Here is a 230,686-nt window from a genome sequence, read left to right on the forward strand (position 1 = left end):
TCAGGCTGACTGCCTCCAGCAAGTGTATCTGTACCAATTCGCAGCACTGTCTTCTCCGGGTCAAACGGTTGATCCAAGGTCAGCCCAATATACAGATAGGCTTCATCATGGGTCATCTTCATTTCCTGAATGCCGTCCACTTGGCCCTGCCAGGTCGTGACCTCTTCATCCTTCAGATCATTCCAGTCATCCAGTGTTCCATCGATGGTCAACTGTTCCTGTTTGCCCGGGTCCATGGCAAGCAGACCAAACATTTTCTCGTTTGTCAGCACGTTCAGCCAATATGCACGGCGATCAGCCGGAATTTCCAGTGGCATCGTGTTCCATGTTTTTTTGAACCATTCATCCTGCCACATGAACACAATCGCTCCCGAGTATCCTTCATCATAGATATCCTGCGTCAGTGACGCGTCAATATCTCCCTGCTCTACTTCGTTATGTCCACCCTGATTCCGGCCTCCCATACCCAGATGGGAAATACCAAGAGAAGAAGGTACGCCATACTCTGTAATCATTACAGGCATATCGGAAAACTCGGCTTTAAGTTTGCGCAGATAACTTTTGTACGTGTTGTACTCACCGTTCTCATCCTTGATGGTTTGGAGCGTTTTATCAATATGGAACAGATCCGGGTAATACGGGTATACATGGTAGGCTGCAAAATAACCTCCCTGCCACGCCTCCGGCTGAATATGTCGGGCATCCACACTGACGAGATCCTCTTCATACAACGGCTCGCCGGGATGATCCAGCACATCGGTCGTTACCCAGTTGGTGAAGGTCATCGGATGTTCCCACCCATACTTCTTCTCCAGGACCGCCGTATGATCCAACAGCTCTGCGAGCCAGTTCTCGAACGGTGACGCTTCTGGAGTAGCCGAGAAATGAACTCCCTTGTACTGCGGTACGTCCGCATGTTTTGCGTTTGTGTTGTCTACCATCGCCGGGTCCCATTCCGTCCCCACATGCCAGGCCATCAGGTATTTTCCTGCATTGGTTTTGTATTTGCCGCTGGACTCTCCCTGCTTGGCCGGAATGTCCGCATCGCCATAGACAGCAGATACGGCTTTCTCAATCTCCTGCTTGAACGTCTGCTCAATATGGGCGGCGTAGGCATCCTGCTTCTCAATCAGCTCTTCCTCAGGTGACCATATCCCTTGTATAAAATATAACGGTTGCTCCCGTCCGCGGTTATATTCGACCAATGCGGAGTAGAAAATCGGTTCGTGAACCGTGTATACCCGGATTACATTGGCTCCCAGATCCTCGATCTGCTGGAACCACCGCAAGTAATCCTCTTTGGTCAGCGGGAATTCTCCCGGGTAATGCCCCGGTGAAGTTGCGCCCAGGTTGACACCTTTGACGAACATCTCCCTCCACGTTCCATCTGGCCCGTATTCCATGAACCGGTCTCCATCGGTCTTGAATTTCATCTCCGTGCCGTTCTCCGCTGTGTACGTAACGAGCTTGGGTTGCATATAGTGCCATCCGGCAAATATTCCACCGGTCACCACCACTGCTCCTGTCAACACCGTTAATAGCCAGCGTCTTCGTCTTTGTCTGCTCATGTCTTTAGATTGCTCACCTCTCTAATATGCATCCTGCTTCAACATCGAATGGTCCAACATGAAGTTTACGAATCAATCCGCTTCGGATGTCCGCTTGGTAGAGATGTCAGCGGTGTAGTTCTCACTATAGCGCTAAGACTCTGCATTTGTAACTAGGCTGATGGAAGCAAACATGAAATGGAACATTCTGCCCATAATTCGTAAAAAGCGCCATCAACTAGCATCCGAAAGCCTCCAGGATACATCTGATTACCAAACACTAATATTTGCTGGAATCGCATGGATTAGATGCCCTGCTGATCTTGCACTTCTGGAACCTTTATTGTTATGTGCAACGCGGGAACAGGCAACGTTTGCCGTTTGAACACATACCCCATTAAACGCGAGTTATATTTTAAAGTTGCGGACCTTTTTACAGTATTAACCATAAAGATTACAAAATTGATACTATAGTCCGATAACGCATCAGCGATATTCCGCGTCACATCAAGGTTTTCTGAAAAGTGCAGAAAATCAAAAAAGGACATCAGTCCCCCTCTATAGGACTGTACCCATTTATAACCCTTTTACAAAAAGCGAAATGAACGCCCGGTCATCACCCTCAAGTCACGGATCTCTCACATTAAATGTAAAAAAGCACATCTTATTTCCTAATTTCTGACTCTAATATGGCCTTAGGGCAATTGTGTCCAATTTGCAAAATAATTCCGGTTGCCGCATTTCGAATTGTCGGATATGCTTATAAAACAAGAACACTTGTTCCATACTGTAAATAAACTGTTAATTATAGATATTCAAATGAAGATAATCGACACTTTAAAGTAGAGTACAGCATCACGGATAAGGAGAGAAGTCTTATGCCCCGCCAAGACAGACGTGTCATCATGCTGGCCGACTGCCAGTCATTCTATGCCAGCGTGGAGAAGTCTGCACATCCCGAATACAAGGACCGCCCCCTCGTTGTTGCGGGAGATCCGGCGCGCCGTTCGGGTATTATTCTTGCGGCTTGTCCACTCGCCAAGTCCTATGGAATTACAACAGCAGAACGATTGGGCGAAGCGCTCGCCAAATGTCCGGATGTTGTTGTTGTTCGCCCGCGGATGGCCGAGTACATTCGGGTGTCCCTTCATATTACGCGTATCCTTCAGTCTTACACCGATCTGGTGGAACCCTATAGTATTGACGAACAGTTTCTCGATGTCACCGGAAGCCTGGATCTGTTCGGTAGTCCCGAGACGATTGCCCGCAGCATTCAATCCAGGGTGATGGATGAGACGGGTGTATACATTCGGATCGGCATCAGTGATACCAAGGTCGTTAGCAAGATGGCCTGTGATCTGTATGCCAAGAAAGTCCCGGGAGGCATCTGCACGCTACCTCGCAAAGATCTGCCTTCAACCATCTGGAAAAAACCTGTGCGAGACATGTTCATGGTCGGTTCCCGCATGGCGCAGCATCTCTATAAGATGGGGGTCCATACGATCGGTGATCTGGCCCAGACTCCACTGTCCCGGCTGAGAGAACGTTGGGGTGTGAATGGCGAGGTATTGTGGCGTATCGCCCGCGGTATTGATGATTCCCCGGTCAAACCCGGGACATATGCTCATCAGCAGCAGGGAATCGGACATCAGATGACGCTGCCCCGGGACTATGACTCCTGGGAAGATATCAAGGTGGTACTACTTGAACTGGCGGAACTCGTCAGTCGACGTTCCCGGGACAAATCACTCATGGGCCATGTGGTCTCGGTTGGATGTCGCGGACAGGATTATGATCGTCCAACCGGTTTCTCCCGCCAGATGAAGGTGAATGAACCCACCAACATTACGGATGAAGTATACGATGCGGCAGCAGCTCTGTTTCTGCGCCATTGGGACGGATTACCCATCCGCCGCATCAGCGTGTCATTGACCGGACTTGTAACCGATTCTGAAGTGCAGCTGTCCTGGTTTGATGACCGCGAACGTAAAAGAGAATTGGAACGTGCCACGGATGATATCAAGCGCAGGTACGGAGATACCGCCATTATGCGGGCATCCTCCCTCTGCTCGTCCGCGCAAGCCCATGAACGTTCTCATAAAATTGGAGGTCATTATAAATGAGTAAAAAATTGCAGCAAAACGGTATCTTCGAGTCCTCACGCATGATGCTCCCCGAACACCGGGAAGCCTACATTCTTCATCAGGAACAACTTGCTCCTCGTACCCGCCCATCCCTGGATGCCCAGGCCGCGGAAGAAATGTCCCGTTTGCTCAGCAACTCGATGATGCTTGGAGATAGGGTCACTATTACGTTGTTTCACGAACATGACGATATCCGTTACACGGGACAGGTGCTTCGGCTGGACCGTCCTGCCCGTACCCTCAGACTACTGATGGAAGATGGGTCCCGGGATATTCAGATGAACCTCATTACAGATGTGGCCCTAGCCGATGAATGAAGGGAGATATACCCACCCCGATGTTGTGAATATTCCATGATAGATGCAGCATAGCCGTTGCCATGCAGGACTGTCTTCCTACACTTCCAGGTGAATACCAAAAGCAGCCGACGAGACATATCCTGACCATTCACTTCGTTCTAAAGAAGCAAAATATCAGATATGTGATTCATCGGCTACATATAAGGGTAAGCTTCTTTTTTCTGAAAAACTTCTTAGAAAAAACTCCAGTCGAATTCCTTGGACAGACGCTCCAGCAGATGCACGCCGGCAATACTGTTGCCTTTGCGATTCAGAGCCGGGCCAACAAGACCAATGCCGAATTGTCCCGGTACAAGGGTCAATATGCCTCCGGATACTCCACTTTTGGCGGGCAAACCGACCTCGATGGCAAATTCGCCTGATGCATTATACATACCACAGGTGGTCATGAAGGTCTTCGCAATCTGAACATAGCGACGAGGGATGAGTTCTTCTCCCGTAATTGGATCTGTTCCATTATAGGCCAGAACAAGTGACATTCGAGACAGATCTGCACACGTCACTTCAATGGAGCAATGACGGAAATACACGGCAAGCACGTCTTCAACGTCATCCTTAATGACCCCGTTGTGCTTCAAAAAGTAGCCAAGTGAACGATTCATATGACCACTCTCCGATTCGGACTGGAATACCTCTTCGTTATAGCCCAGGCGATCATTATTCGCCAGTTTGCGGAAAAACTCCAGAATGCGGCGTGATTTCTCTTCCTTACAGTCTCCTCCAACAAGCGAGGACACCGTAATCGCACCCGCATTGATTAGTGGATTAAACGGGATTCCGGGTTCGACTAGTTCAAGCTTGATCATCGAATCGTAATCGTCGCCTGTCGGTTCTTTTCCTACATTAAAGAAAACCGCTTCTTCCCCATGATCCATCAGGGCCAGAATAAGGGTAAATACTTTGGAGATACTTTGCATCGTAAATGGGACACCGCAATCCCCTGCCGACACATGGTTCCCTTCGGCGTCCATGATATGTATACCAAGCTCATCCTGAGAGGCTTTGACAAGCTCCGGGATATAAGAAGCGACCTTACCTTGCCCGGTGTGCAAACGACTGGTCTCCAGCCACTCCGGCAGTAATGCATTCAGACGTTCCATGGTTGAATTGCTCATATGTCATCTCCTCCACATCTCTATATAAGCAAGCATCTTGCATGAAAAGTGCATGGTGAACGCCCATATAATTAACGAGTAATGAGTTCCAGCCATCTCATGCAAGATACCCTGTATTATCTGATTACCCTCAGAACAGTTCCTTTACCGCTTCATTTGAAGATTTAACTCCAAAATCTCGCCAGGAAGACCCTCGTAATCGCCTGTCCAGGTGGATACAAAGTTCTGTCTGGTCAAGATCCGGCGGGAAGCAGCGTTACCCGGATCGATAACTGCGTAGAGGGATCCAATCCCTGCGGCTTGTGCCTGAATAATCAACCGAGACGCTATGGATGTGCCTTGACCTTTGCCCCAATGTTCAGGCAGGATCATGTAACCTATCTCAGCCTTGGTCGGGTCCTCCTGATCCGGAATCAATTTGGCATACGCCACACCGGCACCATCTTCACTATATACTCGGTAATGTCCACAAGTGGAACGCTCATTAAACTCCAGCATAGACTCGAATTGCGTTCTCGCCTCTTGCTCAGGTACTGCACGTTCTGTAATCTGTTTCATTACTTCCATATTGGAAACCAATGCATAATAATCATCAAAATCAGGTTGTGTGTATTTAATGAACTTCATGATATGCCTCCTCTGGGGTACATAACTTATCTTGGTCTTGTTGAATTCACCTAGAGTATAACAGATGCGAATGACGGAATGCACACTAGGCACCAGCCAGATGGTCAGATAGGCCAACAAGTCAGCAATCTGACCACTGTAGATACCAAAAAGCGGCCTCAACTGGAGACCGCTTTGTTTACTTTGTTTTTAATTTGCTTTTTAAGATGAAGAAATATTCTCTGTTCCGTACTTCCAGTGCATGTGTTAGCTTGCCCGTGATGAAGGGTTAAGGTTCATCTGTTTTTCACGTTGACGTGCACGACGACCTTGACCCGGAGGTGTAATGATCAGTGCGAGCAACAGCGAGACAGCGCAGAGTACAGCAATTACGATGAAGGTTAGATGGAATCCACCCAGCAGGGCGCTGATGAATGAGCCAGCCAAAGCACCAAATCCAAATCCCTGATAGATCACACCATAGTTTTTGCTCTGATTTTTCAATCCGAAGTAATCGGCCACAATCGCCGGGAATACCGTAATGTTACCGCCGAAGCAGAAGGCAACGGCTGCCACACAAGCGAAGAAGATCCCGAAGGTCAGTGGAACCAGACTAAGTGTCATGACAGCTACGGCTGTAACCAGCAGCGCACCAGCGATGACTTTCATTCGTCCTACTTTATCCGACAGCGCACCGAGAATAATACGTCCTGCCGTGTTAAAGATTGCAACCATGGCCACTGCGTTCGCAGCGGTAGCTACATCAAGACCTGCAAGCTGTACACCGATATCTTTGACAATACCGATCAGATACAAACCGCTCATACAAGCCGTGAAGAAAATAACAAACAGCATGTACGCTTCTTTTGTACGTAGCATCTCTTTCACCGTGTAGTCATGACGTGCTACGACTTGTTTGGATCCTTCCTTGCTTGCCGGAGCCTGTTCACGAACAACCGCTTCACGGATCAGGAATGATCCCGCAACCACCAGAACCAGAACGATAATGCCCCAGTACATAAATGCCTGAGCAGGACCAACGGCACCAATCAATGCCGTGTTCACATATTTGAACAATAAACTACCGGTACCGAATGCGCCGACCGAGATCCCCGAGATCAGACCTTTACGCTCCGGGAACCACTTGATCAGATTAGACAACGATGTAATGTACGCCGTACCATCTGCAAAACCAACGACAAATCCAGCCAAAATGTACAGCAATGTTAGCGAGGTGACTTGGGAACTCAGAATAAGACCCAGTCCAAGCACAACCCCGGCTACACGGATCAGGCGCTGAAGACCCCAACGTTCCTGCAACCGGCCTGCAAACAATGTGGCAAACGCCAAAGCAAAACTGGTAATTGAAAAAGTTATCGCGACCGAGCTGACGTCCCATCCGAAACGATCAGACAACGGTTGATTAAATAAACTCCAAGTATAGATAGTTCCAAGACCCATTTGTACAATGATGGTCCCCAAAACAATAAGCCAGCGATTCATTTTTGTAGGTGCAGATGTTGATTCAGGTGTTGATGAAACGGATGAAATTGTTGCTTTCATCGTGATCTCCCCTTTGCCGATGTCATATACATGAATGCGTTCACAAGCTAATCATACATGAAAGGGGATTCATCACACCGTTTTGAGCATGAGTTGCATCAGATGCGGAATGAAATGCTTCTAGATGCGCATGAGTTGCCTGAATTCTTTGACCTTCCCACGACTCACGGGCACTTCAGCTTCCAAATCGCGCAGACGGAGCAGATACGTATTGTTAAACCAAGGTACAATTTCACGGATTTGCGACAGATTTACGACGTACGAACGGTGGCAGCGAAAGAACGTATCCTGTGGCAGACGGCTGTGAAAATCCGATATGCTCACTGGCATGGTGAACTCCCCATTTTTGGTATATACCTTCGTCACTTTCTCTTGCGCTTCCGCATAGTAGATATCTGCCGTATCCGTAACAATAATATTGTCATTCCGCAGCAGATTAATTCTTCTGTCTGTATGGGAATTCGTATCTCGTTCTCGTAACAGATCTCCCTGTGCAGCAGATCCCTCCACCAGAGTAGCTGGTCCATCCTCAACATGTTGCTCCACCGGCGTATGATCACGCTTGAAAGCCATCTCCAGTTTATGGAGCATCGCAGCGATTCGTTTCTCATCATAAGGCTTGAGAATATAATCGAACGCCTCCAACTCAAAGGCTTCCGCTGCATGTTCCTTATACGCCGTAGTAAATACAATGTAGGGTTTCGTTGCAAATTTCCCAATATGATGGGCCAGCATCATACCGTCCAGCGAGGGAATATTGATATCGAGAAAAATAACATCTACTTCTTGTTCCTGCAAAAACTTCAGTACATCCAGCCCATCTTCAAGGCGATCCACCACTTCAATCTGACTATGTTCCTGGATTAAATAATTCAGTTCCTCACTTGCCAGAATCTCGTCTTCCACAATAAGAGCTCTCATTGATCCATCATCACCTTGTTACGACATCTCCTTTGGGCACATCAAATAAAATATTGGTTCCTTGTTCCAGCCGTGTAATGGTTACACCTTGTCCGTAGATAAGCTTGACCCGGCGATGCACATTATATAGCCCGATCTGGTTACCAGGCATACGGTCGTGATAGACCCGTTCAATAATATCTGCATTGATTCCTGCTCCTGTATCGCTGACGCTGATTCGCACAAACTCCGGATAATCCTGAACCCGAATTCGAACAGTCCCGGGTCCTTTGACCTTGAGAATGCCATGAATAATTGCATTTTCGACGAGCGGTTGGATAACAAGACTCGGAATATGCACCGCGACTTCATCAATGTCATAGATCACATTAAGTCGGCTACCAAAGCGAGCTTTCTCAATCTCTACATAATTCCGGACCTGCTCCAGTTCCTTATGAATATCGATCAACTCATCCGACAGCTCCAGATTGTAACGCATGTACCCGGATAGATTCACAATCAGCTCCCGGGCACGATCCGGTTTGGTTCGGATGGACGAAGCAATCGCATTTAGCGCATTAAACAGAAAATGAGGATGAATAGTTGTCTGTAACGCACGCAGTTCTGCTTTGTTGGCAGCAGCCTTGATCTCTTCTACCCGAGATACTTCCATCTGGGTTGAGATGATCTGTGATAAACCTACAGCCATCGTTTGTAATGGATACGTAATTTTGTACGCTTTGCGATAATAGATTTTGAGCGCACCTGTAATGTCTCCTCGTTCTTTGAGCGGAATGATTAACAGCGAGTGGATATCCGGTGTTTTTTCATCAATGACATCATTACTGATCGTAATCTCCCCGCTGGATATTGTCTTCTTGGTCATCTCACTTATAATTTCATTACCAATATGATATCGTTCCTCACCAAATCCTACATATGCTAGCACATTTCGGGTATCCGTAATCGCAACGGCATCAGCCTGAATATCCTCCTGAATAATCCGGCAGATTTTGCGCAGAGAATCCTCGTCAATGGAACGGAAGTACGGCAAGGTCTTGTTGGCAATCTCCAGCGCCAGCTTCGCCTGACGAGCTGCAATCATTTCCTTTTCCCCTTCGACACTCTGTACCAAGAGCACAATCAGCCCAATGTTGACTTCACCCAGAATCATAGGCAGCGCAATTTGCGAGACAATATCGGCACCCAGTGGATCGGGATAGGAAAATAGCAGGATTAGTAACATCGTGAGCGCTTCGCAGATCATTCCGGCACCAATACCGATGATCCATCGCTTAGGCTTGGGCGTGTACTTATGTATATATCCGGATACCAGACCCGCCAGGATACTCGTGATTAGACAAGGTATAGCTGTGACACCATCCATATCGATCAAATACCGATGCACACCGGACACAATCCCCGTAATAATACCCACAGGCGCCCCGAACAAAATACCACCCGATAGCACCGCTATAATGCGGACATTCACCAGTGAACCTTCAACATTAATGCCCGTATATGTCCCAAAAATGGCAAAAGCACAGAATAACAAGGTAACTGCAATAGACTCTTGCCACCTTAATTTCCCCTTTTGCAGAATCTGCCTAAATCTCGGCACCCTCGACAGAAAGAATAAAAATATAATCAACAGCGCCGCCCGTTCAAATAAACCCAGCAGCATCGTAAACATTTCCAATCGTACTTCCTCCACATCTGTCTGAAAATAAAATGCATACCGACACAGCCACGCCTTTTTGACATAAAATCTAGGACATTGATCGCTGCTGCTCGTATGCTCGTATGCTCGTATGCTCGTATGCTCGTATGCTCGTATGCTCGTATGCTCGTATGCTCGTATGCTCGTATGCTCGTATGCTCGTATGCTCGTATGCAACAGTTTACCGCTCCCCCCGGAGGAAAGCAAAGTCCATCCTGTGAAAATACATCAACTATGTTACACCATTCACACTATAGTTCATCCCTTAACTTCTATGAAATATCCGACTCCAAAAAAAACTATGTTATAATTAGTTGTCATGTTATTCCAATTATTAAGTGAGAATTAATACAGAAAGGGGTTCATGCATGCTTGCCATTATACTCCTAGGTTCATTTCTGCTTTTTAGCCTAATATGTCTTACCCTATATTGTGTCTCCAGACGATCCAACAATCCTGATCGCTCAACAAGACTTGTCCTGCAAATGATTTTATTTATCTCAATCCTGACTTTAATTGTACAGGACTACATTCTAAAAGAATTCCCTTCCAATAGCATTATCATTGTAGTTTTAATCATAACTTTAATCATCATCAGCTCTTCTCCTGATCAAAGTAAGAGGGCAGCAAATAAAACTACATAATCATTCCATTTGAAGCCCAACTAAAACCTCCATCATCGTGAGCTCAAAAAAGGGGTGTTCCATTAGTCAGATGACTTAATGGAACACCCCTTCCTAAATTACCAAACAATCATTCATGTAATTTGGTTTTATAAAATGAACTCCAGCTACACAGTAACGGAGAGTGCAGAACCAATCTGAAGAAGCGAAGCGTGCGCCTTTATCCCCGGATTTTACCCTTTAGAAAAGGGAATCAAAAAAATCCGGGGATAACAGCGATCGGAAGATGGTACTGCACTCGTAGTGGTCACGTGTAACACCCTGTAGTTCATTTTACTCCAACCAACATTACATCGAATCCCTACCTAAACATCCCCCACAGCTTAATCAAATGAAACGTATTGTTTGGATCAATCTTCTGCGCGAGTACAAACGCAACAAACTGCTCCTCCTGCGCCGGAGAGAAATTCTCATTCATAATGACAGCTGAAGACTTGACCAACCTTCTGACCTTGGCCTTATCTTGCAGATCAGACTTGGTCACGCCATCAATCAACTTTTTGATACGCTCTTTGACAGCGGGATTTTTCATCTTTAATTTGATCCGCTCCACCAGCTGCGGACTAATTCCATATTGTTGATAACCCAAAACGTATAGCACCTCCCAAAGAATGAACTCACTTCTTATTCATATGTCGGGAGGGCTTGTACACTTGTCTTTTTTTACAAAGGTAATACGAAAAACCCGCTATTATGGCAAACATTAGTCAATCAGATCACCCTTGAATACTTGCTGTTGCTGTAGGAAATCACGCAAAGGTGCGTAGTCCATAGACGTCCAGAAGGTCGCATCCTCAATCAAGTGGGTTACGTCATCTCTGGCTTGTTCCAGCACAGCAAAATCGGCAACCATGTCGGCAAGACGGAATTCAGGCAATCCGCTCTGTTTGGTACCGAAGAAATCACCCGGACCCCGGAGATCCAGGTCACGCCGGGATACCTCGAATCCATCCTCCGTTTCCGTCATGACCTTCATGCGCTCCTGTCCAACCTCCGTCTTGGGATCAGCAATGAGTACACAATAGGAAGCATGCGCACCACGACCGACCCGACCACGAAGCTGATGCAGCTGGGAGAGACCGAAGCGGTCCGCGTCCATAATGACCATCAACGTGGCATTTGGCACATCGACCCCGACCTCCACAACGGTGGTGGAGACGAGCAACTGAATATCATTGCTATAAAAGTCCCGCATCATCTCTTCTTTCTCCGCAGCCGTCATTCGGCCATGCAACAGACCTACACGATATTTTGGAAAGTTCTGCTGCATCTGCACATGCAAATCAATGGCATTCTGCACATCCAGCTTCTCCGACTCTTCAATGAGTGGACAGATCAGATAGGCCTGACGCCCCTGATCCACTTCTCTGGAAATAAACCCGAGCACCCGCTCCATCATATCGTGCTTAACCCAATACGTAGAGATCGGAATCCGTCCTTTCGGACGTTCCGAGATCGTGGATACTTCAATATCCCCAAAAGCCGTAATCGCCAGTGTCCGTGGAATTGGCGTAGCCGTCATGGTTAACACATCCGGGTTATATCCTTTACGTCTTAAAACGCTGCGCTGATTCACCCCGAAGCGATGCTGCTCGTCCGTCACCACAAGGCCCAGATCACGGAAGAAAACATCTTCCTGAATCAGGGCGTGTGTACCCACCACAATATCAATCATGCCCATTTGCAACGAGGCGATCAGATCTTTACGTTTGCGTCCATTTACACTGCCCGTTAACAGCCCTACGGTTACCCCAAACGGTTCAAACAGCTTTTGCAGTGAGCGCATATGCTGTTCCGCCAGAATCTCAGTAGGCACCATCAGAGCCCCTTGGAACCCAGATCGAACAGTCGTGTATAGTGCAATTGCCGCAATAACCGTTTTACCCGATCCTACATCACCCTGCAATAACCGATTCATTGCATAGGGCGAACGCATATCATGCAGAATTTCAAGCTCCACCTTTTTCTGAGCATCTGTTAATTCAAAAGGTAAACTGCGTACAAACTCACGAATCGTCGTATTGTCCGTGGTATGCACTACACCATCCATACGATTCCGGTTGAGCGCGCGATACGCCTGCATTTTCAACTGGAACAGAAACAGCTCCTCATACACCATCCGCTGTCTGGCCTGCTGACCTTCCCGGTTGTCCTGTGGACGATGAATCCCCGCAATCGCCTGCTTACGTGGCATCAAGCTGTATTTCTTCATCAAGGAATGAGGCAGAATCTCAGGAATCATATCTCCGAATTGGATTAACCCTTGATTGATTGTTTTCCGCATCCATTGTTGCGTCAGCTTGCCAGTTACAGAATATACAGGTTGCAATGTACCTGAACGCCCATCGCCTTTATCAGGGAACTCCGAGTCAGTCACTGTCATCTGCATGCGTTTTTGTTCCCATTTTCCCGTAATCACAATCTCACGATTGGGGGTAAGTTGTTCTTTGAGAAAATGGCGATTGAACCAGGTGGCTGTAATCATCCACTCTTCCGTCATGATCTTACAGGTAAGACGGGACTTTTTACCGTATCGTTGTAATACAGGAATACCCATTACCTGTCCCTGGACCGTAATCTTGTCCCCATCCTTCACTTCACTGAGCGAACGAAGACGATAATCCTCATAACGGAACGGATAATATTCAAGCAGGTCTTTAACAGTAGAGATGCCAAAGGCGTGAAGCTCTCCCTCTTTGAGAGCACTCACGCCGTTAATTTGCTTAACTGATATTTCTTCCAATTTCATGTCTAATCCCTCATTCCGGAACAGGCCACATAAAGATCGCAATGACACCAGGTCCAACATGACTGCCTATTACGGCTCCAATATTGGTATAGATCACTTCATTCAGTGTAAAATGACCCCGTAGCTGTTCTGCACAAGCGATCGCTGATCCCGGGTCAGCGGTATGACCTACCGCCAAATTAACCCGTTTGCCTGCAAGATCCTTCTGGAACAGCTCAATAATGCGTGCCATTGCTTTTTTATGACCTCTGACTTTCTCAACTGCGTAGATAACGCCTTCTTCATCAATAGACAGGATCGGCTTAATGTTAAGCAACGTTCCCAAGATGGCTGAAGCTTTGCCAATCCGACCGCCCTTTTGCAGATACTCCAAAGTATCTACAAGAAAGAACAACTTGCGAGATTGTTGCATCCCTTCAATAGCAGCAGCGATTTCGACTGCCGACTTGCCCTGTTCGGCAAGTTCAGCAGCCTGTACCACCATTAGACCGTATCCATACGAAGCTGACTTCGAATCCAGCACGGTGATGTCACCCTCACGCTCCAGCAAAGACTTGCCAAGCATGGCCGATTGGTAGGTACCACTCATGCCGGATGACAGGTGGATCGATACAATCGGGCGTTCCGGGTTCTCATCAAGAAGTGATTGGTACACATTCATGAAATCGGTTGGAGATGGCTGTGAAGTTGTAGGCAACACAGAACCCTTCTTCAACTTTTCGTAGAACTGTTCCGAAGTCAGATCAACGCCATCTGCATAGGTCTCTTCACCGAACAGAACACGTAGCGGAACAATATGAATCCCGTATTTGCGAATGAGTTCTTCGGGAATATCTGCCGTACTGTCTGTTACTATCGTAACCTTGTGGCTCATGACTCTCCTCCTCTTCGCCAGAGTGCTATTGGTACCTGTTCAAAAACTCAACAAGAGACGTTTTGAACAACCTTTATTAGGACTCTACGGAGAACAAATAATAATACACAGGCTGTCCTCCACGATGTACCTCTACCTCAGCATCAGGATACTGTTCTTCAAGCCATGCAGCGAGGGCAGCAGTAACCTCAGGGTCCGCTTCGTCCCCTTCAAGGATCGTCACCACTTCATCTCCACTCTCCATCATCTGTTTGAGCAGACCTTCACATGCTTGAAGCATGGTTTCATCCGTCGCTACAATTTTGGAGTTATGAATACCGATATAGTGCCCCGCCTTAATATCTAATTCATCATATTGCGTATCACGAACCGCATGAGTCACTTGACCGGACTGTACCCGGCTGATGGCCTCCAACATTTGATCACGGTTTGTTTCCGCAGACTCATCTTCCTGGAAAGCAAAGGCAGCAGCCATCCCCTGTGGAATGGTCTTGCTTGGAATAACCGTAATCCGGCGCTCATCTTCAAGCAGTTCACGAGCCTGCTCCGCAGCCAGTACAATATTCGAGTTATTCGGGAGTATAAATACCTGCTCCGCAGCAATGGAACGAACGGCTTTTACAAAATCCTCAGTACTCGGATTCATCGTCTGTCCACCAGACAGAACAACATCAACGCCAAGACTTTGGAAAATCTCTGCAATACCGTCACCGGAGGATACCGCAATAAAACCATACGGTGCCATCTCATCTGCAGGAAGCACAGCCTCTTCCATACTGCGCGCTGCCTCAGGTGGAATCTCTGCAAACAATTCAGGTGATGGAGCAATGTCCATGCCTGCTGTCAGGAGATCCCGATGCTGTTCACGCATATTGAGAATATGAATCTGTGTAATCTCACCATAATGCAGCGCCAGGTTTAATACATCGCCTGGTGTCTTGGAATGGACATGAACTTTGATGACTTCATCGTCGGCAATGATAATGATCGAATCCCCATTAACTGACAACGCTTTCCGGAATGCTTCGTCATCAAATGCCACTCCTGCGTTCTCTCCAAGCTCACGATTAATGAAGAATTCCATATCATACAGGAATTCAATGTCTTCCGTTTCCAGTCTCGCCTGAGCAGACAATGGCATCTCCGGTGCAATCACCTGCTGCTGTGCAGGCTTCTTGATATCCACTTCTGTCGGTGCAGCCGGTTTCAAAGCAGATGCTGCCACGGATGGGGTTACTTCTTTGTTCAGTGAAGTACGACTCCCTCCGTCACCTTGCAGCAATACTTCCATAAAGCCCTCGTAGATATATACAAGCCCCTGACCACCTGAATCCACAACACCAACCTGTTTCAGTACAGGCAGTAATTCCGGAGTCATTGCCAGTGCTTCTTTTGCTTTTAACAAAACTTCATTCATTAATTCAGTAATATCATTCGTCCGTCTTGCATAGTAGTTGGCATGTTTCGCCGCTTCCTTGGCTACGGTAAGAATGGTCCCTTCAACGGGCTTTACGACTGCTTTGTAAGCTGCGTCAACACCGTTCTGCAGGGCTGCTGCAAATTGGAGCGTATTCAGTTCCTCATAGGGAGCAGCTGAACGACTAAAACCACGGAACAATTGCGACAGAATAACTCCTGAATTCCCCCGTGCGCCCATAAGCAGGCCTTTCGATAGAATACCGGCAGCTTCGCCGATGGAGGCAGAACTTTTTCTTTTAATCTCTGCAACTCCTGCACTCATTGTCAAATTCATGTTCGTTCCCGTGTCACCATCCGGCACAGGGAAAACATTCAGGGAATTGACGTGCTCTGCATGCTGTCCAAGTTGTTCCGCTCCGGCAAGTACCATTGCGGTGAAATCTGTTCCATTTAAAGAACGTATACTCAAGTGAGAATTCCCCTTCCTAGCTTGATACACGAACACCTTGCACCAAGATGTGTCTGGTCTGTTCATGCGCTAACGCGGACTGCGTTATTCTTCGTCCATACCTTGTCCGGCACAGGCATACAATACAACATGTCAGCCGGATTAACGGTCTGGGCGGCCGGGCTACCAATATCCTGCACTCTCTGCACCCCTAACTTCGGGGCATACGGATATGCACCGGTATCAAGAGCCGACATGAATGCCGCATGGAGACTGGTGCCAATGATGGAATGCCGCAGCTCACAGCGTTGCCAAAAAGCAGACCACCGACCTCTAAGTACGGTTTATTCTCCGACTTCCTCGCGGCAACAGCCTGTTCACCACTGTATTATGGACTACTCAACATTGTACTATATTAGACAGGAGAAATAAATAAAGTTTTTGGATCAGTTGACGAAGCTTTTTTAATTATGATATTATATTCAAGTATTGTTTTATGCAGGTTAAGTAATGGAAATGATCCGGTTATGCCGGCTTAAACAACGCCATTAGCTACTGAAACCTGATCTTTATGATCAGGAAGAACAATTTAGTCCTTATGGAATGACTTTTCGTTTCTGAAGGCAACTGGTTATTTTAGGATAGGAGGTGTAATCTATGTCTCGCAAATGTTATGTGACAGGTAAGAAACCGGGCACCGGTAACCACGTATCCCACGCTAACAACCGTAACCGTCGTACTTGGGGCGTAAACGTTCAGAAGGTCCGCATTCTCGTTGACGGCAAACCAAAACGTGTATACGTAAGCACCCGTGCACTGAAAGCCGGTAAAGTGACTCGCGTATAATCACGCAAAGCTACTATAAATCGGGTAAGCAAAAAGCACCTTGTTCCTTGCAGGTGCTTTTTTGGTATTCAAAAAAGGGAATCTTGAATACGCTCATTAACATGTGAATAGCCGCCGCATGACGCTTCGCAGGTACGAATTCCAGATAAGACTGAGCCAAGGCGGCGGTATTCCCTATTACCTTATCAATCGGATTAGTTCTTTTGAAACGTATTAAGAATCGCCTTTACAAACCCTCCCAAAAACTTCGGCAGTTTGAATGTGTAAAATTTCATAATTCACCCTCCCCATCATGCTCATGCGTCCGCCGTATCCTATGCTTCAGGCCTTCTTTACCTCAAACACGACAAAAAAGGCTACATGAGAAACCTGCTCATGTAACCATATTTATGCGGAACCTTCGATCCCTATTCCACAATGACAAGCCCGAAGATCAGGTCATTTACGTTTGGGCAGGAATATATTGATAGACAGCGATCATGAAAACACTCAGTACATAATACAGTATGCTGAATATGACAAAAGTAACCCGATGCCCGGTACGATCAAATTTGCGGAAATACATAATAACAACGCCTACCCCGATTAATGACGTAATAGCATTAAACGGGGATTGAATAACCGCAAACAAAGCAAGCACAAGTCCCGTCACGAGACTCGCAGCCATCGTCCACAGTGTCTCCTTGAGGGTCATGGATCAGCCTCCGTAGCTACGGCGAATTTCAGTAATCGCGGCAGCGCGATCCTCACGGCCAAATACGGCACTCCCGGCAACGAGCACATCTGCTCCAGCTTCCACCACAAGCGAGGCTGTATCGGCAGCAATTCCGCCATCTACTTCGATATGTACATCATGGCGTCCCTTTTCGTTCAACCAGGTACGAATCTGCTTGATTTTGTTCATGGTACCCGAGATAAATGCCTGTCCGCCAAATCCAGGATTGACCGTCATGACAAGAACCATGTCCACATCATCCAGAACTTCGAGAATGGCAGACGCTGGCGTTCCCGGATTTAGGGCAACTCCTGCCTTCACTCCTTGCTCCTTAATCAGATGAATAACGCGGTGCAAATGCACACAAGCCTCAGCATGAACGGTAATTACCGCTGCACCCGCTTTGGCAAATTCCTCAACATAACGCTCCGGATTCTCAATCATCAAATGCACATCGAGCGGCAAGCTTGTATGTGGAGCGATTGCCTTCACAATCGCAGGTCCAAGCGTAATATTAGGGACGAAATGACCGTCCATAACGTCAACATGAATCCAGTCTCCTCCTGCAGCTTGAGCTTCTGCAACTTCCGCACCAAGGCGGGCAAAATCAGCTGATAATATCGATGGGGCAATTTTAATCATGTTAATACCTCCGCTTCTTATCTTTCATTTCGGTCAGGAACAGCACATAGTGCTGATATCGGCTTTCGGAGATCAGACCTTCCTCCTTGGCCGCAAGCACACGACAGCCTGGTTCATGTGTATGAGTACAACCTCGGAATTTGCATTGATCTGCAAACTGGGCGAATTCCCGGAAACACGTGGAGAGTTCCTCCACACCGATCTCCAGAAAGTCCAGTTGGCTGAATCCTGGCGTATCTGCAACAAATCCACCATTATCCAACGGAATAAGCTCCACATGCCTGGTGGTGTGTTTCCCTCGTCCTAGACGCATGCTGATCGCATTGGTCTCCAGCGTCAGGCCCGGCATCAATGCATTTAACATTGAAGACTTGCCTACACCGGATTGTCCGGAGAATACGCTGATCTTACCAGCCAGACGGTCTCTGAGCAATTCACTGCCTTCACCGGTACGTGAACTTGTGGAGATCACTTCATAACCAACCTGTTCATACAATGCTTTCACTTCAGCAACAGTGTCTTTGGCTGGATCAGCCAAATCCAGTTTGGTCAACACTATGAGTGCATCCAGCCCCGCCTGCTCGATGTGAACAAGGAACTTGTCCAACAGGTTCAGGTTCATATCCGGTTCCTTCACAGAGAATACGAGAACAGCCAAACTTACATTGGCTACAGGAGGGCGGATAAGTTCCGTTTCACGCTTCCGAATTTCATCAACTGTTCCTTCTCCGTTCTCAGTCAACATGTAGCTGACGCGGTCACCTACAAGCGGTGAAGTTCCCCGCTTTCTGAAGATACCTCTGGCTCGACATTGAACGGCGGAACCTTCAACCGAAGGAACCCCGTTGTCTTCCACTGGCATGACATAATAGTAACCGCTTAGCGCTTTAACGATGATACCTTCTGGCATAGCTCCGACGCCCTCCTTTAGATGGTGGTACATTTACTCCAGACGCCAGCATAAGCCGCCCTTATGGACGGCTTGATGCGTTAATGACTTCCTTTTTCTTCTCTTTTTCCTTGCCGTGCCCCTTACCATTATTCATGGCAGAAGTGTCCTCATCTACGCTGTCACCCTCACCGTCTGCCGGTGTGGACTCAGGTTCACCTTCCTGATTGGGATCAACACTGCCTTCATCAACGCTACCTTCACCTGGATCAGGCTCATTTTCTGGCGGCGTCTCAGTGCTTTGTTCCGGGTCAATGGAAGGTACGTTTACTGTTCCGTTTTTGGCTTCACTGTAAGAGACAAGATACGTATCCAGGAACTGCCCATCACGATATACGGACACAGCCCCATTTTCATTTGGAGCCAGCACAAGCGGAATGGTCAAGGTCTGGGTTGAGTTCACGGTGCGTGTTCCCCATTCCTGATTCTTGCCGCGTGCGTCTTCATATGTGATACGGATTTTACTGTTTTTGCCCTCTTCTTTGGGTGAAACATTGATATTAAAAGGATATTCCAGCGCTTCGGGCGGATACCCTGTACTGATAAAGATTGTAATCTTATCGCCAGGACTGACCTCTGTGCCCGCTTCCACAGGCCACTGCTGCGTCACTTTCCCCTGGTCCACCGTATAACTTGATTCTTCCTGCACCTGAGCAAGCACAAGTCCAGCAGATTTCAGTTTTTCTTCGGCTTCACTGCGGGTAAGGTTCTTCAGGTCAGGCATTTTGACCGTCTCAGTACCTTTACTTACGATTAACTCAATCTGAACTAAAGCAGGATCAAATTCCTCATTCACACCCGGTGTCTGGGAAATAACAGAACCTGAAGTCACATCATTGGAGAAGTCATCTTTCCGCTGAATCTGATCTTCCTTGATGCCAAGCGCAGTCAGCTTCTTGACAGCCTCATCATAAGTCCCCTGTTTGACATCAATCATCTTCACCAGTTCTTTTTCTGCACCTACACTGATCTGGACCTCAGAACCTTCTTTGACGACATCGCCTTCTTTTCTGCTCTGGTCAAAGACAATACCAGGTTCGACCCCTTCCTGATAGAGACGGATGACCTCATCACTGACGACGAGTCCTTTCTCCTCAAGCATTTCGCGAGCCTTTTCTTCCGTCTGGGTGATCACGTTAGGCACGGTAACTTCAGGTACAACCAGCATACCCTTGACATACCATACAACGCCCACCATGGCGATTAGAATAAGAACGGTTAATGAAATGAGTAGTGCTGGTTTTTTCCAGTTCTTAGCTTTCGCTTTACCCCTGCCAGTTTCTTCGTCAGACTCCATCACTGGCACCGCACCTGTCGATGTAACTCCGCGCGGTTCAGGCTTGATGGCTGGCATCACACGAGTTTGGTCTATATCATCCTCATCCGGAAAATCAATCTTCGTTTCATTACGTCTCTCCGGCATCAGGCAAGTTTCAAGATCGGTCTGCATTTCCTTGGCCGACTGATAACGTTCCTGCGGATTCTTACGCATGGATTTTAAGATGACATTTTCCACACTTTGCGGAATCAATGGATTGAATTTGCGTGGTTCATCGAACTCTTCCTGCAAATGCTTCAATGCCACACTGATAGGACTTTCACCCAGAAACGGAAGTTGCCCGGTAAGCATTTGGTAAAGTACGATCCCAAGAGAATATAAGTCCGATTTTTCACCAGTAACGATGCCTTTGGCATGCTCTGGTGAGAAGTAATGTACAGAACCAACTACGGAACCGGTCTGCGTAATCGTTGTAGATGTAACGGCACGGGCAATCCCGAAATCCGTGACTTTCACGCGGCCATTCCGGCCAATTAATATATTGTGGGGTTTGATATCCCGATGAATGATTTGATTATGATGTGCATGATCAAGAGCATCTGCAATCTGGGAAGCGATTCGCACCGATTCGTCCACCTGCAGAGGGGCACGTTCTTTGATAATTTCATTCAGGTTTTTGCCTTCCACGTACTCCATCACAATATAATGAACGTCATCTTCCTGCCCCACGTCATAAATGCTAACTACATTCGGATGAGACAGCGATGCTGCCGACTGTGCTTCCCTGCGGAAACGGCGAATAAACTCTTCGTCATGAACAAACTGTTGTCTAAGGACTTTGATCGCTACATTCCGGTTCAACAGAAGATCCTGGGCTTTGTACACAAGAGCCATGCCGCCACCGCCGACACGCTCAATCACTTCATAGCGTCCGCCTAGCTGGTGCCCAATCATGACTCACACCCCGTTTCCGTATCCACGGAACCTTCCCTCTGCAACTCGAACAAAGCAACCGTGATGTTGTCGTCTCCCCCAGCAAGTAAAGCCAACTGAAGCAGTCGGTCTGCACGATCTTCCAATGCCAGTTCCAGATTGCCGGCAACCTGAATAATCTGCTCATTGCTGACCAGGTTACTGAGACCATCACTGCACAGGAGAAGAACTTCGCCTTCCTCCAGCTTGACGGTATCCAGATCTACCTTCACCTCGGCATCTGTTCCAAGCGCACGAGTTAGTACGTTGCGACGTGGATGATGGGACACATCCTCTTTGCTAATCTGACCATTTTTGAACAATTCATTCACCAGTGTATGGTCCTCGGTTAGCTGAATCACAGCTTTGTTCGCAATTTTGTAGGCTCTGCTATCACCGATGTGTCCAATAACACCTTCCGTATCGTTCAATAAAGCCGCAACCACCGTTGTTCCCATGTTGTGATACTTGTCATCTGTTGATGCCGTGCGGAAGATAACTTCGTTGGCATGCAAAATAGCATCGCTGAGAGCCGCAGACAGAGACGCATGTGACAGACCTGGTTCCAGTGTTCCCAGATCTTTCACCAACGTCTCTACTGCCAAGCGGCTTGCCGTATCCCCTGCAAGATGTCCACCCATGCCATCGGCAACTATACCCAGAATATATCCTGTATCGAGATTACGAATCCAGGCTGAATCTTCATTCACCGAACGCACTCGTCCGATATGGCTCACATGAACTGTTTTGATCAAAACGTTCTCACCTCAACTCCATATGCTTTGCACGAAGCTGACCGCAAGCGGCAGCAATATCATGTCCCTGTTCACGACGAATGGTTACATTAACACCCTGTTCCGAGAGAATCTTCTGAAAATTGAAAATGTCGCTTCTCGATGTTCTTACGTATTTGCGTTCAGGTACATGGTTAACCGGAATCAGATTCACGTGGCATAACATGTTCTTAAGCACACTTGCCAGTTCTACTGCATGCTCTGGCTGATCGTTTACCCCACCAATAAGTGCATACTCGAACGTAATTCTCCGACCTGTTTTGGCCAGATAATAACGAAGGGACTCCATCACGTCTTCAAAAGGAAAACGACGGTTAACCGGCATCAATTTCGAACGCAGTGCATCATTTGGTGCATGGATCGAAATGGCGAGGTTAATCTGTGTATCTTCATCCGCAAACTTGTAGATGTTCGGAACGATACCGCTCGTGGATACCGTGATGTGACGCTGACCGATGTTCAGCCCTTTTTCATGAATCATAATGCGCAGGAAAGTCATCGTAGCTTCATAGTTTTCGAAAGGTTCACCCGAACCCATGATCACGATGCTGCTGACACGCTCGCCCCGTTCATCCAAAATTTTCTGAGCCTGCACAACCTGGGCAACAATCTCCCCAGCCGTAAGGTTACGCTTGAGACCACCCAATGTGGATGCACAGAACGTACAACCAATACGACAACCAACCTGTGTGGTTACACAGATGCTGTTCCCGTAGTTATGCTTCATGATTACTGTCTCAATGGCATGGTCATCATGCAGACCAAAGAGGAATTTAACCGTTCCATCCTTGGATTCAAACTTGGTAATTTCCTTAAGCGTTACAAATTCAAATTGCTCTGTCAGTTTTTCACGCAATGGCTTGGACAGATTGGTCATTTCACTGAAATCATTCACGCGTTTTACATAAATCCAGTCAAAGATTTGGCCACCGCGAAACGCCGGCTCCCCATTCTCCACAGCCCATTGCTGCAGTTGTTCCAGAGAATAATCATATATAAAAGGTTTCATTTTGTTGTCAACACCTATTCCTTCTTTTCTTTTCGTTGGCTTCCTTCTTTTCGTTCCATTCGTCCTATTCTATCACAAAGACCACGTTACATCCATGTATACCCTTGATATCTGTACTTCATGCATTATAACATCTCAATGCCGCCGTCGCACCCTGTCATCACATTCTCTGACAATTATATCGAAGTCTCATCACAAAGAAATCCGCCGAAGTTCCCCTCGGCGGTCATACTTCCGTGCTCTATTAAACTGTTATTCCACTGTTTTTGTCAACCGTGCGATGAAAAATCCGTCACTGTGAGCGTATTGTGGCAAAATCTGAATACCACCGTTCACAACCTTCAAGTTTGCTGTCTCCGATTCAGACCAGACGGATGTTTCTGCTGGACTATATTCCGGATGTCGATTCAAGAAGTCTGCAACCATATCCTCATTCTCAGCAGGCTCAATCGTACACGTGCTATACACCAGAATACCACCTGGTTTTAACAACGTCGCAACCTGATCAAGCAATTCACGTTGCAAGCCTGCGATATCTCCGATATCTTTTACGGTTTTGGTCCATTTCACATCAGGCTTGCGGCGAATAACACCCAGACCTGAACATGGTGCATCCAGCAAAATGCGGTCAAACGACGCTTCCGGATACCGCTCGTTCAGATCAAGAGCATCTCCAGTTACAGCATCGATGCAGCTCAGACCGAGACGCTCCGCCTGATCCAGGATCAACTGGCGCTTATGAGCATGTACATCATTCGCGACAATACGACCGCGATTCTGCATTTTCTCCGCCATGTGAGCTGTTTTGCCACCTGGAGCTGCGCAGCAATCCAATACAAGTTGGTCTACCTCTGGCGCAACTGCTTCAGCGACAAGCATGGAACTTTCGTCCTGTACAGAGAACAACCCGTCCCGATACCAGGACGTTAGAGCCATGTTTCCGCCACTACGTACAAGAATTCCATCGGAACTCAGCTGAGAAGCTTCAACGATTGCACCTGTACTTGTCATCTCATGCATCAGTTTCTCCCGTGTGGTCATTGTTGTGTTGACCCGGACACTCACCGCTGGCGGCTCATTATTCGCACGACAGATCGCTTCCGCCGTCTCTTCGCCGTACTGGGCAATCCAGCGTTCAACCATCCATAACGGGTGGGAATGCTCCAGTGAAATACGTTCGGCAACGGGCAGATGTTCTGGAATACGAAGTTCATCCCGATTGCGGATCATATTGCGGAGCACTCCATTCACCATACCCGAGATTCCCTGATGGCCCAGTTTCTTCGCCAGATTAACCGCTTCGCTCACCACGGCATGCTCCGGAATACGATCCAGGTATATCATCTGATATACGCTGATTCGCAGCAGGCTACGAACCCATGGTTGCAGTTTGGATACTCCTTTGGCGACGTAACGTTCCAGAAAATAATCAAGTGTATTTAATCTGGCGATTGTTCCATATACCAATTCGGTAGCTAGTCCAGCATCTGCAGGGCTTAAATCCGCCTCTTTCAGACGGCGGTTCAACTCTAGATTACTGTATGCTCCATCTTGCTCAACAGCACTCAGAACCTTGACTGCCAATGTACGAGCAGATGTTTTGGGTTGCTGGGAGCGAGATGCACCACCCGATTTACCCGAATTCGGACGACGGTTTCCTTCACGTCCGGATGAATTTCCATTAGCTTTCTGGCCTTTTCCTGACGAACGACCTGGTATGTTACCGCTCATCGCAGCACCGTTCCAGGTTTCAGTGTACCCCCGCGAGCAAAGTCAGCGGCCTGCATCACCTTTTTGCCTGCAGGTTGCACTTCAGTCAACCAGAGAGACCCATTTCCTGTGCGGACTTCAATCCCTGCCTTGTTTAATTGCAGCACCGTTCCCGGCTCTGCTTGTCCAGCATCCGAAGAAGTCGCCAGGTCCACCTGATTGGGATTAGCCGCAGCCCAAATTTTAAAGACCTGATCATCCCACATCGTAAATGCACCGGAGAACGGCACAAGACCACGAATCTGATTGAACAGTTCACGTGAAGTACGACTCCAGTCCATTTTCTCGTCATCCCGAGTCAGATTACGAGCATACGAAGCCTCAGCATCATCCTGGGGGACCCCCGTTGTCTCGCCTGCAATCAATCGTGGCATTTCTGCCTGAAGCAGTTTGGAACCAGCCTCACTTAATTTATCAAACATCGATCCTGATGTATCTTCATCCGTAATTGGCAGTTCCACACGCGAGATCATATCTCCGGTGTCCAGGCCTTCAGCCATATACATCAATGTGACTCCTGTCACGGATTCCCCGTTAATAATGGAACGTTGGATCGGGGCTCCTCCGCGATATTTCGGCAAAAGAGATCCATGCACGTTCACACAACCACGAACAGGCATATCCAGCACGGCTTTGGGCAGAATCTGTCCAAAAGCCGCGGTCACGATCAGATCCGGCTTCCATTCAGCCAAGCGGGCTACAGCTTCCGGATCACGCAATTTAACAGGTTGAAACACCGGCAGACCATGGCGTTCTGCCGCGGCCTTAACCGGTGTTGGCGTAAGTACTTTTTTGCGTCCCTGTGGTTTATCAGGCTGAGTCACCACACCCACCACATTGTACCCCTCTGCAATCAGCATATCGAGAGAAGGAACTGCAAATTCAGGTGTTCCCATAAAAACAATATTCAAATCGATCACTCCTTAATTACGACGCGGTCCCGTTTGATCGGCTGCAATTTCATACACTTTCTCGGCGACATCCGTAAAGAGTACGCCATCCAGATGATCAATCTCATGCTGGAATGCACGGGACAGCAAGCCACTACCCGTAATGATCAGCTCTTTGCCTTCACGATCCAGACCTTTAACCGTAACGGTCTCGAAACGGCGAACATCACCATTAATTCCAGGGATACTCAGACAACCTTCAGGTCCGAATTGCTCTCCCTCACTTGCAGTGATCTCCGGGTTAATCATCTTGATCAGCCCTTGCTCATCACCTGCGTCGATAACAATCAGACGTTTCAAAATACCAACCTGCGGCGCAGCAAGACCTACACCTTCCGCATCGTACATGGTATCAGCCATATCATCCAGCAATTTTTGTACGTTTGGTGTAATTTTGGTTACTTCTTTGGCTCTCTTGTGGAGCACTTCATCTGGCTCTTGCACGATAATGCGAATCGACATGTTGTAAGCACCTTCCTAATCCTCATCATAATTTCAGGACGATATCTGTATTTTTGGGGTATTCATTTTAATCTATGTTTATACCGCTTGTTTACATCCGCATTGCTGCAAAATGCTTACATTAACATCTGCGGGTCTACATCCAGACTAATAAGCAATTTCTGCGCCTGAACATCATCATCCATGCGCCGGGCCGTTGCCAGAGCGAGTCCTATGGCGTCTACATCCCCCCGCCATTTTATCATACATTGGAATCTGTATCTATTCTTGATCCGAGGAATCGGAGACGCTACCGGCCCTAGTACATCAAAGGCATCATTGCTGAATCGATCCAGACTGCCGAGCCATCCGGCTGCATTAGCCTTCTCTTTTAGTATTCGCGTGTAGTTCTCGGCAAGACGAATCAATACCGGAAGCTGCTCATGCGAAAAGGTCACCAGAATCAGGCGACAGTAAGGCGGATATTGCAAATTGCGACGGTGCAGCAATTCCTCACGTACAAACGACACGTAGTCATGCTGACTCGCATGGCCAATGGAGTAGTGTTCCGGCGTATAGGACTGAACAAACACTTCACCAGGCAATTGGTGCCGACCAGCTCGGCCAGCTACCTGTGTTAATAACTGAAACGTTTTTTCCGCAGCACGGAAATCAGGTAAATTCAATGCTGAATCCGCTGTTATCACGCCAACCAGGGTTACATCCGGGAAATCAAGTCCCTTCGCAACCATCTGGGTTCCCAGCAATACATCCGCCTTTTTCTCACGAAACTGTTTCAGCAGCTTCTCGTGCGCCCCTTTTTCCGTTGTTGTATCCACATCCATCCGAATGACCCGAATACCCGGGAAGAGCTTGGCAAGTTCTTCCTCGACTCGCTGTGTACCTGTACCAAAGTATCGAATGTGCTCGCTTCCACAATCCGGACACACTTCAGGAGCCGCTTCCGCATACCCGCAGTAATGACAACGGAGATTATTCGAGCGCTGATGATATGTTAATGAAATATCACATTCGGGACAACCTGCCACATATCCACAACTTCGGCACATAACAAAGGTCGAATATCCACGGCGATTCAGCAGAAGCACCGTCTGTTCACCACGCTCCAAGCGCTCCTCCAACCCTTTGTGTAAAGCCCTGCTGAACATGGAGCGATTGCCATCCTTCAACTCTTCACGCATATCAACGATCCGCACTTCAGGTAACTTGTTACCCAGTGCCCGTGTTGGCATCTCCAGTAAGAGTGGTGCAAAATCATCATTACTCTGCGAGCGTGCCGCGTAATAACTTTCCAGCGAAGGTGTCGCTGAACCCAGAACAACCACGGCCTGGTGCTGCTGTGCTCTTTTTACGGCTACATCACGGGCATGATATTTCGGAGTTTCCTCCTGTTTGTAGGAAGTCTCGTGTTCCTCATCCATAATGATCAACCCAAGCCGACTGAATGGAGCAAATACGGCTGAACGTGCCCCAATCGCAACCTTCACCTGACCCTCACGAATCTTGCGCCATTCATCATAACGTTCACCACCAGACAGACGACTGTGCATAACAGCAACTTGGTCCCCAAATCGCCCTTTAAAACGTTCTACCATCTGTGGTGTGAGTGCAATCTCGGGCACCAGTACGATAGCCTGCCGATCCTGTTCGATGCATTGTTGAATGGTTTGAAGGTAGACTTCCGTCTTGCCACTTCCGGTAACACCATGTAACAAAAATACCCCATGGCGTTGTTCCTGCAATCGGCCATTGATATTGTCGTAGACAAGTTTTTGTTCATCGGTCAGAACCAGCGGTTCAGTCGCTTTGAACGTCCTGCCCTGATAAGGGTCACGGAAGACCTCAACGTCCTCGGTGACGATCAGTCCCTTTTCCTCAAGCCCTTTAATGGTTGCGGCCGATACCTGTAGTGTAGATAACACTTCTTTCATCGGCATGGGCAGCAGTTCTTTCATTTCCAGCAAAAAAGCCAGAATCTCCTTCTGTCGCTGTGCTTTCGCCGGGAATGAAGCAAGTGCTTCCTGAGCAGCAGCAATATCTACAGCCAGATCAACGGACTTCATTGTTTTTTTATTTAACTTGTCCTTGATGGCCTGACTTTCCAGCAGCACGCCACCAAGCAATAATTTCTTAATTAGTGCAGCATGATTGGGATATTTTCGACTCAGTTGTTGCAACGGTACCTGACCCCGACTTTTGACAAAACGGATGATATCCTGCTGTACTTTCTCGGTCGTAGACTCTTCTCCCCAAACAAATAACACCTCATCATCCGGTTGTGCACCCGCCATCTGTCCATCAAGTGCATCTCCCAGCGAGATGTATCTCTCTGCTTTCCCTTTCAATGCCGTCGGCACCATGACCTGCAATGACAAAATCCGGTTACTGGCATAACGTCCACTCATCCATTCGGCCAACTCAACCAAATCCTTTGACAACGGGGGAACAATGTCCAGCAACTCCTGAATCTGCTTAAGCTTGAATGTTTCCTCTCCGGTACGCGGCACAAGATCAATCACGAATCCCTGTACCGTCCGATGACCAAAAGGTACACCCACCCGGCTGCCAATCTCGATCCATTCCCTCATCGATTCAGGTACCAGGTAATCAAACGGCCGGTCTGTTTCCTTCACGGGAACATCGACTATGACCTTGGCAATCTCCATATCCTAATTCCTCCCGGCAATGCGCTCCGCCGCAATCCGGAGCAACCGATGAGCCACATCGTCCTTGGCCATCACTTGAAGCTCCTCCACCAAACCTTCCCGGTCATAGATATGTACCGCGTTGGTGTCTGTTCCAAATCCTGCACCCGTGCGGGTTACATCATTGGCTACGATCAGATCACAGTTTTTCCGTTCCAATTTCTCACGTGCATACATCTCAACGGACTGAGTCTCCGCAGCAAAACCAATCAAAAACTGATGGGTTTTCTGTTGGCCCAGCGTTTCAAGAATATCTATATTTTTAACAAGTTCTAGCGACAGCGTGTCGCCTTTCTTCTTGATCTTCTCGGTGTAAACTTCCTTTGGACGATAATCGGCAACTGCCGCAGCCTTAACCACGATATCAGCATCGTCCCACTCGCGTGTTACCGCTTCATACATATCCTGTGCAGACTGTACAGGGATCAACTCAACGTTCTCCGGTGGCTTGGCTTGGGTACTGCCCATAACCAATTTCACATCTGCCCCCAGATCACGCGCAGCTGCGGCTATGGCAAATCCCATTTTGCCAGATGAATCATTCGTAATGTATCGTACTGGGTCAATGCGCTCAATCGTACCTCCAGCCGTAACAACAACCTTCTTGCCATGTAACAATGGAGCTTGTCCCTGCCGGCTAATGTCTGTAGACTCGCGCTGTTCAAAGAAACGTTCCACCACATCCACAATGCTCTCCGGTTCTTCCAGACGTCCCTTGCCCACATATCCACACGCAAGCAGGCCTTCACCTGGTTCGATCATCATAGCGCCTCGTTCAACAAGTAGGTTCATATTATGCTTTACAGCTGGATGATCATACATATGTACATTCATCGCTGGAGCAATCATAACAGGGGCTGTCGTGGCAAGAAGAGTTGTTGAGAGCATATCATCTGCCATGCCATGTGCCATCTTGGCAATCACATTGGCAGTTGCCGGAGCAACCAGAACAAGATCCGCCAGATCCGCCAGATGAATATGAGATACGACTGCTGGTTCACGCTCATCAAATGTATCGGTATATACGGTGTTTCGGGTTAACGTTTGCAGCGTCAATTCGGTAATAAACTGTGTAGCGGAAGCTGTCATAATGACATGAACATCCGCACCCTTTTGCACCAGTCTGCTACATAATGTTGCTGCTTTGTATGCGGCTATGCCGCCTGTCACACCGAGCACGATTTTTTTACCGTTCAACATGTTTATTTCCCCCGATATTTATACGACGTCTAAACAATGAGTTCATTGAAATATGCTTATTCGTAAAAAAATAACAACCTCGCGGTTGTCAATTAATCCGGCTTGCGCCGTATGCAGTTGAAGAGCAGCCGCAGGCGGCTTACTCTTCTTCTTCGTCCTGTCCTTTGATGACAACGAGCAGGTCTCCATAGATTTCTTCCAGTGCAACACCAACTTGTTTATGGGATCTCGCACCTCTTAAATCCGTTTTTTCACCTTCACGTAGCTGTCTAGCCCGGCGGGAAGCAGCAACAACAAGGGAATACTTGCTGTCGACTTTGTTCATCATTTCATCAATAGAAGGATACAGCATATTAACAAACACCTCTTCGCATTAGTATAATCGCAAGTTGCCGCCTGACAGAACTGATGTGGCATGTCTTCACACCCGGGCATTCCGAGAAGGAGTGCTTCAGTATATGATATGACAACTGCCCCACTTATATCGCATTCTGCAGCGGCAAAAGGGATTATTTATTGATCTTACAATGTTCGGCGATTATGATGCTTTCTATTCTCTTGCACGCCAAATCAATTTCATCATTCACAACAGCGTAATCATACTGCTCCAGCAGACTGATCTCATCAACCGCCACGGACATCCGGTGATCAATGGTCGCTTGGCTTTCGGTACCACGGCCCTGAATGCGATCTTTCAGCTCGTCCAATGAAGGAGGAAGCAGGAAAACAAAGATCCCTTCCGGGAATTTCTCTTTCACTTTTAACGCGCCTTGAACCTCAATTTCCAGAATGATGTCGCGGCCTTCGTTAATCGTTTTCTCTACAAAATCACGCGGTGTTCCATAATAATTACCAACATACTCCGCATGTTCCAACAATTGATCTTCAGCAATCATGTTCTGGAACTCTTCATGACTTCTGAAGAAATAGTTCACACCATGTTCTTCACCAAGACGAGGCTGACGGGTTGTCGCCGATACGGAATAGATCAATTCCGGCACCCGTTTGCGCAAAGCGCTGCATACAGTACCCTTCCCGACCCCAGATGGGCCGGACAACACTACCAGTAATCCCTTAGACATATTACACTCCATTTTATTCGTCGTTATCATCATCTTTCGAAGAAAGACGATGGGCGACCGTCTCAGGCTGAACTGCAGACAAAATGACATGATCGCTATCCGTAATAATTACGGCACGAGTACGTCTTCCGTACGTTGCATCAATCAGCATGTGACGATCTCTTGCCTCTTGTATAATTCTCTTGATCGGCGCCGATTCCGGACTCACGATGGATATAATCCGGTTCGCCGATACGATGTTACCGAATCCAATGTTAATGAGTTTGATTGCCATAATCAGGTTCTTCCCCCTATACATGCGACTCTTTTGCCGAAATGTGGCCGTTCATTCGATATTCGCAGCTTGCTCACGAATCTTCTCCAGCTCTGCCTTCATCTCGACAACACGATTCACCAGAGCCAAATGGTTGGCTTTTGATCCAATCGTATTGACTTCCCGATTCATCTCTTGAATTAGAAAGTCCAACTTACGACCTACGGGCTCATCACTCTTCAGCAGTTCCCTGCTCTGTCCAAAGTGACTCTGTAGACGCGTAAGCTCCTCTTCTATGTTAGAACGATCGGCAAACATTGCAATTTCCATACCCAATTTATGCTCATCAAAAGGGAAAGAGCCTTCTTCCTGCATTTCCGTAAGCCTCTGTCTTAGCTTGTTGCGGTAATCACTTACCACAGTCGGTGCAAGATCAAGCATCTCGGTATGCAGTGACTCCAGACGGGTAATCCGCCGTTCCAGATCACTGGCCAGATGAAGACCCTCGCGAGCGCGCATCTGTTCAAGGCTGGACAGAGCCTCTTTCAATCCTTCCTGCAGAACTCGCTCCCATTCGTCCTTCTGCTCTTCGGGAATGGAACTTGTCCCATCCGAATGAACCATGACGTCCGGCAGCCCAAGCATATCCACAATACTTGGTTTGCCTTGCATTCCATATTGGGTCTCCAGTTGCTCTGCAGCCTGCAGATAGGCCCTGACCGTCTGTTCATTCAGAACAGCGGGAAGAGCCTGGTCTTCCTCTTTTTCTTTCATTACATAAACATCAATCCGCCCACGTTTCAAACGACTCTGTACGATCTTCCTCAAACCGTCTTCATAATACGTCCACTCTCTTGGCAAACGCATCATCACTTCGCAATAACGATGATTAACAGATTTGATCTCTAATTGTACCTTATAGCCGCCAAAATGAAAGGCGGATTGACCGTATCCGGTCATACTGAATGACATCGGCATCACATCCGTTTTACTATTGTAATTGATTATTAGGGTTGAAACAAGTAGGACATTGATGCTCCGACTTCTCCCATACGTATTGAGTCAGTTCGGCCGTCATGCCGTAGAACATAAACGGTGTCATAAGATAGATCCCTTTGAAATGCGCTGTTGCTACGTCCAGCAATTCTTTGGCAATTTTTACCCCCATCGCACGGCCCTCTTCGCCTTCCAGACCTGCCATACGGGAACGCACTTCATCCGAAAGCTGAATTCCGGGAACCTCGTTGTGCAGATACTCTGCATTCCGTCCACTCGCCAGCGGCATTACACCTATAAAAATGGGTACATCCAGATGTTTGGTCGCTTCGTGCATTGCTACAATCAACTCAGGATCATAGATCGGTTGTGTCATGATGTAATCAGCGCCAGAGGCAATTTTCTTCTCCAGACGTTGTACAGCTTTCTCCAAATATTTCACATTAGGATTAAATGCTGCTCCAATGACAAAGCCAGCTTTCTGCTTCAGCGGTTTACCTGAGAAAGCCACACCATCGTTCAACTGTTTGATCATGCGGATGATTTCAAAAGAAGTCAGATCGTACACCGAGCTTGAACCCGGCAGATCTCCAAACCTTGCTGGATCTCCTGTTACAGCCAGTACATGATTAATCCCCAGAGCATCAAACCCCATCATGTGTGACTGCGTTCCAATCAGATTCCGGTCACGGCAGGCAATATGCACCAATGGACGGAGACCCGTGCGATCCTGCACGAGGTGACCCAGCGCCATGTTGCTCATCCGTGTAACCGCGAGTGAATTATCGGCCAGTGTCAGGGCATCTGCTCCTGCTGCTTTCAGAGTCTCGGCACCTTTCATGAACTTGGCAATGTCCAAGTCACGCGGCGGGTCAAGTTCAACAATGACCGTATGACGCTGCTTGACCAGATCGACAATCGTAGGCTGACCTCCACGTCCGGAACGCTCATCCACATGTTCATGCAGCACAATACGCGGTTTGGATTCTGACGGATCAGGCTCCAAAATAGGCGAAGGTATATAGTCAGCAAGCGCCTCTTTCATAGCGGTAATATGATCAGGTGTCGTACCACAGCAACCGCCGATAATACGAGCGCCCAGTTCGGCAAATTGCACTGCCGTCTGACCAAAGTACTCCGGAGTTGCACCATAACGGAACTCACCATCTACATAATCTGCTGCACCCGCATTCGGGTAGACGGACATTGGAATACCAATTCGTCCCGAGACGGTTTCCATGGCACGCATAATCCCGTTTGGACCTGAGCGACAGTTAAAACCAATGACATCCGCGCCCTGCTCCCGCATAATCCGGAAGGCTTCAGGCATCGTATATCCGTCCAGTGTATGTCCTACATCCTCTACAGCGAACTGTCCAATTACAGGCAAATCACTCAGCTTGCGCGCTTGCAAAAGGGCAATATCCATCTCTTCTATATCATAGAAGGTCTCAAGCAAAATGCCATCCACGCCTTCATCTAGCAGTGCAGAGATCTGTTGTTGATAAAAGCGTTTCAGTTCACTCGTCGACACGTTCGTCCGCTTGCCACCTCGAATGGAACCAACTGCACCAAGCACATAACCGGTATCTCCAGCTACCTCTTTGGCAATGCGTACGCCGGCACGGTTCACGTCCTCCACCTTGGACTCCAGACCGAACTTGGATAACTTGTCGTAATTGGCAGAATACGTATTTGTTTCAAATATTTCTGTACCTGCATCCCGATAACGGCGATGTACATCCGCCACCACTTCAGGTGAAATCAAGTTTAATTCTTCATATGAAATTCCCACCGGGAACCCCATTTGGTACAGAAATGTTCCCATGGCCCCATCTCCAACGAGAACCCGTTCCTGCATAACTTTGCGCAAATCCGCCTTCATCCCATTTCCCCCCGCCTAGCTGTGATCATTTACATACTAATGTAACACAAAAAACGCTAAAAAACGAAGAAAAACACAGGTTTTTGATGAGTATCCAGCTCATATGGACTTTCTTGCCATACAGCCCCCAATATGTCTCTGTACAGGAGACACGACCTGTCCTTTTTGACAAAAAAAGAGGCCCGCAGGCCCCTTTGGTTAAAACTTCCACTTTTTATGAAGTGATTCCCTTAAAAACAACTTCAGCAGGTCCAGTCATGTACACATGATTGTCAGCTTCATTCCACTCAATGTGGAGATCCCCACCCTTGAGGCTGATGACTGCTGTACGATCTGTATGTCCATTCAGGACAGAGGATACCAGTGTCGCACAAGCTCCGGTTCCACAAGCAAGTGTTGGACCCGCTCCGCGTTCCCATACACGCATGTCCACATATCCACGGTCACGAACTGTGGCGAATTCCACATTGATTTTTTTTGGAAACATCGGATGCACTTCAAGAAGTGGGCCCCAAGTTGTGAGATCAAAATTAACAGCATCATCTACATAGATAACCGCATGCGGGTTACCCATGGATACGGCAGTGAATTTAAACGCATGTCCATTCGCTTCAATGTAGTGATCAACCACTGGGTTGGCATCCACCGTTGTAGGCACTTGAAGACCGTTCAGGATCGGCTCACCCATGTCGACACGTACCGTTTCCACTTTACCATCACGAATGTTGAGGCTCACAGGTTGTACCCCAGCACCAATCGTTTCAATGGTGATCTGCTCCTGGTTCACGTGACCATGATCGTATACATATTTGGATACACAGCGAATGGCATTACCGCACTGCTCTGCTTCCGAACCGTCCGAATTCATGATGCGCATCTGAAAGTCCGCCTTCTCCGAAGGCAGTATATAAACCAGGCCGTCCGCACCGATGCCAAAGAAACGGTTGCACCATTTTACAGCCAATTCTGCTGCATCTGCCGGAAGCTCCTTTTCACCAAATACAACGATAAAATCGTTACCAAGTCCATGCATTTTCGTAAATTCCATAATCTTGCCCACTCCTTTTGGCAGTCTGCTGCCAAAGCTATATTCTTGCTCTTCTACAGGATTACCATAGAAATTCATATTCAGCATTTACACAAAAAAGCTATCCAGCAAAATGCCAAAGCTGCCGCTTTGAATCATTTTGAGGATAGCATAACGAAATAGACCAGGAAAAGGTATTGATTTTATGCCGAAAACTTTGTACTTTTCGGTACGAAGCGGCCAGAACCACCCATACGACGGCGGTTACGACGGCCACCCCACACGCTGCCTGCGCCCATAAGGAACGTTGGAATGCCCGCAGCAACGATACAAATCGCCCATTCACGCAATCCCAGAGGTACAGTTTTGAAGATCGGCTGCAACGGTTCAACGTACATGACAACCAGCATCAGTACAACCGATGAAATCACTGCAAGAACCAGATATTTGTTCTGTAAAGGATTCCGGTGGAAAATGGACCGCGAACTACGGCAATCAAAGACATGAATGAGCTGCGCCAAAACGAGTGTCGCGAATGCCACAGACTGTGCCTTGATCAGTTGCCCCGGATTATCCGGTGCAGCCTGAAGGGTAAGCCAGAACGCTCCGAGTGTACATAATCCAATCAATACACCCCGGCTGACGATTTTCCAACCCAGTCTGCGGGCAAAAATGTTTTCCTTGGCGCCACGGGGTTTGTGTTCCATCAAATCTTTCTCAGGCTGATCTACCCCGAGCGCCATTGCAGGCAAACCATCTGTTACGAGGTTAACCCACAGAATCTGAATAGGTACAAGTGGTAGCGGCAAGCCCATCATCATCGCAAAGAACATTGTCAAAATCTCACCCACGTTTGATGCCAGCAAATAACGAATAAACTTGCGAATGTTCTCATAAATATTACGGCCTTCTTCAATGGCAGCCACGATCGTTGAGAAGTTATCATCACTCAGAATCAGCGCCGAAGCTTCCTTCGTGACATCTGTACCCGTAATGCCCATCGCGATCCCGATGTCTGCTGCTTTAATGGCTGGAGCATCATTGACTCCATCACCCGTCATGGCAACGACATGCCCTTTGCGCTGCAATGACTTCACGATGCGAAGCTTATGTTCAGGAGATACCCTGGAGAACACGTATATGCCCTCTACCTGTTTATCCAGTTGCTCGTCTGTCATGCCTGCCAGTTGTTGACCACTTAAGGAGGCACCTCCACGTGGAAGAATCCCGAGTTGATGAGCAATGGCTTCTGCCGTTGTTCCATGGTCACCTGTGATCATGACCGTTCGTATCCCCGCCTTGCGGCATGTGGCAATCGCATCTCGCACTTCACGACGCGGCGGATCAATCATACCTGCAAGTCCTACGAAGACAAGCTGACTCTCGGCGGCGTGTTCGTCAGCCACTTTTTCTTCCGGCCGCACTTCACGGTAGGCCATTCCGAGGACACGCAGTGCTGCTCCAGCCATGCTCTCGTTGGCTGCCATCACTTTCTGCCGCAGCGTTCCAGTGAAAGGCACGACCTTACCTTCCCACAAAATATAACTACAGTGTCCGATTAACACATCTGGTGCACCTTTGGTGTAGATCATTCGGCCCCCCTGATGATGAACCAGAACCGACATGCGTTTTCGCTCCGAATCAAACGGGAATTCCTGCTGGCGGGCATACAACTCTTTGAGTCCGGCAGGAGTAAGCCCCATTTTGGAGGCCAGTGTGACCAGTGCCCCTTCCGTCGGATCACCTTTCAGCTCCCAGAATACATTGTCTCGTTGAACGGTTTCTTCTTGGAGATCACCTTTTTTTGTGTTTTTCTTGCCGTCCTTTTTGGTATCCTTGCCCTTTTTCTTGCTCCCCACCTCGCTTGCAACACTCTCGACAATACTGGCATTGTTGCAAAGCGCGCTGATCTGGAGCATTCTGCGTAGCGACTGGTCACTCTTCAGTTCTACCGTTCGACCGTTCTCCAGCATCTGTCCTTCAGGTGCATAACCATCCCCGGTAACCTTGATGCTGCGTCCCTCCAGCCATACATCCGTTACCGTCATCTTGTTCTGAGTGAGCGTGCCTGTCTTATCCGAACAGATTACGGATGCACAGCCCAGAGTTTCGACGGAAGGCAGTTTGCGTACAATGGCTTTACGTTTGATCATACGCTGCACGCCTAGTGCGAGTGCAATGGTTACAATAGCCGGCAGACCCTCCGGTATGGCCGCCACCGCAAGGCTGACCCCCGCCAGAAACATGCCAACGGCTGGTTGTCCGTGCAATATCCCTGCGACGACAACCATAATGGTTAATCCCAATGCGACAAAAATCAGAATTTTGCCCAATTGTTCCAGCCTGTGCTGTAACGGTGTTTCTTGCTCCTCCGTATTTTGGATCAGATCGGCGATTTTGCCCATCTCCGTCTCCATCCCAGTACGAATGACCACACCTTTAGCTGTGCCACGAGTGACCATGGTACCCATAAAACCAATATTCTTCTGATCACCCAGCGGAACGTCCTCGTCCGCAATCGGAAGGCAATGTTTACTTACGGGAACCGATTCTCCGGTAAGGGCCGACTCCTCAACATCCAGACTGTTTGTTTGCAGCCAGCGAACATCAGCGGGTATGCGGTCCCCACTCTCCACCATGACAATATCTCCGGGTACAAGTTGTTTGGCGGCAAGGTGTACTTCCTGACCTGAACGAAGCACTTTGGCAAGAGGTGCAGACAACTGTTTCAATGCACGAAGAGATCGTTCAGCCCGGAATTCCTGTACAAACCCCAGAATCGCATTCAGTACGATAATAGCCACAATCGTTACCGCATCCAGATACTCACCCAGCAATCCGGATACCAACGTTGCTCCCATCAACACCAGCACCATAAAATCCTTGAACTGATTCAAGAGCAATGTAATTGGAGAAATGCGTTTCCCCTCGCTCAGCTCATTCGAACCGACCACTTTCCTCTTCTCTGCTACAGCTTCATCCGTCAATCCTTCCTGCGGGCTGACGCCAAGAGTGTTACGAAGCTCTTCGTCACTAAGTTGATGCCACTTGGTATGTTCCATGCTTCAAGTTTCCCTCCCAGTCTGTATTTCATCTGCAAAATAAGCTCACATGACTCACCGGCGCGCTGGTCGACAGGCTGTACACTATGCCGGACAAACTACCTGCTCTATATGTATTCGGACAGGTCTGTGATTAGCACCCGGAAGGTGAATCCTTTCCCTGATGGACAGAATAGGCTAAAATAAAAGTCTGCGATGTTCTGCGCAGTACCGATTCCAGCGTTCAACAGGCAAGCAACGAAGAATCCGCAGCCAGTCCTTGTTTTTTTACATACCTGGTTGCACGGTTTCAGTTATATAGATGAAGCATTTGGCATGATAAATGCAGGTGCTCGATAGAGAGAGGAAGTGGAAAAAATGGCATTGGACGGCATCGTAACACGGGCCATTGTTCATGAACTGCAAGGCTGCATTGGTGGACGTATCAGCAAAATCCATCAGCCGAATGGTCATGACGTAGTTCTCACACTACGTGCTCAGCGCGGTAATAGTAAATTGCTTGTTTCGGCAAGCCCAACCTATCCCCGTGTGCATTTTACGGAAAAGACATTCCTTAACCCTACGGAAGCACCCATGTTCTGCATGCTGCTCCGCAAGCACTGTGAAGGTGCCATCATTGAGGAGATCCGTCAGATTGGCATGGAACGTATTATCCACATCAATGTGCGCCAGCGTGACGAATTGGGGGATGTTTCGGTTAAACGGATCATCATTGAATTGATGGGGCGTCACAGTAATATTATTTTGCTTGATCCTGTTACAGAAACGATTCTGGATGGCATTCATCATGTGACTCCTTCCATCAGTAGCTACCGGGTAATCATGCCTGGATTCGCTTATACTGCCCCACCCGAGCAACATAAAAGTAATCCGCTCGAAGTGAGTCGTACAGCATTCGAGGACAGCTATCATGCCGCTGAGGAAGAGGCATCACGCTGGCTCGTGAACTCCTTTAGCGGTCTTAGCCCGTTAATTGCGGGAGAGATTGCTGCCCGTGGAATTGCAGCTGAAGGTACAGTGAGCACTCAGGCTGTGGTGGAGGGTGAGAGCCGAGTTGAGGCTGGTGCACTGTGGAACGCTTTTGAAGCCGTGATGGGACCTGTCAGAGATCATATCTACACGCCTGTAACCGGAACAAACGCCAAAGGCAAAATGATTTTCTCGGCCGTTCATCTTCAGAGCATTCAGGAGTTGGAGAAAACCTATGACACGATGAGCAAGTGCATGGAGGATTACTACGGAGACAAGGCTGAACGGGACACGGTAAAACAGAGAGTAAGTGATCTGCTCCGTTTTCTGCAGAATGAGCGAAGCAAAAACATCAAAAAGCTGGACAACCTGAACAAGGACCTGCTGGAAGCAGACGATGCGGACAAGTTCAGACTATGGGGCGAGTTGCTTTTTGCCTCCCTGCATCAGGTCCACAAAGGGGACAAGAGCGTGGAGCTTGTGAACTTCTACGATGAAGACCAAGCCAACATTACCATTCAGCTTGATCCACTGCTCACACCGTCTGACAACGCACAACGTTATTTCAAGCGCTATAACAAATACAAGAACAGTCTGGCTGTGATTCATGAGCAGCTTGGCAAAACCAAAGACGAGATTGACTATCTCGATAACCTGTTGCAGCAGCTGTCCATTGCATCCATGAACGATATTGAGGAAATACGGGATGAGCTTGTGCAACAGGGATACCTTCGTGACCGTAACAAGAAGGGTAAAAAGAAGAAGAAAAGCGACCGTCCGACCGTACACCAGTTCACCTCCTCCGAGGGGATTGATATTCTTGTGGGCAAAAACAACCTGCAGAATGAATACGTGACCAACCGTCTCGCTTCTTCCAACGACACCTGGTTGCATACCAAAGACATTCCTGGTTCACATGTCGTTATTCGCAGTACGGACTTTGGTGAAGCTACATTGGAAGAAGCAGCACAGCTTGCTGCCTATTTCAGCCAAGCCAAGGAGTCAAGCAGTGTACCTGTGGATTACACATTTATCCGTCATGTGCGCAAACCAAGTGGTGCGAAGCCAGGTTTTGTGATCTATGATCATCAGAAGACCTTGTTTGTCACGCCAAATGATGAATTGATCAAGAGTCTGCCATCCACGATTAAAAATGGATAAGGCTATATAAGTTGAACTAAAGATTATTTACACTTATATAGATGTAACAGTAACAAAGACAGAAACAAAATCCCCTGACCATCAATGGTTCTGGGGATTTTTGCGGTTGCATTACTTGTTTGAATGATATGTGAAGCTCAGCTTATTTATCTTCCTTATTGAATTTAAATTCATTTATATGTATAATAATTCAATTATGATGAATACAAATTGTAGTTAAAGGAGTGTACCATGACCCTACATATCAGAGAAACTCAACCTGATGATCTGAAACCCCTGATGGCATTAATGCATGACTATGTGGTGGGATTCTACAACAACCCCTGGCCTGGTGATCAATCCATCCAGCTTTTGATTAATAACCTGCTTAATCAGCAGATCGGTGCTCAATTCGTGGCAGAAGAGAACGGGAAGCTTATCGGATTTTCCACCCTCTTCTTTACTTACAGCACGATGAAAGCAGAACGTGTCGCCATCATGAATGACCTATTTGTTACGGAAACATTCAGAGAAGGCGAAGCAGAAGCCAAATTATTTGCACACTGTCAGCAATATACACGTGACCATGGATGTGCATATATGTCTTGGATCACAGCAGTGACCAATGAGCGAGCACAGCAATTATTCGAACGTCTTGGGGCTACACGCGGCGCTTGGGTCAACTATTCGATTACATAAACTCTTTTTGACACAAAAAAGGACATGAATACATGCAGGTTTATCCCTAGCATGATCCATGTCCTTTAATTCTCAAACGTCCCTAAAATGTACCCCACTAACGGCAGAATTCATTATAGTCATAAGGAGCGTTACCACGTTTAGCTTATACTCCATATTGCTGTGAGGCAGCTGCCTTCAGCCTTTCCAACACATCAACCGTTACGGTCTTGCTACCCAGATCCCCGTGGAAAACGACACCTTGCCGTTCCCCATGATAATCTGATCCGCCAGTCTCGATTAACCCATAACCCTTAGCCATCTCGGCGTATCTGCGCTCATCTTCCGGTTCATGGTCCGAATGAAATACTTCGAGTCCATCTGGACGGCAGTCCTCAATGATACGCCGTACCAATTCATCATCTTCATAGAGACCCGGATGGGCAATTACAGCGGCTCCACCTGCGGCTCTGATCCATTCGCACGCATCCTTCGGCGCAACGCGGGGTACAGACACGAAGCCAGGCTTGCCTTCAGCAAGATATCGATCGAATGCATCCCGCATGTCGACAGCATATCCCTTCTTCACCAGTACATCAGCCATATGGGGTCTACCGATACTCTCGTCAGGCTCTAGTGGTCGTCCCAGCTCATCCAGTACCTCCTGCCAGCTTATATCAAGCCCGAGTTCTTGCAACTTGGCGATAATCAGATGATTCCGCTCATCTCGAGCTTCTCGTAATCCGCGCAACCGTTGCAGGAACTGCTCATCCTCTGTATTCACATAATACCCGAGCACATGAATATCTTTCCCACCAGCCCGAGTGCTGATCTCCACTCCGGCAACAACATCAATATCGTACTCTTTTCCCGCTTGTTGTGCTTCCGCTACACCAGCTACTGTATCATGGTCCGTTAGGGCAACCGCAGATAGCCCTTTTTGTTTGGCAAGCTTCACATTATCAGCAGGTGGCTGCATTCCATCGGAAGCCTGACTATGTGTATGAAGATCACAGCGTCCTTGGCGCTGATCCATGATCAACAGCTCCTTTGTTTAAAATTGATTATGATTCAATCTTATCTACCATTGATGTTGCCAACTATTATGCCTTCCCCGTCTTATGTACCGACTTAGGCTGCTCCTGCTGACGCAGATAATTCAGGAAAGCGACTGCTGACAGGGGCAACAAGGACGATTTTAGATGGATGGCATAGAACTGCCTTTTGAATTCGAGTCCGCGGATATCCACAATATGAACAAGTCCCAGAGCCAGTTCATGCTGCACCGAAGAAGGAGATAACATCGTAATACCTACCCCTGCCTCCACGGCCGATTTTACCGCTCCTGTACTGCCAAGTTCCATCACAACATTCATATCCTGTGGATCAATCTTTTTCTTTTGCAATTGGTCTTCCATCACCTGACGAGTACCCGAGCCCTTCTCACGCAGCACAAAAGGATAATTCATTACATCCTCAATATTCACTTTGCTACGCTTAGCCAAATCATGTCCGGCAGGTACAATCAGTTTCAGCTCGTCCTGCATGACAGGCTCCACAATCATGTCCGGGTGGTGCACTGGCGCTTCAATCAGACCAAAATTAAGCTGGTGCTTCAATATATCATCCATAATTTGCGTTGTATTCATCACTTTCATGACAATTGAAATGTCCGGATATTGAAGCGCAAATGGTCCGAGCATGCGTGGAAGCACATATTCCCCAATCGTTAAGCTGGCTCCCAGCTGGAGTCTGCCCTGTAACATCTGGGTAAACGCCGACATCGCTTCGTCCGTCTGTCTGACCAACTCTACACTCCGTTTCGCATGAGGTAATAAAGTCCGGCCAGCCTCGGATAATTCTATTTTTTTGGTGGAACGATGTAGTAACTTTGTCCCAAAATAGTCCTCCAATGATTGAATCTGCATCGTTACTGCCGGTTGAGTCATATGTAATGCTTGTGCAGCAGCCGAGAAACTCCCCTTCTCTGCTACCGTATAAAAAATATGCAATTGGTGAAAATTCATATCTTCGCCCCTCTTCGATTACACTCTCTACATTGTAGCCGATTTCCCGCTTGGCAACAAAAAAAGCATGCAGCTTGTCTGCATGCGATAATACTTGAATCTATGATTTCAACATATTGAATCTACTCAGGCTTACTTATGCTTGCGGCTATTTTTGACCAACGTCATTCTTCTTGAATGTCTTAACCATGAATAATATGATTTCAGGTCCCTCAACTCAATGGTCTCCGACATACGTCCCAGAAACGTAACTACAATCATTTTGTGCAGCGGGTTGCCCGCAATATCATATTCTCCTTCGAGTTCGGAAAATTCGGCGACCACCACCAGATCCTCATCAATCAGGTAGACGTCCTGTTCATTACGGTAGTATGGTGTTATACGGTCCTGCTTCAGACACTCCCATAACCACGCCGCAATATGGTCATCATCACTACGTGCAGGCTCAATACGGTCTGCATACCGCATCTTGGCATGATGGGTAATGACGATGTCGGCCACTTTCTTGTCTCCAAGAGCCACGAAAAACGGCTCGTAGGTGCTCCAACGTTGCATCACCTTATCACGCATGGGAATCACTCTCCACCAGATAGGACTTTCTATCTATTTATTACCAAATATATTACAACATTAGTCCCGCAACCTCAAGGCGTAAGTTTAACTTTTTTTCACAATAGCCAATTTGTGTATAATTCAAGAAAAGAGCGACCCCAAAGGGTCCCTCCAGTTTCTCGTCTATATTCCGTAAAAGCTCGTTTTGTCCATCGTTTTGCTGGCATACTCGGTTTTGATCTCATTACGATACGAGCGTTCGATCTTGCGCACATAGGAAAGTCGCTTCACATTTTTCATCGTATCATCTGCCCGTTCTGCATTAACATACATGACTACATAATGCATACGGCGGGAGATATAATGCACGGTGCCATATTTTTCGAGATTACGGGCAGCTTTCAAATCACTGACCCAAATAATGAATCCTGTCCTTTCCGCAAACATCATCGTTCCCCGCCCTTCTATAATGATTACTTAACTGCAACCACACTTGCCGCCACTACCGCAGCCGCCCTTCGGATTCGGGTCATTGCTCGGTACCTTAATGGTCGTTGACACTGCAAATGCAATGGTCTCTGACATCTGGAATAACATATCATCCAGGGACTTCTCTGCCTGTTTGAAGCGGATTACCGCCTCAAAATTTTCCAACTCCTGTTCCAAAGCCTTCACCTGGTCTTTTGCTGCATGATAATCCGGGTGAAAATGACCGAAACGCTGTGTTTCTTCAAACAATTCCTTCTTGGCATTCAGCTTCCGAATCCCCATCTGAATCTCAGGGGTAGTCTCGACTTGCTGCTTCCAATATAAATAATCCGATACTTCGGCAGATTGGTTAATCATGTCGCCCAGTTCATATGCGCCCGTTAACACTTGGGCCATATCGACCGTGTTCATTTCCGCTACGCTCATGAAATATTCATCCTATCTATATATAAAGTTCTACTTAATGTAGACTATCTCATCATAGCATATCCATGAATAGTTAAGAAGAGTTTTTCCTGCAATTAGAAATAGGGGGAACTTGAAAATTCGCCTTTCAACCTGATATTCATGTGAAATAGTCAGGTTATGACATCATCTGGCAGGATAAGACGCATTGTATCCCACTCTGACGGGGAGAATGTACGCCATTCTGTCTCTGATGTATTTTCACTTGAATCCAGCATGCACCAACCGCTTAAAGTCCAGTGTTCATGACCCTCTACCTGATGTGGAATGAGGTATTGCGTACGATTTTCCTGTTGTATACCCAGCTTGGTCTGCCACTCAATGGCTTTGGCAGCAATCTGTCGGGCGGTTGAACTATGATATCGACGCCACTCCTTGTACCAGGTCTCCGGTATCTCCTCAAACCCCAACAGAGAGAACTTCTTCTCAATGACAGAATGATCACGCTCCAACCCACGCAGAGAAGCAGGGACATCAACCAGACCTAGATTATTGGGAGTGTAGAAAGAAGAATATACACCACTCAACATATCTTTTTCTAATAACTTCGGATCATCTGCAGAGCCTGTATTTGCCTCCATTACCTTCATACTCCGAATTACTGTCAACGGTGCAGCATCGGTCTCCTTTCTCCAATCTGCTAATGCAATACGCACATTCTCTGGTATGCCTGTCAGCGCATATTGTTCCAGAAACTCTATCACTTCATGTAAATCAGACCCTCTGGCTAAGGCCGAAATGAATCGTTCTCTTGTCATACGGTATATGGACATTCGATCACGCGTCACCCTCTCTGCGCATTGCTCCAGAATCCAGATCACATCAGGCCCTGCTTCGGGCGGCACCAACATTTCGAAATCAGGCTGCATGTAAAATCCACACGGCTCCGCTTCACTTACCATCTCTTGTTCTCGATATAACAGGCTCTGCGGTTCGATCAGCCAGCGGAATGCCAGATCTCCCGACTGATCTTCACCTACTTCACCATACCCCCAGCCAGCTAGTGCGTAGAGCCAGCCCCTGACTCGTGGTTTCAATTCCGAATTCTCTATACGGCACCATATATTTTTTTCTGGAGCAAACACTGCCAATTGATAACGGAATTGCTGCAAAGCGGGTTCAGCTTCTCCGTATCTTTCCATACACGCTTGATATATTTCCCGATGCATCTGTCTCCACGAGAGCTGCAACCATGTTTGTAATCGATGATCTACAATCTGAATTTGGCCATCTGACTTCTGAACGAGATTCAGACTGAGCAGTAGATCGAGAAGGATTGCTACGTGGGTCGGATACAAATCCGAATGTCCATATTTGATGCTCAAACCTTCAAAGTCTGTCGAAGATAATACCGTGATCACACTTAATTTTTGAACACTTTTCTTATGTATAGTGCCCTTCCCTGTCAAAGGAAGTCCTTCTCTTTCGATCCACGCGATCAGATGAAGCAGCTCCGCAGCAATATCCGGCTTTCCTTCCTGTAATACATGAGCATGCTGTGCCATCTGTTTAACCGTTATACCCACTCTTTGTGCGTAAGCAATCGTCAATGTGTCCATCAACGAAGCAGGAATATAAAATAATCGCTCTCCCCAACTCTTATATACAGACTCAATCCATCTTTGCTGCCTAAGGTTGGCAAATGAAGATTTGGCTTCTGCGACACTTAGTCCTTCGATGGCCCACTGTTCTCGCGGCAGGAGGGAGGAAAAAGGCTGACCGGCATGTTTGTGAAAAATTGCACCAAGCACTTTTTGTTCCACCACAGTCAGCTTTGACCATGAATCAAGGTTCAGTACCACCGGCTCATCTATTGGTTCAAATGAAGACATATCCCAATCCCTCCTCTTTTCGCGAGTATAAATGGACTATTCGTTCTCATGAACGATAGCATATTCATATCCCTGCTCCACCAAGAACATCTGACGGTTTAATGCAAACTCCTGTTCCTTACTATCCTCTGATACCAACGCATAGAAATATGCTTTGTTTTCTCCAGCTTTCGGCCTCAGAATTCTCCCCAGACGCTGTGCCTCTTCCTGCCTTGACCCGAAACTCCCGGATATCTCAAGCGCAACAGCAGCATCGGGCAGATCCACAGCAAAATTGGCAACCTTGGATACCACAATCGTTTTAATCTCTCCTCGTCGAAAAGCGGCAAACCATTTGATTCGCTCTTGCTGTGACATGGTTCCCGAGATCAGAGGTGCTTCAATTTCCCGGGCAATCAACTCAAGTTGATCCAGATATTGTCCAATCACTAGCGCAGGTAAACCCTGATGACGTTCCAGCAAACGCTTGACTACACGTACCTTCGCCGGATTCTCGGCAGCCAATCGGAATTGGTGCTTAACCTCGGCTTGCAGATAATTTGATCTTAGTTCAGGAGAAAATGGGATACGTATCTCCTGACATTGTACATCGGCAATCCACCCTTGCTGCTCCAGTTGTTTCCACGGCATATCATAGAGCTTTGGACCAATCAGCGAGAAAACATCCTGTTCACAGCCATCCTCTCGGACCAATGTAGCCGTTAATCCCAGTCTTCGTGTAGCTTGAATATCCGCAGTTGCACGAAACACTGGTGCTGGCAGCAAATGTACTTCATCATATATGATCAGCCCCCATTGCCGCTCACTGAGCAGTTTGATGTGGGTAAAATCAGCATCCTTTGATTTCCGGTGTGTAAGAATCTGATATGTAGCTACAGTCACAGGTTTCACCTGTTTTTTCTGACCTGAATACTCACCAATCTGTTCGCTGGTAATCGTGGTTTTGTCTTGAATTTCCTGAATCCACTGTCGTACAGACGTAGTATTGGACGTCAAAATAAGGCATTCACATTGAAGCCGCTCCAGCACGGCCATGCCAATGACCGTTTTGCCTGCCCCGCAAGGAAGTACGAGTAAACCACTTCCTCCCATGCCCTCACTGCCTTCGAATGCATCCACAGCCTCTCTCTGGTAAGAACGCAGCGCAAATCGCTCAGAGTGGTCCCCTGGATCATTGGTTCGCCATTGGAATGAAAGCTTGGTTCCCTCCCGATACCCCACGTAATCAAGTACGGGGTAACCCAATCGTGTTAATTCTCTTTTCAATAACCCTCGCTGTTCTCCTGGGAGCAGAAGTTCATGAGCGTCCTTGCGTTCCATGCGAAAGGCAGCTATCGTTTTCAATCCACTTAATTCATCCAGCAACCGCTCATCCTCACTGTAAAGACGCATTCTGGTGTGATCTGCTTCGGAATGCAGCTTTAATTTCCCATACTGATCCATGATTCTCCGCACATCCTGTATGAGTGCAGCAGGCACGTTCCAGCGGGATACCAGCTCCAGACTTGCGATAACCTGATCTGCATTCCATCCCAACGCTGCTGCATTCCAGAGCGATAACGGAGTGATTCGGTAGGTATGAAACGCTGCCGGTGTCTTAACCAGTTCTGAATACATCCCAATCTGCTCTCTTGCTTTTTCGAATCCGGGGTGGCCAATTTCCAGCAATACTGTAAAATCTCGCTGAACTATGCAAGCATCTGTCCTTACCATATGTTCTGTTCCTTCCATTTGGAGCTTTCCTCCTATCACAAAAAAAGTCCAGTTCCGGCAGCTTCCGAAAATGAACCACTTTAAGTGCACATTCAAAAAGTCTAGTTTTCAGTACCGAAAAGTGGGCTTTTGGACAACCTCTATAAAAATCCACAAAAAAACATCCTGCCCATACCTCGGTATGAACAGGATGCCCAACTAGCTATAAAGTCATTCGACTGTGTAACCCTTAACCATGGCGATAAATAATCTCACGGCAGTCTGCATTGCATCTTCATCAAAATCAAACATCGGATGATGATGCGGATAGATCGCATTTTTATCCGGGTTACCTGCTCCAACAAACATAAAGCACCCTGGAACCTTCTGCAGATAATACGCAAAATCTTCCGCTGGCATCAGCATCGGGGAAGCTTGCACTCGTTCTGCCCCAAATAATTCTGTAGCTTCTCTGAAGAAACGCGCTGTCTCCTGTTCATCGTTCACCACAGGCGGATATCCCATAATATATTTCACTTGCGTCTCTGCCCCATAAGCTGCCCCTGTCTGGGCTACCATGGTAAGCACGCGCTCTTTCATCCCGTTTCGGGTCTCTTCATCAAACGTTCTTACCGTACCGCTCATTCTGCATTGCTCTGCAATTACATTCTGAGCCGAACCCGCCTGCATTGTACCAATGGTCAGCACCGCGGGTTGCAATGGATCAACCGAACGACTGACAACGGTCTGAAGCTGCATCACAAGTGCAGAACCCGCGATAAGACTATCTATCGTGGATTGTGGCATCCCGCCATGTCCACCTTTGCCTTTGATCTCAATGTAAAAATCGTCAGCCGCCGCCATCATCGGTCCTGCTTTACTGGCAACAACACCTACAGGTAGCGGGGTCCAAAGATGAATGCCATATATGACATCGACACCTTCAAGCGCACCATCCGCAATGACCTGAACTGCGCCGCCCGGAAGCAGTTCTTCTGCTGGCTGGAACAAAAAGCGAATCTCGCCTTGGATCTCCTGCTTGTGACGGCTGAAATACAATGCCGTACCGAGCAAGATTGAGATATGACCATCGTGGCCACATGCATGCATCGCTCCTGCTTGTTGTGATGCATACTCGATATTCTTCTCATCCTGAATTGGAAGTGCGTCCATATCAGCTCGCAGCATGACGACAGGACCCGGCTTGTCCCCACGAAGGGTACCGATGACCCCGTGACCACCAACATGACGCCTCACTTCCACGCCAAAACTCTCCAACATATCCGCTACAAAAGAAGATGTCTTCTCCTCATGAAAGGAAACCTCTGGATTGCGATGAAGGTGACGCCGCCATTCCACCATGTGGATCTGCAGATCTTCCCACCATATATTATTAGTCATTTCTCTCCACCCTTTCAATCTTGAACGGGACTTATATCAAGCCCGAACCTTCCTCTTCAAACCTATTGCTGTATATTGTAGCAGAATTGGAAGAAAACCGATACGAAACGCCTTCGGAAAGCTTGCACGGGAAGGGGAAACATACTATCATGAACTAGAGAAATACTCGAGAAATTATACTCGGAAGCTTATGAGGAGGATCAAACGCTTATGATTTTTGAGAATACAGGCTTGGATGGCTTGAAGAGCGACTTGGCATACCTGGATGAGAGCGCCGAGAAAGTCGGATTTGTCCGGTGGCAATGGGAATATTACCGTGCTACATATGACTACAAAATTGAAGATGAACAAACCAACTCAGAATACTTTGTACGCATTAATACCCGCGCTGTGGAAGGCAAATTGGAAAAACCGGATACCGTTCTTGCTGTGGAAGCAGTATACCTCGGCAAAGCCACTTTCCCTCACGGCCTGGATTATGACTCTTCCGTTCCGCAACCAGTCGTGAAGCTGGCAGCCCAAAAATTACAGCAGCTCAAAGAACTGCTGGAAGCATAGGCTGGGCCAAACGATGAAACAACAAACGGCCCAAACGAAAACGAAGAGAGGCACGCCGGATTTTCAACTGCTAATCCTCACTTTATTGTTGGTGGGCTTTGGACTGGTGATGGTATTCAGCTCCAGTTCCAGCATTGCAATCGCAAGCGATAAATTTAACAATGATGCCCTTTACTTCACGAAAAAACAACTTATGTGGGCGATTATCGGTCTATTTGGCATGTTTTTTGCCATGAATATCCGCTTCAACAAGTACAAAAAGCTCTATGCACCCTTTTTCCTGCTCACTACGGTCATGCTGGTGATTGTTTTGATCTCAGGTGCAGTATTGAACGGTGCACGAAGCTGGATTCACATTTTCGGTTTTAGTCTTCAGCCTGCAGAGTTCGCGAAAATTGCTATCATTCTCTATCTCTCTGCTCTTATTACCAAAAAAGGTGAGAAATTCAGGGTTTTCAAGACAGGGTATTTTCCCGTCTTGTTCATCGTTGGATTCATCGCAGGACTGATTATGCTGCAACCAGACTTCGGTACCACCTTTATCCTGGTGTCCACCTGTGGTCTCTTGATCTATGCCGGTGGAGCCAGTATGAAACATATCCTGGGTTCCATTCTCCTGGTTGTACTCGGTGGGGCACTGGCGTTCGGAGCGAATTCTCTGTTTTCTTCCATGTCTCCTTCCGACACAACAACCGCTACAACAGCAGTCACTGCGGAGCAGAACTACAAGATCGGACGTATTCAAGCTTTCCTGAATCCATTATCCGATATTAATGGCGGAAGTCTTAACCTCTACCGTTCTCTTGTTGCCATTGGTGATGGCGGCATGACAGGTTCCGGGATTGGACAAGGTACGATGAAGCTGCACTATTTGCCAAATGCGTATAATGACTTTATTTTCTCCGTAATTGGGGAAGAACTTGGATTCATCGGAAGTGCATTATTCCTGCTTGTTTACCTGTACTTTATCTGGCGAGGAATTATTGTCTCTCTCCGCTGTCCCGATCCATTCGGAACATTGGTCGGCATAGGTATCATGGGACTAATCGCGATTCAGGCATTTATCAACATTGGTGGTGTAACTCAGACCATTCCGGTGACGGGGGTCACGCTTCCGTTTATCAGTTATGGGGGTACCTCACTCTTTGTGATGATGGTTGCCATGGGCATTCTGCTCAGTATCTCACGCACCAACAATCTGGACGTGATCAAGGAAGAGAAAACGAAGTCCGTAACTGTACAGACACAGACTCGTACCTCTCCTGCTCTTCGTTCACGGGAGTCCATCCGTCGGATTCGATAAAGAACAACACAAAAAAGGCTGTGCACCTAATGGATGCGCAGCCTTTTTCTGTGTACTCGGTACTATTCTGTCTATCAAGATGAAGAACAGGTCAATATGGCTCTGTCCTCCATTGCGGATTGCGATTTCTACAGATCGTCGCCTTTGAAAGATACGCCTTCTACCTTTACATTGACTTCAACCACGCGTAATCCGGTCATGGTCTCTACCGCTTCTCTTACATTCTGCTGAAGCATACGGGAAACTTCATGAATCGGGGTTTCGTACAGGACGATGATGCGCAGGTCAATGGCTGCTTCCAGCTGGCCGACCTCAACGCTCACGCCTTTCTGTACGTTTTTACCGCTGAGTCGCTTCGCCCAGCCCTCTGACAATCCTCCAGACATTGCGGCAATTCCGGGTGTTTCCATTGCAGCCATTCCGGCAATTTTTGCAACCACGTCATCGGCAATCCGGATGTTTCCGCTCTCCAGTTGAAGTTGTTCTGCCATGCCACATCCTCCTTCACTTCGTTACTCGTATTTTAAATCCTTTCCACCCCAAAAAGCAAATTAAACTCAAAAAGATGCGTTTACAACCTACCACCATTTGGTTATATTGAAATATGAAAATAATCTCATAAGCGATTTACAGTGTAATTCAAAACAAAATAATTTATAACCGAGGTGTTTGTTGTGAGAAACCGGATTTCATCCATTTTGCTGATTGCGTTCTTTGCACTCAGTGCCATCGCCCACTACATGAAATGGGATTCGATTCTACAGTTCGTGATATCAGCCATTTCGGTTATTTTTGTGGCCGGTTTTTTAGGCAAAGCCACCGAAAATGTGGCCCACTACGCCGGACAGCGGCTAGGTGGATTCTTGAATGCCACCTTCGGCAATGCCGCCGAATTGATCATCGCCATTTTCCTCGTCAAAGAGGGACTGTTCGACATGGTCAAAGCAAGTCTGACAGGTTCCATCATCGGAAATCTGCTGTTAGTGCTCGGGTTAAGTATTTTTGCCGGGGGACTCAAGTTCAAAATTCAGAATTATAATGTTTCACTCGCAGGTCTGAATGGTTCCCTGATGATTGTTGCCATCATTGCCCTGTTTATTCCGGCAGTCTTTCTCAATACACATTCCATTACACAGAAAGACACCAATACACTTAGTCTCATCGTGGCCGGATTGCTCATTCTCGCGTATATTGCGTGGTTGCTATTCTCCATGGTGACACATAAGAACTACCTTGCAGACGTCACTGAGGATCGCGATGAAGAGCTACCTCATGAGCATGCTCCGGCGTGGTCCAAGAAAAAATCTATTCTCTACCTGGTGCTCGCAACAGTCATGGTTGCTTTCGTCAGTGAATGGCTGGTGGGCACGCTTGAAGTCTTCACTTCGGAATTTGGACTTAGCGAACTGTTTGTCGGTGCATTCCTTGTGGCCATCATCGGTAATGCGGCCGAACACAGTGCAGCCATCATGCTTGCCATGAAAAATAAAATAGGAGCCGCGGTTGAAATTGCGGTTGGCAGCAGCTTGCAGATCGCACTCTTCGTTGCTCCTGTACTGATTTTTGTCAGCTACTTCACAGGCAGAACCATGGATATCGTATTCACAACGATTGAACTGGTCGCCATCGGCGTATCCGTATTTATTGCGAAGTCCATTACCCAAGATGGTTCAACGAATTGGTACGAAGGTTTACTCCTGCTCGTGGTATATATCATACTCGGTGTTTCCTTCTTCTTGGTGTAACAACCAGACCCTCACGTAGCCATCATTAAAATAAACAAGCCACAAGAGGCAGTCCGAATTTACATTCGGTGCTGTCTCTTTGTTTGTATACGCCTTCCGGCTGGGCTTGCATTCCAGTCCCGTTCAGACGCACAAAAAAAGCATGCATAAACGCCTGCATGCCTTCTATTCTGACCCGCGCATTTGCAGGCTATTGCTCATTCTTCTTGTTCAAGGCTTCATATAAAATTGCCAAATTCCGCTCAAGCGCGCTAACCAGCTGCTTACCTGCACCTTCTGGAAGGAGCCCTGCACGAACAGCAAAATCAACTTCTTTGGAGAACCCATACATCTGTGTATCCAATACTTCCTCATAGAGAGGGCAGTAGCGGGTAGCCAGATTCTCCATCTGTACTTCAATAAGCTTCTGTATTTTATCTGCATCTTCTTGAAGAAGACTGATCGCTTTCAAATTCAGCTGGTCCTGCAGATCAGATGAAGTCATGCATTTTTCCCCCCTATGTCCCAAAAATCGCGTAAAGACGTTCTACCTCTAATATTAGACGAAATGAAGAGCTAATACAAGAACCTGACCAAAATAAGCCCGCAAAGTTAAGCCTTTTGTTGAAGCTTAATCCACCTGTTCCAGCCACGTCCAGACGAGTATTCAGATCATTCCATGCCAAAAAACACCCCTGCCAAAAAAGGCAAAGGTGCTTCTTGAGAGCTATTACTCAGATGCGATGCTTACATTCAGTCCATGCTTGGCAAATACTTCTGACATGGCTGCTTTCGCTTCAACTGCATCTGGACCATGAACATGCAGTTCATAGCTGTGCGTGCTGATCAGCGTTGTAAACAATCCGAGAATACTTTTCACATCGATATACTTGTTCTCCGAATGAAGCACGATTGAAGAAGTAAACTTGCCTGCTGTTTGAGCAATTTCTACTACAGCCGCATTATTACTCGACATAGGAATCCCTCCGTCTTTTTACGATTGGTATCATCTATTAATTACCACTACATGATACCGTGAATCCGCTTTCCTAGCAACAGCAAAATCCTGTTCCTACTTCAAACGGTCCGGATTCAAGCATTCCAGTTCAGGAATAACAAAGATACCGTCTTTACGAATCAGCACATCGTCAAAATAAATCTCCCCGCCGCCATAATCCGGACGCTGGATTAACACCAGATCCCAGTGGATGGACGAGCGGTTGCCATTGTCCGTTTCTTCGTATGCCTGACCTGGCGTAAAGTGCAAGCTGCCTGCGATTTTTTCATCGAACAGGATATCTTTCATCGGATGCAGAATATGCGGGTTAAATCCAATCGCGAATTCACCAATATGACGAGCACCCTCATCCGAATTCAAAATTTCATTCAAACGCTCTGTGTCGTTGCTTGTTGCTTCAACAATTTTGCCATCCTTGAACGTGAACTTGATATTTTCAAAAGTCACTCCATTGTACAGGGTTGGCGAGTTATAACTAATTGTTCCGTTCACGGAATTACGCACAGGGGCACTGTACACTTCGCCATCCGGGATATTCTTTTGGCCAGAACATTTCTCTGCACCGATATCTTTAATGGAGAAGCTCAGCTCTGTTCCTGGTCCGGTGATACGAACTTTGTCTGTCCGCTTCATCAGGTTAGCGAGCGAGTCCTGCGCTTTATCCATTTTGGCGTAATCCAGATTACATACGTCGAAGTAGAAATCTTCGAACGCTTCTGTACTTGTATTGGCGAGTTGCGCCATACTTGCGTTAGGGTAACGAAGTACAACCCATTTCGTATGTTTGACACGTTGTTCGCTATGTACCGGGTGGGAGTATAATGAATTGTACATTTTCATTTTTTCTTCCGGCACATCGGACAGATCATTCACATTTTCTCCCGCACGAATACCGATATAACAATCCATCTGTTTCATCCGGTTCAGATCAATCTCTGCCCATGTTTTCATCATTTCTTCTGTGGCATTTTTCAGCATCGCACGCTGTACGGTTTTATCAGTCAACTGTACAAAGACGTTACCACCTTTTTTTCCTACCTCTTCAATAATGGCGTTAATCAGATCACGTTCCGATCCAATCATTTCAACCAATACATTTTCACCAGGCTGTACATCTACTGAATAGCCCACCAGGTTTGCTGCAAGCTTTTGAATTCTTGGGTCTTTCATCTTGGTAAAATCCTCCTGTCATCTGCCATACTTAAATTGAACAACGGTAAATTACGATACTATTGTAGCACGCGAACAGTCATCCCGTCAGCAGGCAGTCCCTCACTTCGTTTATTGATATGACTTGAAGTTTACATCGGTGACAAGGGCTTCTTTGTTACTTTTACGGTTGTTGTCCGTGTAACTCATCTGACTTTCAAAGGATAAACGAAGAGGCAGACTGCTCTTCCGATCTACCGTGAGATGATATACCGTCTGCACGCTCGCTTGTTTCATCATCTGTTGCATCGTTGTTTCACCCTGTTTCCAAACTTTCTCCAGATCCTGCTCAAGCTTCTCCTTACGCGCCCCTTTCACCGAAGCTGCCTTATGCATATATTCTGCCCGAATGGCGTTCATCTCGTCGTTTAGCTGGGTCACAGCCCATGATTTGGCGTCTTCCGGTGCAAGTTCAATCCGTAATGTTCTGGTTCGACGACCAGCGCCATACTCCGATTGAATGGTTTTGTGCATCCCATCGATCTTCTCCAATTGGGCAATTGGGTTAAAACGAGAAAGAGACCCACGCAGCGGCTCATGCTGCGCTGACAATGCCATCCATTGCCCTTGTTTCCGCTCGAAAGAGGCGCTAAACCCACTGGGCTGTCCATTATTTTTTACGGCAGTTGTTTGAATGCCTGTCCCCACAGCAGTTACTTCTCCAGGTAATCGGGTCTGAAGGGTCATACGATCATGATTCTCCAGCTTGCCTTCGAATTTGAACTGATTCTCAAACAGCCCACTGTTTTCCCGTCGAAGTCCTGCCTCTCCTTCAAAACTCAACGTTTCTTTTCCTGCTATCCCCGATAAAGCCAAGGAAAAAACCTCCTCAGGCGTTTGATCTCGCTGGATTAATCCACAACCCGGAACACCAATAATCACGATGCTCACAAATAACCATAATGTACGTACCGAATGGCGGTTAAACATGTCTATCTTCATCCTTCCGTGAACTTTCTCCATAGATTGCCCCGCCCGTATACGCTTATACTTCCTTCTACACACAACTTGATTCTCCCATGCACAAAAAAAAGAGAACGACTCCGCAATTGGAATTGTTCTCTCTTAACGTGTTACATTCTGTTCCTCTACAACGATTCTGTTCCGACCACCATTCTTGGCGCTGTACAAAGCCATATCAGCCCGATAAAACAAGGACTCTACACTGACCTTTTCATCCATCCAATTCCACTCTGCGATGCCACTGGATACCGTAACGGGCGGTCTGGTCTCTTCTGCGACTCTCTTTCGAATCACTTCCGCATAATCTAACGCCTGCCTTACACTCACCTGTGGCATATAGATCGCCAGTTCTTCTCCACCCCATCTGGCACAGACATCCTCCGAGCGAACAGAGCTCGTGACGATCTCACTCACTTGCTTCAATACTTGATCCCCCGTCTGGTGTCCGAATGTGTCATTCACCTGTTTGAACTGATCAATATCCACCACTATGAGGGAGCCACAGAATTCATGAGCCTGTCGCTCGTGAATTACACTATCCAGATAATGCCTCACATACAGACCTGTCAACATATCCAGATTAGCCAAGCGCCGAACCTCGGCATGCAGCGTGGCATTTGACAGGGCAAGCCCGATATGAATGGATAACATCTGCAAGAGCCGATAGTTATCATATGAAAAGTAATGCTCTCTACTATGTCCCAACAAAATGGCACCCTTCACTTCACCATTAACTCTGATCGGTGATGCAATAAGTGACATGGATCCCGTATCTTCCATGAAAAAGGAGGACACTTTATCATATTGCGCATAATTGACTATAATAAGCGGTTCCTCTGTTCGATAGATCAAGCCTGCGATACCGTAGTCTACAGAAAAGGATTGGTGAAAAACATCTTTCACGTTAGATGACATCACTTCGAAGTCATTGGTACTGTCATTGAGTTGAAGAATGCAACACGTTTCAGCCTGGAATATTTCCTTTAACTCTTGCTCGGATAATTGATAAATCTCCGAAAGATGGAGGCTCTTGTTCAACCGCTGTGTAAGATCATTAATTAAACGGAGTTCCTGAATTAACATATTGGATTGTTCATGCAACTTGGCGTTCTCAAAGGCCGTTCCGGCAGTGTCTACCATCATCGTAATCAATTGCAAGTCCGATTCTTCCATAATCTCTTCATTCATTTCGATATGGAACACACCGTATATGCCTTGTTTGCCTTTCAGCGGAATCCCTACATCTACAATGCGGTTCTCTGCATCATGTGAGCGAGCAACAATCAGCTTACCTTCCATAAAAGAACGCACACAAATATCTTCTCCTCGCTCGTGGACAAGCAACGGTTTAATCCGTGGATCAGAGTTGCTCTGATCCTGAGACATATACAATTCGATATAAGTGGCCGGGTACAAGTAATCCATACTGTCAAATACCTCATCCAATATGGCCTCGACATCCATTTTGTCATGCATTCTCTGAACAATCTGAAAGAGGATGGACCTCCGGTGTTCCTCACGGGCTGTTTGTTCATGAGCATGTAACAGGTCCGTCATAAATATGTATTCGAATCTTCGGTAAAAGCAGGTGTGATAATGCAATGCCTCAGATTGAACCACAGCTTCAGACGTTTCATATCCATTGGATTCATAGATCACAGCAGTGAATACGGCAAACATATCCTTGTTAGTTCTGGAGAATAAGGGATGTGTTATTATAAGATATTCTCCGTGTTCGCTTGTCCCTTTAAGGGACAGGACCTGTCTCTTATCCAAACATTCCAATACCAGCCTGCGTGCATTTACGCCCGGATCAGCTTCATGATCGCTATCGTATCCTATGCAATCACCTTCTGTGTTCCACACGCTGTAAAAGGTTGATGGTCTGGCCAGCATTGAACCCACTCTGGAGTTCCAGTCACTGTATGCCTGCTCTAGCAAGCCGCCCAAATATGAAAAATCAAAAGGTGTGATATCCATTTTTTGCATCCACAACACATGCTCATCATGAGAACGAGGAGCGGCAAAAGATGCGGAATCGCCCGAACTTCTTGAATTCAAGCTGGCAGGTAAACTTCTTAGATGTTCTAACATGTCAGGCGCTCCTTTGCACCGTTTTTGCATCCACCAGGATGCATTAATCTGCAGACGTTATCGCAAACCTGCAAATCCGTTGCGATAACCTTGTTACATAAAGATGATTTAAAGTTAAGATACAATCTATTTTACTCTGTTTAAACCTTTTTTGCATCCATATTTCAGAAAATTGTCCCATTATTTTAGGCCCAATGACCTATCGACAAATTTAGACGTTTTTTTCTTTTATTCTGCGCTTGACTTTGTTTCTCTTAAACTGTAATATAAATTGTTGATGAAGACTACTAAATGGGTCTTTAAATTTGGGCATTACCGGTTGTGTCACCCTCATTCTTTTTGTTGCTTTCAGGACAGCGGCTGAACTTTCCTGATCGTTCTATGCGAGGCCAAGCCCGCATCAACAAATTGGAGCGCAAACAGAGCCCTAATATGAACTTTAACTAAAAAGGAGCTACTTTAAACATGGCACGTTACACTGGTCCTAAATTTAAATTGAGCCGTCGCCTCGGCATTTCCCTTAGCGGAACAGGCAAAGAATTGAAACGCCCTTTCCCTCCAGGTCAGCACGGAGCTAACCAACGCAGAAAAATGAGCAACTACGGTATGCAATTGCAAGAAAAACAAAAATTGCGCCACATGTACGGTTTGGGCGAGAAGCAATTCCGCACACTGTTCTCTAAAGCTCAAAAAATGCAAGGTATTGCCGGTGAGAACTTCATGTTCTTGCTTGAGTGCCGCCTTGACAACCTCGTTTACCGCCTTGGGTTTGCTAACTCCCGCGCTGGAGCGCGTCAGTTGGTAGCACACGGTCACGTAACTGTAAACGGCAAAAAAGTCGATATCGCTTCTTACCAAGTAAGCACTGGTGATGTAATCGGCTTGCGTGAGAAGAGCCGCGCTCTTTCTTCCATTAAAGAAGCTTTGGAAGGCCGTTCGCATCTTCCAGCATACGTTGAATACAACGAAGCAGCTGTAGAAGGTAAATTCATCCGCTTGCCTGAGCGTGCTGAATTGTCCCAAGACATCGATGAAAAACAAATCGTCGAGTTCTACAACCGTTAATCGTTGCAATCACATTAAAGTTTCAATCCAAACAGCTGTCGAGATTTTCTCGGCAGCTGTTTTTCTATGCTTTTTTTTAATTATCTTCATTATAGGAACGTAAATAACGATATAAAATATAGACTCCCTTCAGGAGAAGCACACATCCATATATACATCACAAGAATGACATCGAGGGGGATTAAACATGCATTTTTTTCGCAATCGCAAGCTCGCTGTTAAGCTTGGACTTTTACTCGGGATCGTATTACTCTGTTGTATTGGAGCCCTGATTGCATTTAATACCAAATCCATTTACGACAAAAGCCTCCAGTACGGCGAAACCGTTGCTGGACAGGCAGCAAACCGGGCTACGAATGAGTTTATGACTGACATTAATCAGGTTAAAAACACGTTGGACACCATGAGTACCACGTTATTGGATGCCGCTCAGAACGGATCACTCAACCGTGAAGAAGTCGTCAGACTCCTTGAACAATATCTGAAGAAGGACGAGAAAGTTTTTGGCTTTTATACGGGCTGGGAACCAAATGCCTTTGATGGAAACGATGCGGAGCACATCAACAAAAAAGAATATGATGATGGTACGGGTCGATTCGTTCCATACGTTATACGTGATGGCAACTCCCTGCATTTTGAGCCTATGCCTACTTATGAGGGAAGCGGTGAAACCAGTACTTACTATCAGCAACCAAAGAAAACCAAATCCATCTATTGGTCCGAGCCTGTTACCTATACGGTTGGTGGTAAAGAAACACTGCTCGTTTCGATTGTCCTCCCTCTATTAGATGAAAACAAAAATTTTCTGGGCATTGTTGGGGCCGACTTTACCATTGATCGTTTTCAGCAAAATATAGCATCACTTAATCCGGATCAGGGTTATGCCATGCTTATTACTAGTGAAGGACAGATTGCTGCACACGGCTCCAAACCGGAACTGGCTAATGAAGGTGCCGTAATTCCATCTGAAATGAAGACAGTCATTCAGCGTATACAGTCTGGCGAATCTCAGTTTTACGCTACGGACCCTGAATTAGGTGAAGAACTGTTTATTGCCGAGCCCGCCAGGTTACAAGGAACGGATTCAAACTGGTACCTTGTATCGGCGCTGCCAAAGAGCCATATCCTTCAACCTTTCTATGACAGCTTGAACTGGTCCATACTGATTGCAGCACTGGCAGTACTTATGCTTGCAGGTGTCGTTACCTACACTATCGTCTCCATTGTAAGGCAGTTGAATCAAGTTAATATCGTCGCTGGACAGCTGGCTGGCGGAGATTTGACACAAAAGTTACCTGTACGATCCAAAGATGAATTTGGCATCATGGCGGGTCATATGAATCAGATGATGGATACATTGCGACATACCATATCGGTTATATCCGAACATGCTTTATCTGTCGGCTCCACCTCTCAACAGTTGACCGCAGGTGCCGAAGAAACAGGTAAAGCAGCCGAACTGATTGCATTAACAGGAGTCGAACTTGCAGATAAAGCAGGTAAACAGGTGCAGGAGCTGCAAGAGTCCTCCCGTTCCATGAATGAAATATCTGCAGGGATCGGAAGAATTGCAAAGGCCGCCTCCGATGTATCCGATTCATCGCGAACTGTGGCCGAACGAACAACCATCGGAACGGATAAAATTCAGTCCGCTATGCGTATGGTCGATAGTGCCACTTCTTCTGTGCAGACGTCGATGACCGCACTGGAGAATTTCCGCCAACGTTCGGAAGAGATTGGCCATATTACAGGCATGATCACAGAAGTTAGCCGTCAAACCAACCTACTTGCACTTAATGCTTCCATTGAAGCATCGCGAGCAGGTGAACACGGGCGCGGGTTCGGTGTTGTTGCTTCCGAGATTCGTAATCTGGCTGAACAATCCAGAGTATCAGCAGCGCAGATTGCAGCGTTAATTCATAGCGTTCAGCAAGAGGTCCTTTCTCTCGTTGAAAATATGGGACATGGGAATGCCGAGGTGAGCCATATAGCGGAAGTGATTAATGAAAGTGGTGAACTATTCCTCTCCATTTCATCACAGATTACAGATGTTAATGAGCAGATTGAACATGTCTCAGCCATTGCACAGCAGATGTCAGCTGGATCACAGCAGGTTGATGCCACGTTAGTGCAACTCAAAACCATTGGTCATGAGACAGCAGATCATGCAACTCGTGTTGCCTCTGCCTCTGAAGAACAACTCGCATCCATGGAAGAGATTACGGCGGCATCTGCCTCACTGGCTAATCTTACGCAGGAGCTATTGGAACTGATTCAACGCTTCAAAACCTAATGTAGAAGACCTCCAAAACGACAAGTCATTCAGGCCACCCTATGCACCTCAGCATGGAGGTGGCCTGTTTATTTTGGCTTACAACTCATGAAATGTGCTTCAATATCGCATGATATATAGCATAATGCATGGCAGAATGGCAAATTTCGACCATTACTTGTATTTCTCAGGCATGCAAACCCGCCTTTTTATGCTATAATAAGTGCTGTTAAAAGGAGGAAGACACTGAATGGTTGATGTTAATAAGAAAAAGCCCGATGAACAGCCTGTACGCAAACGCAGTTTTGCCCGCAGACTGGGAAGTTTCGTCAAATGGATGGTTGTCCTTGGATTTATGGGGGCACTATTTGTAGGCGGTGCTTTGATGGGATACGTCAGTTCCATTGTGAAAGACGAGCCTGTCCGTTCAAGGGCCCTGATTGAACAAAAAGTCAGCGAAAACTCCATCACAGGCTTTGCTTACTTTGCCGACGGCAGTCCGATCGGTCAATTACGTACGGAAGAAGACAGGCGTCCGGTCACTACAGACCAGATCCCACAAAAGGTTATTGATGCTGTCATTTCGATTGAAGACAATCATTTTTACGAACATAAAGGTGTAGACATGAGCGGAACACTACGTGCCGTGAAACAGAAAGTGCTGAAAGAATCAGTACAAACCGGCGGTAGTACACTGACTCAGCAATTGGCGCGTCGTGTGTTTTTGAATCTGGATCGCACGGAAGATCGGAAAGTGAAAGAAATTTTGCTCTCACTCCGACTCGAACGTTTCCTGACCAAAGACGAGATCATGACAGCCTATCTGAACAAAGTTCCTTTTGGTAATGGTTCCAGCGGATACAACGTTTACGGAATCAAGGCGGCCGCCAAAGGATTGTTCAATATTAACGATCTGGAAAAAATCAACATTGCTCAAGCTGCTTATCTTGCTGGATTGCCACAACTCCCCTCCTCTTACTCCGCTTTTAACGGTAAAGGTGATTTTGTAGAGGAGAATTTTGACCGCGCAATCAACCGTCAGCATCTGGTACTGCGCCGTATGCTTGAACTGGGCAAGATCAATCAGTCCGAGTATGACAAAGCTCTTGCTTTTGATATCAAAAGCTCACTTGCTCCGAAGACCATCAAGGCTTACAACACTTATCCATATCTTATGATGGAAACGGAACGACAAGCTGCACAGATTTTGATGAAACAGTTGAATTCCGACACAGCTGAATCTACTGACAAAGATACGGATGCAGACACACCTCAGAAGGAAAACAGTGCATTATTAGAGGAAGCTCAGACGCAACTGCGGACAGGTGGATATCGTATATACACGACCATCAACAAAAGTATCTACAAAACGATGCGTACCATTGCGGAAGATGACAGCAATTTCTCAGCAGATGATCCTGTCAAAGGAAAAGAACAAACTGCTGCCATGCTGATTAATCACAAAACCGGTGCTATTCTGGGCATGATTGAGGGACGGGATTTCCAGGATGAACAGATGAACTACGCAACGCAGATGATACGTCAGCCAGGTTCAACGATGAAACCTATTGCAGCTTATCTGCCAGCTCTGGATGAAGGTCTTGTCCAACCTGCTTCTATTATTGATGACTCACCGATCATTCTCAAAAATGGTCCGAGCGGCTACCACATTGCCAAGAATGCCAACAACCGGTATCAGGGACTGGTCACTGCCCGCAGAGCACTGAACTATTCTCTTAATATACCGGCTCTGAAGTTGTTTAATGAAGAAGTAGGGATCGAGAAGGCTTGGACCTTCTCCAAGAAACTGGGGATTACCACCATTCAGAAGGAAGACTATCAGGCTCAGACAGGTGTTCTCGGAGGTCTCCAATACGGTGTAACCGTTGAAGAATTAACCAGTGCCTATGGTGCTATCGCCAATAATGGTGTATACAACGATTCTTACATGATTAGCAAAATTGTAGATTCCAAAGGAAACATCGTTTATAAACACGATACTGAACCTGTCCAAGCCTTCTCGGAGCAGACAGCATACCTGATGACCGATATGCTGCGGACCGTTATTACAGAAGGAACGGCAGATAAAGTACGTGAGAATTACAAATATTCGAAGAGTGTGCCAATCGTAGGTAAAACGGGTTCCACTCAAAACTACGCAGATGTCTGGTTTGAAGGTTATACACCAGATGTCACACTTGGCGTGTGGGTTGGATACAAACAGCCAGTGAACACGCTGGAAAGTAAATCACAGAGAAAACGTGCGCAGCAACTGTGGTCGAAAATACTGAACGAAGTGATCGATTCGCAAAAAGATCTGTTTGTCACGGATTCGTTCAAAAAACCATCTGGCATCGAAACGCGCACGGTGTCGGCATACAGTGGCAAGTTACCAACATCCATGACTGACAAATTTGTTACGGATATTTTCAACAGCAAGTTTGTTCCGAAGGATAGCGATGACGGTGTAGCCAAAGCCAAGTACATTACTTACAATGGTGTAAACTATATTCCACGTGACGGAACACCTTCGGACATGTTGAAGGAAAAAACAGTAATCAAGCGTAAAAAACCAATCTCGGATCTCATCAAAGAATTGCAAAATGCATTCTCACGTATGAGTCGACATGAGTCACTTGCTTATTATCTTCCTGAAGATGCTGGTGCAGACATGCCAACACAGATTGATCCAAGGACAGATAACGGCAAAGCTCCTGATGCACCAGGTAACGTACGCATCTCAACCTCAGGTGACAGAGCTGTCATTACATTTAATTCCACACCTGAAAATGATGTCGTGGGTTATCGTCTGTACCGTTCTGTAAACGGTGGAGGATTCCAGAACCAGGGTCAGGTTGTCTTGTCCGGTGAATCCAGATCATTCTCTGCATATGCAGCGCAAGGCGGCAACTTCGCCTTCTATGTAACGGCAGTGGATGTTGCCGGCAGGGAGTCTGCTCCTAGCGCTACAGTAAATAGTGCTGGTGTAGCTCCTCCTGTGGAAGAAGAGATTGATGAACCGATTGAAGTTCCAGGTACAGTCATTACCCCTGGAGAAACGCAGACCGATAATACAACAACGACAGCTCCAGGCACACCTGGTCAAGTCAGCGTATCCGCCCTCACTCAAGGACTGCGTATTCAATGGGCATCCAGTCCAAACGCAGATAGTTATACTGTATATTACAGTGAAACAGGCTCGGCTCCTTACACCAAAATTGGAACAACAGCGGGAAATACCATGGATTATGGAGTACCCGCATCGACCAGTGGATGGTTTAAGGTATCTGCCAGCAACAGTGCGGGTGAATCCGAACCTTCTGCAGCCATACATTTTCAACCCTGATTCAGACATAGCGTTCCAAAACAAGCCGCATCCTCAGACTGTATCTGAGTGTGCGGCTTTTTATTTGTATTTACAGCAGCCAAGAAGCCTGCTTCATGCCATTGGCATAAAACAGGCTTTTACAATCCATTTTAATGGGTAGAGTCACCGGATTGACTTCTCGTAGAGTATTAGTCTCTCCCCACAGCCAGTTGTATTACCATCGATACCGACACATTGATGATCCTTGCACTGTCGTGTTAGTCTTCAATGGTGGATAGATCTCCTGTTGGCAGATCAAGCTCCCAGGCCTTCAGCACACGGCGCATGATCTTGCCGGAACGTGTCTTGGGCAGTTTATCCTTAAACTCAATCTCACGCGGAGCAGCGTGGGCAGACAGGCCCTCTTTGACAAAACGATAGATCTCTTCTTTCAGCTCCGGTGTCGCCTCATATCCTTCACGAAGCGCCACAAAGGCCTTGATGATCTCCCCACGTGTCACATCCGGCTTACCGATTACACCCGCCTCTGCTACCGCAGGATGCTCCACGAGCTTGCTCTCCACCTCAAAGGGGCCGATACGCTCGCCTGACGAATTAATCACATCATCAATCCGTCCCTGGAACCAGAAATATCCTTCTTCATCCATATAAGCGGAGTCACCGGATACATACCAGCCCGTAAGCCTGAAATACTCCTCGTATTTCACAGGGTTATTCCAGATCTTCGCCATCATGGATGGCCATGGTGCCCGTATGGCCAGATTACCCATACTGTACGGCGGCAATTCCTGCCCGCGATCATCAATAATCGCTGCTTCGATTCCAGGTAACGGACGTCCCATGGAGCCAGGCTTGATCGGCATTCCGGGATAGTTACAGATCAGCTGTGCGCCTGTTTCCGTCATCCACCATGTATCATGAATTCGCTGACCATAGGCTTTCCAACCCCAACGAACAACCTCCGGATTGAGCGGTTCACCGACAGACATGACATGACGCAGACTGCTCAGATCAAACTGGGCAATGGTCTCTTCTCCTGCTCCCATCAGCATACGGAAGGCCGTTGGTGCACTGTACCAGATCGTGACTTTGTTCTTCTGGATGGTGCTATACCAATCTTGAGGACTGAAACGACCACCCCGTATCACATTGGTCACTCCGTTGAGCCATGGAGCAAAGATACCGTAAGAAGTCCCTGTCACCCAACCAGGGTCAGCAGTGCACCAGTACACATCATCCTCACGTAAATCCAGGACAACTTTACCTGTATAATAGTGCTGAATCATGGCATTTTGAACATGGTACACCCCTTTGGGTTTACCTGTAGACCCTGAGGTATAATGAATAAGCAAACCATCCTCACGATTCAACCACTCTACTTCCATCTCATCCGAAGCGGCAGACATCTCTGCATCAAAATCGATGAGTCCTTCTTCAGTCTGCACGCCCCCACCCACAATAAATATATGTTTGAGTTCGGGCAACTCGGAACGTTTGATGCGTTTCAGTAATTCCGGCGTTGTCACGAGCGCTACTGCTCCGCTATCCTCCAGCCGATCCTTCACTGCCGTTTCCATAAAAGCTTCGAACAAAGGGCCCGCGATGGCTCCAGCTTTCAATATGCCCAGAAGACTAAAATACAGCTCAGGACTTCGTGGCATAAAAATAAACACCCGTTCCCCTTTGGCTATGCCATATTTGCGGAGAACGTTCCCGAACCGACTCGACTGTTCACTCAGATCAGCAAAAGTATAGGCCTCTTCGCGTGAAGCATCGCTATACAATAAAGCGGTCTTTCCTCCCCTTCCTTCCAGTACATGACGATCAATCGCTTCATGCGCCATGTTTACTTTTCCGCTGGCGTGCCACGTAAAGTGCCTTTCCACCGATTCCCAATCGAACCGGCTTCTCGCCTCCGTGTAATCGCCCAGATTAGATTCAGACACAACCGTTTGCAGCATCTCACCATGTGCTTGACTCATGCTTGCCAGCCTCCTTCAACTCGACATTTCGATTCCCGTTAGGGGTCATTTCTCATTGCCTTTGTGTTGACTGAACTTCCAGTTAGCGCTTACATTAGTAGAGAGAACTTCTCATCATGTACTTGCTCGGCCAAACAGATGTTAACTATACTGTATTGAATTGTGAACATTTTTTGTCTACGCAATTATAGCAAATCTTTTCAATTGTCGTCTATGGCTTTTCAATTTTTTGGATTTTTGCTATAGCGTTCTTTTGAAGAACAACCTCTATAAGTAGGAGAGAGAGGAGCATGAACCATGGAACATATCAAAAAACATCATATGCGTTCCATCTTCAAGTCCGGTCACCGAATTACAATTGAAGGTCCCGTGCAGGCCGAGGAGATAACCCGTCTTGCCTTCCATCCAGATCTGGATGCCTTTCGGCGCCCAACGGAGCAGCAGGAAGCTCTGGCCGAGATCGCAGCATTGCCTGAAGGGCGAATTATCATTGCACACGAAAATGAAACGATTATCGGTTATGTAACCTTTCACTATGCGGATGATTGTGAACGATGGTCCGAGGGCAACATGACTGATCTGATTGAGCTTGGAGCAATCGAGGTTGCGGACGACTATCGCTCGCTTGGCATTGGACGTGAAATGTTGCTTACGGCTCTGGAAGATAAATACATGGAGAATTACATTATTTTCACCACAGAATATTATTGGCATTGGGATCTGAAGGGCAGCGGACTAAACGTATGGGATTATCGTAAAATGATGGAGAGGCTTATGGAAACGATCGACATGACCTGGTATGCAACAGACGACCCCGAAATCTGTTCACATCCTGCGAACTGTTTGATGGTGCGAATCGGAAGTCAGGTGCCGATCACATCAGAAGAACAGTTTGATCGTGTACGCTTTCGCTATCGGTTCATGTACTAATTCAATGATCTGTTCGAAAAACGATATACATAACAAAAACCGCCTCTCGCAGCGTTGCTCCATACTTCATGGAACAGCTAATCGAAAGGCGGTTTTTCATGGATTTCGGATGGGTATTGCAATATAAGCTTATGTCATTACATATTTTCTAACATATGCTCCACAATACGGTGTGAACGCTGGGAAGATTCCACGGTAAATTCAGCAAAATTGACATGCGCCGAACCATCCGCTTTATCTGACATCCCACGCAGGACAACAAATGGTACTCGATTCATGTAACAGACCTGAGCAACTGCTGCCCCTTCCATCTCGGCACATGCACCGTCCATTTCGGTATATAACATATTAACCGTATCTTTATTTGCAATAAATTGGTCTCCAGATAACACTTTACCGATCAGATAATTGGCTCCCTGAGCTTTACATGCTTCTTCAGCCAGTGTAATAAGCGAAGCCTCGGCAGGGAATGCAGATGTTTCCTGGTAAGGGATAACCCCGCGTGCGAACCCCAGTGGCGTTACATCCATGTCGTGCTGAACACATACAGACGATATAACCATATCTCCGATGTTCAGATCGGGGTTAACTGCACCCGCAACACCTGTGAAGATAATCCGATTAACCTGAAAACGATCAATCAAGATCTGCGTCGTAACCGCTGCATTTACTTTACCTACGCCTGATTTGCACACGACAATGTGCTTGCCCAGCCACTCGCCTGCAACGTATGTAATGCCGGTTTGTTTAACCGTCTCAAGCTGCTTCATACCTGCCAGCAAAAGCTCGACTTCCTCATCCATCGCTCCGATAATCCCAATCGTTTCACGCATCTTCCGATACCTCCTGTTTTACTTTTAACCTCATTCAGCACAAAAGCTCCGTCTCCGGAGCTTTCGCATATCCACTATGTAGAGAGAATGACTTCTCCCTTACTGTATATAATCCCGATTAAACTACATCTGCGTGACTTACAGACAGACGAAGAATCGTTTCATGCGGCAAAATAACCCGTGGGTTCTCTACATTTTCTTTCTTCATCAACTTGGTCAGCAAACGCATCGCTACTGCGCCAAGGTCGTACATTGGCTGAGCCACTGTTGTCAACTGAGGACGCACCATGGAAGCCATACGGATGTTATCCACACTAATAATGGAGAAGTCATCCGGTACTTTCAGACCGTCATCCTGAATGCTGTGAATGGCACCAATGGCCATTTCATCTGTAGCAGCAAAGATAGCTGATGGTTTTTTCTTGAGTCCAAGGAAATATTTCATTGCTTCCACACCGGATTCATACCGATAATTACCGATTCGAACAAGATCCTCCTGGTATTCAATCCCCGCTGCTTCCAGTGCTTTTTTGTATCCTTGGAAACGGGCATATCCATTCGCCGGATCTTGCAGTGTACCACTGATCATCGCAATTTCCTTGTGTCCATGACGAATCAGGGTGTTTACCGCGTCAAACGCAGCCGCCTCATGGTCAATATCCACCGAAGGGAATGTGCCCTTCTCATCACTCGTTGCACAAAGTACGATCGGCACAGCCGCAGACTGGAACGCCTGAATGTGTTCGTCCGTTACTGTTCCACCCATGAAGAGCAGTCCGTCTACTTGCTTTTCGAGCAACGTGTTAATAACACGAATTTCTTTTTCTTTCTTCTTATCTGCATTACACAAAATAATATTGTAGTGATACATATTCGCAATATCTTCAATTCCGCGGGCAATCTCCGCGAAGGTTGAGTTCGAAATATCTGGAATAACGACCCCGACCGTGGTTGTCTTCTTGCTTGCCAGACCTCTGGCCACCGCATTCGGACGATATCCCAACCGTTCGATCGCTTCATATACTTTTTTCCGCGTTTGCGGTTTGACATTAGGGTTATTATTAACTACCCGTGATACCGTTGCCATAGACACTCCAGCTTCACGTGCCACATCATAAATGGTTACCGTCACAGTACTTCTCTCCATTACCAGTAAATTTTCATACCATTTTCATTAAGATTTATATTACGACAAATTTTTGCATTAATCAATTAAAATAGGCTTTAGGACTCACTCAAAACATTCGTAAGTGTGGTTCTAGTAATATCTGAATGGGAAGTATGCCATACAGGAATTCCCTTTTTAATCAGGATCGCCTGTGGAGATTCGTGCTTAACACCCAGCTTATCTGCTGCTTCATTGGATACTGGGCGATCTTCCACAACATAGATGATGCCGTATTTCACATTTTCATTGGCATGGTTATGCAAATAATCGTTCATCTCCTGATAAGCGTTTGAGCTGATCGGACAGCGCGTGCTATGCTTAAACAGAAGCAAAGGTTGATCCTTGGTAGCCTCCACTGCGGAGTTTAGCTGTTCAATACTTGTCATTTTAGTCATGTCAGCCATTAGATATACATCCCCCTTTACCAGGAATACCGCTATGTTGAGCGTTTTCACTCTTCGATATCTTAACAAAAAGTACGCGAAAAAGCCAATTTTCATGAAAACAAGCATTTTACACGTCAAAATTAGACAGCATTTGAGAAGTACTCCTGCCACACAAATCCGGATAATTGACTTAATCTGCGCTCCGTGGTCTCAATCCACGCTGTATCACCAGACTTCGTTGCGTAGCCCATAATGTCCAGCAACAAATTGATACGCTCCTCCACTGCTTGCTGCATTCGATATTCCATCTCCCGATCGGTTGCATCCGGCCAGGCCAGCAGTAACTCATGAAACAGGTCTGCCAGTTCATTACGTTCACCAAAAGATACATCTTGTTTCACGGGCTGTTCACCCAATGTGTTAATGCATTCTGTTAAGTCCGGCTTGACCGGCGGAAGCACTTCATATGATACACAGTCTGTACACGCAAATACGGGTACGTTTCGAATCTCCACTTTTTTGGCGTATACCACTGTTCTTAATTCCAACTCCATTACATGTCCACATCTGCACGACTTGCGCACCACCATCACCTCATTCGTTCTATGCTCTATATAAGTACCATTCGACCTATTTCGGCTCAAATCCTGCTATAAACGAAAGGTTGCAACAAATTACCACTCCCTCCAGATGAAGGTTGTCGAATGCAGGCAGTTACTGACTTGTAATCGCTTCCTCCAAACTGAATATGCACTTCCATGAAGTCCCTTAGAGAATCTGTTACAATTAAAGACGCAACAGACCTAATCACCGCAAAAAGGAGAGATGGACATGAGATTAACTGGTAAAAAAGTCATCGCTCTGGTCGATGAAGAATTCGAGGATTTGGAATTGTGGTACCCTGTGCATCGTGTTCGTGAAGAAGGTGCAGAAGTGCATCTTGCTGGAGAGAAAAAAGGAAAAACCTATATTGGCAAATATGGTGTGCCTGCTGAAGCCGAATACAGTTTCAATGAACTCGATAGTTCAGATTACGATGGCATTCTCGTGCCAGGCGGCTGGGCGCCAGACAAGCTGCGTCGTTATCCCAAAGTACTCGAGCTTGTGAAGGAAATGAATGCAGATCGGAAACCGATTGGACAGATCTGTCATGCGGGCTGGGTGCTGATTTCTGCCAAAATTCTGGACGGGGTTACAGTAACCTCTACACCAGGCATTCGGGATGACATGGAAAATGCAGGTGCCATCTGGAAAGATGAAGCCGTTGTTGTTGATGGACATATCATCTCAGCTCGTCGCCCGCCTGACCTTCCACCTTATGGCAAAGCATTCTGTGATGCACTCGCTGACAAGTAAAAATAACCCCATTGTGCTCCCATGCACAGTGGGGTTATTTTATATAACAAGGTTTTCAATAAATAATTATCACAAATGTAAATATATTAACTTAAAGGTATTTATATCCATTTCCTCTAATCAGGATGCATTCGAACCACTTTGTTCGTCTGGACTTCCTGTGGAGTCATTAAAAACTTGCAATCGCTCCTCAATATCTCCACTGGTCCGCAGGGCGAAGCACTTTCGCGCTTCTTCTTTGGCGTCCGATGCTGTTGTGTTCAACACTCTGTGCTTCACACGTAACAGGGATTGCGGAGACATACTCAAGTGGCGAATGCCAAGCTCCAGCCAAAGTGGAATGGCACGCTCGTCCCCTGCCATCTCCCCGCACACACTGACATCAATTCCGGCCGTATGCGCCGCATCCGCTGTGGCACGAAGCATCCGCAGAACAGCCGGATGATAAGGGTGATACATATGAGCGATCTGCTCATTCATTCGATCTACTGCCAGTACATATTGAACCAGATCGTTCGTACCAATACTGAAGAAATCAGCTTCCTCTGCGAGCAGATCAGCAATCATCACCGCTGCAGGAACTTCAATCATGATCCCAACCTGAATGTGAGGGTCGTATGATAATCCCCGCTCGTCCAGATCGGACATCGCCTCACGGAGAATCTCATTGGCCTGTTGAAGTTCTTCCACCGAAGAAATCATCGGGTACATGATTTTGACATTTCCGGCAGCGCTGGCACGCAGAATGGCTGTAAGCTGTGTTTTGAACAAATCCTTGCGGTCCAGACTAATCCGAATGGCACGGTATCCCAGAAACGGATTGTCTTCCTCCGGCAGTTCAAAGTAATCCAGTTGCTTGTCACCACCGATATCCAGTGTACGAATAACAACGGATTGTCCTGCTGTTTTCTCTGCCACAAGGCGGTACACCTCATACTGTTCTTGCTCACCCGGGAACGTAGCACGGTCCATATACAGAAACTCTGTTCGGAACAAGCCCACCCCTTTGGCTCCTTGTTTCAAAGCAAGGTCCAATTCCTTCACCGAACTGATATTGGAAGCCAAGTGCAAAACGGCCCCATCTTTGGTTACAGCATCCACGGTAGCAAGAACTTGAAGTTGTTCCTTTTTCTTCAGTTGTTTGCTGCGAAGCATGGTATAACGTTCAATTGTCTTGCGATCCGGGTCCGTAAATACCAAGCCATTGTCACCATCCACCACAAGCATATCCCCTGTCTCTACTGGCATGCCAAGACTCGCTTCCAGACCGGAAACGAGAGGAATGCCAAGGGCACGAGCCATAATCGCAGAATGTGATGTTTTCCCGCCAATCAAGGTCACAATGCCTAGTACATGGGTGGGATTCAGATGCGCCAGTTGAGATGGCGACAGTTCTTTGGCGACGAGTACATACGGCTGGGTATCCGAAGGAAGTGTAATCTCCGGTGCACCAAGCAAATGCTTGAGCAGACGGTTGCCCACATCCTTGATGTCAATGGCACGCTCCTTCATATACTCGTCTTCCAGCAAGTCAAACATCGTGACAAAATGGTCTATGGCTTCTTTGACCGCCACCTCTGCTGCCTTATATTGACGCTCAATAATACCGCGAATTTCGTTCATGAATACCGGATCTTCCAGGATTGCCAGATGTGCATCAAAGATACTGGACTCCTCTGGACCAACAACTTCCTTGAACTCATTTTTGATATATTCGATCTCATCCTTTGATGTCCGTATGCCCTCATACAACCGTTCGAACTCTTGGGCGAGATCCACCGAATCCATCTTCTGATCCGGCAGATCCCATTCCCAACTGGGCAGGACAAATGCTTTGCCGATGGCTATGCCTGCAGCTCCGTTGATGCCTTGTATCTTCATTCTACCCCTCCAACGTTCCTGTCATAGAGCACCACGGACATAACGGATGCCTGACCTTTCTTAACTTGCTTAAATGGAGCAAAACTCCATGATTTTACACGATCCGGATTCGTAATTACCATTGGTGTTGTCAGTGACGCCGCTTGCTGACGGAGTACTGCCAGATCAAACTTGATCAACAACTGCCCTGGCTCCACCGTATCGCCCTCCTGAACAAAAGCTTCAAAATGTCCTTTCAACTGAGAGGTATCGATGCCGATATGCAGTAACACCTCAAGCCCCTCACGGGTAGAAATACCCAAGGCATGCATGGTCGGGTACAGGTGCATAATCGTTCCGTACACGGGTGAGACCAGCTCTCCCTTTTCCGGAACAAAGGCTACACCATCACCGACAAGCTTGGCTGCAAAGATCTGATCCGGCACCTCTTCAATTGGGAGCATTTTGCCCTGAACGGGGGCACAGAACAGAACCTGTTGCAGATCTCTTTCCAGCAGCTTCGCGATTTCTTCCCGAATCAATTCCGAGTAGGTCCCGAATACCACCTGTACATTACCGCCACCCAGCTTGATCAGTCCAGCGGACCCCATACTCTTCATGGCACCCGTGTCGATCAGGCGGTCATCATGCACAGTCAGGCGAAGACGTGTAATACAAGCTTCAACCTGTACAATGTTACTCTTCCCACCCAATGCTTCGAGGATTAAAGGTGCCTGATAAGGAATGTTACCTACCCAATCTTCCAGCATGGAGCCCTCTTCACGTCCTGGTGTTGGAATCTTGAACGTACGAATCGCCCATCGGAACAGGAAGTAATAAACCAGCCCATATAGTATGCCAATCGGAATGAGCTTCCAAGCATTCTCCGATAGATGGAAATTGAGTATGTAATCAATAATACCTGCGGAGTAAGAAAATCCATGCCGGATATCAAGCCAGTAACTAATCCACATGGCAACGCCGGACATCACTGCATGCACGATGAACAGATAAGGTGCCGCGAACAAAAAAGCAAACTCAATCTGTTCCGATACCCCGGTTAGAAAACAAACGAGTGCCGATGTCAGAAAAGTTTTCTTGATTTTTGGTTTCAGATCTTCTCTGGCTTCCTGAATAATAGCAAAGGCTATTGCCGGAATGGCAAACATCATGATGGGAAACAAACCCGCCATAAAGAATCCTGCTGTTGGATCTCCTGCAAAAAATCGGGGCAAATCCCCTTGTACAATGTTACCATCAGGTGTTTCGAATGTCCCTAACTGGAACCAAAACACATTGTTAAGCAGGTGATGAAGCCCAAAAGCGACCAGCACCCTGTATAACACTCCGTAGATGAACAGACCAAAACCCCCGAGACTGTATTCCCAAGTAGCAATGCCGTTCAATCCATGCTGTAGGATCGGAGCGAGCCATAACATAAAACAGGAGAACAATGCCGAACAAAGTCCGACGATGAGTAAAACAAACCTTGAACCTCCAAAAAATTGTAAAATTTCAGGCAGTTTAATGCTTTTAAACCGATTATGCATCCCACCGGCAAGCGCGCCGAGTATGATTCCGATTAAGGAAGCGGGCTGAACGGTGCCGTCACCGAAGTTCCGAGTCACCTGATCATATATCACGATACCAGCCAGAGCAGCAAGTCCCGCTTGTCCGGCCTGGTTGGAGAGTCCCAGTGCTACACCGACAGCGAACAAATACGGTAAGAAATAAAAAATACCGTGTCCGGCCACGGTAGACACTTCACCGACAATATCCAATCCCCAGGCGTCCCAAGGCAGACTGCCAACACTGAGCAAAATTGCGGCGGCGGGCAGGACCATTGTAGGTAGCATTACCGCTCGTCCGAGCTGCTGCAAGGATCCGAGCCAATTCATGGCGACCTCTCCTTTCTATCCTAGATGGTAAGCTTTACGCAACGTTTTGTCAAAGCAAAACAGTAACCAATTGGTAATTAATACGGCAAAAATAAAACAGAAAAAATCCCGTCAACTTCAAGTTAACGGGATTCAACCTATGTTCATTCAATTGGTTCAGATCAGGAGATCAATCGATCTCAGGTGAACAGGCCTCTCAGCCGCGTCCAGCGCCGCGCAGAACGATGGAATCCTCTACCTTGATACAACGATTCGTTACCGCTGTCATGCCGTTCTCAGCAGCAATCTGGACCGCTTCATCACTATGGATGCCAAGCTGTAGCCACAGGACATTCGCTTTGATGGCAGCGGCGTCACGTGCTACATCCGCGCAGAACTCATCGCGACGAAACACATTGACAATGTCTACCGGCTCTGGAATATCCGCGAGGGTGGCATATACCGTCTCACCAAGGATTTCACCTTGCACCTGTGGGTTAACCGGGATGATGCGGTAGCCTCTGCTCTGCATGGCTTCAGCCACCATATAGGAAGTGCGATCCGATTTGTCTGATAAACCAACGACTGCGATGTTGCCTGCCTTGCGCAAAAGTTGTCCAATTTCTTCACGAGTAGGGTTGTTAAATTCCATGTTCAAGCACCATCCTTTTCTGATTAAAGTGCGTGTTCAAAAGACTGATTTTCAGTTATTACTCTTTTACCCATTGAACCGAGGCGCCAAGCGCCTGCAAATGATCGAAATATTGCGGATAAGACTTGGCTACATGGTGTGCATCCCGAATACGAAGCGGCTCCTTGGAACGCAGACCAACGACTGTAAGCGCCATAATTACGCGATGATCGTAGTGAGCGTTAATCTCAACGCCGCCTTCTACGCCTTCCGGACGTCCGTGTACGATAATCTCAGCTTGACGCTCTTCGACGTTCGCTCCTGCTTTCCGCAGCTCGTTCAAGTAATCGGTGATTCGATCACATTCCTTGTAACGCAGGTTCTCTACATTATAGAACCGTGACGTGCCTTCCGCAAACACAGCTGCTGCTACCATCGCCAAAACAGCGTCTGTTGCGGCATCCCCGTCGAATTCGATTGCTTTCAGTCTGCCATTTCCTTGAACGTGTACGACATCGTTCTCATGTGTCAATGGCACTTCCATCATGCGCAGCACGTCAACGATGGCACGTTCACCCTGTTTGCTCTGATCCATCAGGCGCAGAATTTTCACATCAGACTGTGTAACGGCTGCTGCGGCAAGAACCGCTGCTGATCCAGGATAATCGCCTTGAACTGTGTAGATCGTTGGCTGGTAAGCCTGTCCACCTGGTACACGGAAGGACATGTAATCATCACTTGCATGGATAACGATGCCTGCTTGCTCCAGCACTTCCAGCGTCTGTCCGATAACGACCTTGGACTTCAGGTCATTCAGCACTTCAATGGTGCTGTCTTCTGCAAGCAAAGGCGTAACAAACAACAATGCGCTCAGATACTGGGAGCTGACGGAGCCGGATACACGAATGTGTCCACCCTTGGCATTGCCACCTTTGATGGTAATCGGCAAGCGACCTTGTTCGTGCTGTACTTCTACACCCAGTTGACCAAGCGCATCAATCAGGTCATCATGCGGACGTTTACCCAGCGAATCCGGGTACGTATTTACAAATGTAACGTCCGGGCAGAGCGCTGTAACTCCCATGAGGAAACGAAGTACAGCACCCGCATTCCCCACATTCAACTCACGCACATCACGTGGATGACTGCCAAAGCCCTCGATCACAATCTTGCTGTCGTCTTCTTCCAGCACTGCCCCCAGATCGCGAATACATCTGCGCATGGCGTCACTGTCTTCACTGTGTGCCGGGAAATGGATGGTACTTGTGCCTTCTGCCAGCGCAGCAGCCAGCAAATAGCGAGTCGTGTAGTTTTTGGAGGACAGAGCCCCGATTTCCCCGTTCAGAGTGGGGGTTGGTTTAACAATAACGTCCATGGATGAAATTCTCCTTCATTGATTATATTGTGGCCAAATTGACATTCCATGCATCGCTTGGGTATCATTATAGGCGTTAAGTCCATACAGAAAAGAGGACCTGAATATGACACAAATAGCTGAAATTGAAACGTCTGAGCTGCGCCGCCGTTTACAGGCGGGAGAGAAGCTGCAGATGATAGACGTCCGCGAGGACGATGAAGTCGCGCAAGGTATGATCGAAGGAGCCAAGCATATCCCGCTTGGACAGATTCCGGACCGACTGTCTGAGATTGAGAAATCAGGCGAGATCGTGATCATCTGTCGTAGCGGTTACCGCAGTGAGCGTGCATGCGAATATCTGCAGCAACTGGGATATGAAGGCTGTACGAACATGGTCGGCGGTATGCTTCAGTGGCAACAGGAAGACTAGAGTACCCGGAGAGAAGCGAAGTCATTTGTAACCTTGTGACCTCAGCTCTGCTCCACTCCCAGAAACGGGCCTATACGGCCCGTTTTGTTATATCTACCACCACCTATCAACCATCAAACTTCGATGATAACAAGCTTAGACGCGGTAATGCGCTAAAATTAAACGAGTCACTTCAGCAGCGGATAACTCGGTTGTATCCACCGTATAATGTGCGAACCGGTATGCGTCTTTCCGTTCTTCCATAATGGCCTTGATGCGTTCCTCTGCATTGCCTGCAAGAAGGGGACGATTGTCACAGCCGCTAACACGTTCCACAATCACTGCCGGATCGGCAGTCAGTGCAACAACCCAACCATTTTTCGACATCACGTCACAATTATCAGAACGCAACACCACGCCACCTCCGGTCGCTATGACCTGTGACTTCTTCTCCAGCACCGAGCATAACATGCGGCTCTCGGCATCACGGAAATACGTCTCTCCCTTGCCGGTGAACAGTTCCGGAATCGTACAGCCTTCCTCTTTTTCCACCGCGGCGTCCACATCAATCAATCGATAACCAAGCTCGCGTGCAAGCATGTCAGCGACGGTTGATTTGCCGGTTCCCATCATGCCAATGAGAATAATATTGTTAGACTTGCTCAAGGTGTACACTCCTTTAATTCAAGCAATTCGTGAGCACTTTTGTCCTATCATAACACAGCCCTGCGGACTGGGAAAGACCATCTCCTAACCGACTTGCTTTCGACCATCCGCAAGTACATTCAAGACAGATCAATTAACTCCCGGCATCTCAGCATACGTCAGATTACCCTCAAGCAGTTATGAGCCCCCAAACGTCTCAATCAGTAACCATCCCAGCAAACTAACAAACTCCAATGAACTTATTTACAGTAAAAAAGAGGCCTAGCGTTGACCGGCTATCACCGGAACGCCAAACCTCTTTTGAGCCCCTTAGCAGGCCAAAGCTCCTGCTTAAGGGCACTTTGGCCAAATCTAATAGACTTGTATAGGTGGTATTACTCCATCCAGTTGTGGTGGAAGCTGCCTTCTTTGTCCACACGTTTGAACGTGTGAGCACCGAAGTAGTCACGTTGAGCTTGCAGCAAGTTTGCTGGCAGACGCTCTGTACGGTAGCTGTCGTAGTAAGAAAGAGCGCTGGAGAAGCCAGGTACCGGAACACCTTGTTTTACAGCAGCCGCTACAACTTCACGCCATGCCCCTTGATAAGACTCAACGATGTTTTGGAAGTAAGGATCCAAGAGCAAGTTTTTCAGAGCTGCATCTTTATCATAAGCTTCCTTGATGTTTTGCAGGAACTGCGAACGGATGATACAGCCGCCACGGAAGATCATGGCAATGTTGCCGTATTTCAGATCCCAGCCATACTCGTCGGAAGCTGCACGCATTTGTGCAAATCCTTGTGCGTAGGATACGATTTTACTTGCAAAGAGCGCTTTACGCACGCTCTCGATAAATGCTTTTTTGTCACCGGAGAACGCTTCAGTCGCTGGTCCATTCAGGATTTTGCTAGCTGCTACACGCTCGTCTTTCATAGCAGACAGGAAACGGGAGAATACGGATTCTGTAATCATGGACAATGGAACGCCGAGATCCAGCGCACTTTGGCTTGTCCATTTACCTGTTCCTTTTTGTCCAGCAGCATCCAGAATGACGTCAACCATAGGTTTGCCCGTTTCTGGATCGTATTTGGAGAAGATATCTGCTGTGATTTCGATCAGGTAGCTATCCAGCTCTCCTTGATTCCATTCCGTAAAGATCGCATGAAGCTCTTCAACGGAAACGTTCAATACGGATTTGAGCAAGTGGTACGCTTCACCAATCAACTGCATGTCTCCGTACTCGATACCGTTATGCACCATTTTCACATAGTGTCCGGCACCGTCAGGTCCAATATATGTACAACATGGATCGTCACCGACTTTGGCCGAGATCGCCGTCAGAATCGGTTCAACCAGTTTATAAGCACTTTCCTGTCCACCCGGCATAATGGAAGGGCCTTTCAGTGCGCCTTCTTCACCACCGGATACACCTGTACCGATGAAGCGAATGCCTTTGTCTTCCAACTCTTTGCTGCGACGTTGCGTGTCAGGGAAGTATGCGTTCCCTCCGTCAATGATGATATCACCCTCATCCAGGTGAGGAAGCAGTTGTTCAATGGTAGCATCGGTCGCTTTGCCGGCTTGTACCATGATCAAAATTTTGCGCGGGGATTCCAGGGATGCTACGAACTCTTCAATGGAGAATGAGCCTGTCAGGTTTTTACCTTCAGCTTCTTTCAGAAGATCATTGGTTTTCTCCGGGGAACGGTTATATACCGATACTGAGAAACCTTTGCTTTCAATGTTAAGGGCCAAATTTTTGCCCATGACAGCCAGGCCAATTACGCCAATTTGTTGTTTTGTCATCTGGTCCTCCATCCTTTGCTCCAATTAATTTTATTGAAATAAATTCTCAACAATACTCCTATTTTAACGGTTTTATGTATAGAAGTGAACCCCGTGGCACCGTGGCACAATAAGAAAACACCCCAATCAGCCGAGGTGTTCATCGTATTTTCATAAATACAACCGTAAAGACAATACAACATAACAAGGTAATCCAATTATTGTATATGTACAATGTTATAATCATATCCATGAACTCTGATCAAAAAAGGAGGAGCGTACATAATGGCGTTTGAACAGCTTTCGAACGAAGAACGGTTTTCCCTGGATATTCGAAGAACATTTCTTCTGGGGGCATATATGAATGAATGGGGGATGCCGGAGCACAGGATCGTTCTTTCCAAGCCGGACAGAAACATTCATGTAGAAATCTATTACTTTCCTGCCACGGTTCATTCAGGCATCGCAAGATTTGTGACAGTAGGCTTGTCCCAGGCATGTCGTCCTTCAGGGGAGAAGGTCGCTTCCGAGTGGATGCTCGCGCTGCAATCCAATCTCGGTGGTGAGAATGTGGAGCGTGTGAATAGCTATATGGCCGATCTGATCTCCCATCACATCGAAAATGTACATGATTCAGCGGTTCCACGTGTGATGAAATCAAGCGAATTAGCGCCAGCCCGATGGAATGCAACCGCCTTTCTTCTCGATGAACTGCGGGGAGAAAAAGAATCCCTCGAACAGCTCCATGTAGGTGATGAAACAATAGAGCTATTGTGGGCGGTACCCCTCACTTCTTTTGAAGCTGACCTGCTACTCAACAAAGGGGTGAACGAATTCGATCTTTGGATTGAGAACTCTGATTACTCTATTCTTGATCCTTGCCGCCCCTAAATGACAAAATGGTTTAACGACGATTGTACGTGCAAATGGCTTATTACATAACCACAAAGCCCTGGCATGCACCAGGGCTCTTAACTCAGATTATAATCAGAAGCTTTATCCTTCATCCTTCCAGCATCAACAGATGCCCAGACAACCGTTTCAGTACTTCACGGCAGGCATTGGCTTTATCCACATTATCTACCTGAATGGCCGTATGCAGGCGCTCCAGTTCATCGTCCAATTCCATGCGTAACAACATGAGCCTTTCCTCACCTTCGCGTGAGAGGAACATTTCTTCCATCTCTTCCGCTGTCGGCGCAGGTTCTTTTTGAAAAATGACACGCTGTTTGAACCCAGACACTTCCACGAGCCGAATGACTTCACCGAATAAAATATTCTCCACGGTCATCTGCTGATCCTTGAACCGCTTCACAACCGCATGCCCGCGTGTATCTCCAATCAGCTTCTCCAGCCACTCTGCAAGCTTTGCATCCTTAATGATATAATCCCCAGTCATCTTGTAGTTCCCCGTGCGTGTCTGTTGAAAGCGGAGCTTTACCAGCTTGCGGCCGGTCCGGACTGACAGGATAAAAAAGGATTCGTCCTCGCTCCAATATAGTGAATATCCCTCACGAATAAGGTCTCTGATCAAATTTTGGATATGCCGACGGTTGAACCGCAGCTCCAGATTGCAATATTCAACTTCATAACTCTTATTCACGGCACTCCCTCCATCTGTACCGGATCAACTCCGGCCCTCGTCTTCAATCGCTTCTACTCAATCGGCTTACCCTATTTTATACTTCATTTTATGTAAGGGTACTTGGTTATTTGACTATTTTTCACCGAAAGAGCCGCCGGATTGCAGCTTTCCGCAGGAGCACAGGGGCAAGCCCCCGATTTTGATGATATAATGGATGCGAAAAAGGGAGCTCCACAACCAAGACGGTTGGTGGAACTCCCTTTTCTTTTGTTTATTTGGCCGGAGCGGTACGAAACGGATTGCGGGATAACACAAAGTGCACAACGGCAAGTCCTGCCATGACGATGGCACTGCCAATGAATGGAGCCGGATGACTCACGTGGTCCCACAACAGTCCGGAAACAATGGGGCCTACAACCATGCCTGATCCCTGCAATGTAAGGAAGAATCCCCAGATCGCGCCCCGCTCCCCTTTGGGAATCAGCGTGGCTACAAAAGCATTCCAGGCGGGCAAAATCATGGCATAACTGATGCCCACCAGCATGACAACACCAAACACCACCGGAATGGATGTTATGGAGGAGAATGCGAACAGACTCGCCGCCGCCATCAAAAAACCAATGTTCAGGAACGGCTTAGTGCCAAACCTGTCTACCATTTTACCAACAGGCAGCAAGGCAATAACGGTTATTCCACCACCCGCAATCAGCAACAAGCTGTATAGATTCGGTGAGATGTGCAGGTCTGTGCGTGTATATAGCGTGATTACTGGACTGAGCAGCCCGATGACAAACGACTGCATAAACAGTGCAGGATACACCAATGGATTAACATTTAGCGTGCTGCGTACCCGTTGTAGTGTGTCCTTCACACTCTTTTGCAGCCGGATGAACGGCGTGAGCAGATTCGGTTTGGCTGGATATTTTACATCACTATTCTTCACTGCTTGCTCGGCAGGCTCTCCTTCAACAATGACGCGTCCAGGAAGAATCATAGCCACCAGAATAACGAGAATCGCACAACCCATCAGCACGAGGAATATAGTTCGATAATCATGATGCGTGCGCTCCAGCAGCCAGTTCATGCCTATAGGTCCAAGCCCCGTTCCGCCGAGAGCAGCCATCTCCAGCGCCCCCATTGCTGTACCATTCTTGTTCTGTGGGCCTGACATCGCCGTCACGCCTGTCATGGCGCAAGGCCAGAGTGGTGACGTACCAATGCCAAGAATCAGACAGGCCATGGCCAGTCCAACGGCACTTTTGAGAAAAAGGATCATAATAACAGCGATTAAGGTACAGATTAATGCTGTAACCATCGTTGCGCGGAACCCGATCCGTTCTGCAGCCCAGCCGGAAGGCGCCCTGAACAGATTATCTCCCAGATATTGAAGAGCAAATGCCACACCAATGACGCCTGCAGACAGACCCAGTATATTGTCCATATACACGGGCAAAACAGCTACCAACAGGGCTCCTTTGATAATTTCAACTAGAAAAAGTGTTAGCCACATTGCGATAAAAAATGGTGATCGCAAAATTTTGGCTGGTTTTGTATCGGTTTGCATTCTTTTTCCCCTTTCGGCGTTCATTTGCCTATTCCCTATCCTTAGTGTAACCGTGGGGAATGTGCCCAAATCTCAGCAATTTAAAAAATTGTCGATTTATACTGTTGCATTCGGTTCTTAATTTGCTATACTCATCTTTGTTTACCAATTTTATTAGGAAGGGTTGTGACAGCACTGATGAATCACCACCGTACGCCGCTGTTTACCGCTTTAAAAAATCATGCGGCACTCAATCCGGTACAGTTTCATATTCCGGGCCATAAAAAAGGATTGGGAGCGGATACCGAATTCCGTGAATTTATTGGCGATAATGCCTTCTCCATAGATTTGATTAACATCGCACCGTTGGATGACCTGCATCAGCCAACCGGTGTCATTCAGGAAGCACAGATTTTGGCAGCAGATGCCTTCGGAGCCGATTATACCTATTTTAGTGTACAAGGCACAAGCAGTGCCATTATGACCATGATTCTGTCTGTATGTTCACCGGGTGACAAAATTATTGTGCCCCGTAATGTGCATAAATCGGTTCTGTCCGCCATTATTTTCTCAGGCGCCAAACCCGTATTTGTTTCTCCTTCACAAGATGCCAACCTTGGTATTGACCATGGAGTGACTACACAGTCTATCCGTCGTGCACTTGAGCGTCATCCGGATGCCAAGGCATTGCTTGTAATTAACCCGACCTATTACGGTGTGGTTACCGATCTGAAAGAGATTGTTGAGCTGGCACACAGCTATCAAGTCCCTGTCCTTGTTGATGAAGCACACGGTGTACTCATTCATTTCCATGAGGATCTGCCGTTGTCTGCGATGGCAGCAGGTGCCGATATGGCTGCAACCAGTGTTCACAAGCTTGGTGGCTCCATGACACAGAGTTCCGTACTCAACCTGAACACGAAGAATGGGTTCGTGAATCCACAGCGTGTACAGACGATCCTGAGTCTGCTGACCTCAACATCAACTTCTTACATTTTGCTTGCTTCACTCGATACATCAAGACGTAACCTGGCACTCCACGGTCGTGAAATTGCACAGAAGGCGATTGAACTAGCTGAGTTTGCCAGACGTTCGATTAACGATATGGATGGCCTGTATTGCTTCGGTAGAGAGCTTCTGGGTACAGAAGCGACCTTCAACTATGATCCAACCAAAGTAACGATCCATGTTCGCCATCTGGGCATTACAGGATATGAGACAGAGAACTGGCTGCGTGAACATTACAACATCGAGGTCGAACTTAGTGATATGTACAATATTCTGTGTCTCATCACGCCAGGAGATACGGATGACAGTGTCGATATCTTGCTGAACGCTTTGCAGGATCTCTCCCGTACCTATTATCAAGTGAACCCAGCCCATGAACTGGTCGTAAAAGTTCCGGATATTCCCCAGTTGATGCTGACTCCACGTGATGCATTCTACGGTGATACCGAAGTGATTCCGTTTAAGGAATCCGCAGGACGTATTATCTCGGAATTCATCTATGTCTATCCGCCAGGAATTCCAATCCTATTACCGGGTGAGGTTATCACCCAGGAAAATATCGACTACATCATCGATCATGTCGAAGTTGGATTACCCGTCAAAGGACCCGAAGATCGCAGTGTAACCAACGTTAAAGTGATCGTGGAAGCCGATGCCATTTTCTAAAACAACTCCCTTGCGCTGTGCAGGGTATAAACTTAAAGGACCAAGCCCTAGCTTGGTCCTTTTTTATTTTATGGGACAAGCGAGTTTGCATTTTCCCGTCTATTTCGTCGTTCAAACCGGTGGTGTACATGCTCGTATAACTCTTAAAAAACAAACAAAAGGCCCCCTGAAATCAAGGAGCCTTCATGTTATGTTCCAAAAGAATGACTATTCTTGTGATGCAACGAGTTCGTTGTAAGCCGCTTCAACGCGGTTCCACTCTTCTTCGTCTTCAATATTGTAGAGCACCATTTCCTCGTCTTCTTCTTCCATACGCAGGATGATGCCGTCAGCTTCAGGATTGTTACGTTCCAGCAGGAGCGCATAAACATGCTTCTCCACGTCAAACGTCTCCACCAAAACCATCTCCACGTCTTGGCCGTTCTCGTCTGTTAATGTGAGAAGGACTTCTTCATGCTCGTGGTCGTGGTCGTGGTCTTGCCCGCATCCGCAGCCATCGCCGTGTTCATGTGTGTGATCGCTCATTGAAATACCTCGCTTTATAAATAGAAATTGTGTAACCTTGCATATCGTAACATGTTCAATGACCCAGGTCAATTTAACTCACAGGGTTATTTCCGCTTCAATCGTTCAGCGCTGTAATGATTTTCTCCGCTACCAGGACGTAGCTGCTGTTTGCATTTTCTTTAATATGAAAGCCGACTTGATACTTGCCGGCACGACTGAAATCGTACGTAAAATCGTAAGTGCGGAACCAGAAGTTATCCTTCTGTGTCGTCAGCTCCTGTGACTGGATATCCTTCACCTGACCGCTTGGATTGGTAATCGTTACTTTCACCGCAGCTACATCTGCTGTCAGACTGTCCACTTGTGAAAATACATTGAATTTCAGCTTACCTACGTTAACGTTGCCAAATACAGTGTCTCCCTTGAAGAGAAAAATATGTACATTCGGTTTGATCACCGTTACTCTCTTGTTACTGCTGTCCCATTTGACGACGCCTCCAGCTTCTCTTACAGGTACATAGGTCGTTCCATCAATGAGATAACCTCCATCAGCTGCTTCCTTGCCGTTAATGAGAACACGAATCTTCTCGTTCACCGAATCTGCAAACAATAAAGACCCGCCGAGCAAGGAGAATACCGTGACACAAAGCAATATTCGTTTCCATTTCATCCCGTCAATATTCCCTCCCCTGCTGCTAGCTGTTGTACATTTATACTGCAGATTCATCCACAAAGTTGCGCTGTTTTTCATCATTTTTCATTTTTTATCCAGAATTTTTTCCACCCCTTGGAATGCACAAAAAGAGGCGATCCTCATTATAGGATGCCCCTGATCTATAATTGTTATATATACAGGATTATACGAAGAGTTATGAAGAAGTATGGCGGGTCAATATACAGGGAACGCCCTTGCCTAAAGCCCCTTCAATTCTCATACGTGCAGCATAATCCATGCCTCGCGTACATGGTGTCTTACATCTCTCACATACATCCGAAGTGACCAACTTCATGGATACACGAATTTTGTCACTCTTTAATGCGGGAGTTTTCTTGCCCTTTGCTTTTGCCATCCCGGATTCCCCATTTCCCCAAGTGCTTACTAATGTAATGCATCATATGGGGATTCGCCCGGTTGTGTGTCAAACGTAATGATCAAACTTCCTGATTTCGGTTATGTTAAATAAAGCCACCATTTACCCGGATCGTCTGACCTGTAACCCATTGTGAATCCGTTCCAACCAGAAATGAAATGACACTCGCGATGTCTTCCGGCTCACCCAGACGACCAAATGCATTCATTTTACGGATTCCTTCTAGCTGTTGCTCCGTCTTGCCAACCGAGAACAACTCCGTGTTAACCGGACCTGGTGCGACTGCATTAATCGTAATTTGTTTAGAACCAAACTCCTTCGCTAGTTGACGGGTAATCTGCTCTACCGCCCCCTTGGTTCCTGCATACACGCTGTAGTTGGGAAACATCTGTCCTGTTACAGAGGTAGAAAAATTCACAATACGTCCTCTATCTTCCATATGTTTAAGCGCTTGTTGACAAGCAAAGAAAGTACCCTTCACGTTAATGGCAAACTGCTGATCAAATTCTTCTTCTGTCACTTCCGCTAAAGGGGTTGTCTTCATAATACCTGCATTATTGATTAGAATATCCACTTTGCCAAGCTCGCTGATCGTTTGGGAAAACAGTCGTTCCACATCTTCCTTCCGCGCCAAATCTGCTTGCACGGTAATGGCACGAACTCCTTTTTGCCGAACAATCTCTGCTGTCTCTTCTGCTTTGTCCGGACGACTCGCATAATTAATCACCACATCGGCTCCAAGCTCCGCGAGTTGCTCCGCAATTGCACGTCCAATACCTCGCGACGATCCTGTTACCAAAGCGACCTTACCTGATAATTTGTTCATTCGATCTCCCATCCTCTTCACTCATATTTGGATAAACCGTGTTCGACTAATAACCATACCTGTGCAAATTCATTATCTATCGTATCACTACGCCATTCATAGGCATGTGCCGGGTGATGGAAACGAGCCGTTGCATGAAGAATAGCCGCTGCTATTACCTGAGGATCACTGAACTTAAACCGTTGATTCCGGCGAATAATTTCGCTCAAATGGTGAATGAGATGCTCTACATGTTTGCGGATTAGATCAGCTGATTCTTGGGTAACCCGCGCATACATTTCAAATAATTCCGGATCTGACTCAGCATAATGACATTTAAGATGTATTAATGTTTCTATATATACTTTCAGATGATGTGCACCTTCACTTGCGTTTTTCTCATCCTGGGTTACCAGAGTTAAAGGTGTGATTATTTCTTCTTCAAGCCATTGTTCAGTGACACCTTCAAGCAATGCCTTCTTGCTGACATAATGCCTGTATATCGTTCCATGACTGACTCCGAGCAATTTGGCGACATCGGTGACGGATGTTTTGGCAGCACCGAAGCGTCTTATCGTTTCCTGTGTAGCTGCAATAATCTGCTCTTTAGTGAGAAATTCAGAAGTTTTGTCTTTTACCATATTAACGAGATGGTTAACACCATCCACTTGCCACCTCCATTGAGGTTAGTTTAACACACTGATAACAAATGACAAATATTGATTTTTGTCATTTGTATCATTTATCATTTTAACGTCCAATGAAGTCATAACAAAAAAAGAGCCCATTAAAACTGGGCTCTCTTGCCTTACTTATCATGTATATTAAGACGCTCTACAATTGACAATAGTTAGTATAGTCACCATTGGTGCACTTAGAAAACGTATTTAAATAATAAAAATATGACCAGGAGGATGCCTCCGAGAATGAGCCAGTTGCTGATTTCATACCAAATACCCTTGCCTCCGGACAGGTATTTCTGTTCATTCTCCTGATGACGCTGACGGTGGGTATCGGTCTCCGAGCCATGGGGTGGTTTGCTAAAATCCATCATGAGTACATTCCCCTTTCAACAGTTTTGTGTAAACTTAATACCATTATAACCCATAATTGAGTACTAGATTGATTTTTCTGCATAAAAAGGGCTGTTTCATACAAATGGTTCTATTGGATAGCAGTTAATTCTTCTTCTGTGACCCATTTGTGATTCTTAACCAAATCTCCCCCTGTTGTAGGAGTATAATCAACCATATATACCGTTGTCTGTTCAGCAGAATCAATTGTGGCCTTGGCTCCCTTCATTCCTTTCATGTGGTCAGCGCTCAACAGCACCTCAGAACCTGCCGCATACGATTGATCCGTATGATCCTGTATTTCCTCATGAATAACCCATTTATGATTCTGCACGGGATCTCCACCTGTGGTTGGGGTATACGTCACTGCATATACCGTAGTCTCATATGCTCCAACGATCTTTGCTTTCGCACCCTTCATGCCCGACATGTGATCGGCACTCATCATCGCCTGGCTTCCTATAGGAAAGGTGGGATTGCTTTTCTCCCGCAGTCCTTCCGGTAGCTCTCCCGATTCAGAATGGTGCATCTCACCTGCGGTGGCTGTATGACTGTTATCGTTACTTTCAATAGTCTGCCGAGTCTCCTTGCCACATCCACTCAAAACCAAACTGCTTGCGATCATTAAAGTCGATATGGTCAGTAAATACTTTTTCATGTTCTGCACTCCTTTAATTCTATTTATATTACTCATTATACCCCCTACAGGTATGTTGCAATCATTATTATTGCTTTTTCCGGGCAGACGTATCTTACAACGGAGCAAAATAAACCAAAAGAACCTCCGATTTCTCGGAGGCTTCTTATCAACAACAAATAGTATCAGTGATTACGCCAGTTCCACGTTAACATTCACGTTCCCTTTGATTCCTTTGGAATATGGGCAGTAGTCATGGGCAAGTTTCACAAACTTCTGTGCTGTCTCCTCATCCAGACCAAGAATTTTAACTTCCAAATCAACTTGAAGCTTCACGCCGTTGTCCTCAGAGTCTGTCACCAACATAACGGTTGCAGCTACAGTACTTCTTTCAATTTCAACTTTGTGTTTCTTCAATTGAAACTCCAGTGCGGAGTTAAAACAAGCACTATACCCTGCTGCAAACAACTGCTCCGGATTGGTAGCTGTCGTCACTTGTCCTCCGAGTTCAGGCGGTGCCGCAACATCCAACATAAACACGTTATCTGGGGATTGTACGATTCCTTGACGTCCACCTGTATTGATGACTGTTGTTTCATATAATGTTTTCATTTGTGAAAACTCCTTTAGTTGATTAGATTTATTTTGACTAAATTTCAATCTCTCTTGTATCGCCAACAATTACATTGTACACAATTTAATTGCGTATGTAAATAGTTAATATTAAAAAAATAATGCAGTTTAATGTTGCGTTTAAATGAATAGCGATGATGAGGATTATAATTGTAGTCATCAGATAACCTAAGTCGAACTTAAGGAGGAATAACACGTTTGGAGAATAATTCATTTCTAACCCCGGACAAGCCCAAACATAAAGCCCGAGCACTTTCTGAGGTGTTGGCTGTATCAACCAAACTCGGCCTGACTTCGTTTGGAGGACCTATCGCTCATCTCGGTTACTTTCATGAAGAATATGTTCGCCGTAGAAAATGGATGGATGAACGAAGCTATGCAGATTTAGTTGCGCTATGTCAATTTTTGCCCGGGCCTGCCAGCAGTCAAGTCGGGATTGGAATTGGCATCATCCGAGGTGGTTTGCTGGGGGGACTGATGGCTTGGCTTGGTTTCACACTTCCTTCTGTCATTGCATTAGTTTTGTTCGCTTTCCTTCTTCAAGGATTTGATATCAGCAGTACTGGCTGGATTCACGGCCTTAAGATTGTTGCTGTAGCTATTGTCGCTCAGGCGATATGGGGGATGGGACAAAAACTAACTCCTGACCGCTATAGGGCAACCATCGCTATCATTACTGCAGTGGCGACTCTTGTGTGGCAGACTGCGTTCACTCCAATCCTTTTTATTGTGATCGCAGGCGTGATAGGTATGGTCCTTTTTAGTAAAATGACCGAGTTTAAAACAGTAGACTTGTCTGTCCCTGTGAATCGTAACTTGGCAATCGTCTGTTTGGCTACGTTCTTTGGAATCCTGATTTTTCTCCCGTTACTCACTCCCTTTGATCGTTCGGGGTGGCTGTTATTCTTTGATAGCTTCTACCGTTCAGGATCACTCGTATTTGGTGGAGGGCATGTTGTACTTCCGTTACTGGAACGTGAATTCGTCCCTGCAGGTCTGATTAATAAGTCCGACTTTTTGGCGGGATATGGAGCAGCACAAGCTGTACCAGGACCACTGTTCACCTTTGCCGGTTATTTAGGAGCGATGATGCGTGGGGTTTCAGGAGCTTTGGTTGCAACGATCGCTATCTTTTTGCCAGCTTTCCTTCTGATCGTAGGCGCATTGCCCTTCTGGAGTGCTTTATGTAAAAGCTCAAAAACCCAAGGAGCATTAATCGGAATTAATGCAGCCGTTGTAGGTATTTTGTTGGCATCGTTGTACGATCCGCTTTGGACAACTGCGATCCTAACTCCTGTTGATTTTGCACTGGTAAGTATGTTGTTTCTAATGCTCGTTTTTTGGAAAGTACCACCGTGGATCGTTGTCGTTGCTGGTGCAGCAGGCGGTACAATCATGAACCTTCTCTAAATAAAAAAAGGTACCCGTACACTTGAACACTTCTTTTTCAAAGTGTTCAAGTGTACGGGTACCCGATTATTCTAAGCATACCTTTTTTACTGCTCCATGCAGATTATCGATTTATCCTCTTCGTCATTCCAATCGTAAACTTCTCAAATCCCAGTTTTGCGTAGTAGGTTTCCAAACCTTCCGTGCACATCAGTTGTGGAATCACCTTATTTTTCTCGCAATGCTCAACGATTCGTTTCATTAATTCTGTACCTATTCCTTGAGATTGATAGTCAGGCAGAACGCCTAGTCCGCATATTATACCTGTTATCACTCCATCTGATATTACACGCCCCATGCCCACTAAGCGCTGCTGATCATAAGCATACATTGCATACCAACTTTGTTTGCACATACGTTCCAATTCATGTTGAGATAAATTCAGCGAATTCCATCCCAAAGATTCATATAGCGTTACTAATTGGTCGAAGCTCTCAGGTGGTTCTATTGAATAATGTATCGATTCTCTCATCAGATACCTCCTCTATCTACTCCATTTTAGTTCAGTTACTCCAGATATCCACTTTCATCTGGGCACATTTGAAATACTTGGCCTCAGCCTTGCTTGTAGTCAGTTTCAACAGACATTGCAGCTCTCCATGTTGGAATAGCCCACCACTAAGGTCAGCAGCAACACCGCCATACTGGTCATCCGCACCAAGCCATACAGATGGTCTCTCCAACCCCGCTGAGAATTGTAATCCGGTGCAGAGGAGCACAGTGAGATTCTTACGGTTCTGCGCCTCGTCTCCTGCTACGCCATGTGTGGTGAAGAATACCATGTTTTGCTTGAAATCGGTGTATGTTCCATCTGCTTTATAGGCACGGACCATACCATACTTCTGATTTACGTTTTGATAAAAGGTGATTCCGGCCTTGCTATCCTTCGATTTAATGCCAACCTGAACTGAAATTCCAATGTTTCCGTTTAATTGTAGCGCTTCCAAAGTGATTGCAATTGCTGTTACTTTTGAGCTGTCAATCAGATGTTTCATTTTTAACTCTGCCGTGGCTCCTGCCGTTGTCGGTGTTGTAACGGTTATGGTCCCTCTGTCGGGCAAAGGCTCAAACGTAGGGGTCCCCACCACCTCCACCCAATCCGGTAACGTTCCGTAAAGAAAATCGGCCACAAGCTGTTTGTGAACCTTTCCAAATGGCACGATCTGACCCGCTGCATCACGTATAACCATCTCTACACCCCCACCGAATAGGCTACACCGATATTATGATCGGTATTGTAATACACGTACACTACCCCGTCCATAACGGACACCATCAAGGATTGCATATTGGTCGTTTCCCAATTTAATGCCGGAAAATATATATCTGAAGGTTTGTCCAGCAGTTGACGAAAGTCTGCGCTGATCTTAGCAATGGCAGGCCGAGCTACAGTCGTGACCCCACCGGAAGCATAAGCCGATAACATGCCCAACCACCACATGCTCCCTTTGTACATAAATACACCAGCATTGGGTCTCGAAATGTTTTCATCCGCCGATAAAGTCGCATCATTACCCCCCATTAATGGTCTCGGATCAGCTAACCAGCTACGTCCGTCATGTGAATGCCAGATACATTTGCGGCCAAAGTCGCCGCCGCCCATCACCGAAAAACCGATCCATTTGCCGCCATTTCTGAAACACGAGAAGTAACCGGTATGACCATCACCAGGGAACCCGGGAGGTTTGTCCAAAATCAAACCCACTCTTGTCCAGTTAATCATGTCTACAGAGGTCGCAAGTGCCGTTGATTGATTGATTCCCAGTCCGTTTTGTTGATAATACATAAAGAACAATTGTTCTTCATCGTTCCAGATCACAAATGGCGTTTCCGTCGAATTCCCAACCACAGTATCGAGATACACCTGTCCGTGTTTGGTCCATGGTCCTGTCGGGCTGTTCGAGTAGGCTAGTCCAATTCCTCCGATATGATTATGGTTGGTAGAATACGTAGCATAATAATCTGCTTTTGCATCAGGGATAAGTCCCTTTACCTTGATCGCCCGAAACCAATAGATTGATTGAAGACCCGCCATTGCAGCGGTATACATAGGATTGTCCATTTTTTTATCAAATTGAGGCGTGTACATCCGTCTGGTTTCTGCATCGCAATAATCATAAGGCGCAACGGCCCTGCTTGCCTTCATCGCTGCGTCGAGTGCTGTCTGAGCAATATTTTCAGTCGTAGACATGGGAACTCAACTCCTTCGTGAGCAGGCTATTACCATTTACCGGTCGCGAATATAAAACATCCGAAGTGTCCTTTAATAGGATTGAAAAATCAACAACATTACCCTCATTTGCAGCCGGCTCCTGAGTAATACAAATGATAGGACAAATTCTAACATTATATGAATACGCTTTCATTTTGTTCATTCCTTTATTTCCTTTACAGTTGTTATCAGCCATTGTCCCTTTCATTGGTACGCCCGGATAATGTTGATCCTTCATATTAATCCCTCCTATTGTTTTCTCCCGATAAGTATATTCATGAAGTTACCTTTCTGTTAAAGCATTATGCCCATATTACAGCCTATTATTCTCAGTCTGGTTTTCATATAAAACATAAACAGGTTAACCAATACAAATTGGCTAACCTGTTTGAACGAAGAAACTGCACAACCAACTACTTATTCCTCCGCAAAAAGTGAAGATATGGGATTGGCTACTTTTTTATTGGATTTCTCCTTGCCTTGGTTATCCAATACATAGTACTGGTAAAAGTCGTTCGTGAATCCAATAGACTCCTGTGTTTTCAGCTTAAAAGCTTCAAATGCCGCATCACTCAGATGATCCTCATTCCAGAAATAATGAAGCATCAATCGATTCTGGTTATAGGGATGTTTGATAACGTATGCACCCGCGGCGAGAGGTTGGTTCATGGTATTTTTCCAAGGAAAACCCGTCTGTTTCGTTCGATCAATAATGTTAAATTTTAAAGCCTGCACCAATCCGTTTGACTTGGCATTGCCAATGACAATAAGGTTACTGTTGCCAATCTCTTTTTTCATCTTTTGCTTCAGTTTCTTGCGATCCCGTATAATGTCGTATCTCATACCGGTCATATCAAGGAATCCGGTCAACTGATTAACCATATCTTCCTGCTGTTTAGTTGCAAGCTTACTGACCTGATCGCTGAGCACAATGGTTAATTCCTCGCCTTGAAGGACTTTGTCCATCAATCGATTCATCACTTCATAAGGCAGATTAGGGATCATGCCCATGACAGCCTGATACTGTTGTTGTAACATGTCATGTACATAGGCGGCGGTCTCTTCCTGTGATAATTGGTATTCCGGCTTTAAGACAAAGTTAGGCTGATATAGGGCCATCTGCATTTCTGAACGTACTTCCTTACCAAGCACATCTTCAATGGTGTGAAGCAGCCCCTCTAAAGTTGCATTCTGGTACACGTAGCGTTTGAAATATGTTCTCATGAACTCGTCAAATTTCTCTTCGCCGACGGTACGGTAAAGCTGATAGATCGCTTGTCTTCCCTTCTGATAATATACCAAACCTGCTAAATCCCCAGCTTCATCGTTTGTTGACGCAATCGCCATCTCTACGGGCGCCGTATCAAACTGTACGGATCTGAACCCATTTAACTTATCTCCCTGTTTCTCTGCAAAATACACCATGGAGAAATCGGCAAAGCCTTCATCCAGGAAGGATTCGGTCTCCGAGTTATTACCGATCAATGCATGGAACCACTGATGCGCTATTTCATGAACAAAGGTTGTGTCTTCTTCTGGAATAGCACCATTTTGAATCTGTCCCATCTGGATGAGCCTCGCATACTCCACGGCAACGCCTTGTACATACGTCTCGACAATTCGGAACTCTGGATAGGGATACTTGCCATATTTCTCACTATAAAAATCGATGACCTTGAATGCCTGATTAATGTACCGGTCAACTATCTTTTTCTTGGATGGATCATCGTTGTAATAATAGTATTCCACCGTCAGACCGTTACGGGTAGCGCGCTCCACTTGAAGATTAGGACTGGCAAAGAAAACAAACTCTCTCGTATTCTCGGCTACGGCAGAAACAATTTTACGTCCATGTTCTGTACTGTCTTGAGTGGTGATAGAGCCAAGCATGGCTACCTGATACTCCTCAGGCACATTAAATTGAACTTCAAAGTCCGATGAGGTGTAATAATCGCTCTCAAAAGTTCGACTATACGGTGCCTTGTTCCATTGATGCTTAACCTCGTCGTAAACAGACATCACCGGGAACCAGTGCGCACCATTGATCATGTCCTTGTAGTAGGAAACTCGCTGTGAGCCATAGGGTATATTCAACTGAAACTCCAGTTGGAATGATACAGATTCGCCTGGTTGAACGGGCTCTTTCAACTGCACGGTCAACGCTTGGTTTTCCTTATGGAAATCGAGAGATTGGCTATCTGCTGTTACAGCCTGAATATCGATGCCACCCAGAAAGTCCTCCGCTGTCTTCTCCGGGTGATCTTCACTAATCTTTTCATTATGCTGTTGGTACATGCTCGCCTGTGTAGACTTGGAGAGGTTTGCGTCAGCATATGTATGAAGGACCAACTGCTGGAGGGTATCCTTGCTTGTGTTGCGATACGTTACCTTCTCGCTCCCCTGGATCGTCATGTCCTTCTCATTTAATCGAGCATGGATCTGGTATTGAATCGGGGCCTGCTCTAAAGAGTCTTTCTGTGTGTTATGTATCTTCGTAGATACAGGTGGGACTGCTTCCGCTGCCACAACCCCCATGCTGGCAAGTGGGCTTGTTGCCAGTATTAAAGCCAGTGTACCCGCAATCCCTACTCTGGCTAACTTTGATGTAAATGGGTTTGAATAATTCATTAGTTCTCTCCTTCTCCTGTTCTATGATGACCTCAGAACCAAGTATAGAAGAGGAACCTTACGTTGAATTTATGTTTTATTTAAGTTTTGTTTAAAAAAAGGAAAAGAACATGAAGCTTTCTCAAATCTCATTCATGTTTGTATGTAAAAAAAGAAAAGAAGCCTACATCGTAAGGCTTCTCGTGTATGATCTGTAGTGGGCTCGAACCACTGACCCCTACCCTGTCAAGATAGTGCTCTCCCAGCTGAGCTAACAGATCATGATATATAAATGTTTCCCAATCAAGTAACAGTATCATATCAAGTAACCGTGTTCATTGTCAATGATTTATTTGGTTATAATTCACCCGAAATGGTGCACAATAAAGGAAAGATTACCATTTCTACAACGAGGTGAATTCCCTATGAGAAACTTAACAAAACGGTCAACATCCAATAAATATACATTTACCAAATGCTTCTTTCTCTTTGCTGGGCTTGTGATTCTCAGTACAACCGTTACTGGTTGCAGCTTAGAGAGGGATGAACATACAGTTCAATTCCAACAGTTAAAACAGCCCAATGAAAATGGTGAATCTCTTCCCGTTTGGCTGGACGTATACTCCAAATCTGTAATTCAAGATGTATATTCTCCGCGAGGAAGCAGTGAAGTCTTGCCGTGAAGGTTAACAGATGAATTACTCATCTTCATCCCACTTGCGTGAGTATGCTTTCTTCGTAACGTAATACAACAGAGTAATCATTCCCGCCGACATTAACAAGGTAATGACCATGATGCCTGTCATGCCCATCACTATCCCCTCCTCTCCCAATATGTTCCAGACTTCACTATACAGGAAAAACATTTTTTTGTATAATTCAGTCTGATATGTCGCGCAAGAGCAGAAAGAAGGAATGGAATTGGCAGCTGAGATTAGTTATGTATCGACAGAAGAACAACTGGAGCAAGCCCTGGGAATTCGCCATCACGTTTTTGTGATCGAGCAACAGGTGCCTGCCGAGATTGAGATTGATCAATTTGATGTCATCAGTCCAGATGTGCATCATGTATTGTTAAGTACGGATGGCCAAGCTGTAGCCACAGGACGTCTGATCTATTACAGCAAGGATACGGCCAAAATGCAGCGAATCGCAGTGCTTAAATCTCATCGTTCATTTGGTTATGGACGTGTGCTTCTGCTCGCGATGGAGGAGCGAGCACGTGAACTCGGCTTATCCTATTCTGTACTGGATGCTCAATGTCAGGCACAGAAATTCTATGAAAAACTGGGTTATGAAGTGATTTCGGAAGAACCTTTTTATGATGCAGATATTCTGCATGTTCGTATGAGAAAGAGCTTGTAAAACTTCGGCATTGGCAAGTCTGATCAGCATATGATGCATACTTCCCATGAATTCGGATAGGCTAATCAGGTAAACAGATTCCTATCTCGTCATATAAGGAGAGTGTGACATCATGGATCAAACGACACGCGAGAGTTTCACAGCAGTACAGAAAAATGGTGACGGTGACCTGACAGCTTTTCAGACTTCAGCAGGACGTGTACTGGATTATCAGCAAGCACTTGCAGAAGTAAAAGCTGGTGCTATTGCCGGTGTGAATGTATTTAAAGGCAAGGATGGCGAAATGTACATTCGCGGCGATGCCGACGGTGATCCAACCAACAACCTGGACCAACTTCCCCATTTCTAAAATAGATGCACATGTCGTACATGTGACACAGTAAGCGCCGATCCGGATATCCGGGTTGGCGTTTTCTTATTATGATTAGTAGTCCGTAAAATATTTTACGGAATCACCGGAAGGTTGGCTTTTGCGAATCGGCTGTTGTACCTGTTCCCATGCCTGTAAAATCTGTATACCTTCGAGAGTAGACCGATTCTCCCACGCGATGTGCCCGGTTCGTTCAAGCTCCAGCAAAGACTCATGAATGTAAGCTCTGCTTCGTCCCGTCTTGTTCTCCAGTTCATCCATACGCGGCAGCCTGCGCCGTTGTCCTGTATAGTTCACCAAAATACGTAAAATCTTGCGTTCAAAGTCGTTCAGCATACTTTACCTCCCCATTCAGATCCGTAACAGGACGCCATGCCAGAATACCTTGCTCCAGAAATGTTCGGGGTGAGCCTTCTTTTCCCGCTGATGCTCTAATCATCCCGCCACGTACACTGTTAATTCGAATCTGTCGCTGCGTAATCTGCCCTGCACGATCCATGTAGACAAGCTCCACCATCTGGCCAATATATTTCCCTAGCATAATCATCCCTCCGATAAGAACATTTGTTTGTATTTCATATTATATGCGAACATAAGTTCTTTATTCAATAGTAAAAAAAGGATTTTGTAAAATAAAAAACCAGACCTTCACCTTAATGATCAAGGCAGTCTGGTTCAACCCATAGTATAGCTAATATGAAACATGGCTTGTAATGACCAAGTTCAGTAGCGGATCAGTGTCGATCCGATTCCGAAAATTGCACTTTCTTTAACTGTTGTGTAGATGGATTAAAATCAACATTTACATAGACTGCGAATTGCTTGCCGTCTTTAGCACGAACCCACAGCTTGAACTGTTCCCGTGATTGATCCGCTGTTAGGGAGGTACGACCGATATGCTTATAGTCCAAAATATCCACATTATACTTGGTCTGTGTTTCTTTGACCGCAATAATTCCCCACTTCGCATAATCCGGGATGGCTCCACCCGTAGCCGAGGCAGGTGTGAATCCCGTTAAACTAAGCATAACCGTAAGTATTGTAACGATGAGCATTCTCATTTCACTCACTCCTTGGGACAATATGTTTCTGTTATATTGCCCGTCCGGCTTTCATTTTACACGAATAAACGAAAGATCCAGGCCAGTGGCCGTAGGGAAAAAGGAACCACATGAACAAGCCGGTCAAACGAATCAGGAGGCTCCGTCCGAAAGCTCATTCCCCAGTCACCTGAGAAAACGTGTTGTTGTGTCTTCGGCTCCTCAGGACGTTCCAACCCGTATTTCTTCTCAAGTAACTGCCGTGTTTCTTCATCCACCTGAACCTCGTTTGTAACGTCATATGCTGTGACAGGCTCGCTGCTTATGTACATCTGAATCATTAGAAACATCGGAATCCACGCTATTTTTACCCAACGTTTGTTCATCTTAAACTCCTTTATGTACTTTAATTCTCTTGTATCTGGAAGCTCCATTTAGAGGTTAGATTATACATAAAATTCACCGAATTGGAAATAACAACAGGGAGAAGATATGCAGCATTTGATATGCAATACTTAAGTCCCATTTGGTTGGTTTTTTGTTTAAAAAACCCAACAAACGTGTAATAGGCCATGACAGAGTGACTCCACGATCTGAAACCCTACACGATCTGCAATACCAATCTGAGGAGGTTACACCCGAATGTTCAAACGCTTGGATGAAATCCTAATTGAGATTCCCAATGTCGAGAAGCCAGATCCGAATGCTGCGGCAGCTATACAAGAATTGCTCGGCGGCAAATTCGGAGAAATGTCAACGTTGAACAACTACCTCTATCAATCGTTTAATTTTCGATCCAAAGAAAAGCTAAAGCCCTTCTATGACCTCGTCATGAGCATTACGGCTGAAGAATTGGGTCATGTTGAACTCGTGTCTCATGGGATTAACAAGTGCCTCAGAGGCTCAACCGAGTACAAAGAACCCGACGATACGCCGCTAGGTTCGGTGAAAGATGCTCGTCTGTCGTATCACTATCTGGCAGGTGCACAAGGCGCAATGCCTTTCGACTCTATGGGTAATCCATGGACGGGAGCAAACGTCTTCAACAGTGGCAACCTGGTCGAGGATCTGCTGCATAACTTCTTCTTAGAATGTGGCGCTCGTACCCATAAAATGAAAGTATATGAGATGACGGATCACCCGGCAGCCCGGGAAGTAGTTGGTTTCCTGCTGGTACGTGGCGGCGTTCATGTTGTCGCATATGCGAAAGCACTTGAGATTGCAACTGGCGTAAATGTGACCAAGCTGGTTCCTATTCCTTCACTGAACAACAAAGCCTTCAACGAGGCTCGTAAATATGAAGAAAAAGGGGTACACACCAAGCTGTACACCTATAGTGATAAAGACTTCAATGCGATCGGCCAGATCTGGAAAGGGACTCACCCCGAAGATGGACAACCTCTTGAAGTCATCCAAGGGATACCTGAAGGATTCCCGATTCCAGAAGCCCCTGCGGTGGAAGAAGAATTCGCCCCAGGCATTTCGCAAGAAGACTTTAAGGAAATTGCTCGCCGTCTGAAGATGGCAGGAAATATTGCCGATTAAGGAACAAATTGTTTAACAGGTTCTTTCCCTATATATAAATTGTTAACTCTATGTTTAAGTGAAGCCCTCGAACCCTGCTGCTGAATGCAGAGAGGATTTGAGGGCTTTGTTATAATCAATTTATGATACCATTTTATGGTGCAAACATGAGTCTGTTGTATGCACGTCATTCCCTGAGAATTTAGCTGTAAAAGTAAACCGGATCTCTGCTCACATCGTTAAACTTAATTAAACTCCAGCACTGATTCCTCACGCTGACTCATGACTTCAATTAGCATGTTGGCACCCAGACGAAAACCTTGTGCAAACGCTGCTTCCGTATGCATGCCCTCACATCTGCCACACAAGTCAAATAACTGTTCAAGCTCACGGAATTCGTTCTCGCTCAATCGATTCTTCCACTGCTCTGTCAGAGCTGCAATCTGCCGCCCTAACGCTTGGTATTCAGGATGTGTCGGCATCATCATCTCATCCGGTCGAAGTCGTCCATTATATAATGCTTCTAATATCGAATTCATGTGCATCCTCCTGTATATCAATACGCACCTCACTTGAATGAACGTTCTGCACATGGTAGGATATTTATGCAGTCGCTCATTCAAGTGATTGTGGGTTAGGAAGTAGCGCTGTTCTTCGAGGGACGAACGCTGCTTCCTTTTTCTATTTTTGGAGCTCGTCGTAAATCTTCTCAATCCCTTTGCGAACGATGTCTGATCGATTCGTATTCAGCTTCTCAGCCGAAATATCGAGCTTGTTCATAATTTCCTCGTCAACACGTATCTCAATCGTTCTGCTTTTGGGTTTGTCAGACTTAGGCCGCCCCATCTTTTTGGCGGACATTTGCTTCACCTCTTTTTTTGTCCTGACAACAATATATTATTGCCAGGACAAAAAGTCAATGTAATTATAAAACATACGTTCGTTTTTGTGACAGCAGATTCATAGATAAATGTATAGTCAGTAATCCGTTTGAATGATAAAAAACAACCTTGAACGGCTAGGCGCTCAAGGTCGTTAGAGTACTATTATTGAGTAACAAATTAAAATTCAAGAGATACGCAGACAGGTAGGGAAAAGAAGTTGGTATTTTAGCATTGTTATCACTACATATTCAATATTTTTATCTCGAAAACCGTTTTACTTGTTCATTGGTTTTCCATATCTCACTAAGACATGCCAAAGTAATTTTAATTCTTGTAGAACTTCTTTGTAGGTTCCTCTATCACTCCAATGACTTGGATTTCGTTTCAGGTCCATAGCTGCAGAACCAATGATATTTGCATCAATCAAATCACTTTTTGCAATTCTCTTGGCTAGTGAAGGCATCGAAGGACCTCGAAAATCCATAGGAACGTCATCTACCAATAGTGTAAAGCCCATGTGCCAGTGGAGATCAATGGAATACTTTAAACATATCTGCTCTAAGATTCGTCCTGTATGTGTGCCTTTAAATGATGGGTCGGCAACAAGAATCTTTACATCTTTTTCAAGGGAAATATCACCATGAACCTGAGCTTCGATATAATGGTCCAGATTTCGGTGTGGCTCTTGGTTTGATGGATTTCGGAATGATTTCTCAAGATTGATGAGCATATGGTCAATTAACTTTTGAACTGTTAGATTTCTTTCACCAATGGCAAAATTATTATAAAATACATCCCTCATAAGAGCAGCCAAAACGAGGTCAAACTCCTCATACGTTCCCTTTTCCTCAGGGTCTTGGTGAGAATCCAAATATGTATACGTGCAACGCTGAGAGACCTCAGTGGATAAAAGGAAATAACATGATCCAAAACGCGGAGCAGGTCCATCGGGATGTAACATGACATTGAGCGCCCCATACTTGGGACGTTCGCTATTGGTTGAGCCATTAATTTGGTACGCTCCGCCAAACATTTTATTCTCCCAAACGTCACGTTCACCGCCTGAAAATGCGGATACACTTCCATTCGATAAGAAAGTCTCAAACTGACTTTTATAAACCCCCTGCTCAAGTAGTGCCTCAGCCACGCTTTTCATATTCGGATCTAATCGATCTGGGTGAAAGTGTAGCGCGATACTTGCATGAGATTTTAGTTTAGTGATAGCATCTTCAAATGTCTTCAGCTCGATGTTGGACATACGAAGGATTTCCCTAATGGTTTGCTCCGCCTCATTTTTGCGGCTTCTTGCATAATTGGTTACATGCTCTTGAGCTAATTGCTGAGACCTTGATAATTCCATGAGCAGAAGATTCCTTTCCATTTTTATAAAATCATAATACATGATGGACAGTAAGGGAACTTACAGGCGGTTCAAAAATCATGATAGCTTGCAATGAATCTAATCCACATCATTTCTTTCAATTTGAATCATATTCATGTGCAACGCGCGTTCCTCCACCATCATAAAGCTATGAGCCCCTTATTCTCCGCCTTGTGTCTTAACTTTCTCCTCATCCTTCACGGTCACATGAACTACTTGCCCTTCATTCGCTGTATTCGCATCTCGCATCTGAATGGTCCATGTCCCTCTATCTGCATCAAACCGTGTGTCCTCTATGACGGGAATATGCATGTTCTCTGTATCAAGTGAATGCAGTCCGCTACGAATCGCATCCGCAGCCGTCATGTGCGCACCATCTGGTGCCACTGGACAAGATACGGCTATCTTTTCTGCTCTGGCCTGCCCAGGATAGGGTTGATTTTCCGGGCCTCCATCCGTCCAGACTTCAACATAGGAGCCGATCTGCGGATCAGGCGCATTGGAGAACCATTTTGCCGGATAATACCGACTCTTTCCTCCATTGGAACTGAAATCCTCATATGCCGGATCAACAACAAGAATGGAATTGTCTTTGCGTTCAACCACATAACCAGTGAATCCATCTTCACTTGGTGCATTGGCTTGAGCCTGCACAGAGTTGCACTCGATATGTCCTGAACATCCCGTAAGGCATACGATTAGAATTGAGAGCAATATGAGGACTCGACGAAGATGGATCACATGTAAATCCCCCTTTAATAACACCTCTTTCTAAATTTAACGTACCCGGTCAGATTATTGTTGCATATACAGCTATCAGCTCACCCTTAACTTCCTGACGGGTTCAACACGATCAACCCAAATATTCACTTCTTTATATCCCTTTTGTACATATACCTTCCCCATACCACCAACGCCGCACACAACAAGATCACACAATAAGCCCATACAAAAAACATGGCAAGCCCCAACCCGATGTTGGCATCCAGGCGCTTATCAAAGATTTCTGTGTATAGCGAAAAACCTAGTGGCACGGCGCCAACAATGAAAAGTCCAATGGACCATCCACCCCAGCGTCGAAAACCAGACCCCTCACGAGTACTTGAAAGTTTGCGAATCCCTTGACTCAGAAGCCACCAAATCAGAATAAATAATAGACAGGTTAGAAGAATTTTCAGCATATCGTTCAACTGCATATCGCGCACCTCCTACATCTTGCAAGATGATGAACATATCTTACACGTTAAGTGTTCTCTTTACTATATTACCCGTTTCCATATCCATGATCACATGCAGATCAGAGCACAGTACCCCTGGCTCACACTTGATCATGAAAAAGAAAAAAACGCCACCGTCCTGACTCCTTCCAAGTCAAGAACGATGGCGTTACTTCTCAGATTTACATTGTTACATTCACATAGGATAGGTTACGCACCAAACTGCGCATAGTGAAGGCGGCTGTACACCCCACCTGCTGCGAGTAATTCTTCATGACGTCCCTGCTCCGTAATACCTTGTTCAGCAACGACAATAATACGGTCTGCATTTTTGATCGTTGCCAGCCTGTGAGCGATGACCAGTGTAGTCCGGCCTTCGGACAGCTCAGCAAGGGATTGCTGTATGGCTGCTTCCGTTTCTGTATCCAACGCGGATGTCGCTTCGTCCAGAATCAGAATTGGCGGGTTTTTCAGGAACATACGTGCAATGGACAGACGCTGTTTCTGTCCACCGGACAACTTCACGCCACGTTCACCAATTAACGTATCCAATCCTTCCGGCATCGATTGAATCAAAGGTTCCATCTGTGCACGTCTGGCAGCCATCCAGATTTCTTCTTCGGAGGCATCCAGCTTGCCGTAGGCAATGTTCTCCCGAATGGTTCCATCGAAGAGGAATACGTCCTGTTGTACAATTCCGATATGACTTCGCAAGGAATCCAGCGTCATATTCTGAATCTCCTGCCCATCGATCGTGATGCGACCTTCCAGCACATCATAGAACCGCGGCAACAGACTGCACAGCGTTGTTTTACCTGCCCCCGATGGACCTACAAGCGCTACGGTTTCACCTGCACGCACGTTTAGATCGATACCTTTGAGAACAGGCTCCTGATCCGAATATCCAAAGGTCACTTGCTCATAACGAATATCTCCACGCAAATGGGATACCGCAACGGCCCCTGGACGATCTTCCACATCCGGTTCCATATCAAGCAGCTCCGTATAACGTTTGAAACCTGCAATCCCTTTGGGATACGTCTCGATAACCGAGTTGATCTTCTGGATCGGTGTCAAGAACACATTGGACAACATAATAAATGCAATGAACTGACCGTAGGTCATACTGCCTTGAATGACAAACCATGTTCCGCATACCAGGACAAAGAGGGATACCAACTTCATCAGCATATAACTGACAGAAGAGTTCCAGGCCATGATTTTGTATGCAATTAACTTGGTTTGACGGAAACGACCGTTGTTCACAGCGAATTGTGCTTTTTCATGCTCTTCATTAGCAAAAGCCTGAACAACACGGATACCTGTAATATTGTTCTCTACACGAGCGTTGAAGTCCGCAATATCACCGAACATTCGACTGAATGCCTTGGACATTTTGCTACCAAAGTAGAGCGACAGATAAATAATCAGCGGTACAATAATAAAGGTTAATACCGCCAGATTCCCGTTAATGCTCATCATGATGCTGAATGCACCAATCAGTGTCATCACCGCGATAAATACATCCTCTGGACCATGATGGGCAATCTCACCGATATCCATCAGATCGTTAGTCATACGGGACACGAGGTGTCCTGTTTTTGTATTATCGAAGAAACGGAACGATAACTTCTGCACATGATTAAACAGACTTTTACGCATATCCGTCTCAATGTTAATACCGAGCTTGTGTCCCCAATAGGTAACCACGAAATTCAAAAATGAATTCAATAAGTAGATGCCGAGCAATGCCAGACATGCCCATAGAATCCAGTCCCAGCGACCGCCTGGCAGCAGATCGTCGACTACGCGGTTGACCGCCAGTGGAAAGGCAAGCTCCAGCAAGGCGACTAAAATCGCACAACTGAAGTCAAGAATAAAGAGCTTTTTGTAAGGCCTATAATAGGCAAAGAAACGGCGAAGCATGGACTGAAGTCCTCCTTATGCAACCACACAATGATGATTACGTTCTATTTCGTCTTGCTTAAGAGGTACAGGAAGTATGGCGCACCAATAATGGCAACCAGGATCCCCGCAGGAATCTCCGAAGGCTGTAGGATGACACGACCCAGCGTATCTGCAACCAGTACAAGCAATGAACCGATCAGTGCAGATGCGGGTAACAGGAATTGATGTTTTGGACCCACCAGACGACGCGCCAAATGCGGTCCGATCAGACCTACAAAACCGATCCCCCCACTCACAGATACACATGAGCCGGCAAGTCCTACAGCAGCCGCAAGCAAAATCAGTCGCTCACGCTCAACCGGAGTCCCGAGTCCGCTGGCAGTCTGGTCCCCCAGATTCAGTACGTTCAACACACGTGCCTTATACAGAACAAGCGGGACAAGAATAATAAGAAACGGTAGCAATGCCGTTACAAATTTCCAGTTCGAACCCCAGATGCTGCCTGCCATCCAGGTAGCTACAAATTGATACTTTTCCGGACTAAGTCTTAACGTAAGCACGATCATGGCAGAACTAATTCCCGCCGCTACCCCGATCCCAGTAAGCAACATACGTGTAGGCAGGATGCCCTCTCCTTTTTTGTAAGAGAGAATGTAGATCAGAAATGCAGCAAAACCGGAACCGATCAGGGCCAGAATTGGCAAAAGAAATACCGGCGCTGCTGTCGTTGTCGGGAAAAAGGAAACAAATAACATGACGACCAGACCAGCACCTGCATTAATCCCGAGGATCCCCGGATCGGCCAACGCATTCCGAGATACTCCCTGCAAAATACAACCAGATAACGCAAGTCCAGCCCCGACCAACACCGAAATCACAATCCGTGGCAGACGGAATTCAAACAGGATCAATTCCTGTTTCGCCGTGCCTCCACCAAACAGGGTTCGCATCACCTCAAGCGGCGAAAGCTTGGTAAAACCTGTGTTCATGCTCACCACAAAAGCCGTAATAATTAATAGGGCAAGCACAATGAGGACAATCGTACTCTTGGTTCTCTTCTTGCGCTCTGCTCCAACTATTGTTGAGGATTCCATCGTTACAGAGTCCTCCTTTCTTTACGCGCCAGATACAGGAAGAATGGTACCCCGATGAGGGCAACCAATGCGCCAATTGGCGTCTCGTACGGCGGGTTAATCATACGTGCAGCCAAATCCGCAAATACAAGCAAGAGACTGCCCATCACAGCGGAACATGGAATAATCCAGCGATAATCGACCCCAACCAGCTTCCGCGTGAGATGGGGAATAATGAGTCCAACAAAACCGACCGCACCCACCACGGACACAGCCGTACCCGCGAGAATCAGTACAACAATCAGGCCTATGAGCTTGATCAGCCCAGTACGTTGCCCCAAGCCCACCGCAATATCTTCTCCGAGACTAAGCAGAGTAATGGAACGGGAGATGAGAAGACCTGCGATTAGTGCAGCGAGTACCCATGGGAACATGACCTCAAGTTGAGACCACTTCGTTCCGGCTACACCACCCGCTGTCCAGAAAGCTAGATCTTGTCCAATCCTGAAATATAATGCAATCCCTTCACTGAGTGCCGACAACATCGCTGATACAGCCGCACCTGCAAGCACAAGGCGTAGTGGTGTAAGACCCGATTTGGAAGCTGCACCAAAACCATACACCAACAGGACACCAAGCCCTGCTCCAAGGAAGGAATACATGATGATATACATAAATGGCAAGCCAGGGAAGAAGGCAAAACAAACTGCAAGCGCAAATCCAGCTCCCGCATTTAACCCAAGCAGACCTGAATCGGCCAGCGGGTTACGAGTCATGCCCTGCATGATCGCACCAGCTACAGCGAAACATGCACCTACCATTGCTCCTCCAAGGATACGTGGTAATCGAATCTCCCATATGATCTGATGTGGAGTCAGCTCAGGATTGAAATCAAAGATAGCCTTCCAGACTACACTAAGCTTAATATCAGCAGCGCCAAATGAAATGGACAACGCCATACCCAGAGCGAGTAGCAAAACTCCCCCTGTAAGAATAAGTGTGGCTGCCCACGGACGAGTGTGTATCTTCGCTGTGGGTGAATCCGGATTATGTTTTTCTGGTGAAGCTTGTGAACTCATACGCGCCCACCCTCGTTATGAGTGGAGCTGCCCAAACCTATGTACATAACAATCACCTCTCTATAAATACCGAACTTTAATGATATTGATTCTCATTCCCATAGACCATTGTAAGTGAATCCACGGGCTCTGGCAATGGACAAATAGGACATGTTTATTGCATATATGAAGATTTTCACACAATTTTACACGCAAAAAGGCCGTGTAGGAGCCAAAAAGCTCGAACACAGCCTTATCATTGCCTATGTAGAACATATATCATACAGACTCATTTAACGAGCATGTACCGTGATCAAAGATGCCAGGACATCCGGAACATCGGTAATGATTCCTTGCACACCCATGTCAATCATGGCCTGCATCTCGGCAGGATCATTCACCGTAAATGGATAGGTAACAATGCCATGTGCCAGTGCAGCAGCAATATCTTCTTGTGTGACTGCCATCTTGTAGGGATGAAGGCCGGAAGCTTCGAGTTTGGCGGCATAATCATAGGGACGGTACAACTTTTCCATATATAGAAGTGCTGTACGGATCTCCGGGGCAAGACGTTTACATCTCACGAGCGAAGCATGATTGAAGCTGGACAGCACGACCTGTTGCTCCAGGTTCCACTCCCGGATCGCCTGTATAACCTTCTCTTCCATCCCCTTATAACTCACAATACCATTTTTCAATTCCAGATTAAGCAGCGTTCCTTTCCCCTGTACCAGCTTGAATAACTCCTCCAGAGAAGGAATACGTTCCCCGGCGAAATCAGCATGGAACCAGGACCCGGCATCCCGTGTGCGCAATTGATCGTAAGTCGTATCCTTAACCCAACCTTCTGCGCCGCCAGTTCGACTTAACGTCTCATCATGAATCAGTACCAGTCTGCCATCATTCGTCATCTGCACATCGGTTTCAATACCTGTTGCTCCAAGCTCCAGACTCCGTTCAAAAGCACTCATCGTGTTCTCCGGGCATACGGCAGATGCACCGCGATGGGCAATGATCTCCACGTTCCTCATTCCAGCACCTCCTGTGTTCAAGCTTCACTCTATGATTAACACTATAAACACGGTTTGTTAGACCTGTATTAACGGGGCGTATAATGGGTTGCCTGCTTCGCTAATACTAGCGGCCAGGCCCAACATCTAACGGGCTGGGGATTCACTCATTTTTGCGAACTCAATCTGAAAATCGACATAACATAGTATGAACGATGGAAGCACTGAACTCCGTTATAAGGAGGTTGACTATTGAATCCCTCAAAGAAAAAATCGATACCTACGCGTGCTCACACCTCCCAGTTACAGTCGGCTTCCAGGCTTTCCAGATCATCTGTCCATATCAAAAATAAATCCGGCAAGATGGCTAATCAGCGTTCTTTTAACTCCACTTCATCCAGCACACTGGATCAGCTGGCTATTGTTGCAGCAATACTCTCCTTAATTGCAGCCGCCATCGGGCTATATATCGCCTGGAAATCGTTAAGTGTTCCGGATCAAACTGCTGTTGTGGTGTAAGCTGCTTGTTGTGCAGCTAATGACTCAGGAGGCTCTCTCCTGCTTCTGACCTTATTCAGGGGCAGGTTTTTGCTTTTTCAATTACTTAACGTATGCTGGAAACGTCAAATAACCGTTCCCCTGAAACGCCGGGATATACCGGCGTCTCTTTGGAAAGGTCATTTTTTATTCGGGCGCTGCCTCTGCAGCATGATCCCCGTCCCCGGATTTGACCGAATTACAGAATGAATGTGCGAGAGATAATAACCAACAGAATGAACAATACCAGAATTGCACCTGTTGATGTCCATGCTCCACCACCGAAGCCTCCGCAATATCCGTAACCTGTACCTTTGAGTTCGCTCATCAGTGACACTCCCCTCTTCATCGAAGTACACTATAGACTATGTCCGATAGCGCAACTTGCTTGGGCAGATCGAAAATTCTCCCGAGGAACGAGTGGGTTCAGGCCCGTCTTCTTATGCACTCATTTCCCGTTGAGTTGTGACCACTTCTGAGTCAGCTCTGCAGGAATGTAGGATGACATTTGTTTGATCAGTTCAGCCGGATCAGATTCCAGACTCCACAGACTGAGATGCGAGGTGTTGGAGAATCCCTCCTGTACACTATGTTCTACCATCTTCATCAGCGGTCCATAATATCCGTTGACATTCAATAAGCCAACAGGCTTACGATGAATGCCGATCTGTGCCCAGCACAGTACCTCAAATAGTTCTTCAAATGTACCCATGCCTCCGGGAAGCGCAATGAACCCATCGGATAATTCAGCCATCGTAGCCTTGCGTTCATGCATGGTTCCCACTTCAATCAGTTGTGTAAGCCCTCCATGAACAACCTCACCCCGGAATAATCCCGTAGGCATAACCCCGATTACTTCTCCCCCTTGCTCAAGAGCAGCATCGGCTACTGCACCCATCAAGCCCATGCAAGAACCACCATAGACCAGTGCATAACCACTATCGGCAATCTGTTTGCCAAGTTGAACAGCCTTCTCTGTATAATCGGGGTGATTTCCCGGATTGGAGCCTGCAAAAACAGCTATACGTTTCATTGGGTTTCACTCCTTCTCATGATCTTTTTAGATTGAACTAAAGAATATTTACACTTGCCACTTCGATGACAGAACAACCTTCCGATCGCTGTTATCCCCAGATTTTTTGATTCAATTTTACAAAGGTGAATATCTTGGGATAAAGGCGAACGCTCCACTTCTTCAGGTTATTTCTGGCCTCTACGTTTCTCGTGTAAATGTTTAGTTCAATTTATCTATTTTAATAATATATATCATGAATGTAATGGGTATGTACAACAGGTTAACAGAACCCATGCAAAAAAATACCCGACCGTTTGCAGCCGGCCGGGCTCCCGTTTTATTACACATCAATTTAGAAGGGGTTGTTACTACCTAATATACAGACCAAACATTAAATCCATATGATCTTTGCATGAAATGAATATTAAATCTTCGTGGTACTAACGTATCCCGCGGCGTGAACGTACGACAAACATATGCTTGTCTTTACGAAGAACCCGACCATCTGCAAGTTCAACCTGATCCTCGTCATGACGCAGAATCGTCGTGGATAACGCTACAATTTTGGCCCGGCGCCAGATCATAACCTGTGACTTGAAATAGATCGCATTTTCGAACTGAATTGCCTTTTTCATCACATATCCAACCTTGTGCACCTCAGAACGTGCTTTCTTTAAGGGAAGACTCTCTTCGGGAAGAGGTCTAATCATTGCGATATTGTCAAACGATACCTTGATCCGTTTCGGTCCGATCCGTACACATTCCGCTTCTTCATCCCACTCGACCAGCGTTCCCTTCAATGGCTCCCGTATGCCTGTTGCACGATATACCGCTACTTTTCGTCCTATCCAATGTCGCAATGTTCTCACCTCCATCTGTCTAGTTTTCAGGTATCTTCCAATCGATCGGTTCAATACCTTTGGAGGTCAAGAAATCATTGGCTTTGGAAAAGGGACGGCTGCCGAGGAATCCGCGATGCGCAGCCAGCGGACTGGGATGTGTAGACTCCAGTACCAGGTGCTTGTCCCTATTAATAAAAGCACCTTTCTTCTGGGCATGACTGCCCCATAGCATATATACCATTGGCTCTGAACGTTCATTCAGCGCACGAATTACAGCATCCGTAAATGTCTGCCACCCTAGTGCCTGATGCGAGTTAGGCTGACCTTCACGAACCGTCAGAACAGCATTTAATAGCAGGACTCCCTGCTGTGCCCAATGAACCAGAGATCCATGATTCGGAATGGGCAGGTCCAGATCGGCGTGAAGTTCCTTGTATATATTTTTCAGAGAAGGCGGTACGCGTACCCCCGGTCTAACCGAAAAGCTTAATCCATGAGCCTGTCCCGCACCGTGATAAGGGTCCTGACCAATAATAACGGCCTTAACCTGATGATATGGCGTCAGCTTCAGTGCGGAGAACAGGTCTTCTTTGGGCGGAAAGACCGTCTGTGTTTTGTACTCGGCGGCTAGGGTGTAACGAATCTTGTTGAAATACTCGGCTTCTGTCTCTTCCTGAAGCACCTTGTCCCAATCGTTTCCAAACATATGTATAGGCTCCTTTCCCCTGATGAATGCAGTTACGTGTAGCCCAACTACCGGGCTCTTCCTTCTGAGAGCCGCATGTCATGCAACTCATAGACTATCCACCATTTTAACATAACCGGGGGCAGCAGACCAGAATTGCGCATCAGGGTATGTTCACCTCGAAATAAAACTTGTTCTTGCTGCATTCCGTGTACTCATCCGAAAAAGCCACCACGCTGTTGCGTGATGACTTGATGACTTTACACTTGAACGGGTACCTCTTCGACTTCTTTTACAAGCACACTACTGATTCTCCGTAATCCTTCCTGAAGGACAGAACGCGGACAAGCCAGATTCAACCGAATACAACCCTCACCATTCGCTACAAACATATGGCCATCTTCCAGAAGCACACCTGCTTGCTCAGCGAAGAATAACGGTAAACTTACATGTTGGGGAGCATAGGCTGAAATGTCAATCCAGGCCAGGTATGTGGCTTCCGGAATATGAAAGACAGCCAGCGGCAGATGTTGCTTCACATATTGTTCTACACAGGCAAAATTGGCGTCGAGATAAGCTTTTAATTGTTTCAGCCATTCATCACCCGTTTCATAAGCTGCTTGAGTGGCAGCAATGCTCAGTGGGTTTTTGAAACCATAATGGCGTGCCTGCCAGATGTCTCGAAGTTCCTTATTCGGAATGGTGACATTGGAGAACATCAGTCCAGCCATATTGAATGTTTTGCTCGGGGACATGCATGTAATGATTCGATCCGTATCCGGGAACAGCTTCGCAAGTGGCGTATGTCTTTTGCCAGTCCGCAGCAGATCACAATGAATTTCATCCGAAATGACCCATACATTGTTCCTCAGGCAGATCTCACCCACACGCTGTAACTCTTCCGTTGTCCAGACGCGTCCAGACGGATTATGGGGGTTGCAGAAAATACATACCCTTACCTTCTCATCCTTGGCCTTGGCTTCAAAATCCTCAAAATCAATCGAGTACCGCCCTTGCTTAATGTGCATATCCGAACATACCAGTTCAAGATCATTATGCTCCGCGGCTGACTTGAAGAAACCATAAGACGGGGTAACAATCAGTACTTTCTCATCCGACTGACAGATGTATTCCACCAGTTCATATAAAGCGGGGATGATCCCGTTTGAGGTCTCCAAATGATCCTTGGGGAAGGACCAATCATAGTACCTTTTCATCCAATTCGAGACAGCTTCATAGTATGCCGGATCAAACACCTGGGAGTAACCCATAATTCTGCGGTCCAAACGTTCCTTCACTGCATCCAGAATCTCGGGAGGTGTAGCGAACTCCATATCTGCAATCCACATGCGAATGAATTCTTCGTCCTTAAATGGAAATGTCATATCTTCTGAGGCGTTAAAAATATATTGACGGAAACCATCCGTATTCATGGCATTTGTACCTGTGCGATCTATAATCTCATCAAAGTTATATTTCATAGTAGCTTCTGCTCCTCTGTCTGTTCAACTTTTCATTGTCGGTTCATGTCGTATGAGATCTATTATTCCATGACGTAGAAATTGCATCAAATGCGATACAATCTATTCTGACGAAACAAATAAAGTTTATTGTTTCTTCAGAATAGGTTTTTCGGTGAGAAAGTGATATATTTCTCATATAACATCATTTTTATGAATGACTTTCACCATTTTCACGTACTCTCAAGAAACATTGCATAAGGAGAACCGGTTATGAACAATATCAATCAGGAAGTTGGCAAGAAAATACGAAACTTTCGGAAGTGGCGGGGACTGACCATTCAACAGCTTGCGGATCAGATCTTCAAGAGTAAGGGTACGCTGTCCAAGTATGAGAGCGGAGATATTACACTTGATCTGGTGACGTTACATCATATTGCGAACGCACTCAACATCCAGGTGGAGCAACTCTTGTACCAAGAGCCAAGACACGCTTCTCCCTTGATGAATGCGGTCCCGTCCAGCTTTTTCAAGAATTCTACACGTTTCTATTCCTACTTCTATGATGGGCGTAACAACAGTCTCATTCGATGTGTCATTGACATGATGGCTCAATCGGATGCCAACCGTTATCGCACCGTGATGTATATGAATGTGAAGGATTTTGAGAACTACCAGGAGTGCGAGAATATGTATTGGGGTCACACCGAGCATTATGATACACTCACCACGCTGATTTTGAAAAATCAGGCCACGCCGCTGGAGAATCTATATATTAATATTCTGGCGTCTTTTCAGGAATCAGAGAAAAAATGGGGACTGATGGCTGGTGTCTCCTTCAGACCTTTCATGCCAATCGCGCTCAAAATGTTATTCTCCAGAACCCCGCTGCCCGAGAATCAGGAGTTGTATAATGAATTAAAAATCTCAAAGGAAGATCTGCGGACACTGAAAATATACAACATGCTCGCTGTCACTTGAACAACGCAGCGTATCACCCATTCTCATTATGGGTCGGCGACAGTTGCTCCACATTCCTCCTCATTAAATAAGGCACTTCTATAAGCTGTTGAAACCAGCTCATAAAAGTGCCTTTCACTTTGATGCCTATCGGTTCGGGGATTAGTGAGACTAACGTTTAGTTTTTGATTAAATCCAGCGTCTCGTCAAACATTTGCTTCTGTTCCTCAATCTTGTTCTCATTACCGATCACGCAGCGCTGTTGCTGTTCAAGAATGGCCGATAAGAGCTCAGCAAAACCGATAATGTCGCTTTCCTTCGTGCTTAACACTTCGTCACGTTCCTGTTGCAGATCTGCTTCAGTCACATTCGACAGATAACACTCCAGAGAGAATGCCCCTTCGCCATAAGGTGTTCTCGGCGTATCGAGATCCTGAATCGCACCAATGATGTAACGCGTCATTTCCCGCTCGTCTGCCCGGAAATCGGTTAAATATTGCGGTATCTCTTCATATACTTTGTACGTTTTATCCAGGTTCGGATCACGGTACGATGCAACGTAGCTGTCTCCGTTCCGTCTGAAACCTGACATACAGCCATAAGCTCCGCCTTTGGCGCGGATATTGGTCCACAAGTAATCCAGAGACAGGATACCCTGCAAGACCCGTAGGGAACCGGTGTATTGATATCCTTTGTTGATATAATTGCCCGTTTGCACCACGTACTGCACCTCTGAAGGAGAACGGAATCCTTCCTTATGCGTAGCCGGTGTGAACGTAAACTCTTCCTTGGCAACCTCATGTGTGAACAGCTTCGCTTTCAGATCGGATACCTGTTGCTCCAGTCCTTCATATCCCTGCTCATCGGCAGTGTAACTAACAAGCAAGTTCTCCGGTCTGAAAATATACCCTGTCAACTCTTGCAGGCTGGAAGATAACTCTTCTTTTCTGGCCTCAAAATTCGCCTGAAGATCCTCAAGCCACTGGTAAAAGGTAATGCCACTCACAGCTTCTCTGAAATCCGCAACCGCTGAATGTTTGGACGATGACCGACCAATTCCCGCAGAGTGTCCGCTATTGATCAGATTACGTTGCAGATTACCTTTCATCTGAGAGATGATCTCATATAACCGCTTCGAATTATCGAATTGGGATGTGAACACAATTTCTTTGATCATATCAAAGGCAAATCCAAGCTTGTCATATAACACTTTTGCGTTGAACTCATAGGTCGCTTTGAATTCATTGTGCTTATGCGCGTTAGCATAAGATCCAATCCCGCTATGAATACCTCCTGAATGGATATGGATTTCATTGGACAATTCATTGAACGAATAGTTTTGAGTATCCACGTAACCCAATACATTTTTCAACAATCCTGCATACGGCAGGAGATGACGTGGCACTTCTTTGATATCGAACAGCAGTCTCAGATAACCAATCCCGTTTGTGTAGAGGTTATGGTGGAGAATGGTTGTGCCATCGACCTGGTTCACCGTTTGATGCAACGTAGAGGCTTTTGGTTCAATATCTTCAATCGACAACGTCGGTATGACCTGCTGCTGCTCTTTGGTTGAAGGTGTATTCTGATATTCGGCGAGTGCTTCCGTTTTCTGAATCAGCGTCTGAACTTCTTCCTCGCTAAGTCCGGCCTGAATGGTTTTCAGCCGTGCTTTCAGCGCTTCTTCTTTACGTGAATTCAACCCTTTGTCCGGTGTCAGGGCTACGAAGGAAGTATGTGTGTTTTGCAGTAAATACTTCTCAATCAGCTGCTCAAAGTAACCTTCGTTCATTTTTGTCCGCAGTTCAGCAAATACGTCATTGGCTTCCAAATGAGTGAAAGGTGCTTCTTCATCGTACAACCAGCTTTGCAGGGAGGAGAATCCGTAGATCAGACCCTTCGGCATTCTGCCATAGTCCGCTTCTCTGTGATTGAACTCATACGAGTTAATTCCAGCAAGCAGCGCTTTAGGATCAAATCCTTCTTTTACCACACGCTCAAGCACTTCTTGGACCGTTCCCAAGAAATCCTCTTTGCTCGCCAGATTGCTCTTCTTCAGTCCCACAGTGAATACAGGTTGATACAGGCTGTCATCATACGAACCGTAGACATCCTTCGCAATGCCTTTATCCAGCAAAGCCTGTTTCAATACCGCTCCCGGAGCGTTCAGCAAGGCGTATAACAAAATCTGGAACGAAATGTTCAGTTCCTTATCCAGACTTGTGCCAATCACTGCATTATAGGTCAAGAAGCTGTTATCCACTTCGGATTCCGTACTTCCCGCAGAGTAAGTCTTAACTGTGTCTACCCGTTGTGCAAAGGCAGGTTGAAGTTGAATGGCCGAATCAATCTCGATTCGATCATATGCACTCAGGTAGTTCTCATCTAGCCATTGCAGCTTCTCTTCCATATCCATATCTCCGTAGAGATAGATGTAACTGTTGGAAGGATGATAGTATCTCGTGTGGAAATCCAGCAACCCCTGATATGTCAGATCCAGAATAGCTTCCGGGAATCCGCCAGACTCGGAGGAGTATGTGGTATCCGGGAAAAGGGAGTTCAGCACTTCTCTGCGCACCATTCGTTCCGGTGAAGAAAAGGCACCTTTCATCTCGTTATATACAACTCCGTTGTAGGTTAACTCATCGTCAGCAGAGGTCAGGTTGTAGTTCCAACCCTCTTGTAGAAATATCTTTTCATTCTCATAAATATTTGTATTTAATACCGCATCCAGGTAAATATCCATCAGGTTATGGAAGTCATGATCATTACGACTCGCGATCGGATAGATCGTCTTATCGGGATACGTCATGGCGTTAAGGAATGTATTCAAAGAACCTTTCAGCAACTCAACAAAAGAATCCTTGGCCGGAAATTTCTTGGACCCACAGAGCACGGAATGTTCGAGGATATGGGCTACCCCTGTATCATCTTCCGGAGGTGTGCGGAAACCGATACTGAATACTTTGTTGTCGTCCTGATTGGACAAAAGTACAATTTTGGCTCCGGATTTCTGGTGCTCCAACAGATACGCATCCGATTTCAGTTCTTCAATTCTGCGCTCCTGTAACACCTTGTATGGCTTAAGCTGTTTCAACATAAACTTGAGTCCTCCGTCCATAAGATTGTTTTATTGGTTTTGTGACTCTACATAAGTTCAAATATGGTTATTTACACGGGCACTCCGATGACAGAACAACATCTGTCCTCTCCGTTATCGTGTAAATGTGTAGTTGAACCTATATCGTTCAGCAAGGTAAAGGTAATATATGCCTACGGATAGTATACACCATTGTTCCGTCTCTTCATAAAAGTCAGATAAATGTACCTTCTGATATGTATTATGCAGGGTTTATGTTTATGAACTGCATGGTAAAGTGGTCTACAATGAAGTGACATTGATATTAAAGAACATAAAAAAAGATCGCATGCAGCTTGGTTAACAAGCGTCATGCGATCTTTTCTTTTTAAGATGCCGAGGACCGGGATCGAACCGGTACGGTAGTCACCTACCGCAGGATTTTAAGTCCTGTGCGTCTGCCAATTCCGCCACCCCGGCAGGATTATGTATTTCTTGGCGACAAGAAATATCTTACCATGAACTAATTAACTTTGCAACACCTTTATATAAAATAATCCAACTATATTAGTTTAACTAATGATTTGCACGATAACGGAGAGGACAGAAAAAACTGAAAAAGCGAAGCGTTCGCCTTTATCACCGGATTTTCCCTTTCAAAAGGGAATCGAAAAAATCTGGGGATAACAGCGATTAGAAGGTTATTCTGCCATCGTAGTGTCAGTGTAAATAATCTTTAGTTCAACTTATAAAAAATGAAACAGGCACTGCAAGCGTCAGCTCACAGTGCCTAGAAAGTCCGAGTTGCGGTCCCGGACTTCCGGTAAACCAATCTATATTAAGGGAGGTGTAAGATAAGAATACCTCCCCAACATTAAAGAAACCTAAAATCAGCCTTAAATTAAACTAAAAAAGTAAAATAGGTCGAACACGAGCCGCTTCTTCCTCACTACACTCCACGATAACCAAGATATGGTCCTTTAATAGCCAATCTTCGTAATACCGCGCATCCTCCTCCGAGATCCCCGCTTCAGTCAGTGTAAGCACCAAATCATCAGTCTCACTCCCAATCTCATTACCAGCGAGCCTACGTACTGCATTTCCGATCGACATCGTCTGATCCATCCGCTTCCCCAGACCAGCCAATATACCTTTCAGAGCTCCAAAAGCACCGTCAGTTCCTGCACCTTTTAATGGTTTGGGCAGCCCCGTCTTTTCGCTCACCAGCTCCAGATTAAGCTGCTCCTTCGCCACTGCTCCCAAATATTTATCCTTGATGCCTTCCTCTTTCACCTTATTCAGCATAATTATAGCCTCGTTCTCGGTACGGGCCAGCCCAATAATCAATTGTGTCATTCCGTTCCCCTCCTTTTACCCTAATATAACCCCGTAATCCCCATTCAAAAACGGATCATCCACAGCTAAGACAAATCACCTAGAAGATTGTTGATTTCTCTTCTGGAAATCTATACCTAGTTCTGATAGACTAGATAAAGAAGACAAATTAACCATTGAAAACATTGACATATGGATTTAACATCTCATAATCAGGAGCAATGACTTATGAAAAAAGAGGTAGAAATTGCCATCCGGCGTAAACAACAGATCATGGTTCGTAATACAAGCGGTCAGACGGTAACCGGATTTCCTGAGCGTACCGCTGATACATCCATTCTCTCCTTACGTACCGTTCACGGAAGTCTGTGGATACCGTTTGATGAGGTTGAACATGTTACGCGTCTGTTAAGCATCCGGTCTCATCATTTAAGCGGAATGCAACTCGTATAGTCGGATCTGTAATCCTAGAAACTCAGTTCCCTTATAGAAAAAATACCTTAACTAGATCTATTTATGCCAGCACTTTACACAAAAAAAACCAGACGCATGCACGTCTGGTTTTTCTCTTCTACTTATCCTGTACCATGCTGCTACTGACCTCACAACAAAGACCCTACAATCCTTATTTCTGCCCAACCATATCCTGTTGTTACTTCACTACAAACTTCACTCGTGTTCCATCCGGATATGTACTTAACTGATTCCCTACCCATGAACCTGCACCACGATTATCTTTCGGGGTAATGTACTGGATATCTGCACCTGTTCCTCCTTCAGCACACATCGCCATAGGCCACTCGTCACGATCCTTACCTTTTTTGACCGGAACACCTTTAAGGGATAAATCCCGATTGCCTTCCGCTCCATTACGATCAATGGTGCATACATCCGAATGCCCTGCCTTGATAGCAGCTTTAATATGTTTGGCTGTTTCGGGATAACGCTCTGAAGGGAACGTAATGGTGTGGTCCACACTCTTATTAGCCCCTCCGAATGGATTAGGTATCTCCTCCGGCCATTCTCCCCCTGCCCAGGCGTAGAGGGCTACCAGCAGCATCGCTACCAGTGTCAGTACCTGCTTTTTGAAGCCTTGTTTACCTTTTCGTTTTCGTCCTGTGCGTCTCTTACTCATGCTGTGTCTCCCCCATTCAACATTAGCATTATAACAGAACGTCCGTTCGTAAAACAATAAAACAAATAAAAAAACAGCCGAGGCCAGCCGGCTGTCCTGCTTGTTTGATTATCCTACATTGGGAATGGCCAGCTGGCGCAGCAAGGGCAGTGTCACCTCAAACTGTGTGCCTTTCCCTTCTGTACTCTCCACCGAAATCTGACCATTCATCAGTTCCAACAGTTCTTTGCAGATGGTCAGACCAAGACCGCTTCCGCCAAATCGGCGCGCATGGGAGATATCAGTCTGGGTGAATGCATCAAACAATTGTTCGATCTGATGCGGAGGAATGCCAATTCCCGTATCACGTACAGAGAATACCAATACAACGGTATCCATCAGTTGTTGCCTCACATCCACCTGTAACTGCACTTCACCTTGTTCTGTGAACTTGATCGCATTACTCAGCAAATTATCCAGTACCTGCCGAAGTCTTAGCGGATCACCGATAAGCACATCAGGAACATTCAGATCAGCATGACAGAGCAAACGTATGTGTTTATTCTGTGCCGCAGGTTCATGTGTCTTCACAATCTGTTGAATCAGCTTCAGAGGTTGAAACTCAATGTTTTCAACATCCATTTTGCCTCTGCCCAGCTTCGCCATATCCAGGCTATTGTTAATGATGTTCAGCAGCGCCTCACCTGATTGACGTGCAAGCTCCAGATATTCTTTCTGCTCATCCGTAGTTTCACCCATACTAGCAAGTTCGATCATGCCCATAATGCCGTTAAGCGGGGTACGAAGCTCGTGATTCAACTTGCCGATGAATTCCAATTGCCCTCTGCTGTTCATCTCAGCCATGGAAGTTGCAAACTTCAACTGCTGTTCGGCATACTTCCGTTCTGAAATATCGTATTGAATGCCTACAAAATATAAACACTCTCCGGATTCATTAAAGATCGGATCAATATTCAGTTCGTTCCAGAACTTCTGACCACTTTTTGTATAATTTAAAATATCAATCTTAATGGATTGTTGTTTCTTTAATGCATCTCGAATCTGCATTACCGTTTCGGGGTCTGTATCCTGCCCTTGCAAAAATCGGCAATTGTGTCCGACAGACTCTTCATACGTGTATCCTGTCAGTTGGGTAAAGTGTTCGTTTACATACATGAGCGGAAGCTCAGGCAAGGTAGCATCGACCACCGTCACGGAGGATTTCACTTTCGAGATGATAAATTCCCATTGTAATGAGAGTTGATTATGTTGGCTCATGCCTTCCTCCTTCATCACACACACATTGATGTTTATATATTCTGCAATCGTACATTATAAGGAGAGAAAACTAACCAAACGGAATGTGTTGATATTAAATCAATATATTTTAATTGTAACACAGTTATTCAAGTCATGTGGTTCTTGGGTAATAGTTGATAACTAACATTACACAATAACCTAACTATTCATCAGGAGGAACATACATGAAATTTCTGTTAATTATCATCATTATCATTTTGATTGTAGTCTTTTTTACCAGACGCAAACGTTAAGATAAGATCCGTTATGTAAGTGAGAAAGGAAGATGGGTATGAGAACCCTCTTTTTTATATTCATGGTACTCTGTATCATCAATCTCTGTTTCCCAAAATTCGGCTGGTATCTACGTTATGGCTGGATTTCCCAGGGTGAAGCCGAACCCAGCAGGCCTTATATGACTATGGTCAGAACGACCAGCCTGCTGATGTTGCTTATCGCCTTCACACTCGCTATGGCATGAACTATAGGCATTAGAAGATGACTGCCCTGTTGGGCAGTTTTTTTGTGGTGAAATGACGGGAAAATGATAACTTTGTTTGTGGTGCAATGATGACAATGCCCGTAATATAGATATATCGTTTCGGAAAGGACATCATTGGCATGAACATCGCATTTTATCCGTACTGGGCCGCTAAAACGCTGCTCTCACTTATTAATGTCATATATATCATGGTCATTACTACGTTTATATACGGTCTCACTGGATCGGTACTCTCTGCTGCAATGTTTCCACTGATTCAGATCACTGCACGCATAATAGCAGGTTTCACTTTGCCATTACTTGTGAACCGTTTCCCATTCTCCAAACTATTGATCAGCATTTCCATAGCCAAAACATTAATCATGACCTGTATAGCCATTTCGTTAAATCACTTGATTTCACAACTGCCACTCCTATTGATCGGAGTGGTCATACTATCCTTATTGGACGGATGGGAAACTCCGTTACTGAAGACTTTAACGCCACGATTGGTTCAAGGTGAAGACCTTATAAAAGCAAATAGCCTTCTATCTTTCTCCAATCAGACTGTAACCATTGTCGGTTACGCCATGACGGGATTCGCCGTGATGAACTGGGGGGCGTCACAGACCTTCTGGGCAGCTACAAGCCTGTCCTGGGCCGTTCTGATTTTCATGATTGCCATGGGTTCGCTCACACAGAATGTAGAAAAACTCCAGAAATCTGCTGTATCCCGAAATGTATTGAGGGAAGGCTGGAGTATACTTTGGAACAATCCATCGTTACGACTGATCACGCTTATGGACATTGCCCAGGCTCTTGCGGGTTCCATCTGGATCGGAGCTGTTACGCTAGCCTTTGCAAAAGAAGCTCTGGGACGAGGAGAAGGTTGGTGGGGACTCATGAACTCGAGTTACGCTGCCGGAACCATGCTTGGAGGTATTCTGGCTCTTGCACTGGCCAAACGTATTCAGAAGCATCTAATCGCTAGTATGACCATGGGTTCCCTTCTCTTCAGCCTGCTGACCGTCGTTTATGGTCTAAACAACCTGCCATGGCTCGCTTTGGTGTTATGCATACTCATGGGTCCGGTTCATCAGATTCGTGATGTGGCTCAGCAGACAGCGCTTCAGAACAGTGTACCTGTCGAATCCCTAACCAAGGTATACGCCACCCATGGCGTCCTGATATCCACGGTGATGAGTGTATCCATAGTCATCTTTGGTCTAGTCGCCGATCAACTGGGCGTTCGGTGGGTATACCTTATCGGTGGAGCCTTGTTTATTATGTCTGCGATATGCTCATTATCGTTGAGCAGGGCTCACAGGAACTATCCCATTGCTAAACATACGAAAAATATGTAAATCAAAGAGACGAGCAACCTCTGCTCGTCCCTCACAATCTTAATCTTAATCTCAATCCAATCGATAATCTGTCAGCGGCTTGCCTTTTTTATAATACAAAGTGGGTGACAATATATTGAAGAAAATATGCACATCTGGCATGTATGCTTCTTCCAAAATAGCTTGCACCGACGATGCAATCCGATTATGAATCTCCTGGTCACGTTGAAACATCAGAATCTCTATAGAAGCCGGAGAAGGTGTTAGCGCTTGTACATCATGACGCTCTGCCTTCATTCTCTCCCTTGGAATATGAGTAATTAGGGCCATCTGCTCTGTAATTTGGGGTACAACTTCCTCTAGCTGAGGACCTGTGAATCCTTTAAAGCGAATAAACGGCATTGCTATCCCTTCAATCTCTGTTAATAGTCTCTTATGTGATTTTAAGCACATTGTTTTCAGTTGTCAAATGTCATGGATGGCATATGTTGCTTCTTATAAACAGGAAAAGCCCCGCTGAAGTCTCAGCGGAGCCACTGTTTGCACGTTTCTATACGTGACTTACAGCCAGAAAGATTTTGTGATGATCACGAGCAGGATGAAAAGCACAAGAATTGCACTTGTAGAAGTCCATCCGCCGCCGAATCCACCAACATTGCCACAACCGTATCCAACTTGACTCATTTGATTGGCCTCCTTTGAATTTCAAGGTATGCCATAACATATGCGTATTCTGCGCAAGTGATCGGGCTATTCGACAAGTTCATCAGCCCATTCATCTGGGATTCATACCCGGTAACTTAACCAGATGGGTCGATGGAGATTTTCAGTGGTTTTTCTTGTGACTCCTGAGGTGAAGGGTCTGTATTTCCTCTGTCCAGAAGGATTGTACGAGTACGTGTATCACTTCGGGATGCCAGAACAACCTCTCCATCAGGTGTTATACAATAGGCGATCGGAATGGATATCTCGCTATCACGGTACGAACCATCCGCATGGCTTGTCCCCATGACAATACATTGATGCTTCATGGCGATCTGCCGAGCCTCTTCGACCCACTCACTGTACTGCTTTTCACTGAACATGCCCACACCAATGGAATGCATCACAATGTCCACATTCCCTATATTCTCATTTCCAAATCCTTGCAGGACCAGCTCATCACACAACAAAGTGCTTATTAACCACCCCTGTTCCTCAACCGTCTCAGCAGGTGTATATTTAGCTTTCTCCAATACAATCTCTCCAGCCTTACTGATGATAATCGCTCGGTCCTTTGGACGTTCGTCCAGTCTGCGATGACCTGATACAATCATGGTCCCATATTCAGCCGCCAACCTGCAAGCTTCCTCAACATTCTGGTTCAGATAACCTTCAGGAAAAAATAATATATCCGCATCAGAGTGTTGCTTGAGTTCGGCTTCAAGCTGCAGCAGGTGCTGTTCCAACCTCGGTTGTCCAATGATAACCTTCATCTGGTATCCCCCATTCATAAATAAAAGCCGGTTCATACCTGAATAAGGTACGAAACCGGCTTAAAGGTTGTACGGACAGAACTCCTGCTCACCTTACTTTGCTTTAAGAGTAATTGGTTCTCATGTTATTGCTAGACGACACAATTACCTTTACAGTTGAATGATATGTAGTTAGGCATTTCTACGTTCAATACTATCATAGATAGCCTGCCCATCATAGCTTCGATCTGTAGTGATATCTTTCACCAATAGGACGCTGTTTTCATTTCCAGATAAGATGCTCAGTGCCCCCAGCACCCAAGCAAGTGGATATAATGCAACGGATAACATTTTCTTCATAACTCTGTCTCCTTTTCTGCTTAAACAGATAATTGGTTGAATATCCCATTAATACGATTACAATCCAATTAGGTTTCAATTTTATATACAACCATCACTATTTCTAGACATATAGGAGACAAACTAAAATTGTTCCGTTCAGATCAACTCGAAACTCTGGAGCAACGCTGCTGCCTCTTCATGATCAGGTTCCAGAGCCAAAACTTTATGGGTATATGATAGGGTTTCTTCTTCCAGTTCAAGTTCATAACAGCACACAGCCAAATCGTATAAGACGGCTGGATTATGGTTACTCGGGTCTGCAACCAACGATATCTCCAGAAACCGTTTCGCATCCTCATACATATACATCTCATATAATAGCTGCCCTGCCAGAAATGCGAGCCCCCCTTGCTGCTCCATCACATAGTAGGACGACCACATCGTATGAATACCAGATTGAATATCAAGCATTTCCTCATCACTTGCATCAGGAAGAAGACTTGAAATGTGCGTTGCACTGTGGATCAAGAACTCCGCATCATACCCGCCCAGACGCCAAAACGGTAAAATATGCTTCAACTCCATACTTTCTATTCGAGAGTCTACCCATTGTTTCATGCTGAAAAAGTCATCCGGGCCAAAACGTTCGACAAATCGATGGTAGGCCAAACGTGTGTTCACATAACTGATGGGTTCGTCCAACATCAACATGCACCCAACATTCAGGTCTTTATAATGATGTGTTGTGAATCGTGTATGGGCACCCTGTTGTTCCAAGACATATTGAATGGCATGGTAGTTAGCGGTTAGCGAAAAACTCCCGTGAAGAACAAATTCAGGTGGCTCTGCGAACTTCCAGTTATCCAGCCGATGATCCCCTTTATCAGCGGTAATCAGCACATAACCTGACTGTGACAGCTTGTTCAACCGTTCGAGACAAGACAACCCGATTGCTGGGAACAAAATGTGAGAATCCTCCAGTTCCTCTTTGTACAATGTGATAAGCTCCTGATAAGGATAGTTATCCTCACTGTATTCCGGTGCTCGGCGATACTCATAACTCAGCGTCATGTTCTTCAGCATCTCAGCAGGCTCAAGATCGAGACGACGATCCGGAGACTGTACAAGCAGATCGCACTCATAGATCTCGCCATCCCCAATGTAGATTAATTCCTGTGGGATGCTGTCAAAAAAGTAATTAGCAATCAACAACAACGGTTGTTTCAGATCACCGGGCCGAATAACCGTGCCTGCAACGACCAGATTCAATTCCGTATCCACTACAGCGTCAAAACGTGCAAAATCCACTATACCTTGTTGAATAAAGGATTGCATGGATGGATGCTCCTGCCAACCCAGCACATTCTCCGCTACCAGATCCGTCATCACATATCTGAAAGGCGGTAACTGTATTGCGGCAAATTCCTTTAACTCAAGCAGTTTCAGGAGAATTTGGTGTGCCAACCGCCCTACCCCCGCTCCAAGTTCCAGAATGGTTACGGTCTCGCTGATCTTTCCCTTGTTCGAGAGGTCCTGAAGAAAGCCAAAGATCATCTCTGCATACGCCGTGGCAATCACCGGATTACTCGTAATATATTGAGGGACTTGGTTCTCTGTCCAAGCTTGTAACCCCTTCTGTTCATAATAAGCTCTCTGCCAATCCCAGACCGGAGCTTCACTGTAACGAAAACGTTGACTTTCATTTTGCGTCATTAAAGGTAAACCTGCTTTCTATCACTAATTTCGTAAGATTCTCAAAAATTCATGTTTTACTTTATTCGTAAATACCGTTCCAATCTCTGTAATGCATTATATCATAGAACCCTACCTACTCGATGAAGTTCAGTTTTCCCCTTCATCAAAAAAAACCTGCTTTTGAGGGCAGGCTCATGACGTTCTTTCATATTAAACAGATGGATGGATGAATGGATTCATTGGGCAAGGAAGCCCAACATTAGTCAGAGTATAATACGCCGTCAAAGTTCTCAGGACCTACACGGATTGTGCCCAACAAGTTGGAGCTGACAAATGCAGTGTACGTCAATTGTGGCGTAATTGGTGGATTGAAGTCATCTGCAGAGAATGTAATAACCTGAGGTGCGAGAACACTCAGATTAAATGTGGAAGTGGCGGAATAAATAACTGGGTCTGTTGCTAAAGTCCCTCTAACTATAGTAATCGTAATTCCGGCAAGCGCTAATGGAAGCTGTACAGAGACTGTTCCTTTGAATTGTACACGTGGGTTAGCTCCGATACCAGCTGTGGACACCAAACCAATCTGTCCAAATAATTGAGGTGTGTTAATTACAAGGATTGGAATGGCGATAGAGTTAGCCAAACTCGCATTCTGCGAAGTTCTTGCATCAATAAATTGACTCATGAAATCTACCTCCTATGGGTTGGGATAAGGTAGTATATGCGAGATTTGAGATATGGCATGGACATACACTGACATTCGCAAAAAAAGGCATATTAGAAAGATACCATTTACAAGTTACCTTTTTGCTCTAGCACCTAATTGCAGACAGAAAAAAACCCTTGCTAGGCAAGGGTTTTAAGAGTATGGGCCCTACAGGACTCGAACCTGTGACCAATCGGTTATGAGCCGACCGCTCTAACCAACTGAGCTAAGGGCCCTAAACATAATGTATAACGTGCAGATGATGGCTGTAAATCATCCAAGTGAAACTAAATTGCGGGGGCAGGATTTGAACCTGCGGCCTTCGGGTTATGAGCCCGACGAGCTACCGGGCTGCTCCACCCCGCGTCAGTAAAAAATATTAAAACAGCGACTTAATTAATATACACTATCGTCACCCTATAAGTCAAGGGGTAATGTCAGGGAATAAAACGCACACCGTAACGTCCTTTACGTGATCGATAAACTTCCACTTCCGCTGGTTCATTATGACCGTAAATCCACCCATCCTGCTCCATACGTTTGGCCAGACATCCTGCCTGAAATTTGGTTGCATACAACTTGCTGAAATATACCCAGTGCATACCGCTCGTCCTTTCCGGAGTCGTCATTTATTCCTGCTTTTTGTAGAATACCCCATTTTCATAAAAATAGCCGCCAAAGATTAAAATCTTCAGCGACTATATCCTTAACTTATGATATGACTACTTCATCAAATCTCATTGAAACGTAGCTTTAGGATCTTTTTTCAATTTCTGCAGCATCTCGTTTCCTTTCGCTGCCCACTCACCAAGCGCTTCTTTTGGTGTCTTTTTGTTCTCAAGTACCTGATTGAAATATTCCATGCCTTTTTCATTGACTTGCCATAAGCCTGGGGATTTTTGATACATTTTATCCAGATTGGTATTGGTTGGCGGAATCGGCTTCAAAGAATAGAATGCTTGAATGTTGTAATCCAGGCCGTCTTTGGGCTTAATGAAGCTCTTCCGGGATACCATCTCATAGCTGCTACGCGCCTTGATTTTAGCCCAATCTTCACTGTTCATGTACTTGATCAGTTCCCACGCATCATCCGGGTTCTGAGCCGCACTATTGATCGCCATGAGATTGCTCAGGTAGATACTGCCTCCAATTTCAGGAGCTTCCGGGTGAACTGGAGGTGTTACCACATCCCAATCCACTTTCGTAAAGTCTTTCATTTTATCCGCATTTTTATTGGCATCAATTAATTGATTAATATAGCTGTAATCACCAATAGCCATGGCTGCCTTGCCACTCAGGAACAGGTCACCTTGTACTGGATCATAACGTCCACTCGGATTCTGATCCTGTGGTTCGTCGCCTTTAGGGATGACTTTGTCAATGGCAAGTTTGCTGATGGTGCTCCACACTTTCTCCCATTGAGGAGAATCTACGGTCATCTTCTCTGCTTTGTCATCAAACGTCTTCAGCTGCAACGCGCTGTAGTACTGCTGCATGGAGTAGTAAGGCGAACCCCCCTGATATGTCGTGAAGGCGAAACCAAATACGTGATCTTTACCCTCACCTTTTGTAAGTCGGGTACCCAGATTGAAGATATCGTCCCAAGTCATATTGTCCGTTGGCGGTTCCACGCCTGCTTTTTCAAACATGCCCTTGTTATAGAACAAAGCGGAAGATGAAAACGTTGGTGTCAATGCATAGATGCTCTGATCCCCCAGATCTTTGATACCCTCCAGCACACTAGGAACAATGTCAGTGGTATCAAACTTGTCTTCTTGCATTAATGGGTCCAGCTGTTTCACCAGATTCTCCTGAATTAATGATTTGACAGTAGCGGTATCCGCCACGATGACGTCAACCGGGTTATCGCCAGTCATAATCTTCTTCAGACTTTCCATCGTATCCGGAACTTCCGGCTGTTCTTCGGTGTTGCCATACCCGTACATGCTGCTCTGATCAACAGCAGCTACAATCTCAATGGTTACATTGGGATGGGTCAGCTCAAAAGCATCAGTAAACTGTTGACGGAAATAACTGTCGTCTTGTCCTCCCCACATTGTAGCCACACGTAATACACGTTGCTCTGTATCTTTCGCCTCACTTGCCGTACAGCCAGCAATCAGCGGCAATGCTAGCGTCGCAGTAGCCATGACAGCCAGCACACGTTTTCCCCACAACCTGTTCTTCATTTCCCAATTCCCCCTCATTAATTATCTTGGCGGTGTAATAACAATACGTTCACCGTCAAATTCCAATGTCGCCCGGTTATCAATGGATAAGGCCTCCAGATACTCTTTTGGCACCTGAAGTCGTCCTGCACGGTCTATGATGACAAATGCTTCATGGATGTCCGGCATACCCGCCTCGGACAAGTTATGCTCATCATCCAGATTCGGGTTGCGCTTCACAAACTCGGTACTGGTCAAGCCGTCCCGAATCGCAACGATCCGGTCTACCTTGCCAGCAAGCGTCAAGTCATGGGTAACGATGACAATCGTAACGCCGAGCTCCTTGTTCATTCTTCGGAAAATGCCCATGATTGTATCACATGTCTCGGAATCGACCGAACCGGTAGGTTCATCTGCAAGCAGAATTTTGGGACGATTGGATAAGGAGATCGCAATCGCTACCCGTTGTTGCTCTCCTCCTGACAATTGATGCAATTTGTTATGCATCCGATCCTTAAGGCCTACCCATTCAAGCAACTGTTTTGCATAAGCACGATCTCGCTTGCCTCCCAGAATCATGGGAGTCTCCACATTTTCCAGTGCAGTGAGATAAGGCAGCAAGTTACGACCGTTATTTTGCCAGATAAAACCTACCGTATGACGTTTGTATTCGACCAATTGGGCATCTGTCATCTTGAGCAAATCCCAGTCTCCCACAACGGCCGTACCAGCCGTAGGACGATCAAGCCCGCCCAGAATATTCAGCAGTGTGGATTTACCGCTACCGCTGTTACCGATGATGGCCATCATTTCACCTTGATTGACAGTCAGGTTGAGACCCTGAAGGGCAACGACTTCCACATCGCTGGATTTAAAAATTTTGACAAGTCCTTCGCATTGGATCACGTTTACCTCTCCTCTCCCATTTTGACTGCCTGGTGAACCCGCAATCTGCGAATCTGCCAGAGCAACATCGTTGCACCAATAACCAGCATCACTACGGTGACCCCATACAGTTGCAACATATCTTGCTGTTCAAACACAATCCGAAACGGAGGTACCTGAGCAGATACATTATCCGTCGTTTGCAGGAATGGCAGGAATAAACGACTGGATACCTGACCAATTCCAATACCTAGCAGGATCGATAGCCCCGCTGTGAACACCTGCTCCAGCAGCAGCATACCGCTCAGTTGTGCCCGGGATAAACCCATGGCCCGTAATACACCAAACTGCACAACACGTCCGGACAGGTTGAAGAACCAGTACAGCACGTATCCGATCAACGAGATGATAACCGATACCAGGAATCCAAGGCTCAGTATCCCGAATACGCCACCTCTTGACGGATGTTTACCCTGAGATACCAATTCGGTACGTACGTCACGCACAGAAGATAACTCAATGCCTTCTGCTGCGAGTTTCTCCATTAATGGAGCCACTTTGGCATCCGGTTCCATTTTCAGCCATACCTCATAAGGAATCAAAGGCACCTGATCATAGATATAATCCAGATTCGCCACGAAGAATGGCATCTGATCCGGATATTGGGCTGGCCAGTAAGGAATGATCCCAAACACGACGAATTCAATCGCCTGTCCCTGTACACCCATGGAGACGAGGTCTCCAGTTTTCAACTTAAATTTGTCAGCAAATTTGGAAGAGATCAATACAGCCCCTTCATATTTACCAAGCAAGTCAAGGTACTTGTAGGGATGTGCCGGGAACAGATCATTGCGGAACCATGCCACTTGAGCAAAATCCACATTATCAATTCCGACCAGCATCCCCTGTCCGCCCGATTTACCAGAGACGATAATATTACCTTTGGTCTGCAGCACTCGTGCTGCATGTTCAACCCCGTCTAATCTGCGGAACACTTCGAATGGAGGTTCGGAGTAGATGACTTTGGATGGCTGCGAAGAACCGCCACCACCTGGAGCACCTCCACCGCCATTGCCTCCGCCGGAACCACCACCAGCAGAACCTCCTCCTCCATTGCCACCACCTTGTTGACCTCCACCAGTACCGCCATTCTGTCCAGAACCACCGGGTTTAACCTCAGGTGTTCCTTCCCACACCGTCTGCATAATCACATCAGAACCATAACGGTACAAGGTACGCTCAGTGGAATTCAGATCAATCGTCCGAGCAGCAGCCGAGTTGTACACCCCAAGTCCCAGTGTCAGTACAAGAAGGATCATCAACGGATAATAAGAAGATGATGAACGTGATAACTGCGTTAAAGTCAGATACAACGGGACCGGGAGAAATTTGCGACCGATCAGCTGGATGAGCTTTAAAATCCACGGGAACAAGCGCAGGAAGAATAGTCCGAGCGCAAAAATCGCGAGTGCGGGTACAAAGAACAGAAACGGCTGTACCTGCAGCTGATCGGTTGTCATTCCGGTCTGGAAGGTCAACATCTGACGTTCATAGAACAGGTAGTATCCATATCCAGCCAGACCCAGTAACACAACGTCCAGGAACCAGCGTTGCCATACTGGAGCACGGTCTGTCCGTGCTTGCCGCCGTTTGGCAGATACAATGGTTGCCCGTGCATAGGTTATCGCAGGGATAAGTGATGCGATGATCGCAACAAGGACCGCTGCTACGCCCAGGAGAATAGCTTCTTTTGATACACCGATCGGAATAGACTTCCGATCTACGAACGAGAGAAAGCCACTTGCTGAACCGATACTCTTGGCCATAAACCAACCAAGCAACGGCCCAATAACCAGCGCAATAGCGCCCAGAAATATGCCTTCAAGCAGGTAGAGAGAGAAGATCTGCCGAGCTGAAGCTCCACGGCTGCGCAATACCGCAATATCACTCTCTTGCTTCTGTAATGACTGTCTGGCATTCATCGCAATAAAATAAAAGACCATCGCAATCATCGGTGCTGCCAAGGTAAACAACATCGTCTGCAGTTGCAGACTCTGACTGCGGAACTGCTTGAGCAGATCACCAAAGGTGATGTCCACTTTTGTATCTTTCAGCCGCTGGTAGAGATCGATATCCAGCCTTTCCAGCATGGAAGTCAGACCTGATAACTGGCTGGTTTGAATTTCTTTCAGATCAAAGGCATAATACCAACGTGAATTTTGAAGTGGAATCCCTTTTTCCTTCAGTAAAACATCATTAAAAACCGATTCATCCACATAAAGTCCATTCATCATGCCGTCAAATCCTTGTACCCAGTAAGGGCTGTTCGGATCATCTGCCTTGAAGGAACCCGTAATCTTCACACGTAACGTGATATCAAGACCGCTATACACCGGATATTCCAGAATGTCACCGATATGCAGGTCGTTACGGTACATGCCCTCTTCCAACATGACTGCCTCGATCGTGTCATCTTTGACCTGGTTTCCAGGTTTCACCCCGGCAGAGTAATTCACCTGTGCATCCAGCCCACTCATCGTACCCAGACTCATACTGCGCGCCCTGCTGGCATCCACTTTGGTTGGATCTTCCGGGCTCACCTCTGTGCTGCGAATAGATCTCGAATTCACATACGTATGAAAAGGAAAACCAATATCGCGAGGGACATCCTCACGAATATAACGATCTACTTCATCCAGACCCCGTGTGTCTGTCTTCACGCCACCGGGTGCCTGATAACTCATAAGCAACGAACCGGCTGGCAACCCTTCACTGTTATCCTGCAGCGTTTGCGCGACGACCCGTTTCAACGCACCATCGGCATACATTGGAATACTGACGGTGAACGCTACCGCCACAATCAATCCGATCAGTGTGCTGAAGGTCATCCAGCGCGTGTTCCACATTTTGCGGAACAGCAGCCGAAGCAATGGCAGCCCCATTAGCGTCCCACTACTTTCTGGCCTACGGTCAGACCTTTCAGAATCTCGACATCTGTCGATGTCTGCTGACCAACTTCAACGTCCACTTCACGCTTGCTGCCATCACTCTCCACCACTTGCACATACGTTCTTGAACCGATGGAGCGTAAAGCGGATACAGGAATCACAATTGCGTTCTCGGTACGCTGCGTTACAATCGAGACCGATAGTGGTGTACCACGTTCGACGCCTTTTGGCATTTTCGTAAGTGTAACGATAACATACTTATCCAGCGTTTCCTTGGTTGGAGGCGTACCGCCTTCACCCGTCCCTTCGCCACTGCCGCTTCCCGATGCTTCCGCGATAGGCATAACTTTAATTTTGCCAGAGACTTTACCAGCTCCATTAATATCTACTTCTGCCTTCATACCCGCGGAGAACTTCTCCAGATCTTCCTTGGCAAAGGTAGCTGCCACAACCAGATTGGATGTATCCGCAATCGTAGCAATCGGATCATACGCTTTCACGGCTGCACCCTTCTCTACCTGCACAGCAATAACGGTACCGCCAAACGGAGCTGTCAACGTGGCTTTGCCCAGTTGTTTCTCCAGATCAGCGAGTTCCTGGCGCAGTTCTTCAAACGCAATCGTAGATTCTTCGAACTCCACCGGGTCCATCTCATCCTTCTTGCGAAGTGTTTCCTTCATTTGAACTTCGGATTTGCGAATAGCCAGTTTCTTGCCACGGATCTCCTTCTCCACACTTTCCACATCGAGCACGGCCAGAAGTTGACCCTTTTTCACTTTATCACCTGGTTTAACATTTAACTCTTTGATATGCATGCCATCAAGCGTGAAGTACACCTTCTCTTCCCGCTGACTCATCATTTTTCCACTGCCACTTACTTTTTTCTCCAATGTTTCCGTCCGGACTTCATATTCCGGTTTCTTGGAGATCGTTGGTGGTGTAATAGGCGGAAGTACTTCTTCCTCTGTTTCTGACGGCAGCAATGAGCAGCCGGACATCGTTGCAAGCATTATCGCACCAAGTACAATAAGTGCTGCGCGTTTCCCCCTCTTCGGAGCGGCCCCTTTACTTGATAAATCTGCCGTCCGCCATTTCATAAACATGGTCCGCAACCTCCAAAATTGTAGGATCGTGTGTAGTCATACATATCGTTACTTGTTCTACTTCAATAATATTGCGGAATACGGCCATGACCTGAGCGCCCATCTTGGAATCCAGTTCCGCTGTAGGCTCATCCGCAAGCAACAATCTGGGTCTATGGGCAATCGCCTTGGCTATAGCCACCCGCTGTTGTTCTCCCCCGGACATCTCGAAGGGCCGGTGCTTCACCCGTTTGGATAGTCCAACCAGATCCAGACAGTGACCAACCCTGTCCTTCCACTCCGCTCGCGGAACGTCCGCCATTCGCAGCGACAGTTCTACATTTTCCCAAGCAGATAATAAGGGCATGAGTGCATATGCCTGAAAAATAAAACCGATCTCTTTGCGCCGCAAAGCGGTTCGCCGCCGGTCTCCCCAATCCTGAAGAGGCTGGCCAGAGAACAGAATGTCTCCACTTGAAGGCTGATCCAGTCCACCGAGCATATTCAGCAGTGTTGTTTTGCCTGAGCCCGATCGCCCCTTCAGCATGACTAGTTGTTGCGGATTCACTTCCATATCAATGCCTTTGAGCACATGGATAATGCGACTGCCTGTCTGGAAACTGCGATGCACGTTACGCACCTCCAGTACAGGTCCATCATATGGAGGCAACATATCCTTCTTTGGTTTGATCTTCTTCTGGGGTTCATCAACGGTGGTGACAGCCGTTGCAGCCACTTCATCCGAACCAATTCCACTTTCAGATAAAGATGCTTCACTTGTCGGGTGCGCTGGGTCACTTATGTATGTATTTTCCCCCGACTCCGTCGATGCTTCCAACGGTGTTTCCTCTTGTTGATGTTCATCGCCTGACTGGCTCTTGGCAGGTCTTTTTCTGAGAAATAAATTCTTCATGCCAGCAATCACGCTCATCCTTTCTTGATATCCCGATCATTTCTTCAAAAAACCTAAAATTAGAAATCTGTTCCAACCTACACTGAATTATAAACGACCGATCCCAACTAAAAGTTACAAGCTTTTTACAACGGTAGAGAGAAAAAGTTAATATTTTGATGAACAAACGAAAAAAGCACCCCAAAGTGCGGGATGCCTCTTGCATATTCGATGCTTTTGCCGCTATGACGGCAATCATTACAATTTTGATACCGTTCATTCATGAACATTTTTTCGAGGTATCAATGATATTATTTACCAAATGAAGAAGGATCTTCACGCCAGGATTTTAGCAATTCAAAATCGCTTTCCTGAATCGTTCCCTGGGCCAAAGCCACATCCATCAGCGCGGTGTAATTAGATAGCGTCTGAAGTGGAATTCCAGCATCTTCAAATGCTTTAACACCTTTATCAAGCTGGTAGCTGAAGATGGCAAGCACAGCCAACGGTGTTGCACCTGCAACGCGTACAGCTTCGGCTGCTTTGATCGAGCTTCCACCTGTAGAGATCAGATCTTCGATGACAACCACTTTCTGTCCTTCGGTAATCAGACCTTCAATCAAGTTCTCCTTGCCGTGTCCTTTCGCTTTATCACGAATGTAGGCCATCGGCAGATCCAGCTTCTGAGCCACCCAGGCAGCATGTGGGATACCCGCAGTTGCCGTACCTGCAATGACTTCTGCATCCGGGTATTGGTTCCGAATAATCGTTGCAAAGGCTTCAGCGATATCGTTGCGAATCTCCGGATAGGACATCGTTAAGCGGTTATCGCAGTATATTGGTGATTTGATGCCGGATGTCCATGTAAATGGCTGCTGCGGACGTAACGCCACGGCTTTAATTTTCAACAGTTGGGAAGCAATATGATTCGGAATCTCATTCAGTTCGATCATGCGTTCAACATCTCCTTCAAAATAGTTTCTGCCGCTTCACGCGGATTGGGAGCGCCTGTAATGGGTCTGCCTACAACAATGTAATGACTTCCTCTGGCAATGGCTTCACCCGGCGTCAAGACTCGTGTCTGATCTCCCAGACCACTACCCGCTGGACGAATTCCTGGTGTAACGGTGTGAAAAGCACTGCCACACGCTGCCCGAATTGCGGGCACTTCCAGTGGAGAAGCAACAACCCCATCCAGTCCGGCCTCTTGGGCCAGTCCTGCATAACGGACCACAGCAGCTTCCACACTTCCCGGGATGCCAATCTCGTTATTCATCGTTTCCAGACTTGTACTGGTGAGTTGGGTGACTGCAATGATCTCGGGCTTGCTAAGGGAAGGATCGGCAGCGATTGCTGCCTCAGCACCTTCACGTGCAGCACGCATCATGATCGTTCCACCCGCGGCATGCACATTAAACATGTCTACCCCAAGACGTGTGATACTCTCAGCACCGCCACGAACGGTGTTGGGAATGTCATGCATTTTCACATCCAGAAAAACGGAATAACCTTTGGATTTCAGCTCCCGAATGAAGTCCGGTCCTGCTGCGTAGAACAGCTGCATACCCACTTTCAGATAACAGGGAATGCCTTCAAGAGCTTGTACCAATGCTTTCGCTTCTTCCGCTCCAGGATAATCGAGTGCCACCATCAGACGGCCAGCCATTTCATTCAAACTCGCTTGATTCATCACCAGCGCTCCCCTCCACTTGCTCATTTTTTCCGTTTTTGCCCGATATAAAGGACATCCCGCCAGCCCGCAGGCTGACTGATGTCCTTCATCAGTGAATATTTATTTTATAAAGGCAGGCATTGCTTCAGAAGAGAAGTTGATCGTTTGCAGCATGATCAGCAGCGCACGAATCGTATCCAATGAAGTCATACATACAATGCCGTTTTCTACCGCTTCACGACGGATACGGAATCCATCACGTTGCGGTGTTTTGCCTTTGGTGAGTGTGTTGAAGACAAAGTTTGCTTCGCCGCTACGGATCATATCCAGAATGTTCGGCGAACCTTCACTTAATTTGTTCACAGTCGTTACCGGAATGTTCGCTGCTTCAAGCGCAGCTGCTGTTCCGCCGGTAGCCATGATTTTGTAACCCAGTCTGTAGAAACCTTCGAGCAAAGGAACTGCTTCGTCCTTGTCTTTGTCTGCTACAGTCACAACAATGGCTCCGGTTGCCGGAATTTTCATTCCTGCGCCGATCAGACCTTTGAACAATGCTTTAGCGTAATTCGGGTCACGGCCCATAACCTCACCTGTAGACTTCATCTCAGGTCCGAGGGTTGGCTCTACACGACGCAGCTTCGCGAAGGAGAAGACCGGAACTTTAACAGATACATGATCCGATTCAGGCCACAGCCCGTCAACATAACCAAGATCTTTTAATTTCACACCCAGAATGGCTTGAGTTGCCAAGTTTGCCATCGGAATGTTGGTTACTTTGCTCAGGAATGGTACGGTACGGGATGAACGCGGGTTCACCTCGATAATGTACACTTGGCCATCATGGATAACAAACTGGATGTTGACCAAACCTACCGTTTTCAGTTCTTTCGCAATTTTGATTGTAATCTCTACAATTTTCTCTTTCAAATCCTGGGACAGGTGTTGAGGAGGATATACCGCGATGGAGTCACCCGAGTGGACCCCTGCACGCTCGATATGTTCCATGATTCCCGGGATCAATACCGTTTCACCATCACAGATGGCGTCAACCTCAACTTCTTTACCCATCATGTAACGGTCGATCAGGACCGGATGCTCCGGATTGATTTTAACTGCCTGTTCCATGTATGTCAGCAATTCAGCATCGGAGTATACAATCTCCATCGCACGACCGCCGAGTACATAGGAAGGACGAACCAGTACCGGGTAGCCCAGACTTTGAGCCGTTTCTACCGCATCATCAACGGAAATGACCGTTTTGCCTTTTGGCTGTGCAATCTCCAGACGGGAGAGCAGACGTTCGAATTTCTTGCGATCCTCCGCCTCATCGATGCTTTCCAGATCCGTTCCGAGAATGGTTACACCTGCATTACGCAGTGGCGCTGCCAGGTTGATGGCCGTTTGACCACCGAACTGTACGATAACCCCTACTGGTTTCTCCTGTTCAATCACGTTCATGACATCTTCGAAGAAGAGCGGTTCAAAGTACAGGCGATCCGATGTATTAAAGTCCGTAGACACCGTCTCCGGGTTATTGTTGATAATAACTGCTTCATAGCCTGCTTTTTGCAATGCCCATACTGCGTGTACAGTAGAGTAGTCAAACTCAATCCCTTGACCGATCCGGATTGGTCCTGAACCCAGAACCACAACTTTTTTCTTGTCTGAAGGGATAACTTCATTTTCTGTCTCGTAAGTCGAGTAGTAATATGGCGTTGTTGCTTCGAACTCAGCTGCACATGTATCTACCATTTTGTACACCGGGCGCAGGTTCTCTGCTTCCCGACGAGTTCTAACTTCCGCTTCAGTTGTTAATGTGCCTCCTGGTTGACCTTGCGCACGCAGTTCAGCAATGGCACGGTCTGTGAATCCAAGGCGTTTCGCTTGATACAGAATATCGGAAGACAATTCGGATTCTTCGCGAATGCGATCTTCGAATGCGATCAGACCTTCGATTTTGTCCAGGAACCACCAGTCAATCTTGGTCAAATCCTGTAGTTGTTGCAACGTATAACCTCTGCGGAATGCTTCGGCAATCAGGAAGATACGCTCATCATCCGCTTTGATCAGACGCTCGTTCAGCGTAGCTTCATCCAACGTTTCGGCATCCTTCAGGTAGAGGCGGTGTACGCCAATCTCCAGGGAACGCACTGCTTTGTGAATCGACTCTTCAAATGTCCGGCCAATAGCCATCACTTCGCCTGTTGCTTTCATCTGAGTTCCCAGTTTACGGTTCGCCGAGATGAACTTGTCGAACGGCCAGCGTGGGATTTTGCTCACAATATAATCCAGTGTAGGCTCGAAGCAAGCATACGTTTGGCCTGTTACCGGGTTCACGATTTCGTCCAGTGTGTAACCCATGGCAATTTTGGCAGCCATTTTCGCAATCGGATAACCCGTTGCTTTGGAAGCCAGAGCCGATGAACGGCTTACCCGTGGGTTAACTTCGATAACATAGTATTGGAAGCTGTGTGGGTCCAGTGCGAACTGTACGTTACATCCACCCTCGATGTTCAGGGCACGGATGATTTTCAGTGAAGCTGAACGCAGCATTTGATATTCACGGTCCGACAAAGTTTGGCTTGGTGCTACAACGATACTGTCGCCTGTATGAACACCTACCGGGTCAAAGTTTTCCATGTTGCAGACAACGATACAGTTATCGTTTTTGTCCCGCATAACTTCATACTCGACTTCTTTCATGCCTGCAATGCTCTTCTCGACCAGACATTGCCCAATCGGGCTATAACGAATTCCCGCTGCCACAGTTTCGCGCAGCTCTTCTTCGTTCGCACAGATTCCGCCACCTGTTCCGCCCAGTGTATAGGCTGGACGCACGATGATTGGATAACCAATCTCATTTGCAAATTCAAGTGATTCTTCAAGTGTCGTTACAATCACACTCTCAGGTACAGGCTGTTCAAGTTCACGCATCAGGTCACGGAACAGATCACGATCTTCCGCTTTCTCGATGGATGTCAGCTGCGTTCCGAGCAATTTTACATTTTCACGTTCCAACACGCCTGCACGTGCCAGTTCCACAGCCATGTTCAGACCTGTCTGACCACCCAGTGTTGGCAACAAGCCGTCTGGACGCTCCTGACGAATGATTTGGGTTACAAAATCCAGTGTGATTGGCTCAATGTAGACTTTGTCAGCCATGTTGGTATCCGTCATAATGGTCGCCGGGTTGCTGTTGATAAGTACAACTTCCACGCCTTCTTCTTTCAGAGCCTGGCAAGCTTGTGTACCGGCATAGTCGAACTCGGCCGCTTGACCGATGACGATTGGACCGGAACCAATCACCAGGATTTTTTTGAGATCTTTGTTAATCGGCATGTTATTGTGCTCCTTTCACTGCGGCTGCCAATACGGCTTGACGCGGCTTTTGCGGGTTAGTGATCTTGTGCTCGCGAATCATCTCGATGAAGCGGTCGAACAGATAGCTGTTGTCGTAAGGACCCGGGGCTGCTTCAGGGTGATATTGAACCGAGAATGCCGGGAATGATTTATGTTTCAGACCTTCAATGGTCTTATCGTTATTGTTGATATGTGTAACTTCCAGATCTGTGTTCTTCACAGACTCTTCGTTTACGGTAAATCCGTGATTCTGGGATGTGATGAAGCAACGTCCGCTCTCCAGTTCTTTCACCGGGTGGTTTCCTCCGCGATGTCCAAACTTAAGTTTTTCGGTGTCTGCTCCTGCCGCAAGTGCGAACAACTGGTGACCCAGGCAGATACCGAAGATCGGGTATTCGCCAAGCAGTTCACTGATCATCTTAACTGCATGAGGTACGTCTTTCGGGTCCCCAGGGCCGTTGGACAGTTGAATGCCGTCCGGGTTCAAGCGACGAATCTCGTCTGCTGTTACATCGTGTGGAACAACAACAACGTCACAGTTACGTTTGCTGAGTTCGCGCAAGATTCCTGTTTTAGCACCATAATCCACGAGCACAATACGCTCAGCCGTTCCCGGGCTGTTGTAGACATGCTCTGTAGAAGTCATTGGCACCTGGTTACGCAGCTCTGCAATGGTAGTGTCTCCCATCATCTCCAGCAGTTCTTCCACAGGCTTCGATCCTGTTGTGAGAATTCCCTTCATTGTGCCGTGGTGACGAATCCGGCGAGTCAACATGCGTGTATCAATTTCGCTGATTCCTACGATACCGTATTCCTTAAGCAGATTGTCTACGCTATATTCCGCACGCCAGTTGCTTGGCGTTGGCTCATGACGACGTACAACGAAACCGTGCACGTATGGACGAATCGACTCAAAGTCATCACGCGTAATGCCGTAGTTTCCGATCAGCGGATACGTCATGGTTACGATTTGACCGCAATAGGAAGGATCCGAAAGCACCTCTTGATAGCCTGTAATTCCCGTATTAAAAACGACCTCACCTGTCGTTTCACCTTCAGCACCAAATGCTTTCCCGGTGAACAGTGTGCCGTCTTCCAACAATAATCTTGCCTGTGCCTGCATCCCATTTCACTCCTCTGTGTTTATCAACGTTGAATGCATTTGGGTTGAACTTTGGGAGCGTTACGATTGTGCGGCTCCGCGTACAGAAAACCCTTTGATCGCTGTTATCCCCGGATTACTTTTTATCATTTTTCAAATGATGTAATCCGGTGATAAAGGCGAACGCTTTGCTTCTTCGGGTCTTTTCTGTCCGCTCCGCAGTTACGTTGGTGTCCAAGTTCAAAATCATGACATTCAACTTTGCTTGTTTCGTATGTTAGACTCTCGGCATGATTTGCCTCGAGTTAGTTGAAAAGATGTTACCGGTAAAAAAGTTATAGATAAGTTTTAGATTTAAAAGATTTGTTGTTTTAAAAAAGTTAAGAATTACTGTTACTGATTTAAAGAGTTAAAGAGTTAAAGATATAGAGTTACTAATTTATCAGTTTACTAAATTACCGTTTTACTGTTGTACCGTGTTATGCCACACGCTTTTGCCATCCACCCAAGTTTGTACGGCCCAGCCTTTAAGCTTCCAGCCTGTGAATGGTGTGTTTCTTCCTTTGGTTGCAAACGTTGCAGGATCAACTGCTTTTTCCTCGTTCAGGTCAATCATTGTGATATCGGCTGGTGCTCCCTCTTCCAGTTTGCCTGTATCCAGTCGGAATACACGTGCCGGATCAGCTGTCATACGTTTCACCAGGAAGTCCAAGCTCCACAGTCCTGTTTCCACAAACTTGGTGTACAGCAGTGGGAAGGCTGTTTCGAATCCTACGATTCCGAAAGGTGCCAGCTCCATGCCTTTGGCTTTTTCTTCTTCACTGTGTGGCGCGTGATCAGTTACGATCATATCCAGCGTGCCGTCCAGCAAACCTTCGATACAAGCCTGCACATCGCGTGGTGAACGCAGCGGTGGGTTCATTTTCCAGTTGGCGTCCATGCCCGGGATATCTTCATCCGACAACACCAGATGGTGCGGACATACCTCAGCAGTTACTTTAATGCCGATGGACTTCGCCAGACGAATCAGACGAACCGATTGTTCTGTACTTACGTGGCAGACGTGGTAATGAACTCCCGTTGCTTCTGCGAGCAAGATATCACGGCCAACGTGGATGGCTTCGGATTCATTTGGAATCCCTTTGATTCCGTGACGCTTCGAAAACTCACCTTCCGTCACATATCCACCAACAACCAGTGAGTCATCTTCACAGTGAGCGATCACTGGCATATCCATGCTTGCCGCGAGGCTCATGGCATCTTTCATCATTTGAGCGTTTTGTACGCCTACACCGTCATCCGTGAATCCAATAGCGCCTGCTTCTTTTAATGCGGCAAAATCGGTAAGTTCACGACCCAGTTCATTTTTTGTAATGGCTGCATAAGGCAACACTTTAACCAGATCAGCTTCTTTGGCCTTATCCAGTACAAGCTTCACAACTTCCACTGTATCTGTTACTGGTCTTGTGTTCGGCATGCAAGCGATTGTTGTAAAACCACCTTGTGCTGCTGAACGGGCACCTGTCTCGATCGTCTCTTTGTGTTCGAATCCAGGTTCACGCAGATGCACGTGCATATCGATCAATCCCGGAATAACCAGTTTGCCTGATGCGTCTGTCACACTTTGCGCTGACTTTTCGGCATCCAGAACGGTTTGGTCTTCCAGACCAGCGATCTTTTTAATTTTACCTTCATCTATAATGATGGTTTTCCGTTCAAGTTCCCCTTTTTGGTTCAAGACGTTCGCGTTTTTTATAATCTGTAGCATAATTGCCCTCCGCTTCGGTTCTGTCCGGCTTACCAGGCAAACCGGATGATTTTCTTTATCGTGTACTCTCTTATTGCTCTATAAGAACTACCGTACCGTCAGCCTATGACCCACAGCCAGACCCTGTTACAGTTTCATCGCACGTTCCATAACCGCCATGCGGATTGGAACGCCGTTTGCCATCTGTGGGAAGATCCGCGATGCTTCACTCTCCACAACCGCGTCATCTACCTCGACATTGCGATTCACAGGAGCAGGGTGCATGATAATGGTGCTTGGTTTTAGGCGTGATGCCCGTTCTTCCGTCAATCCGTAGTGTTCGCGATAATCCTCAGCTGAAGTAATTAAGCCATGTTGATGACGTTCCAGTTGAACACGGAGCATCATGACCACATCTGCATCAAGCGCTTCTTCAAGACCGACATAAGGAGCATGCTCTGCGAGTTCCGGTGCCTGCATCGTTTGCGGAGCACAGAAGCGTACATCTGCACCAAACTTTTGCAGTGCCCACAGATTGGAACGAGCTACACGGCTATGCAGAATGTCACCAATGATGGAAACACGCAAGCCTTTCAGTTCGCCAAATGCTTTCCTCATCGTGTAGAGATCCAGCAACGCCTGTGTGGGATGCTCATTGTTGCCGTCTCCGGCGTTCACGAGTGGTACATTCACTTTCTGAGCCAGTTGTTGCAGAACGCCTGCCGGTTTCAACCGGATCACGCCTGCATCAATGCCCATCGACTCAAGTGTTCGTACCGTATCGTAGATGGACTCTCCTTTTTCCACACTGGATGCGGCTGCCGTAAAGTTCAGCACTTGTGCACCCAGGCGTTTCTCTGCCATTTCGAAGGAGAAGCGGGTACGTGTGCTGTTCTCGAAGAACATGTTCGCAACAAAGCGTGATTCCAGTACAGGAGCCAGTTTCTCTTTCTGCGCTTCCCAGTGAGCCGCTCTGTTCAGAATGGACTCGATTTCTCCTCGACTAAGTTCCTTCAGTCCAAGCAAGCTTCGGTCTCTCAATGCTGTCTGTGTAATCATTATGCTTGCTCCCCCCGGTTCTGAGTGATTTTGACTTCGTCCTGTCCGTCCGTTTCCATGAGTGCAACTTCGATCTCCTCTGATTTGGAAGTCGGCACATTCTTGCCGATAAAATCAGGTCGAATTGGAAGTTCCCGGTGTCCGCGGTCTGCGAGTACAGCCAGCTGAATGTTCTGCGGTCTTCCACAGTCCATCAGGGCATCCATCGCTGCGCGAATCGTCCGTCCGGTATAGAGCACATCATCGAACAAAATCACTTTTTTGTTATGGATCGAAAGTGATTCAGGTGTCATAATCAACATTTCCTTGCGATTCGCTTTATTTTCGTCCAAGCGGTCATCGCGGTAAGGAGTCACATCCAGTTCTCCCCAGGGGACTTTGGCGCCTTCGATTTCTTCAATCTTGGCGGCAATCCGTTCCGCGAGGTAAACCCCGCGTGTGCGGATACCGACCAGCACACAATCGTCGATTCCTTTGTTTTTCTCCAATATCTCATGGGCAATCCGTGTTAGTGCGCGGCGGATCGCCGTCTCATCCATAATGACATGTGTCTCTGTGCTCATGCGTTCAGCCTCCTCAGGATTTCCCTTCAGCATCATGGCCCCGTGACGAGGAGAAAAAAAAGACTCCTTGCCGTGTTTATTGGCAAGGAGTCTCCGAACTTCAGACCGCTCTGAAGAAAGTTTACTCTCGGGGATGCATCGCTTCATTTGCCGCAGCAAAAAACGATGTATCGTTCACGTTACCTTGCCAGTCTCACGGGACTGATTTAAAGGTGCTATTCATGTCGTTCATATTGCAGGACCTCACAGGGTTCTATAATCAATATGTCCGTTTGTCTTCATGAATTATGACAGAAAGACAACCCCCTGTCAACACCTCACCATCGCAGGTGAAAACCCTCTGCTACGTTCTACTTAGAATCAGCAGTTAGGCTGAAAAACATCCATGCACAATACATCTCATTGGTTATTCATAATTATACAACATTTCTGCATATTTATCCATAGGCAAATGAGAAATTTGAAATAACCAAAATAAACCTCTGACTATACTTAAGTAGAGACAAAACACTTCTTTTGAGAACAAACGGTGAGTTTCGTTTTACGCGATATATGAAGGCTCTGAATTAGTACCAAGTGAAATGGGTACAGTTTATAAACATGAACCCATTCATAGATGCTGCAATAATGCCGATATACATAAGATTCACAATTATGCCGATATACATAAGATTCACAATTATGCGACATAGAAATAAGATACGCCCTACATTTATGTACATTTAGGAGGAAGTCATGCGTCACATTTGGCACGTTTACAAAACAGACTGGTTACATATTCTGAAGGTTCCCACAGGTATATTTCTAATTGTGGCTATTATTCTACTCCCCGGGGTGTATGACTGGGTCAATGTGAAGTCCGTATGGGACCCGTACAGTAATACCCAGGGGATCAAAATTGCTGTGACAAGCGAGGACGCGGGTGCGACTGTTGAAGGAACCAATATTAATATCGGAAACGAACTGGTATCCAGCCTCAAAAACAACGAAAAGCTGGGCTGGACTTTTGTAGATCGAGCTGAGGCTAGTCGGGGAGTACAAACAGGAGAATATTATGCCAGTCTGCTCATTCCCGGAGACTTTTCGTCCAAAATTACAGGTATCATTGACGGAAAGCTGGAACGCCCAGAGGTAATCTATACCGTTAATGAAAAGGTGAATGCCATTGCTCCTAAAATCACTGGCTCTGGTGTATCTGCCATAACAACACAAATCAATGAAAATTTCACTGAAGCCGTCAGTGAGGCCGTTCTAACCAAGTTGAATGAAGCCGGGGTTGAGATTAATTCCCAGCTTCCAACATTACGCAAAATGGAGAATGGCATTTTTACACTGGAGAGAAATCTTCCGGCTATTCAAGCTGCAGGTCAAAAGGTTCTGGAAGTAGAAAAAGCCATGCCCGAGATTGTAAAAGATGCTCAAAAGATCGTTGAAATCGAGAAAAAACTGCCTGAAATCAATGAAGCAGCACAGTATGTGCTCAAGGTGCAAGAGTATTGGCCACAAATTAATGATGCGGCTTCCGAGGTGCTGGCTATTCAAGGGCGGATACCGGATATACAAAAAGCGGTAGAACGCATTCGAGAAGTGGATGAAAACTTTGGTCAGGTATCAGCTGTCATCCAAACGGCGCTGGATAAAACCAACAAAGCTCTGTCTATCGTAACGGCCGCAGAACAAGATCTGGACAAAGTATCACAAATCGCTGGCAACGGGATTGAGCTTGCAGAGGGATTAAATCAGTTCGTGGATTCCAGTGAAGAAGCGTTTCAGACAATTAGCCCGGCGATCCACCAAAATCTGCTGCTGGTGCAGCAGATTACTAACGCTGCAGGAGACGTATTTACACAATTGCAAAATTCGGATCTTAATAACCTGCCTACAGCAGAAGATCTCGACCGGATTGCTTCACGTTTAGGGATTGCGGTAAAACTCGTCGACAGTATGGCAGAACTACTGGGCAAAATAGACAACTTGCTTCCAAGCCATCCACTTGCCGATAAAATTACACAACTGAACTCCATTTCAGATAAACTTCAGTTGCAAATCCGCTTGGCTGGCATCATCAGTGATGCCATGCGTCGTAATACAACTCCACCGACAGACGTCATCGCTCAGTTAAATGCTCTCTCGAAGGACATTAGCAGCGGGATTGGCAATATCTTAAACACCTATGAAAGTGAACTATCACCTGCACTTGCAGCTGGTGCGGATAAACTCAGGTCTATCCTCTCCACTTCAGCAGAAACTCTACAAGGAGCAAAGGATCGTATTCCGGATATTGCTGACATTCTGGCATCAGCCAAAGAAGGGATTATGTTCGGGCAGACCGAGTTGACAAAAATCCAGAGCGAACTGCCTCAAGTACAATCGAAGATCCATGAGGTATCAGAGACACTCGCGAACAAAAGTGAAGGTTTTATCCAAGCTTTGAACACCGTGTCTTCATTAATTCGAAACGATCTGCCCAAGCTGGGAAACAAACTGAACGAAGCCGCTGATTTTGTTCGTAATGATCTGCCTAATGCCGAGAAACAGATAGGCAAGGCATCCGATTTTGTCCAGAACCAGCTTCCGGAGGTCGAAAAAGGAGTACATCGTGTTGCCACGCTGGTACGTGATGATCTGCCAGCATTAGAACGTGCCATCAGTAAGGCTGCTGACAAACTTCGGGAAGTCGAAGGTAATAACCAATTTGCCGAACTTGCCAAACTTTTGCGTGGCGATATCGAAGAAGAAAGTGCTTTCCTTGCAAGTCCGGTGCAAATTAAGGAACAACAGCTTTACCCAATTCCGAATTATGGATCGGCTATGTCACCATTTTATGGCGTGCTGTCCTTGTGGGTTGGCTCAACACTGCTGATATCTCTGCTTCGTGCCGAAGCCGAAAATCCAGAGGGCAAGTTCCGGGGATATGAGTTGTATCTTGGACGTCTTGCTACTTTTCTGACCATTGGGTTACTTCAGGCGTTATGCGTCACCCTGGGAGATATCTTAATCCTGGGTACCTATGTTGCAGATAAACTGTGGTTTGTCCTGTTTGCCATGCTGGTGAGTGCCGTATTTGTCACCATCACGTACACCCTGCTGTCCGTTTTTGGGAATATCGGAAAAGGGATCGCCATTATCTTCATGGTGTTCCAGTTCTCCAGCTCCGGCGGTACGTTCCCAATCAGCATGACATCACCCTTTTTCCAGGCATTGAATCCGTTCATGCCCTTCACGTATGCAATCAGTCTGCTGCGTGAGTCGGTAGGCGGCATATTGTGGTCTACTGCCATCAAGGATATTCTGTGGTTGTGTATGTTCATCGCGCTGAGTCTCATTGTTGCTCTCACTTTGAAACGTCCACTCAGCAGTCTCACCAAACGTTCAGCCGAGAATGCCAAGAAGACCAAAATTATTGCTTAACTCATTTGCTCAACACGAAATAAGATAAGGCCATTGGACTTTCCATCCCATGGCCTTATCTTATTTCATTTCATTATATGAATCGATACATTTTGATTATTTCACTGAGCGTTCCTGTTCCAACTGATTATAGGATTGTTTGATTGTTGTTAATGTTTCTACATGGCGATAGATGTTGTTACTTGCCGTAACGATAACACATAACATGATCAAGCCTATAACCACTTTTTTCCCCAATCCCGGACGAAGGCTGATGACAAAACCTCCACCCAACAGGAAGAACGCAAACAGATAATGTCCCGCATACAGGTACATATCATATTGAAATACAGCCAAACCAAAGCCCACGACTACGTGAAGCAAAAAGGCAAACAGAATATATGGCACAAGGGTCCACACTTCTCGTTCACGAATTCCTTTAATGAAGCCCATGAATGCCAGTAGTAAAATAAAGATACCTGTCATCTGCACAACGATTGGATTGGAACGGGATAGATCCGTAACAAAGGCTGCCATGCCCGGGTCCAGTAAATGCATCTTCGGTGTCAGCATCGGATTAATGGTTAACATGTTCAATGCTTTCCAATGAATAGCAAACTGGAACGGCGTTGCATAGCTGGTTCCACCATTTTGAATGCCCAACAGCCAGTTACTAACCCAGCTGCGGCCTCCAAAGGCAACATACTGAATACCAGTTAATACGACGATGATCAGAACCGCCAGTGCCATGATGCCGATGTATTTTTTCAGATTCGCCTTATTGCGCCATACATTCATATTGAAGAATGTGGCAGCAGCAAACGGTACGATGTTTGTCGAGGTTAGCCCAAAGTTAATCGATGCCAGCAATGCATTAGGTACATAACGTACGTCCTGACGCTCACGAGTATACTGCATGTAAACCACAGAAAGAAGGATAACGAACTGAACATACGGATACGAATCCGGGATCAACGCGGTATACATCAGGTAGGAACTGAAACCAAACAGTAAGGCAAACAGCAACGGTACGATGGTCGGTTTATCTTCTTTTTGACTCAAGAACAGATACGCCAGCACCACCGAACCCGCATTCACCAGTGATTGCAAGATTAGAAAGAACCAGTTGCCTCCCAGCAGTTTCGCTACAGCCGCAAGGGTGACTGCCAGAAAGGAAATCAGCGGATGGATCACGGAAGAACTGTTGTCCCCATAATACATTGAAGGATCAAAGTTGAATAAATTAATTGGAAACAGCGTTGTATTAAATGGGCTATACGCCCCCAGCATCTCTGCATTATTTTCAATGTACAGAACATACGAGCCGTTCATTAAACCATAGAACAAAGCAAATCCTGCAAACAGGTAAAAGGCTGTCCAGTTGGCTCTGCGATTATAAAATAAGTAATCTAAAAAGTTCATGCTTTCATTTCACATCCTGATTAATTAAGTTCTAGAACACCAATAAACATAGCCCGCCCATAATACATGCCACACCTATCCAGCGTAAAGGGCCCACTGTCTCTTTAAATACCAACATCGCAATGATGAGAGTCCACACATATGTTAATGCGTTCGCAGGCAACACTACGGTTAAGGGAAGAAACTTCAACAACACAATATTCAGCAACGCTCCGGTTCCGTAAAATCCGAGTCCCATGAGTACATGCAGGCGATTGCGACTGGATGCATAAGCTTTCAGTCCGGCCCCGCCCAGTGCACCACACAACGTCATGACAATTAATACGGCAACCATCCAGCTATCGATCAACACTGGTTAATGTCACCCCGATTCCAAGCAACACAACTGCTGCCAGCTTCTGCACCGTAATTTCTTCCCCAAGCAAAAAATATCCATAGATTAAGGCAAATACGTAGCTGGCACACATCAGAGGATAAGCAACAGAGAGTTTTTCCAGAGCAAAAGCTTTAATCATCAAAATCGCTCCAAGTCCATAACACAGAAAACCAATACCCAGGTAAATCCACTCGGTTAGTCCCCATTTCCAAAACAATTGACCCGTTGCTGTCAGAAAAGCGGAAACGAGCATCAACCATTTACCGGTATGACGCGAATTTATTTCCCCCACGTTAATGCCTCCATGTCCGGAACACGCTTGTTAATAAAGTATCGTTGACTCACTAGCTGCATGACTGGAAGGTCAGATAATGAGTCCGAGTAGGAACATGACTGGTCATAATCAATGACCATATTTTTCTCACTCAGATAAGCCTGAATTCGGCGTACCTTCTCTTCCCCTTTGCAATTGCTGCCATCAATTCTGCATGTGTAACCACTCTCATGTCGGACAAGTTCAGTTCCAATGACATGATCCACCCAGGGAAAGTTTTTAAAGTATTTCATATAGGCATGCGGAGATGCGGTTACCAGCAAGACATGATAGCCTGCTTCTTTACGATGTTGCATCTCTACACTGGCCTCGGCAAAAATGGATGTACGCAAGCGGGTATCAAAGAAATGTTCGAGATCTTTTTCAGACATACGCTCAATTTCTTGAAAGTAGGATCGTTTGACTTGTTCAACCGTCATGAAGCCTGCCTTGAATAACACGGTATGTAATGCAATGACAGGTAATCTCCATACCTGCCACGGGTAACGGCGAACACCGTAATGCACAAATTGAAACATGGAATCACTGCGTATGATCGTTTTATCAATATCGAAAATTGCGACTTTCGTGCTTTTCACCCTGATCCCCCTCAGCCTTTATTCAAAGATTGCAAAGATTGTAATAACACTTATCACGTACAACATAACCGTAATTAATATGGGCTTGTCCTCAAATAGCACTCGATCGGGCGAGCCACCTTGGTTCTTCATGTGGATTAGATACAGATAACGGAACATGCCATAAATGACCAGTGGAATTGTCCACATCAGGTGAATGGTCCGATCTGAAGTGAATGTGAACAGGGAATAACTGATAATCGTAGCTGTCGTCACAATCGTATTGAATTGATCCAGTAACGTAATGGAGTAGTTATCCAAAACCTTACGATGCGATCCTGTATTTCCCTCAAGCAACGTAAGTTCATTTCTGCGTTTGCCAATGGCCAGAAATAACGACAACAGCATTGTACAGATCAAAAACCATGGTGTGAACGGCACATGGATCAGCACACCACCTGCAATGGCACGAAGTACAAACCCGGCTGCAATGGTCATCATATCCAGAATAACGAGATGTTTCAGCACAAATGAATACGATACATTCAACAGGAAATAGACGATACATAACACCCCGAATAGAGGGTTCATCATGAAGGCCGTTCCTACGGAAAGGATTAATAGAATAATGCCAAACAACAAAGCATGACTCGGATTCACCTGCCCAGAAGCCATAGGACGATACTTTTTCACCGGATGCTGTCGATCCCTGTCCCGGTCTACAAAGTCATTTAAAATATACACACAGCCTGCAACAAGGCTAAATAGAATAAAACCGAGCAACGTCGCAAGAATGGTTTCAGCCCGAATCTCCTCAAAAGAGAATAATAACGCAGCAAATAACAGCAGATTTTTAGTCCACTGTTTGGGTCTTAACAATCTGAATAATCCTGACACTGTACTGCCTGTTCCTGTAGCCGGTGAAGACACCGTACTTGTTCGTGATGATAACAATTGTAATAACTCCCTTCAAAAACAACTTCTGTATATAACAAATAACGTAAAGATCTAATCATATGTTGCTTGTATAATTTTGTAAAGGGAGTAAATGAAAAAAATCTAATATGGGCATAAAAAAGAGACCGTTTCCGGTCTCTTCGTTAGTACGTGATTTAATCATTGGGTAATACGATTAAAATTCGAATTGTACGTCGCTCAGACGACGTTTGATCTCAGCAATAACACGTTTCTCTTCCTCTTCACCCTTCGCCTCAAAGGTTACGGAGAAACGAACAAAGTTACCAGCATCATCCCAAGGTACGGATGAGATCAGTTTCTCACGGATCAGGAATTGGGAGAAATCTTCGCCAGATTCGAAGCGACGTCCGCCAACCACACCTTTTGGTGCTTCTACATACAGGAAGAATGAACCTTTAGGTTTTTCAGCCTGGAAGCCCAGTTCGTTCAATGCGGCAACGAGCATATCGTGACGACGGGAATATTTCTCTGCAATTTTTTCCGTAATTTCAGGGTGATTCAATCCATAAGCAGCAGCCTTTTGAATCGCGATGAACTGACCGGAGTCATTGTTGTCCTTCACGTCGCTGAATGCTTTGACTACAAGCGGGTTACCCGCTACGAATCCGATTCTCCAACCCGTCATGTTGTAGGACTTGGATAGCGAGTGCAGCTCTACGCCGACATCCTTCGCTCCAGGTACCGACAGGAAGCTGAACGGTTTTTTGCCATCATACGTCAATGCTGCGTATGGAGCATCATGTACAACCACAACATTGTATTTCTTAGCCCATTCCACAACTTCAGTGAAGAATTCCACCGTTGCACTTGCGCCTGTTGGGTTGTTCGGGTAGTTCAGGTAGAGCAACTTCGCACGTTTTGCGATGTCTTCCGGGATAGCCGTCAGATCAGGCAGGAAGTTGTTCTCTTTCGTCAATTGAATGTTGAACACTTCTCCACCCAGATACTTCGTATGTGTACCCATAACCGGGTAACCTGGAACGGTCATGATCGTCACATCACCCGAATTGATGAAGCATGAAGGCATCATCGCCAAAGCCGGTTTGGAACCAATGGAGTGTACGATTTCAGTATCTGCATCGATACCTTCTACATTGAATACGTTTTTCAGATAAGAAGCAGCAGCAGCTTTGAATTCTGGAATGCCATTGTCGGCATAACCACGGTTCTCAGGTCTGGAAGCTTCTTCTGCAAGTGCAGCTACAATGCCTGGATCAGCCATTTCGTCAGGTTCACCTACACCAAGGTCAATCAGTTCCACATCGGGAAAATCTTTTTTGGCCGAAGCTTTGGCACGTTTGATTTTCTCGAATTTATAAATGTTCGTGTCTTTACCATAGTTGGAGCCACCGATACGGTCGGCAAAATTAGTCTGAATGTAAGTTTCTTGATATTTATCGATACTCATAACGTTGTTCATCTCCTCATTTGACGCAAATTTCTACACTTTAATATGAAGCATTTGCGTAATCAAAGCCATGGACAAAGTATCCGAACATTTGTACTTTCTTGGAGCTGTTAACGACTGCGTAGCGATGCAAGCACGTCTTCCATATCTTGCGGAATCGGAGCTGAAAATTCAAGGTATTCTCCCGTTGTTGGATGCACAAATCCTAGAATAGCCGCATGAAGAGCCTGTCCTTGCATTTTGATGCCTTTATTCCGTCCATAAGTTGGATCTCCTACAAGCGGATGACCAATAAATTTCATGTGAACCCGAATCTGGTGAGTACGTCCTGTCTCCAGTTTCAATTCCAACAAGGTGTAATCATTAATCCGCTCTGTAACGGTAAAATGCGTAACGGCATGTTTACTGTTACGTTCTGTGACCGTATACATTTTGCGGTCATTGGTATCTCGTCCAATCGGTGCATCAACGGTCCCTTGATCATGGTTAAGATGACCATGAACAAGCGCGATATAACGTCTGTTCACCGTATGGTCTTTCAACTGGGCAGCCAGTGATGCATGCGCACGATCGTTCTTGGCAGCCATGATCAGGCCAGATGTATCCTTATCGATACGATGCACAATACCAGGACGCAACTCCCCATTAATACCCGAGAGGTCTTTGCAGTGATGCATAAGTGCATTAACGAGGGTACCCGACGTATGTCCTGGTGCTGGATGCACCACAAGACCACGCTGTTTGTTAATCACGATTAGGTCGCTGTCTTCATATACCACTTCCAGCGGGATATCTTCGGCAACGATCTCAACGGCAGCCGGTTCAGGAATCTGTAGTTCAATCAGATCACCTTCGGATAACTTGGCATTGGCTTTGACTACAGCACCATTTACCGTAACCATTCCGTCTCCGATCCACAATTGAACTTGGGAGCGAGATACGTTATCCACGGCTTCCGTAATATATTTGTCTATTCGTTCTTTTTTATGTTCAGCGGCAACGGTCCATTCCATACGTTCATTGCCATTCATTAGTTCTTCGTCGTTAATCTGTTCCTTATTCGGATTACTCATGATGTTCATTCCCTTCAATCTTCGCGGCTGCTTTTTCGCGCCGTCCTTCAAGCAACGTCTCCACAATGATCAACGCTACACCCATGCAGATTGCCGAATCGGCGATGTTAAAAATGGGAAACGTATAACTTCCAAAATTAAGTTGTACAAAATCTACAACTTCTCCGGTTAATGCCCGGTCAAGGAAGTTGCCAATTGCTCCACCAAGCACCAAACTAAGCGCCACAGGCAGCAATTTGTGCGGGGTATCTTTTACCTTTTGCAAATACCAAATCAAGGCAACGACCACAATCAACGTAACCACGATAAAGAACCAACGCTGGTCTTGCAGAATGCCAAATGCTGCTCCTGAGTTACGATGTGATGTGATGACAAAGAAATTGCCGATGACCGGAATTTCTTCTCTGAGTTCCATCCGGGTTGCAATCAGATACTTGGTTCCCTGATCCAATAAAAATACGATAAAAGCGAGGATATAATACACCACGTTTGTTTGTCACTCCGTTCTTGTCTTTTCCAAACGATACCAGGCTTACGCCAGACTTGTTTATTGTAGCACAGCTGTTTGGAAATCGTCCACGACGCGCTATATCAGCAAAGCTTATGGCAAAAACGATAACATTTCCCTTCTGTAATCTTGCCCTAGATGGCACATCCTACAATAGAGTCAAAATCCGGATTCCAGCATGAAAGCAGAAAGGAGAAAAACATGTCACATTTCACTAACGAACAATTGCAATTTTTACGTTCCCAACTGATGTCCGATAAGCGCGATATTGAACATAGACTTTCGGAAAACGAGCATTATGGCCTTGGAGATTCCCTTAAACTACAGACAGGTGAATTATCACCAATTGATAATCATCCTGGCGACATAGCTACGGAGGTGTATGAACGCGAGAAAGATATTTCCCTGCTGGAACATGATGAATTCCAATTGGAACGTATCGATTCTGCACTGCACTCCATCGAAGAAGGACATTACGGTACATGTGCGGTCTGCCAGCAACCCATCCCTTATGAACGCATGGAAGCTGTTCCCTACACCAAATACTGTAAAAAACATCAACCGGAAACCGTTGTCTCCGAAAACCGTCCTGTAGAGGAAGAATTCCTTGCCCCGGCATTTGGTCGAACCAGTCTGGACGAGCGTGATGATCAAAATGGCTTCGATGGTGAGGACACGTGGCAGATTGTTGAAAGCTGGGGCACATCGAACTCTCCAGCCATGGCTGAAGGACGCGATATCGACAGCTATGATGTTATGGCGATTGAAGCAACCGATGAAGTGGAGGGCTGCGTTGAAGCGTACGAAAGCTTCGTTGCAACAGACATCTATGGTCATGACGTCTCCATCGTGCGCAATCGGCAATATCGCCAGTATCTGGAGAACCGTGAGGGCGAGGGTCTGTTAGAACCAGATATGGAGACGGATGACATTTACTAAATGTAACTTAATATCATTCACGCTTAGTAGGTGTTCATATCAAGCTGACGCTGGACAATGCGCACAATATCAGCGATGTAGTCTCCAACAATGGGAAGATTGAGCGCCCCAAGTAGCTGTAAAACGTAAATAATCGTTGCTGCGAAAAAGGTAAAACCAATCGCGATCCCCACACCTCTTGCGGCTCCAGACAACAAGTTAAGTCCGATTAATTTCCATGGTCTGTTCAGCAATTCTGTGTATTGCGCAATGCGTGAACGTTCCAGTTCATTCGCCAGACGGTTAGTCAGGGTATGTAGCTCTTCAATTTTGTCATGCGAATTCAGATGATCTGATGTTGATGGTGTAGCAGTTTCCGCTTGCTTGTCATGTTCGCTCATGTTTTGGTCAGTTCCTTTGATCAATATAGATTAACTGCACTATAGAATCATTGCCTTTTTGCTTAAAAAACAAACGAGCCCAGAACCAGGGAATATGTCCCTGCCTCTGCGGCTCGTTTGTTTATACTCTATATTCTATCCCTGTTGAATGGGATATGCTCCGAATTACGCTTCGATATAAATACCGATCGATTTGCCTCCGGCTTCAACACGTTCCATGGCCTCATTTGTGCCAAATGTCACTTCGGTTACGAGAACATTTTCACGCAATACATCATCAAACGCCTGAATAGCTTCCTGAAGGGATGCATCCACATCCAGTGTCAAACGTACTCTTTTCTCAATTGGCAGGTCCAGTCGTTTCCGGGTATCCTGCACAGCACGAACCACTTCACGGACCCAGCCTTCCTGTTCCAGTGATGCTGTGATTTCGGTATTGAGCGCAACCGTCAGACCGTAACCTGATGCAGAAGCAAAACCTGATTTAGCCTGCTTATCAACCAATAATTCTTCGCTCGTCACTTGCAGCTCTTCGCCTTCCGGAGAAACGATGTTCAGCACGCCTTCCGAAACCACTTTACGCGTCTCATCGGCCGACATTCCCTTGAAGAAGTTTTGCAGAAATCCTACGTTTTTACCGTATTTCTTACCTGCAACTTTCAGGTTCAGCTTCAATGTAAAGTCAACGAATTCCGCATCATTATGCTCCGTACGGATTCCTTTTACATTGATCTCTTCCTTGATGATCTCTTCATAACTTGCCAGGTCAAATCCTTTATCCAGAGAAACGATCAATTCGGACAGCGGCTGACGTGTCTTGATGCCTGTTTCGTTACGAACGTTACGGGCAAGTTCAACCACGCGGCGAGCCGTCTCCATATCTTGTTCCAGACCTGCATCAATCAGCGATTCATTAGCTACCGGATAGTCTTCCATGTGCACACTCTCACCTGTTGCAAGGTTCAGATAGATGTCTTCTGCCAGCATCGGTGTGAACGGAGCAACCAATTTCGCAGTAGTCACCAGTACCTCAGTCAATGTGCGGTAAGCGTCGAGTTTATCCTCTGTCAGGCCACTTCCCCAGAACCGGTCACGGGAACGACGGATATACCAGTTACTCAACTCATCAACAAATGCTTCAATCGCTTTGGAAGAGTTCAGATAGTCGTTAACCAGCAACGCTTTTTCTACAACCAGGATCAGGCTGTTCAGTCTCGACAGAATCCAGCGATCCAGCTTGTGTGCGGACAGTTGGAACGGGTGCTCCTGTGGATCAAATCCATCAATGGTAGCATAAAGCGTCAGGAATGCATGGGTGTTGACCAGCGTATCCACCATTTTGGATTTGGCTTCGCCTACGATACCTTTGGAGAAACGTTTGCTGTTCCACGGTGCACTGTCAGACAACAAAGCCCAGCGGAATGCATCTGTACCATATTCTTCAATCACTTCCCAAGGATCGATAACGTTACCTTTGGATTTGGACATCTTCTGTCCGTTCTCGTCCAGAACGTGTCCTGTAGCCATAACCGCTTTGTAAGGCGCTTTGCCTGTCAAAAGGGTGGAAACCGCCAGCAAGCTGTAGAACCAGCCACGTGTCTGGTCAATTCCCTCACAGATCATATCAGCAGGATACTGCTGTTCGAATACTTCTTTATTTTCAAATGGATAGTGCTGCTGAGCAAACGGCATGGAGCCGCTGTCGAACCAGACATCGATCACTTCCGGCGTACGTTTCATCTCATATTTGCCACAAGAGCTCATGACTTTAACGTCATCCACATATGGTTTATGCAATTCAAGATTCTCAGGCACATCACCTATCGCACGAGCACGCAATTCTGCAATGCTGTGTGGAGCAAATTGTTCGCCAGTCTCCTCGCACACCCAGATGTTCAGCGGTGTTCCCCAATAACGATCACGGCTGATGTTCCAATCCACCAGATCCTCAAGGAATTTCCCGAAGCGACCTTCACGAACATGACCTGGGTACCAATCCACTTCACTATTGTTGGCAATCAGTTGGTCCTTGATGGCTGTTGTTTGGATAAACCAGCTGTCCATTGCATAGTACAGAAGTGGTGTATCACAACGCCAGCAGAATGGATAGCTGTGCTCATATTTTTCTTTGCTGAACAAACGTCCATTCTCGGACAAGTATCGCACGATATCAATATCACAATCCTTCACGAAACGTCCGGCAAAATCAGTAACCTCAGCAACAAATTTACCTTCCAGGTCCACCATGTTCACAAAGCTGATCCCATTCTCACGGCATACACGGTAGTCATCTTCACCATGGGCAGGAGCCATGTGTACGATACCCGTACCACTTGCATCCGTTACAAAGCCTGCACCCAGAATGATGTTGGCTTTCTCAGCCTGAACGTAGTTGAACGGAGGATCATACGTTTTGCCAACCAGATCGGCACCTTTCAGTGCACCGATGATCTCATACTCACCCTTGGTATCTTTCATCACTTTTTCAACCAGATTGGTTGCCATGATGTACACTTCATCACCTTGACGAACACGGGAGTAGTCCATATCCGGATTCACGGCAAGTGCAACATGTGAAGGCAGCGTCCAAGGTGTTGTTGTCCAAGCCAGTACAAATTCTCCGCTGTCATTCAGTTTAAATTTCGCTGTAGCGCTCAGGTCTTTGACGTCTTTGTACCCTTGTGCAACTTCATGGGAACTCAGTGTTGTCTGACATGATGGGCAATACGGACTCACACGGTGACCACGATACAACAGGCCTTTCTCATGAATTGTCGCCAGGATGTTCCATACACTCTCGATGTAGTTGTTATCAAGGGTGATATACGGGTTATCCATATCCGTCCAATATCCGATACCTTCTGTCAAATCACGCCATTGTTGCTCATACTCGAATACGCTCGCTTTACATTCGTTAATGAATTTTTCCACGCCATAATCTTCGATTTCCCACTTGTGGGAGATACCAAGCTTCTTCTGTACACCCAGTTCTACTGGCAGACCGTGTGTATCCCAACCCGCTTTACGAACAACACGGTAACCCTTCATCGTGTTATAACGACCAACGAAATCCTTGATTACGCGTCCCAGAACGTGACCGATATGTGGTTTTCCGTTCGCTGTAGGGGGTCCTTCATAAAATACGAAGTTTGGCTTGCCCTCGCGGTTTTCGATGGATCTTTTGAATGTATTCTCCGTTTTCCATTTATCTAACACGCGTAATTCTCTGGCACGTGCCTTCTCTTTGACGTCAACTCGTTGCATGATGATTATCTTCCCTTTCTTTGGTTAAATTGTGGACCGTCCACAAAAAGCGTTTCAATCCCCCTAAATCCCCCTTACCAAGGGGGACCCCATAGGCGCTCCGCCCTCTGGACACCCGGGATGGGTTGTCGTTGGGGGATTAGTTGCGCTTATGGGCGTGGGTTTATGTGCGTAGTGGCGGCCATTTTGCGGCTGTTCCCTGCGTGAACGCCGCATGGCCTTGCCGCGAGGCGGGTGTTGCCGGGTGCTTCGCTTTCCCGGCGGGTGGCTCTCTCCATGAGGCACCTTCGGGCCTCATGGGCGTTCGCCTTGGCGAAAACCCTGTTGCCGGGTGCTTCTCTCCCCCGGCGGGTGGGCTCTCTCCTTGATGCACCTTCGGGCCTCATGGACGTTCGCCTTAGCGAACCCGTGTGCCGGGTGCTTCGCTCCCCCGGCGGGTGGGCTCTCTCCTTGAGGCACCTTCGGGCCTCATAGGCGTTCGCCTTGGCGAAAACCCTGTTGCCGGGTGCTTCGCTCCCCCGGCGGGCGGCTCTCTCCTTGAGGCACCTTCGGGCCTCATGGGCGTTCGCCTTGGCGAACCCGTGTGCCGGGCGCTTCGCTCCCCCGGCGGGCGGCTCTCTCCATGAGACCCCTTCGGGCCTCATGGACGTTCGCCTTTTTTGGACACAAAAAAGCCCCGTCCCTGGAAAGGGACGAGGCTATACTCGCGTTACCACCCTAATTCTGTTCATCACAAACCACATCCAGGCAAGCCTGGGTATGCTCTGTCATCAACAGCGCTTATGCCCCGCTATACTACCGCAGGGTGCCGTTATAACGTACGGCTTACGGTTCGGCTTACACACGGCAATCAAGATCACCGCTTCAGCGTCACTTCTCCGGGGAGATATTCGGCTATAACTCATCCATTGGTTTGCACCAACCACCAACTCTCTGAGGGATGAGATCATAACGTACTGAACCCGTCATGGAATCACTATTCATTATGAATATAGTTATAGCCTCTTTGCAGACAAAAGTCAACCAGGCGACAGACTAATAAATTTCTTTCATCTCCCGCTCACGGTCACGCACTTCCTGCTCCCGGCTCTCCAGCACTTCCCAACCATCCTGAGTCAACAGTTCAAGCTGCGCTTCAACAAGCGTGCGGAAACGGGCACGATAAATCGAGGCCTGCTTTTTCAGTTCTTCCACTTCCAAAGCAATTTTACGCGATTTTCCCAATGATTCGTTCACGATCCGGTCTGCATTTTTCTCTGCTTCCTTCACGATCAACTGCGCTTCTTTCTTCGCATTACCCTTCACATCATCAGCAGCTTCCTGCGCAATGATGATCGTTTTGCTAAGCGTCTCTTCAATTGTAGAAAAATGATCCAGCTTTTCCTGAACGGACAGCAACTGATTGCTCAGCTCTTTGTTCTCGCGAATGACGCCTTCGTAATCTTTGATGACTTGATCCAGGAATTCATTGACTTCATCCTCGTCATACCCGCGCAAACGTCGGGAAAATTCCTTGTTGTGTATGTCCAGCGGCGTTAATGGCATGCTGTCCACCTCCTGTTAAAGTTCCTTCTCGTCCAGAGAAGGTTTGCAGCATAAATCTTTGACTTAATGTATATCGGATACACCGCGTATTTTCTACACCTTTATGATAAACATTTCGACAAGAAAGCGGATTTTCCTGCAACAGACTCAGGCAAATTTGCCGATTTTCACTCGGCAGCGCCCTTTTTTAGTCATCCCATCCTGTTCCATAACCTTGAAACGGCCAAATCCCTGAATGGATACGACATCACCCGCTTTTAGCGATTTGGAGGGATCTTCCTCAACTTTCCAGTTGACACGGCAGCGACCAGCTTTGATCGGCACCAGCACTTTACTGCGACTAAGCCGATACACATCTGCACAGATTCCATCCAAACGAAGAGAAGCGACCGTAATGTCCATCGTCTCCAGTTTGCTCTCTGACCATCGCATCTGATCCAAAGGAAGTAACTCTGTGAACACATGTAACCGATGCACCTGATTCAGTTGAAGCGATAAAAAAGCGCCGGTTTCCGCCGCCACCACTGTATGGCAACCGTCCTCCAGCACTTGGATATCCCCGATCTTTCCACGTTTCATCCCAAGCCCGAGCAGGGAACCCATATAGTCCCCATGTTCCAGCTCCGAGATTTTCTGATCATCAGACGTGATACTGAGCACCTGCATTCCCATATCCTCATCATCCAGATACATATAATCAGGTGCAACCAGCGCACGCCTGCGTTCAGCAGCCTCGTAACCACCATCCAGACGAATCTGAACGTCGTTACGACGATTGGCAAGAGTCTGTAAGATAAAAACCTGTCTTGGGTCAAGGAAGTCAGTTAGCTTCATGTCATGATACTTGCCTGCCCGCTCAACCCAATCCGAAGCCTTATCTACAAAATCTCGCTCATCATGGCTAAAATGTTCGTAAATTTCACCGCTCATCTATATCACCCTACCCTAATATGCAAAATACCGGAGTATGGAAATCAGCCCATTAAGCGCGAGTTGGAGAACGATCAGCGCCACAATTGGGGAAATATCCAGCACACCGAACAAAGGGGGGATAAATCGACGGAATGGTCTTAGATATGGCTCCACTAATTTGCCCAGCCATTCACCGATGAAGCTTTCCCGCGCATTGGGAAGCCAAGACATCAATATGTAGACAATGACCATGTAAAAGTAAATCTGGTATAACGTGTACAACACGCTTTCGATCTGATACAAAAGTGGCTCACCTCATTCTGTTATAATCTTGCTCGCTGTCAGCCAGTATTTCCGTAATTGAGCCCTGAATTTCAACCGTATCTGGCGTACAGAGAAAAATGTTTCCGCCGATTTTGGAAATACCGCCACCCAATGCATATACCGTGCCACTCAAAAAATCAATAACGCGCAGCGCTTGGTCCTGGCGAATTCGTTGCAAGTTCACCACAACAGTACGATGCGAACGCAGATGGTCGGCAATTTCCTGAGCCTCGTCATAAGAACGCGGTTCATACAGGACAACTTTAACATTTTTCTGGGAATGAATGCTCACCACATTATTCCCCCTTTGGTTTCTACGTTTATCGAGACTGGAGGTTTCAGCTTCCTGATGTTCAGACTCATTTTCCTCCTGCGCAGCCATTCGTTCACGTTCCACAATCTCTTCCTCTTCCTGAAGTCCGAGGAAATTCATAAATTTATTCATTACGCCCATCGTGAACCCTCCTCTTTTCCTACGAGAATCGATCCTAGCCGTACCCAGGTTGCCCCTTCTTCAATGGCCACTTCAAAATCATTGGACATCCCCATTGACAGCTCAGTCAATGGCTCTGCTGTAAGGGCTTGTCCATTCAATTGATCTCTCAGCTCACGCAATCCACGAAATACGGGACGCGTCAGCTCCGGATCTTCCTCATGAGGTGCCATAGTCATCAGGCCAACGACCTTGAGATTGTTGAACGAACGAATATCACGCAAAAAAGAACTTGCCTGTTCAGGCTGTAATCCATACTTGCTCTCTTCACCCGAAATATTCACCTGCAAAAACGTTTCCACCTGGATGCCAAGTGAAGCTGCTTTTTTATCCAACTCCTTCGCCAATGACAAACGATCCAGTGAATGGATGTAAAGAAACTTGCCAATCACGTCTTTCACCTTGTTTGTCTGCAAATGACCGATAAAGTGCCAGGTACCCTGCTGACCAAAAGCTTCCCATTTGGCCTGTGCATCCTGCCACCGGTTTTCTCCAATATGCTCAAGACCATGATTCAGCACCGATCCCGTTGTTTCAAGTGAGACATATTTCGTGACCGCAATCACATTCACATCATCACGATGACGGTTACTGCGCCGACATGCGTCCTCGATCTTCTGATTTACCTGTTGAATACGCTCCTCCAATGACACAGAGGGTCACCTCTCTTCCAGCCCAATCCAGCTCGCCATCCGCCCTGTAACACCATTTTCCTTCCGATAGGAGAAAAATAGTTCGGGATGACAACTTGTACACCATGTTGTACATTCGATATGATCCGGCATTATTCCTGCTTTCATCATAATGTGTCGATTACATTCTTTCAAGTTTAACATCGTTTTACCGTTATTCACGGCTCGATATGCTTGTTTGGAAGCAGAATCCTTGTATTCATCATTAACCGGGGAATCATCAAACCAAACCCGTACATGCTGCATGACCGCCTCATCCACTTCATAACAGCAATCCCCAATCGACGGACCGATTGCAGCTCGAATGTCCTGCCTACGGCTGCCATACTCCCGTTCCATCGTCTCCACCATGGATACAGCGATACCCGCGACTGTACCTTTCCAGCCGGCATGAGCAAGACCTACCGCCTGCTGTACAGGGTCATAGAAATAAAGCGGAACACAGTCTGCGTAGAAAGAAGTCAGCAGCACACCAGGCACATTCGTGACCAATCCATCCGTATCCTGCAACGCAGATTGACGATCAAGTAATCCTCTGCTCCGATCTTCAGCGGTAATTACTGCGACATGTTTGCCATGCACCTGCTCTCCACAGGTCCAAGCTTCTGCTGCAAAACCAAGCTTCTCGGTTACAAGCCTGCGGTTGTTAAGTACAATTTCAGGGTCATCCCCCACATGATAAGCACAATTGAGCGTAGCATACGGAACTTTTCCAACTCCACCATGCCTCGTCGTAAACCCGACTGACAACTGTTCAAATTGCTGTGTCCAGGGCTCAACATATAATAATAACGGATCAGGACCGAAATCTGAATTCTTGGTCCGTTCAAGTAATTCTTTATCCAATACAAAGGGTTCCATTATCTCACCTCACCACTTCCAGTGTACCAAATGAGCCACATTCTGTCTCCTTTATATCGTGCGACGCTGATTACGTTCCGACCGTTCAATGCGTTCCACTCGCTCTGTGCGGTTATGCTGCTGTTCATCATACAGGCGCGCTTCGCGATCACGCTCGTCATACGTATTTTCCTTCACCCCATCCATCTTCACCAGTATCACATCTGAACCAATCTTCACAATGTTTCTCCAAGGAATGACCAGGTCAGTTCCCCCGCCAAAGAGACCCATAAAACGGCTGTACCCTGGCACAACAATCGCTTCAATTCGTCCCTGCTTCAGATCCAGTTCCAAATCACTGATCTGACCGAGGCGTTTACCATCCGTAATGTTAATGACATCCTTTGTCTGAAAGTCCGAGATTTTCATGCCTCGTGCCGCTACTTCGCTCGTATTTACTTTCATTCATTCCCGCCCCCTGTTATTCCTCTTCTGCCCGTTCTTCACGCTTCTATACAATATATGTTTCAAGGGCGAAAAATGTCCTGTTTTTCATCGAATGTGGAAACGGTCCATAACAAAAAGACGACCAACGGTATACACTGCCCCGATTGATCGTCCTTCTGCCTTTGCATCCTGTTATGACTTTACATGTTTTTGCATCTGCTGTATCGCTGATTTCTCCAGACGTGATACCTGAGCCTGGGAAATGCCAATTTCATCAGCCACTTCCATCTGGGTTTTCCCTTCGAAAAACCGCATCGACAGAATCATTTTTTCCCGCTGACCAAGACGATGCATCGCTTCACGAAGTGCAATTTCCTCGATCCATGACACATCCTTGTTTCTGTCATCGCTGATCTGATCCATAACATAGATCGGATCACCACCATCATGATAAATCGGTTCGAAGAGCGAGACCGGGTCCTGAATGGCGTCCAATGCAAAAACAACATCTTCCTTCGGCACATTCAGTACTTCCGCAATTTCGAATATCGTCGGTTCCCGAGAGTTTTTATTCGTCAGGCTGTCACGGACCTGAAGTGCTTTGTAAGCAATGTCCCTCAAGGAGCGAGATACCCGAATCGGATTATTGTCACGCAGGTATCGACGGATTTCACCGATAATCATCGGCACCGCGTAGGTTGAAAATTTGACATTCTGGGATAAATCAAAATTATCAATGGCTTTCATCAGGCCGATGCAACCAACCTGGAACAGATCATCGACAAACTCCCCCCGATTGTTAAAACGCTGAATGACACTGAGCACAAGACGCAGGTTGCCATTCACTAATTTCTCTCTTGCTGAGCGATCATGGTGTTGCTGAAGGGAATGAAACAATTCCCGCATTTCAGTGTTGGTGAGGACAGGCAATTTTGCGGTGTCCACGCCACAAATCTCGACTTTGTTTCGGGTCATCGTGATTTACCTCCCAAGGAGAAACATTAATGTACATTATCTCCGGGGCAGGCTTTTTTATTCGTACTTGGCACCCTTGCCAGTAATACCCATTCTGACCAATGATGTATTTCAGACCATTTTATTGAACTCTTTGCGGAGTCTTTTAATGATTCTTTTTTCGAGACGAGAGATGTAGGATTGGGAGATTCCGAGGAGATCTGCTACATCTTTTTGTGTCTTTTCTTCCCCATCCGTCAGGCCAAAACGAAGCTCCATAATCATTCGCTCGCGCTCCGTTAATTTTTCCAGTGCCTTGTGCAGAAGTTTTCGGTCTACCTGCTCTTCAATATTCCGATAGATTGTATCGTTTTCTGTACCCAATACATCGGATAATAATAGTTCATTTCCATCCCAATCAATGTTGAGCGGTTCATCAAAAGAAACTTCAGTTCGGATCTTACTATTACGTCTTAGGTACATCAAAATTTCATTTTCGATACAACGTGAAGCATAGGTTGCCAGTTTGATTTTCTTTTCCGGGTCAAATGTATTCACTGCCTTAATCAATCCGATGGCTCCAATGGAGACCAAATCCTCAATATTGATTCCTGTGTTTTCAAATTTGCGTGCAATGTACACCACCAGACGCAGGTTGCGCTCAATGAGCATCGCGCGAATGGCCGAGTCTCCCGAGGATAATTTTTGCAGCAAAAATTCTTCCTCTTCCCGGGTCAATGGCGGCGGAAGTGCCTCACTTCCCCCAATATAATAGATCTCTTCGCTTTTGAGTCCCAATAAAAATAACAGACGGTAATATTGCAGCTGCGCCACCAGTTTCCATTTCACAAGCATGTACGTTCCTCCTATACCACATTCAGCGGCTTTTCTGTTGCTCCCGCAGAGAGAGCCGTAGACTGCGCAGAAGCAGCGTCTTGCACAAGTTCAGGATGAATCACGGCCTGGTATTTCCCATCCGACGACAAAACACCTCCATCCAGCCCAATAAGTACCCTTGTCGTCTCATAACATGTTTCCTCCATCGTCACCTTCACCCGGTCCGGCTTCATTGCCAGCATAAACGCAGTCCCTTTGTTAATGCCCCGATAAGGCACTAGCCGCAGTCGATCCTGCCACTGAAAACTTTCCTGATCAAGCTCCAGAATAAGGTTGTCCGGCGCCTCGTCCTTGAGTCTACCCTTCCATGAAGCAGGTAACATGTCTTGCCATAACGAAACCTCCATCACCATGACCGGCATGCGCGATAAGGGATCTGTAAGTTGATTGCCCGTATCCAGAAGGCCTGTACAAGAAATGACTACCTCATCGATGCAGACCTCAACTTTGCCCAAATAGGTCGTCATGCGATCCGTTTTCCGTTTTGAACTCTGCACAGCTTTAAATAAAAACAGGACAGCAAAAAATACGATAAACGTGAACCAGAAAGCAATTTTCAGATCAAATGACATACCGCCAGAAGCCGTGAACCAAATGCCGTTAAACAACTCACCGGAGCTCTGAAGCATGTAATGCACACCCAGAATACCTCCAGCAGCGACAAAATTAATCACATAGAAGGTACCCAGCGTCCTCGCAAAAGCCTGCAGACCTTTAAACCCAAAAGCAATCGTAAGCATGACCAGCGAGAACCCGAACTTGATCAAAAAGGTGAACATAAAATCAAACTCCGGTACAAACATCATGACCACGTATAATGCACCGACAATGGCTGACAGCAACCATCGCCACCAAACCAGCTTTGTCTTGCGCATCCAGGCGGTCATTCCGATGAGTGCACCGTCAATACACAGGTTTGTCAAAAAAATTAGATCCACATAAACAACCAAAGTCTTCACCTGCCTGCGCGCAACATATCGAAATACCGTTACCCGATATCCTGATATTCATGAGCATATTCACAAGTATACGGAGCCCCCTGTTCAAAGTCTGTCTAATCATGGGGGTGTGGTTCCAACTTTTTTTGTCGGAATTGCTCAGGCCCTTTGTTCAGAATTTGTTCATTGCTGTATGCTATGATATCTAAATAAACAGAAAAAACCCGGTCACTCCATAAGGAGTACCGGGTTTCCAATACATTGATTTGCGTATTAATCGTTGTTATTATTGCGTGAACGATTGCGTAAAAATGTCGGAATATCCAGCTGATCATTGCTCGGCTGATTTCCAAAAGGACGCAGGTTCGGAGAACGCGTATCTGTCGTCTCCGCTGTTGCTGGAGCTGGCTTACGTCCTGGTGGTGGTGGAGCAGGTTTATCTTCAAAACCGGTTGCAATAACTGTAACCTTAATCTCCTCTTTCAGGTCTTCGTCAATGATGGCACCAAAGATCATGTTTACTTCCGGGTCGGAAGCAGACGTTACGATCTCTGCAGCTTCATTCACTTCATACAGGGACAGATTAACGCCACCCGTAATGTTCATGATTACCCCGCGAGCACCTTCAATAGAAGTTTCAAGCAAAGGACTCATAATGGCTTTCCGTGCTGCTTCTGCGGCACGATTCTCACCAGTTGATTCACCAATCCCCATAAGGGCTGAACCACGTTCGTGCATAATCGTTTTGACGTCAGCAAAGTCAAGGTTGATCAGACCCGGTACAGCGATCAAATCAGAGATACCTTGTACAGCTTGACGAAGTACGTTATCCGCTTGACGGAATGCTTCAAGCATAGGAGTCTTTTTGTCTACGATTTCGAGCAAACGATCATTAGGAATCACGATCAGTGTGTCGACTTTTTCCTTGAGAGCTTCAATACCTTGCTCTGCATGGCTGGAACGCTTGCGTCCTTCAAATGTAAATGGACGAGTTACGACACCCACGGTAAGTGCACCACACTCTTTAGCGATTTCGGCGATAACCGGAGCCGCACCTGTACCTGTACCGCCGCCCATACCGGCTGTAACAAATACCATGTCTGCACCTTTCAACGTGTTCATGATCAGATCGCGGGACTCTTCCGCTGCTTTTTTACCTACATCCGGGTTGGCGCCAGCACCAAGACCACGAGTCAATTTATCACCGATTTGCAATTTATGCTCGGATTTCGCCAGGTGTAACGCCTGAGCATCCGTATTCACCGTAATAAATTCAACACCTTGTACACCATTTTCAATCATACGGTTGACTGCATTGCTTCCGCCGCCGCCTACACCGATGACTTTAATTTGAGCCAAGCTCTCCATCTCGAAATCAAATTCCAACATATTATTCCATCTCCCCCTCAATGTGCATGGATGGCCCGTCCAATTTTTGATTTGAACCGAATCAATTTCATATATCGACGAACGAAAGCGTTTATTTTAGTACCGGCGCATTCAGACGGCTTCAAGAATGTATGAAATGGATCCAACCTGTTATATAAATTCGCTGAACATATTCTTCAGCCGCTCGAACAGACCGGGTTTTTGCTCCGATTCCTGTGCCGTATTTGGCTTCGGACGGTTGGTCGGTTTCTTGTTGTTATTATTGTTGTTGTTATTTCCACCGCCGTTATTGATCGAGGGACGAATGCGCAAACTGCGAATCACACTGTGCAATATGCCAACTCCGCTTGTAAACCCAGGGTCACGCACACCAATATAATCCGGAACTGCAACTCGTACCGAAGCAGCAAGCTCATGCTGAGCGACCTGCAGAACCCCCGGCATAGAGACCGTACCTCCCGTTAGTATATAACCTCCAGGAAGCTCGTTGTAACCAAGACGCTTCACTTCTTGGGATATCATCTGGAATATTTCTTGAACCCTAGGTTCAATAATTGCTGCCAGATCCTCTTGTGAAAACTCCTTGTCTACATTACTGCCAATTCGGGTGACTTTGAACATCACATCCGCAGCAGCATCATCCAACCAGGCGCAGCCATATTTCAGTTTCACTTTCTCTGCCTGATCCGTTAACGTGCGTAAGCCATAGGCGATATCATTTGTTACGAATTCCCCACCTATAGGCAATGTTGATGTTGCAACAAGACTGTCTTCTTCAAAAATGGCGATGGTTGTTGCACCTGCTCCAATATCAACAAGCACTGAACCCATCGTTTTTTCATCTTTGGACAAAGCCAGTTGACCCGCTCCAAGCGACATGAGAACCAGATCGCTTACTTTCAGACCCGCTTTTTCCACGCAGCGCAAAAGATTATGTATCGCGGTTTTTGCACCCGTAATGATCGTTGCTTCAACTTCCAGACGAACACCAATCATACCACGGGGGTCCTGTATGCCCTCCAAGCCATCTACAACATATTGCTTGGCGACAACATCAATAATTTCCCGTTCCGGCGGAACTGCAATGACTTCGGCTGCTTTCAACACCCGTTCCATGTCTTCTTCTCCGATTTCACGATCCTCGTTAGACACAGCCACGACGCCGTGACTGCTCATCAGTCCGATATGATTTCCCGAGATTCCAACATACACTTCGGATATTTGAATACCTACCATACGTTCTGCATGATCCACTGCGTTGCGAATCGACTGCACCGTCTGATCGATATCTACGATTACACCTTTGCGAATTCCCTCCGAGTCGGCAGATCCAACTCCTATAATATTAAAGGTTCCATTATTCATTTCCCCAATAATAGCGCGAATTTTGGATGTACCGATGTCCAAACTAACAATGATGTCATTGTTGCTCAAGTCTGTGGCACCTCCTGACTCCAATAGTAAATTACGTTCGAATTTAAACACTCTTAAAACATATTCAACACACTTCAGGCTTTCCCTCTTTTTTCTACAATGTTTTTGGGTGTCAAAATCTGGTTGCCAGACATAAAACATTGAAGAAAAAAGAAGGAGGCAACTCATGTGCCATAAGTTCAAGTGTATCATTTTTTCTTCATCTCAGAAAGAACAAGTTTCATTGCTCTGACGGGGTCAAACCCCGACCTGCCTAGGCTTTCATATTCAGTCCAGCCTCATCGTGGCAAAGATCAGGGGGTTGCTCCTAGTTCAGCATCATCTTCCGGGTCATCCGGGATGAAAGGGACATAGGTATCTGCCTCAAGCATGGTGATTTTCCCAGGCCGTTCGGTCTCAATCACCTGATTCAGATACTCCACTTTATCCGATAAAAGAGAGACGGTTGTAATCACTTCAAACTGTGATTTGGTATACATCCGAATCTGATCCGGAAATGAAGGCGTTGGATTGGGAATAATTTCCGAAATATCCGTCGTCAATTCATTCGGAATTTTAGCCAGTGTCTGGCTCAGTTTGGCTTTGAGTGGATCATCAGCCTTCCATTGGGTCAATATGGGCTTCTCCACAGCAACACCAATTGTTGCCGGAACCGTCAAGCTTGTCCCACTGGCTAATATCGCTTTTAACGTACCGTCAGAACCAAGCTCATAAGCAACCGTGGCATATTCCTGAACCTTGATATGGATGATACCCGGGAATTGCTTGTCCACGGTAACGGTGGAAATCGCCTTGATGGTCTTGAGACGCTCAATAACCTCGGCAGTACTTGTCCCAAAAAATTGTTCGCCTTCTTTCAGCCCGCTTTTCTCCAGCAGTTCTGAAGTTGCTGTATATACATTACCCGTAATTTCAATTGCCGAAATCCGACTCATGGAAGAACGAAAGAATAATACAGCGAGCAATACAATAAATAATAATAAGAGAATAATTACAATTTTTCGGCTTGTGTTTCCTTTTGGCCGATTCTTCTTCAGAACCGGAATTTGACTTTTAGGCATAAGTAGCGCTCCACAAAGCCTCAGGTCCCCTCCCTTCAAGAAGGGGACGCCAAGGACGTTAATTGGCAAAATCCAACTGTTTCGAAACGGACGACTGTCGCTCAACCGATGCTCCAAGACTTTGGAATAACTTCTCGATCTGATCGTAGCCCCGGTCAATATGATGCACTTGCTCCACAACCGTTTTGCCTTGAGCAGCCAGACCAGCAATGACCAGAGCTGCACCTGCACGAAGATCGGTTGCTTCTACTGTAGCCCCGTACAGACGGGGAACACCACGGATAAATGCTGCGTTCAGATCGACTGAAATATCAGCCCCCATCACATTCAGTTCATCCACATGTTTGAACCGACCCTCGAATACCGTTTCCTTCATCACACTGAATCCGTCTGCCAGACTGAGCAGCACCATGATTTGCGATTGCAAATCTGTCGGAAACGAAGGATACGGAGAAGTCACAATACGGTCTACTGATTTGGGACGGCTCATACAGCTCACCGTCATTATATCATTGCAGACTGTGATTTGAACACCAGTGCGCTTCAATACATGTATAAGTGAAGTAAGATGAGCAGGATTGCAGTGTGTAAGCGTAACATTGCCTCGTGTTGCTGCTGCTGCAATCATCACAGTTCCGGCAACGATTCGATCCGGTATAATCTCATAGGAACAAGGCTTCAGTTTCTCAACGCCATTGATCGTGATTGTATCCGTTCCTGCACCAATAATGCTTGCACCCATAGCATTCAAAAAGTGTTGCAGGTCCTGTATTTCAGGTTCTCTTGCCGCGTTGCAGATGGTTGTTGTCCCTTTAGCCATAACAGCTGCCATCATAATATTCTCGGTCGCTCCCACACTTGGGAAATCCAAATGAATATCTGTACCCACCAGATTGTGCCCATGACAGATAATCTGTTGGTCCTGCTCTTCAATCAAAGCTCCGAGCGCTTCCAGGCCCCGGAGGTGAAGATCAATTTTGCGTTCTCCAATGGCACAGCCTCCTGGCTGATACACTGACACTTGCCCAAACTTAGCCAGCAATGGTCCCATCAAAAAAATGGAAGAGCGCATCTGCTTCATTAGATCTTCTGGCACATCATATGACCGGATAGACGAGGTATTAATCGTCACTGTTCCCTGTTCATGCCGACACGTGCATCCAAGCCGTTCCAGGATATACAGCATCACTTCAATGTCCAGCAAGTGTGGAACGTTATGCAGTGTAACTTCTCCATCTGCCAACAAACTTGCGGCCATAATCGGTAAAGCGGCATTTTTTGCTCCATGGATGCGTATGGATCCTGAGAGGGGTTTCCCGCCTTCAATCACCAATTTGTCCAATGTATCACCTCCGGGGTTTACCGCTCACCCACTACGAAGACTTCCGGTACCAGGTTAATACCGTTTTGAGATGATATAGTGCTCTGTATCTGCTGCATTAGGGTGATAACGTCCTCTGCTGTTGCTTGGCCTGTATTGACAATGAAATTGGCATGCATGGTGGATACCTGTGCGCCTCCCTGGGTCATTCCTTTCAGCCCTGCTGCTTCAATCAGGCGGGCTGCATGATCACCCGGTGGATTTCGGAATACACTACCTGCACATGCCATCTGCAGTGGCTGTGTGCGTCGCCGGCGATCTTTGTAAGCCGCCATGGTTTCCGAAATGACGTTGCGCTCTCCATGCTGGAGTTCAAATGCAGCTTCCAGCACAATGCCTCTCCGATCATGCAGAACAGAGTGGCGGTAGGCAAAATCCATGTCCTCCTTGCTGTAACGTACCAATTCCCCTGTCTCCAGTACAATCTCAGCGAATTTGAATATCCGTGACACATCCGATCCATGCGCGCCTGCATTCATGTACACAGCTCCACCGACAGTGCCGGGGATACCGCTGGCGAATTCCAGACCGACCCATTCCTTTTTGGCAGCAACCACACTGAGTTTAACAAAAGAATGCGCCGCTCCGGCGGTTACACCACCTTCGTGAAATTCGGCATAATCAAAGCCCTCGCCTGGTTTCACCACAACACCACGTATTCCTTTGTCTGACACCAGCATGTTTGAGCCCCGTCCAAGTTGCATCCACGGAATCTGATACGTGTGAAGCAATTGAACGAGATTCATCATCTGCTCTTTATTATCGGGAATGACCAATGCATCCGCAGGACCGCCGATCTTCCATGTGGTGTATTTGGCTAGCGATTCGTTTTCAAGAACTCTGCCAACATTATTCTGGGATAGTAACGATATCCACTGAGGCATGTTTGCTTCCTCCTTTGCTTCAAAACCGATGAGCACGGTATGTTCTGTTGTGACAGACCGTGTTCTGGCGCCATGGAACGATGGTCACGATTTATACGGTATCTTATGTCAGCCCCGTCTTGTGTGTGACAATCGCCCACAAACACACTTTATCGGCGTGCAGCAAGACGCTGAATTTCATGAACAAGCACTTCAGCTGCATCGGGTTTCCCCAGTTTCCGGGAGGCTTCAGCCATTCGTTTGCGTCCCGATTCATCATTCATAATCTTGGCGATGGCTTCATACAGGACTTTGCCTGTAAGATCCTTCTCCAGCATCGTGAGTGACGCACCTCCACCTTCAAGCGTGCGTGCATTGGCTTCCTGATGATTATTAGTCACGTTAGGTGAAGGAATCAGGATCGAAGGAATACCCAGTGATGTGATCTCCGCAAGGAATGATGCACCTGCACGGTTTACAATCAAGGATGTGCAGGCAAGCACCTCAGGCATATTATGCACGTAAGGCAGGACATGCAGGTGGTTTGGCATCGTACCCAATGAGCTGCGAATGGCTTCACGCGTTTCATCAAAATAGGTATCCCCTGTCACGTAAACTACATGTACATCGTCCAGTTGTTCCAGCATTGGAGCCATGTCCACCATGGCCTGATTGATTGCTTTTGCCCCGCGACTGCCCCCAACCACAAGAACAACACGGCTATTCATCGGTACACCTAATGTGGCAAAACCACGATCACGGCTAGCCTGGGCTACCGTAGTCGCTCGCGGATTACCGGTATAGATCACCTTTTTTGCGCCGGAAAACGATGTTTCAGAACCTTCAAAGCTAACGGCAACCGTGTCCACATAACGCATCAAAAATTTGTTCGTCAGACCAGGAATGGCGTTCTGTTCATGAATTATACTCGGAATTCCCAGTTTTGTTGCTGCATATACCACAGGTCCACACACATATCCACCTGTACCAATCACAACATCCGGTTTAAATTCCTTCAGCATTTTTTTGGACTTGCGTACACCTTGAATGAAACGCATGACCGTTTTCAGGTTGTCGATGGACAATTTCCGTCGAAAGCCGGTAATATCAATGGATTTAAAAGGAATATTTTCTTGGGGAACCAGTTTACTTTCCAGCCCTCTGGTTCCTCCGATGTACAGAAATGTCGAGTCCGGGTTCTCCGCCTCGCATTGTCTTGCTATGGCAACGGCAGGATAGATATGTCCACCCGTACCGCCACCGCTTAGAACGACTCGCATCGCATAGTCACCTCGCATAACGGGATAAATTCACTAAAATGCCCAGTGCTGTGAGCATGAGGGTCAATGATGATCCGCCGTAACTGATCAGGGGCAATGTAATGCCCGTAACAGGCATCATGCCAATGACAACACCAATGTTAATAATGACCTGTACGGCGACCATACCCACGATACCAACACCAAGCAGACTGCCGAAGGCATCCGGAACGGTCATGGCTACACGCATTCCTCTCCACACCAGCACCAGAAACAACAATAATACAATCATTCCACCTATAAAGCCGAGTTCTTCGGCCAAAATACTAAAAATAAAGTCCGTTTGCGGTTCAGGTACATAACTGTACTTCTGCCGGCTCATACCCAGTCCCAATCCCGCCAGTCCACCAGGACCAATCGCGTATAAGGATTGAATGATCTGATATCCGGCACCCAGCGGATCGGACCACGGGTCCAAAAACGCTGTGATACGCTGCAACCGATAGGGTGCTGCTGCAATCAAAGCTGCAAACCCAGCTACGCCGCCAAGAGCAAGCAAGCTCAGATGTTTCATTCGCGCTCCGGCTGTAAAAATAATAAGCATCGATGCGCCCATCATCACGGTGCCAGTCCCTAAATCAGGTTGCAGCATAATAATCCCAAAAGCCAAACCGATCATACCCAGCGGTGGTAGAAGCCCCGTTGTGAAGGTTTTGATTTTACCCGGTTCCTTGCTCAGCCAGTGAGCGAGAAACAGAATCATGCCCAGCTTCATGAATTCCGAGGGCTGAATACCGAACGAACCAATGCCTAGCCAACTTCGTGCACCACCGCGAACCACACCGATTCCAGGAATGAGCACCGCAATGAGCATTATAAAACAGGCAATCAATATAGGCTTGGCATATTTCCTCCACACCCGGTAGTCTACATTAGCAGTTACGAACATGGCCACAAGCCCAAGCACCGCAAACAGGGCCTGTCTTTTTACAAAATAAAATGAATCGCCATAGTCATGAAAGGCAAGCACCGAGCCCGCACTATATACCATAATAATGCCGATGGCAAGCAATGCCAAAATACAAATCAGCAACCAAATATCTGGTGCCGGTCGCGTCTGTTTCATCAGGAGGCCACCCCTTGCATGGAAGTAGGGGCTTTTCCACCCCCCTACTTACAAGTTATGCGCCGCCTCTTTAAAAATGCGTCCCCGCTCTTCATAGGAAGCAAACATGTCCCAACTTGCACATGCCGGGGATAACAAAACGACATCACCGGCACTGGCAAGCTTCGATGCTTCCTGCACAGCAACGGTTAACGTCAGGGCAGCGTCCTCCTCATTATCGACGACCTTAATTTGCTTTAATCCGGCAAGTTCGGCGACCTTGGCAATTTTTGTCCGTGTCTCTCCAATTGCAACGACAGCTTTTACCCGTTCCTGGAACAAGGGCAACAGCTCCATCATGTCTGATCCACGATCTAGCCCTCCGGCAATTAATACAACTGGCTCCTTGAACGAGTTCAGAGCCATGACCGTAGCCTTCGAATTGGTCGCTTTGGAGTTGTTGTAATACGCAGCGCCATTATGATCTAGTACATATTCAAGGCGGTGTTCAACTGCCTTGAAGTCTGCGAGCGGCGCTGCCAGTACCGCTGGATCAGCTCCTGCAGCCACGGCAATAGCCACAGCCGCCATTGCATTTTCCACATTAAATCGTCCAGCTATGCCAATGTCCTCAATATCGATGATCATGTGCTGATCTCCGTTTTCATCCGCGTAGATAATCTGACGCTTCACATCATCCTCTTCTCCATCCACATAAGGTGGATCTGCATACACACCTGTATCCAATTTCTCAATCATTGAGAAGGGAAGCAATCTGCCTTTGATGTAAGGAACCAGACCACGACATACCGAATCATCCCAATTCAGGATGGCTACGTCATCAGGCTGCTGATTGGCGAACAGTTTGGCTTTGGAAGCCACATAATCATCCAGATCCCCATGATAGTCCAGATGCGTCTCTGCAACGTTAAGCAAGCTGGCGATCCGGGGACGGAAATCAACCGTTCCTTTGAGCTGGAAACTGCTAAGCTCAACAACCATCCAGTTATCTGGAGAAGCTTGCTCTGCCGCTTCACAGAGAGGTGTTCCGATATTACCGGCAACGATCGGTTTGAGGCCGGCATGCTCCAACATTTTACCCACCCAAGTGGTCGTTGTTGTTTTACCGTTGGAACCCGTAATCCCGATCATGGGTGCAGCACATAGATGATAAGCTACCTCTACTTCGGTCACCACTTCAATGCCCAATGCCATAGCTTGCTGCACAGGAGCTGCATGGTATGGGATACCCGGGTTTTTAACGACCAGCTTCACACCACTGTGAATCAGATCATCCGGATGTCCTCCGCATACAACAGAAATTCCCAAAGCCTCCAATTCGGAAGCTTCGGGACATTGATCTCTCTCTTTTTTATCATTTACTGTAACCTTCGCTCCGGCGCGATCCAGCACTTTGGCGACCTGTACCCCACTTTTCGCCAATCCGAGCACGACTACTTGTTGTCCGCGATATGATTCAGGATGATTCATGATCTACAACCCCTTGTTGAGATAAAGTCCAAGAGCGGCCAAAATTGCGCCTACCGCCCAAAAGGTAATAACAACCCGCCACTCTGACCAACCACTTAATTCAAAGTGATGGTGAATGGGGCTCATTTTGAATACACGCTTGCCACGAGTCTTGAAAGATACCACTTGAATGATGACAGACAGGATCTCGATAACAAAAATACCGCCAATGATGACAAATAGAAGCTCTGTCTTGGTTACAATGGCTACCGCACCAATCGCACCACCAATACCCAGAGAACCGGTGTCTCCCATAAACACTTTGGCCGGATGTGCATTGTATACCAGAAAACCAAGCACAGCTCCGATCATCGCTGCTGCACAAACTGCTGCCGGCATCGACGTGGCTTGCATCGCCACAATCGCAAACGCGCCAAAGGCAATCGCACTTACCCCTGACAGCAAACCATCCAGACCGTCGGTAAAGTTAACCGCATTGGTAATGGCAAGCATCATGAATACAACAAACGGATAATAGAACCATCCGGTCCAGTCAAACGAGAATGACGTACCCGGGATAGAGATGGCTGTGCTGTGTCCATTCTGGATCAGCAAGAAACACATCACTGCACTGAAGAACAATTGACCCAGCATTTTTTGTCTGGCCGTCAGTCCCAGCGAACGTTTGAACACAATTTTGATGTAGTCATCCAGGAAACCTATAAGCCCGAATCCCAGCGTAGCCACAAGCAAGACATAAAAGTCTGTATTCTTGACTGCCGAAAATTTCAAAAAGGCCAATGTGAACGCAACTAAAATGACGACTCCACCCATTGTAGGTGTTCCGCTTTTTTTCAAATGGCTCTGAGGCCCATCTTCCCTAACTTGCTGTCCGAATTTCATCCGGCGTAACAGCGGAATCAGGAGCGGTGCGGCAATCACCGCCAGAATAAATGAAACGCCGATTGTTAACAGTAATACCTGAAAATCCATGGGTTCACCCCTCTAGTCTACTCGATTCTGTAATGGTGCTATTTGTAGTGCTTCGACCACGTCCTCCAGCTTCATGCCTCTTGAAGCTTTGAACAAGACAACGTCTCTGGGATGTAGTTTCTCCAGTAGATAACGGGTCATTTCTTCTTTATCTATAAAAGCATGCACAGCCTCTGCCGGCATATGCTTTCTTGCTCCTTCAGCAATATGTGCTGATAGGTGACCATATACGAGCACCATGTCCATTTTGGCAGATGTAATATACTCACCAATTCCAAGATGCAGATTCTGTTCTTCAGGTCCAAGTTCAAGCATATCACCAAGCACAGCCACTTTCATGCGGTATCCTTTCAGACCCTCTAGTACATCAATTGCGGCCTTCATGGAGGTTGGACTTGCATTGTATGCATCATTCAGCAGGGTTAGACCACTAACGCCTTGAGTAACCTCAATACGCATGCCTGTCAGTTTCAAGCGAGACAATCCCGCTGCAATCTGCTCTGTCGTCACTTTGAAATGACGGGCTACAGCCAAAGCAGCCAGACAGTTAACGACATTATGCGTTCCTAGCAGAGGTAGCGTAAATGCATGTTCTCCAGACTGTTTGGTGGTGAAAACTACGCCGTTCTGGGCATTCATAAGTCCGGTAGGATAGTCATCATTATCGGTTTGCAGACCAAATGTAAACCGCTGTAATCCATCGGGTTGTTTCGTTGCAGGCTCTTCAAGAACTTGTGCAATTAAAGGCTCGTCTCCGTTGTAGATCAGTAACCCGCCAGGCTTCAATCCCGCGGCAATCTCGGCTTTGGCTCTGGCAATCTCCAATCTGGACCCCAGCTGAAGCAGATGAGATTCACCAATATTCGTAATGATTGCTACATCAGGCTGCGCAATAACCGACAAATCGTTAATCTCCCCGCGACCACTCATACCCATCTCCAAAATGATAATCTCGGTATCCGGGTCCATGCTTAGTACAGTAAGTGGTAAACCAATGTGATTATTGAAGTTGCCTTGCGTCTTATGCACTTTGAACGTCGTTGAGAGAATGGCATCAACGATGTCCTTTGTTGTTGTCTTGCCGTTGCTGCCTGTAATGCCGACTACAGCCGCTTTATTCTCCGTTAGATAAGCCGATGCGAGTGCTTGCAGTGCGACAAGTGTGTCGTCAACAACAATGACAGCTCCTTGTGGCGGAATACCATGATCCTTTTGCCAGATCGCGCCTGCAGCCCCCTTCTCTAGACAGGCTTGCACAAATTCGTGTCCGTCAAACCTTTCACCCACTAGCGGAATAAATAAACTGCCTTCCAGAGGTTTACGCGAATCGGTAAACACCCCTTCGACCATTACATTGCCATGAGCGGCAACGTCACTTAATGTTCCTCCACACATCTCGGCCAATTGTGCCAATGTTCTTTTTATCAATTGGATTTGCCCCTTATCGCTTCTTTGGCTATGATTCGGTCATCAAAATCGGTTTTGGTTGTGCCGATAATCTGATAGGTCTCGTGACCCTTGCCCGCAATCAATACTACATCGGCTGGGCTTGCCATTTCAATAGCTTCATGAATCGCCTGGCGTCGATCCACAATCATCGTATAACGTTCAGTAGGAACGGATTCTTCAATCAGGCCCTGTTCAATGTCTTTGAGAATCAGATCCGGATCTTCTGTCCGTGGATTATCGGAAGTAACCAGTACAAAATCACTATAATTCGCAGCAATTTTCCCCATGAGAGGGCGTTTGGTACGGTCCCTGTCGCCACCACAGCCAAACACGCAAATTACACGTCCTTCGGCAAATTCTTTCACCGTCCGCAGCACATTCTCCAGTCCATCCGGTGTATGGGCATAATCGACAATAACAGCAAATGGCTGCCCTTCGTCCACTCCTTCAACACGTCCATCCACGCCCGGAACCGTCTCCAGACTGCGCTTGATCTCTTCCAGCGGAATACCCTCCACCAGCGCTGCAGAGATGGCTGCCATTGCATTGTACACATTGAATTTGCCTACCATGCGCAAGCGAATATCTGTGCTGCCTGCAAATGTATCCACGTGGAAAGAAGTTCCCTGAGACGTGATTGAGATTTGGGATGCGCGTACATCCGCCTTTTCACCCATGCCATATGTAATCACTTCAGCCGCAGTCACAGAGATGAAATAATCCGCTGCCGGGTCATCTGCATTGATAACAGCGAATTTACGCTGTGAGACATCTTCCGTATAACCGTTACCCAGTCGTGCAAAGAACAATCCTTTGGCCCCGCGATATTCCTCCATTGAATGGTGGTAGTCCAAATGATCCTGCGTCAGGTTAGTGAATACCGCAGTGCGGAAATTCGTTCCCTTTACTCGCCCTTGTTCCAACGCATGAGAAGAAACTTCCATAACACAGCAGTCCGTACCCTTCTGAACCATATCATGCAGACTACGCTGCAGATCAAGCGCCTCTGGTGTTGTTCCTGACATCGGGTAGGTGCGACCGTCATACCGCATTTGAATGGTACCGATTAATCCCGTCTTGCGCCCGTAATCACTCATGATTTTTTCAATTAAATAGGTGGTCGTTGTTTTGCCGTTCGTTCCCGTTACACCAATCATATTCATCTTCTGGCTTGGCGAGTCAAAAAAGAAATCTGCCAGAACAGCCATCGCAAATCGGCTGTCTTTCACCAGCAATTGTGGTACAGGCAGATCCAGCTGCCGTTCAACCACCAATGCAACTGCACCTGCATTTACAGCTTTTTCTGCATAATCATGACCATCTACCGTATGTCCCGGAAGACAGATAAACAGATCACCCGGTTTTACCTGCCGGGAATCTGTCTGAAGGTTTTGGCATTCTGTATTTGATTCGCCCACGAGGCGGGCGGTGGTCAGCATCGATGCAAATTGTTTTAAAAGCACATGAATAACCTCACTTTTCCAATTATACTTCTGTTTTAACATATGTCTGTATTTATTAATATCGTCAATACAACCCAATAATGAAACGCACCTGGATGAATTTTGTTGCGCTAGAAGCTTCAAACTACCTCTAAGCCCCGTTATTCATCCTTTGTGTGATCATGTGCATCGTTCAGTACATTCCCCATATAAATGCGGATGGTTGATCCCTGATCTACCCTCGCCCCAGGCTTAGGTGCCTGATTAATTACGTATTTACCACTGCCAGACTTCGCCAGCATAAAATTCATGTTCAGGTCTTCGTACAGATCTTCAACAGTAGCTCCTGTCAGGTCTGGGACTGTCACGATTTTGGTTTCACCATACTTGTATTCTTTGGCGACCTGATCCTTCCGAACAGGTACATTCATATAATGCAAAGCATCTTCAAGGATGTTCTGCACAATCGGGGCGGCAACCACACCTCCGAACTGAATTCCTTTGGGATTATCCACTGCGGTATAAACCACAATCTGTGGGTCATCTGCTGGTGCAAATCCGATAAAGGATACGATATGCTCAGTCGAGGAATAACGTCCGTTGATAACCTTCTGGGCTGTACCTGTTTTGCCACCAACCCGGTATCCATCAATGAATGCCGGACGCCCGGTACCTTTTGCGACAACACTCTCGAGTGCTTCACGTACTTGTTTGGATGTATTCTCCGAGATCACCTGACGAACCAGTTCCGGCTTGGCTTCTTCCATGACTTCCCCTGTGACCGGATGGACCCACGCTTTCGTAACATAAGGCTTGTAAAGTTTACCCCCATTGATGGCCGCTGACACAGCTGCTACTTGCTGAATGGGCGTTACCGATACACCTTGACCAAAAGCAGTCGTTGCAAGCTCGACAGGTCCCACTCTGGACAGTTTGAACAGAATTCCACTGGCTTCTCCGCTGAGATCAATCCCTGTCTTGGTACCGAAACCAAAGTCTTTAATATAGGAGAAGAGCGATTCTTTGCCCAGCCTCTGCCCCAAAGCCACAAAGCCCGGGTTACATGAGTTCTCCACAACTTGTAAGAAGGTCTGACTTCCGTGGCCGCCCTTTTTCCAGCAACGCAGACGGGCCCCACCCACCTCAACATATCCGGGATCAAAAAATTGATCCTGTTGCAGATTGACCTTTTTCTCTTCAAGCGCTGCTGCCAAAGTAATGATCTTAAATGTGGAGCCCGGCTCGTAGGTCATCCAGATCGGTAAATTGCGATTGTATATCTCCGCTGGATATTGCTGATAATCGGCAGGTTCGTATCCCGGCCTGCTGGACATCCCCAAGATTTCACCCGTTTTGGGATTCATCGCTATGGCCAATGCTGAGTTCGCTTGGAACTTCACCATGGCCTGATCCAGTTCTCTCTCCATGATGGACTGAATGGATTTATCAATGGTCAGCTTGAGGTTAAGGCCGTCCTTCGGTTCCACATACTTCTCGGATGAGCCCGGCATTAGCCTTCCGGCCGCATCGGACAAGTAGGACACACTGCCATTCAAACCATTCAGCTTATCATCATACTTCTTCTCGACACCTGTTAAGCCCTGATTATCAATGCCCGTAAAACCAAGAATATGGGCAGCCAAATCATCATAAGGATAAAAACGTTTATTGTCCTCAGCAACAACGATACCCGGAAGCTTCAAATCACGGATGCGCTGAGCTTTCTCCATCGTAATTTTGCGGCCGCCGGGTTGTAGTCGTACAATGAGTTCTCGTTTCTTGATGGTTGCGAGCACTTTTTCTTCCGTCATCCCAAGCAATGGGGCCAGCGCTTTAGCTGTCGTTTCAGCTTCTTTAACCTGAGCCGGAATGGCCATAATGGTCGGTGTTGTCACATTATAGGCCAGAGAGGTTCCATTTCGATCCAGGATCTCCCCCCGCTTGGCTGAATAAGGAATATTACGCCGCCAGGATTCTTCTGCTTTTGCTGACAATTCAGGGCCTTCCCCGAGCTGTACATAAGCAAGCCTGATCATCAGGGCCGAAAATAACAAAACTAAAATCATTAAACTCCATAGCAACCTGCGCCGCAGATTTACGCTTGATCCTTTCACGAAAAGATCCCCCCACTCGTCCCAAAATCATGACATTCGTTCCATTCATGAATATTCAGGACAACCGGGGGTTAGAACAAGCTGTCAGAGCTCCCTATGGAAGCGAAGCTCCGTTTGTGGCTGGATCATTAGAGGATTCGGATTCATTGGCAGGAGCCTTGTTGTTATCTGTTTTATCTGTTTTGTCTGTTCCGTCGGTTTTACCTTCTCCGCCCGAAGGCTCTTGTTCCTCCACTTCAGCTTCTGACGACGGATCAGAAGAGATCGGAGCCTCATCGGCTATACCTGTCACTGCAGCTTTGGCAGTTTGCAAGTTCAACTGCACAGTTCTCTGCTCACCTGCGACCTGCTCGGTTTGCTTCACGACATAGCCCTCACCCTTGACCGTAACCCCCACCTTCATGAGAGAAAGCACTTCAAGGGCATCACGGAGAGATTCACCTGTTAGATCGGGAATCTTCATCTTGCTGCTTTCTTCCGTTAGCAGATAGATTCGTTGTCCTGGATTCATAGAAGCGCCTGCAACCGGATACTGCCGAATTACATTATCACCTTGACCAAGAGTCACATAAGCAATACCTGCGCTTAGAAGCTGGCTTCTGGCCTGTTTGGCTGTCTTGCCACTCAAGTCAGGTGCCTTGGCTTGCACGACAGAGACTTCTTTTGACTTTTTGTCAGGAGTTTTGGCTGTATCTTTGGGTATTCCCATATATTGAAGAGTCTGGCTGACAATCTTTTTGAACACCGGTGCAGCTGCGGTTCCTCCCCCAATGTTGGTTCCATCCGGTTGGTCAATGACAACAAGTATAGCAATCTTCGGATTATTCACGGGCGCGAATCCAATAAACGATACAACGTCTTTTGACTTACTGTATGCTCCATTAACAACCTTTCTTGCCGTACCTGTCTTACCAGCTACACGGTAACCTTCAATATAGGCGTTACGACCAGTACCAATCGTTTGGTCTGCAACCACTTGTTCCAAATAACCACTCACCAGTTTAGAAGATTCCTTGGAAATCACCTGACGAACAACTTTAGGTTTGATCACTTCCGTTGTTCCATCATTCGGGTTCTTGATCTCCTTCACCAGATGTGGCTCCAGCAATTTGCCGCCGTTGGCGATCGCAGAGATGGCTGCGACCTGTTGAATTGGTGTTACCTGTACAAGACCATGCCCATAGGCTGCCGTGGCAATCTCAGATTTGTATACAAGTGGCTTGATCGGTGACGCTGACTCATTCGGCAGATCAATACCTGTCTTTTTACCAAAACCGAATTCGTCTATGTAATGACGCAGACGTTCACCACCAAGCATGTTATAACCCAAGTTAACAAAGGCAATGTTACTTGACCGTTTGACACCTTCAAGATAAGATATCCAACCATAGGCATGTCCATTATCACTAATTGGGAAACCACCGATATACATGCGTTTGGATTCGAAACTTGCATTGGGATCGAAAAGTTTTTCTTCTACAGCCCCTGCCAGCGTAACTATTTTGAATGTACTACCTGGCTCATAGATGGATTGAGTAGCATGATTGATAAAATTCTTTTGATCAGGTGTACTCCCATACGAATTCGGGTTAAAAGTTGGCCAATTCGCCATGCCTAGAATCTCCATGGTGCTCGGGTCTGCTGCAATGACCGTCATACTCAGTGGATTATATTTGGCAACGGCTTCTTTCATTGCATCCTCAATGTAGAACTGGATCGTGTCATCGATGGTTAGCGTAAGGTTTTTACCGTTCTGAGGTGGCAGATAGTTATCCTGTGAATCCGGAAGTTTAATGCCTTTGGCATCCTTCTGATAATTCAGATATCCGTCTGTACCAGTCAGTGCTTCATCATATGAGACTTCAAGTCCATTGACAGCTTTCCCATCACGGCTCATATATCCCAAGAGGTGAGAGGCAAGTGTTTCTTCAGGGTAAAAACGCTTCGACTCCTGAGCCATCACAATTGCATTACGCGCCTTATATTCATCTTGCAGTTCTTCACGCAACTCGTTGACTTGTGCAGCAAGTTCAGGACTTATCTTATATCCTTCACTGCGTACTTCACGTTGCTGATAGAAGACTCCATCTTTATTTTTGGCTGTGACCAGAGCACGCATCTCACTCTCATTTTTCCCAAGAAGGGCAGAAAGTTTCTCCGTAACAACATCCTGAATTCCAAGTTCATTAATTAATAACGGATTAACAGAAACCGTATACGCAGGCGAGTCAGTAGCCAAAATGTTACCATTTCGATCCGTAATCGTTCCACGTGCAGCCTTAATCGTCTGTTCCCGCTCTACCAAACCGGCTGCCCGTTCCTGCCATACACCGCCATTCACAACTTGAATGAAAAAGATTCGGGTTACGAGTACAAGAAAAAAGAGGGTAATACATCCCCCTATAAGCAACGTGCGCATCTTTATTCTTTTTATCATCGGAACACCTCTTTACTTACTGCTTGCTGTATTCGAGGACGACTCAGTACCAGTTGATTTCGTACTTGTTGAGCGAGGTACATAAATGACATCCTTACCGGAAGCTTCAACGTAACCAAGTTGTTTTGCATTTTCGATAACCTGGTTATTCAATGTTTCTTTTTCCACCTGCAGGTCTGCGATCGTCTTTTCATACACCTTGATATCCGAAATAGTGGACTGCGCCTGCTTGTTCAGATCGTAGATATGAGCATAACGAGACATCAAGGCTCCTCCAACAAGGATAACTGCAACCAGGGTAATCAGATACAAAATCTTCTCGCGCGCCGGAAGACCCGTACGACGGGTCACCACTTTGGTGGTTTCTTTGTATCGTTGCTGGGTCACACGTTCCTGGGACGCTTTTTCTTTTACAGCGAGATTACCACGTGTATATGCCATACTCCGATTCTCTCCTCCACTCTTGATCTACAATTTCTCGGCTACGCGCAGCTTGGCTGAACGAGCACGTGAATTTTCGGTCAATTCCGTTTCCGTTGGAATCAACGGTTTTCTGTTAACTAAACGCAGGGTCCCCTTGCCGCCGCATACACACAACGGAAAATCGGGTGGACATGTACATTTTTCCAGATAACTGCTGAAAATCTGTTTACATATCCGATCCTCAAGGGAATGGAAGGTGATAACAGATACACGTCCTCCTGGTGCCAGACAACGAACAGCCTGATGCAAACCTTCCTCAAACGCACCCAACTCATCGTTGACGGCAATGCGTAGTGCCTGGAAGCTGCGTTTGGCAGGATGTCCACCAGTACGTCGAGCTGCCGCCGGGATGCCTTCCTTGATCAGTTCCACGAGTTCACCTGTCGTCTCAATGGTGGACTGCGCTCGTTTTCCGACGATAACACGGGCAATTCTTCTCGAAAACTTCTCTTCACCATAGCGATACAAAATTCGAGCAATCTCTTCTTCTGGCCACTCATTCACAATCTCTTTGGCCGTCAGCATTGCATCCTGGTCCATTCGCATATCGAGCGGAGCATCGTGATTGTAACTGAATCCACGTTCTCCTTCATCAAATTGCGGAGATGACACACCCAAGTCGTACAAAATACCGTCGACCTGTGGCACACCATCCATCATTGGTACATCCAGATCCTTGAGTACCTGTTCCAGATCCCGAAAATTGGTTTTCACCAATGTTACACGTTCTCCATAAGCTGCGAGCTTCTCACGAGCATTGTCCAAAGCCCAATCATCCTGATCAAGTGCGATCAGACGTCCCCCTGGACCAAGCTTGGAAGCAATCACGGAGCTATGTCCGCCACCGCCTAAAGTGCAGTCCACGTATATACCGTCCTGCTTGATGTTTAATCCCTCTGTTGCCTCTTCTTTGAGTACGGTTATGTGGTGAAACAACCTGCACCCCTCCTGACTTTATAAATCAAAATTAAAATCGACCAGCTTTTCGGCAATGTCGTTGAATGCTTCTTCGGATTGATTGAAATAACTCTCCCATATGCCTTTGCTCCAAATCTCCACCCGGTTCGACACGCCAAGAACAACACAATCCTTGTCCAGCTTGGCATACTCTCTTAAATTGCCCGGCAGATTTACCCTGCCCTGTTTGTCCAGTTCACATTCGGTTGCACCCGAGAAAAAAAACCGGGTAAACGCACGTGCATCAGATTTCATCAATGGCAGTGCTTTGAGCTTCTGTTCCATGACCCCCCACTCCTCCATGGGGTACACGAAAAGACACTGGTCCAAACCCCGTGTGACAACGAAAGACGGTCCCAGAGATTCGCGGAATTTAGCCGGAATGATAACCCGACCCTTATCATCAATGCTATGTTGGAACTCCCCCATAAACATTGGCCCACTCACTCCTCACCCGTTTCTCCCACTTTGCCCCACTTTCCACCACCTAAGCATAATAGATTCGCACAAAAAAATCAAAACCCTTCTTGCATGACTTGATTTTTTAATTTTTCAGCATAAAAAAACGTCCTTGATCCTGTCACTCAGGATCAAAGACGCTTCCCGTAAACGGGCAATCGTATGTCTACCCGCACATGAGCCATATCATCAATAAACCATTCTATACCTATTGAATCATTTCATCAGCTTGTAATTATTGGATAGTGCTTAAAATTTCCAGCTATCCAGGTATTTCTCTTGCTCAGCTGACAAGGAGTCGATGCCAATATTCAGGCTTTCAAGTTTATAGCTGGCAACCTGCTGGTCAATATCATATGGTACATTAACAACGTTTTTACCCAAGTTTTCATAATTCTCACTTACATAACGCAGACCAAGTGCCTGCAGGGCAAACGTCGTATCCATGATTTCGGCAGGGTGACCATCTGCTGCACCCAGGTTCACAAGACGACCTTCTGCGAGAAGGTACATCTTACGACCGTCTTTGAAACGATATTCCTCAATGTTGCGGCGAACTGTGCGAATCGATTCCGAACGTTTAGCCAGTTCAGGTTTATTCACTTCAACATCAAAGTGACCTGCATTACTCAGGATCGCTCCATCCTTCATCACATCGTAATGCTCCCCTGTGATAACATCCTTATTGCCTGTAACCGCAATAAAGAAATCGCCCAATTTGGCGGCTTCCACCATTGTCATGACCCGGAACCCGTCCATGTGTGCTTCTACCGCTTTGATTGGATCGATCTCGGTTACGATCACATTCGCACCAAGACCTTTGGCGCGCATCGCTACACCTTTACCACACCAGCCATAACCTGCAACCACTACGTTTTTACCAGCGATAACCAAGTTGGTTGTACGAATAATTCCGTCGAATGCAGATTGTCCTGTACCGTAGCGATTATCGAACAGATACTTGCAGTATGCGTCATTAACTGCAACCATTGGAAACTTCAATTGGCCTTCTTTCGCCAATGCTTTCAAACGAATAATACCCGTTGTCGTTTCTTCTGCTCCGCCGCGAATTGTTGCTGCGAGGTCAGGGCGCTCGGATGCAATAATGGTTGCAAAGTCTCCGCCATCATCAATAATAAGATCAGGCTTCACTTCAAGCGCACGCAGTTGCAAAGATTTGAATTCCGCAGGTTCCGGATTGTATTTCGCATATACTGTAACACCGTCTTCCACTAATGCTGCGCAGACATCATCTTGTGTAGACAATGGGTTACTGTGCGTAATCGTTACTTCCGCCCCACCCGCTTGGATCACTTTTGCCAAGTAAGCTGTTTTTGCCTCCAGATGAAGACAAATCGCGACCTTCAAACCTTTGAAAGGCAGATCCTGTTCGAATTGGCGACGAATGCGGTTTAATACCGGCATATGTGCCTCTACCCAGTCTATTTTCAGATGACCCTCTGAAGCGAGTCCCATATCTTTAACAATACTGTTTTGCAACGCAGGTGTAGTCATTTCATATCCTCCTTGTTTATGTGTTTCTTCTATTATAAAGGACTCTATAGTGCAATAACCTTGTGCTCTCCAAGGAATTCACTTGAGGCCTTAATCAGTTCATCGATCCACTCGGTGCCATAACGATTCAGGTAAAAGAGTGCATTATGTACTCGTTCCTGTGGTTTGCCCGTTGGGAATAAGGAGTTTTGAATGCCGTTCCAGTGCCTTAGACTCACATGGTGTTTATCTTCGATAGCTTTGTGAGTCTGCTGTTTCAGATACTGCATTTGCTCGTTGATTTTACTCAAATTGGTATCGCCAATTCGTTCCAGCCCAGGATGAATCTCCGCAATCTCATCTAGCAACGGTCCATACAGATCAAGAAACGCCTCCTGAACCTTGTCAAACTGTTCATCTACCTGGAACGTCTCCTGCTGTGCGAGCCACTGCTCCTTCTTTTCTTCCATATGATATTGAACATCCTGAAAAGAAAGTCCATATTGTTTCATATGTTTGTGATGAACATCTTCCATAATGGTGAAAGACAACCGCGGCAACAAAATGGGCATTTGCAGGCCGAACTGACGGAATGCTTCCCGAGTCAAACCCCAATATGCAATTTCACCTTGCCCCAAAATAACAGCGGCTACAGGCAACACGGAATCTTGCATTAATGGTCGTGTCAATACGTTGTTACTGAAGCGCTCCGGATGTTCTCCCAGTTCCTGAAGCAAACGTTCCTCTGTGAAAGAAACCAAACCTTTGCGATCACTATATAGACCGTCCTTCAACAACAAGAGCAGACGCGTACCTTCATGAATATAGAACAGATTGGCTCCATCCTCCGCTACTTCGGCAGGCATAGCATAACCAGCTTGTTGTACCAGCGAAGCACCTTGTGTGTATGCGCTGCGCAGCACTTCATTTTTTCGTATCAACCGCTCAAACACGGGCTGTTCCAACCTGCGTAAATCTGGATCCGATGCATCCATTAGAACAAGTCCACTACTGGCAAACAAGGCAGATATCATGCGAGCAAAAGCATCACTCAGATTTGAACTGGATTGATGGATCTCTGTGATGCATTTCATCAGTCCTGGTTTATGTATCGTATCAGGTAAAAGATGTTCCACCTGTTCGAGTACATTCACCCACTGCTGCGAATCCACATGAACATTACTTACAGAATCCCTTCCTGCGAATCGTCCTTGTAACTTAACCTTCTTCATGTCTCCCTGATGATCAGGTAGATAAGTGTGGTTAACCTCATCCCAGTCATGGTCTTCACCGGCAATCCAAAATACTGGGACTACCGGGCGTTGAAGTCTTTCTTCCGCTTCACGCGCAGCTGCCACTACGCTGGCGGCTTTGTATATGACGAACAGAGGTCCGGTGAGCAGACCGCTCTGCTGTCCTCCTGTAACCACTAGTGCATCTTGTTCTGCAAGACGTGTGATGGACGCATGAACCTCTCCATGGTCGTTCACCCGCTTATTATATATACGTAAATACTCTGCCAGATCACGACGATCAATACGTGTGTTTTCCGATTGGTCCACCCACTCGGCACGCGCCTGAAGTCCTGATTCCCAGCGAATGTCATACTCGTAAAGGCCACGCGCAGCATCTCTTGAACAGATATAATCTTCTGCAAGTCTTGATCCGCTGCGGATTGCCTCGGTAATACCGTTCATGAGGTCTGCCTCCTATTCTGCTTCAAAGAGCCTTTCTTGATTGTACCGAATTCAAGGCCGCTTCGTCAAAAGAAAGTGATCAAAATACGAAAAAAACCGCCGAACGAGTCGGCGGCATTTAATACATCAATAATAGCATATCGCTTTAATATTCCTATTATACGTAAGGTTCTGCAACCCAGTGACCTTTGGAAACCTCAATCAATTGAGAATTTTCCAGGTTGTACGGATCATTTGCAGGACCGCCAGATCCATTCTGAATCGGGCTCATATGCTCTTCTGGCAGCAAGATGCGACGTTTGTTCGCTTCCACTTCCGGATCAGGTACAGGGATCGCGGAAAGCAATGTTTTGGTGTAAGGGTGGACAGGGTTCGCATACAGTTCTTCACTTTCTGCGAGCTCAACCACTTTACCCATGTACATTACAGCTACACGGTCACTGATATGTTTAACCATTGACAAGTCATGCGCAATAAACAGGTATGTCAAGCCGAGACGTTGCTGAAGTTCTTCAAGCAATTTAACGACCTGCGCCTGAATGGATACATCCAGTGCAGACAATGGCTCATCACAGATGATGAATTTAGGGTCTACAGCAAGTGCACGCGCAATCCCGATCCGTTGTCTTTGACCACCGGAGAATTCATGTGGATAACGAAGTGCATGACTTGGATTCAAACCTACCAGATCAAGCAGTTCCTCCACTCGTCTCTTGCGCTCTTTAGAGCTGGAAGCCAGGCCATGAATATCGAGTGACTCCCCGATAATATCCATAACATTGAAACGCGGGTTAAGAGATGCATATGGATCTTGGAAGATCATCTGCATATCTTTACGCATTTCTTTCATTTTGCGCGGGGACAACTTATAGATATCCGTTCCGTTGAAGTTAACATTTCCGCCAGTTGGCTCATAAAGACGCAGAATGGTACGACCTGTTGTTGATTTACCACAGCCAGACTCGCCTACAACGCCAAGTGTTTCACCTTCAAAGATATCAAAGCTTACGTCATTGACCGCTTTGAGAATGTTACCTTTACCCAAATTAAAGTACTGTTTCAAGTTTTTCACTTGTACCAGAGGCTTATTGCTGCCTTTGATAATACCAGCCGGAGCTGCTTTTTCCTTTTTGGGCTCGTCCAGACGAGGCAGAGCATTCAGCAATTTAATGGTGTATGGATGTTGAGGGTTACTAAAGATTTCAGCAGTTGTTCCTGTTTCAACAACTTCGCCTTCCTTCATAACAACAACACGGTCACACATACCCGCTACGACACCAAGGTCATGCGTGATCAGCATGATCGATGTTCCCAGCTTTTGCTGCATGTCTTTCATGACATCCAGAATTTGAGCCTGAATTGTAACGTCAAGTGCAGTTGTCGGCTCATCCGCAATCAGAAGGGATGGACGACATGCAAGCGCGATCGCAATCATGGCACGCTGACGCATACCACCAGAGAATTGGTGAGGATAATGATTCATGCGAATAGCCGCATTTTTAATACCTACAAGTTCCAGCATCTCCAAAGCCGCTTTATTCGCCGCTTGTTTGGACATGTTCTGATGCTTGCGCAATACTTCAGTAATTTGTTTACCAACTTTAATGGTAGGATTCAATGAAGTCATTGGATCTTGGAAGATCATACCGATATCTTTACCACGAATCGCTTCCATTTGTTTGTCTGTCTTATTCAGCAGGTCTTGCCCGTGAAAAGTAATTTCTCCGCTTTTGACCTTCGAAGGCGGGGAGGGAATCAATTTCATGATGGTTTGGGCGGTAACACTCTTACCACTACCCGATTCACCTACGATCCCCAGCGTCTCTCCTTTGCCAAGTTCAAAACTCACATGTTTAACGGCATCAAATTCACCAGAACGTGTTGAGAACGACACACTCAGGTCTTTGACAGTTAAAATCGGCTCCATAATCCCACCTCCTGTTTCTATTTACGTAATTTCGGATCTAGTGCGTCGCGCAGACCGTCTCCGAGCAAGTTAAATGCAAGCATTGTAAGAACCATCAGACCTGCTGGGAACCACATCCGCCACGGGAATAGCGTCCAGCCTGTAAGTGCATCATTGATCATAGAACCAAGTGAAGATCTTGGTGCTGATACACCCAATCCAAGGAAGCTCAGGAACGCTTCGGCAAAGATTGCATTTGGAATAGACAATGTCAATGTTACAAGAATCGGTCCTATTGCATTGGGTAGCAAATGACGGAACAATTGACGCCCTGTGCTTGCTCCCATGGACCTTGCAGCAAGAATAAAGTCTCTGTTTTTGAGTTGCATAATTTCACCACGCACAATCCATGACATGCTGATCCAGCCTGTGATGGTGAGGGCAATGATAATCGTTGTCAGACTTGGTTCCAGTACAACCAGCAACAAAATTACAACAAGCATGTACGGCAAGGAGTAAAGGATTTCGGAAAACTTGTTCATAATTCCATCTACACGTCCACCGTAGAAACCCATGATCGCTCCATAAATAACCCCGATAACAAGGTCAATCAAGGCTGCGGCCAAACCTACAGTAAGGGATACACGTGCTCCTACCCAAGTTCTTACCCACACGTCACGACCAAGCTCGTCCGTACCGAACCAGTGCTCCGCACTCGGCGCTGCATTGGCATTCAACAAATCATTGGAATAATAATTATAACTTGTAAACAAAGAAGTTGGACCAATCAAAGAGAAAATCACGACAAGAACCAATACACTCAGACTGATCATAGCAGCCTTATTGGTTGCAAGTCTGTACATGGCATCTTTAAAAAGGGATACACTTTCTTGCGGTTTAACCGCTGCCTGACTAGTCAGGTTCGTGTTCGCCGTTTCATTCTTTTTATTATTCGTGCCAGACAACGTTATGCCCCCTTCCGGCTTTCCAGCTTAATTCTAGGATCAATCAGCACGTAAGCGATATCCGTAAAGAAACGAGCCAACATCAGGAGGATACCATAGAAAATCGTAATCCCCATGATCATAGTGTAATCACGGTTTGTGATACTCTCTACGAATACTTTACCAATTCCCCCGATGTTAAAGATCTGTTCAATTACAACGGAACCTGTGATGATATTCGCTGTCATTGGACCAACATAAGTTACTACTGGTAGAATACCGTTTCTTACAACGTGTTTAAACATAATTGCAGGCCATTTCAGACCTTTGGCTTTAGCTGTTTTGATATAATCTGCATGTAATACTTCAAGCATGCTTGAACGCGTCAAACGAGCGATAAAAGCAATCGGAGATGCAGATAGCGCTGCAACCGGAAGAACATAATCCAATGGACCATCAAAGCCCATAACGTTAAACCAGCCTAACTTAGTAGCAAAGAGGTACTGCAATAGTGAGGCAAGCAAGAAGCTCGGAACAGCTATCCCTATGACAGCCAGGATCATCGTGATATCATCAATGAGTTTACGATGGTAAACTGCAGCAATAAGGCCCAGCAGAACACCCACGATAATGGAGATAACAATTGCAAATACTCCAAGCTTCAGCGAAGCGGTGAATGTTTCGCCGATCATTCCGGCTACATCTCGATTGAGATATTTCATTGAGACTCCGAAATCTCCCTTAATGATTCCACCCATATACTTCAGGTATTGTTCATACATCGGTTTGTCCAATCCATACTTCTGTTCCAGCAAGACCCGAATTTCAGGCGACACTTTTTTCTCGGATGTAAAAGGGTCACCCGGAATAGCCTTCATCAGGAAGAAGGTTGCAGATGCGAGTATGAAAAGCGATAGCAGCATAAATAATAGTTTTTTCAACACATACTTAACCAACCCTTGCACACCTCCACAAACAATATTTTGTATACAAATCGATTGTAGAATTAGACAGAAATAAAGTCCAATCCATTTATCGGAAATTTCAAGAATTATAAGGAAAATCGGTACACATACAAAAAATCGGGATATATATGGCATTCCACATATATATCCCGAAGTATTCATATTAGACTTCAGAACAACTTATTTCTCTTCCAGATATGCACGCGTGAAGTCAATAGCTCCACTGAAATCAAGTTGTACGCCTTTCAGGTAAGGCTTGGTCAAAGATACGTTAGTGTAGTAATAGATTGGCATAACGCCCATTTCATCTTGAATCAGGATTTTCTCAGCGTCAGCAAATGCAGCCATACGTGCAGCTGGATCAGCAGATTTTACAGTTTCTTTAACATCTTTGTCATACTGTTCGTTGCTGAATTTGGAATCATTGTTTGTGTTTCCAGTAGTCCACATTTCCAAGAAGTTGTATGGATCGTTGTAGTCAGCAGACCAACCTGCACGAGCTACTTGGAAGTTTTGGTTTTGACGGTTCTCAAGGAATACGCCCCACTCTTGGTTTTCTGTTTTCACATCAACACCAAGATTTTGTTTCCACATGTCAGCAACCGCCAAAGCGATTTTTGCGTGACCATCACTAGTGTTGTAGATCAACGTAACAGCTGGCAATGTTGTGTAACCTTCTTCTTTCATACCTTCAGCAAGCAATGCTTTAGCTTCTTCCACATTTTCTGTGAAGTAATCGTCTTTGTGCTCATCACGGAATTCGCCGTTTTCACCACGGATACCTGGAGGTACAAAGCCGAATGCTGGAATTTGTCCACCTTGTGTAACTTTGTCAACAATCAGCTGACGTTGAATTGCCATTGCAAATGCTTTACGGATTTTAACGTTGTTAAATGGTGCTTCGTTTACGTTGAACTGATAGTAGTACGTACTTGCAATACCAGTAGCTTTGAACTCGTCCGGCAATTCCGCTTTTACAGAAGGAATTTGGTCGGATGGAATTTCACCGTTAGGTGCACCAGTGTAGTCCAATTGTCCTGATTTGTAAGCTTGCAGCTCGGAAGCACTGCTGTTTGTCAGAGACATATCGATTTGAGCCAATTTAATATCGGCAGCTGCATGATAACCATCGTTTTTCTTCACAACAATTTTTTGACCTTTAGAATATTGATCCATTACAAATGGTCCGTTAACAATCATGTTTTTGTAGTCTGTGAAGAATTTGTCATTTGTGTCAGCAGATGCATGTACTGGGTAGTACGTGTAGAATGCTGTCAGACCTAAGAAGTAAGGTGTTGGGTTTTCCAACGTTACTTCCAATGTGTGCTCATCAGTAGCTTTAACGCCTACTTGTGAAAAATCTGTGACTTTAGTACCTTTGTATGTTTCATCTTTGCTGAGGTTGTAACCTTCAGCACCTTTGATGTAGTACAATTGGTAAGCATATGGAGAAGCTGTTTCCGGTTTCAAAGCACGTTCCCAAGAACGAACAAAGTCTTCGGCAGTGATTGCATCACCGTTGCTCCATTTAGCATCCGGGTTCAGGTTGAAAACATATTTCAAACCATCTTCGGAGATTGTCCAGTCTTTAGCTACGCCTGCTTGTTCTTTACCATCAGCATCGATGCGTACAAGACCTTCGTACAAGAATTTCAAAACTGTGTTGGTTTGGCTGTCTTTTGCTTGAGCCGGGTCCAACGTAGGAGGTTCAGCTGACAGGTTGATTTTCAGAATTTGATCTTTAGCAAGACCATTTCCTTCGTTTGCAGAACCAGTATCGGTGTTACCTGTGCCTTCGTTTTTCGATCCGCACGCTGCAAGTACGGTACCGAACGCCAAAATCAGCGTCAAAAGGACTAATAGACTTTTCCTTTTCATCTAACACGTTCCCCCTAAATTGATATGGTTTATATGTTTATAGATTATACAACCACCGGTCAAAAAAATCTACATTACTTTTTCAGAAAGTAATGTTTTTTTCAGTATTCGACAAAATCGACACATTTTTTGCCTCTTTTGCGTTATGTAACCTTACATCTGTTTCATTAAGTATCTAAATAATCCAAATAAAGTAAACAAAATATACCCAAAACTCATAATGATGAAGGCCATGCGCCATACGGCCCGGAACATTCTCCCCCCATCGACCTTCCCCTTTAGTCGATTTTGCGCACCTCCGATAAATCCAAGTGCTAGTAGTATGAGTAATAATGTCAGATAAAAACCAAAACTCGAATCAAATGTTAAGTTGAATAACGCCGATACTGAAAAAACAAGAAAAAAAGTAGTTACATCCATTGCCATCCGCATGGCGTTCCGTTTGTCTTTTTTCCATACGTACATGCCCCAATAGACAAGAAAGAACGGAAAAAAGGGCAATATGCTCAACACAATAAAAAGTCCCATTAATTCACTCCTTCCGGTTGCATTCCTTCAATCAGATGAAGCAGTATTTCATGTGTGGGTGCAACAAGGTCCAACTTCTGCGCCATATTTACAATATGACCGTTAATTGACCTCACTTCTGTACCACGTCCAGCGAGAACATCTGCGAGCATGGAGGAAGTATTCGTGGCAGTAGAACGACAGACCGATATCAGTTGATCCCACATATCCTGATCCAAACATATTCCACTTGCAGAGTAGATTAACAATACTTCATCATATAACTGGCGCATTAGCCTCTTTCGTTCTTCTTTAACGATCAATTCTCCATTAGGGATTCGCCATACTGCCGTGAGCGGGTTAATGACTGAATTAATCAATAGTTTCCTGTATATCAGCTTATCGATTTCATTCGACACTGTACAGTCAAATCCTGCCTGCTGCAACGATCCCGACAGAGTAAATGTTCTCTTCTCCTCTATAGAGGTAGAAGCTACTATATGTATGTTGTACCTCCCCAGCCTGGTTTCACCTGTACCTGCACGAGTCACCTGACTTTGTGTACGCTTCGCACCTTCTGTTGTAACTGCACTACACAGAAGCGACTTTGGCAAAGCGGCTTGAAGTTTTGCCAGATGGCCCATCCCATTCTGAAAACAAGCGATATTCAGCACATGATCTTGTAATGGACTCATCTCATGAATGAAATCATCCATGCTTGTCTGCTTAACCATGAGCAGTAACCATTCTCCTGGTGTATTCTTCCATGTGTCAGTCAGCTCACTTATTGGTTTCGCCTGTATTTGATCCGGTAGAATATGTATCTCCTCGTCTTGTTCTACAATGGTTACTCCATTATGGCTGAGGAGGTCTGCCTGAGCTGTTGTTCTGGTCCAAAATCTGACCTGGTTACCTGACGCCAGCAGTTTCCCGCCATACAAAAGACCCAGTGCCCCCGCTCCTACGATGTCAATGATCATATGATGCACTTCCTCTCCGCTTCAGTAGTTTCTCTTCTATTATCTATAATAGAACAAAAACACCAAACTAAAAACCCGTCATACCTGCCGTTGTGTAACGGAGGTGTGGCGGGTTCATACCTGACTTTCACAAATCAAACGTCTGAATTTGTTACTCAATTCGTTCCAGATTTCCGTTGGCATCCATCTTGAAACGTGTCTTAAGTTCCTCTTCTTCTTCGGACAAAAATGCGAGTCTGCGAGCCCGATCCATAATCTGAATCAAAGCTTTGTAGTCGTCATTCACCACACGGTAATCCGTCTGCACTTCATTCACTTCCTTGGAAAGACGGTCATTCTCAAGACGTAGTTCAAGCAATTCATCTTCTTTCTCGCGAAGCTCCTTCTCCAGCATCTTGAGTTGACGATTGCTCTCCTGCACGGTTCCCTTCCATTGTCGCAGGAAGCGGATTACTGCATCCATCGATAATGAATCGTCTGAAATCCCATCTGATTTGTACAGATGTTCTTCAGTGTCCAGGGTAGACAATGCTGCAACCTGCGGTCCGAGCATAGCTGGTTGCTTTCTGAGATAACTTCGTTTTTGTCGTTGTGCCTTGGCGTTACTGATGGCAGAATCATACTTTTTACGTACACAACTGTTCCAGCGAAAACCGCATGCGGCAGATGTTCTGCCTATTTTTTCGCCTACCTCTTCAAAAGCGGCCAATTGTGTACTGCCTTCCCGAATATGACGCAAAGTAACCTCAGCCAATATCAAATCGTCCTCTGTACTCCAAGCATCCTGTCTCACTGCAGTCATGCTATAATACCCTCCTAACAACATCCTAAAATAACCGTCCGCATTACCGGAAGCCCGGTATGTGAATTAGGTATAAAAGCTGCTTCATTCATTCTTATGCCTCTCATAGAGTTCATAGAATTGATTTCATACTAAAATGTATTTCCACATTCAGGCTTGCTCATACGTGACTCACGTAAAACATATCCCTCTATACTTACTTTGAGCAAAAAAAGAATTCGCTTTCATATCCAAATTTGTTTACACGTTTTTCCTTTCCCGGTATAATGTTGTGTAGACAATCTATGAACGTACTTAGGAGAGGAGGATTTACCGTGGCACGCATGTTTCGGGTACTCGGGTTCTTCACGCTTGCGATTGGCCTGATGGCTTTTGCGGGAGATCTGGTCGAAATGGCTTTGCTTTTTTTCCTGCAGACTGCGTTTTTTGTCATTTTGGGATACTTGAAATTTACTGAAAGAACGTACATATTGCTCTTCTGGGGTTATATGATCGTCACATTCACGGGGTTCAGCTACTGGACCGTATTCCAAATGGGTTTGCCGCTATAATCCACCTGCAGCATCAAAGTAATCCGATATCTGTCGGGTTGCTTTTTTGTTGTGTTCAGATTAAATGGTTGTTCATGGTGTTATGTAACCACTAAGGATAATTCACGTAATTGTTTCATATATTGTCTGGAAGACAACTAGCCTGTACTATTGTCATTGAAGAAGTGGAAAGGAGAATGATCGTTGAGACGTCATAACGGCATTGCCGCATTTATATTATGCATCATCGTATTCCTGCAACTACCCTCAACCTATGCCTATGGAGAGTCTTCACCTGAGGATACACGTGAGATATTGCAAAAAAGTCTATCCATCGTTGAAATCGATCACGAAATTGAACGTATCGCAGGCAGACAGAAGCAGCTGGCTCAACAATACGAGACATTATCTGTCCAGCTTCAGGATCAAGAAGAACAGATACATATTCAGCAAGATCGGGCCGGAGCTGTAGTGAGGTCCTACTATACTGGAGAACGCGACAGTCTTCTTATGACGGTCCTGGGAGCCCGGTCATTCAAAGACCTGTTTGTACTGTATGATTATTACCAGATTATTATTGGACGGGATCAGGCTGTGCTGGACAAGTATCAGGACCGGTACCGCAACCTGCAACAGACTTCCACTCAGATTCGTCAGACTACAGCAGAACTAACCGAAATGAAGACTAATCTTCAAAACCAGCGGGAACGTGTAGTCACCTTGCAAAAAGAAGTAGATGCCCAAATAGCCACCAGCGGAGATGCGGCAGCGATTCAGAAACTGATGGATGAACTGACCCTCTATTGGGAGAATATCGGCATCTATGAGGTGAAACGATATTTCAAAGCATTGGCATCTGCCATGCAGAACCTGCCTGACTTTATCCAAAAACAAAACGGAGGCATATCCACAACTGGAACAACGTATACGATTCGTATTGGGCAGGATGAGCTTAATGCATTTTTACGTTCGCAAAATCCCATCTTTGAAGACTTTGCCTTTCAGTTTAATCAGGATAAGATCATAGCTTCCGGTCAGCGGGATCAGTTGCAATTAAGCATTGAAGGACATTATACGGTAGAAAATGAACCTCAAAACTCCATTCGTTTTCATGTGGACAAACTTGTATTCAACCAACTTGAATTACCAGACACCACTCGCCGAATGCTGGAAAAAGAATTTGACCTTGGGTTTTATCCACAGAAAATCCTCTCGTTTGTGAAAGCAACCGATGTTTCAACAAGTGAAGGCATACTGGAAGTAAAACTAGCTATATCATTTTAAAGAGATTGTTCCAAAAGTCTGCTTAAATTAAAAAGGATGCCTAATGGCATCCCTGGCATTAAAGTTAAAATCCAGACTTTTTTTTGAACAGGAACTAAAAGGTTAGTTCGTCGTTCTAATACTATTTACGTATTGATTCGCTGTAATCTCTCCCTTTAAGAATTGTTGTACCTTTTTATGAAAACGAGTTATTAGAGCGAGCCTTTCGGTCGTTGCAGCAGGGGCATCTTGGGTTGTTGAGAACCAGGAATGTCTCTTTGTCATTTCATAACGTCGAGTAAGTTTATCAGACTCCAAATCCAGTTCCTGTTGCTTTGCCGGCAATCGGTTGACCTCCTGGTACCATTTTAACTGTGTCGTAGCGGACGTCATTCCTTCAATCCATCTACTGGCCTCCTCTGCCTCAACCGAACCCGAAGTAATGACAAGACTTCTGGAGCTTACAGTTTCCAAGGATTCAAAAGAAATGCGCTCTAAAGAATCTTTATGAACTGTACTCGATTGATCAGCACTTAATAATTGAGATAACAAGGATACAACCATCGGTATGTTATTCTCGTCAGCAGTTGATGAGAACATTGGATAGGTAGACTGGGCCATTATATGAGGTTGAATGTGATTCATCAATTGAATCCCCTGTTGGAGATCCCCCGGTTGCGAATCTAATTGCGTTTGATTAACTTGATCAGGTGCCATCCTCGGTTCCAAATGATTTAACCACGCATTTGTCCCGTACATATCATTGATGTTCATTGTAATTAAAGGGATTCCTTCGGCAATGGCTTGTTGAGTAAGTTTGATCCACTGATCTTTATTGTGAGGTAATGACTCCATTCCAGCTCTCTTCAGAAATGAAGATTGTGCAGCCAGAATGTAGGGATCAAAATCAAAAGGCATCCCCCATTGATAACCATTCCACTCTGTCATTCCCCGTAATCCAACTACCGTATCTCCAAGCGACTTTGATAATGTTGTTCCGTTTAACGGATACAGGTACCCTTTTTGGGCATAGTATTGCACTTCCTCACTATCAAGCAGAACAACATCACCGTTCTCTCCTAGTGAAAATTCAAGATCCAAAACATGCTTATATGTATCCGGCTTCTCATTCCGAAGATTAATCTCTACCAGCTGGGAAGCAGCAACTTCTTTAGCTATTTTTTGAAAGGCTTGAAACTCTTCATCCGACATGGCGACTACAATCTCCAGCGGAGCTTGAGCATCTTCATTACGGGACGAAGACCCAGGAAAAGCATCCTTCTCCTGATCGCGTTCCTGATTGAGCTGCGAACCTCTAAAGTCAAAACTCGGTGACAAGATCGTTAACGAAAGCAGCAATACCGCGAACAAAACAACCTGATGTCTACGCTTCATTAACTTCCCTCCCTGTTCCACCTAGTTTTTTCCTGCAGCAATTATTGTAACAAATAAGTAGTGCTCTTGTCCTACCCTGCCGAAAAACACTTTTTCTGATTTTTGCATAATACGAGCATATCGAGTTCTGTGTAATAACGCTTACTTATTTTTTCAGCAAAAAACCGGCTCCAGGAGCCGGCTTTAATAACAACATTTTCCGGGAAATAAATCCCCTGAATGTTACAACAAATCAGCTGCAAGCTGTGCCAGCTTGGACCGTTCTCCTTTTTCGAGCATGATGTGTCCGCTGATTCCCTCTTGTTTGAATCGTTCCACGATATACGTCAGGCCGTTACTCGCAGAATCAAGATACGGATGGTCTATCTGCTCGGGGTCTCCCATCAAAATAATTTTACTGCCTTCACCGACCCTTGATACAATGGTCTTCACTTCGTGGCGCGACAGATTCTGGGCTTCATCAATAATGATAAACTGTCCAGGTATCGATCTTCCACGAATATACGTTAAAGCCTCCACCTGAATACTGCCAAGCCCCATTAGGATTTTATCGATATCTCCGGCTTTTTTGGTGTCAAACAGAAACTCCAGATTATCATAAATCGGCTGCATCCATGGACGAAGCTTTTCTTCCTTCTCACCAGGCAAATAACCGATATCTTTCCCCATCGGAACGACAGGACGAGCGATCAACAGTTTTTTGTATTTATGATCATCCTCTACCTTAAGCAGACCTGCTGCAAGTGCCAGCAAGGTTTTCCCTGTTCCGGCTTTACCAGTGATGGTAACAAGCGGGATGTCATCATTCAAAAGCAGTTCCAATGCCATACGTTGTTGTGCGTTACGTGCGCTAATGCCCCAGACATTATCATTACTGAGGAAAAGCGGCTCCAGCTTTGTTCCCTCTGTGTTCACTTTAAGCAAAGCCGATTTATTGGTTCCCATCTCATCTTTAAGAATGACAAATTCATTCGGATACAACGAATAAGACAACTGCAACGGTTTGATTGGTAAAAAACGATATGTGTAAAACTCATCAATCACTGACGGATGAACTTTTAGGGCCGTATATCCTGGATATAACTCACTGAGTCCTGCCGTCCGATCTGATAAGTAATCCTGTGTGAACAGACCAAGTACATCCGCTTTAATACGCACAAGTACATCTTTACTGACAAGCACAACCTGACGTTCGACTACTTCCTTTTCATTCTCCTCAATCTGATAATTCAGTGCGACAGCTAAAATACGATTATCATTGGACACTTCACCAAACATTTCCTGAACTTTCACGAAACTCCGATGATTCAGCTCTACTTTCAGGTTACCTCCATTAGCCAAAGGTACCCCACTGTGCAAGTGACCCAGCTCTCGTAATCCATCTAACAGTCTGGATACATTACGGGCATTACGCCCAATTTCATCAGCATTTCTTTTTTTGGAGTCGATCTCCTCCAGTACAACCGCGGGAATGATTACCTCATGTTCCTCAAAGGCAAATATGGCATTGGGGTCATGCAGAAGCACGTTGGTATCCAATACAAAAATCTTTTTCATTCAATCCCCTCCAAAGCGGCGTCGTTAAAGGCATGAATAGTGTGATCTTTCAGCAGCGGCATGGACAATCATGATCCCATACATAAATGTATTCGACTAGGGCAAAATAATTGTCAACCATTCTGAAAAACTCCAAGAAAGGATGAACATTTATGAAAATATGGGTTTGCACGCTGCTTCTGATCTTTATACTTACAGGTTGCAACAGTTCCACACGCAGCGCTTCTCAGGAACCGCATACGTCACATCCAAGAAGCTACGGAGGAAATGTAACAACTCAGCAAGATCAAGGGAAAGGATCTCACATGCTCAATGCACAGGAAGATCGGATGAATCCTTCACGTTTGGATCGTCTCAATGAGAATACAGGTGAAGTCCATGATACCAACATTGCTGATGATGCACAGAGTGGCCGGATGCCAAATGAAAAACGAATCAATCACCTTAAAGCCCTTGCCAAGCAAGTAGAAGGTGTTGAAGATGCGAACTGCGTCATACTCGGTAATACAGCCGTAGTTGGCATCGATGTTGATGGTGAACTGGAACGTGCTCGGGTGGGTACCATTAAGTACGCTGTTGCCGAAGCACTTCGCAAAGACCCCGAAGGTATAGATTCCATCGTTACTGCTGATGCAGATGTCACTGAACGAATTAAAGAGATCGGTGAACATATTCGTCAAGGGCACCCAATTTCGGGTTTTGCTTCAGAACTCGCTGACATGGTGGGACGAATTATCCCTCAACTCCCGAAAGACGTCAAAGTCCGTCAAAATCCGGATGAACACGTGAGTCAAAAACAACAAATGCAGCAGCTGCATTCATCAGACAAAAGACAACAAAAAGCCCAGTGATCTCTCACTAGGCTTTTTTCATGGCAGCAAAAACCTGCTCATCTAATTTCTCAGCAGCACGCTGATCATATATTTTGACATATTGAGGCACAGAGGACAATTGAGCGCCGTAAAACAGAGCATTCCTCACCGCTTCAATGGTAATGTCGAAACAGCACATATTAAATGGAACATCCAGTAGAGGATCTTGTCGTACCGCAGCACGTCCGTTCACTGCGTACACCGTCTCTTCTCCAAAGACAGTAACCGTAATGAGCGGATTAGTAATCATGTTATTCACTAAACGTGAACGATGATCGATCGCTACACGAAAAGTAGAAGCATTCTCCGCATAAATCCAGGAGATGGCTGTTGAAGTCGGACCTCCGGATTCTCCATCCACTGTGCTCAAAAGCACAAAGGTCTCATTCTTGAATTGCTGTAAAAGAGATTCAGTTAATTGTGTGACGGCTTCGGACATTCAACCAGCCCCCTAACCTTCTTTATGCAATTCTTGTACTTGGTTTATGTTATTATAGCATACCGATTAACGTGCTTCCAATCCTAAAAGATTGAAGGTTATTCGCCTGAAGGTGAAGCCGTTACTTTACCTGAAAGTGTATCTTGTAAAGCCTGCTTGGCATTGGCGAGTTCCGTTTCATTAATATACACATATGGACTTCTCCACTCTCCAGTAACCGGAGTATAATGCACATCCGAAGTGGAAATGTTCCAATACGTCGAGATAAAGTTTTTCATTTGTTCCGATTCCACATCTGTCGTCATATTCTTGTCAACTGCACCAATCACTTTGCTGATCTTTGTAATGCCCCCAAGAGATTTCATCTGATCCAGCATGGAGTTCAGCACTTGGTTTTGACGTTTGTTACGATCAAAGTCGTTGGATTCATCAGTCTTCGGATTACAATTGGATTTGCGGTAACGAACAAAATCTAGTGCTGCTTTACCATCGAGATGTTGTGCCCCTGCGACCAGATTGATATCTGTACCATCGGCTGTATCTCTATAACACATATTTTTATCCACAGTCACATCCACGCCACCCACGGCATTAACAGCATCACGGAATGCCTGGAAATTCAGGACGGTTGTATAATTAATATCTACATCCAAATACTTGCCCATCATTTCTTTCATCTGATCCTCTGCATTTTTGCCAGTGGTTTTTTCCTGTGCTTTGAATTTCGGATAATAAGAATTCAGCTTGTTGGATTTGTACCCATCCAATTGAATACGCGTGTCTCGCGGCAAAGATACAATGGTTGCCGTCTTGGTCTCCGGATTCAACGAAGCCACCATAACGACATCCGAGAGATATGTGCCCGTTTCAGGACGGTTATCTGTGCCTAATAACAGCATCGTGATCGGTTTGGTTGTGGCTGACATCCCGGGAGGTACCGGTTTATCGATGCCTGTATCCACGACTTGATTGTATACCCAGTACGTATATCCACCGCCTACCACAATGGCAATAACCAATAGACTTAAAAGGATTCTGCCAAAAGCATTCATTCTCTTTTTCTTCTTAGGCTGCTTGCCCTTGCCATTCTTCGATCCAGAAGCACCGGATTGCGTTGGTGCCTGTCTCCGTGGAGGCAGTCCGTTCGAATTTGAGTTCATATCTTCAACACCTTTATCACATCTGTTTTTGTCTAAATAAAAGACAACCGCTTTCCCTAAGGAAAACGGATGGTCTGTACAAGACAGGATTTATGAGTTTCGAGCGGCAGCTTCCGCTTTTTTCTTTTGACGGCCTTCGATAAAATAACGCACTCTCACTAACAACATCAAACCAACCGCGACCAACAAACATTGAATGATGGGCAGCTTGTCGATCTGAAAAACAAGAAGCATGAATGTGCCCATCGCCATCAAAATATAGAGAACGATTTCCTTACCAAGTGGCAATTTCTGACGTACCCGAAACACCTTGTTATATACGTAAGTAATCAATACAAAGATGACGATGTAGGCTACGATCGGGTGTGATGCGAACCATGCTTGCATGCACAGCCAGCTCCTTTCGTGTTCATGCTAGGATATAAGTTAACGATTGTGAAACCCTTTCGATAACTCTGAGTAAAACACACATCGGAGGTGACCGTTCCGGTATCGGATCGTTCTTTTGATCGCTGTTATCCCCAGATTTTTTTGATCCATTTACTCAATGGTAAAATCCGGGGATAAAGGCGAACGCTTCGCTTCTACAGAATCGATTCCGATCCCTTCACTACTTCCACTGTGCATAACATCGTTAACTTCTGTGTTTCATCAAATGCTAACTTATATAAATTATTTTGTTGTTATTAAGCTTTAGAAGCCATTTTGCGTTGTTTCTCTGCACGTTCGCGCTCTGATTTGTTCAAGATTTTCTTACGAAGACGAATAGATTTTGGTGTAATCTCACAATATTCATCTTCATTCAGATATTCAAGCGCCTGTTCCAACGAGAAGATAATCGGAGTTTTAATTTTAACCGTATCATCTTTACCGGAAGAACGAACGTTAGTCAGTTGTTTTTCTTTGCAGATGTTAACAACGATATCATTGTCACGTGTATGTTCACCAACAATCATACCTTCGTAGATTTCAGTACCCGGCTCCAAGAAGAGCGTACCGCGATCCTCAACGCCCATCATACCATAGAACGTAGATGTACCCGTTTCAGTTGAGATCAACACGCCTTGGTGACGTCCACCCACTTGACCGGATACTACTGGAGCGTAGCTGTCAAATGCATGGTTCATTACACCGTAACCACGAGTCAATGTCAGGAAGTTGGTGCTATATCCGATCAAACCACGTGCTGGAATCAGGAACTCCAGACGAACTTGACCACTACCTGTGTTAACCATGTTAACCATCTCTGCTTTACGTGCGCCCAGGCTCTCCATTACGGAACCCATGCTCTCTTCAGGGATATCAATCAACAAGCGCTCAACAGGTTCCATTTTCTTACCGTCAACTTCTCTTACGATAACTTCTGGTTTGGATACTTGAAGCTCATATCCTTCACGACGCATATTTTCAATCAGGATACCCAAGTGAAGCTCACCACGTCCAGAAACGATAAATGCATCTGGGCTATCCGTTTCGTCAACACGAAGGGAAACGTCTGTTTCCAATTCTTTTAACAAACGCTCACGAAGTTTACGGGAAGTTACCCATTTACCTTCACGACCTGCGAATGGACTGTTGTTCACGAGGAACGTCATTTGTAGTGTTGGCTCATCAATTTTCAGAACTGGCAAAGCTTCCGGGTTGTTAGGGTCGGCAATGGTTTCACCAATGTTGATGTCCTTGATCCCTGCAATGGCAACGATGTCGCCTGCTCCTGCTTCTTCCGTCTCAATACGTTTGAGACCTTGGAAACCAAACAGTTTCTCGATACGTGCAGTTTTGCTCTTACCATCACGCATAATAACCGTTACCGATTGTCCTTGACGGATCACACCGCGGTTAACACGACCAATGGCAATACGGCCAAGGTATTCATTGTAGTCCATCAAAGTAACGAGGAATTGAAGTGGTTCTTCAACATTTTCGGTAGGGTGTGGGATATGACTAACGATGGTATTGTAGATCGCCATCATGTTGTCATCTTGTTTGGCAGGATCATTATCCATGCTGGATGTTCCGTTCAATGCGGAAGCATATACAACAGGGAATTCGAGTTGTTGATCGTTGGCACCCAGTTCAATGAACAGGTCCAATACTTCATCAATAACCTCAGTCGGACGAGCCGCTGGACGGTCAATTTTGTTTACAACAACGATTGGTGTCAGGTTATGCTCAAGTGCTTTACGAAGTACAAACTTCGTTTGTGGCATACAGCCTTCATAAGCATCAACAACGAGCAATACACCGTCAACCATTTTCATGATACGTTCCACTTCACCACCGAAGTCAGCGTGTCCTGGTGTATCCACAATATTAATCAGGTAATCTTTATAAGTTATAGCCGTGTTTTTGGCCAAAATCGTAATACCGCGTTCACGCTCCAAATCGTTGGAGTCCATTACGCGCTCCTGTACCGTTTCGTGATCTCGGTAAGTACCGGATTGCTGGAGCAACTTGTCAACGAGTGTTGTTTTTCCGTGGTCGACGTGGGCAATAATCGCAATATTGCGAATGTGTTCTCTTGAATGCATGTTTTGTATCCATATCCTTTCCAATTTCAAATCATATCTACTTAAACTTCCCGCAATTTCGCAGGTTACTCACAAAATAAGCGTCGGTGATATCCCGACGCATGTCTATATCCCTTATATTATAGTTTATTATAGGTAAAAATCAAGATATTTCGCACGAAAAGACCACTGGGAATGTTACCAGCCTCTCCCTTGACGTCCTCGTCCAAGTAATAACCAGACTCCACCCAAGATCAAAAGGACAGCAAGTACATAGATTATTCCCGTTTGCAGTAGGGTAAATCCGAATAATATGATGGACACCGCACCAAAGATCAAAGCTGCAGGTAACACATATTCCGGTCTTCGTCGTTCAGCCATTCCATATTCGAGTAACCCTATGGCGATCCCAAGCAAGAATGCCGGCCACAGCCTGCTCATAAGTCCAGCGCCCCATGTATTCGTTATACTGAATAAAACACCATACACCGTTAGTATGCCGGCAGGAACGAGTGACCACGATGGTGAAATACGCGCATAATATAACGCATGAAGGGCGATGCCTGGCAGCAGGATCAGCAAAGGCCAGAAATTACGACCAATAAATCCAAACACGCCAAACTTGCCAAGCAGAATAATAATTCCCGCAGCTACAATAAATAGTCCAATCGCTTTTTCATTTCTCATCCTCAATCACCTCTTATACTATGGCTATGTACTTTATTTCTTCATAAACGATACGCATTCCATGCTGACTGTTGTTTTTCAAACCTGTAATCATGCTTCTAGTGTATCCGATGTTTCGGCAAAAAACTATACTCTATGTCGCACTTTGCGTGCGTCCTTTATCTGTATTACCCTAAAATGTGCAACTTATGACCAGCCCAATGATTGTTGCATTGACAAGCGTATCCTCTCACCACAAAACCGCCTAAACCGGACGGTTCAGACGGTCATATGTTCAAGCTTTTATCCAAAATTAAACTATGCGTTCTTCCGCACAAATTTATGTGCGCCTCCAATCGCAACCACAAGACAAGCCATGGCTACGGGTAACAGCGTATGCACCTCTGATGCCATACCTCCCAGCCATTCTCCTAACTCGGGGTCTTTCATCACCATCTCACCTGCTGTGAAAGCCAGAATGCCTGATCCAACGAATACAAGAATCGGAAATCGCTTCAACAAACCAACAATTAACCCGCTCCCCCATACAACAATGGGGATACTGATTGCAATCCCGATGACGATCAAAGCCAAATCTCCATCTGCCAAAGCCGCTATGGCCAAAACATTATCCAGACTCATTACAAAATCCGCGATCAGAATGGTTTGAATAGCTTTCCAAGTCGTAGAAGCTTCTCGAATATGTACCTCATCATCATTTTGAAGCAGCAGCTTTACTGCAATCCAGAGTAGCAACAGACCACCTGCCGCTTGGATAAAGGGAATTCCCAGCAATAATACCGCTACAAAGGTTAACACACAACGCAGCAGTACGGCACCAAAAGCTCCCCACCATACCGCTTTTTTGCGTTGTATTGGTGGCAGATCCTTGCTGGCAAGCGCAATAACAACCGCATTATCTCCACTTAATACCAGATTGATCATTAAAATTTCAGTTAACAGCCATAGTGTATCCATGTCCTCATCCCCCCACATTAACTTGTATGTCAGAGTTGTCCATGCTATTCTTAATGATTGAACCGTATATAAGGAGTGACATATATCATGGAGCTATTTAGTCCCACATTCTGGCTGGCTTTGCTGAACGTTGTCTTTATTGATCTAATTCTGGCTGGGGATAATGCCATCGTCATTGGTCTCGCAGCTCGAAATTTGCACCCTTCCGTGCAGAAAAAGGCGATTCTATATGGAACTGGCGGCGCACTTTTAATTCGAATTTTAGCAACAGTTGTTGTTTTATGGTTGCTTAAAGTTCCGTGGCTCTTGCTTGTGGGAGGCATACTTCTGATCTGGATTGCCTATAAATTATTGGCGGATCAGGGAGATGAACACAATGATGTCCAAGCAGGAACTTCCTTGTGGACCGCTATTCGTACCATTGTGATCGCGGATGCAGCCATGGGACTCGATAACGTGATTGCAGTTGCTGGAGCAGCGCAACAGCATCTCGTGCTTGTCATCCTTGGACTCCTGATTAGTGTACCTATTATCGTCTGGGCAGTACCCTGTTTATCAAGCTAATTAATCACTTTCCTTGGATTATCTATGTCGGAGCCATCGTTCTCGGGTATACGGCTTCCAATATGATCACTGAGGAACAGCGACTCTTGCCTTACTTCACTGAACATCCGGCATTGCGCATTCTATTTATCGTTGTGGTTATTGCAGGTGTAGTCTTTGCAGGTTATCGCAAACGCTCCAGCAGTTCCAGCCACAAGGGATCTGGCGGGGAACAGCAGCGCTCCTATTCGTAGGCTAATTTAAACTAAAAATTTCATCTGAATACAGCAAAGGACTGAACGATATTTCATCGAACAGTCCTTTTTTTTGCAGTTAACATAGCCCTTATTATGTCAGCCATGCTAATTTTTATTTAGTTTAGAACCAATCATCCTTCATGCCATTGTCTTCTGTCTGATTCGTTACCACAGAAGTTTCACCGGCATGCAGTGTGATCGTTTCAGTTTGTTCCACCGCCTGATCCACCCATTCTGACAGATGGCTCATTGTTGATTCTATTTTATCCACAATTCGAAGATTCGGATTGGTTGAAGGTGACTTTGGCACAAAGAGAGTACAGCAATCCTCATATGGCAAAATAGATATGTCATACGTTCCGATCTGTTTGGACAGGGTAATGATCTCCTGTTTATCCATCATAACCAGTGGTCGCAACAATGGCAGATCTGTCGCACGACCAATGACATTCATACTCGGAAGAGTCTGACTCGCTACTTGGCCCAAGCTATCCCCGGTGATTAGTGCGAGTGCCCGCTCACGCTCGGCAAGTTTGGATGCAATTCGCAGCATTGAACGTCGCATCAGCGTAATAATCAGATTATCCTGACCTAGCTGGGTAAATGCCGTTTGGATCTCCGTAAATGGAACCAGATGCAGCTTGATTGTTCCCGCATGATCAGCAAGGGCACGTGCCAAATCAATGACTTTCTCTTTGGCGCGCTCGCTTGTGAACGGGTAACTGTAAAAATGTACACATTCCACTTCAAGTCCACGGCGCATGGAAGACCAGGCTGCCACCGGGCTGTCTATTCCACCTGATAACAGTACCATTGCTTTGCCATTCGTACCCAGTGGAAAGCCACCTACTGCCGGAATGGTTTCGTTGAAAATATAGGTACCCTGATCCCGAATCTCCACTCGCAGTTCAATATCAGGTTGACGAACATCAACACTTAATTGCTGAAACTTCCGAAGGATCGGGGAACCGACCAAATGGTTCATTTCATGGGAAGAGTTCGGGAATTCCTTCCATACCCGCCTTACATTTACCTTAAATGTGGTGCCTTCTTTGAAGTCGTCTTCCCTTTCGTCCATAAACGCAACTGCAGTTTTCACAATCTCATCTAGCTCGGATGGAGTAACTTTAACCGGACTAATCGACATCACACCAAATACCCGCTTCAGCACCTTAATCAGTTCAGTATGTGATTCACCGCCAAGATCCACATAAACACGGCCATATTCTTTGCGAAGGCTCGCTCCTGGATAAGGTTTAAGCAAAGCTTTCACCTGTGTAATGATCGTTTTTTCAAATCGGGCACGATTTTTCCCTTTTAACATAAACTCTCCGAAACGGAGAAGCAGCATATCATAGTTCATATCCATTACATCCGCCTTTCGAGGGGCCGCAACTGCGCCACCATCTGATGTAAAGCCTGTTCAAGCAAGGCTACATCTTCTTCTGTATGTTCATCTCCAAGACTAATACGCAATCCGCCACCAGCACAAGCTGCATCTCTGCCCATCGCAAGTAGAGCCCGACTCGGTTCAGCCGAACGCGAAGAACAGGCAGATTGGGTCGATATGGTTACGCCAAGTTGCTCCAAGGTGTGCAGCGCCACTTCTGCCTTCATCCCGGGATAGGAGAAGTGCACAATATGAGGTGCACCCTCTGTGCGACTGTTCAATTCAAATTCAGGAATAACACGTATCGTTTCCATCAATCGATCACGGAGCACCGTTGTACGCCGGGCAAAATCAACCTGATCTTCTGCTGCCATTCGCATGGCCTTGGCCATGCCTACCAGCAAGGCCACGTTTTCTGTGCCTGCTCTTAGGCCTTGTTCCTGTGATCCTCCTGACAATAGTGGCGTAAGCTCCACTCCACTTCGCACATACAGGAGACCTGCTCCCTTCGGTCCACGAATCTTGTGAGCAGACAAACTGTACAGATCTGCACCCCAAGCAGCAGGTGTCGCCTCCATTTTCCCAAAACCCTGAACACCATCTACATGGAAAAGCACGCGTGGTGCTTTCTTTTTGAGCTGTTTGCCGATCTCTGCAATCGGATGGATGGCTCCTGTTTCATTGTTTACATGCATCAGACTCACAAGCACCGTGTCGGGCCTGATCGCGTCTACAACCTTCTGAGCGTTCACTACTCCATCGGAATTCACAGGAACTAATGTCACTTCCCATCCCCACTGCTGCAATTGCATAAAACTTTCGTACACCGAGGCATGCTCGGTAGCCGTAGTGATGATGTGTCTGCCTCGTGACTGATAACGTAATGCCGCACCTTTTATCGCGAGATTATTACTCTCGGTCGCACCAGAAGTAAATACAATCTCTTCAGGCTTAACGCCGATTGCAGCAGCACAGCCGGATCGAGCACGACGCAGCAACTGATCGGCACGCTCTCCATAGCCATGGATGGAGGATGGATTACCGAATTGTGTCTCCATAATTTCGGCCATCGTACGAATTACATCCGGATGGGGAGGTGTGGTTGCAGCATAATCAAAATATTTCAAATGAGGTTAGACCTCCCTTATCTCTTCGTTCATGAACCTACAGTGAGCATTGTAACACGATACCCGTACAACACAAAAAGACCAACCGGGAACAGGCGTTTTAAGCGCTTCTGCTCCCACATTTGATCTCATCCTGCCTATCATGTGTTTTCGCAAATGTCTATCTTTGAGTTTTAGATCACATATTTCGACTGTGCCTTCTCCACCTTGGAGATATAATTCTGAGTTTCGGAAGGCAAACGGTTAAGTACACTCATCAGTTCGCTATCACTCGACACGCCTAGACGTGAAACACGGCCCGGTCCTGCATTATACGCGGCAAGTGCCATCTTCACTTCTCCACCGAAACGCTGGAGCTGAAGGGAAAGATACTTCGTACCCGCATCAATGTTCTGGGCAGGGTCAAATGAATTACTCACACCCAGCCCTGCAGCCGTGCCATCCATTAATTGCATAAGCCCCTTTGCACCGGCGGAGGACACGACATTTGGGTTGAAATTGGACTCTGTGTCAATGACGGCCTTGATCAATGATTCAGGAACACCGTACTTCGCACTTGCCTCGGCAATTAAAGATTCATAATCCGTAGGTACAGATGCACCGGAATTCACGATTCCTGTATTGGATGAAGATAATAAAGACTCAACGATGTTATTGGAGACAGAGGACGATCCTGCCGTATTTATATCTGGATTGTACGTGCTTCCGAGTTGCAGCCACAACAGACCATCACTGGATCTTTTGGAGACCGTCGCGGTGGAATCTGTATTGCTCGTCGTATTGGCACCCGTACCTAACAGCCCGTCCATCACATTGGCGAAATCCACTGTTGAACCAGCATTCGATTGTGATCCACTGGTTTGGTTATTCAAATTGGACAATTGCAGTTCCAACAACTGCCGCGATCCGTTTGGATCAATCTGCATGAGTTATACCCACTCCCGTATAATTAAGCGTATTATGACCTTATTCTACATCGTTTTACAGCAAGGTTCCATTGTTTTCATAAAAATAGTTGAACCTCTCCACATAACCTGCGCATATACGAAAAAATCCTTCTGTAATTCACCGCAAATGGGTGAGAACAGAAGGCTTTTGAATGAATCATTTTACACGTTAGCGAGCGAATGGAATCATGAAAAAATAACTCAGCGTAGCTACAACACCCAGTCCAATGGACCAGGCTCCTGCTGTCTTACGACCATTCACATAGGCATAGTAACCCAGTACGGCTGCGGCCGGTCCAAGTACGATTGACCACATGAACAAAGACGCGATCCCGAAGGCAAGTCCCATGTAACCCGCAACCTTACCTGTTGATTCCATGACACGGTCTGCCTCATGCTTCTCAGGTACAGGCTCTGCCCGTTCGGTACCTCCAGTTCTTACGACAGTCGGAGGAGCGACCTCTGCCCCGTATTCTTCGCGATGTACTTTTCTTGGATAATCGACACGCATACGCTGTTTTTCACCGTCAACCTTGGTTTCAGGGCGATCTTGAAAATTAAACTTATTATCGTCATTTTTCATTGGGAAGCACCTCCGTTAAGAATAGGGATGACTGCTCACTTGGGTTTAAACGTGTGACAGCATGTTGCAGAGGATGTGCGTGCGTGATCATGGTGATCGGAGTCAAATGTCTCACCGGCAAATTCCTCATGCAGACGACGGGTGGCATGTTGGTCAATGTCAATCATGATGGCATCAGCGTGGCAGAAGTTGTTCTCTCCCCAAAAGTTGCAGTTGGAGACGCTGCATTTGACAATTGGCTTGTCTTGGCTCATTTTTATCACCTCGACTACTATTGTCTCCTCGCCACAAACCTGATATTCCCCGTCAAAATGCCAGATGATGACATGATTACACCTCGTCTGATTCTCACTAAAAACACAAAAAAACCGCCACAAGGGCGGTTTCGTCCAATTTCATATTCAGGTTTAAACGTTAATTAGGCGTGATTCCGTTGATTTTGCATACGGCGCTGAGTCAGGTAATCACTTTCATAATATGCCAGATCATCGCGCAATTCTTCGTACGTTTTGGAAACCTCCAGAATAACATCCCGTACTGCACGGATTGGCTTATCACGGAAACGAATGGCATCTTGTCCTGTGTAAGCGTATCTTCCGTCTTCGGAATAACATTCATTTTTGGGATAGAAAAAGCTGTTTACGCATTGGTGATACGTATTATAAAGAGCCTTTTCGGCAAAATCGACATCAAAGTTGGCACGACGCAGCACAACGCCAAGTTTTTCGTAAGAAACTTCAGAAAAAACGAGTAAATGACGGAGATCTGAAAGAAATCCTTTGTAGAAGACTGTTGATTCTTCCGTCTGATTCTGATCCAGTTCAGGCAAAGCATTCTCATTCAAAAATTTTTCAATCCGATCGATAGCCGGTTTTAACTTTTCCCTAGTTGACTCACATGTTTTCTGTACATTGGCTGCTGACATAAAGGTAGCTCCCCCTTAAATAAGTCCTTACATATAGGTCGGCCAACGGTGGTTTTCCCCTGACCTTTCAATTCTCAGCTATAATCCTACCATAAAAAGTTGACGAGCGGTATACCTTAATCATGCTTTCCGTTTCTGCCATTGAACATGCCTATTATACGCAGTCAGACTCGAACTCGTTTGCATAAAACGTTCCGCTTTTTCTAACGATAGATATAACCAGTGACAACGATGAAGCACGGTTAACGATTGTTCAAAATGAACGAAGGAGGTTCCATCCATCATGTCCAGACCGAAATGGATTAACTGGGCCCTTGCAGCTGGTGCGGGAGCACTCGCCCTGACGCTTTTGCTCCCAACATCCAATCGTCAAGAACCTAAGCCTAGTGCGCTGTCCGACTCTGCTCATGAAGAGCATACAAGTAAGCAACGTCTGAAAGTACAGGATGTCAAAGCAACAGATCTCTTGACCCGCATGGACGCCAAGCAACATCTAAGTATCATGCTGGAGAAAACCGCCACAATGAATGCTGCGCAGGTTAGCCGATATGTGAATGATCTCCAAAGTTCACATGAACATATCAGATCCATTCATCTCATGAATACCAATGGCTCTTTTGACAAGCCCTTTGATCAAGCCACCTCACAAGGAAGCAAGTTGGAACAACAGAAGCTTCAACATTCGCTCAACCTTGCCAAAAAAGCGGTAAAAAAACGTCAAAGTTTTGAGTCCTCTTCTTTTCCTTTGGGAAAAGAAAAATATTTTGTGATGGGACAACCCTCTAAAGATGGCAAAAGAGCTGTAATTGCCTTGTTCAGCCAGAACGTATTAAATGCTGTTGAACAACATCAGCGCAAAAATCTGCGCATGATCCCTTATCCGCGTGAGGGTAAATTCAAAATTGAGTCTGTTCACCCTGATACGCTTAACGAAATTACAGTGAAGACCGGACATGATAATGCAAATGCCAGTCATTTTTACGAAAATGAAATCGTCATCCGTTTTCGCCAAGATCCCGGTGAACGGGATATGCGTATCATTAAATCCGATCTGAGAGCGCAATCTGCGCGCAAGCTGGGATACACGTATGTTTTTCGGTCAGAACACATGAGTTACAAACAATTGCATAGTTATTTCGAAAGCAAGTGGAATCCACTTTATATGGAGCCCCACTATATGTATTTAACCAATGATACTGTAACTGAACAAACCGATGTAACGATACCCAATGACATTTTGTTCTCCGATTATCAGTGGAACCTGCCTGCGATTGAGACAAACAGAGGTTGGAATATTACCAAGGGAAACAAAGATGTCATCGTAGCAGTAGTTGATACGGGGGTTGATATGAATCATCCTGACCTGAAGGGCAAGCTCCTTGAGGGTTATAATGTGGTCGAGCCGGGAAGCAAACCGATGGATGATGTGGGACATGGCACACATGTCGCAGGCATTATCGGCGCTATTGTCAACAATAACGAAGGCGTGGCAGGCATGAGCTGGTATAACAAGGTACTACCGGTTAAAGTACTCGACAACTCAGGTTCTGGTACCACGTATGCCGTTGCTGAAGGCATCATCTGGGCAGCCGATCATGGAGCCAAAGTTATCAACATGAGTCTGGGCAATTATGCTGATGCGCAATTTCTTCATGATGCCATTAAATACGCTTTTGACCGGGATATCGTTCTGATTGCAGCCACGGGGAACGATAATACAGAGCGTCCAGGATACCCTGCTGCTTATCCGGAAGTATTTGCCGTATCTGCTACGGACCCGGATATGAGCAAAGCTTCCTATTCCAACTACGGGGACTATGTGGATGTGATGGCTCCGGGGTCCAGTATCGCCAGTACCTACCCAAACAATCAGTATGCGGCCTTGTCTGGAACGTCCATGGCCAGCCCTCATGTAGCCGCACTTGCAGGTTTGATTCGTTCGTTGAACCCCGACTTGACTAACACGGAAGTGATGGATTTGATGCGCCAAAGTGTTATTGACCTCGGTGATCCGGGTCACGACAAGTATTTCGGCTATGGCCAAATCGATGTCTATAAGGCACTGCAAGCCGCATCAGGCAACAGCGCTCCTTTGCAATTCTGGCCGCAACATGTCAGACAACAAATGGATAATACGATGAAAAAGTATACGCAGTAAGCGTAATGAAGATAATCTGTAAAAAATACAAAAGCAGCTGCGCCCCGGGGCGTACGCTGCTCTTTTGGTTTATATCCAATTCCCCGGGGCACCCGCTGCAATTAGCGCTTGCGAGAAGATGTGCGGGCTTTACTTGATTTTTTCACGGATTTTTTCTTCGGATTATGGCTGGATACATAACAAGGGTCTTCTTCTTTGACAACAACAGGATACATGTGGTGATGAATCGGAACACAGTGATGTTTTTTGATCACTTCAATCGGGTGGATGACAGGCACGATTTGTGGGATGTAATAATCCTCAACAACCTGGATCGGGTCACATACAATCGGGCAAAGCGGTGGACAGTAATGGTTCATTTCAAAACCAACTCCCTTTCTGGTGATACTATAACCTATTGCAACAGATCGAAAGTGGATTGGATGTATGTCCATAGTCCGAAAAATTATATGAGCGGTAGCCTGTCCGCCACTGTCCCACCCTGCCCAGGTGTAACTCTGTCAATGACTTGGCACAGTACACGAAGTCCTTCACACAAAAGCTCAACATTTGTTACGGTGAAGCAAATACGCAGACTTGGTGTATCCATCTCTCCTACATAACAGGCGGAACCCGGGAGGAAAGAGACCCCTGCAGCAAGTGACTGATGATGCAACTCACGCATATCCAAGTTACTCGGAAGTTGGAGCCACAGATTGAGTCCTCCCTCTGGCAATCGCCATTGCATGCCCATAGTAGCATGCTCTTCCAGCACTTCAGATGCTGCGCACAAGCGAGAATACAATTCATCCCTCAATCGGGATACATAGACACCGTACTGATTCTGAATAAAAGATTGCAATGCCTTTTGTGTAAGCAGCGGACTCCCCAAATCCGCCGTAGATTTCGCAGCCACAAGCCGGGTCAATACACTTCCGTCTGCAATGGCGCAGGCTATACGGCAACCAGGAGACAGCACCTTGCTGAAGCTTTTGATATATACGACATGACCTGTCCCATCCATCGATTTAATGGATGCCGGAGGAGGGTCCCGAAAATAAAGATCTGCAAACGGATCATCCTCCAGAATGAGGCAGTGGTAGCTTTGCGCGAGATTCAAAAGCTGTGCTCGCCTTCTTGCACTCATCGTGATACCTGTTGGATTGTGATAGGTCGGGATCGTATAGATCAGCTTGGGCGGATAGGTATCACATAACCGGGTCAACAGATCAATACGCATGCCTTCGTCATCCATCGGGACCGTAATGATCTTCGCGCCTCTACTCGTAAATACATCAATAGCTCCGGTATAGCTTGGTGCCTCCATGTATACAACATCCCCAGGTCCGACAAAAGTCCGTGCCACAAGATCGATCCCCTGCTGAGCACCACTTGTAATTAACATGCGTTCAGGTGCAGCCTGTAGTCCACGCTCGGCAAAATGTTCGGCCAAGATCTGTCTAAGCTCACGATCCCCCTGAAAAGATCCGTAAGCTGCCATACGCTCTGTATGATCAGAGGAGAGTCGGTAGGCGCTGTCGATAATCTCTCGTGTAGGCAACAGTTCAGGCTGAATCGCTGACATATGAAGTTCATACCGCACTTGAGGTGACGTATCAAAATGTCTCCAGAGCTGCGCTCGCGGTAAATAATCCACCAGTGCCATCTGCCAATTCCATGACGTACCGGATTCACTGTTGGCATTGTTTCGCTGCGTTCGGTCCACATCCTCCATCTGATCCACGTTCAATGTACCTCTCACATAACAACCTTTCCCCTGGGAGCAGGTGATCAATTGAATCGCTTCAAGTTCAGCATACGCTTTGGATACAGTGACCAGGCTGACACCCAAATCCGCGGTCATTTTACGAACAGATGGAAGTCGGGTTCCGGGTTCAATGAGTCCTGATCGGATGCGATCGGCAATCGTTAGCGCAATCTGCACGTACAATTTGGTACTGCTTCCCCGCTTTAATTCAATATGCATATGTGCTCCCCCAACTGTTATGATCTTCATTTTACTGTTATAGTGTAGTCCGTCTATTATAGTTTATAATATCAGTATAACAGTGAATAACAGGAGATGAGAATAACATGAGTATCCCTTGGTCCAAAATGGCACAAAACACCCCGTCCTCTGTCGTTCGCGACATGCTCCAGGCCGCTCAGGCACCTGGAATGATCTCACTAGCCGGTGGATTACCAGCCCAGACTTCATTCCCGCTGGAAGCCATCCGCGTTGCATATGAAAAAGTATTTATGAGCGGAGCAGCCGCTCTTCAATATGCGGAGACTGAGGGTTACCGTCCTCTTCGCGCCAAAATCGCTGAACGTCTTGAATCCAAGGGCATTCCCGCTTCACCCGATCACATGCTTCTCACTACGGGTTCACAGCAATCCATTGACTTGGTTTGCCGCATCCTTCTCGACCCGGGTGACCGCGTATTGGTTGAATCACCAACCTACCTCGCTGCTCTGCAAGTCATTCATTCCTATCAGGCTGAATCTCACGGCGTAGCTTGTGATGATCACGGCATGTTGCCTGAATCTCTGGAGGAACAGCTCCAGTTGCATCGTCCAAAACTTGTCTATATTAATCCCACGTTCTCCAATCCTACGGGAAAAGTATGGTCACGAGAAAGAAGACAGCAGGCTGTGGATCTGTGCCGCAAGTACGGCGTACTTATTCTGGAAGATGATCCCTATGGTGAAATTCGGTTTAATCCGGAGCAATTGGATGTCCCTGCTCTCGCAGAACTGGATGCAGTATCCTATGACGGCTCTTCCAATGTTATCTACACCAGTACATTCTCTAAAACGGTAGCACCTGGCCTTCGTACGGGATGGATTCTGGCCGCTCCCGATATTGTCAAAATGGCAGCACGAGCCAAACAAGGTGCCGACTTGCACTCCAGCAGCATTGACCAAAGAGCGCTTCATGCACTACTCGAATCTTTCGATCTGGATGCACATATCCGCCATATTTCAGAGGATTACGAAAAACGCATGAGAACACTGACTACTCTTATGGCAGCCAAAGCATGGGAAGGTATCTCGTGGAATTCACCACAAGGTGGCATGTTCTTGTGGCTGCAATTGCCTGAAGGCATGCTTGCAAGCAATCTGTTCACTTACGGTATCCAGGAGAAAGTGTGCATTGTGCCAGGTGATTCTTTCTATGCAGGTACACCGGAGTTAAACCGCATGCGGATCAACTTTACTCATACGGACCCTGAGCTCCTTCCGGAAGCCGTGGAAAGAATGGATCGCGCCATCCAACGATGGCATGCTTCCTTAACATCGGACAGTGTTGTTACACTGTAATGAACTGTCATAAACGTTTGACTATTCCATTAGCGTATGAAGGTTAATAACTTGATATGAGAAACAAAAATAAGGCGGCAGGCCCGAGAATCTCGGAACTGCCGCCTTATTTTTATAGAACCTGCTATCAACAGGAGTTATGTTTTTTTAGATGTTCATGGGTCCTTTCTGATCAGTCAGGTCATCGGATGATTCATACGAGTTGTCCTCGACTGATAGATGGACTACATTGTGTTGTGTTGTTGTTGCAGTTAGGAAAGCTTACCGTAAGCCGGGTTCTGTGCTCTTCGTGGTTCATACGGGAACTACCCTCCCACCAGAAGCGACAATCATCTATCTAGGCCATACATTGCTGCACAGCTCAAGCGACCAACCTAGACACACCTCGGGCTAAGGCTGCCTCCTCCGAAGAGGGGACTGTGTCCCATTAGGTCTTGCTCCAGATGGGGTTTACCAGGAACGAAGTCACCAGCGTTCCTCGGGGTCTCTTACACCTCGGTTCCATCCTTGCCTGTGCCGGAAAATCCGGCCATCGGCGGTCCATTTCTGTGGCACTATCCTTCAACTCGCGCTGACTGGACGTTATCCAGCATCCTGCCCTGTGGAGCCCGGACTTTCCTCTCGTGGCAACAAAGGCCACCAGCGATTGTCTGTCAAGCTTTCCGAACAACATTACATAGTATACAGGCATTTGAGTTCCCAGACAAGCTTAATATTACTGGGAATCACACAGCAACTGTCTTTTTAGATAAACCGGAATACCTCCGTATTGACCTCTGAAGCTGTAACTTGCGTATCATATCGTTTTTCTTCCAAACGGGAACGAAGCCAATCGGCCGTTTTTGGTTTCATAATCTTCTCGGAATTATGTCCCGGGTCGATGATACACATACCTGCCATTAACGCATCATGAGCCGTGTGATAATCAATATCTCCGGTCACAATAACATCCGCACCTTTGAAGCGGGCAGTGAGCGCATAACGGCTGCCAGATCCGCCAAGAACCGCTGCTTTTTTGATCTGCTTGTTCAGATCTCCTACTACACGGACATGAGGCACATTGAATTGGGTCTTCACGACCTCCACTAGCTCACCTAATGTCTTAGGCTCCCTAAGGGGTCCCAAGCGTCCCAGGCCGAGCGTACGGCCTTTTAAATCCATGGCATAGAGGTCATAGGCCACTTCCTCATACGGATGAGCCTTAAGCATCGCCTGAACGACCTTACTTCTCAGACTTTGGGGTACGATGGTCTCAATACGCATTTCTTCCACACGTTCCATCTGCCCTTGGGTACCGATAAACGGTTGAGTCCCTTCACCAGGTACAAATGTTCCTGTACCTTCCGTGTTAAAGCTGCACTTGTTGTATTGACCGATACTCCCCGCTCCGGCTTCCAGAATGGCCTGAAGAACCTGCTCATGATGGGTACGAGGCACAAAGACAGCCAGCTTGTACAGATGATCTGTGTGTACATCTTCCAGTGATTCTTTACTCTCGATGCCAAGTGCCTCGGCCATCCAGTCATTCATACCACCCTCGGCCACATCCAGGTTTGTATGACTGATATAGACAGCAATATCATGCTTAATCAGCTTTTCATACAATTTACCCATAGGTGTATCTGTACTCAGTGACTTAACCGGACGGAAAATGATCGCGTGATGAGCAATAATCAGGTTGGCTCCGACGCGAATCGCTTCGTCCACCACTTCATCCGTCACATCCAAAGCTACTAACACGTGACTGATTTCTTTTTGCAAACTGCCGAGCTGGAGACCAATGCGGTCATCCGGTACAGCCAGATGTTTGGGAGCGAGTTGCTCCATCAGTTGAATTACAGTTTGACCTTTGGCAAACATGCCAAAACCTCCTTCAAGTTTGCGATAAGACGCTCTACCTCAGCCGCCTTGTCCCGGGAAGAATCCTGATCGGATTTGGAGATGGAGTTAACAACCCCCTGCAGTTTGACGATCTCATTTTCCCATTTGGAAAAAAATACATCCGTCGGTCGATCAACCAAATAAGGTCCCATCCGCAGCAGCAAATCTTCCGTCAATTCTGTCCCGCCTTGAAGCGGACGTGCACGATACACCTCTACATTGGCAATCGGGCTTACAGATTGTGGCATCGCCGTTATAATCTCATAAATCTTGCCATCTTCTTCGAGCAACTGTTCTGCTACAACCACCCAGTGATGCTCCAGTAACCAGCGTCTGAGGATATCCTCACCCACATTTGGTTGCAAAATAAGTAACTGGACTCCTTCCAGTTTGGATATACCTCGGTCCAAAATAGAGGCAATCAAGGCGCCGCCCATGCCTGCGATGGTGATGACATCCACTTCACCCGCAGAGATCACATCAAGACCGTCTCCACGACGCACCGTGATTTTTTCTTTCAAGCCAGCATCGCTGACTTGTTTGCATGCAGCATCATAAGGGCCAGGATTGACTTCACCGGCTACTGCACTTGCAGCTTTCCCACTGCGGATTGCGGCTACTGGCAGCAACGCGTGGTCTGAACCGATATCAGCCATGCGGCTGCCATCGGGAATTTGATCATGTATTTGCTGTAATCGATTCGAAAGTTTCATGAAGCACCTACACCATTCATTTAATTTATTGATTTGCATTGAACAAGGAAAAGCGATAAAATAAAATCCAATAAAACATTTCAAGGATGAATTTCCAAAACCAAGAAATCAAGACGTTTAAATTAAAAATAAAGGAGACCCCGCCGCCGCTAAAGCGTCTTGCGGAAAGTCTCCCATAGTTCGATTATTCGAGGAAATCCTTGAGTCGTTTACTACGACTCGGGTGACGCAACTTACGAAGAGCCTTGGCTTCGATCTGACGAATACGCTCACGCGTAACACCAAATACCTTGCCGACTTCCTCCAGCGTTCTCGTCCGTCCATCGTCCAGACCAAAACGTAGACGAAGCACGTTCTCTTCACGTTCAGTCAATGTATCCAACACATCTTCGAGCTGTTCTTTCAGCAACTCATACGCAGCAGCATCCGCCGGAGCAAGTGCTTCCTGATCCTCAATGAAGTCACCCAGATGGGAATCATCTTCCTCACCAATTGGTGTTTCCAGAGAAACCGGTTCCTGTGCAATCTTCGTAATTTCACGAACTTTCTCTACACTCAGATCCATCTCAGCAGCGATTTCTTCTGGTGTCGGTTCACGACCAAGTTCCTGCAACAGCTGACGGGATACCCGGATCAGCTTATTAATCGTCTCCACCATATGCACAGGGATACGAATTGTGCGCGCCTGGTCAGCAATAGCACGAGTGATCGCTTGGCGAATCCACCATGTTGCATACGTACTGAACTTGTATCCTTTTTTGTGGTCGAACTTCTCAACCGCTTTGATCAGACCCATATTACCTTCCTGAATCAAATCAAGGAACAACATTCCACGTCCAACGTAACGCTTGGCGATACTGACAACGAGCCGTAAGTTAGCTTCAGCCAGACGACGCTTGGCTTCTTCATCCCCGTTCTCAATCCGTTTAGCCAGTTGTACTTCATCATCTGCCGACAACAGTGGCACACGACCAATTTCCTTGAGGTACATACGGACAGGGTCATTGATTTTGATACCTGGCGGCAAGCTCAGATCATCATCAAAGTGGAATTCGTCCTCTCCCTCTCTGGTGTTGTTCTCGGAATCTTCACTAGGACGAAGTGTAACCTCTTCATTGTTTTCATTCACTACATCAATGCCCAGATCGCTCAGTTGCTCATAGAACTCATCCATTTGCTCTGCATCCTGCTCAAAAGGAGAGAGTTTCTCTATAATTTCCTTGTAATTCAGCGAAGCTCTTTTCTTACCTGATTCAATCAATTGATCTTTAACCTGATCCAGTGTCAATTCTGTTTCTAGTTCAGTATGCTGATCATTCGCCATAATTCGACTCCCTCCTCCCTAGAAACATCTAATCATCAGACGTTCACTGTCTCTCTAGGGCAATCATTTCAATTGCAATCTGTGCCGCGCGTACAGAATCACCTGCCCGCTCTGCAGCAATCATTTCTTCTTTTTTCAAATCGTACTCTTTCTTACGCGGATGTTTCAGCACTTCTCTGATGCAATCATCGAGCATTTGAATACTCCATTCACCTGGACCATCCATCATCGAGATCGAACTGACCGTTTTTTCCAGGCGATCGTCATGCAGTGAAGACATAAAACGGCTTGTATCCGACGGTTTGCCTTGCGCATAGTAGGCATATAGATAAGCAGCAATAGCTGCATGATCATCCAAGTTAAAAGCTTCACCAAGATGCTCATTCACGTACTGGGCAGCCTCATCATCCTGCAACATCCAGGCGATCAGTTTGCGTTCAGCTGCGTGGTAAGCCGGCAACAGATTGGGTGTAGGCACCTGCCTATTTTGTTGCCTACCATTATTCCACCTTTTCGGGTTATTATCCCCATACTGGAGGTTATTTTTCATCGCCTCCCGTTCTTCATTACACTCCTGCTTCAATGTTTCGAAGGATACGTCCACTTCTGCAGCCAGTTCACGAAGATACACTTCCCTTTCTGTTGGAGAAGGTAAGGGTGCAATCAACTTTACTGCTTCTTTCGAATAGGCGATTTGTCCGCCACCCTCTAGCAGTATATGGTTTTTTTTTAAGTTTATAAGTTTAAATTTTGTAGTTGTCACGGCACCATCCACAATCTGGTTTCGGAACCGTTCACCACCATGCTTCCGGATAAAATCATCCGGGTCAAGTCCCTCGGGAATGAGAGCCACTTTGACCTGCAATCCAGCTTCCTCAAGAATAGGGAAGTTTTTGAGTGCAGCAGCCTGTCCTGCTCTGTCGCCGTCATAACATATGATGACTTCGTCGCACATCCCTTTGAGCATCAGTGCCTGATTCTCGGTTAGCGCAGTACCCATTGCCGCTACGCCATTCTGGATGTCCTGATCCCACGCGGAGATGACATCTCCATATCCCTCGAACAAAATGGCTTGTCTTTGTTTGCGAATTGCATTTTTGGCATGATGCAGATTATAGAGAACACGGCTTTTGTTAAATAACCGGGTTTCCGGTGAATTTAGATACTTCGGTTGCCCATCTCCCAATATGCGTCCTGCAAATGCAATCGGCTTACCGCTCCTGCCATTAATCGGGAACATAATCCGGTCTCGGAATCGATCCACATATCCCTGACCTTCATTTCGCGGTGACAGAAGTCCACCCTTTTCCATCTCTTCGAGCGGATAGTTACGTTTCTCAAGAAATTGTACCAGTGTGTCCCAACGATTTGGTGCAAAACCAATCTGGAACTGGTCAATCAACTTGTCGCCAAAACCTCTTGAGCGTAAATACTCCATGGCTGACTTGCCGTGCTCTGTATTTTTCAACAAAAAATGATACAGCTTCGCGGTAAGCTCATAAGCCTCCAACAGACGTTCCGTCTCCGGATTCACATGAGCAGATTCACGCCCTTGCCAGTCCCCCATAGAGATGTGACTTTCTTCCGCCATCGTTTTGACAGCCTCGGGAAAGGATAACCCTTCGATTTCCATCCTGAATTTGATGGCATTTCCACCCGTGCCGCAACCGTAGCAGTAGAAAATTTGTTTCTCAGGTGTAACGGTGAACGAAGGCGTCTTCTCGGAATGAAAAGGACAGAGGCCTTTCATATACTTCCCCTGTTTGGTCAGATGCACAAATCGGCTCACCGTATCGACAATATCATTCTGCTGTAACACCGATTCAATAATACTTTCGGGTATACCGCCTTGTCCGGTACTCATCTCTGGCCACCTTCATCTCTTCAACACGTAAATATAATTCGATAAACTTACACATTCTCCTGCAAATCTTTTAAAAGTTTTGTCAGTTTATGTTGAAACATTTCTCGATCCTGCTCTGTGAAAGGCTTTGGGCCTTTCCCATAATGACCTCTTTTTCGTGCTTTGGCCGCAGTATGACGAGAATCCAACATGAAATCAATGTCACGATCGTTGAACTCACGACCACGAAAGGACAAAACATAACAACGTTTGCCAAGCGCAAGTGCCGCAAGTCCATAGTCCTGAGTGATAACCACATCATATGGCTTAATATGATTAGCAATATACAGGTCTGCGCTCTGATCACTGCGATCCACTTGCACGTTTCGTACCCCTTCTCCTCCTTGAAGCAAATGATCAAATGAAGAGACTAACAATACGGGGATGTTGAAAAGGCGAGCGGTTTGCGCAATCTCGGTTTTGACCGGGCAAGCATCACCATCCACAACAATGTGGCGTATATTTAACTCACTCAAACCCAGACCACCCGGTTTCATAAAATAGCTGCATATTGTTATATACGACCCCGGCCAGGCAAAATCCTTCTGCCGGAACGAGGGAAATCAAAGGCTAAAATACGGAGCGGTTGTCAAAAATACATTTCACAACCCGTTCCGTATATTTATACCCTCATATATCCTTCTTTAATACTGAATTTTAGCTTTGCGCCAAGTCTGTGGAAAAGGACTCATGAAATATGTCCAATTACCAAACCAACTTGGAAAAATCAGCAAATCCTTTCAAGTCACGATCAATAGCCGCGAGCAAGGCAAGTCGATTCGCTCGAACGGCTTCATCTTCAGCCATAACCATGACCGAATCGAAGAATGAGGTAATACCATCCTTCCAGGCAGATGCAATAGCCAGTGCTTCAGCAGCATGATGCTGAGTCAACGCCTGACGATATTCTGCATTCGTTTTGCTCCATGCCTCATGTAGCTGACGTTCTCCATCTTCTGTGAACAGTTCTGGATGTACGGAAGCATTGGATGCTTTGGCAGCCAGATTACCCACACGGTTGAACGATTCAACCGTTGTTTTGAATGCGTCTCCTGTCAGAACAGCCGCCATCAACGCTTCACCTTTCGGAACCACGGCGCTGATATCATCGAATCCGGAAGAAATTACGGCATCCACTACGTCGTAGCGAACGGTTTCGGACAACAATTTTTTCACACGAAGACCAAAGAAGTCTTGCAGATCTTTACGAACCTCTTCATCTGCACGTTTCAACAAGTTCATCTGGGCATGTACTTGAAGTGCTACTCCGAACACGTCTGACAATGTCAGCGGAAGCTTGTGATCCAGCAAAATCTGTACAATACCTGCAGCCTGACGGCGCAGCGCGTACGGATCCTGAGAACCCGTTGGAATAATGTTGATGGAGAAACAACCCACGATTGTATCCATTTTGTCCGCTGCACTCACAATGGCACCAACAAGAGAAGCAGGGGATTGATCTCCAGCGAAACGTGGCTGATAGTGTTCGAATACCGCTTTGGCCACTTCTTCTTTTTCGCCGGCTTTACGAGCGTAATCCTCACCCATCACACCTTGCAGTTCCGGGAATTCTCCCACCATCAGTGTCACCAGATCGAATTTGCAGATATCTGCTGAGCGGCTAACGGATTCGGCAACATCACCGGATACTTGCAGTTTGGCAGCAAGACCATCGGCAATCTTGCGAATACGACGCACTTTATCTCCAACCGTTCCCAATTCTTCCTGGAAGACGATACTTTCTAGCTTCGACAATGCATCCTTAATCTGTAACTTCTGATCTTCCTCATAGAAGAACTTGGCATCAGACAGACGTGCACGCAGAACTTTTTCATTCCCTCTGGCAATAACGTCCAGTGAATCACTTCCACCGTTACGTACCGTCACGAAGAATGGCAACAATTGTCCTTCACTGTCCAGTACAGGGAAATAACGCTGATGCTCACGCATAGAAGTAATCAATACTTCTTGTGGAATATTCAAGAATGAGGAGTCAAATGTCCCGAACAATACGGTAGGTGTTTCCACCAGGAACAGAACTTCCTCCAGCAAGTCTTCCTTAATCGCAATATCCCATTTTTTCTCAGCGGCCAGTGCCTGAATCTGGGATACAATCATCTGTTCACGTTCCTGGATATCAGCAATGACATGTTCGGAACGCAACACTTCCACGTATGAAGACGGAGTGGAGATCACAGCCTCCTTACCGAGGAAACGATGTCCACGAGTTACATTACCCGACTTAACACCTGTCACTTCCAGATCGATAACCTCACTGCCGAGCATAGCCACAATCCAGCGGATTGGACGTACAAATTTGAAATCATAGGAAGCCCAACGCATGAATTTTGGGAACGTCATGGCATGTAATACAGAAAGTAATCCTTCGCCAACTACAGAAGCCGTCTCCACACCTTTGCTGCTCTTCGTTGCATAGATATATTCAACACCGTTCAGTTCCTTGAACGTGAATTGGTCGGGTTCAACACCTTGACTGCGGGCGAATCCGAGTGCAGCCTTGCTCCAATTGCCACTGTCATCCAGGGCGATTTTGCGTGAAGGACCTTTCACTTCTTCCTCGATATCTTCCTGCTTTTCAGCCACATTGTGAATCAAAACAGCCAGACGGCGCGGTGTAGCATATGCATTCACTTCACCGTAAGCAATGCGGGATGCGTCAAGCCATTTCACGACACGTTCTTGCAGCTGTGCGATTGCTGCGCGCATAAAGCGTGCAGGTACTTCTTCCAGCCCTATTTCAAACAACAGATCCTTAGACATGCTCGGCTCCCCCTTTCTTGATCAGCGGGAAGCCTAGCTTCTCACGCTCTTCCATATATGTTGCAGCGACTTGGCGAGCCAGATTACGAACACGTGTGATGTAACCCGTACGTTCCGTTACACTGATGGCTCCACGTGCATCCAACAG

At 46.3% G+C, this 230,686-nt stretch carries 211 protein-coding genes, 4 tRNA genes, 1 other RNA gene, 1 pseudogene and 1 other annotated feature (2 of these 218 running past the window's edge); of the genes and pseudogenes, 33 read left to right on the top strand and 184 right to left on the bottom strand.

Going from position 1 to position 230,686, the window contains the following annotated elements; genetic code table 11:
* A protein-coding gene (locus F0220_RS20280) for a hypothetical protein (RefSeq protein WP_105599599.1) crosses the window boundary here: on the bottom strand, positions 1-1,568 show its 5' portion. Its footprint begins 661 nt before the window's first position; only the first 1,568 of its 2,229 coding nucleotides appear in the window; its start codon is at positions 1,566-1,568; the stop codon falls past the left edge of the window.
* A gap of 857 nt (positions 1,569-2,425) precedes the next feature.
* Here F0220_RS20280 and F0220_RS20285 point away from each other — a divergent pair.
* Positions 2,426-3,670, top strand: coding sequence for a DNA polymerase IV (locus tag F0220_RS20285; protein ID WP_105599600.1), 1,245 nt, complete (start codon positions 2,426-2,428; stop codon positions 3,668-3,670).
* Entirely contained in the window at positions 3,667-4,008 is a 342-nt protein-coding gene (locus tag F0220_RS20290) for a YolD-like family protein (RefSeq protein WP_105599602.1), read from the top strand. Before F0220_RS20285 ends, F0220_RS20290 begins: the two co-directional genes overlap by 4 nt.
* Before the next feature lie 215 nt (positions 4,009-4,223).
* On the opposite strand, the gene glsA is transcribed toward F0220_RS20290, so the two are convergent.
* From glsA to F0220_RS32570, 10 genes are all read right to left on the bottom strand, one after another.
* Complete coding sequence (gene glsA, locus F0220_RS20295; RefSeq protein WP_091018260.1) at positions 4,224-5,165, bottom strand: glutaminase A; 942 nt, start codon at positions 5,163-5,165, stop codon at positions 4,224-4,226.
* Between the two features lie 144 nt (positions 5,166-5,309).
* A complete protein-coding gene (locus F0220_RS20300) occupies positions 5,310-5,792 on the bottom strand; it encodes a GNAT family N-acetyltransferase (protein WP_091018262.1) in 483 nt (160 codons plus the stop codon).
* 246 nt (positions 5,793-6,038) lie between these two features.
* Complete coding sequence (locus F0220_RS20305; protein ID WP_091018296.1) at positions 6,039-7,274, bottom strand: L-lactate MFS transporter; 1,236 nt, start codon at positions 7,272-7,274, stop codon at positions 6,039-6,041.
* 180 nt (positions 7,275-7,454) lie between these two features.
* Positions 7,455-8,255, bottom strand: a complete 801-nt coding sequence (locus F0220_RS20310; protein WP_105599604.1) for a LytR/AlgR family response regulator transcription factor — start codon at positions 8,253-8,255, stop codon at positions 7,455-7,457.
* A 10-nt stretch (positions 8,256-8,265) separates the two neighbouring features.
* Positions 8,266-9,918 (bottom strand): sensor histidine kinase, encoded by a 1,653-nt coding sequence (locus F0220_RS20315; protein WP_105600007.1) that lies wholly within the window; start codon positions 9,916-9,918, stop codon positions 8,266-8,268.
* Between the two features lie 1,020 nt (positions 9,919-10,938).
* Positions 10,939-11,226: a stage VI sporulation protein F gene (locus tag F0220_RS20320; protein ID WP_036614589.1), complete on the bottom strand. Its 288-nt coding sequence runs from the start codon at positions 11,224-11,226 to the stop codon at positions 10,939-10,941.
* A gap of 114 nt (positions 11,227-11,340) precedes the next feature.
* Complete coding sequence (recG, locus tag F0220_RS20325; RefSeq protein ID WP_105599606.1) at positions 11,341-13,386, bottom strand: ATP-dependent DNA helicase RecG; 2,046 nt, start codon at positions 13,384-13,386, stop codon at positions 11,341-11,343.
* A 10-nt stretch (positions 13,387-13,396) separates the two neighbouring features.
* Complete coding sequence (locus tag F0220_RS20330; RefSeq protein WP_091014328.1) at positions 13,397-14,260, bottom strand: DegV family protein; 864 nt, start codon at positions 14,258-14,260, stop codon at positions 13,397-13,399.
* 76 nt (positions 14,261-14,336) lie between these two features.
* Complete coding sequence (locus tag F0220_RS20335; protein WP_105599607.1) at positions 14,337-16,148, bottom strand: DAK2 domain-containing protein; 1,812 nt, start codon at positions 16,146-16,148, stop codon at positions 14,337-14,339.
* 62 nt (positions 16,149-16,210) lie between these two features.
* Positions 16,211-16,384 carry a hypothetical protein gene (locus F0220_RS32570; RefSeq protein WP_188310489.1) on the bottom strand — a complete coding sequence of 58 codons (174 nt, stop codon included), beginning with the start codon at positions 16,382-16,384 and terminating at the stop codon, positions 16,211-16,213.
* A 400-nt stretch (positions 16,385-16,784) separates the two neighbouring features.
* Here F0220_RS32570 and rpmB point away from each other — a divergent pair, with 400 nt between their 5' ends.
* Positions 16,785-16,973, top strand: a complete 189-nt coding sequence (rpmB, locus tag F0220_RS20340) for a 50S ribosomal protein L28 (RefSeq protein ID WP_017687459.1) — start codon at positions 16,785-16,787, stop codon at positions 16,971-16,973.
* Positions 16,974-17,167: 194 nt separating this feature from the next.
* Here rpmB and spoVM read toward each other — a convergent pair whose 3' ends face one another.
* From spoVM to F0220_RS20435, 19 genes are all read right to left on the bottom strand, one after another.
* The gene (spoVM, locus tag F0220_RS20345) at positions 17,168-17,248 is read right to left on the bottom strand and encodes a stage V sporulation protein SpoVM (protein WP_019424875.1); all 81 of its coding nucleotides are present in this window, start codon (positions 17,246-17,248) and stop codon (positions 17,168-17,170) included.
* Between the two features lie 167 nt (positions 17,249-17,415).
* A complete protein-coding gene (locus tag F0220_RS20350; RefSeq protein ID WP_091014322.1) occupies positions 17,416-17,667 on the bottom strand; it encodes a hypothetical protein in 252 nt (83 codons plus the stop codon).
* 3 nt (positions 17,668-17,670) lie between these two features.
* The gene (rpe, locus tag F0220_RS20355) at positions 17,671-18,330 is read right to left on the bottom strand and encodes a ribulose-phosphate 3-epimerase (protein ID WP_105599609.1); all 660 of its coding nucleotides are present in this window, start codon (positions 18,328-18,330) and stop codon (positions 17,671-17,673) included.
* 1 nt (position 18,331) lies between these two features.
* Positions 18,332-19,240: a ribosome small subunit-dependent GTPase A gene (rsgA, locus tag F0220_RS20360; protein WP_017687455.1), complete on the bottom strand. Its 909-nt coding sequence runs from the start codon at positions 19,238-19,240 to the stop codon at positions 18,332-18,334.
* Between the two features lie 61 nt (positions 19,241-19,301).
* Positions 19,302-21,512 (bottom strand): Stk1 family PASTA domain-containing Ser/Thr kinase, encoded by a 2,211-nt coding sequence (gene pknB / locus F0220_RS20365; RefSeq protein WP_105599611.1) that lies wholly within the window; start codon positions 21,510-21,512, stop codon positions 19,302-19,304.
* Positions 21,509-22,285 (bottom strand): Stp1/IreP family PP2C-type Ser/Thr phosphatase, encoded by a 777-nt coding sequence (locus F0220_RS20370; protein ID WP_036614606.1) that lies wholly within the window; start codon positions 22,283-22,285, stop codon positions 21,509-21,511. The genes pknB and F0220_RS20370 overlap by 4 nt, the downstream gene beginning before the upstream one ends.
* Before the next feature lie 7 nt (positions 22,286-22,292).
* Complete coding sequence (gene rlmN / locus F0220_RS20375) at positions 22,293-23,333, bottom strand: dual-specificity RNA methyltransferase RlmN (RefSeq protein WP_105599612.1); 1,041 nt, start codon at positions 23,331-23,333, stop codon at positions 22,293-22,295.
* A gap of 252 nt (positions 23,334-23,585) precedes the next feature.
* Positions 23,586-25,064, bottom strand: a complete 1,479-nt coding sequence (rsmB, locus tag F0220_RS20380; RefSeq protein ID WP_105599614.1) for a 16S rRNA (cytosine(967)-C(5))-methyltransferase RsmB — start codon at positions 25,062-25,064, stop codon at positions 23,586-23,588.
* A complete protein-coding gene (fmt, locus tag F0220_RS20385; protein ID WP_105599616.1) occupies positions 25,061-26,014 on the bottom strand; it encodes a methionyl-tRNA formyltransferase in 954 nt (317 codons plus the stop codon). The genes rsmB and fmt overlap by 4 nt, the downstream gene beginning before the upstream one ends.
* 12 nt (positions 26,015-26,026) lie before the next feature.
* On the bottom strand, positions 26,027-26,515 hold the full coding sequence (gene def / locus F0220_RS20390; protein ID WP_105599617.1) for a peptide deformylase: 489 nt from the start codon (positions 26,513-26,515) through the stop codon (positions 26,027-26,029).
* Positions 26,516-26,631: 116 nt separating this feature from the next.
* Complete coding sequence (gene priA, locus F0220_RS20395) at positions 26,632-29,181, bottom strand: primosomal protein N' (protein WP_105599619.1); 2,550 nt, start codon at positions 29,179-29,181, stop codon at positions 26,632-26,634.
* 3 nt (positions 29,182-29,184) lie between these two features.
* Positions 29,185-30,420 (bottom strand): bifunctional phosphopantothenoylcysteine decarboxylase/phosphopantothenate--cysteine ligase CoaBC, encoded by a 1,236-nt coding sequence (gene coaBC, locus F0220_RS20400; RefSeq protein WP_105599620.1) that lies wholly within the window; start codon positions 30,418-30,420, stop codon positions 29,185-29,187.
* A gap of 139 nt (positions 30,421-30,559) precedes the next feature.
* On the bottom strand, positions 30,560-30,772 hold the full coding sequence (rpoZ, locus tag F0220_RS20405) for a DNA-directed RNA polymerase subunit omega (RefSeq protein ID WP_036614619.1): 213 nt from the start codon (positions 30,770-30,772) through the stop codon (positions 30,560-30,562).
* A 157-nt stretch (positions 30,773-30,929) separates the two neighbouring features.
* A complete protein-coding gene (gmk, locus tag F0220_RS20410) occupies positions 30,930-31,502 on the bottom strand; it encodes a guanylate kinase (RefSeq protein ID WP_017687445.1) in 573 nt (190 codons plus the stop codon).
* Positions 31,503-31,515: 13 nt separating this feature from the next.
* A complete protein-coding gene (gene remA, locus F0220_RS20415) occupies positions 31,516-31,776 on the bottom strand; it encodes an extracellular matrix/biofilm regulator RemA (RefSeq protein ID WP_006209218.1) in 261 nt (86 codons plus the stop codon).
* Positions 31,777-31,827: 51 nt separating this feature from the next.
* Positions 31,828-32,727 (bottom strand): YicC/YloC family endoribonuclease, encoded by a 900-nt coding sequence (locus F0220_RS20420; RefSeq protein ID WP_076211386.1) that lies wholly within the window; start codon positions 32,725-32,727, stop codon positions 31,828-31,830.
* Positions 32,728-32,746: 19 nt separating this feature from the next.
* The gene (locus F0220_RS20425; RefSeq protein WP_105599622.1) at positions 32,747-34,636 is read right to left on the bottom strand and encodes a bifunctional homocysteine S-methyltransferase/methylenetetrahydrofolate reductase; all 1,890 of its coding nucleotides are present in this window, start codon (positions 34,634-34,636) and stop codon (positions 32,747-32,749) included.
* 214 nt (positions 34,637-34,850) lie between these two features.
* Positions 34,851-35,684 carry a diaminopimelate epimerase gene (gene dapF, locus F0220_RS20430; protein ID WP_036614947.1) on the bottom strand — a complete coding sequence of 278 codons (834 nt, stop codon included), beginning with the start codon at positions 35,682-35,684 and terminating at the stop codon, positions 34,851-34,853.
* A 182-nt stretch (positions 35,685-35,866) separates the two neighbouring features.
* Positions 35,867-38,725 (bottom strand): cation-translocating P-type ATPase, encoded by a 2,859-nt coding sequence (locus F0220_RS20435; protein ID WP_091014299.1) that lies wholly within the window; start codon positions 38,723-38,725, stop codon positions 35,867-35,869.
* Positions 38,726-39,082: 357 nt separating this feature from the next.
* Between F0220_RS20435 and F0220_RS20440 the strand changes: the two genes are divergently transcribed.
* Positions 39,083-40,855: an Rqc2 family fibronectin-binding protein gene (locus F0220_RS20440; RefSeq protein WP_091014296.1), complete on the top strand. Its 1,773-nt coding sequence runs from the start codon at positions 39,083-39,085 to the stop codon at positions 40,853-40,855.
* 231 nt (positions 40,856-41,086) lie between these two features.
* Complete coding sequence (locus tag F0220_RS20445; RefSeq protein WP_105599623.1) at positions 41,087-41,533, top strand: GNAT family N-acetyltransferase; 447 nt, start codon at positions 41,087-41,089, stop codon at positions 41,531-41,533.
* 145 nt (positions 41,534-41,678) lie between these two features.
* Here the strand turns inward: F0220_RS20445 and F0220_RS20450 are convergent, their stop codons facing one another.
* The 8 genes from F0220_RS20450 to F0220_RS20485 form a co-directional block, all read right to left on the bottom strand.
* Positions 41,679-42,548, bottom strand: coding sequence for a PHP domain-containing protein (locus F0220_RS20450; RefSeq protein WP_105599625.1), 870 nt, complete (start codon positions 42,546-42,548; stop codon positions 41,679-41,681).
* Positions 42,549-42,615: 67 nt separating this feature from the next.
* On the bottom strand, positions 42,616-43,539 hold the full coding sequence (locus F0220_RS20455; RefSeq protein WP_036614641.1) for a selenium metabolism-associated LysR family transcriptional regulator: 924 nt from the start codon (positions 43,537-43,539) through the stop codon (positions 42,616-42,618).
* A gap of 132 nt (positions 43,540-43,671) precedes the next feature.
* Positions 43,672-44,109, bottom strand: coding sequence for a hypothetical protein (locus F0220_RS20460; RefSeq protein ID WP_017687436.1), 438 nt, complete (start codon positions 44,107-44,109; stop codon positions 43,672-43,674).
* A 165-nt stretch (positions 44,110-44,274) separates the two neighbouring features.
* Entirely contained in the window at positions 44,275-44,538 is a 264-nt protein-coding gene (locus F0220_RS20465) for a YlbG family protein (protein ID WP_026080981.1), read from the bottom strand.
* Between the two features lie 30 nt (positions 44,539-44,568).
* Positions 44,569-45,006: a YlbF/YmcA family competence regulator gene (locus F0220_RS20470; RefSeq protein ID WP_036614642.1), complete on the bottom strand. Its 438-nt coding sequence runs from the start codon at positions 45,004-45,006 to the stop codon at positions 44,569-44,571.
* A 152-nt stretch (positions 45,007-45,158) separates the two neighbouring features.
* A complete protein-coding gene (locus F0220_RS20475; RefSeq protein ID WP_105599627.1) occupies positions 45,159-46,877 on the bottom strand; it encodes a helicase-associated domain-containing protein in 1,719 nt (572 codons plus the stop codon).
* Between the two features lie 36 nt (positions 46,878-46,913).
* A complete protein-coding gene (locus F0220_RS20480) occupies positions 46,914-48,608 on the bottom strand; it encodes a DNA repair helicase XPB (protein ID WP_105599628.1) in 1,695 nt (564 codons plus the stop codon).
* Between the two features lie 192 nt (positions 48,609-48,800).
* Complete coding sequence (locus F0220_RS20485) at positions 48,801-49,970, bottom strand: M20 family metallopeptidase (protein WP_105599630.1); 1,170 nt, start codon at positions 49,968-49,970, stop codon at positions 48,801-48,803.
* A 210-nt stretch (positions 49,971-50,180) separates the two neighbouring features.
* Between F0220_RS20485 and F0220_RS20490 the strand changes: the two genes are divergently transcribed.
* Entirely contained in the window at positions 50,181-50,528 is a 348-nt protein-coding gene (locus F0220_RS20490; RefSeq protein WP_017687430.1) for a YugN family protein, read from the top strand.
* Positions 50,529-50,541: 13 nt separating this feature from the next.
* Positions 50,542-51,831 carry a putative lipid II flippase FtsW gene (ftsW, locus tag F0220_RS20495; protein ID WP_091014278.1) on the top strand — a complete coding sequence of 430 codons (1,290 nt, stop codon included), beginning with the start codon at positions 50,542-50,544 and terminating at the stop codon, positions 51,829-51,831.
* Positions 51,832-51,959: 128 nt separating this feature from the next.
* Here ftsW and F0220_RS20500 read toward each other — a convergent pair whose 3' ends face one another.
* Positions 51,960-52,322: an Asp23/Gls24 family envelope stress response protein gene (locus tag F0220_RS20500; protein ID WP_017687428.1), complete on the bottom strand. Its 363-nt coding sequence runs from the start codon at positions 52,320-52,322 to the stop codon at positions 51,960-51,962.
* 183 nt (positions 52,323-52,505) lie between these two features.
* On the opposite strand from F0220_RS20500, the gene cax reads away from it, so the two are divergent.
* Positions 52,506-53,576 (top strand): calcium/proton exchanger, encoded by a 1,071-nt coding sequence (gene cax / locus F0220_RS20505; RefSeq protein WP_074095776.1) that lies wholly within the window; start codon positions 52,506-52,508, stop codon positions 53,574-53,576.
* 190 nt (positions 53,577-53,766) lie between these two features.
* On the opposite strand, the gene F0220_RS20510 is transcribed toward cax, so the two are convergent.
* From F0220_RS20510 to F0220_RS20530, 5 genes are all read right to left on the bottom strand, one after another.
* On the bottom strand, positions 53,767-54,060 hold the full coding sequence (locus tag F0220_RS20510; protein WP_017687426.1) for an Fpa/YlaN family protein: 294 nt from the start codon (positions 54,058-54,060) through the stop codon (positions 53,767-53,769).
* 225 nt (positions 54,061-54,285) lie between these two features.
* Positions 54,286-54,531, bottom strand: coding sequence for an HPr family phosphocarrier protein (locus tag F0220_RS20515; RefSeq protein ID WP_036614658.1), 246 nt, complete (start codon positions 54,529-54,531; stop codon positions 54,286-54,288).
* Between the two features lie 96 nt (positions 54,532-54,627).
* Positions 54,628-55,743 carry an aminopeptidase gene (locus F0220_RS20520; protein WP_076328038.1) on the bottom strand — a complete coding sequence of 372 codons (1,116 nt, stop codon included), beginning with the start codon at positions 55,741-55,743 and terminating at the stop codon, positions 54,628-54,630.
* A 111-nt stretch (positions 55,744-55,854) separates the two neighbouring features.
* Positions 55,855-56,712 carry a hypothetical protein gene (locus F0220_RS20525; protein WP_105599631.1) on the bottom strand — a complete coding sequence of 286 codons (858 nt, stop codon included), beginning with the start codon at positions 56,710-56,712 and terminating at the stop codon, positions 55,855-55,857.
* Between the two features lie 135 nt (positions 56,713-56,847).
* A complete protein-coding gene (locus F0220_RS20530; RefSeq protein WP_105599633.1) occupies positions 56,848-58,839 on the bottom strand; it encodes a sensor domain-containing diguanylate cyclase in 1,992 nt (663 codons plus the stop codon).
* A 465-nt stretch (positions 58,840-59,304) separates the two neighbouring features.
* Between F0220_RS20530 and rpsD the strand changes: the two genes are divergently transcribed.
* From rpsD to F0220_RS20545, 3 genes are all read left to right on the top strand, one after another.
* Positions 59,305-59,904, top strand: coding sequence for a 30S ribosomal protein S4 (gene rpsD / locus F0220_RS20535; RefSeq protein WP_076211410.1), 600 nt, complete (start codon positions 59,305-59,307; stop codon positions 59,902-59,904).
* 187 nt (positions 59,905-60,091) lie between these two features.
* Positions 60,092-62,197: a methyl-accepting chemotaxis protein gene (locus F0220_RS20540; RefSeq protein ID WP_091014268.1), complete on the top strand. Its 2,106-nt coding sequence runs from the start codon at positions 60,092-60,094 to the stop codon at positions 62,195-62,197.
* 229 nt (positions 62,198-62,426) lie between these two features.
* A complete protein-coding gene (locus F0220_RS20545) occupies positions 62,427-65,522 on the top strand; it encodes a transglycosylase domain-containing protein (RefSeq protein WP_105599634.1) in 3,096 nt (1,031 codons plus the stop codon).
* Positions 65,523-65,761: 239 nt separating this feature from the next.
* Here the strand turns inward: F0220_RS20545 and acsA are convergent, their stop codons facing one another.
* Complete coding sequence (gene acsA, locus F0220_RS20550; RefSeq protein ID WP_105599636.1) at positions 65,762-67,486, bottom strand: acetate--CoA ligase; 1,725 nt, start codon at positions 67,484-67,486, stop codon at positions 65,762-65,764.
* A 297-nt stretch (positions 67,487-67,783) separates the two neighbouring features.
* Between acsA and F0220_RS20555 the strand changes: the two genes are divergently transcribed.
* Positions 67,784-68,416, top strand: a complete 633-nt coding sequence (locus F0220_RS20555) for a GNAT family N-acetyltransferase (protein ID WP_105599638.1) — start codon at positions 67,784-67,786, stop codon at positions 68,414-68,416.
* Positions 68,417-68,553: 137 nt separating this feature from the next.
* Here F0220_RS20555 and F0220_RS20560 read toward each other — a convergent pair whose 3' ends face one another.
* The 4 genes from F0220_RS20560 to F0220_RS20575 all read right to left on the bottom strand — a co-directional run bounded on the left by F0220_RS20560 (position 68,554) and on the right by F0220_RS20575 (position 71,357).
* Positions 68,554-69,249 carry a 5'-methylthioadenosine/adenosylhomocysteine nucleosidase gene (locus tag F0220_RS20560; protein WP_091014256.1) on the bottom strand — a complete coding sequence of 232 codons (696 nt, stop codon included), beginning with the start codon at positions 69,247-69,249 and terminating at the stop codon, positions 68,554-68,556.
* A gap of 118 nt (positions 69,250-69,367) precedes the next feature.
* A complete protein-coding gene (gene ccpA / locus F0220_RS20565; RefSeq protein WP_036614690.1) occupies positions 69,368-70,381 on the bottom strand; it encodes a catabolite control protein A in 1,014 nt (337 codons plus the stop codon).
* 92 nt (positions 70,382-70,473) lie between these two features.
* Positions 70,474-70,821, bottom strand: a complete 348-nt coding sequence (gene ytxJ, locus F0220_RS20570; RefSeq protein WP_105599639.1) for a bacillithiol system redox-active protein YtxJ — start codon at positions 70,819-70,821, stop codon at positions 70,474-70,476.
* 122 nt (positions 70,822-70,943) lie between these two features.
* Positions 70,944-71,357: a hypothetical protein gene (locus F0220_RS20575; RefSeq protein WP_091014249.1), complete on the bottom strand. Its 414-nt coding sequence runs from the start codon at positions 71,355-71,357 to the stop codon at positions 70,944-70,946.
* A gap of 277 nt (positions 71,358-71,634) precedes the next feature.
* On the opposite strand from F0220_RS20575, the gene F0220_RS20580 reads away from it, so the two are divergent.
* Entirely contained in the window at positions 71,635-72,159 is a 525-nt protein-coding gene (locus F0220_RS20580; protein WP_091014246.1) for a type 1 glutamine amidotransferase domain-containing protein, read from the top strand.
* Between the two features lie 120 nt (positions 72,160-72,279).
* On the opposite strand, the gene ptsP is transcribed toward F0220_RS20580, so the two are convergent.
* The 4 genes from ptsP to aroA form a co-directional block, all read right to left on the bottom strand.
* Positions 72,280-74,040, bottom strand: a complete 1,761-nt coding sequence (gene ptsP / locus F0220_RS20585; protein ID WP_091014243.1) for a phosphoenolpyruvate--protein phosphotransferase — start codon at positions 74,038-74,040, stop codon at positions 72,280-72,282.
* Positions 74,037-75,917, bottom strand: a complete 1,881-nt coding sequence (locus F0220_RS20590) for a glucose PTS transporter subunit IIA (RefSeq protein WP_105599641.1) — start codon at positions 75,915-75,917, stop codon at positions 74,037-74,039. The genes ptsP and F0220_RS20590 overlap by 4 nt, the downstream gene beginning before the upstream one ends.
* Before the next feature lie 196 nt (positions 75,918-76,113).
* Positions 76,114-76,548, bottom strand: a complete 435-nt coding sequence (locus F0220_RS20595) for a CoA-binding protein (protein WP_091014241.1) — start codon at positions 76,546-76,548, stop codon at positions 76,114-76,116.
* Positions 76,549-76,606: 58 nt separating this feature from the next.
* Positions 76,607-77,902, bottom strand: a complete 1,296-nt coding sequence (gene aroA / locus F0220_RS20600) for a 3-phosphoshikimate 1-carboxyvinyltransferase (protein WP_105599643.1) — start codon at positions 77,900-77,902, stop codon at positions 76,607-76,609.
* Between the two features lie 106 nt (positions 77,903-78,008).
* Between aroA and F0220_RS20605 the strand changes: the two genes are divergently transcribed.
* On the top strand, positions 78,009-78,314 hold the full coding sequence (locus tag F0220_RS20605) for a rhodanese-like domain-containing protein (protein WP_017687407.1): 306 nt from the start codon (positions 78,009-78,011) through the stop codon (positions 78,312-78,314).
* A gap of 135 nt (positions 78,315-78,449) precedes the next feature.
* Here the strand turns inward: F0220_RS20605 and F0220_RS20610 are convergent, their stop codons facing one another.
* Both F0220_RS20610 and gndA read right to left on the bottom strand, forming a co-directional pair.
* Entirely contained in the window at positions 78,450-78,959 is a 510-nt protein-coding gene (locus F0220_RS20610; protein WP_223199736.1) for a shikimate kinase, read from the bottom strand.
* A 374-nt stretch (positions 78,960-79,333) separates the two neighbouring features.
* Entirely contained in the window at positions 79,334-80,743 is a 1,410-nt protein-coding gene (gene gndA, locus F0220_RS20615) for an NADP-dependent phosphogluconate dehydrogenase (RefSeq protein WP_091014235.1), read from the bottom strand.
* A 264-nt stretch (positions 80,744-81,007) separates the two neighbouring features.
* Here gndA and F0220_RS20620 point away from each other — a divergent pair, with 264 nt between their 5' ends.
* Positions 81,008-81,613, top strand: a complete 606-nt coding sequence (locus F0220_RS20620) for a suppressor of fused domain protein (protein ID WP_091014233.1) — start codon at positions 81,008-81,010, stop codon at positions 81,611-81,613.
* Positions 81,614-81,725: 112 nt separating this feature from the next.
* Here F0220_RS20620 and F0220_RS20625 read toward each other — a convergent pair whose 3' ends face one another.
* Positions 81,726-82,325, bottom strand: coding sequence for a hypothetical protein (locus F0220_RS20625; protein ID WP_091014231.1), 600 nt, complete (start codon positions 82,323-82,325; stop codon positions 81,726-81,728).
* Between the two features lie 253 nt (positions 82,326-82,578).
* Entirely contained in the window at positions 82,579-83,871 is a 1,293-nt protein-coding gene (locus F0220_RS20630; protein WP_105599645.1) for an MFS transporter, read from the bottom strand.
* 177 nt (positions 83,872-84,048) lie between these two features.
* Here F0220_RS20630 and F0220_RS20635 point away from each other — a divergent pair, with 177 nt between their 5' ends.
* Positions 84,049-85,524, top strand: a complete 1,476-nt coding sequence (locus F0220_RS20635; RefSeq protein WP_047844430.1) for an aminotransferase class I/II-fold pyridoxal phosphate-dependent enzyme — start codon at positions 84,049-84,051, stop codon at positions 85,522-85,524.
* 207 nt (positions 85,525-85,731) lie between these two features.
* Here F0220_RS20635 and F0220_RS20640 read toward each other — a convergent pair whose 3' ends face one another.
* The 8 genes from F0220_RS20640 to F0220_RS20675 all read right to left on the bottom strand — a co-directional run bounded on the left by F0220_RS20640 (position 85,732) and on the right by F0220_RS20675 (position 90,249).
* Positions 85,732-86,049 carry a DUF1292 domain-containing protein gene (locus F0220_RS20640; protein ID WP_036614722.1) on the bottom strand — a complete coding sequence of 106 codons (318 nt, stop codon included), beginning with the start codon at positions 86,047-86,049 and terminating at the stop codon, positions 85,732-85,734.
* A 97-nt stretch (positions 86,050-86,146) separates the two neighbouring features.
* Positions 86,147-86,701 carry a stalk domain-containing protein gene (locus tag F0220_RS20645; RefSeq protein WP_036614723.1) on the bottom strand — a complete coding sequence of 185 codons (555 nt, stop codon included), beginning with the start codon at positions 86,699-86,701 and terminating at the stop codon, positions 86,147-86,149.
* A gap of 199 nt (positions 86,702-86,900) precedes the next feature.
* Entirely contained in the window at positions 86,901-87,101 is a 201-nt protein-coding gene (locus tag F0220_RS20650; protein WP_091014226.1) for a hypothetical protein, read from the bottom strand.
* A gap of 106 nt (positions 87,102-87,207) precedes the next feature.
* Entirely contained in the window at positions 87,208-87,948 is a 741-nt protein-coding gene (locus tag F0220_RS20655; protein ID WP_105599646.1) for an SDR family oxidoreductase, read from the bottom strand.
* Between the two features lie 17 nt (positions 87,949-87,965).
* Positions 87,966-88,568 (bottom strand): TetR/AcrR family transcriptional regulator, encoded by a 603-nt coding sequence (locus F0220_RS20660; RefSeq protein ID WP_105600011.1) that lies wholly within the window; start codon positions 88,566-88,568, stop codon positions 87,966-87,968.
* A 233-nt stretch (positions 88,569-88,801) separates the two neighbouring features.
* On the bottom strand, positions 88,802-88,981 hold the full coding sequence (locus tag F0220_RS20665) for a hypothetical protein (protein ID WP_036614724.1): 180 nt from the start codon (positions 88,979-88,981) through the stop codon (positions 88,802-88,804).
* Positions 88,982-89,091: 110 nt separating this feature from the next.
* A complete protein-coding gene (locus tag F0220_RS20670; protein WP_105599648.1) occupies positions 89,092-89,658 on the bottom strand; it encodes a YdhK family protein in 567 nt (188 codons plus the stop codon).
* Between the two features lie 171 nt (positions 89,659-89,829).
* Positions 89,830-90,249: an organic hydroperoxide resistance protein gene (locus F0220_RS20675; protein ID WP_017687397.1), complete on the bottom strand. Its 420-nt coding sequence runs from the start codon at positions 90,247-90,249 to the stop codon at positions 89,830-89,832.
* 219 nt (positions 90,250-90,468) lie between these two features.
* Between F0220_RS20675 and F0220_RS20680 the strand changes: the two genes are divergently transcribed.
* Entirely contained in the window at positions 90,469-91,680 is a 1,212-nt protein-coding gene (locus F0220_RS20680; protein ID WP_091014224.1) for a chromate transporter, read from the top strand.
* Between the two features lie 103 nt (positions 91,681-91,783).
* Here F0220_RS20680 and F0220_RS20685 read toward each other — a convergent pair whose 3' ends face one another.
* The 6 genes from F0220_RS20685 to F0220_RS20710 all read right to left on the bottom strand — a co-directional run bounded on the left by F0220_RS20685 (position 91,784) and on the right by F0220_RS20710 (position 96,819).
* Positions 91,784-92,191 (bottom strand): GNAT family N-acetyltransferase, encoded by a 408-nt coding sequence (locus F0220_RS20685; protein WP_091014222.1) that lies wholly within the window; start codon positions 92,189-92,191, stop codon positions 91,784-91,786.
* 31 nt (positions 92,192-92,222) lie between these two features.
* Positions 92,223-92,909, bottom strand: coding sequence for a hypothetical protein (locus tag F0220_RS20690; protein WP_105599650.1), 687 nt, complete (start codon positions 92,907-92,909; stop codon positions 92,223-92,225).
* Positions 92,910-92,911: 2 nt separating this feature from the next.
* Positions 92,912-93,910: a glycoside hydrolase family protein gene (locus F0220_RS20695; protein WP_105599651.1), complete on the bottom strand. Its 999-nt coding sequence runs from the start codon at positions 93,908-93,910 to the stop codon at positions 92,912-92,914.
* Positions 93,897-94,169: a hypothetical protein gene (locus tag F0220_RS20700; RefSeq protein ID WP_105599652.1), complete on the bottom strand. Its 273-nt coding sequence runs from the start codon at positions 94,167-94,169 to the stop codon at positions 93,897-93,899. Before F0220_RS20700 ends, F0220_RS20695 begins: the two co-directional genes overlap by 14 nt.
* A gap of 179 nt (positions 94,170-94,348) precedes the next feature.
* Complete coding sequence (locus F0220_RS20705) at positions 94,349-96,559, bottom strand: M1 family metallopeptidase (protein ID WP_105599654.1); 2,211 nt, start codon at positions 96,557-96,559, stop codon at positions 94,349-94,351.
* Between the two features lie 187 nt (positions 96,560-96,746).
* Positions 96,747-96,819, bottom strand: a tRNA-Val gene (locus tag F0220_RS20710).
* A 640-nt stretch (positions 96,820-97,459) separates the two neighbouring features.
* On the opposite strand from F0220_RS20710, the gene F0220_RS20715 reads away from it, so the two are divergent.
* Both F0220_RS20715 and F0220_RS20720 read left to right on the top strand, forming a co-directional pair.
* Complete coding sequence (locus F0220_RS20715) at positions 97,460-97,903, top strand: GNAT family N-acetyltransferase (protein WP_105600013.1); 444 nt, start codon at positions 97,460-97,462, stop codon at positions 97,901-97,903.
* Between the two features lie 112 nt (positions 97,904-98,015).
* Positions 98,016-98,252, top strand: a complete 237-nt coding sequence (locus tag F0220_RS20720) for a DUF3892 domain-containing protein (protein ID WP_017687389.1) — start codon at positions 98,016-98,018, stop codon at positions 98,250-98,252.
* Between the two features lie 75 nt (positions 98,253-98,327).
* Here F0220_RS20720 and F0220_RS20725 read toward each other — a convergent pair whose 3' ends face one another.
* The 4 genes from F0220_RS20725 to F0220_RS20740 all read right to left on the bottom strand — a co-directional run bounded on the left by F0220_RS20725 (position 98,328) and on the right by F0220_RS20740 (position 99,699).
* A complete protein-coding gene (locus F0220_RS20725; RefSeq protein ID WP_181155477.1) occupies positions 98,328-98,609 on the bottom strand; it encodes a hypothetical protein in 282 nt (93 codons plus the stop codon).
* A complete protein-coding gene (locus F0220_RS20730) occupies positions 98,593-98,814 on the bottom strand; it encodes a hypothetical protein (RefSeq protein WP_017687387.1) in 222 nt (73 codons plus the stop codon). The genes F0220_RS20725 and F0220_RS20730 overlap by 17 nt, the downstream gene beginning before the upstream one ends.
* Before the next feature lie 193 nt (positions 98,815-99,007).
* Complete coding sequence (locus F0220_RS20735; protein WP_105599657.1) at positions 99,008-99,334, bottom strand: DUF3889 domain-containing protein; 327 nt, start codon at positions 99,332-99,334, stop codon at positions 99,008-99,010.
* Positions 99,335-99,390: 56 nt separating this feature from the next.
* Complete coding sequence (locus tag F0220_RS20740; RefSeq protein WP_105599658.1) at positions 99,391-99,699, bottom strand: hypothetical protein; 309 nt, start codon at positions 99,697-99,699, stop codon at positions 99,391-99,393.
* Positions 99,700-99,955: 256 nt separating this feature from the next.
* Between F0220_RS20740 and F0220_RS20745 the strand changes: the two genes are divergently transcribed.
* A complete protein-coding gene (locus F0220_RS20745; RefSeq protein ID WP_091014199.1) occupies positions 99,956-100,858 on the top strand; it encodes a manganese catalase family protein in 903 nt (300 codons plus the stop codon).
* Positions 100,859-101,082: 224 nt separating this feature from the next.
* Here F0220_RS20745 and F0220_RS20750 read toward each other — a convergent pair whose 3' ends face one another.
* The 9 genes from F0220_RS20750 to F0220_RS20790 form a co-directional block, all read right to left on the bottom strand.
* Positions 101,083-101,376, bottom strand: a complete 294-nt coding sequence (locus F0220_RS20750; RefSeq protein WP_105599660.1) for a DUF6809 family protein — start codon at positions 101,374-101,376, stop codon at positions 101,083-101,085.
* 142 nt (positions 101,377-101,518) lie between these two features.
* Positions 101,519-101,698, bottom strand: coding sequence for a ribbon-helix-helix domain-containing protein (locus tag F0220_RS20755; RefSeq protein WP_017687382.1), 180 nt, complete (start codon positions 101,696-101,698; stop codon positions 101,519-101,521).
* Positions 101,699-101,995: 297 nt separating this feature from the next.
* Positions 101,996-103,081 carry a DUF3626 domain-containing protein gene (locus F0220_RS20760; RefSeq protein WP_149846929.1) on the bottom strand — a complete coding sequence of 362 codons (1,086 nt, stop codon included), beginning with the start codon at positions 103,079-103,081 and terminating at the stop codon, positions 101,996-101,998.
* Positions 103,082-103,261: 180 nt separating this feature from the next.
* Positions 103,262-103,843, bottom strand: a complete 582-nt coding sequence (locus F0220_RS20765; RefSeq protein ID WP_149846727.1) for a DUF3221 domain-containing protein — start codon at positions 103,841-103,843, stop codon at positions 103,262-103,264.
* A gap of 125 nt (positions 103,844-103,968) precedes the next feature.
* On the bottom strand, positions 103,969-104,298 hold the full coding sequence (locus F0220_RS20770; RefSeq protein ID WP_149846728.1) for a hypothetical protein: 330 nt from the start codon (positions 104,296-104,298) through the stop codon (positions 103,969-103,971).
* A 231-nt stretch (positions 104,299-104,529) separates the two neighbouring features.
* The gene (locus F0220_RS20775; RefSeq protein WP_149846729.1) at positions 104,530-106,245 is read right to left on the bottom strand and encodes an ABC transporter ATP-binding protein; all 1,716 of its coding nucleotides are present in this window, start codon (positions 106,243-106,245) and stop codon (positions 104,530-104,532) included.
* Positions 106,246-106,289: 44 nt separating this feature from the next.
* Positions 106,290-107,321, bottom strand: a complete 1,032-nt coding sequence (locus F0220_RS20780; protein WP_074095819.1) for a FecCD family ABC transporter permease — start codon at positions 107,319-107,321, stop codon at positions 106,290-106,292.
* 2 nt (positions 107,322-107,323) lie between these two features.
* Positions 107,324-108,379, bottom strand: a complete 1,056-nt coding sequence (locus tag F0220_RS20785) for a FecCD family ABC transporter permease (RefSeq protein ID WP_036614761.1) — start codon at positions 108,377-108,379, stop codon at positions 107,324-107,326.
* 272 nt (positions 108,380-108,651) lie between these two features.
* Positions 108,652-109,389 carry a glycerophosphodiester phosphodiesterase gene (locus F0220_RS20790; protein ID WP_149846730.1) on the bottom strand — a complete coding sequence of 246 codons (738 nt, stop codon included), beginning with the start codon at positions 109,387-109,389 and terminating at the stop codon, positions 108,652-108,654.
* A gap of 231 nt (positions 109,390-109,620) precedes the next feature.
* On the opposite strand from F0220_RS20790, the gene F0220_RS20795 reads away from it, so the two are divergent.
* Positions 109,621-109,887, top strand: coding sequence for a hypothetical protein (locus F0220_RS20795; protein WP_149846731.1), 267 nt, complete (start codon positions 109,621-109,623; stop codon positions 109,885-109,887).
* 217 nt (positions 109,888-110,104) lie between these two features.
* Here the strand turns inward: F0220_RS20795 and F0220_RS33255 are convergent, their stop codons facing one another.
* The 5 genes from F0220_RS33255 to F0220_RS20815 all read right to left on the bottom strand — a co-directional run bounded on the left by F0220_RS33255 (position 110,105) and on the right by F0220_RS20815 (position 113,928).
* Positions 110,105-110,233: a hypothetical protein gene (locus tag F0220_RS33255; protein ID WP_255319930.1), complete on the bottom strand. Its 129-nt coding sequence runs from the start codon at positions 110,231-110,233 to the stop codon at positions 110,105-110,107.
* A 120-nt stretch (positions 110,234-110,353) separates the two neighbouring features.
* Positions 110,354-110,938, bottom strand: coding sequence for an LOG family protein (locus tag F0220_RS20800; protein WP_091014155.1), 585 nt, complete (start codon positions 110,936-110,938; stop codon positions 110,354-110,356).
* A 422-nt stretch (positions 110,939-111,360) separates the two neighbouring features.
* Positions 111,361-111,780, bottom strand: coding sequence for a hypothetical protein (locus tag F0220_RS20805; protein WP_017687369.1), 420 nt, complete (start codon positions 111,778-111,780; stop codon positions 111,361-111,363).
* Between the two features lie 19 nt (positions 111,781-111,799).
* Positions 111,800-112,468 carry a uracil-DNA glycosylase gene (ung, locus tag F0220_RS20810; RefSeq protein ID WP_017687368.1) on the bottom strand — a complete coding sequence of 223 codons (669 nt, stop codon included), beginning with the start codon at positions 112,466-112,468 and terminating at the stop codon, positions 111,800-111,802.
* A 239-nt stretch (positions 112,469-112,707) separates the two neighbouring features.
* The gene (locus tag F0220_RS20815) at positions 112,708-113,928 is read right to left on the bottom strand and encodes a MalY/PatB family protein (protein ID WP_149846732.1); all 1,221 of its coding nucleotides are present in this window, start codon (positions 113,926-113,928) and stop codon (positions 112,708-112,710) included.
* 252 nt (positions 113,929-114,180) lie between these two features.
* Here F0220_RS20815 and F0220_RS20820 point away from each other — a divergent pair, with 252 nt between their 5' ends.
* Positions 114,181-114,888, top strand: a complete 708-nt coding sequence (locus tag F0220_RS20820) for a helix-turn-helix domain-containing protein (RefSeq protein WP_017687366.1) — start codon at positions 114,181-114,183, stop codon at positions 114,886-114,888.
* Positions 114,889-115,045: 157 nt separating this feature from the next.
* Here the strand turns inward: F0220_RS20820 and F0220_RS20825 are convergent, their stop codons facing one another.
* The 3 genes from F0220_RS20825 to F0220_RS20835 all read right to left on the bottom strand — a co-directional run bounded on the left by F0220_RS20825 (position 115,046) and on the right by F0220_RS20835 (position 119,302).
* Positions 115,046-117,967 carry an insulinase family protein gene (locus tag F0220_RS20825; protein WP_149846733.1) on the bottom strand — a complete coding sequence of 974 codons (2,922 nt, stop codon included), beginning with the start codon at positions 117,965-117,967 and terminating at the stop codon, positions 115,046-115,048.
* A 373-nt stretch (positions 117,968-118,340) separates the two neighbouring features.
* Positions 118,341-118,426, bottom strand: a tRNA-Leu gene (locus F0220_RS20830).
* A 426-nt stretch (positions 118,427-118,852) separates the two neighbouring features.
* Positions 118,853-119,302 (bottom strand): general stress protein, encoded by a 450-nt coding sequence (locus F0220_RS20835; protein ID WP_047843724.1) that lies wholly within the window; start codon positions 119,300-119,302, stop codon positions 118,853-118,855.
* A 207-nt stretch (positions 119,303-119,509) separates the two neighbouring features.
* On the opposite strand from F0220_RS20835, the gene F0220_RS20840 reads away from it, so the two are divergent.
* Positions 119,510-119,734 carry a hypothetical protein gene (locus F0220_RS20840; protein WP_017687353.1) on the top strand — a complete coding sequence of 75 codons (225 nt, stop codon included), beginning with the start codon at positions 119,510-119,512 and terminating at the stop codon, positions 119,732-119,734.
* Between the two features lie 199 nt (positions 119,735-119,933).
* Here F0220_RS20840 and F0220_RS20845 read toward each other — a convergent pair whose 3' ends face one another.
* Positions 119,934-120,416, bottom strand: coding sequence for a NucA/NucB deoxyribonuclease domain-containing protein (locus F0220_RS20845; RefSeq protein ID WP_091014144.1), 483 nt, complete (start codon positions 120,414-120,416; stop codon positions 119,934-119,936).
* 108 nt (positions 120,417-120,524) lie between these two features.
* Entirely contained in the window at positions 120,525-121,673 is a 1,149-nt protein-coding gene (locus F0220_RS20850) for a sensor histidine kinase (RefSeq protein ID WP_179198433.1), read from the bottom strand.
* A gap of 313 nt (positions 121,674-121,986) precedes the next feature.
* On the opposite strand from F0220_RS20850, the gene F0220_RS33430 reads away from it, so the two are divergent.
* Both F0220_RS33430 and F0220_RS20860 read left to right on the top strand, forming a co-directional pair.
* Positions 121,987-122,175, top strand: a complete 189-nt coding sequence (locus F0220_RS33430; protein WP_053061624.1) for a DUF6199 family natural product biosynthesis protein — start codon at positions 121,987-121,989, stop codon at positions 122,173-122,175.
* A 140-nt stretch (positions 122,176-122,315) separates the two neighbouring features.
* Positions 122,316-123,539, top strand: coding sequence for an MFS transporter (locus F0220_RS20860; protein WP_149846735.1), 1,224 nt, complete (start codon positions 122,316-122,318; stop codon positions 123,537-123,539).
* Between the two features lie 51 nt (positions 123,540-123,590).
* Here the strand turns inward: F0220_RS20860 and F0220_RS20865 are convergent, their stop codons facing one another.
* The 21 genes from F0220_RS20865 to pyrR all read right to left on the bottom strand — a co-directional run bounded on the left by F0220_RS20865 (position 123,591) and on the right by pyrR (position 145,193).
* Positions 123,591-123,920, bottom strand: a complete 330-nt coding sequence (locus F0220_RS20865) for a DUF1904 family protein (protein ID WP_036614785.1) — start codon at positions 123,918-123,920, stop codon at positions 123,591-123,593.
* Between the two features lie 159 nt (positions 123,921-124,079).
* A complete protein-coding gene (locus F0220_RS20870; RefSeq protein WP_083679583.1) occupies positions 124,080-124,202 on the bottom strand; it encodes a sporulation protein YjcZ in 123 nt (40 codons plus the stop codon).
* 116 nt (positions 124,203-124,318) lie between these two features.
* Entirely contained in the window at positions 124,319-124,993 is a 675-nt protein-coding gene (locus tag F0220_RS20875; protein WP_149846736.1) for a carbon-nitrogen hydrolase family protein, read from the bottom strand.
* A gap of 171 nt (positions 124,994-125,164) precedes the next feature.
* On the bottom strand, positions 125,165-125,332 hold the full coding sequence (locus F0220_RS32580) for a hypothetical protein (protein WP_188310490.1): 168 nt from the start codon (positions 125,330-125,332) through the stop codon (positions 125,165-125,167).
* A gap of 138 nt (positions 125,333-125,470) precedes the next feature.
* Positions 125,471-127,027: a tetratricopeptide repeat protein gene (locus F0220_RS20880; protein WP_091014131.1), complete on the bottom strand. Its 1,557-nt coding sequence runs from the start codon at positions 127,025-127,027 to the stop codon at positions 125,471-125,473.
* Positions 127,028-127,268: 241 nt separating this feature from the next.
* The gene (locus F0220_RS20885; RefSeq protein ID WP_124116041.1) at positions 127,269-127,694 is read right to left on the bottom strand and encodes a hypothetical protein; all 426 of its coding nucleotides are present in this window, start codon (positions 127,692-127,694) and stop codon (positions 127,269-127,271) included.
* Positions 127,695-127,877: 183 nt separating this feature from the next.
* Positions 127,878-127,951 (bottom strand) — tRNA-Ile (locus F0220_RS20890).
* A 56-nt stretch (positions 127,952-128,007) separates the two neighbouring features.
* Positions 128,008-128,081 (bottom strand) — tRNA-Met (locus F0220_RS20895).
* Between the two features lie 71 nt (positions 128,082-128,152).
* Positions 128,153-128,344, bottom strand: coding sequence for a hypothetical protein (locus F0220_RS32585; protein WP_047843730.1), 192 nt, complete (start codon positions 128,342-128,344; stop codon positions 128,153-128,155).
* Positions 128,345-128,452: 108 nt separating this feature from the next.
* Positions 128,453-129,904, bottom strand: coding sequence for an ABC transporter substrate-binding protein (locus F0220_RS20900; RefSeq protein WP_091014127.1), 1,452 nt, complete (start codon positions 129,902-129,904; stop codon positions 128,453-128,455).
* A 21-nt stretch (positions 129,905-129,925) separates the two neighbouring features.
* Positions 129,926-130,789, bottom strand: coding sequence for an ABC transporter ATP-binding protein (locus F0220_RS20905; RefSeq protein WP_036614799.1), 864 nt, complete (start codon positions 130,787-130,789; stop codon positions 129,926-129,928).
* Between the two features lie 2 nt (positions 130,790-130,791).
* Entirely contained in the window at positions 130,792-133,710 is a 2,919-nt protein-coding gene (locus F0220_RS20910) for an ABC transporter permease (RefSeq protein WP_149846737.1), read from the bottom strand.
* Entirely contained in the window at positions 133,710-134,819 is a 1,110-nt protein-coding gene (locus tag F0220_RS20915; RefSeq protein ID WP_149846738.1) for an efflux RND transporter periplasmic adaptor subunit, read from the bottom strand. The genes F0220_RS20910 and F0220_RS20915 overlap by 1 nt, the downstream gene beginning before the upstream one ends.
* Positions 134,782-135,711: an ABC transporter ATP-binding protein gene (locus F0220_RS20920; protein ID WP_223199737.1), complete on the bottom strand. Its 930-nt coding sequence runs from the start codon at positions 135,709-135,711 to the stop codon at positions 134,782-134,784. The genes F0220_RS20915 and F0220_RS20920 overlap by 38 nt, the downstream gene beginning before the upstream one ends.
* Before the next feature lie 290 nt (positions 135,712-136,001).
* Positions 136,002-136,643, bottom strand: a complete 642-nt coding sequence (pyrE, locus tag F0220_RS20925) for an orotate phosphoribosyltransferase (protein ID WP_036614805.1) — start codon at positions 136,641-136,643, stop codon at positions 136,002-136,004.
* Positions 136,640-137,380 carry an orotidine-5'-phosphate decarboxylase gene (pyrF, locus tag F0220_RS20930; RefSeq protein WP_149846930.1) on the bottom strand — a complete coding sequence of 247 codons (741 nt, stop codon included), beginning with the start codon at positions 137,378-137,380 and terminating at the stop codon, positions 136,640-136,642. The genes pyrE and pyrF overlap by 4 nt, the downstream gene beginning before the upstream one ends.
* 102 nt (positions 137,381-137,482) lie before the next feature.
* The gene (carB, locus tag F0220_RS20935) at positions 137,483-140,701 is read right to left on the bottom strand and encodes a carbamoyl-phosphate synthase large subunit (protein WP_149846739.1); all 3,219 of its coding nucleotides are present in this window, start codon (positions 140,699-140,701) and stop codon (positions 137,483-137,485) included.
* Position 140,702: 1 nt separating this feature from the next.
* Positions 140,703-141,845 carry a glutamine-hydrolyzing carbamoyl-phosphate synthase small subunit gene (carA, locus tag F0220_RS20940; RefSeq protein ID WP_091014111.1) on the bottom strand — a complete coding sequence of 381 codons (1,143 nt, stop codon included), beginning with the start codon at positions 141,843-141,845 and terminating at the stop codon, positions 140,703-140,705.
* A gap of 442 nt (positions 141,846-142,287) precedes the next feature.
* The gene (locus F0220_RS20945) at positions 142,288-143,592 is read right to left on the bottom strand and encodes a dihydroorotase (RefSeq protein WP_149846740.1); all 1,305 of its coding nucleotides are present in this window, start codon (positions 143,590-143,592) and stop codon (positions 142,288-142,290) included.
* Between the two features lie 126 nt (positions 143,593-143,718).
* Complete coding sequence (locus F0220_RS20950) at positions 143,719-144,630, bottom strand: aspartate carbamoyltransferase catalytic subunit (RefSeq protein WP_036614815.1); 912 nt, start codon at positions 144,628-144,630, stop codon at positions 143,719-143,721.
* Entirely contained in the window at positions 144,630-145,193 is a 564-nt protein-coding gene (gene pyrR / locus F0220_RS20955) for a bifunctional pyr operon transcriptional regulator/uracil phosphoribosyltransferase PyrR (protein ID WP_017687330.1), read from the bottom strand. The genes F0220_RS20950 and pyrR overlap by 1 nt, the downstream gene beginning before the upstream one ends.
* A gap of 735 nt (positions 145,194-145,928) precedes the next feature.
* On the opposite strand from pyrR, the gene F0220_RS20960 reads away from it, so the two are divergent.
* Entirely contained in the window at positions 145,929-148,604 is a 2,676-nt protein-coding gene (locus tag F0220_RS20960; protein ID WP_149846741.1) for a YhgE/Pip domain-containing protein, read from the top strand.
* A gap of 96 nt (positions 148,605-148,700) precedes the next feature.
* On the opposite strand, the gene F0220_RS20965 is transcribed toward F0220_RS20960, so the two are convergent.
* From F0220_RS20965 to lspA, 8 genes are all read right to left on the bottom strand, one after another.
* A complete protein-coding gene (locus tag F0220_RS20965) occupies positions 148,701-150,005 on the bottom strand; it encodes a DUF6080 domain-containing protein (RefSeq protein WP_149846742.1) in 1,305 nt (434 codons plus the stop codon).
* A 31-nt stretch (positions 150,006-150,036) separates the two neighbouring features.
* Entirely contained in the window at positions 150,037-150,357 is a 321-nt protein-coding gene (locus F0220_RS20970; RefSeq protein WP_314825574.1) for an EamA family transporter, read from the bottom strand.
* The gene (locus F0220_RS20975; protein ID WP_090810048.1) at positions 150,344-150,634 is read right to left on the bottom strand and encodes an EamA family transporter; all 291 of its coding nucleotides are present in this window, start codon (positions 150,632-150,634) and stop codon (positions 150,344-150,346) included. The genes F0220_RS20970 and F0220_RS20975 overlap by 14 nt, the downstream gene beginning before the upstream one ends.
* 26 nt (positions 150,635-150,660) lie before the next feature.
* Complete coding sequence (locus F0220_RS20980) at positions 150,661-151,293, bottom strand: HAD-IB family hydrolase (RefSeq protein ID WP_149846743.1); 633 nt, start codon at positions 151,291-151,293, stop codon at positions 150,661-150,663.
* Between the two features lie 18 nt (positions 151,294-151,311).
* Positions 151,312-152,202 carry a decaprenyl-phosphate phosphoribosyltransferase gene (locus tag F0220_RS20985; RefSeq protein WP_149846932.1) on the bottom strand — a complete coding sequence of 297 codons (891 nt, stop codon included), beginning with the start codon at positions 152,200-152,202 and terminating at the stop codon, positions 151,312-151,314.
* Positions 152,203-152,404: 202 nt separating this feature from the next.
* Complete coding sequence (locus F0220_RS20990) at positions 152,405-153,658, bottom strand: LL-diaminopimelate aminotransferase (protein WP_149846744.1); 1,254 nt, start codon at positions 153,656-153,658, stop codon at positions 152,405-152,407.
* Between the two features lie 110 nt (positions 153,659-153,768).
* On the bottom strand, positions 153,769-154,731 hold the full coding sequence (locus F0220_RS20995) for an RluA family pseudouridine synthase (protein WP_411157702.1): 963 nt from the start codon (positions 154,729-154,731) through the stop codon (positions 153,769-153,771).
* On the bottom strand, positions 154,724-155,218 hold the full coding sequence (gene lspA / locus F0220_RS21000) for a signal peptidase II (protein ID WP_149846746.1): 495 nt from the start codon (positions 155,216-155,218) through the stop codon (positions 154,724-154,726). Before lspA ends, F0220_RS20995 begins: the two co-directional genes overlap by 8 nt.
* Positions 155,219-155,440: 222 nt before the next feature.
* Between lspA and F0220_RS21005 the strand changes: the two genes are divergently transcribed.
* Positions 155,441-156,178, top strand: a complete 738-nt coding sequence (locus F0220_RS21005; protein WP_036614837.1) for a TraR/DksA C4-type zinc finger protein — start codon at positions 155,441-155,443, stop codon at positions 156,176-156,178.
* A 23-nt stretch (positions 156,179-156,201) separates the two neighbouring features.
* Here F0220_RS21005 and F0220_RS21010 read toward each other — a convergent pair whose 3' ends face one another.
* From F0220_RS21010 to F0220_RS21190, 37 genes are all read right to left on the bottom strand, one after another.
* A complete protein-coding gene (locus F0220_RS21010) occupies positions 156,202-156,558 on the bottom strand; it encodes a DUF5665 domain-containing protein (RefSeq protein WP_149846747.1) in 357 nt (118 codons plus the stop codon).
* A gap of 165 nt (positions 156,559-156,723) precedes the next feature.
* Positions 156,724-159,822, bottom strand: a complete 3,099-nt coding sequence (ileS, locus tag F0220_RS21015) for an isoleucine--tRNA ligase (RefSeq protein ID WP_149846748.1) — start codon at positions 159,820-159,822, stop codon at positions 156,724-156,726.
* A gap of 685 nt (positions 159,823-160,507) precedes the next feature.
* Positions 160,508-160,800: a binding site (T-box leader), on the bottom strand.
* Positions 160,801-160,857: 57 nt separating this feature from the next.
* A complete protein-coding gene (locus F0220_RS21020) occupies positions 160,858-161,367 on the bottom strand; it encodes a DivIVA domain-containing protein (protein ID WP_017687316.1) in 510 nt (169 codons plus the stop codon).
* Positions 161,368-161,514: 147 nt separating this feature from the next.
* Positions 161,515-162,297: a YlmH family RNA-binding protein gene (locus F0220_RS21025; protein ID WP_149846749.1), complete on the bottom strand. Its 783-nt coding sequence runs from the start codon at positions 162,295-162,297 to the stop codon at positions 161,515-161,517.
* Positions 162,298-162,312: 15 nt separating this feature from the next.
* A complete protein-coding gene (locus F0220_RS21030; protein WP_036674839.1) occupies positions 162,313-162,582 on the bottom strand; it encodes a YggT family protein in 270 nt (89 codons plus the stop codon).
* A 7-nt stretch (positions 162,583-162,589) separates the two neighbouring features.
* Positions 162,590-163,057: a cell division protein SepF gene (locus F0220_RS21035; protein WP_017687313.1), complete on the bottom strand. Its 468-nt coding sequence runs from the start codon at positions 163,055-163,057 to the stop codon at positions 162,590-162,592.
* Positions 163,048-163,749 (bottom strand): YggS family pyridoxal phosphate-dependent enzyme, encoded by a 702-nt coding sequence (locus F0220_RS21040; protein WP_149846750.1) that lies wholly within the window; start codon positions 163,747-163,749, stop codon positions 163,048-163,050. Before F0220_RS21040 ends, F0220_RS21035 begins: the two co-directional genes overlap by 10 nt.
* A gap of 6 nt (positions 163,750-163,755) precedes the next feature.
* A complete protein-coding gene (pgeF, locus tag F0220_RS21045; protein ID WP_149846751.1) occupies positions 163,756-164,649 on the bottom strand; it encodes a peptidoglycan editing factor PgeF in 894 nt (297 codons plus the stop codon).
* 51 nt (positions 164,650-164,700) lie between these two features.
* On the bottom strand, positions 164,701-165,093 hold the full coding sequence (locus tag F0220_RS21050) for a YlmC/YmxH family sporulation protein (RefSeq protein WP_149846752.1): 393 nt from the start codon (positions 165,091-165,093) through the stop codon (positions 164,701-164,703).
* 174 nt (positions 165,094-165,267) lie between these two features.
* Positions 165,268-166,050: an RNA polymerase sporulation sigma factor SigG gene (sigG, locus tag F0220_RS21055; protein WP_017687309.1), complete on the bottom strand. Its 783-nt coding sequence runs from the start codon at positions 166,048-166,050 to the stop codon at positions 165,268-165,270.
* A gap of 111 nt (positions 166,051-166,161) precedes the next feature.
* Positions 166,162-166,884 (bottom strand): RNA polymerase sporulation sigma factor SigE, encoded by a 723-nt coding sequence (sigE, locus tag F0220_RS21060; RefSeq protein WP_017687308.1) that lies wholly within the window; start codon positions 166,882-166,884, stop codon positions 166,162-166,164.
* An 11-nt stretch (positions 166,885-166,895) separates the two neighbouring features.
* A complete protein-coding gene (spoIIGA, locus tag F0220_RS21065) occupies positions 166,896-167,876 on the bottom strand; it encodes a sigma-E processing peptidase SpoIIGA (RefSeq protein ID WP_091014080.1) in 981 nt (326 codons plus the stop codon).
* A gap of 261 nt (positions 167,877-168,137) precedes the next feature.
* Positions 168,138-169,253: a cell division protein FtsZ gene (gene ftsZ / locus F0220_RS21070; protein ID WP_017687306.1), complete on the bottom strand. Its 1,116-nt coding sequence runs from the start codon at positions 169,251-169,253 to the stop codon at positions 168,138-168,140.
* A gap of 150 nt (positions 169,254-169,403) precedes the next feature.
* Positions 169,404-170,687, bottom strand: coding sequence for a cell division protein FtsA (gene ftsA, locus F0220_RS21075; protein WP_036614863.1), 1,284 nt, complete (start codon positions 170,685-170,687; stop codon positions 169,404-169,406).
* A 293-nt stretch (positions 170,688-170,980) separates the two neighbouring features.
* Positions 170,981-171,748 carry a cell division protein FtsQ/DivIB gene (locus F0220_RS21080; protein ID WP_149846753.1) on the bottom strand — a complete coding sequence of 256 codons (768 nt, stop codon included), beginning with the start codon at positions 171,746-171,748 and terminating at the stop codon, positions 170,981-170,983.
* Positions 171,749-171,806: 58 nt separating this feature from the next.
* Positions 171,807-173,090 (bottom strand): UDP-N-acetylglucosamine 1-carboxyvinyltransferase, encoded by a 1,284-nt coding sequence (gene murA / locus F0220_RS21085; protein ID WP_149846754.1) that lies wholly within the window; start codon positions 173,088-173,090, stop codon positions 171,807-171,809.
* 17 nt (positions 173,091-173,107) lie between these two features.
* Positions 173,108-174,013, bottom strand: a complete 906-nt coding sequence (gene murB / locus F0220_RS21090; protein ID WP_149846755.1) for a UDP-N-acetylmuramate dehydrogenase — start codon at positions 174,011-174,013, stop codon at positions 173,108-173,110.
* 149 nt (positions 174,014-174,162) lie between these two features.
* Entirely contained in the window at positions 174,163-175,272 is a 1,110-nt protein-coding gene (gene murG, locus F0220_RS21095) for an undecaprenyldiphospho-muramoylpentapeptide beta-N-acetylglucosaminyltransferase (protein WP_149846756.1), read from the bottom strand.
* Positions 175,273-175,279: 7 nt separating this feature from the next.
* A complete protein-coding gene (gene spoVE / locus F0220_RS21100; protein ID WP_105599702.1) occupies positions 175,280-176,377 on the bottom strand; it encodes a stage V sporulation protein E in 1,098 nt (365 codons plus the stop codon).
* A gap of 48 nt (positions 176,378-176,425) precedes the next feature.
* Entirely contained in the window at positions 176,426-177,847 is a 1,422-nt protein-coding gene (gene murD, locus F0220_RS21105; protein ID WP_105599704.1) for a UDP-N-acetylmuramoyl-L-alanine--D-glutamate ligase, read from the bottom strand.
* Between the two features lie 3 nt (positions 177,848-177,850).
* Positions 177,851-178,819, bottom strand: a complete 969-nt coding sequence (mraY, locus tag F0220_RS21110; protein ID WP_047843751.1) for a phospho-N-acetylmuramoyl-pentapeptide-transferase — start codon at positions 178,817-178,819, stop codon at positions 177,851-177,853.
* 12 nt (positions 178,820-178,831) lie between these two features.
* Entirely contained in the window at positions 178,832-180,244 is a 1,413-nt protein-coding gene (locus F0220_RS21115) for a UDP-N-acetylmuramoyl-tripeptide--D-alanyl-D-alanine ligase (RefSeq protein WP_091014401.1), read from the bottom strand.
* Complete coding sequence (locus tag F0220_RS21120; RefSeq protein ID WP_091014399.1) at positions 180,244-181,731, bottom strand: UDP-N-acetylmuramoyl-L-alanyl-D-glutamate--2,6-diaminopimelate ligase; 1,488 nt, start codon at positions 181,729-181,731, stop codon at positions 180,244-180,246. Before F0220_RS21120 ends, F0220_RS21115 begins: the two co-directional genes overlap by 1 nt.
* Before the next feature lie 140 nt (positions 181,732-181,871).
* Entirely contained in the window at positions 181,872-183,824 is a 1,953-nt protein-coding gene (locus F0220_RS21125; RefSeq protein ID WP_036614879.1) for a stage V sporulation protein D, read from the bottom strand.
* Positions 183,825-183,918: 94 nt separating this feature from the next.
* Positions 183,919-186,261, bottom strand: coding sequence for a penicillin-binding transpeptidase domain-containing protein (locus F0220_RS21130; protein WP_105599706.1), 2,343 nt, complete (start codon positions 186,259-186,261; stop codon positions 183,919-183,921).
* Positions 186,262-186,273: 12 nt separating this feature from the next.
* Positions 186,274-186,702: a hypothetical protein gene (locus F0220_RS21135; RefSeq protein WP_036614881.1), complete on the bottom strand. Its 429-nt coding sequence runs from the start codon at positions 186,700-186,702 to the stop codon at positions 186,274-186,276.
* Between the two features lie 27 nt (positions 186,703-186,729).
* Positions 186,730-187,680, bottom strand: coding sequence for a 16S rRNA (cytosine(1402)-N(4))-methyltransferase RsmH (rsmH, locus tag F0220_RS21140; RefSeq protein WP_091014057.1), 951 nt, complete (start codon positions 187,678-187,680; stop codon positions 186,730-186,732).
* A gap of 18 nt (positions 187,681-187,698) precedes the next feature.
* Positions 187,699-188,136, bottom strand: coding sequence for a division/cell wall cluster transcriptional repressor MraZ (gene mraZ / locus F0220_RS21145; RefSeq protein WP_017687291.1), 438 nt, complete (start codon positions 188,134-188,136; stop codon positions 187,699-187,701).
* 273 nt (positions 188,137-188,409) lie between these two features.
* On the bottom strand, positions 188,410-189,675 hold the full coding sequence (locus tag F0220_RS21150) for an adenosylhomocysteinase (RefSeq protein WP_047843755.1): 1,266 nt from the start codon (positions 189,673-189,675) through the stop codon (positions 188,410-188,412).
* A gap of 44 nt (positions 189,676-189,719) precedes the next feature.
* Complete coding sequence (bshC, locus tag F0220_RS21155) at positions 189,720-191,351, bottom strand: bacillithiol biosynthesis cysteine-adding enzyme BshC (protein WP_105599707.1); 1,632 nt, start codon at positions 191,349-191,351, stop codon at positions 189,720-189,722.
* Positions 191,352-191,508: 157 nt separating this feature from the next.
* Positions 191,509-193,278: an ABC transporter ATP-binding protein gene (locus F0220_RS21160; protein ID WP_105599709.1), complete on the bottom strand. Its 1,770-nt coding sequence runs from the start codon at positions 193,276-193,278 to the stop codon at positions 191,509-191,511.
* Positions 193,279-193,295: 17 nt separating this feature from the next.
* Positions 193,296-194,177, bottom strand: coding sequence for an ABC transporter permease (locus tag F0220_RS21165; RefSeq protein WP_370511422.1), 882 nt, complete (start codon positions 194,175-194,177; stop codon positions 193,296-193,298).
* A 47-nt stretch (positions 194,178-194,224) separates the two neighbouring features.
* Complete coding sequence (locus tag F0220_RS21170) at positions 194,225-195,157, bottom strand: ABC transporter permease (RefSeq protein WP_036614893.1); 933 nt, start codon at positions 195,155-195,157, stop codon at positions 194,225-194,227.
* Between the two features lie 189 nt (positions 195,158-195,346).
* Positions 195,347-197,044: a peptide ABC transporter substrate-binding protein gene (locus F0220_RS21175; RefSeq protein ID WP_076211569.1), complete on the bottom strand. Its 1,698-nt coding sequence runs from the start codon at positions 197,042-197,044 to the stop codon at positions 195,347-195,349.
* Between the two features lie 153 nt (positions 197,045-197,197).
* Positions 197,198-197,572 (bottom strand): DUF3397 domain-containing protein, encoded by a 375-nt coding sequence (locus F0220_RS21180; RefSeq protein WP_105599710.1) that lies wholly within the window; start codon positions 197,570-197,572, stop codon positions 197,198-197,200.
* The gene (locus F0220_RS21185; RefSeq protein WP_105599712.1) at positions 197,572-198,531 is read right to left on the bottom strand and encodes a ketopantoate reductase family protein; all 960 of its coding nucleotides are present in this window, start codon (positions 198,529-198,531) and stop codon (positions 197,572-197,574) included. The genes F0220_RS21180 and F0220_RS21185 overlap by 1 nt, the downstream gene beginning before the upstream one ends.
* A gap of 151 nt (positions 198,532-198,682) precedes the next feature.
* Positions 198,683-199,333 (bottom strand): RsfA family transcriptional regulator, encoded by a 651-nt coding sequence (locus F0220_RS21190; protein WP_076211575.1) that lies wholly within the window; start codon positions 199,331-199,333, stop codon positions 198,683-198,685.
* Positions 199,334-199,647: 314 nt separating this feature from the next.
* Between F0220_RS21190 and F0220_RS21195 the strand changes: the two genes are divergently transcribed.
* Both F0220_RS21195 and F0220_RS21200 read left to right on the top strand, forming a co-directional pair.
* Positions 199,648-199,884: a DUF2626 domain-containing protein gene (locus tag F0220_RS21195; protein WP_076332330.1), complete on the top strand. Its 237-nt coding sequence runs from the start codon at positions 199,648-199,650 to the stop codon at positions 199,882-199,884.
* Positions 199,885-200,067: 183 nt separating this feature from the next.
* Positions 200,068-201,147: a hypothetical protein gene (locus tag F0220_RS21200; RefSeq protein ID WP_105599713.1), complete on the top strand. Its 1,080-nt coding sequence runs from the start codon at positions 200,068-200,070 to the stop codon at positions 201,145-201,147.
* Positions 201,148-201,249: 102 nt separating this feature from the next.
* Here the strand turns inward: F0220_RS21200 and F0220_RS21205 are convergent, their stop codons facing one another.
* Both F0220_RS21205 and F0220_RS21210 read right to left on the bottom strand, forming a co-directional pair.
* Complete coding sequence (locus tag F0220_RS21205) at positions 201,250-202,521, bottom strand: ABC transporter substrate-binding protein (protein ID WP_105599715.1); 1,272 nt, start codon at positions 202,519-202,521, stop codon at positions 201,250-201,252.
* Positions 202,522-202,743: 222 nt separating this feature from the next.
* Entirely contained in the window at positions 202,744-204,078 is a 1,335-nt protein-coding gene (locus tag F0220_RS21210) for a PhoH family protein (RefSeq protein ID WP_024628438.1), read from the bottom strand.
* Between the two features lie 152 nt (positions 204,079-204,230).
* Here F0220_RS21210 and F0220_RS21215 point away from each other — a divergent pair, with 152 nt between their 5' ends.
* On the top strand, positions 204,231-204,929 hold the full coding sequence (locus F0220_RS21215) for a YhcN/YlaJ family sporulation lipoprotein (protein ID WP_091014038.1): 699 nt from the start codon (positions 204,231-204,233) through the stop codon (positions 204,927-204,929).
* A 7-nt stretch (positions 204,930-204,936) separates the two neighbouring features.
* Here the strand turns inward: F0220_RS21215 and F0220_RS21220 are convergent, their stop codons facing one another.
* The 6 genes from F0220_RS21220 to F0220_RS21245 all read right to left on the bottom strand — a co-directional run bounded on the left by F0220_RS21220 (position 204,937) and on the right by F0220_RS21245 (position 210,703).
* Positions 204,937-205,389, bottom strand: a complete 453-nt coding sequence (locus tag F0220_RS21220; protein ID WP_105599717.1) for a pyridoxamine 5'-phosphate oxidase family protein — start codon at positions 205,387-205,389, stop codon at positions 204,937-204,939.
* Positions 205,390-205,487: 98 nt separating this feature from the next.
* A complete protein-coding gene (locus tag F0220_RS21225; RefSeq protein ID WP_105599718.1) occupies positions 205,488-206,549 on the bottom strand; it encodes an LCP family protein in 1,062 nt (353 codons plus the stop codon).
* Between the two features lie 90 nt (positions 206,550-206,639).
* Positions 206,640-206,936 (bottom strand): YlaH-like family protein, encoded by a 297-nt coding sequence (locus F0220_RS21230; RefSeq protein WP_079349632.1) that lies wholly within the window; start codon positions 206,934-206,936, stop codon positions 206,640-206,642.
* Positions 206,937-207,235: 299 nt separating this feature from the next.
* The gene (gene typA / locus F0220_RS21235; RefSeq protein ID WP_036614992.1) at positions 207,236-209,080 is read right to left on the bottom strand and encodes a translational GTPase TypA; all 1,845 of its coding nucleotides are present in this window, start codon (positions 209,078-209,080) and stop codon (positions 207,236-207,238) included.
* Between the two features lie 177 nt (positions 209,081-209,257).
* Positions 209,258-209,752 carry a hypothetical protein gene (locus tag F0220_RS21240; protein WP_091014032.1) on the bottom strand — a complete coding sequence of 165 codons (495 nt, stop codon included), beginning with the start codon at positions 209,750-209,752 and terminating at the stop codon, positions 209,258-209,260.
* Positions 209,753-210,043: 291 nt separating this feature from the next.
* Entirely contained in the window at positions 210,044-210,703 is a 660-nt protein-coding gene (locus F0220_RS21245; RefSeq protein WP_149846757.1) for a TerC family protein, read from the bottom strand.
* Positions 210,704-210,790: 87 nt separating this feature from the next.
* Here F0220_RS21245 and F0220_RS21250 point away from each other — a divergent pair.
* Positions 210,791-211,500 (top strand): annotated as a pseudogene (locus F0220_RS21250) (TerC family protein).
* Between the two features lie 124 nt (positions 211,501-211,624).
* Here F0220_RS21250 and thiI read toward each other — a convergent pair.
* The 6 genes from thiI to F0220_RS21280 form a co-directional block, all read right to left on the bottom strand.
* Positions 211,625-212,866, bottom strand: coding sequence for a tRNA uracil 4-sulfurtransferase ThiI (thiI, locus tag F0220_RS21255; protein ID WP_105600016.1), 1,242 nt, complete (start codon positions 212,864-212,866; stop codon positions 211,625-211,627).
* A 5-nt stretch (positions 212,867-212,871) separates the two neighbouring features.
* On the bottom strand, positions 212,872-214,020 hold the full coding sequence (locus F0220_RS21260) for a cysteine desulfurase family protein (RefSeq protein ID WP_105599720.1): 1,149 nt from the start codon (positions 214,018-214,020) through the stop codon (positions 212,872-212,874).
* 173 nt (positions 214,021-214,193) lie between these two features.
* Positions 214,194-214,946, bottom strand: coding sequence for a lytic transglycosylase domain-containing protein (locus F0220_RS21265; RefSeq protein WP_105599721.1), 753 nt, complete (start codon positions 214,944-214,946; stop codon positions 214,194-214,196).
* A gap of 190 nt (positions 214,947-215,136) precedes the next feature.
* Entirely contained in the window at positions 215,137-215,550 is a 414-nt protein-coding gene (locus F0220_RS21270; RefSeq protein ID WP_181155479.1) for a hypothetical protein, read from the bottom strand.
* A 35-nt stretch (positions 215,551-215,585) separates the two neighbouring features.
* Entirely contained in the window at positions 215,586-215,804 is a 219-nt protein-coding gene (locus tag F0220_RS21275) for a DUF1540 domain-containing protein (RefSeq protein ID WP_074095869.1), read from the bottom strand.
* Positions 215,805-215,968: 164 nt separating this feature from the next.
* Entirely contained in the window at positions 215,969-216,475 is a 507-nt protein-coding gene (locus F0220_RS21280; protein ID WP_091014020.1) for a YpuI family protein, read from the bottom strand.
* A gap of 283 nt (positions 216,476-216,758) precedes the next feature.
* Between F0220_RS21280 and F0220_RS21285 the strand changes: the two genes are divergently transcribed.
* Complete coding sequence (locus tag F0220_RS21285; RefSeq protein WP_105599723.1) at positions 216,759-218,633, top strand: S8 family peptidase; 1,875 nt, start codon at positions 216,759-216,761, stop codon at positions 218,631-218,633.
* Between the two features lie 101 nt (positions 218,634-218,734).
* On the opposite strand, the gene F0220_RS21290 is transcribed toward F0220_RS21285, so the two are convergent.
* Both F0220_RS21290 and F0220_RS21295 read right to left on the bottom strand, forming a co-directional pair.
* The gene (locus tag F0220_RS21290; protein WP_076211601.1) at positions 218,735-218,992 is read right to left on the bottom strand and encodes a hypothetical protein; all 258 of its coding nucleotides are present in this window, start codon (positions 218,990-218,992) and stop codon (positions 218,735-218,737) included.
* A gap of 86 nt (positions 218,993-219,078) precedes the next feature.
* Positions 219,079-220,599, bottom strand: coding sequence for a MocR-like pyridoxine biosynthesis transcription factor PdxR (locus tag F0220_RS21295; RefSeq protein ID WP_091014013.1), 1,521 nt, complete (start codon positions 220,597-220,599; stop codon positions 219,079-219,081).
* A 107-nt stretch (positions 220,600-220,706) separates the two neighbouring features.
* On the opposite strand from F0220_RS21295, the gene F0220_RS21300 reads away from it, so the two are divergent.
* Positions 220,707-221,936 carry an aminotransferase-like domain-containing protein gene (locus F0220_RS21300; protein WP_091014010.1) on the top strand — a complete coding sequence of 410 codons (1,230 nt, stop codon included), beginning with the start codon at positions 220,707-220,709 and terminating at the stop codon, positions 221,934-221,936.
* A gap of 252 nt (positions 221,937-222,188) precedes the next feature.
* Here the strand turns inward: F0220_RS21300 and rnpB are convergent.
* The 8 genes from rnpB to glyQ all read right to left on the bottom strand — a co-directional run.
* An RNA gene (gene rnpB / locus F0220_RS21305) (RNase P RNA component class A) lies at positions 222,189-222,598 on the bottom strand.
* Between the two features lie 82 nt (positions 222,599-222,680).
* Positions 222,681-223,796: a Nif3-like dinuclear metal center hexameric protein gene (locus F0220_RS21310; protein ID WP_105599724.1), complete on the bottom strand. Its 1,116-nt coding sequence runs from the start codon at positions 223,794-223,796 to the stop codon at positions 222,681-222,683.
* On the bottom strand, positions 223,772-224,530 hold the full coding sequence (locus tag F0220_RS21315) for a tRNA (adenine(22)-N(1))-methyltransferase (protein WP_105599726.1): 759 nt from the start codon (positions 224,528-224,530) through the stop codon (positions 223,772-223,774). Before F0220_RS21315 ends, F0220_RS21310 begins: the two co-directional genes overlap by 25 nt.
* A 184-nt stretch (positions 224,531-224,714) precedes the next feature.
* On the bottom strand, positions 224,715-225,854 hold the full coding sequence (rpoD, locus tag F0220_RS21320) for an RNA polymerase sigma factor RpoD (protein ID WP_017687256.1): 1,140 nt from the start codon (positions 225,852-225,854) through the stop codon (positions 224,715-224,717).
* 43 nt (positions 225,855-225,897) lie between these two features.
* Positions 225,898-227,718, bottom strand: a complete 1,821-nt coding sequence (dnaG, locus tag F0220_RS21325; RefSeq protein WP_091014001.1) for a DNA primase — start codon at positions 227,716-227,718, stop codon at positions 225,898-225,900.
* A gap of 47 nt (positions 227,719-227,765) precedes the next feature.
* The gene (locus tag F0220_RS21330) at positions 227,766-228,233 is read right to left on the bottom strand and encodes a YaiI/YqxD family protein (RefSeq protein ID WP_397376316.1); all 468 of its coding nucleotides are present in this window, start codon (positions 228,231-228,233) and stop codon (positions 227,766-227,768) included.
* A 229-nt stretch (positions 228,234-228,462) separates the two neighbouring features.
* Positions 228,463-230,538 (bottom strand): glycine--tRNA ligase subunit beta, encoded by a 2,076-nt coding sequence (gene glyS, locus F0220_RS21335; RefSeq protein WP_091013999.1) that lies wholly within the window; start codon positions 230,536-230,538, stop codon positions 228,463-228,465.
* Positions 230,531-230,686, bottom strand: the 3' portion of a protein-coding gene (gene glyQ / locus F0220_RS21340; protein WP_017687252.1) for a glycine--tRNA ligase subunit alpha. It continues 732 nt past the right edge of the window; only the last 156 of its 888 coding nucleotides appear in the window; its start codon lies off the right edge, out of view — the gene reads right to left on this strand; its stop codon occupies positions 230,531-230,533. The genes glyS and glyQ overlap by 8 nt, the downstream gene beginning before the upstream one ends.

The organism is Paenibacillus sp. 37, assembly GCF_008386395.1.
Classification (GTDB): domain Bacteria; phylum Bacillota; class Bacilli; order Paenibacillales; family Paenibacillaceae; genus Paenibacillus; species Paenibacillus amylolyticus_B.

Coding starts and splice junctions, on each gene's coding strand:
- F0220_RS20310 (WP_105599604.1), bottom strand. CDS start 8,255: ATGAGAGCTCTTATTGTGGAAGACGAGATTCTGGCAAGTGAGGAACTG.
- F0220_RS21185 (WP_105599712.1), bottom strand. CDS start 198,531: ATGATCATTGACATCGTAGGAGCGGGGGCACTGGGTCTTTTGTATGGC.
- def (WP_105599617.1), bottom strand. CDS start 26,515: ATGTCGATTCGCATTATCGTGCAAGAGCCAGATGAAGTGCTCCACAAG.
- F0220_RS20730 (WP_017687387.1), bottom strand. CDS start 98,814: ATGCTAGGGAAATATATTGGCCAGATGGTGGAGCTTGTCTACATGGAT.
- F0220_RS20420 (WP_076211386.1), bottom strand. CDS start 32,727: ATGTCATTCAGTATGACCGGATACGGTCAATCCGCCTTTCATTTTGGC.
- F0220_RS20850 (WP_179198433.1), bottom strand. CDS start 121,673: ATGAGCCAACATAATCAACTCTCATTACAATGGGAATTTATCATCTCG.
- F0220_RS20445 (WP_105599623.1), top strand. CDS start 41,087: ATGACCCTACATATCAGAGAAACTCAACCTGATGATCTGAAACCCCTG.
- F0220_RS20305 (WP_091018296.1), bottom strand. CDS start 7,274: ATGAATCGCTGGCTTATTGTTTTGGGGACCATCATTGTACAAATGGGT.
- rpoD (WP_017687256.1), bottom strand. CDS start 225,854: ATGGCGAATGATCAGCATACTGAACTAGAAACAGAATTGACACTGGAT.
- F0220_RS21280 (WP_091014020.1), bottom strand. CDS start 216,475: ATGTCAGCAGCCAATGTACAGAAAACATGTGAGTCAACTAGGGAAAAG.
- F0220_RS21135 (WP_036614881.1), bottom strand. CDS start 186,702: ATGGCATATACACGTGGTAATCTCGCTGTAAAAGAAAAAGCGTCCCAG.
- aroA (WP_105599643.1), bottom strand. CDS start 77,902: ATGGACGTTATTGTTAAACCAACCCCCACTCTGAACGGGGAAATCGGG.
- F0220_RS21210 (WP_024628438.1), bottom strand. CDS start 204,078: ATGAAAAAGATTTTTGTATTGGATACCAACGTGCTTCTGCATGACCCC.
- F0220_RS20645 (WP_036614723.1), bottom strand. CDS start 86,701: ATGAAATGGAAACGAATATTGCTTTGTGTCACGGTATTCTCCTTGCTC.
- F0220_RS20470 (WP_036614642.1), bottom strand. CDS start 45,006: ATGAGCGTAGCGGAAATGAACACGGTCGATATGGCCCAAGTGTTAACG.
- F0220_RS20975 (WP_090810048.1), bottom strand. CDS start 150,634: ATGCTCGTTTCCGCTTTTCTGACAGCAACGGGTCAATTGTTTTGGAAA.
- F0220_RS32585 (WP_047843730.1), bottom strand. CDS start 128,344: ATGACGACTCCGGAAAGGACGAGCGGTATGCACTGGGTATATTTCAGC.
- F0220_RS20965 (WP_149846742.1), bottom strand. CDS start 150,005: ATGAACTTTTTAGATTACTTATTTTATAATCGCAGAGCCAACTGGACA.
- F0220_RS20915 (WP_149846738.1), bottom strand. CDS start 134,819: ATGTTTATGAAATGGCGGACGGCAGATTTATCAAGTAAAGGGGCCGCT.
- rpmB (WP_017687459.1), top strand. CDS start 16,785: ATGTCTCGCAAATGTTATGTGACAGGTAAGAAACCGGGCACCGGTAAC.
- F0220_RS21080 (WP_149846753.1), bottom strand. CDS start 171,748: ATGCCTAAAAGTCAAATTCCGGTTCTGAAGAAGAATCGGCCAAAAGGA.
- F0220_RS20435 (WP_091014299.1), bottom strand. CDS start 38,725: ATGGAACATACCAAGTGGCATCAACTTAGTGACGAAGAGCTTCGTAAC.
- F0220_RS20455 (WP_036614641.1), bottom strand. CDS start 43,539: ATGAATTTTCACCAATTGCATATTTTTTATACGGTAGCAGAGAAGGGG.
- coaBC (WP_105599620.1), bottom strand. CDS start 30,420: ATGTTGAACGGTAAAAAAATCGTGCTCGGTGTGACAGGCGGCATAGCC.
- rsgA (WP_017687455.1), bottom strand. CDS start 19,240: ATGCCAGAAGGTATCATCGTTAAAGCGCTAAGCGGTTACTATTATGTC.
- F0220_RS20920 (WP_223199737.1), bottom strand. CDS start 135,711: ATGAAGAATTTATTTCTCAGAAAAAGACCTGCCAAGAGCCAGTCAGGC.
- F0220_RS21245 (WP_149846757.1), bottom strand. CDS start 210,703: ATGGATACACTATGGCTGTTAACTGAAATTTTAATGATCAATCTGGTA.
- F0220_RS20480 (WP_105599628.1), bottom strand. CDS start 48,608: ATGGAAGGAACAGAACATATGGTAAGGACAGATGCTTGCATAGTTCAG.
- F0220_RS20740 (WP_105599658.1), bottom strand. CDS start 99,699: ATGAACAAACGTTGGGTAAAAATAGCGTGGATTCCGATGTTTCTAATG.
- F0220_RS20595 (WP_091014241.1), bottom strand. CDS start 76,548: ATGGAATTTAACAACCCTACTCGTGAAGAAATTGGACAACTTTTGCGC.
- F0220_RS21035 (WP_017687313.1), bottom strand. CDS start 163,057: ATGGGCGTAATGAATAAATTTATGAATTTCCTCGGACTTCAGGAAGAG.
- F0220_RS20285 (WP_105599600.1), top strand. CDS start 2,426: ATGCCCCGCCAAGACAGACGTGTCATCATGCTGGCCGACTGCCAGTCA.
- F0220_RS20545 (WP_105599634.1), top strand. CDS start 62,427: ATGGTTGATGTTAATAAGAAAAAGCCCGATGAACAGCCTGTACGCAAA.
- mraZ (WP_017687291.1), bottom strand. CDS start 188,136: ATGTTTATGGGGGAGTTCCAACATAGCATTGATGATAAGGGTCGGGTT.
- F0220_RS20515 (WP_036614658.1), bottom strand. CDS start 54,531: ATGTCGAGTAATAATGCGGCTGTAGTAGAAATTGCTCAAACAGCAGGC.
- F0220_RS20440 (WP_091014296.1), top strand. CDS start 39,083: ATGGCATTGGACGGCATCGTAACACGGGCCATTGTTCATGAACTGCAA.
- pgeF (WP_149846751.1), bottom strand. CDS start 164,649: ATGGAACCCTTTGTATTGGATAAAGAATTACTTGAACGGACCAAGAAT.
- F0220_RS20700 (WP_105599652.1), bottom strand. CDS start 94,169: ATGAAGGATCAACATTATCCGGGCGTACCAATGAAAGGGACAATGGCT.
- F0220_RS20790 (WP_149846730.1), bottom strand. CDS start 109,389: ATGAGGAACGTGGAGATCATTGCCCATCGCGGTGCATCTGCCGTATGC.
- sigG (WP_017687309.1), bottom strand. CDS start 166,050: ATGACCCGAAACAAAGTCGAGATTTGTGGCGTGGACACCGCAAAATTG.
- F0220_RS21225 (WP_105599718.1), bottom strand. CDS start 206,549: ATGAACTCAAATTCGAACGGACTGCCTCCACGGAGACAGGCACCAACG.
- carA (WP_091014111.1), bottom strand. CDS start 141,845: ATGCAGGCACAGGCAAGATTATTGTTGGAAGACGGCACACTGTTCACC.
- F0220_RS20635 (WP_047844430.1), top strand. CDS start 84,049: ATGAATCACCACCGTACGCCGCTGTTTACCGCTTTAAAAAATCATGCG.
- F0220_RS20620 (WP_091014233.1), top strand. CDS start 81,008: ATGGCGTTTGAACAGCTTTCGAACGAAGAACGGTTTTCCCTGGATATT.
- F0220_RS20300 (WP_091018262.1), bottom strand. CDS start 5,792: ATGAAGTTCATTAAATACACACAACCTGATTTTGATGATTATTATGCA.
- F0220_RS20460 (WP_017687436.1), bottom strand. CDS start 44,109: ATGCGTGATAAGGTGATGCAACGTTGGAGCACCTACGAGCCGTTTTTC.
- pyrE (WP_036614805.1), bottom strand. CDS start 136,643: ATGATCGAACTGAATGAGATTCCGAATCATATTGCTTCCCAACTGTTG.
- ung (WP_017687368.1), bottom strand. CDS start 112,468: ATGTTTGGAAACGATTGGGACAAGGTGCTTCAGGAAGAGACAGAAGCC.
- mraY (WP_047843751.1), bottom strand. CDS start 178,819: ATGGATTTTCAGGTATTACTGTTAACAATCGGCGTTTCATTTATTCTG.
- F0220_RS20800 (WP_091014155.1), bottom strand. CDS start 110,938: ATGAAACGTATAGCTGTTTTTGCAGGCTCCAATCCGGGAAATCACCCC.
- F0220_RS21150 (WP_047843755.1), bottom strand. CDS start 189,675: ATGACTACACCTGCGTTGCAAAACAGTATTGTTAAAGATATGGGACTC.
- F0220_RS20845 (WP_091014144.1), bottom strand. CDS start 120,416: ATGAGTAAGAGACGCACAGGACGAAAACGAAAAGGTAAACAAGGCTTC.
- sigE (WP_017687308.1), bottom strand. CDS start 166,884: ATGCTTGTGAAATGGAAACTGGTGGCGCAGCTGCAATATTACCGTCTG.
- F0220_RS20650 (WP_091014226.1), bottom strand. CDS start 87,101: ATGGCAAAAGCAAAGGGCAAGAAAACTCCCGCATTAAAGAGTGACAAA.
- F0220_RS20750 (WP_105599660.1), bottom strand. CDS start 101,376: ATGAATTCGATATTAGAAGCATTATATAATGGACGACTTCGACCGGAT.
- pknB (WP_105599611.1), bottom strand. CDS start 21,512: ATGATTGGGCACCAGCTAGGCGGACGCTATGAAGTGATTGAGCGTGTC.
- rlmN (WP_105599612.1), bottom strand. CDS start 23,333: ATGAAACCTTTTATATATGATTATTCTCTGGAACAACTGCAGCAATGG.
- F0220_RS20760 (WP_149846929.1), bottom strand. CDS start 103,081: ATGGAATTATCAAGGTCTCAGCAATTAGCTCAAGAGCATGTAACCAAT.
- F0220_RS20520 (WP_076328038.1), bottom strand. CDS start 55,743: ATGAAAGACCCAAGAATTCAAAAGCTTGCAGCAAACCTGGTGGGCTAT.
- glyS (WP_091013999.1), bottom strand. CDS start 230,538: ATGTCTAAGGATCTGTTGTTTGAAATAGGGCTGGAAGAAGTACCTGCA.
- pyrF (WP_149846930.1), bottom strand. CDS start 137,380: ATGAATCAAGCGAGTTTGAATGAAATGGCTGGCCGTCTGATGGTGGCA.
- bshC (WP_105599707.1), bottom strand. CDS start 191,351: ATGAACGGTATTACCGAGGCAATCCGCAGCGGATCAAGACTTGCAGAA.
- ptsP (WP_091014243.1), bottom strand. CDS start 74,040: ATGAAGATACAAGGCATCAACGGAGCTGCAGGCATAGCCATCGGCAAA.
- F0220_RS21275 (WP_074095869.1), bottom strand. CDS start 215,804: ATGAGCCAAGACAAGCCAATTGTCAAATGCAGCGTCTCCAACTGCAAC.
- F0220_RS20910 (WP_149846737.1), bottom strand. CDS start 133,710: ATGGGGCTGCCATTGCTTCGGCTGCTGTTCCGCAAAATGTGGAACACG.
- ftsW (WP_091014278.1), top strand. CDS start 50,542: ATGAAACAACAAACGGCCCAAACGAAAACGAAGAGAGGCACGCCGGAT.
- F0220_RS20995 (WP_411157702.1), bottom strand. CDS start 154,731: ATGAGTAATCCGAATAAGGAACAGATTAACGACGAAGAACTAATGAAT.
- F0220_RS20990 (WP_149846744.1), bottom strand. CDS start 153,658: ATGAGTATCGATAAATATCAAGAAACTTACATTCAGACTAATTTTGCC.
- F0220_RS20450 (WP_105599625.1), bottom strand. CDS start 42,548: ATGGATCAGCGCCAAGGACGCTGTGATCTTCATACACATAGTCAGGCT.
- F0220_RS20780 (WP_074095819.1), bottom strand. CDS start 107,321: ATGGAATCCTCAACAATAGTTGGAGCAGAGCGCAAGAAGAGAACCAAG.
- F0220_RS20885 (WP_124116041.1), bottom strand. CDS start 127,694: ATGAGTCAATTTATTGATGCAAGAACTTCGCAGAATGCGAGTTTGGCT.
- F0220_RS20960 (WP_149846741.1), top strand. CDS start 145,929: ATGCGTCACATTTGGCACGTTTACAAAACAGACTGGTTACATATTCTG.
- F0220_RS20815 (WP_149846732.1), bottom strand. CDS start 113,928: ATGAAATATAACTTTGATGAGATTATAGATCGCACAGGTACAAATGCC.
- F0220_RS20770 (WP_149846728.1), bottom strand. CDS start 104,298: ATGCAGTTGAACGATATGCTGAAAATTCTTCTAACCTGTCTATTATTT.
- F0220_RS20685 (WP_091014222.1), bottom strand. CDS start 92,191: ATGAGAGAATCGATACATTATTCAATAGAACCACCTGAGAGCTTCGAC.
- F0220_RS20660 (WP_105600011.1), bottom strand. CDS start 88,568: ATGGTAAAAGACAAAACTTCTGAATTTCTCACTAAAGAGCAGATTATT.
- F0220_RS21205 (WP_105599715.1), bottom strand. CDS start 202,521: ATGAAGCGTAGACATCAGGTTGTTTTGTTCGCGGTATTGCTGCTTTCG.
- remA (WP_006209218.1), bottom strand. CDS start 31,776: ATGGCAATCAAACTCATTAACATTGGATTCGGTAACATCGTATCGGCG.
- F0220_RS20900 (WP_091014127.1), bottom strand. CDS start 129,904: ATGAAGAACAGGTTGTGGGGAAAACGTGTGCTGGCTGTCATGGCTACT.
- gmk (WP_017687445.1), bottom strand. CDS start 31,502: ATGTCTAAGGGATTACTGGTAGTGTTGTCCGGCCCATCTGGGGTCGGG.
- F0220_RS21130 (WP_105599706.1), bottom strand. CDS start 186,261: ATGATAAAAAGAATAAAGATGCGCACGTTGCTTATAGGGGGATGTATT.
- F0220_RS33430 (WP_053061624.1), top strand. CDS start 121,987: ATGAGAACCCTCTTTTTTATATTCATGGTACTCTGTATCATCAATCTC.
- murD (WP_105599704.1), bottom strand. CDS start 177,847: ATGAATCATCCTGAATCATATCGCGGACAACAAGTAGTCGTGCTCGGA.
- F0220_RS20865 (WP_036614785.1), bottom strand. CDS start 123,920: ATGCCGTTTATTCGCTTTAAAGGATTCACAGGTCCTCAGCTAGAGGAA.
- F0220_RS20755 (WP_017687382.1), bottom strand. CDS start 101,698: ATGTCCGCCAAAAAGATGGGGCGGCCTAAGTCTGACAAACCCAAAAGC.
- pyrR (WP_017687330.1), bottom strand. CDS start 145,193: ATGAGCACAGAGACACATGTCATTATGGATGAGACGGCGATCCGCCGC.
- F0220_RS20695 (WP_105599651.1), bottom strand. CDS start 93,910: ATGTCTACGACTGAAAATATTGCTCAGACAGCACTCGACGCAGCGATG.
- F0220_RS20880 (WP_091014131.1), bottom strand. CDS start 127,027: ATGACGCAAAATGAAAGTCAACGTTTTCGTTACAGTGAAGCTCCGGTC.
- murG (WP_149846756.1), bottom strand. CDS start 175,272: ATGCGAGTCGTTCTAAGCGGTGGCGGTACGGGTGGACATATCTATCCT.
- F0220_RS20640 (WP_036614722.1), bottom strand. CDS start 86,049: ATGAGCGATCACACACATGAACACGGCGATGGCTGCGGATGCGGGCAA.
- F0220_RS32570 (WP_188310489.1), bottom strand. CDS start 16,384: ATGTCGGCTCTTGATACCGGTGCATATCCGTATGCCCCGAAGTTAGGG.
- F0220_RS20745 (WP_091014199.1), top strand. CDS start 99,956: ATGTTCAAACGCTTGGATGAAATCCTAATTGAGATTCCCAATGTCGAG.
- F0220_RS20560 (WP_091014256.1), bottom strand. CDS start 69,249: ATGCGTGAAACGATTGGGATTATCGGAGCGATGGATGAGGAAGTCGAG.
- dnaG (WP_091014001.1), bottom strand. CDS start 227,718: ATGAGTACCGGACAAGGCGGTATACCCGAAAGTATTATTGAATCGGTG.
- F0220_RS21265 (WP_105599721.1), bottom strand. CDS start 214,946: ATGCAGATTGATCCAAACGGATCGCGGCAGTTGTTGGAACTGCAATTG.
- F0220_RS20860 (WP_149846735.1), top strand. CDS start 122,316: ATGAACATCGCATTTTATCCGTACTGGGCCGCTAAAACGCTGCTCTCA.
- F0220_RS21220 (WP_105599717.1), bottom strand. CDS start 205,389: ATGTCCGAAGCCGTCACACAATTAACTGAATCTCTTTTACAGCAATTC.
- F0220_RS20840 (WP_017687353.1), top strand. CDS start 119,510: ATGAAAAAAGAGGTAGAAATTGCCATCCGGCGTAAACAACAGATCATG.
- F0220_RS20665 (WP_036614724.1), bottom strand. CDS start 88,981: ATGATGGATTTTAGCAAACCACCCCATGGCTCGGAGACCGATACCCAC.
- F0220_RS21290 (WP_076211601.1), bottom strand. CDS start 218,992: ATGAACCATTACTGTCCACCGCTTTGCCCGATTGTATGTGACCCGATC.
- F0220_RS21300 (WP_091014010.1), top strand. CDS start 220,707: ATGAGTATCCCTTGGTCCAAAATGGCACAAAACACCCCGTCCTCTGTC.
- F0220_RS21010 (WP_149846747.1), bottom strand. CDS start 156,558: ATGAGCGAACATGACAAGCAAGCGGAAACTGCTACACCATCAACATCA.
- F0220_RS21180 (WP_105599710.1), bottom strand. CDS start 197,572: ATGGGACTTTTTATTGTGTTGAGCATATTGCCCTTTTTTCCGTTCTTT.
- F0220_RS21285 (WP_105599723.1), top strand. CDS start 216,759: ATGTCCAGACCGAAATGGATTAACTGGGCCCTTGCAGCTGGTGCGGGA.
- spoVE (WP_105599702.1), bottom strand. CDS start 176,377: ATGAAACAGACGCGACCGGCACCAGATATTTGGTTGCTGATTTGTATT.
- F0220_RS21295 (WP_091014013.1), bottom strand. CDS start 220,599: ATGCATATTGAATTAAAGCGGGGAAGCAGTACCAAATTGTACGTGCAG.
- F0220_RS20835 (WP_047843724.1), bottom strand. CDS start 119,302: ATGACACAATTGATTATTGGGCTGGCCCGTACCGAGAACGAGGCTATA.
- F0220_RS20690 (WP_105599650.1), bottom strand. CDS start 92,909: ATGGTTATACGTGATGCAGCGGGTCAGATCGTGCCATTTGGAAAGGTT.
- F0220_RS20490 (WP_017687430.1), top strand. CDS start 50,181: ATGATTTTTGAGAATACAGGCTTGGATGGCTTGAAGAGCGACTTGGCA.
- F0220_RS20705 (WP_105599654.1), bottom strand. CDS start 96,559: ATGAATTATTCAAACCCATTTACATCAAAGTTAGCCAGAGTAGGGATT.
- F0220_RS20775 (WP_149846729.1), bottom strand. CDS start 106,245: ATGCTTCGCCGTTTCTTTGCCTATTATAGGCCTTACAAAAAGCTCTTT.
- F0220_RS20720 (WP_017687389.1), top strand. CDS start 98,016: ATGGATCAAACGACACGCGAGAGTTTCACAGCAGTACAGAAAAATGGT.
- F0220_RS20875 (WP_149846736.1), bottom strand. CDS start 124,993: ATGAAGGTTATCATTGGACAACCGAGGTTGGAACAGCACCTGCTGCAG.
- F0220_RS21190 (WP_076211575.1), bottom strand. CDS start 199,333: ATGACTGCAGTGAGACAGGATGCTTGGAGTACAGAGGACGATTTGATA.
- F0220_RS21050 (WP_149846752.1), bottom strand. CDS start 165,093: ATGAAAGTAAATACGAGCGAAGTAGCGGCACGAGGCATGAAAATCTCG.
- F0220_RS20725 (WP_181155477.1), bottom strand. CDS start 98,609: ATGCTGAACGACTTTGAACGCAAGATTTTACGTATTTTGGTGAACTAT.
- F0220_RS20350 (WP_091014322.1), bottom strand. CDS start 17,667: ATGACCCTCAAGGAGACACTGTGGACGATGGCTGCGAGTCTCGTGACG.
- F0220_RS33255 (WP_255319930.1), bottom strand. CDS start 110,233: ATGAGCGAACTCAAAGGTACAGGTTACGGATATTGCGGAGGCTTCGGT.
- F0220_RS21175 (WP_076211569.1), bottom strand. CDS start 197,044: ATGAAAAGGAAAAGTCTATTAGTCCTTTTGACGCTGATTTTGGCGTTC.
- ftsZ (WP_017687306.1), bottom strand. CDS start 169,253: ATGTTGGAATTTGATTTCGAGATGGAGAGCTTGGCTCAAATTAAAGTC.
- F0220_RS20630 (WP_105599645.1), bottom strand. CDS start 83,871: ATGCAAACCGATACAAAACCAGCCAAAATTTTGCGATCACCATTTTTT.
- carB (WP_149846739.1), bottom strand. CDS start 140,701: ATGCCGATTAACAAAGATCTCAAAAAAATCCTGGTGATTGGTTCCGGT.
- priA (WP_105599619.1), bottom strand. CDS start 29,181: ATGGAGATTGCCAAGGTCATAGTCGATGTTCCCGTGAAGGAAACAGAC.
- F0220_RS20530 (WP_105599633.1), bottom strand. CDS start 58,839: ATGTTAGAACATCTAAGAAGTTTACCTGCCAGCTTGAATTCAAGAAGT.
- F0220_RS21230 (WP_079349632.1), bottom strand. CDS start 206,936: ATGCAAGCATGGTTCGCATCACACCCGATCGTAGCCTACATCGTCATC.
- F0220_RS21270 (WP_181155479.1), bottom strand. CDS start 215,550: ATGAAAAATGACGATAATAAGTTTAATTTTCAAGATCGCCCTGAAACC.
- rpoZ (WP_036614619.1), bottom strand. CDS start 30,772: ATGCTGTATCCTTCTATTGATGAAATGATGAACAAAGTCGACAGCAAG.
- F0220_RS21310 (WP_105599724.1), bottom strand. CDS start 223,796: ATGTTTGCCAAAGGTCAAACTGTAATTCAACTGATGGAGCAACTCGCT.
- F0220_RS20655 (WP_105599646.1), bottom strand. CDS start 87,948: ATGAACAAATTATCAGGTAAGGTCGCTTTGGTAACAGGATCGTCGCGA.
- dapF (WP_036614947.1), bottom strand. CDS start 35,684: ATGGAATTTACGAAAATGCATGGACTTGGTAACGATTTTATCGTTGTA.
- F0220_RS21020 (WP_017687316.1), bottom strand. CDS start 161,367: ATGCCATTAACGCCGCTGGACATACACAACAAGGAATTTTCCCGACGT.
- F0220_RS20825 (WP_149846733.1), bottom strand. CDS start 117,967: ATGTTGAAACAGCTTAAGCCATACAAGGTGTTACAGGAGCGCAGAATT.
- F0220_RS20465 (WP_026080981.1), bottom strand. CDS start 44,538: ATGTTTGCGGAAAGGACAGGATTCATTATTTGGGTCAGTGATTTGAAA.
- F0220_RS20475 (WP_105599627.1), bottom strand. CDS start 46,877: ATGTCTTCATTTGAACCAATAGATGAGCCGGTGGTACTGAACCTTGAT.
- F0220_RS20785 (WP_036614761.1), bottom strand. CDS start 108,379: ATGAGTTCACAAGCTTCACCAGAAAAACATAATCCGGATTCACCCACA.
- rsmB (WP_105599614.1), bottom strand. CDS start 25,064: ATGAGCGGTAACATACCAGGTCGTTCGTCAGGAAAAGGCCAGAAAGCT.
- F0220_RS20945 (WP_149846740.1), bottom strand. CDS start 143,592: ATGCTACAGATTATAAAAAACGCGAACGTCTTGAACCAAAAAGGGGAA.
- F0220_RS20670 (WP_105599648.1), bottom strand. CDS start 89,658: ATGAAAAAGTATTTACTGACCATATCGACTTTAATGATCGCAAGCAGT.
- rpsD (WP_076211410.1), top strand. CDS start 59,305: ATGGCACGTTACACTGGTCCTAAATTTAAATTGAGCCGTCGCCTCGGC.
- F0220_RS20510 (WP_017687426.1), bottom strand. CDS start 54,060: ATGACTTCATCTGATCTGCAGGACCAGCTGAATTTGAAAGCGATCAGT.
- F0220_RS20605 (WP_017687407.1), top strand. CDS start 78,009: ATGACACAAATAGCTGAAATTGAAACGTCTGAGCTGCGCCGCCGTTTA.
- ileS (WP_149846748.1), bottom strand. CDS start 159,822: ATGCAACGAGTTGACGTCAAAGAGAAGGCACGTGCCAGAGAATTACGC.
- F0220_RS20425 (WP_105599622.1), bottom strand. CDS start 34,636: ATGAAGGCGGATTTGCGCAAAGTTATGCAGGAACGGGTTCTCGTTGGA.
- F0220_RS20555 (WP_105599638.1), top strand. CDS start 67,784: ATGGAACATATCAAAAAACATCATATGCGTTCCATCTTCAAGTCCGGT.
- F0220_RS20735 (WP_105599657.1), bottom strand. CDS start 99,334: ATGAGAATGCTCATCGTTACAATACTTACGGTTATGCTTAGTTTAACG.
- F0220_RS20540 (WP_091014268.1), top strand. CDS start 60,092: ATGCATTTTTTTCGCAATCGCAAGCTCGCTGTTAAGCTTGGACTTTTA.
- F0220_RS20590 (WP_105599641.1), bottom strand. CDS start 75,917: ATGAATTGGCTCGGATCCTTGCAGCAGCTCGGACGAGCGGTAATGCTA.
- glsA (WP_091018260.1), bottom strand. CDS start 5,165: ATGAGCAATTCAACCATGGAACGTCTGAATGCATTACTGCCGGAGTGG.
- F0220_RS20950 (WP_036614815.1), bottom strand. CDS start 144,630: ATGATTACACAGACAGCATTGAGAGACCGAAGCTTGCTTGGACTGAAG.
- F0220_RS20525 (WP_105599631.1), bottom strand. CDS start 56,712: ATGTTTAACCGCCATTCGGTACGTACATTATGGTTATTTGTGAGCATC.
- acsA (WP_105599636.1), bottom strand. CDS start 67,486: ATGAGTCAAGCACATGGTGAGATGCTGCAAACGGTTGTGTCTGAATCT.
- F0220_RS20575 (WP_091014249.1), bottom strand. CDS start 71,357: ATGGAGTTGGAATTAAGAACAGTGGTATACGCCAAAAAAGTGGAGATT.
- gndA (WP_091014235.1), bottom strand. CDS start 80,743: ATGACAAAACAACAAATTGGCGTAATTGGCCTGGCTGTCATGGGCAAA.
- typA (WP_036614992.1), bottom strand. CDS start 209,080: ATGCATTCAAGAGAACACATTCGCAATATTGCGATTATTGCCCACGTC.
- spoVM (WP_019424875.1), bottom strand. CDS start 17,248: ATGAAATTTTACACATTCAAACTGCCGAAGTTTTTGGGAGGGTTTGTA.
- ytxJ (WP_105599639.1), bottom strand. CDS start 70,821: ATGGCTGACATGACTAAAATGACAAGTATTGAACAGCTAAACTCCGCA.
- F0220_RS21215 (WP_091014038.1), top strand. CDS start 204,231: ATGAAAATATGGGTTTGCACGCTGCTTCTGATCTTTATACTTACAGGT.
- F0220_RS21025 (WP_149846749.1), bottom strand. CDS start 162,297: ATGAGCGGTGAAATTTACGAACATTTTAGCCATGATGAGCGAGATTTT.
- F0220_RS20580 (WP_091014246.1), top strand. CDS start 71,635: ATGAGATTAACTGGTAAAAAAGTCATCGCTCTGGTCGATGAAGAATTC.
- F0220_RS20485 (WP_105599630.1), bottom strand. CDS start 49,970: ATGACTAATAATATATGGTGGGAAGATCTGCAGATCCACATGGTGGAA.
- F0220_RS21315 (WP_105599726.1), bottom strand. CDS start 224,530: ATGAAACTTTCGAATCGATTACAGCAAATACATGATCAAATTCCCGAT.
- F0220_RS21005 (WP_036614837.1), top strand. CDS start 155,441: ATGTCACATTTCACTAACGAACAATTGCAATTTTTACGTTCCCAACTG.
- rpe (WP_105599609.1), bottom strand. CDS start 18,330: ATGATTAAAATTGCCCCATCGATATTATCAGCTGATTTTGCCCGCCTT.
- F0220_RS20290 (WP_105599602.1), top strand. CDS start 3,667: ATGAGTAAAAAATTGCAGCAAAACGGTATCTTCGAGTCCTCACGCATG.
- thiI (WP_105600016.1), bottom strand. CDS start 212,866: ATGAACTATGATATGCTGCTTCTCCGTTTCGGAGAGTTTATGTTAAAA.
- F0220_RS20500 (WP_017687428.1), bottom strand. CDS start 52,322: ATGGCAGAACAACTTCAACTGGAGAGCGGAAACATCCGGATTGCCGAT.
- F0220_RS20675 (WP_017687397.1), bottom strand. CDS start 90,249: ATGAAAACATTATATGAAACAACAGTCATCAATACAGGTGGACGTCAA.
- F0220_RS20315 (WP_105600007.1), bottom strand. CDS start 9,918: ATGCTGCTGGGTTTATTTGAACGGGCGGCGCTGTTGATTATATTTTTA.
- F0220_RS20870 (WP_083679583.1), bottom strand. CDS start 124,202: ATGAGTCAAGTTGGATACGGTTGTGGCAATGTTGGTGGATTCGGCGGC.
- F0220_RS20820 (WP_017687366.1), top strand. CDS start 114,181: ATGAACAATATCAATCAGGAAGTTGGCAAGAAAATACGAAACTTTCGG.
- murB (WP_149846755.1), bottom strand. CDS start 174,013: ATGCCTCAGTGGATATCGTTACTATCCCAGAATAATGTTGGCAGAGTT.
- F0220_RS20330 (WP_091014328.1), bottom strand. CDS start 14,260: ATGAGCCACAAGGTTACGATAGTAACAGACAGTACGGCAGATATTCCC.
- F0220_RS21160 (WP_105599709.1), bottom strand. CDS start 193,278: ATGGAGCCGATTTTAACTGTCAAAGACCTGAGTGTGTCGTTCTCAACA.
- F0220_RS32580 (WP_188310490.1), bottom strand. CDS start 125,332: ATGAAGAAAATGTTATCCGTTGCATTATATCCACTTGCTTGGGTGCTG.
- recG (WP_105599606.1), bottom strand. CDS start 13,386: ATGAAATTGGAAGAAATATCAGTTAAGCAAATTAACGGCGTGAGTGCT.